General features: G+C 56.5%; 196 protein-coding genes, 1 other RNA gene and 1 other annotated feature (1 of these 198 cut by a window edge). Of the genes, 107 read left to right on the forward strand and 90 right to left on the reverse strand.

The features are described 5' to 3' along the window. Positions 1 to 98 precede the first annotated feature (98 nt). From I2C21_RS08330 to fabZ, 3 genes are all read right to left on the reverse strand, one after another. Positions 99 to 1241: an acyl-CoA dehydrogenase gene (locus I2C21_RS08330; protein WP_195278996.1), complete on the reverse strand. Its 1143-nt coding sequence runs from the start codon at positions 1239 to 1241 to the stop codon at positions 99 to 101. A 21-nt stretch (positions 1242 to 1262) separates the two neighbouring features. Then, the gene (locus I2C21_RS08335) at positions 1263 to 2747 is read right to left on the reverse strand and encodes a 4-hydroxyphenylacetate 3-hydroxylase family protein (RefSeq protein WP_207724981.1); all 1485 of its coding nucleotides are present in this window, start codon (positions 2745 to 2747) and stop codon (positions 1263 to 1265) included. Between the two features lie 152 nt (positions 2748 to 2899). Continuing rightward, positions 2900 to 3346: a 3-hydroxyacyl-ACP dehydratase FabZ gene (gene fabZ / locus I2C21_RS08340; RefSeq protein WP_235964341.1), complete on the reverse strand. Its 447-nt coding sequence runs from the start codon at positions 3344 to 3346 to the stop codon at positions 2900 to 2902. Between the two features lie 243 nt (positions 3347 to 3589). Between fabZ and I2C21_RS08345 the strand changes: the two genes are divergently transcribed. Next, positions 3590 to 4354, forward strand: coding sequence for an IclR family transcriptional regulator (locus tag I2C21_RS08345; RefSeq protein ID WP_101692073.1), 765 nt, complete (start codon positions 3590 to 3592; stop codon positions 4352 to 4354). 69 nt (positions 4355 to 4423) lie between these two features. Here the strand turns inward: I2C21_RS08345 and I2C21_RS08350 are convergent, their stop codons facing one another. The 4 genes from I2C21_RS08350 to I2C21_RS08365 form a co-directional block, all read right to left on the reverse strand. Then, on the reverse strand, positions 4424 to 5743 hold the full coding sequence (locus tag I2C21_RS08350; RefSeq protein WP_193538763.1) for an L-cysteine desulfidase family protein: 1320 nt from the start codon (positions 5741 to 5743) through the stop codon (positions 4424 to 4426). Between the two features lie 211 nt (positions 5744 to 5954). Then, entirely contained in the window at positions 5955 to 6383 is a 429-nt protein-coding gene (gene nifU / locus I2C21_RS08355) for a Fe-S cluster assembly scaffold protein NifU (RefSeq protein ID WP_101692075.1), read from the reverse strand. After that, positions 6373 to 7560: a cysteine desulfurase NifS gene (gene nifS / locus I2C21_RS08360; protein WP_193538761.1), complete on the reverse strand. Its 1188-nt coding sequence runs from the start codon at positions 7558 to 7560 to the stop codon at positions 6373 to 6375. Before nifS ends, nifU begins: the two co-directional genes overlap by 11 nt. Positions 7561 to 7692: 132 nt before the next feature. Then, positions 7693 to 8115, reverse strand: a complete 423-nt coding sequence (locus I2C21_RS08365; RefSeq protein WP_193538759.1) for an RrF2 family transcriptional regulator — start codon at positions 8113 to 8115, stop codon at positions 7693 to 7695. Between the two features lie 198 nt (positions 8116 to 8313). Between I2C21_RS08365 and I2C21_RS08370 the strand changes: the two genes are divergently transcribed. Beyond that, positions 8314 to 8916: a cytidylate kinase-like family protein gene (locus tag I2C21_RS08370; RefSeq protein ID WP_195278997.1), complete on the forward strand. Its 603-nt coding sequence runs from the start codon at positions 8314 to 8316 to the stop codon at positions 8914 to 8916. A gap of 65 nt (positions 8917 to 8981) precedes the next feature. Here I2C21_RS08370 and I2C21_RS08375 read toward each other — a convergent pair whose 3' ends face one another. The 25 genes from I2C21_RS08375 to I2C21_RS08495 form a co-directional block, all read right to left on the reverse strand. Continuing rightward, the gene (locus I2C21_RS08375) at positions 8982 to 9191 is read right to left on the reverse strand and encodes a hypothetical protein (RefSeq protein WP_101692079.1); all 210 of its coding nucleotides are present in this window, start codon (positions 9189 to 9191) and stop codon (positions 8982 to 8984) included. A gap of 87 nt (positions 9192 to 9278) precedes the next feature. After that, entirely contained in the window at positions 9279 to 10466 is a 1188-nt protein-coding gene (locus I2C21_RS08380) for a nucleoside recognition domain-containing protein (protein WP_195278998.1), read from the reverse strand. A gap of 55 nt (positions 10467 to 10521) precedes the next feature. Beyond that, complete coding sequence (locus I2C21_RS08385) at positions 10522 to 12534, reverse strand: sensor histidine kinase (protein ID WP_195278999.1); 2013 nt, start codon at positions 12532 to 12534, stop codon at positions 10522 to 10524. Positions 12535 to 12537: 3 nt separating this feature from the next. Further along, positions 12538 to 13209 carry a response regulator transcription factor gene (locus I2C21_RS08390; protein WP_193538753.1) on the reverse strand — a complete coding sequence of 224 codons (672 nt, stop codon included), beginning with the start codon at positions 13207 to 13209 and terminating at the stop codon, positions 12538 to 12540. Between the two features lie 195 nt (positions 13210 to 13404). Then, positions 13405 to 14136 (reverse strand): peptidoglycan DD-metalloendopeptidase family protein, encoded by a 732-nt coding sequence (locus I2C21_RS08395; protein ID WP_195279000.1) that lies wholly within the window; start codon positions 14134 to 14136, stop codon positions 13405 to 13407. Positions 14137 to 14178: 42 nt separating this feature from the next. After that, complete coding sequence (locus tag I2C21_RS08400; protein ID WP_195279001.1) at positions 14179 to 15405, reverse strand: YibE/F family protein; 1227 nt, start codon at positions 15403 to 15405, stop codon at positions 14179 to 14181. 96 nt (positions 15406 to 15501) lie between these two features. Next, complete coding sequence (locus I2C21_RS08405; protein WP_195279002.1) at positions 15502 to 21651, reverse strand: S-layer homology domain-containing protein; 6150 nt, start codon at positions 21649 to 21651, stop codon at positions 15502 to 15504. A 225-nt stretch (positions 21652 to 21876) separates the two neighbouring features. Continuing rightward, entirely contained in the window at positions 21877 to 22074 is a 198-nt protein-coding gene (locus I2C21_RS08410; RefSeq protein ID WP_235964340.1) for a polysaccharide deacetylase family protein, read from the reverse strand. Between the two features lie 190 nt (positions 22075 to 22264). Then, entirely contained in the window at positions 22265 to 23902 is a 1638-nt protein-coding gene (locus I2C21_RS08415) for an alpha-glucosidase (protein ID WP_186964170.1), read from the reverse strand. Beyond that, positions 23899 to 24402 (reverse strand): hypothetical protein, encoded by a 504-nt coding sequence (locus tag I2C21_RS08420; protein ID WP_195279003.1) that lies wholly within the window; start codon positions 24400 to 24402, stop codon positions 23899 to 23901. Before I2C21_RS08420 ends, I2C21_RS08415 begins: the two co-directional genes overlap by 4 nt. Continuing rightward, the gene (locus tag I2C21_RS08425) at positions 24396 to 26576 is read right to left on the reverse strand and encodes a glycoside hydrolase family 2 protein (RefSeq protein WP_195279004.1); all 2181 of its coding nucleotides are present in this window, start codon (positions 26574 to 26576) and stop codon (positions 24396 to 24398) included. The genes I2C21_RS08420 and I2C21_RS08425 overlap by 7 nt, the downstream gene beginning before the upstream one ends. A 10-nt stretch (positions 26577 to 26586) precedes the next feature. Beyond that, positions 26587 to 27405 (reverse strand): carbohydrate ABC transporter permease, encoded by an 819-nt coding sequence (locus I2C21_RS08430; protein ID WP_180956771.1) that lies wholly within the window; start codon positions 27403 to 27405, stop codon positions 26587 to 26589. Between the two features lie 12 nt (positions 27406 to 27417). Next, a complete protein-coding gene (locus I2C21_RS08435; RefSeq protein ID WP_180956772.1) occupies positions 27418 to 28314 on the reverse strand; it encodes a carbohydrate ABC transporter permease in 897 nt (298 codons plus the stop codon). 87 nt (positions 28315 to 28401) lie between these two features. After that, positions 28402 to 29715, reverse strand: coding sequence for an ABC transporter substrate-binding protein (locus tag I2C21_RS08440; protein WP_180956773.1), 1314 nt, complete (start codon positions 29713 to 29715; stop codon positions 28402 to 28404). Between the two features lie 56 nt (positions 29716 to 29771). After that, positions 29772 to 30779 (reverse strand): LacI family DNA-binding transcriptional regulator, encoded by a 1008-nt coding sequence (locus I2C21_RS08445; protein ID WP_101692092.1) that lies wholly within the window; start codon positions 30777 to 30779, stop codon positions 29772 to 29774. A gap of 771 nt (positions 30780 to 31550) precedes the next feature. Further along, positions 31551 to 33209, reverse strand: coding sequence for a response regulator transcription factor (locus I2C21_RS08450; RefSeq protein ID WP_186964173.1), 1659 nt, complete (start codon positions 33207 to 33209; stop codon positions 31551 to 31553). Continuing rightward, a complete protein-coding gene (locus I2C21_RS08455) occupies positions 33184 to 34992 on the reverse strand; it encodes a sensor histidine kinase (RefSeq protein ID WP_195279005.1) in 1809 nt (602 codons plus the stop codon). The genes I2C21_RS08450 and I2C21_RS08455 overlap by 26 nt, the downstream gene beginning before the upstream one ends. 3 nt (positions 34993 to 34995) lie before the next feature. Then, the gene (locus I2C21_RS08460) at positions 34996 to 35709 is read right to left on the reverse strand and encodes a cyclase family protein (protein WP_195279006.1); all 714 of its coding nucleotides are present in this window, start codon (positions 35707 to 35709) and stop codon (positions 34996 to 34998) included. A 21-nt stretch (positions 35710 to 35730) separates the two neighbouring features. After that, on the reverse strand, positions 35731 to 36690 hold the full coding sequence (locus tag I2C21_RS08465; protein WP_101692096.1) for an ABC transporter permease: 960 nt from the start codon (positions 36688 to 36690) through the stop codon (positions 35731 to 35733). A 1-nt stretch (position 36691) separates the two neighbouring features. Beyond that, on the reverse strand, positions 36692 to 37717 hold the full coding sequence (locus tag I2C21_RS08470) for an ABC transporter permease (RefSeq protein WP_186964177.1): 1026 nt from the start codon (positions 37715 to 37717) through the stop codon (positions 36692 to 36694). Next, a complete protein-coding gene (locus I2C21_RS08475; RefSeq protein ID WP_195279007.1) occupies positions 37707 to 39245 on the reverse strand; it encodes a sugar ABC transporter ATP-binding protein in 1539 nt (512 codons plus the stop codon). The genes I2C21_RS08470 and I2C21_RS08475 overlap by 11 nt, the downstream gene beginning before the upstream one ends. A 106-nt stretch (positions 39246 to 39351) precedes the next feature. Next, positions 39352 to 40428 carry a substrate-binding domain-containing protein gene (locus I2C21_RS08480; RefSeq protein ID WP_186964179.1) on the reverse strand — a complete coding sequence of 359 codons (1077 nt, stop codon included), beginning with the start codon at positions 40426 to 40428 and terminating at the stop codon, positions 39352 to 39354. 64 nt (positions 40429 to 40492) lie between these two features. Then, on the reverse strand, positions 40493 to 41164 hold the full coding sequence (locus I2C21_RS08485; protein WP_195279008.1) for a cyclase family protein: 672 nt from the start codon (positions 41162 to 41164) through the stop codon (positions 40493 to 40495). Positions 41165 to 41568: 404 nt separating this feature from the next. Continuing rightward, the gene (locus tag I2C21_RS08490; protein ID WP_195279009.1) at positions 41569 to 42489 is read right to left on the reverse strand and encodes a CobW family GTP-binding protein; all 921 of its coding nucleotides are present in this window, start codon (positions 42487 to 42489) and stop codon (positions 41569 to 41571) included. Next, positions 42490 to 43956, reverse strand: coding sequence for an ASKHA domain-containing protein (locus I2C21_RS08495; protein ID WP_195279010.1), 1467 nt, complete (start codon positions 43954 to 43956; stop codon positions 42490 to 42492). 278 nt (positions 43957 to 44234) lie between these two features. On the opposite strand from I2C21_RS08495, the gene I2C21_RS08500 reads away from it, so the two are divergent. From I2C21_RS08500 to I2C21_RS08545, 10 genes are all read left to right on the forward strand, one after another. Beyond that, positions 44235 to 44882, forward strand: coding sequence for a cobalamin B12-binding domain-containing protein (locus I2C21_RS08500; RefSeq protein WP_193538740.1), 648 nt, complete (start codon positions 44235 to 44237; stop codon positions 44880 to 44882). A gap of 7 nt (positions 44883 to 44889) precedes the next feature. Then, a complete protein-coding gene (locus I2C21_RS08505) occupies positions 44890 to 45918 on the forward strand; it encodes a uroporphyrinogen decarboxylase family protein (protein WP_195279011.1) in 1029 nt (342 codons plus the stop codon). Between the two features lie 4 nt (positions 45919 to 45922). Continuing rightward, positions 45923 to 46696 carry a uroporphyrinogen decarboxylase family protein gene (locus tag I2C21_RS08510; RefSeq protein ID WP_286167239.1) on the forward strand — a complete coding sequence of 258 codons (774 nt, stop codon included), beginning with the start codon at positions 45923 to 45925 and terminating at the stop codon, positions 46694 to 46696. Positions 46697 to 46846: 150 nt separating this feature from the next. Next, positions 46847 to 47692 carry a transporter substrate-binding domain-containing protein gene (locus I2C21_RS08515; RefSeq protein WP_195279013.1) on the forward strand — a complete coding sequence of 282 codons (846 nt, stop codon included), beginning with the start codon at positions 46847 to 46849 and terminating at the stop codon, positions 47690 to 47692. Between the two features lie 101 nt (positions 47693 to 47793). Beyond that, positions 47794 to 48465 carry an amino acid ABC transporter permease gene (locus I2C21_RS08520; RefSeq protein ID WP_207724982.1) on the forward strand — a complete coding sequence of 224 codons (672 nt, stop codon included), beginning with the start codon at positions 47794 to 47796 and terminating at the stop codon, positions 48463 to 48465. A 9-nt stretch (positions 48466 to 48474) separates the two neighbouring features. After that, the gene (locus I2C21_RS08525; protein ID WP_101692107.1) at positions 48475 to 49227 is read left to right on the forward strand and encodes an amino acid ABC transporter ATP-binding protein; all 753 of its coding nucleotides are present in this window, start codon (positions 48475 to 48477) and stop codon (positions 49225 to 49227) included. 15 nt (positions 49228 to 49242) lie between these two features. After that, on the forward strand, positions 49243 to 50325 hold the full coding sequence (locus I2C21_RS08530) for a uroporphyrinogen decarboxylase family protein (protein ID WP_195279014.1): 1083 nt from the start codon (positions 49243 to 49245) through the stop codon (positions 50323 to 50325). Between the two features lie 179 nt (positions 50326 to 50504). Next, on the forward strand, positions 50505 to 51824 hold the full coding sequence (locus I2C21_RS08535; RefSeq protein ID WP_193538773.1) for an MATE family efflux transporter: 1320 nt from the start codon (positions 50505 to 50507) through the stop codon (positions 51822 to 51824). Between the two features lie 168 nt (positions 51825 to 51992). Further along, positions 51993 to 52445: a MarR family winged helix-turn-helix transcriptional regulator gene (locus I2C21_RS08540; protein ID WP_207724983.1), complete on the forward strand. Its 453-nt coding sequence runs from the start codon at positions 51993 to 51995 to the stop codon at positions 52443 to 52445. Next, positions 52432 to 53502 carry an FUSC family protein gene (locus I2C21_RS08545; RefSeq protein WP_195279015.1) on the forward strand — a complete coding sequence of 357 codons (1071 nt, stop codon included), beginning with the start codon at positions 52432 to 52434 and terminating at the stop codon, positions 53500 to 53502. Before I2C21_RS08540 ends, I2C21_RS08545 begins: the two co-directional genes overlap by 14 nt. 138 nt (positions 53503 to 53640) lie before the next feature. Here I2C21_RS08545 and I2C21_RS08550 read toward each other — a convergent pair whose 3' ends face one another. Then, a complete protein-coding gene (locus I2C21_RS08550; protein ID WP_328821079.1) occupies positions 53641 to 54069 on the reverse strand; it encodes a helix-turn-helix domain-containing protein in 429 nt (142 codons plus the stop codon). A 165-nt stretch (positions 54070 to 54234) separates the two neighbouring features. Between I2C21_RS08550 and I2C21_RS08555 the strand changes: the two genes are divergently transcribed. The 17 genes from I2C21_RS08555 (at position 54235) to I2C21_RS08635 (ending at position 69366) form a co-directional block, all read left to right on the forward strand. Continuing rightward, the gene (locus I2C21_RS08555; protein ID WP_207724984.1) at positions 54235 to 54882 is read left to right on the forward strand and encodes a serine/threonine protein kinase; all 648 of its coding nucleotides are present in this window, start codon (positions 54235 to 54237) and stop codon (positions 54880 to 54882) included. A 2-nt stretch (positions 54883 to 54884) separates the two neighbouring features. Further along, on the forward strand, positions 54885 to 56147 hold the full coding sequence (locus I2C21_RS08560) for a zinc ribbon domain-containing protein (protein ID WP_195279016.1): 1263 nt from the start codon (positions 54885 to 54887) through the stop codon (positions 56145 to 56147). Positions 56148 to 56161: 14 nt separating this feature from the next. After that, positions 56162 to 57418 (forward strand): hypothetical protein, encoded by a 1257-nt coding sequence (locus tag I2C21_RS08565; RefSeq protein ID WP_195279017.1) that lies wholly within the window; start codon positions 56162 to 56164, stop codon positions 57416 to 57418. Between the two features lie 14 nt (positions 57419 to 57432). Continuing rightward, the gene (locus I2C21_RS08570) at positions 57433 to 58353 is read left to right on the forward strand and encodes a zinc ribbon domain-containing protein (protein ID WP_195279018.1); all 921 of its coding nucleotides are present in this window, start codon (positions 57433 to 57435) and stop codon (positions 58351 to 58353) included. Between the two features lie 3 nt (positions 58354 to 58356). Further along, positions 58357 to 59595 (forward strand): zinc ribbon domain-containing protein, encoded by a 1239-nt coding sequence (locus I2C21_RS08575; RefSeq protein ID WP_195279019.1) that lies wholly within the window; start codon positions 58357 to 58359, stop codon positions 59593 to 59595. 14 nt (positions 59596 to 59609) lie between these two features. Next, complete coding sequence (locus I2C21_RS08580) at positions 59610 to 60869, forward strand: zinc ribbon domain-containing protein (protein WP_195279020.1); 1260 nt, start codon at positions 59610 to 59612, stop codon at positions 60867 to 60869. A 185-nt stretch (positions 60870 to 61054) separates the two neighbouring features. Continuing rightward, positions 61055 to 61801 (forward strand): ATP-binding cassette domain-containing protein, encoded by a 747-nt coding sequence (locus I2C21_RS08585; protein WP_195279021.1) that lies wholly within the window; start codon positions 61055 to 61057, stop codon positions 61799 to 61801. After that, positions 61798 to 62754, forward strand: coding sequence for an ABC transporter permease (locus I2C21_RS08590; protein ID WP_195279022.1), 957 nt, complete (start codon positions 61798 to 61800; stop codon positions 62752 to 62754). Before I2C21_RS08585 ends, I2C21_RS08590 begins: the two co-directional genes overlap by 4 nt. A gap of 61 nt (positions 62755 to 62815) precedes the next feature. Further along, positions 62816 to 63934 (forward strand): sugar ABC transporter substrate-binding protein, encoded by a 1119-nt coding sequence (locus tag I2C21_RS08595; RefSeq protein ID WP_235964338.1) that lies wholly within the window; start codon positions 62816 to 62818, stop codon positions 63932 to 63934. Then, positions 63934 to 64719 (forward strand): pseudouridine-5'-phosphate glycosidase, encoded by a 786-nt coding sequence (locus tag I2C21_RS08600; RefSeq protein WP_195279023.1) that lies wholly within the window; start codon positions 63934 to 63936, stop codon positions 64717 to 64719. The genes I2C21_RS08595 and I2C21_RS08600 overlap by 1 nt, the downstream gene beginning before the upstream one ends. A gap of 238 nt (positions 64720 to 64957) precedes the next feature. Continuing rightward, the gene (locus I2C21_RS17560; RefSeq protein WP_286167240.1) at positions 64958 to 65602 is read left to right on the forward strand and encodes a Crp/Fnr family transcriptional regulator; all 645 of its coding nucleotides are present in this window, start codon (positions 64958 to 64960) and stop codon (positions 65600 to 65602) included. A 186-nt stretch (positions 65603 to 65788) separates the two neighbouring features. Continuing rightward, positions 65789 to 66361: a putative ABC transporter permease gene (locus I2C21_RS08610; RefSeq protein ID WP_195279024.1), complete on the forward strand. Its 573-nt coding sequence runs from the start codon at positions 65789 to 65791 to the stop codon at positions 66359 to 66361. A gap of 18 nt (positions 66362 to 66379) precedes the next feature. Next, positions 66380 to 66784: a hypothetical protein gene (locus I2C21_RS08615; protein ID WP_193538712.1), complete on the forward strand. Its 405-nt coding sequence runs from the start codon at positions 66380 to 66382 to the stop codon at positions 66782 to 66784. A gap of 19 nt (positions 66785 to 66803) precedes the next feature. After that, entirely contained in the window at positions 66804 to 67268 is a 465-nt protein-coding gene (locus I2C21_RS08620; protein ID WP_101692123.1) for a TspO/MBR family protein, read from the forward strand. A gap of 76 nt (positions 67269 to 67344) precedes the next feature. After that, on the forward strand, positions 67345 to 67920 hold the full coding sequence (locus I2C21_RS08625) for a DUF308 domain-containing protein (protein WP_101692124.1): 576 nt from the start codon (positions 67345 to 67347) through the stop codon (positions 67918 to 67920). A 17-nt stretch (positions 67921 to 67937) separates the two neighbouring features. Continuing rightward, the gene (locus tag I2C21_RS08630; RefSeq protein WP_195279025.1) at positions 67938 to 68336 is read left to right on the forward strand and encodes a desulfoferrodoxin family protein; all 399 of its coding nucleotides are present in this window, start codon (positions 67938 to 67940) and stop codon (positions 68334 to 68336) included. 76 nt (positions 68337 to 68412) lie between these two features. Further along, on the forward strand, positions 68413 to 69366 hold the full coding sequence (locus I2C21_RS08635; RefSeq protein WP_193538706.1) for an alpha/beta hydrolase: 954 nt from the start codon (positions 68413 to 68415) through the stop codon (positions 69364 to 69366). Positions 69367 to 69508: 142 nt separating this feature from the next. Here I2C21_RS08635 and nifJ read toward each other — a convergent pair whose 3' ends face one another. Further along, on the reverse strand, positions 69509 to 73021 hold the full coding sequence (gene nifJ, locus I2C21_RS08640) for a pyruvate:ferredoxin (flavodoxin) oxidoreductase (RefSeq protein WP_195279026.1): 3513 nt from the start codon (positions 73019 to 73021) through the stop codon (positions 69509 to 69511). 367 nt (positions 73022 to 73388) lie between these two features. Here nifJ and I2C21_RS08645 point away from each other — a divergent pair, with 367 nt between their 5' ends. The 11 genes from I2C21_RS08645 to pdxA all read left to right on the forward strand — a co-directional run bounded on the left by I2C21_RS08645 (position 73389) and on the right by pdxA (position 84796). Further along, positions 73389 to 73823 (forward strand): 3-hydroxyacyl-ACP dehydratase FabZ family protein, encoded by a 435-nt coding sequence (locus tag I2C21_RS08645; protein ID WP_286167241.1) that lies wholly within the window; start codon positions 73389 to 73391, stop codon positions 73821 to 73823. Between the two features lie 362 nt (positions 73824 to 74185). Further along, the gene (locus tag I2C21_RS08650) at positions 74186 to 74977 is read left to right on the forward strand and encodes an IclR family transcriptional regulator (RefSeq protein WP_101692128.1); all 792 of its coding nucleotides are present in this window, start codon (positions 74186 to 74188) and stop codon (positions 74975 to 74977) included. A 234-nt stretch (positions 74978 to 75211) separates the two neighbouring features. After that, positions 75212 to 76729: a sugar ABC transporter ATP-binding protein gene (locus I2C21_RS08655; RefSeq protein ID WP_286167242.1), complete on the forward strand. Its 1518-nt coding sequence runs from the start codon at positions 75212 to 75214 to the stop codon at positions 76727 to 76729. A 149-nt stretch (positions 76730 to 76878) separates the two neighbouring features. After that, on the forward strand, positions 76879 to 77721 hold the full coding sequence (locus I2C21_RS08660; protein WP_207654883.1) for an ABC transporter permease: 843 nt from the start codon (positions 76879 to 76881) through the stop codon (positions 77719 to 77721). Positions 77722 to 77821: 100 nt separating this feature from the next. Beyond that, on the forward strand, positions 77822 to 78844 hold the full coding sequence (locus I2C21_RS08665) for a substrate-binding domain-containing protein (RefSeq protein WP_195279027.1): 1023 nt from the start codon (positions 77822 to 77824) through the stop codon (positions 78842 to 78844). A gap of 43 nt (positions 78845 to 78887) precedes the next feature. Next, positions 78888 to 79553, forward strand: coding sequence for a cyclase family protein (locus tag I2C21_RS08670; RefSeq protein ID WP_101692131.1), 666 nt, complete (start codon positions 78888 to 78890; stop codon positions 79551 to 79553). Positions 79554 to 79726: 173 nt separating this feature from the next. Continuing rightward, a complete protein-coding gene (locus I2C21_RS08675; RefSeq protein ID WP_195279028.1) occupies positions 79727 to 80968 on the forward strand; it encodes a four-carbon acid sugar kinase family protein in 1242 nt (413 codons plus the stop codon). Continuing rightward, entirely contained in the window at positions 80969 to 82243 is a 1275-nt protein-coding gene (locus I2C21_RS08680) for a nickel pincer cofactor-dependent isomerase, group 22 (RefSeq protein ID WP_193538703.1), read from the forward strand. Between the two features lie 12 nt (positions 82244 to 82255). Then, entirely contained in the window at positions 82256 to 82543 is a 288-nt protein-coding gene (locus I2C21_RS08685) for a UxaA family hydrolase (protein ID WP_101692134.1), read from the forward strand. Next, complete coding sequence (locus I2C21_RS08690; protein WP_101692135.1) at positions 82540 to 83700, forward strand: UxaA family hydrolase; 1161 nt, start codon at positions 82540 to 82542, stop codon at positions 83698 to 83700. Before I2C21_RS08685 ends, I2C21_RS08690 begins: the two co-directional genes overlap by 4 nt. Before the next feature lie 55 nt (positions 83701 to 83755). Next, positions 83756 to 84796 carry a 4-hydroxythreonine-4-phosphate dehydrogenase PdxA gene (gene pdxA / locus I2C21_RS08695; protein WP_101692136.1) on the forward strand — a complete coding sequence of 347 codons (1041 nt, stop codon included), beginning with the start codon at positions 83756 to 83758 and terminating at the stop codon, positions 84794 to 84796. 100 nt (positions 84797 to 84896) lie between these two features. Here the strand turns inward: pdxA and I2C21_RS08700 are convergent, their stop codons facing one another. From I2C21_RS08700 to purF, 9 genes are all read right to left on the reverse strand, one after another. Continuing rightward, entirely contained in the window at positions 84897 to 85685 is a 789-nt protein-coding gene (locus I2C21_RS08700; protein ID WP_193538700.1) for a creatininase family protein, read from the reverse strand. A gap of 15 nt (positions 85686 to 85700) precedes the next feature. Further along, entirely contained in the window at positions 85701 to 86540 is an 840-nt protein-coding gene (locus tag I2C21_RS08705; protein ID WP_195279029.1) for an energy-coupling factor ABC transporter ATP-binding protein, read from the reverse strand. Next, the gene (locus I2C21_RS08710; protein WP_195279030.1) at positions 86537 to 87406 is read right to left on the reverse strand and encodes an ATP-binding cassette domain-containing protein; all 870 of its coding nucleotides are present in this window, start codon (positions 87404 to 87406) and stop codon (positions 86537 to 86539) included. Before I2C21_RS08710 ends, I2C21_RS08705 begins: the two co-directional genes overlap by 4 nt. 12 nt (positions 87407 to 87418) lie before the next feature. Continuing rightward, positions 87419 to 88213 (reverse strand): energy-coupling factor transporter transmembrane component T family protein, encoded by a 795-nt coding sequence (locus I2C21_RS08715; protein ID WP_180956781.1) that lies wholly within the window; start codon positions 88211 to 88213, stop codon positions 87419 to 87421. Next, on the reverse strand, positions 88210 to 89052 hold the full coding sequence (locus I2C21_RS08720; RefSeq protein WP_195279031.1) for an ECF transporter S component family protein: 843 nt from the start codon (positions 89050 to 89052) through the stop codon (positions 88210 to 88212). Before I2C21_RS08720 ends, I2C21_RS08715 begins: the two co-directional genes overlap by 4 nt. 30 nt (positions 89053 to 89082) lie before the next feature. Beyond that, entirely contained in the window at positions 89083 to 89838 is a 756-nt protein-coding gene (locus I2C21_RS08725) for a GntR family transcriptional regulator (protein WP_101692142.1), read from the reverse strand. Positions 89839 to 90210: 372 nt separating this feature from the next. After that, positions 90211 to 91842 carry a CTP synthase gene (gene pyrG, locus I2C21_RS08730; protein ID WP_195279033.1) on the reverse strand — a complete coding sequence of 544 codons (1632 nt, stop codon included), beginning with the start codon at positions 91840 to 91842 and terminating at the stop codon, positions 90211 to 90213. Between the two features lie 33 nt (positions 91843 to 91875). After that, complete coding sequence (gene asnB / locus I2C21_RS08735; RefSeq protein WP_195279034.1) at positions 91876 to 93456, reverse strand: asparagine synthase B; 1581 nt, start codon at positions 93454 to 93456, stop codon at positions 91876 to 91878. A gap of 42 nt (positions 93457 to 93498) precedes the next feature. After that, positions 93499 to 93740 (reverse strand) — a binding site (T-box leader). A 159-nt stretch (positions 93741 to 93899) separates the two neighbouring features. Next, positions 93900 to 95282 carry an amidophosphoribosyltransferase gene (gene purF, locus I2C21_RS08740; RefSeq protein WP_101692145.1) on the reverse strand — a complete coding sequence of 461 codons (1383 nt, stop codon included), beginning with the start codon at positions 95280 to 95282 and terminating at the stop codon, positions 93900 to 93902. Positions 95283 to 95608: 326 nt separating this feature from the next. On the opposite strand from purF, the gene glnA reads away from it, so the two are divergent. The 3 genes from glnA to gltB all read left to right on the forward strand — a co-directional run bounded on the left by glnA (position 95609) and on the right by gltB (position 102126). Beyond that, entirely contained in the window at positions 95609 to 96940 is a 1332-nt protein-coding gene (glnA, locus tag I2C21_RS08745; RefSeq protein ID WP_195279035.1) for a type I glutamate--ammonia ligase, read from the forward strand. 34 nt (positions 96941 to 96974) lie between these two features. Then, entirely contained in the window at positions 96975 to 97517 is a 543-nt protein-coding gene (locus tag I2C21_RS08750) for an ANTAR domain-containing response regulator (protein WP_186964208.1), read from the forward strand. Between the two features lie 85 nt (positions 97518 to 97602). Beyond that, positions 97603 to 102126 (forward strand): glutamate synthase large subunit, encoded by a 4524-nt coding sequence (gene gltB, locus I2C21_RS08755; protein WP_195279036.1) that lies wholly within the window; start codon positions 97603 to 97605, stop codon positions 102124 to 102126. A 93-nt stretch (positions 102127 to 102219) separates the two neighbouring features. Here the strand turns inward: gltB and I2C21_RS08760 are convergent, their stop codons facing one another. From I2C21_RS08760 to I2C21_RS08780, 5 genes are all read right to left on the reverse strand, one after another. Next, positions 102220 to 102972, reverse strand: a complete 753-nt coding sequence (locus I2C21_RS08760; RefSeq protein WP_195279037.1) for a flavodoxin family protein — start codon at positions 102970 to 102972, stop codon at positions 102220 to 102222. A 119-nt stretch (positions 102973 to 103091) separates the two neighbouring features. Beyond that, complete coding sequence (locus I2C21_RS08765) at positions 103092 to 103532, reverse strand: arsenate reductase ArsC (protein WP_101692648.1); 441 nt, start codon at positions 103530 to 103532, stop codon at positions 103092 to 103094. A gap of 20 nt (positions 103533 to 103552) precedes the next feature. Then, positions 103553 to 104011 (reverse strand): C-GCAxxG-C-C family (seleno)protein, encoded by a 459-nt coding sequence (locus I2C21_RS08770; RefSeq protein ID WP_101692149.1) that lies wholly within the window; start codon positions 104009 to 104011, stop codon positions 103553 to 103555. Between the two features lie 72 nt (positions 104012 to 104083). Next, complete coding sequence (locus tag I2C21_RS08775; protein WP_186964211.1) at positions 104084 to 105097, reverse strand: permease; 1014 nt, start codon at positions 105095 to 105097, stop codon at positions 104084 to 104086. Between the two features lie 84 nt (positions 105098 to 105181). After that, entirely contained in the window at positions 105182 to 105493 is a 312-nt protein-coding gene (locus I2C21_RS08780; protein ID WP_195279038.1) for an ArsR/SmtB family transcription factor, read from the reverse strand. Between the two features lie 163 nt (positions 105494 to 105656). Here I2C21_RS08780 and I2C21_RS08785 point away from each other — a divergent pair, with 163 nt between their 5' ends. From I2C21_RS08785 to I2C21_RS08805, 5 genes are all read left to right on the forward strand, one after another. Continuing rightward, positions 105657 to 106586 (forward strand): sugar-binding transcriptional regulator, encoded by a 930-nt coding sequence (locus tag I2C21_RS08785; RefSeq protein ID WP_195279039.1) that lies wholly within the window; start codon positions 105657 to 105659, stop codon positions 106584 to 106586. Between the two features lie 242 nt (positions 106587 to 106828). Continuing rightward, positions 106829 to 107437, forward strand: coding sequence for a DAK2 domain-containing protein (locus tag I2C21_RS08790; RefSeq protein WP_195279040.1), 609 nt, complete (start codon positions 106829 to 106831; stop codon positions 107435 to 107437). Positions 107438 to 107472: 35 nt separating this feature from the next. Next, the gene (locus tag I2C21_RS08795) at positions 107473 to 108471 is read left to right on the forward strand and encodes a dihydroxyacetone kinase subunit DhaK (protein ID WP_101692154.1); all 999 of its coding nucleotides are present in this window, start codon (positions 107473 to 107475) and stop codon (positions 108469 to 108471) included. A 3-nt stretch (positions 108472 to 108474) separates the two neighbouring features. Next, positions 108475 to 109362, forward strand: a complete 888-nt coding sequence (gene lsrF, locus I2C21_RS08800; RefSeq protein WP_195279041.1) for a 3-hydroxy-5-phosphonooxypentane-2,4-dione thiolase — start codon at positions 108475 to 108477, stop codon at positions 109360 to 109362. A gap of 26 nt (positions 109363 to 109388) precedes the next feature. Then, entirely contained in the window at positions 109389 to 109709 is a 321-nt protein-coding gene (locus tag I2C21_RS08805; RefSeq protein ID WP_101692156.1) for a hypothetical protein, read from the forward strand. A gap of 174 nt (positions 109710 to 109883) precedes the next feature. Here I2C21_RS08805 and I2C21_RS08810 read toward each other — a convergent pair whose 3' ends face one another. After that, a complete protein-coding gene (locus I2C21_RS08810) occupies positions 109884 to 120050 on the reverse strand; it encodes an S-layer homology domain-containing protein (protein ID WP_195279042.1) in 10167 nt (3388 codons plus the stop codon). A gap of 557 nt (positions 120051 to 120607) precedes the next feature. Here I2C21_RS08810 and I2C21_RS08815 point away from each other — a divergent pair. From I2C21_RS08815 to I2C21_RS08830, 4 genes are read left to right on the forward strand one after another with little or no spacing between them, the layout of a single operon-like run. Continuing rightward, positions 120608 to 122137 carry a sugar ABC transporter ATP-binding protein gene (locus I2C21_RS08815; protein ID WP_195279043.1) on the forward strand — a complete coding sequence of 510 codons (1530 nt, stop codon included), beginning with the start codon at positions 120608 to 120610 and terminating at the stop codon, positions 122135 to 122137. Then, positions 122134 to 123177, forward strand: coding sequence for an ABC transporter permease subunit (locus I2C21_RS08820; protein WP_195279044.1), 1044 nt, complete (start codon positions 122134 to 122136; stop codon positions 123175 to 123177). The genes I2C21_RS08815 and I2C21_RS08820 overlap by 4 nt, the downstream gene beginning before the upstream one ends. Then, entirely contained in the window at positions 123158 to 124213 is a 1056-nt protein-coding gene (locus I2C21_RS08825) for an ABC transporter permease subunit (protein WP_195279045.1), read from the forward strand. Before I2C21_RS08820 ends, I2C21_RS08825 begins: the two co-directional genes overlap by 20 nt. A gap of 34 nt (positions 124214 to 124247) precedes the next feature. Continuing rightward, positions 124248 to 125411, forward strand: coding sequence for a DUF3798 domain-containing protein (locus I2C21_RS08830; protein ID WP_101692160.1), 1164 nt, complete (start codon positions 124248 to 124250; stop codon positions 125409 to 125411). 91 nt (positions 125412 to 125502) lie between these two features. Here I2C21_RS08830 and I2C21_RS08835 read toward each other — a convergent pair whose 3' ends face one another. Both I2C21_RS08835 and I2C21_RS08840 read right to left on the reverse strand, forming a co-directional pair. Further along, positions 125503 to 127194 carry an S-layer homology domain-containing protein gene (locus I2C21_RS08835; protein ID WP_195279046.1) on the reverse strand — a complete coding sequence of 564 codons (1692 nt, stop codon included), beginning with the start codon at positions 127192 to 127194 and terminating at the stop codon, positions 125503 to 125505. A gap of 90 nt (positions 127195 to 127284) precedes the next feature. Continuing rightward, positions 127285 to 128076 (reverse strand): leucine-rich repeat domain-containing protein, encoded by a 792-nt coding sequence (locus I2C21_RS08840; protein ID WP_195279047.1) that lies wholly within the window; start codon positions 128074 to 128076, stop codon positions 127285 to 127287. Positions 128077 to 128768: 692 nt separating this feature from the next. Between I2C21_RS08840 and I2C21_RS08845 the strand changes: the two genes are divergently transcribed. Beyond that, on the forward strand, positions 128769 to 130934 hold the full coding sequence (locus I2C21_RS08845; RefSeq protein ID WP_195279048.1) for a M28 family peptidase: 2166 nt from the start codon (positions 128769 to 128771) through the stop codon (positions 130932 to 130934). Positions 130935 to 131068: 134 nt separating this feature from the next. Here the strand turns inward: I2C21_RS08845 and I2C21_RS08850 are convergent, their stop codons facing one another. The 4 genes from I2C21_RS08850 to I2C21_RS08865 form a co-directional block, all read right to left on the reverse strand. Then, positions 131069 to 131674, reverse strand: a complete 606-nt coding sequence (locus I2C21_RS08850) for an NADPH-dependent FMN reductase family protein (RefSeq protein ID WP_195279049.1) — start codon at positions 131672 to 131674, stop codon at positions 131069 to 131071. Further along, positions 131659 to 132174, reverse strand: a complete 516-nt coding sequence (locus I2C21_RS08855; protein WP_195279050.1) for a flavodoxin family protein — start codon at positions 132172 to 132174, stop codon at positions 131659 to 131661. Before I2C21_RS08855 ends, I2C21_RS08850 begins: the two co-directional genes overlap by 16 nt. 110 nt (positions 132175 to 132284) lie before the next feature. Then, on the reverse strand, positions 132285 to 134387 hold the full coding sequence (gene rbr, locus I2C21_RS08860) for a rubrerythrin (RefSeq protein ID WP_195279051.1): 2103 nt from the start codon (positions 134385 to 134387) through the stop codon (positions 132285 to 132287). Further along, positions 134354 to 134731 (reverse strand): Fur family transcriptional regulator, encoded by a 378-nt coding sequence (locus I2C21_RS08865; protein ID WP_195279052.1) that lies wholly within the window; start codon positions 134729 to 134731, stop codon positions 134354 to 134356. Before I2C21_RS08865 ends, rbr begins: the two co-directional genes overlap by 34 nt. A gap of 417 nt (positions 134732 to 135148) precedes the next feature. On the opposite strand from I2C21_RS08865, the gene I2C21_RS08870 reads away from it, so the two are divergent. Next, positions 135149 to 136609 carry a recombinase family protein gene (locus I2C21_RS08870; protein WP_195279053.1) on the forward strand — a complete coding sequence of 487 codons (1461 nt, stop codon included), beginning with the start codon at positions 135149 to 135151 and terminating at the stop codon, positions 136607 to 136609. A gap of 440 nt (positions 136610 to 137049) precedes the next feature. Here I2C21_RS08870 and I2C21_RS08875 read toward each other — a convergent pair whose 3' ends face one another. The 19 genes from I2C21_RS08875 to I2C21_RS08965 form a co-directional block, all read right to left on the reverse strand. Next, positions 137050 to 137715: an acyltransferase gene (locus I2C21_RS08875; RefSeq protein ID WP_101692169.1), complete on the reverse strand. Its 666-nt coding sequence runs from the start codon at positions 137713 to 137715 to the stop codon at positions 137050 to 137052. Between the two features lie 24 nt (positions 137716 to 137739). Next, a complete protein-coding gene (locus I2C21_RS08880; RefSeq protein ID WP_101692170.1) occupies positions 137740 to 138573 on the reverse strand; it encodes an XrtA system polysaccharide deacetylase in 834 nt (277 codons plus the stop codon). Positions 138574 to 138582: 9 nt separating this feature from the next. Continuing rightward, on the reverse strand, positions 138583 to 139656 hold the full coding sequence (locus tag I2C21_RS08885) for a GNAT family N-acetyltransferase (protein ID WP_195279054.1): 1074 nt from the start codon (positions 139654 to 139656) through the stop codon (positions 138583 to 138585). Between the two features lie 23 nt (positions 139657 to 139679). Continuing rightward, positions 139680 to 140027: an EamA family transporter gene (locus I2C21_RS08890; RefSeq protein WP_193539158.1), complete on the reverse strand. Its 348-nt coding sequence runs from the start codon at positions 140025 to 140027 to the stop codon at positions 139680 to 139682. Positions 140028 to 140032: 5 nt separating this feature from the next. Next, positions 140033 to 140389: a DUF2304 domain-containing protein gene (locus tag I2C21_RS08895; RefSeq protein ID WP_193539156.1), complete on the reverse strand. Its 357-nt coding sequence runs from the start codon at positions 140387 to 140389 to the stop codon at positions 140033 to 140035. Continuing rightward, on the reverse strand, positions 140379 to 141095 hold the full coding sequence (locus I2C21_RS08900) for a glycosyltransferase family 2 protein (protein WP_193539154.1): 717 nt from the start codon (positions 141093 to 141095) through the stop codon (positions 140379 to 140381). Before I2C21_RS08900 ends, I2C21_RS08895 begins: the two co-directional genes overlap by 11 nt. 19 nt (positions 141096 to 141114) lie before the next feature. Further along, a complete protein-coding gene (locus I2C21_RS08905; RefSeq protein ID WP_195279055.1) occupies positions 141115 to 143034 on the reverse strand; it encodes a glycosyltransferase family protein in 1920 nt (639 codons plus the stop codon). Then, entirely contained in the window at positions 142988 to 145894 is a 2907-nt protein-coding gene (locus I2C21_RS08910) for a DUF7657 domain-containing protein (protein ID WP_195279056.1), read from the reverse strand. The genes I2C21_RS08905 and I2C21_RS08910 overlap by 47 nt, the downstream gene beginning before the upstream one ends. Then, positions 145801 to 146913: a glycosyltransferase family protein gene (locus I2C21_RS08915; protein WP_193539149.1), complete on the reverse strand. Its 1113-nt coding sequence runs from the start codon at positions 146911 to 146913 to the stop codon at positions 145801 to 145803. Before I2C21_RS08915 ends, I2C21_RS08910 begins: the two co-directional genes overlap by 94 nt. A 16-nt stretch (positions 146914 to 146929) precedes the next feature. Then, complete coding sequence (locus I2C21_RS08920; protein WP_328821093.1) at positions 146930 to 147772, reverse strand: glycosyltransferase family A protein; 843 nt, start codon at positions 147770 to 147772, stop codon at positions 146930 to 146932. 12 nt (positions 147773 to 147784) lie between these two features. After that, positions 147785 to 150130: a methyltransferase gene (locus I2C21_RS08925; RefSeq protein ID WP_195279057.1), complete on the reverse strand. Its 2346-nt coding sequence runs from the start codon at positions 150128 to 150130 to the stop codon at positions 147785 to 147787. A gap of 11 nt (positions 150131 to 150141) precedes the next feature. Further along, complete coding sequence (locus I2C21_RS08930; RefSeq protein ID WP_195279058.1) at positions 150142 to 151422, reverse strand: ABC transporter ATP-binding protein; 1281 nt, start codon at positions 151420 to 151422, stop codon at positions 150142 to 150144. A 9-nt stretch (positions 151423 to 151431) separates the two neighbouring features. Further along, the gene (locus tag I2C21_RS08935) at positions 151432 to 152241 is read right to left on the reverse strand and encodes an ABC transporter permease (protein WP_180956786.1); all 810 of its coding nucleotides are present in this window, start codon (positions 152239 to 152241) and stop codon (positions 151432 to 151434) included. After that, positions 152238 to 153086, reverse strand: a complete 849-nt coding sequence (gene rfbD / locus I2C21_RS08940) for a dTDP-4-dehydrorhamnose reductase (RefSeq protein ID WP_101692184.1) — start codon at positions 153084 to 153086, stop codon at positions 152238 to 152240. Before rfbD ends, I2C21_RS08935 begins: the two co-directional genes overlap by 4 nt. 7 nt (positions 153087 to 153093) lie before the next feature. Further along, entirely contained in the window at positions 153094 to 154077 is a 984-nt protein-coding gene (locus I2C21_RS08945; protein WP_195279060.1) for a glycosyltransferase family 2 protein, read from the reverse strand. After that, positions 154052 to 155071: a dTDP-glucose 4,6-dehydratase gene (gene rfbB, locus I2C21_RS08950; protein ID WP_195279061.1), complete on the reverse strand. Its 1020-nt coding sequence runs from the start codon at positions 155069 to 155071 to the stop codon at positions 154052 to 154054. Before rfbB ends, I2C21_RS08945 begins: the two co-directional genes overlap by 26 nt. A gap of 12 nt (positions 155072 to 155083) precedes the next feature. Next, positions 155084 to 155629 (reverse strand): dTDP-4-dehydrorhamnose 3,5-epimerase, encoded by a 546-nt coding sequence (gene rfbC, locus I2C21_RS08955; RefSeq protein ID WP_195279062.1) that lies wholly within the window; start codon positions 155627 to 155629, stop codon positions 155084 to 155086. A 15-nt stretch (positions 155630 to 155644) separates the two neighbouring features. Further along, positions 155645 to 156523 carry a glucose-1-phosphate thymidylyltransferase RfbA gene (gene rfbA / locus I2C21_RS08960; protein ID WP_195279063.1) on the reverse strand — a complete coding sequence of 293 codons (879 nt, stop codon included), beginning with the start codon at positions 156521 to 156523 and terminating at the stop codon, positions 155645 to 155647. 167 nt (positions 156524 to 156690) lie between these two features. After that, positions 156691 to 157173 (reverse strand): polysaccharide deacetylase family protein, encoded by a 483-nt coding sequence (locus tag I2C21_RS08965; RefSeq protein WP_353654791.1) that lies wholly within the window; start codon positions 157171 to 157173, stop codon positions 156691 to 156693. 177 nt (positions 157174 to 157350) lie between these two features. Here I2C21_RS08965 and I2C21_RS08970 point away from each other — a divergent pair, with 177 nt between their 5' ends. The 4 genes from I2C21_RS08970 (at position 157351) to I2C21_RS08985 (ending at position 161856) form a co-directional block, all read left to right on the forward strand. Then, positions 157351 to 157965 (forward strand): PHP-associated domain-containing protein, encoded by a 615-nt coding sequence (locus tag I2C21_RS08970; protein WP_243207892.1) that lies wholly within the window; start codon positions 157351 to 157353, stop codon positions 157963 to 157965. A gap of 117 nt (positions 157966 to 158082) precedes the next feature. Next, positions 158083 to 159165: an ABC transporter substrate-binding protein gene (locus tag I2C21_RS08975; RefSeq protein ID WP_101692190.1), complete on the forward strand. Its 1083-nt coding sequence runs from the start codon at positions 158083 to 158085 to the stop codon at positions 159163 to 159165. Positions 159166 to 159224: 59 nt separating this feature from the next. Further along, positions 159225 to 160904 (forward strand): ABC transporter permease, encoded by a 1680-nt coding sequence (locus tag I2C21_RS08980; protein WP_195279064.1) that lies wholly within the window; start codon positions 159225 to 159227, stop codon positions 160902 to 160904. After that, positions 160888 to 161856, forward strand: coding sequence for an ABC transporter ATP-binding protein (locus I2C21_RS08985; RefSeq protein WP_195279065.1), 969 nt, complete (start codon positions 160888 to 160890; stop codon positions 161854 to 161856). The genes I2C21_RS08980 and I2C21_RS08985 overlap by 17 nt, the downstream gene beginning before the upstream one ends. Positions 161857 to 161933: 77 nt before the next feature. Here I2C21_RS08985 and I2C21_RS08990 read toward each other — a convergent pair whose 3' ends face one another. Then, on the reverse strand, positions 161934 to 163049 hold the full coding sequence (locus I2C21_RS08990) for an MBL fold metallo-hydrolase (protein WP_195279066.1): 1116 nt from the start codon (positions 163047 to 163049) through the stop codon (positions 161934 to 161936). Between the two features lie 265 nt (positions 163050 to 163314). Between I2C21_RS08990 and I2C21_RS08995 the strand changes: the two genes are divergently transcribed. Then, a complete protein-coding gene (locus I2C21_RS08995) occupies positions 163315 to 163782 on the forward strand; it encodes an HAD family hydrolase (RefSeq protein ID WP_195279067.1) in 468 nt (155 codons plus the stop codon). A 73-nt stretch (positions 163783 to 163855) separates the two neighbouring features. On the opposite strand, the gene I2C21_RS09000 is transcribed toward I2C21_RS08995, so the two are convergent. After that, entirely contained in the window at positions 163856 to 164758 is a 903-nt protein-coding gene (locus I2C21_RS09000) for an NTP transferase domain-containing protein (RefSeq protein WP_195279068.1), read from the reverse strand. Between the two features lie 140 nt (positions 164759 to 164898). Continuing rightward, positions 164899 to 166014 (reverse strand): ABC transporter substrate-binding protein, encoded by a 1116-nt coding sequence (locus I2C21_RS09005; RefSeq protein ID WP_286167243.1) that lies wholly within the window; start codon positions 166012 to 166014, stop codon positions 164899 to 164901. 207 nt (positions 166015 to 166221) lie between these two features. Here I2C21_RS09005 and I2C21_RS09010 point away from each other — a divergent pair, with 207 nt between their 5' ends. From I2C21_RS09010 to I2C21_RS09030, 5 genes are all read left to right on the forward strand, one after another. Beyond that, on the forward strand, positions 166222 to 167259 hold the full coding sequence (locus I2C21_RS09010; protein WP_186962975.1) for a FecCD family ABC transporter permease: 1038 nt from the start codon (positions 166222 to 166224) through the stop codon (positions 167257 to 167259). A gap of 1 nt (position 167260) precedes the next feature. Next, positions 167261 to 168058, forward strand: coding sequence for an ABC transporter ATP-binding protein (locus tag I2C21_RS09015; protein ID WP_195279070.1), 798 nt, complete (start codon positions 167261 to 167263; stop codon positions 168056 to 168058). Between the two features lie 17 nt (positions 168059 to 168075). Then, positions 168076 to 168999 carry a class I SAM-dependent methyltransferase gene (locus tag I2C21_RS09020; protein ID WP_195279071.1) on the forward strand — a complete coding sequence of 308 codons (924 nt, stop codon included), beginning with the start codon at positions 168076 to 168078 and terminating at the stop codon, positions 168997 to 168999. Between the two features lie 2 nt (positions 169000 to 169001). Next, positions 169002 to 170192, forward strand: a complete 1191-nt coding sequence (locus I2C21_RS09025; protein WP_195279072.1) for a molybdopterin molybdotransferase MoeA — start codon at positions 169002 to 169004, stop codon at positions 170190 to 170192. Positions 170193 to 170495: 303 nt separating this feature from the next. Further along, complete coding sequence (locus I2C21_RS09030; protein WP_195279073.1) at positions 170496 to 172043, forward strand: recombinase family protein; 1548 nt, start codon at positions 170496 to 170498, stop codon at positions 172041 to 172043. A 72-nt stretch (positions 172044 to 172115) separates the two neighbouring features. Here the strand turns inward: I2C21_RS09030 and trpB are convergent, their stop codons facing one another. Then, positions 172116 to 173318 (reverse strand): tryptophan synthase subunit beta, encoded by a 1203-nt coding sequence (gene trpB / locus I2C21_RS09035; RefSeq protein ID WP_101692650.1) that lies wholly within the window; start codon positions 173316 to 173318, stop codon positions 172116 to 172118. Positions 173319 to 173878: 560 nt separating this feature from the next. Here trpB and I2C21_RS09040 point away from each other — a divergent pair. After that, positions 173879 to 176032: a 5'-nucleotidase C-terminal domain-containing protein gene (locus I2C21_RS09040; RefSeq protein WP_195279074.1), complete on the forward strand. Its 2154-nt coding sequence runs from the start codon at positions 173879 to 173881 to the stop codon at positions 176030 to 176032. An 89-nt stretch (positions 176033 to 176121) separates the two neighbouring features. Here I2C21_RS09040 and I2C21_RS09045 read toward each other — a convergent pair whose 3' ends face one another. Next, positions 176122 to 176709, reverse strand: coding sequence for a TetR/AcrR family transcriptional regulator (locus tag I2C21_RS09045; protein ID WP_145996840.1), 588 nt, complete (start codon positions 176707 to 176709; stop codon positions 176122 to 176124). 236 nt (positions 176710 to 176945) lie between these two features. On the opposite strand from I2C21_RS09045, the gene I2C21_RS09050 reads away from it, so the two are divergent. The 8 genes from I2C21_RS09050 (at position 176946) to I2C21_RS09085 (ending at position 186649) form a co-directional block, all read left to right on the forward strand. Continuing rightward, complete coding sequence (locus I2C21_RS09050) at positions 176946 to 178346, forward strand: amidohydrolase family protein (protein WP_101692204.1); 1401 nt, start codon at positions 176946 to 176948, stop codon at positions 178344 to 178346. 45 nt (positions 178347 to 178391) lie between these two features. After that, positions 178392 to 179732 (forward strand): uracil-xanthine permease family protein, encoded by a 1341-nt coding sequence (locus I2C21_RS09055; RefSeq protein ID WP_195279075.1) that lies wholly within the window; start codon positions 178392 to 178394, stop codon positions 179730 to 179732. Between the two features lie 381 nt (positions 179733 to 180113). Continuing rightward, positions 180114 to 181658, forward strand: a complete 1545-nt coding sequence (locus tag I2C21_RS09060) for an ABC transporter substrate-binding protein (protein WP_195279076.1) — start codon at positions 180114 to 180116, stop codon at positions 181656 to 181658. A gap of 72 nt (positions 181659 to 181730) precedes the next feature. Next, the gene (gene nikB / locus I2C21_RS09065; protein WP_186962981.1) at positions 181731 to 182657 is read left to right on the forward strand and encodes a nickel ABC transporter permease; all 927 of its coding nucleotides are present in this window, start codon (positions 181731 to 181733) and stop codon (positions 182655 to 182657) included. Positions 182658 to 182671: 14 nt separating this feature from the next. Beyond that, the gene (locus I2C21_RS09070) at positions 182672 to 183577 is read left to right on the forward strand and encodes an ABC transporter permease subunit (RefSeq protein ID WP_193539115.1); all 906 of its coding nucleotides are present in this window, start codon (positions 182672 to 182674) and stop codon (positions 183575 to 183577) included. Between the two features lie 16 nt (positions 183578 to 183593). Continuing rightward, a complete protein-coding gene (locus I2C21_RS09075; RefSeq protein ID WP_195279077.1) occupies positions 183594 to 184601 on the forward strand; it encodes an ABC transporter ATP-binding protein in 1008 nt (335 codons plus the stop codon). After that, on the forward strand, positions 184594 to 185583 hold the full coding sequence (locus I2C21_RS09080) for an ABC transporter ATP-binding protein (RefSeq protein ID WP_195279078.1): 990 nt from the start codon (positions 184594 to 184596) through the stop codon (positions 185581 to 185583). The genes I2C21_RS09075 and I2C21_RS09080 overlap by 8 nt, the downstream gene beginning before the upstream one ends. A 25-nt stretch (positions 185584 to 185608) precedes the next feature. Beyond that, a complete protein-coding gene (locus tag I2C21_RS09085) occupies positions 185609 to 186649 on the forward strand; it encodes a M42 family metallopeptidase (protein ID WP_101692212.1) in 1041 nt (346 codons plus the stop codon). Positions 186650 to 186712: 63 nt separating this feature from the next. Here I2C21_RS09085 and I2C21_RS09090 read toward each other — a convergent pair whose 3' ends face one another. The 6 genes from I2C21_RS09090 to I2C21_RS09115 all read right to left on the reverse strand — a co-directional run bounded on the left by I2C21_RS09090 (position 186713) and on the right by I2C21_RS09115 (position 192225). Further along, positions 186713 to 188050, reverse strand: coding sequence for a winged helix-turn-helix transcriptional regulator (locus I2C21_RS09090; protein WP_195279079.1), 1338 nt, complete (start codon positions 188048 to 188050; stop codon positions 186713 to 186715). 18 nt (positions 188051 to 188068) lie between these two features. Further along, positions 188069 to 188680 carry a UbiX family flavin prenyltransferase gene (locus tag I2C21_RS09095; protein ID WP_186962984.1) on the reverse strand — a complete coding sequence of 204 codons (612 nt, stop codon included), beginning with the start codon at positions 188678 to 188680 and terminating at the stop codon, positions 188069 to 188071. A gap of 43 nt (positions 188681 to 188723) precedes the next feature. Continuing rightward, positions 188724 to 190052, reverse strand: a complete 1329-nt coding sequence (locus I2C21_RS09100) for a UbiD family decarboxylase (protein ID WP_186962985.1) — start codon at positions 190050 to 190052, stop codon at positions 188724 to 188726. A gap of 25 nt (positions 190053 to 190077) precedes the next feature. Then, entirely contained in the window at positions 190078 to 190707 is a 630-nt protein-coding gene (locus I2C21_RS09105) for a flavodoxin family protein (protein ID WP_195279080.1), read from the reverse strand. 34 nt (positions 190708 to 190741) lie between these two features. After that, positions 190742 to 191410 carry a YczE/YyaS/YitT family protein gene (locus tag I2C21_RS09110; protein WP_286167244.1) on the reverse strand — a complete coding sequence of 223 codons (669 nt, stop codon included), beginning with the start codon at positions 191408 to 191410 and terminating at the stop codon, positions 190742 to 190744. 602 nt (positions 191411 to 192012) lie between these two features. Continuing rightward, positions 192013 to 192225 (reverse strand): hypothetical protein, encoded by a 213-nt coding sequence (locus I2C21_RS09115; RefSeq protein WP_195279081.1) that lies wholly within the window; start codon positions 192223 to 192225, stop codon positions 192013 to 192015. A gap of 237 nt (positions 192226 to 192462) precedes the next feature. Here I2C21_RS09115 and I2C21_RS09120 point away from each other — a divergent pair, with 237 nt between their 5' ends. Genes I2C21_RS09120 through I2C21_RS09135 form a run of 4 tightly spaced genes read left to right on the forward strand, consistent with a single transcriptional unit; the run spans position 192463 to position 198559 of the window. Continuing rightward, positions 192463 to 194166 carry an efflux RND transporter periplasmic adaptor subunit gene (locus tag I2C21_RS09120; RefSeq protein WP_186962988.1) on the forward strand — a complete coding sequence of 568 codons (1704 nt, stop codon included), beginning with the start codon at positions 192463 to 192465 and terminating at the stop codon, positions 194164 to 194166. A gap of 13 nt (positions 194167 to 194179) precedes the next feature. Next, positions 194180 to 194875, forward strand: a complete 696-nt coding sequence (locus I2C21_RS09125) for an ABC transporter ATP-binding protein (protein ID WP_195279082.1) — start codon at positions 194180 to 194182, stop codon at positions 194873 to 194875. Next, positions 194872 to 196116, forward strand: a complete 1245-nt coding sequence (locus tag I2C21_RS09130) for an ABC transporter permease (protein ID WP_193539085.1) — start codon at positions 194872 to 194874, stop codon at positions 196114 to 196116. Before I2C21_RS09125 ends, I2C21_RS09130 begins: the two co-directional genes overlap by 4 nt. A gap of 25 nt (positions 196117 to 196141) precedes the next feature. After that, on the forward strand, positions 196142 to 198559 hold the full coding sequence (locus I2C21_RS09135; RefSeq protein WP_195279083.1) for an S-layer homology domain-containing protein: 2418 nt from the start codon (positions 196142 to 196144) through the stop codon (positions 198557 to 198559). 80 nt (positions 198560 to 198639) lie between these two features. On the opposite strand, the gene I2C21_RS09140 is transcribed toward I2C21_RS09135, so the two are convergent. Genes I2C21_RS09140 through I2C21_RS09160 form a run of 5 tightly spaced genes read right to left on the reverse strand, consistent with a single transcriptional unit; the run spans position 198640 to position 203966 of the window. Further along, positions 198640 to 199455, reverse strand: coding sequence for a hypothetical protein (locus I2C21_RS09140; RefSeq protein ID WP_195279084.1), 816 nt, complete (start codon positions 199453 to 199455; stop codon positions 198640 to 198642). A 12-nt stretch (positions 199456 to 199467) separates the two neighbouring features. Continuing rightward, entirely contained in the window at positions 199468 to 200841 is a 1374-nt protein-coding gene (locus I2C21_RS09145) for a hypothetical protein (protein ID WP_195279085.1), read from the reverse strand. Further along, complete coding sequence (locus tag I2C21_RS09150) at positions 200828 to 202639, reverse strand: ATP-binding protein (protein ID WP_101692234.1); 1812 nt, start codon at positions 202637 to 202639, stop codon at positions 200828 to 200830. The genes I2C21_RS09145 and I2C21_RS09150 overlap by 14 nt, the downstream gene beginning before the upstream one ends. A 22-nt stretch (positions 202640 to 202661) precedes the next feature. Next, positions 202662 to 203387 (reverse strand): response regulator, encoded by a 726-nt coding sequence (locus tag I2C21_RS09155; RefSeq protein WP_193539076.1) that lies wholly within the window; start codon positions 203385 to 203387, stop codon positions 202662 to 202664. 42 nt (positions 203388 to 203429) lie between these two features. Beyond that, a complete protein-coding gene (locus I2C21_RS09160) occupies positions 203430 to 203966 on the reverse strand; it encodes an NUDIX domain-containing protein (protein WP_101692236.1) in 537 nt (178 codons plus the stop codon). A gap of 251 nt (positions 203967 to 204217) precedes the next feature. Between I2C21_RS09160 and I2C21_RS09165 the strand changes: the two genes are divergently transcribed. The 30 genes from I2C21_RS09165 to I2C21_RS09310 all read left to right on the forward strand — a co-directional run. Then, positions 204218 to 204709 carry an adaptor protein MecA gene (locus I2C21_RS09165; RefSeq protein WP_193539074.1) on the forward strand — a complete coding sequence of 164 codons (492 nt, stop codon included), beginning with the start codon at positions 204218 to 204220 and terminating at the stop codon, positions 204707 to 204709. Positions 204710 to 204810: 101 nt separating this feature from the next. Next, complete coding sequence (gene smpB, locus I2C21_RS09170; RefSeq protein WP_101692238.1) at positions 204811 to 205281, forward strand: SsrA-binding protein SmpB; 471 nt, start codon at positions 204811 to 204813, stop codon at positions 205279 to 205281. 45 nt (positions 205282 to 205326) lie between these two features. After that, entirely contained in the window at positions 205327 to 205851 is a 525-nt protein-coding gene (locus I2C21_RS09175; protein WP_193539072.1) for a peptidylprolyl isomerase, read from the forward strand. A gap of 164 nt (positions 205852 to 206015) precedes the next feature. Then, positions 206016 to 206363, forward strand: a transfer-messenger RNA (tmRNA) gene (gene ssrA / locus I2C21_RS09180). Positions 206364 to 206707: 344 nt separating this feature from the next. Further along, the gene (locus tag I2C21_RS09185; protein ID WP_195279086.1) at positions 206708 to 207154 is read left to right on the forward strand and encodes a translation initiation factor 2; all 447 of its coding nucleotides are present in this window, start codon (positions 206708 to 206710) and stop codon (positions 207152 to 207154) included. Positions 207155 to 207246: 92 nt separating this feature from the next. After that, positions 207247 to 208176: a toprim domain-containing protein gene (locus I2C21_RS09190; protein WP_286167245.1), complete on the forward strand. Its 930-nt coding sequence runs from the start codon at positions 207247 to 207249 to the stop codon at positions 208174 to 208176. Positions 208177 to 208250: 74 nt separating this feature from the next. Continuing rightward, positions 208251 to 209159: a hypothetical protein gene (locus I2C21_RS09195; RefSeq protein WP_195279088.1), complete on the forward strand. Its 909-nt coding sequence runs from the start codon at positions 208251 to 208253 to the stop codon at positions 209157 to 209159. 35 nt (positions 209160 to 209194) lie between these two features. Further along, positions 209195 to 209929 carry a class D sortase gene (locus tag I2C21_RS09200; protein ID WP_195279089.1) on the forward strand — a complete coding sequence of 245 codons (735 nt, stop codon included), beginning with the start codon at positions 209195 to 209197 and terminating at the stop codon, positions 209927 to 209929. Between the two features lie 144 nt (positions 209930 to 210073). Next, positions 210074 to 215251, forward strand: a complete 5178-nt coding sequence (locus I2C21_RS09205; RefSeq protein ID WP_195279090.1) for a SpaA isopeptide-forming pilin-related protein — start codon at positions 210074 to 210076, stop codon at positions 215249 to 215251. A gap of 81 nt (positions 215252 to 215332) precedes the next feature. Next, positions 215333 to 215704 carry a single-stranded DNA-binding protein gene (locus tag I2C21_RS09210; RefSeq protein ID WP_195279091.1) on the forward strand — a complete coding sequence of 124 codons (372 nt, stop codon included), beginning with the start codon at positions 215333 to 215335 and terminating at the stop codon, positions 215702 to 215704. After that, the gene (locus I2C21_RS09215; protein WP_195279092.1) at positions 215704 to 216618 is read left to right on the forward strand and encodes a ParB N-terminal domain-containing protein; all 915 of its coding nucleotides are present in this window, start codon (positions 215704 to 215706) and stop codon (positions 216616 to 216618) included. The genes I2C21_RS09210 and I2C21_RS09215 overlap by 1 nt, the downstream gene beginning before the upstream one ends. After that, on the forward strand, positions 216615 to 217112 hold the full coding sequence (locus I2C21_RS09220; RefSeq protein WP_195279093.1) for a hypothetical protein: 498 nt from the start codon (positions 216615 to 216617) through the stop codon (positions 217110 to 217112). The genes I2C21_RS09215 and I2C21_RS09220 overlap by 4 nt, the downstream gene beginning before the upstream one ends. Continuing rightward, the gene (locus tag I2C21_RS09225; RefSeq protein WP_195279094.1) at positions 217109 to 217528 is read left to right on the forward strand and encodes a synapsin-1 (Synapsin I); all 420 of its coding nucleotides are present in this window, start codon (positions 217109 to 217111) and stop codon (positions 217526 to 217528) included. The genes I2C21_RS09220 and I2C21_RS09225 overlap by 4 nt, the downstream gene beginning before the upstream one ends. 1 nt (position 217529) lies before the next feature. Beyond that, a complete protein-coding gene (locus I2C21_RS09230) occupies positions 217530 to 217898 on the forward strand; it encodes a hypothetical protein (RefSeq protein WP_195279095.1) in 369 nt (122 codons plus the stop codon). Beyond that, entirely contained in the window at positions 217895 to 218827 is a 933-nt protein-coding gene (locus I2C21_RS09235; protein ID WP_195279096.1) for a ParM/StbA family protein, read from the forward strand. Before I2C21_RS09230 ends, I2C21_RS09235 begins: the two co-directional genes overlap by 4 nt. Next, the gene (locus tag I2C21_RS17565; RefSeq protein ID WP_286167246.1) at positions 218817 to 219116 is read left to right on the forward strand and encodes a hypothetical protein; all 300 of its coding nucleotides are present in this window, start codon (positions 218817 to 218819) and stop codon (positions 219114 to 219116) included. Before I2C21_RS09235 ends, I2C21_RS17565 begins: the two co-directional genes overlap by 11 nt. A gap of 94 nt (positions 219117 to 219210) precedes the next feature. Next, positions 219211 to 220182 carry an amidoligase family protein gene (locus I2C21_RS09245; protein WP_195279097.1) on the forward strand — a complete coding sequence of 324 codons (972 nt, stop codon included), beginning with the start codon at positions 219211 to 219213 and terminating at the stop codon, positions 220180 to 220182. After that, a complete protein-coding gene (locus I2C21_RS09250; RefSeq protein ID WP_195279098.1) occupies positions 220179 to 220430 on the forward strand; it encodes a hypothetical protein in 252 nt (83 codons plus the stop codon). Before I2C21_RS09245 ends, I2C21_RS09250 begins: the two co-directional genes overlap by 4 nt. Further along, positions 220423 to 220962 carry a gamma-glutamylcyclotransferase family protein gene (locus I2C21_RS09255; protein ID WP_286167247.1) on the forward strand — a complete coding sequence of 180 codons (540 nt, stop codon included), beginning with the start codon at positions 220423 to 220425 and terminating at the stop codon, positions 220960 to 220962. Before I2C21_RS09250 ends, I2C21_RS09255 begins: the two co-directional genes overlap by 8 nt. Before the next feature lie 15 nt (positions 220963 to 220977). Continuing rightward, positions 220978 to 221382 (forward strand): DUF3846 domain-containing protein, encoded by a 405-nt coding sequence (locus tag I2C21_RS09260; protein WP_195279099.1) that lies wholly within the window; start codon positions 220978 to 220980, stop codon positions 221380 to 221382. Next, positions 221372 to 222523: a methionine adenosyltransferase gene (gene metK, locus I2C21_RS09265; RefSeq protein WP_195279100.1), complete on the forward strand. Its 1152-nt coding sequence runs from the start codon at positions 221372 to 221374 to the stop codon at positions 222521 to 222523. The genes I2C21_RS09260 and metK overlap by 11 nt, the downstream gene beginning before the upstream one ends. Continuing rightward, positions 222520 to 223263, forward strand: a complete 744-nt coding sequence (locus I2C21_RS09270) for an adenine nucleotide alpha hydrolase family protein (RefSeq protein ID WP_195279101.1) — start codon at positions 222520 to 222522, stop codon at positions 223261 to 223263. The genes metK and I2C21_RS09270 overlap by 4 nt, the downstream gene beginning before the upstream one ends. Before the next feature lie 8 nt (positions 223264 to 223271). Next, positions 223272 to 223907, forward strand: a complete 636-nt coding sequence (locus tag I2C21_RS09275) for a hypothetical protein (RefSeq protein ID WP_195279102.1) — start codon at positions 223272 to 223274, stop codon at positions 223905 to 223907. After that, complete coding sequence (locus I2C21_RS09280) at positions 223904 to 224683, forward strand: DUF7768 domain-containing protein (RefSeq protein WP_195279103.1); 780 nt, start codon at positions 223904 to 223906, stop codon at positions 224681 to 224683. The genes I2C21_RS09275 and I2C21_RS09280 overlap by 4 nt, the downstream gene beginning before the upstream one ends. Then, entirely contained in the window at positions 224680 to 225273 is a 594-nt protein-coding gene (locus tag I2C21_RS09285) for a hypothetical protein (RefSeq protein WP_195279104.1), read from the forward strand. The genes I2C21_RS09280 and I2C21_RS09285 overlap by 4 nt, the downstream gene beginning before the upstream one ends. Continuing rightward, positions 225263 to 226006, forward strand: a complete 744-nt coding sequence (locus I2C21_RS09290; RefSeq protein WP_195279105.1) for a DNA-methyltransferase — start codon at positions 225263 to 225265, stop codon at positions 226004 to 226006. Before I2C21_RS09285 ends, I2C21_RS09290 begins: the two co-directional genes overlap by 11 nt. Before the next feature lie 617 nt (positions 226007 to 226623). Continuing rightward, a complete protein-coding gene (locus I2C21_RS09295; protein WP_195279106.1) occupies positions 226624 to 226947 on the forward strand; it encodes a plasmid mobilization protein in 324 nt (107 codons plus the stop codon). Continuing rightward, positions 226947 to 228353 (forward strand): relaxase/mobilization nuclease domain-containing protein, encoded by a 1407-nt coding sequence (locus tag I2C21_RS09300; protein ID WP_195279107.1) that lies wholly within the window; start codon positions 226947 to 226949, stop codon positions 228351 to 228353. Before I2C21_RS09295 ends, I2C21_RS09300 begins: the two co-directional genes overlap by 1 nt. Next, entirely contained in the window at positions 228334 to 228981 is a 648-nt protein-coding gene (locus tag I2C21_RS09305; RefSeq protein WP_195279108.1) for a DUF3801 domain-containing protein, read from the forward strand. Before I2C21_RS09300 ends, I2C21_RS09305 begins: the two co-directional genes overlap by 20 nt. A 164-nt stretch (positions 228982 to 229145) precedes the next feature. Further along, positions 229146 to 230686 carry the 5' portion of a VirD4-like conjugal transfer protein, CD1115 family gene (locus tag I2C21_RS09310; RefSeq protein ID WP_286167248.1) on the forward strand. It continues 97 nt past the right edge of the window, so only the first 1541 of its 1638 coding nucleotides appear in the window; it begins with the start codon at positions 229146 to 229148; the stop codon falls past the right edge of the window.

The raw sequence follows: 230686 nt of genomic DNA on the forward strand, positions 1-230686 counted from the left end.
TCCATGGTGCCGTCCGCCTTCACCGCAACCTTACCGGAGGTATCCGGCACCTGCTTCACACATACGATTGCTTTCATAATTGCTCTGTCCCTCCGTTCTTACTTCAGGCCCATGTGGCTGGCGATCACGATCCGCTGCACCTCGCTGGTGCCCTCGTAGATCTCCGTGATCTTCGCGTCCCGCATCATCCGCTCCATGGGATAGTCCTTCGTGTAGCCGTAGCCGCCGAACATCTGCAGCGCCTTCGTCGTGATCTTCATCGCGTTCTCGGAGGTGAACAGCTTCGCCATCGCAGCCTCGGTGGTGAAGGGCTTCCCAGCCGTCTTCAGCGTCGCAGCCTGGTAGGTCAGGAGACGCCCCGCCTCAATGGCCACCTTCATGTCCGCGAAGGTGAACTGCGTGTTCTGGAACAGCGAGATGGGCTTGCCGAACTGCACGCGGTTCTTCGTGTAGTTGATGGCCTCTTCCACCGCGCCCTCCGCGATGCCCAGGCCCTGGGCCGCGATGCCGATGCGGCCGCCGTCCAGCGTCTGCATGGCGATCTTGAAGCCCTGGCCCTCCTTGCCCAGGAGGTTCTCCTTGGGCACGATGCAGTCGGTGAACACCAGCTCAGCCGTGGGGGAGCCGTGCAGGCCCATCTTCTCCTCGTGCTTGCCCACAGAGTAACCGGGGAAGCTGCTCTCCACGATGAAGGCGGAGATGCCGCGGGTGCCCTTGCTGGGATCGGTCATGGCGAACACCACCGTCACGTCGGCCACATAGCCGTTGGTGATGAACACCTTGGAGCCGTTGAGCACATAGTGGTCGCCCTCCAGCACCGCAGTCGTGGTGCCCTTGGAGGCGTCCGAGCCAGCGTTGGGCTCGGTCAGCGCGAAGGCGCCCACCTTCCGGCCCTCGGTCAGCAGGCGCAGGTACTTCTGCTTCTGAGCCTCGGTGCCGTTGCGCAGGATGGGATCGCAGCACAGACCGTTGTGGGTGGCCACGATGTCGCCCGTGGAGGCGCACACCTTGCTCAGCTCCTCCACCGCGATGGCCGCGCTCAGGTCGTCCGCGCCAGCGCCGCCGTACTCCTTGGGCACGCACATGCCCATCACGCCGTAACGGAACAGCTTCTCAATGTTTTCACGGGGATACTCGCAGGTACGGTCGGTCTCTGCCGCGATGGGCTTCACTTCGTTCTCCGTGAACTCGCGCACCATCTTCTGGACCAGCGCCTGCTCCTTGCTGAGATTGAACTCCATAATTCGGTTCGCCTCCTACCTTCAGTTCTTGTTGTCGTTATGGATGCCCGCAATGTTCCGGGCCAGCTGCTTCTTGCCCTCCATGTTGCACTGCCGGGAGATCATGATCCGCTGGGCCTGGGGAGAGCCGGCTCCGTGCATGGACTCCGTACGGTAGCCAACCGCCGCGGCACCCAGGCAGATGTTCTCCAGGAACCGCATCACACGCTGACGGTCCTCCGTGGACACGCCGGGGCGGCCCTTGAAGAACTTGTTGCAGATCTCGCCGATGGTCTCGCCGTTCCGGCCCACCACCGTGCCGGACTTGAAGTCCGCCTCAGAGGGCATGGTCACCATCAGGCCGCCCGCCACGTCTTCGGCCAGGCGCACGATCTCATAGGGGAAACGGGTCACGTTCTGCTTGCACACGTTGGCCAGCAGCAGGTCGATCTGGTAGTTGCCCGCCTTGGTCTGGAAGCCCTGGCTGGAGCAGGCGATGCCGCAGCAGTACAGGGTCTCGTTCAGGTGGGTCATCTCGATCAGCTTGTCCTTCACAGCGGAGGCCTTCTCCACGCCGTTGTACTCGGCCGCCAGCGCCGTGGCGCCGATCACCACGTCGCCCACGCCCACCTTACAGCCGCCGTAGCTCTGACGGTGATACCCGGCGAACCGCTCCACCATCATGCCGGCAAACTCATACTCGCCGTTCAGGAAGATATACTCGTTGGGGATGAACACATGGTCCAGAACCACCAGGGCCTCCTGGCCGCCGAAGGCCTTGTTGCCCAGGTCGATGTCCGCGTTCTCCTCCATCTTCCGGGTGTCACAGGACTGACGCCCGTAGATCATGTACATGCCCTCCGCGTCGGTGGGGCACGCAAAGGAGACCGCCCAGTCCTTATCATCCGGACCCATGGAGATGGTCGGCATGAAGATGTGCCAGTGGGAGTTGATGGAGCCCGTCTGGTGGCACTTGGCACCGCACACCACGATGCCGTCCGCACGCCGCTCCACCACATGCACGTACATGTCCGGATCCTCCTGGGCGTGGGGCGCCTTGGAACGGTCGCCCTTCGGGTCGGTCATCGCGCCGTCCACCGTCAGGTCGTTGTCCTGCACCATGGTCAGGAACTTCTTGAAGTTCTCGTGGTAGTGAGTACCATGGGCCTCGTCCACCTCATACGTGGTGGAGAACACCGCGTTGAAGCTGTCCATGCCCACGCACCGCTGGAAGCAGCTGGCCGTCTTCTGGCCCAGAAGCCGCTGCATCTTCACCTTCTTGATCAGGTCGTCCGTGGACTGATGCAGGTGGGTGAACCGGTTGATCTTCCGCCCGGTCAGGCTGGAGGTGGCGGTCATCAGATCCTCATACTCCGGGTTCTGGGCCAGCGCATAGGTCATGGCCACGCAGTTGATCGAAGGACGGATCATCGGGTGATCCACCCAGTTCTCGATCTGCTCCCCGAACATGTACACCCGCGTCTTCAGCTTCCGCAGGCTCTCGATGTACTCCTGGGATGTCATCATGCAGATTTCCTCCTTTAAAATATACAGGTCAAAGAGAAGGTATAAAAAGCCAAAAATGGAATCTCATTCCGAATTTGGATCATGGGCGAAATGGAGCGCCTGCACGAGGGGTCTCGGGGACAGGCACTCCATTCCAAGGTTTGCGCAGCGCCTCAGCGCATCGCAATGGTGACTTCAGTCTCCGCCGCCAGCTCTCCAGCGGTGAATACCTGACACCGGCACGTGGCAATTGCCTTTTCCATGCGTTCGCTGAGCAGCTCCGCGTGGATCTCCAGGGTATCGCCGGGGAGGATCTTTTTACGGAACTTCACATTGTTTATGCCAAGAAACAGGGGGGTCTTGCCGGCATAGCAGGGTTTGGTCATCAGGATCAGGTCCGTGGCCTGAGCAGTGGCCTCCACAGTGTAAACACCGGGCAGCACTGGATCGCCTGGGAAATGACCCCGAAATAAATCGCGGGCAGGATCCACCCAGAAGGTAGCAACAATACGCTTGCCGGGCTCCAGCTCACTCACCTCATCAATGAGCAGCATGGGGTCGCGGTGAGGAATAATTTCCATGACCTGTACGTGATCGAGTTTCATCACGTTCTCAGCCATTCTCCACCCTCCTTTTCTGTCATCGGCGCAGCGCCTGGTCTGTTCTCCGCAGAAATCAGGCCGCTTTTCTGACCATTTTCCCTCCAATTCCTTATACCGGAAAAAGATTCCGAAAATCTGTCAGAAAAAGATTCACAAATCAGACGGATTGTGATATGCTAATCATAGACAATTTTCGGGGCTTTGTCAAGTTGAATCCTCGATTTTTATATGTAGAAAATATGGACGAAAGGTCGATGACATATGGCGAAAGAACAGGTTTCCAGTATTCTGCGTGCATTACAGATCCTGGAATGTTTTATGGACGGAGAGACGGAATGGACGCTGAAGGCTCTGGTGGATCATCTGGGGATCCCCACCACCACGGTATTCCGGCAGGTCTCCACGCTGGTTGAGCGGCAATATCTGGAGCAGGACCCGGTACGCAAGAGCTACCGCGTGGGGCCCCGCCTGATCCTGCTCTCCAGCGTGATCCTGGGTCAGTCGGATCTCCGCCGGGTGGCCCGCCCCGAGCTGGAGCAGCTCTCCAATGCGGTGAAGGAGACCATCAATCTCAGCGTGCTTTTGGACCGGGATATCTTCTATCTTGACAAGGTGGAGACCCACCGCTCCATTGTCTGTAATACAAAGATCGGTTCCCGGGTCCCGGCCTATGCTACCAGTGCCGGCAAGATCATTCTGGCCGACCAGAGCGAAGCCTATATCGACGATTACTGCGAGTGGCTCAAGCAGTGCGCCCCCCTCACCGAGCGCACCATCATCGATCCCGACCGCCTGCGGGAGGAGCTGGCGCGGGTCCGGATTGAAGGATATGCCATGGACAACGGCGAGATCGAAAGCGGCCTGATCTGCATCGGCGCTCCCATCTATGATCTGAGCCGCCGGGTGATCGCCTCGGTGTCGGTCTCCGGCCCGGACTACCGCATGTCGGCCGATCAGGAAGAGATGATCAAAGAAGTCAAGCGCACGGCCGCCAATATCTCCCGTGTGCTGGGCTATCGGGGATAATCCCACTTGCCAAGCTCTCTTTGGTGCAAAAAGAGGACCTGCTTCCGAGAAGCAGGTCCTCTTTCTTGTTCAGCAGTTTCCCGTCTCGACCGCTCCAGGCGCGGAGGAGAGGTTGTCCAGCATCAGCTCCACGATCTTCCGGTCGGTCTCCTTCATACCGTCCCGGGCCAATTCGCCCACGTTCCGGATGGTCTGGTCCACGCCCTTGCTGACGATCCCGTCTCCGCCCCAGAACTGGTGGCCCTGCCGGTACATCTGGTAGCCAAGGATACCGCTCTCCACCGCCACGGCGATCTTTCCGGCGCAGGAGGCTTTGGCTCCATCACAGATGACCCCCGAGGTGATGGCCAGGGCGTTGACCATCGTGTGGGCCACCGCGTCATAGCCGCCCCCCTCCAGGTAGGCAATTCCGGCGGCCGAAGCGCTCCCGGCGCTCACCGCTCCGCAGTAGGCCGAGAGCACACCGATGTAGGCCTTCTGGTGGATGGCCAGCAGATTGGAGACCGCCAGCGCCCGGTACATCCGCTCCTCGTCGTATCCCTTCTCCCGGGCCCAGACCACCACGGGCACCGAGGCGGTGATCCCCTGGTTCCCGCTGCCGGAATTGATGACCACCGGCAGCTCGCACCCACTCATACGGGCGTCCGATCCCGCGGCCGCCATGGACTTCACCTTGTTTTTGAGGCTTCCGCCGTCCTCCAGCAGGGTGCGCCCGATTCCAGCGCCGTACTCGTGCTCCATTCCCTCCTGGGCAATGGCCATGTTATAGGACACCTGGCGCTCCAGGACGCTCCGCACATCCTCCACGTCCAGGCAATCGGCAAATTCCACAATGCGCTCCACGCTGAGTAGGCCGCGGTCCGCCTTGTCTGCCGGCGTATCCTGCGTTTCCCCCTGCTCTGCCCGGGGCAGCTCCTCCCCGTTGCGCTGAAGAGAGACAATGTTGGTGTGTCGGTCGGTGATCCGGATGAGAGCCGTATCATCTCCTGCCCACGCGGTGAGCTCCATGTCCAGTACCGACGGGCTCTCCAGCCGCTCCACCTGGATGGGCACCTCCCGCAGGAAGGCCCGAATGGCCTCCCGCCCTGCCTCGTCCACCGTGGAGATGACCTCCAGTTCCCGCTCGGCCGCGCCCGCCGCCGCACCTGCCGCCACCGATGTCTCGATCCCCCGGAGGCCGCCGGTATTGGGCACGATGACGCTCTTCACATTCTTCATCAGATTGCCGCTCAGCGCCACTTTCATCCGCTCCGGCCGCTTTCCCAGCGCCTCCCGTACTTTGGCTGCTGCGTAGGCCAGGGCAATGGGCTCAGTGCACCCCATCGCGGGCTGGAGCTCCTCCTCCAAAATGCGGACAAAATTCTGGTAGAGCGAATCCTTGCGCTGCATACTCCATGTCCTCCTTCTGTAAAATCTCAACCGGGAAGTTCCCTATTCCAGTTCAGTATAGCACACACCCGGTCCCTCCGCCAATCCCGAATGCAGAAAAGCCATCAGGCCCGGCAGATACCGGGCCTGATGGCTTTTGAGTTAAAGAGAGAGAGAGTTGGGATATATCTGCACTCCGCCGCAGGAGGGCGGAGGCATATGTGGGGTTGTATCAGCCGTGGCAGCAAGGGCACTCGGGCGCCGGGGCCAGATCCTTCTCATCGTAGCAGATGCCGTTGCGGTCGTAGTAGTCCTTGACCGCGGCCTTGATGGCCTCCTCTGCCAGGACGGAACAGTGGATCTTCTGGGTGGGCAGTCCATCCAGAGCCTCCACCACCGCCTGGTTGGTGAGCTTCACCGCCTCTGTAATGGGCTTTCCCTTCACCAGCTCCGTGGCCATAGAGCTCGTGGCAATGGCGGAGCCGCAGCCGAAGGTGTTGAACTTCACATCGGTGATGATCCCGTCCTCCACCTTGATATACATCTTCATGATGTCGCCGCACTTGGCGTTACCGACTTCTCCGATCCCGTCGGCGTTTTCCATCTTGCCCAGGTTCCGGGGATTCTGGAAATGATCCATCACCTTTTCACTATATAACATGTGTTTTCACTCCTTTTTCCAGGTCCTCCCACACGGGAGAGATGTCGCGCAGATAGGAAACCACCTCGGGGACGACCTTGAGAATGTGGTCCATCTCCTCCATGGTGTTATACTCAGACAGGGACAGGCGCAGGGAGCCGTGGGCCACCTCATGGGGCAGTCCCAGGGCCAGCAGCACGTGGCTGGGATCCAGAGAGCCCGAAGTGCAGGCCGATCCGGAGGATGCGGCCACCCCCTTGGCATCCAGCAGGAGGAGCAGGCTCTCCCCCTCGATGCCCTCAAAGCAGAAGCTCACATTGCCGGGAAGACGGTGCTCCCGGTCTCCGTTGAGCCGGGCGTGGGGGATCTGCGAGAGCCCGTCAATGAGCTTGTCCCGCAGGGCGGTGATGTGGGCGGCATTGCGCTCCAGATTGACATTGGCCTCTTCCAGCGCGGCGGCCAGTCCCGCGATCCCGGCCAGGTTCTCGGTACCGGCCCGGCGGTTGCGCTCCTGTGCGCCGCCCTCAATAAAGGGCAGCAGCGGAAGTCCCTTCCGGCAGTAGAGGGCACCCACACCCTTGGGCCCGTGGAACTTGTGGGCGGAAAGGGATAGCATATCGATCTGGTCCCGCTCCACGTCGATGGCAAGGTGTCCCACCGCCTGGACCGCGTCAGTATGGAAGGGAATCCCCTTCTCCCGGCACAGCGCGCCGATCTCGGCAATGGGCTGGATGGTGCCCACCTCATTGTTGGCGTACATGATGGTGACCAGCGCAGTATCCTCCCGGATCGCGGCGGCTACATCCTCCACCTTGACCAGCCCCTGACTCCCCACACCCAGCAGAGTGACCTCAAAGCCCTCCCGCTCCAGCTTTTTGAGGGTGTGGAGGACGGCATGGTGCTCAAAGGCGGTGGAGATGATGTGGCGCTTGCCCTTCCGGGCGCCTACCAGCGCGGCGGAGCGGATGGCCTGGTTGTCGGCCTCGCTTCCACCGGAGGTGAAGTAGATCTCCTCCGGCTTTGCACCCAGGCAGGATGCTACTTTGGCCCGGGCGGCCTCCAGTGCTTCGGCGGCCCGCTGGCCCACACTGTGCAGGCTGGAGGGATTGCCGTAAAGCGTATCATAATAGGGCTCCATAGCCCGAATCGCCGTTTTGCTCATGGCAGTTGTGGCGGCATTGTCTGCATATACGTACACGAAAAGACCTCCTGTTCGGCTGTCATTTTTCTTTTTTCTTTAATTCCTATTGGTTTAATATGATTATAATAAAGACCGCTCTTTTTGTCAAGCGCAAAACGCGGACTTCTGTCAAAATTTACAGTACCTCTGTCATTCTCCCGTCTTGGGGAGCAGATCCTGCAAGGTCTTGCGGTCCAGAAAGTCATTGATCGTATCGTAGAACTCCGTCCAGAAGGCCCGGGCCGGACAGTCTCCATGGGCCTGGTGCCGCTGGCACAGATCGGGTCCCAGTTCTAGACAGACCGTGGGGGCCAGCTTTCCCTCGGTCGCCCGCAGGATGTCCCCAATGGTATATTCCCAGGGCTCCCGCACCAAACGGTATCCCCCGCTTTTCCCCCGGACGCTCTGAAGGAAGCCCGCCCGGCTCAGCAGAGAGATGATCTGCTCCAGATATTTGACGGTAATATCCTGGCGCTCCGCGATCTCATGGAGCGGGATCAGCCCCTCATCCCGATGGACGGCCAGATCGATCATGACCCGCAGGGCATAGCGCCCCTTGGTGGAAATTTTCAATGCTGCTCACCTCGTTTTATTTTGATTATACGATAGAAATAGTAGGAATTCAAGAGGGTACTCGGTTTCTCCCCTCCAAAACCGCCTTTCAAAGTACAGAAATCCGTTGACAGGGTTTCCGAATCGACCTAAAATATAAGAAAGGGGGAACGATTTCCCCGGTTCCAATCACCCACTGCCGGAAAGGAGGTCCCGAGTATGGAACATACCGTTATCTGTCTGAGCCGTCAGTTCGGGAGCGGCGGACGTGAAATCGGCCGCCGTCTTGCCCAGCGTCTGGGCATCGCATTTTATGACCGTGAGCTCATCGAGTTGGCCGCCGCCCGCGGCCAGATCCGGGTATCCCGGCTGGAGGACGCCGATGAGCGCAAGAGCAGTCCCTGGCTCTTCGAGAGTCTCTATGAGGGCAACGGCGCGGTCAACCGGGGCTCCTCCCCCAACGATACGCTCTTCTGGCTTCAGGGTGAGGTCATCCGGGAGAAGGCCCGCACGGAGGACTGCCTTCTGGTGGGCCGGTGTGCCGACTATGTGCTGACGCAGGCCGGCATTCCCCACAAGAGCGTCTATATCTGCGCCCCCTGGGAGGAGCGGGTCCGCCGGGTGAGCGCCCTGGAGCAGATTGACGAAAAATCCGCCGCGGCACTGGTCCGTAAAACCGACAAACAACGCAAGTCCTACTCGGAGTATTATACCGGAGGCACCTGGGGCGACCCGGAGAGCTATGACCTGTGCCTCAACAGCGCCCAGCTGACCACGGAAGAGATCGTGGAGCTGCTGGCCTATTTCTGCAAAGCCAAATAGACGATGCATGCCGCACCGCCGATGATACGAAAGAGGGCAGACCATATGGTCTGCCCTCTTGCTGTTTACAGACTGAAATCCTCGTCGTCCAGACGGCTCAGGTCCAGCACGGCCGGACGGGGCGGGACCCGCTTGAGCGGATCATACTGGAACGACCGGCAGTGTCCTCCCGCTTCCACCACGCCTTTCTTTTTACAGAGGATGGTATGTTCCTCCAATTGGGTCCCACGGGCGCAGTAGGCGCAGCGGGGCTCGATCTCTTTTTTGAATAGCATGGTGTGACCTCACTTCCGTCTCTTGTACACAGTGTTCTCGCACAGTCCATCCTGCGGCGAATGCCTTTCTATGGACTTATTAGGATATTATAGCACGCTTTCCCCGGTGTGAACAGGTTTTTTTCGCGTCTTTCCGGCACTCAGAAGGAACAGAAGCAAAAAAATTCCTCCCGCCGTCCCGATAGAGCACATCCAGAGGCTTCCCGGCTCCACGGAGAGGAGAAACGCTCCCCCTCCGGTCACCGCGCTCCAGGCGGGCTGCTCCACCGGCAGCAACGATACCGCCGCCGTGGTGAAGCCCGCCGCACACAGGGCGTGCAGCCCCTTTCCCAGCAGATAGGGGCGGGTGGAAAGGCCGCTCCCGCCCAACAGGGAGAGGACCTGACAGTGGACCGACAGCCCGGCCCACCCCAGGATCAGGGAGGCCATCACCATCCGCGGCCCCGCCGCTCCCCCGCCCGAGAGGGTCCACACACCGGAGGAGATCTCCAGTGCCCCGGTCAGGAGGCGCTGGGCCCACACCCCGTCCATCCCCAGGGGGCCCAGCAGCACACGGAGGAGCCGTCCCGCTCCGGTGAGTACCCCCGTCACAGTGAGCAGACGCAAAATCACATTAAAGCACACCACAAAGGCGCAGATATTCAGCATTGCCTGGAGGGATTGCTTGACCGATTCCGTAAAGGCGGCCGTGAGGTGTCTGGCCTGAAAGACCGGCCGCCGTCCCGCATGCCCTCCCCCTTGGTCCGCCCGGCCGCACACCAGCCGGAAGGCCACCCCCACGCACAGCGCGGAGAGGATGTGCAGCCCATAGAGGAGCAGTCCCACCCGGGCACTGGAAAAGATCCCCGCCCCCACGACCCCCAGCACAAAGGCCGGGCCGGAGTTGTTGCAGAAGGCCAGCAGCCGCTCGGCCTCCCGGCGGGTACAGAGCCCATTCTCATAGAGACCCAGCGCAGTCCTGGCTCCCACCGGGTATCCCCCGATCAGCCCCAGGGCCACAGCGGAGGCACAGGCGCCGTTCAGGCCGAAGAGCGGCCCCATGACCGGCTCCAGCGCCCGCCCAAGCTGACCGGCCAGTCCCAGCTCCACCACCAGAGAAGAGAGGATGAAAAAAGGAAACAGCGAGGGGATAATGACCTCCCCACACAGCGCCAGTCCGCTGCGTGCACCCTCCATGGCCTGGGCAGGACAGGCCATCAGCGCCGCCGCCGCACACAATAGGCCAACCGCCGTTCCCACGTCCCGGCCCCATCCCCGCTCCGGTCTATGCGCCATACGCATCACCTCCACGGGCCTATCCTATGTGTGTCTGTCCTCTCCTATGCCGCCCTCACAGGGTAAAGCGAAATTCCACTCCCCAGTCGGTATTCCGTACCGAGCAGCGGCCCCCGTGCAGTTCCACGATGCTCTTTGCGATGGCCAGGCCCAGCCCCGTACCCTCGCCGGAGCGGGCCTCATCCACCCGGTAGAAGGTGTCCCAGATCCGCTCCAGCGCCTCTTCCGGCAAAGGTGCGCTCTCATTTGCAATGGAGAAGGAGACCGTATCCCGCCCATTCTGAATGCACACCATGATACGCCCGCCCTCGGGGGTGTATTTGACGGCGTTTGAGGCAAAGTTCTCAATCACCTGGGCAATGCGCCCCTCATCCGCTGTGATTGTAAAGGGCGGCGGAAACTGGTACTCGATCTGAAGATTCCTGGCCTGCGCCGTCCGCTCCAATTTTTCAAAGACCGCCCGGGTCAGGTCGATGAGGGAGAACTCATCCCGGGAGAGCTTCACCTTGCCCGCCTCCAGCCGGGAGAGGTCCAGCATCTCCAGCACCAAAGCGTCGGTGCGCTCGGCCTCGGCCAGAATGACGTCGACGTATTTCTCCCGCTTCTCCTCCGCAATATGCTCCTTCAGCCCCTCCGCATAGCTGTGGATAACGGCAAGAGGGGTTTTCAGCTCATGAGCGATATTGGAGGTCATCTGGCGGCGGTTCTGCTCCGCTGACTTGACATATTCCAGCGCAGTGGCCAGGCGGTTGATCTCATTGGTACGGATATGCCGCCAGTCCAGCTCGGCGTCAAAGGCCTTTGACAGTCCTTCCGCCTCTCCCCACAGCGCCGGGGCATGGTCGGGATGATATACTTTCTTCCACTGATCTCCCATGGCCTGCACGATCTCAGCCACCGGCTGTACCAGACGCTTTTTGATCTGCCCCCGGACGATCAGCAGCAGTACCAACGCCAACGCGAAGGTAACGAGATATACATTGCGCAGCTCCCGGAAGGCCGTGCGCCACGGCGAACAATAGATGATGCTGACCGTATAGAAGCGAAGCTGCGGGGCCTCCTCTTCATAGGACCCCTCCCCATAAAAATAGGGCGAGTAGTGGGTCTGCCCATCGAAATCCGTGCAGTAATTTACACTGGGGATCAAGAGATCCAGCCCCTCATACCGGGTCAGATCCTGTAACCCGTCTGCCAGTTTGGGGCCCAGCTCCTCAGTAAGTGCGCTCACGTTTTCGTAAGTGCTGCCCCCATAGGAAAAAGCCGGTGCAGGCTGATTATAACAGACATCAAACCAGTCGGAATAGAGGGTGACCCTTTCGCCATCCAGCGCCGTGGCCTCCGGATCTTCATAGATCGTGATCCAGGTAAGGGCGTTGTCTTCTACCACACCGGGAGCTGTATACTCTCCGCTCCCCCTGGAGAAGAGCGCTTCCTGAAAGGCATCCCAATCAATGTATTCGATTTTACAGGGTGTGAGATCCACACCATCAAAGGTGCCGGTAAACCGCATCGCGCTGGCATCAAAGGTCAGCGAGCTGTCCGCAACTATTGCCCGGCCCGCTTCGGTCATCTTTTCCCGGTCAAAAAGCGCCCGTGCGTTATTTCCGGAGCGCTCCTCCCGATTTTGCCACTGCTCCTCGGTCAGATACTCAAAGTAAAAATAGTCTCTCCAGCTGCATTCGAGCAGCTTTCCCTCCGGGTCATAGATCGCCGCCGCGGAATAGACCTCGTCACGATCCAGCCGCGGAAGGAAACCACCGCCTTCTCTCGTCTTCAAATTTATGTTGTGAAAAGAATCTGCCGAACTTCCGCTGTCCACCGCTTCCCACATCCAGTTCCGGTCGTAGTTTTCATGGATTTCTGAAAGCTCCCGGCCCAGCCACCCTTGCAAACTCCGTGTCGAAAGGACTGACGCAAAATCATGATATTCCGTCAGATATCGCGCGGCGGCATACTCCGCCACGATGGACGTGACGCAGTACATGGATACCAGCCATATACCCAGCACAGCAATGGCTAGGAGCCGTGTGATTGCCGTCATGGAACGCACTCGGTTGCGTCTTCTCATCCCTCACCCCTCCAGTCGGTACCCCGCCTTGATGACCGTCTTGATGCAGGCGGCCTGCTCTCCCAGCTTTTCCCGCAGGCGCTTGATCTGGGTGTCAACCGCCCGGGATTCCCCCTCGTAGTCATATCCCCAGCATTTGACCAGAAGCTGTTCCCGGCTCAGGACCATGTTTTTGTGCTCCATGAGGCAGCGCAGCAGGGCAAATTCCTTGGGCGTCAGCACTACCTCCCGTCCGGCCGCAAAGACCTTTTGGGCGGCAAGCTCCATCGTGATGCCCCCCGCCTCCATCCGGTCCCCGGCGAGCACATTCCTCCGGTTGCGCCGGATGAGAGCCATGGTCTTGGCATAGAGGACCGACAGGGTAAAGGGCTTTGTCACATAGTCGTCGGCCCCCAGCTCATATCCCAGCAGCTTATCCTCCTCATCGGACAGCGCGGTGAGGAATAGGATGGGAACATCATTGCTCCGGCGTACCGCCCGGCACACCGAGAGTCCGTCCAGCCCCGGCATCATGATGTCCAGCAATACCGCGTCAAAGGCCTCCTCTTCCAGCCGCTCCAGGGCCTCCAATCCGTCGCCGGCCTCCACCGGGCGCTCTCCCTTGCTGAGGAAATAGTCGCACAGCACCTCCCGCAGCTTGGCCTCGTCCTCTACGATCAGGATCTTACAGTCCATACTCCACGCCCCCTTTTCTCCTGGAGTATAACAGAGGAATTTGTATTCTCTGTGTCACCGCTTTTATAAACCTTCCTTTGATTTTATCATACACGATGGCCCTCTCTGCCGCAATTCTCCCCCCATACAAAAATCCAGCCCCGGAGTCCTCGGACTCCGGGGCTGGATTGCGCTCTGATTCGTTCTCTCCCTTACTCAGGAGGCGGGCAGGTACTCGCCGGGGTCCAGCGGAGCATCCCCCTGCCACAGGGCAAAGTGGAGATGGGGGGCCAGCGCACTTTCGGCGATAGCACTCTCTCCCACACTGCCCAGGGGATCGCCCGCCTGTACGGTGGCTCCCTCGGTGACGGCGGTCTCTTCCGCCAGATTGGCGTATACGCTTCGCAGCCCATCCGCGTGCTCCACGGTGACGGTGGTCCCCATCAGGTCATCCAGATGGACCGATACCACCGTTCCTGCGGCGGCGGCACACACCGTGCTCCCCACCGGGGCGGCCAGATCCACCCCCTCGTGGGTGCGCCAGTCTCCCATCGTCTGATCATAGACCAGGGTCTCCACACTGTACGGGTGGATGGTCTCTCCCTCCACCGGCCAGACAAAGGCGGTGGATGTCTCCGTCTCTTTCTGTGCGGCAGAGGGCGCAGGCGTCCGGGTGGGTGCCGGTGTGGCACTGGGTCTGGCCGTGGACTGCGGAGAAGGCCGGGTGCTCACTGCCGGTTTTTGAGGCGAGAGCGAGTGCTCCGCCGGGGGCGGCGTGACGGTGACCTGGACCTTTCCGGCCACTTCCAGCTCCTGGCTGGGAGTATCCAGATTGGCAAGAAGATAATAGCCCGAGATTCCAATTGCGGCGACGCACAGGAACAGGACTATGTAGAAGCCCTTTCCCGCCATAAAATCGCCGATGCGGTCTTTCCATGGTTCTTTCATGTTTAGCACCTCCGAGCCTATTGTGGCCCGGGGCGCTGGCGTTTATACCCGTCTTTTCAAAAGATTCCCACTCTTTTTCTCCGCGTCTCCACTGCCCCGCATGAGCCGGGCACTAAAGAGGGCCACCAGCGGCACGGTGAGCAGGATTCCCACGGAACCTGCCACACTCTGGATGAGCTCCACCGCCATGCTGTCGCTGTTGAGGATCTGGATGAGTGGATAGCCGTAGACCTGGAACAGCAGCAGCGTGTTCAGCGACGCCCCGGCGAAGGCCAGGATCAGGGTGTTGGCCATGGTCCCCATGGCGTCCCGCCCGATGTTCATACCGGAGCGGAAAAGGCGCCCAGACGAGATCTTCGGGTCCACCTCCCGCAGCTCCCAGCAGGCCGAGGAGATGGACATGGCCACGTCCATGACCGCCCCCAGTGCGGCGATGAGGATCCCGCTGATCAGAAGGCCCCGGATCTCCAAATCGGCATCATAGGCCCGCAGCACCAGATCCTCCGCCTCGGCCATGTTGAACCCGCCGATGGGTGTGATCTTCCCCACCGCCCAGGCAAACAGCCCTGCGGCGGCCACGCCGCACACACATCCCAGGGCGGCGCACAGGGTCTTGCGGGAGCACCCCGTCAGCATCAGCAGCGAGGCCACCGCCGTGAGGGCACACACCGCCACCGCACAGGGGATGGAGGGCAGCCCCCGCAAAATGGCGGGGATGAGCAGAAACCAGATCCCTGCCAGTGTATAGGCAAGCCCCAGCAGGGCCATGAGCCCCTTTTTTCCGCCCAGCAGCAGGAGGAGCAGGGCGAACACCCCCACCATTCCCAGCAGCACGATCCCCCGGTCGTAGTTAGGGACCGACACGATATAGGGCTCTCCCGCGTCGTCATAGTCCAGCCGGACAATGACCCTTGTCCCCATGGAGCAGTCCACATTGGCATAGGCGCTGAGGTAGTTGGGGGTCTCCAGGATTCTGCCCCGATAGGGACCGCTGAGCAGCTCCACCTCCAGCAGCTGGGTACCCAGTCTCAGCCCTTCGCTCCAGGGCTCTGGCTTGGCGTCGTCCGCCAGGATATCGGTGACCCAAGCCACGGCAAACTGGCGCTTCTGCGCGGCGGTGAGTTCCCCGTCCGCCGGTCGGAGCAGAATGGCTCCGACCACCAGCAGCAGGAACAGCCCCGCTCCCATGGCCAGTCCGGCCAGACGCCGGGGCGAGCACAGGCCCTCTTTGAGGCGGGAAAGAGATGGAGATGGTTTGCAGCGGCCCATAGCAGTCATCCTCTCTGGTAAAAGTCAGCGGGCGCCGCCCGCACCCGGCAGGCGGCGCCCTGTGTTATGGCTGTTTCCGAAAAATGGGGAGATACATCAATCCTTGAGCGCCTGGAAGCGGACCAGAATGGAGCACAGCTCCGCCCGGCTGGTAGCGCCCAGCGGCGCCAGAAGTCCGCCGGTCCTGCCCTGGATCAAGCCCTCGCCCACGGCCCACTCCATGGCCTCGCGGGCATAGGCGCCCACCTGCGCCTCATCGGCAAAGGCGGAGAGATCGCCCCGCTGGCTGGTATCCCGCTTCATGTACTGCTGATAGCGGTACAGCATGACCGCCAGCTGCTCCCGGGTCACCGGATCCTCGGGTCCGAAGCGCTCGGCGCTGTATCCGTAGACTACGCCGTTGGCACTGGCCCAGCCCACCGCCTTGCGGTACCAGGCATCCCTCGGTACATCCAGGAAGGTGGGGAAGCGGTTGTCCTGGGAACCGGACAGGCGGTAGAGGACCGTGGCCACCATGGCCCGGCTCACCGTCTCCTCCGGCGCGAACCGGTCAGCGGAGACACCCAACATCAGACCGCTCTTGAGGACGGCGGAAACGTCGTCATAGTACCAGGCCTTCTCGTCCAGATCGGTGAATACGCCGGGGCCCAGCGGGGTCTCGGGATCCTTGATGCTGGTGGTGCTGTCATCATCATCGTCGTCATCACCGCCGCTGGGCGCTGTGCAGACGATGTCGGCCCGGTCCCGGATGCGGATGCGCGGGAAGGGACCGTCCGGCGCGTTGAAGGTGTTGTCGTAGGACGCCAGACCTGTGGCCGAGATATTGCACCCCACACTCAGGTTCTGTACATCCTTATCCGTGGTGATATAGCCGTCGATGAACACCCGGCCGATGGTGCCGGCACTGTCGCGGACCAGAATGGTCTGGATCAGCCCGTTGGCCTTCTCAAAGGAGACCACGGTGCCCTTCAGGGTCACCAGGCTGCCCAGGACGGAGCCGTCGTTGAGCTGTTTTGCCGTGATGGCCTTGGGGGCAGGTACAGTTTCCTCGCCGATCTTCTCAATGGTCTTGACCGCGATCTGACGCTCACCCTGGTAGGAGGAGGTGGTGCCGGTGATGCGCACCTTGTCGCCGATCTTGAAGTTGCCGGCCACCGGGAAGGCGTTGATGCCCGCCGTGCCGTCCTGGAGGTAGATGCAGTCAAAGAAGGCGGTATTCTTGTCATAGCCCGAGGCGTTGGAGGTCACCACACCCTCGATGGTGTACTTGACTCCCTCCAGCTCCTGCTTCTGCACCGTCTCAATGGGGGTGACCGTGATGGGATTGAGGTAGCCCACCAGATTCTCACAGATGGTGTAGTTGGAATAATTCTTCTCCGAGCCGGAGTCGCCCACCTGAGCCTGGACCTCGAAGTTGGACATGAACGCCGCACCCGAGACCACGATGAGGCCCTTTCCGGGCAGCTGCTCGGTGGCCAGCACCATCAGGCGGTCGTCGCCCTCGGCCACGGTGTACTGGGGCATGGAGTCGCCGCCCAGGCCGTCCTTGTCGCTGTCCTCCGAGTAGGTGGACGCGTGGCCGTAGACCACGGGGGAGACCGTCTCCGGCAGGACCGCGGTGGGCTCACCCTTCTCGTCCACCACATAGATGGACGCGCCGCCGTACTGGCTGAAGAGCTGGGAGTAGAGGTTGTTATTGGGATTCTCGGGGTCAAATTCCACACCCTTCATGAGGAAGTGGTCCCAGTTGTAGGTGGAGAAGTAGAGCCGCTGGGTCTGGCCGCCGTTGAGCTCCTGGTCGTTGGTGGCGTCATCCCCGATCCGCAGGGAGGATCCCAGCGTCGCCAGGACCTTGTTCTGCTGGGCCGCCATATGGTCCTCTGCGGGGAAGCTCTTGTAGCTCTCGTAGTAGTCCGACCAGCCCGCCAGCACCAGTGTGCCGCCGGCGCTGTTGAAGGTCTGGAGCGCCTGGATCTCCGCGTCGGTGTAGTTGTAGTAGGGTTCTCTCAGGGCGCTACCGTCCCGGCGGGAGGGCGCGGTGAGGATGATGGCCTTGTACTTGCCCTCGGCATTTTCACAGGCCACGATCAGGTCCGCGCTGGTGTTGAGCTGCACCGTGCGCACCGAGTAGCCGGCGGCCAGGTTGCCGAAGTTGCCCATGGAGTCCTTGTAGTTGCCCGCCACATACTCGTTGGCATGGGAGGCGTCAATGCCGATGTACACCAGCTGGGAGGCATCCTGGATGTCCAGGGTGATGTCCATGGTATAGGTGTACTCGGTCCCGCCCTGCTCCAGCAGGGCAGTCACACGGATGGTAGTCTCCCGGGCGGTCTCAGGGGTATACTTCCAGTCCACCTTCAGCGTGGAGGAGGCCTTCAGAGTATCCAGTCCGGTCTGTGTGCCCAGAACCTCGGTGCCGCTGGTGTAGGTGATGGACTTGACCGTAGCATCGGTCTGCTCGCTGTTGAAGAGGGTGGTGCTGAGGGTCAGCTCCTCCCCGGTCACGGGGGTAGAGGTGCCGCACTCCACCGAGGAGATGCCCAGCTTCAGGGTCTCGCCCACCCAAACGGGGGCGGTCACGGCGATGTCGCCGTCACCCTGGGTGACCCGGATAAAGTAGTAGCTGTAACTGGCCGGGATGGAGCAGCTCAGCTCTCCGGAGGCCAGCTGGGCGGGATCATCCCAAGTGTAGGCCACTGCGCCCGAGTTGACCACCACTTCCACCTTGGAGATGGAGTCGGAGGCGTCGGGATCGTAGAGCGTGACGTTGATGTCGGCCATCTCCGGGACGTCCTCGATGATGGTGCCCAGCATCTCGCCGTTAAGGGTATAGTTGATCTCCAGGTTCTTGTCCTCGGTGGCGTAGACCCGGTAGTTCCGGATCGCCTCATAGAGGCCCTCTTCCGAGAAGTCGTCGGTCAGGATCACGTCTCGGGCGTCGTTGGCGTTGCCCCACTTGCCCTTGTGGTTATCCTGGTTGTTGGTGGGGGCCACGTGCCAGCCCTTATCCAGCGCCATGATGTAGTACTCATAGCTGGGATAGTAGCCGCCCGCGCCGATGGCGCCCTCGCCGTTGCCCACTTCCACCAGGAATATCCGGCTGTCGATCAGAGCGTCATAGTAGGCGAAATCGGCAAAGGTACCGAAGGTAGAGCCAGGGTGGTTGAACTGGCTGATGGAGCCATTGCCCTCGGCCTGGCTGAGGAGGGCATAGTAGGCCTTCATGCCCGCGTCGGCCGTCTTATTGTTGAGAGTGGTGTTGTTGCGGGAGACGATACCGGGGGTATTGAAGGTGTTGATGTGGCCCGGGCCGCCCGACCAGGTCATCTCAAAGCCGGCGATGGCCACGATATCGGACTGGCTGGCGTTGAAGTCGGCCACGGTGTTCTTGTAGGAGGCCCAGGTCTCCTGGCTGTATGCTGTGGCCTGACTCATGTCATAGAGCGCCGCCTCGGGGTTGGCATCCCCGGACTTGTCAAAGTAGTTAGAGTGGTCCGTGAAGGACACAAAGTCCACATTGGCGCTCTCAGGCAGGTTCTTCACATACTCCAGGGCGGACTCCAGCGAGCCGGAGCCATCGGAGTAGGTGGTGTGGGAGTGGAGCTGGCCAAAGTAGAGCTGATAATTGGCCTTGCCGATGGTAAAGCTCCAGGTCCGGTTTGTGCTCTTCCCATCCGCACGGGTGAGGGTGACGGCAACCGTGGTCCGTCCGTCCGGCAGATCGTCGGCGGGAAGATAGGTGGCCTTGCCGTTCTCCACGGTCGGGGTGACGGCAGTGCCGTTGATGGTCATGACGATCTCGGCGTTCTCCCCGGCGTTTGCAAAGGTGAACCCGATCTCCGGCCGCTTCTCCTCGCCGGTCTGGGTATTGGCGGCGGGGAATACGCCGGAGATGACCGGCTCATCCTTCACTGCAATCGAGAGGGCGCCGGAGAAGGCCACATCCTTGTTGTCGGTGCCCCGGACAGAGACCTCGATGGTCCCCTCTTTCAGCACGTCAGCGGGAATGACCAGAGAATAGGTGCCGTTCTCATAGGCAAGATTGGCAATGGTCTCCCCGTACTGGGCGGAGATCTCCTTCACGCCGAACACGCTCTCTACGGTAAAGGAAACGGTGTAATCCTTCCCCACAAAGGCGTCGCCGCCGTCGGCAAAGCGGACCGCAGGCACATTGACTACGCCCTCTGTGACCTGCACGTCAGCGGACACTGGATAGAACTGGAAGGTATAAATATCCTTATCCGTGATGTTGTACATGCTGTAGGACTTATAGGTCCCGCCATAGTACTCCAGGAACTGGGCATATTTCCCGTTGAATTTGGCGGTGCGGCTCTCCAGGGTATAGCCGCCATTGTACTCCGCCAGTGTCCAGTCGGCATCCTCGGAAGGCTCCTTGGCATAGAAGGCATTGTTGCCTGTGCCGTTGGAGCAGAGGTAACCGTCATGCTCCGTTTTGAAGCGGTAATACGCGCCGTTCTGCTCCACAGTAAAGACCCGGGCGCCGTTTCCGATCTCGGTGATGGGGTCGGCGGCCACGGCCGAGGCGCTGGTGATGGAGGGGCTCTCCGCGTTGTCGTCCTGTCCGGCCAGCACGCCCTTGGCGCTCACATTGTAGAGTACTACCGTGTCGCCGTCCTGGGGCAGTCCCTCGCCCGGCTCAGGCCCGGGAATATCGGTTACCTTGTAGAAGGCCAGGGCAAAGAGAGACTCCTGACCTGCTCCAATTTTGTAATAGGAACTCCAGTTGTTCTTCTCCGCGTACCACTCCATATAGGCGCCGCGGACGGTGTTCTTGATGTAATAGAGGCCGTCACCCGCCTCCTCCAGCGTCCACTTGTCGTTCTTCTCCCCCAGGGGCATGCTGGAGAATTGATCTCCCATACCGATGTTCTTGCCGTCATAGGAGAAGGACCAGGTGCCGTCGCCGTTATCGGCCACCGTCCACACGTCGGCCTCGGTGAAACCCCGGAGAATGCCGTCGGCCATGTTCACATCGGTACCGTTGTTATAGTATCCAGTGTAGGTGCCAGAGAGAGCTTTCGAATACTTAGGGTTATAAATCACAACTTGATCGCCATCTGCAATCGGTCCGGCGGGGGTACCGCCCAGAACAATCTCATCGGCGGTTGTGTTGCGCAGCTGGAGGGTATCCTTAAATGCGCTCACCGCGGCGGTGATGGTGATCACATCGCCCACCTTCACGGGCCATTCACCCTCTACCCTTTCACCGATCACAGCCTTGTAGAGCTGAATGGAATCGGTGCCGTCGGTGACAGTGATATTGGGGTTGGAATACTGACCATTGTTGTCAAAAATCTCTGTGACCGTCACGTTCTGAAGGGTCACATAGGTGCAGATATCGGTGGCAGCCAGTTCTCCGATGGTCTTGACCACAGGAGCCAGTGTCAACCCAGAGGATTTTTCATAGGTGCAGCCGTCCAGCTGAGGCAGGCCGTTATATTCCTTCCTCTGTCCGGTGGCAATGACCGTGTCGCCCAGGGCGATGTCCTCGAAGTTATTGCTCATACGGGCGCAGATCGCGCCCGTCTCGTCCTGGAGATAGACGTTTTTCCCGTCCAGCAGGGTGACCACACCCTTGACGGTCAGATCCGCAGTGTCTAACCCGGCGGCCAGAGCCTCCGCGATGGAGATGGTCTCGGGCTCCTCCGGATCGGGGGGCGTCACTTCTCCGCCGCCCTCGCCCTCCAGCTTGTAGAGGGTAAAGTCACAGGGATAGCCATTGGGATTATCGGCGATGGTCGCATTTTTGTAGGCCCGGAACTTGCTTCCAGCACTCTTGTTGCTGGCCAGCGTCACAGTGTCCTCGCCCACCCCGGCAAAGCGGAAGGTACCATCCGCAAAGGTGAAGGCCCATGTGTAGTCTCCGGACGAAATGCCGTTTTCGTTCCTGCCTTTGGGTGCCACCGTCACACCATTGTTGTCGGTAAGCACCGCGCCGTCCTCCGTCACGGAGATATTCCATCTCAAATCCACGGCGGGATCAATGATCGTTTCCTCTGTATTGGTCTGCTCCACAGCGCTCAGCCATGAGCCATCCAGGGCCCCTACGGCATAGCCGCTGTCTAGGACCATAAGGTACGTTCCGGTGGTGAATGCTTCTTCTGTGTCGATCTTCTGGTATGTCTCTGCTTCCCCGGCGGCAAGGGCCGCGGTGGGCAGCAGGGTCAGGAGCATGGCCAGCGCGGCCAAACTTGACAGGACCCGACGGAATCGCTTTTTCCGCATTGTTTTTTCATCCTTCCTAACATACAGGGCCACACGGGGCGGCCGGTCCAAACCTTCTGCTCGACCGTTCTGCCTTCTCCTCCTTTCTTCCTGATATCTATGGCGTCACATGTTCATTTTACCAAATTATCCGGTAAACCACAACGACACTTTTGTAATTTTTGTTGTCTTTTTGTTTTGACTCTGTAACTTTTTTAAGATATTCTTCCGCATCCACTCTGTCTGCTACCCCTCAGAAGTGCAAGGCAGCTGCCGCCCGGTGTGATCGATGGTATACTCCCCGCTCAGAATCAGTTGAGAGATGGGCACGAAGGTATATCCCTTTTGCAGCAGCGTTTCCAGAATGGCCGGCAGAGCCTCCGGCGTATGGAGCGCGGCATTGTGAAAGAGAACGATCGAGCCCGGCTGGACTTTCTCTGTCACCCTCTTGGTAATCTCCGACGCGGGTATCTCCTTCCAGTCCAGACTGTCCCCATCCGTTACCCCTTCAAGCCTTTCTCCTGCAAGAATTTCTACCACTTATTTTTTGTTGTTTTCCAAAAGGAACACCCCTCATGGCCTGTCGTCCGACACATAGTCGGTCTGCATCAGGCCCATGAGGGGCGTACATATACTATTCTTCTCGTTCACACCATATCAACGACTCATAGGGCCTCAGCTCTAAGCTTCCATGCAACTCGCCCATGCGTCCATAGTTAGACAATCGAATCTTTCCTTGCAATTCCAACGCATTTACCTGACGTGTCTGCGTCGAAAAATTATGCACTGCTCCCCAAATACTGCCGTTCCATTGGCGCCGATAGGCAATGAGATCTGTCTCTTCTACCAAAAATGGAGCATAGTCTCCAAATATGAGCGCTTCGTTTTCTCTACGTAGCCGGATTACTTGTCGATAAAAAGATAGAATAGAGTCTGGCCGGTTCTTTTGCTCGCTCACATTAATCTTTGGATAGTTCGGATTGAGCCGAAGCCATGGTGTTCCGGATGTAAAGCCCGCATATTCTGTCCCATCCCACTGCATCGGAGAACGAGCGTTGTCTCTGCTGACTGCCTGGGATAACTTCAATGCCTCTGTCTTTGACATACCATCCAACAGACAATTTTCATAAAAATTGCGTGTATCAATGTCATCGTAGGCTTTAATATCAGGGAGCATAATATTGGTCATCCCTATTTCTTCTCCCTGGTAGATAAATGGCGTACCCGGGAGTGTATGGAGGAGAGCTGCCAGCAATTTTGCGGATTCCTCCCAATACTCCCCGTCATTCCCATACAATGAAACCTGTCGAGGCTTATCATGGTTGCTCAGGAAACGTGCCCACCACCCTTCCTCTTTTAATACCTTGTAAGACGCAGCCAGTTCTTCTTTCATCTGCTCCGGCGACCAATGTGTAAGCTCATGAAAAGGTGTGACAAAGGGAATCGCCATATCAAACTCTCCCCTTTGACGGGCAGTATAGTTCCAAAGATCATCAGGAGTATAGCAGGTAACCTCTCCTACCGTCATCAGATGTTTTGACTTACATGTCTCATGAATCATTTCTTGAATATAGCGGTGGGTCCCGGGTAGATTTGCACAGGCTGAGGTACCATAGCGGTCATCCTCGGGCTTCAGATTTTCCAGCCCCTTATCAAGATAGCTGATCGCATCTACCCGGAATCCATCCACGCCTTTTTGGGTCCACCAACGAATGGTATCATAGACCTCCGCTCGCACTTTGGGATTTGCCCAATTCAGATCCGGCTGCTCTTTAGCAAAGAGGTGCAGGTAATACTGTCCCCGCTCAGGAACATATTCCCACGCGCTGCCGCCAAATACCGCTCTCCACTGATTGGGAGGGCCATCGGGTCCCGGGTCTCTCCATATATAGTAGTCACTGTATGACCCTTCTCTGGATTGTTTTGATGCCTGAAACCAGCGGTGCTGGTCTGAAGTGTGGTTGAGGACCAAATCCATGATAATAGCAATACCGCGATGATGGGCCTCTTCCAAAAGATCGTCCCAATCCTTCATAGTGCCAAATTCCGGCATAATTTGACGGTAATCCGAGATATCATACCCATTATCCACATTGGGAGAAGCATATACCGGCGAAAGCCAGATCGCATTAATTCCCAAATCTTCAAGGTAGTCCAGCCGTGACAGAATCCCTTTTAGATCCCCTATACCATCTCCGTTAGAGTCCTGAAAACTGCGCGGATAAATCTGGTAAATTGTAAGGCGCTTATACCACTCCTGTTCATGTATCACGCCTGCACCCCTCCTAGTCTCAGCTCAATGGGCCCATGTTCCACAGTCCGCCAATACAGTTCCTCATCTCTTACCTGGTAGGCAAAGAGATAGAACGTATCCTCCACAAGCGGCATACAGCCTGCGTGCCAAATGTACTCATCCAGCACCACGGTATCTCCCGGACGAAGGATGACCGCCCGGACATCCTCCATCCGAGGGTGTTCCATCCGATCATTCCGATCCCGCGGCAGACACAGAGGCAATACCACCGGCTGGTCCCCGCAGATCACAAGCTCCTTTGATTCCCGGTGCTGTTCCATTTTAGGAATCGAGAGGACTGCGCGATAACGTGCCTGTTCAATACCAAAGCGCATTTCGCCCATGGGAAAAGTATATTCTGCCGGCCAGCATTGGGAGTAGCCGGTATCCAATCCGCATGGATGGTTGCCCGGTCGGGACAGGTAGCGGCCATAGGGTGTAAAATCAAATTTTGAAATCTCTTCTGGTGTAATCAGCACGTTCTTGCACGCTCCTTTACAGCCTCATCAAAATAGTAGGTCCGCATTCCAAGCTCGTTGTCAATGCTCTGACCTGCCATTCCCGGGAATTCATAAAACACATCCCGATAAGTCCGTTCTGCCAAAGACGTACCGTCTTCTCCAGCAAAATATAGACGCAGTTCCAGTCGCTCCTGTGGGTCAAATACCCATTGTACTTCCCCCACCACAGCGGAGGTATCTGCTCCCACCGCAGTTTTCATCGCGCCGCTACAAATGGCCATTCCATCTTTGCAAAGACTGTAAGAGACCGTTCCCTGGAAGGACCGAAGCAGATCGTTTACCAGCAAAATACGGAAGCCCTCCTCTGTTTTCCTAGCCAGCAACGACAGCGGTTGAAATGCCTCTAGCATGGCATAGTAGCCTCGCTTCGGCACTCCGTGAAAATCCAGAACGCCGTAAAAGCTCTGTGGGCAAAGGTCAATAAACATAAACTGAATGCATCCAGAGCACGGAGCATATTTCTGGGCGCGGTAGTGGTCAATATAATAGCTCAATAACCGATACTGGTATTCCTGGTAGCCGGCGAGCTCTCCCAGCACAGGATGCAGCGCCTCAAATATACGCCGATCCCGGAATAGTCCTGGAATATTTCCCGGTACATCCATACCAAATTCTGTGTTTAGCTTTTCTGTCTGTCCCTGAATTTGAGGATAGGCCGTACCCACAGCAAGAGATCCAGTGTAGGTATGGCTGTCCCCACTCTCCAGATCATCCTCCTCCCGAGAGGCCCGGATATAAGGCCGCTCTGGGTCTATATGCTTCAATTCATTCATCAACTTTACACAGAGTGTATCCAGCATGATCTGATCTTCCGGTGTCTGCTCCAGAAGCCCATGCGTAAAGATTTTCCATAGGTCAGGCTCGTTAAGTGCCACCCAACAGAGGATCGAAGGATGATCCTTTTTGGTACGCACCATTGCACCAAATATGGCTGCCGCCCGCTCCATCCATTTTTCATCGGTAGGGTGGTCCCAGTTAAAATCGGAATCCTGAATGACCAGAAGACCCAGCGAATCACAGATTTCATAGAAAGCTTCTTTTTCCACATGGACATGGACGCGGACACAGTTGCATCCCAGATCCCGGATCATCCTTAAATCGCGATAATAGCGGTCAAAGTCCAGCTCTGAGAGATACACATCTCCAAAATAGGATGTTCCCCTCAAGAAAATGGCCTGTCCGTTGATAAAAAACCGGGTCATTTCATGTGTCCGCTCCAGACGCACTTCCCGTACGCCGATCCTCTTTTCCAATCCATCCAGTCTTTCTGTACCATTCATCAGAGTAAGGCGCACCGTATAGAGGTAGGGTTCTCCTCTTTCCCAAGGCTGCCACAGTGTTGGCTGATCCAGCCGGAAACGAAGGCACACTGCGCCGCCGGATGCTGTGCTCTGTTCGGCCCTGGCTACCTCCATGCCCATCTGGTCCAAGATCCGCCCCTGGACCAAAGTGCTGTTCCCGCTACCCAGGACCTGGGCAGAAACGGCAACTTCCGCCCATCCCTCGTCCGGATGATACTGCACATCTGCGTTCCAGTCCTGCGCAAAGGCAAAGCGTTGGGAAATACACAGTTCCACATCGCCCATGATCCCTACCGGGTTTACATCTCGCTGGATAAATCCATCGGCGTGCTCATAGGTACCCTTTACCATCTCCCGCTTCACAGAAAAACAGCGCATTGATTCTGCGCGGGGCAGGATTTCATGGTCCCATGGTGCCCAGACTTTTACCCAGAGAAGATTATCTTTCTCTTGTAAAAGATGTGTCACATCAAATTCAAATGGTTCAAAATATCCCTCATGCTCCCCCACCAGAACACCATTGAGATAAACCTTACAATAATAGTCCACCGATTGGAAGCGCAGCAGAGCCACTATATCCTCCTGCTGGTCCGCATCAAAATGGCAGACATACCACCAAGGCGCCTGATTAAAATAGCGTAGTTCCCGCCCATAATAAGGTCTATCACTTAATACAACTTGGAGTGCGCCCAAACGGGGCAGCCTTTCCGGACTGGAAACCAAGTGGGCGCATTCATCGAAGCGAAATTCCTTTTCATAAATGTGAAGCGCCTCTCCCAAATTATGAATATCTTGTAGCACAGACCACTGGTTCAATCGTTGTCTCATCATATTGCTCCCTCTAACCTTTTAAAGCGCCTTCTGCCATTCCCGCAACAATATATTTCTGCGCCGCAATAAAGATAATGGTCAGGGGCACAATGGAAATCAAGATCCCTGCCGTCATTCGTTCATAGTGCTGGGCATACTCCTCTGTGAAGCGAAGGATGCCTGCCGTGACGGGCAACATCTCATCTTTCGTCACATAGATAATGGAAAGGACCAGATCGTTCCACACATTCAAATAGTTCATCACCAATGCGATAATGAGCACCGGCAATGACATAGGTAATATGATACGGAAAAAAATCTGCCATGTGGGGCAACCATCTACCATGGCAGCCTCTTCAATCTCTCGACTGATTCCCAAAAAATGTCCCCGGGTTAAAAAGAATGTAAAAGAAATATTCAAAGCCACATAAAGTAAAATCAGTCCCACGCGGCTATTGAGCAAATTCAGTGATTTGAGAACCATATAGTTGGGAAGCAATGTCACATGCGCTGGAAGCAGCATTCCCAGCATAAGCAAACCAACCAGCACATTTTTACCCCGAAACTCAAACCGAGACAACGCATAGGCCGCCATAGAAGACAGCAACACAATGATTGGTACAGAAATACTTACATAAATAAGGCTGTTTCCAAAATAGGACCGTATTTTTTTCCAGGCGATGGCAAAGTTATCCAAGGTCGGTTCTTGTGGAAGCGCAAACATCCCGTTCATGAAAAATTCATTGGGCGATTTGAGTGCACTGTTTACCAGATACAAAATAGGCATCAGCCAAATCAGAATCAGCGCAGTCAGGCTGACATAGGTCGCAATCTTTTTTGCACGTTTCATCCCCATGCCTCCTCAGTTCTTTTCCATACGGACAAGCTTGTTGATAACCAAAGAGCCGGCTACCAGAATGGCAGAGAGCACAATGCACATAGCGCTTCCTGAGCCGTAGTCATTATAGCGGAAAATCGTGTAGTACGACCATGTGGCCATCACATTGGTCATTCGGGCCGGACCGCCGGCTGTCATAACATAAATGAGGTCAAATACCTTAAACGAGTTGATTAGTGTGAAGGTCAAAACAATATTGATCGTGTTCTTCATTTGGGGCAGAATTACCTTCGTCAAACGCTGCCACCCGTTGGCACCGTCCAGAAGGGCAGCTTCCAGTGTCGTCTCCGGAACAGATTTGATTCCAGCCATGAAGAGGATCATACAGAGTCCGGAATACGCCCAGGAGCCTGCAATGATTAGGAAATAGATCGTATATTCCGGTGGATCCTGCCAATTAATCGATACCGTGTTATTGGTGGCCGCTTTCAGCATTCCGTTGATTAGGCCAAAATTGGGATCATACATCCAACGCCAGATCAAACCAATTGTACTGATAGAAAGAACAGAGGGGAAAAAAATACAACTGCGGAAAAAGCCAAATCCCCGCTTTTTACTATTAAGCAACACCGCCAGAGCCATCCCCAGACAGATAGGAATAATTTCTGACAGAACCGCCCATATAACATTGTTTTTTACTGCTGTACGAAATACCGGATCAGATTGAAAAAGATTTAAATAGTTATCCAACCCCACAAAGGTACGCTCATTTGTCAGTCCGTCCCACTGAAAGAGACTGATAAACAGAGAATACAGCGTGGGAAAAATCATAAACACCAAATAGATGGCCATTGGTACGATTAAAAAAAGGTAGGGCGTCCACTGCACCCGCCTTTTTTGAGGCGCAACTTTTGTATGCATATACTTTGATACCCCTTTCCCGCTGCTCCGTGCTTCTGTCGCGGGCCGACAGAAGGGCAATCCTTTCCGTCGGCCCGCTTTGGCTTATCAACTCTGATAGAATTCGATCTCCTGCGCAGTTTCATCTAACATTTTAGCGCCCTCTTCCGGAGTAATCTCCTCCAGGATCACCTTATCCAACACTTCATAAAGCATATCTGTCAGCTTGGGTGGCCAGCACATCTCATTGGTAGCCATATAAGAACCATCCGGGTTTGCCGCATCCTCTACCAGAGCAGTGCGCAGAGAGTCCAACTTCGAGAGATCAAATGCATCATCCCGGATACCAACAATAGAGCCTCGCTCTTCAAAATCGACCTGGTAGGGTTCCAATGAGGCACATATCTCTAAAAAGTCGTAGGCCAGATCCTTGTTCGGGGAATCCGCATTCACATAGATGCCGTAAGTAAAGCGATTCGAACGGGACTGTTCCAATCCACTGGGGAATCGGAAGTATCCCCAGTCATCCACATTCTGACCTTGACTTTCAAAGGTATCTGCCTCCCAGGTAGCACTATACTCCATGGCTGCGTCACCAGGATAGAGGAGCAGACGACATTCATTCTCCTCCGCAGAGAAGTGTCCCTCTTGGAAATACTGGGAAAGTTCCTTTAGATCCGCAAGCGACTGGACCACTTCCGGACAGTCCAGGCTAGCCCGTCCATAACAGAGATCGTCATGTAGCTCAATCCCACAGTTCTTCTCCAGCAGACCGTCAAACCAGCGGTTTGTTGCTGCCGGAACTTTACCCGGATTTGCTATGGGAACGATACCATTTTTCTGTAAAGTATCGCACACCTGAAGAAACTCCTCATAATTAGTAGGAACTTCCAGGCCATACTGTGCAAAAACATCCTTTCGGTAGAAAATTCCCATTACTGTACGGCGGATCGGAAGTGCGTAGAGGCTTCCGTCAAAAATATTTTCCTGATCTGCCAAAAGAGCAGGGTCAATATTTTCGCGCCAGCCATTTTCATCAAAGAGACTGGTGAGATCCTCTAACTTCCCACCCTCGATAAAAGGTTCTACCAGAGATCCGACACTGTATCCAAACATATCTGGTGCTGCATCCGAACTGAAAGCAATGTTCAGCGCATCAATCTCTTGTTCTGGGCGTCCTTTGGAACCCAAAACAAATTCCACATCCGGATGTTGCTCCTCAAAGAGTTCAATCGCCCTCCGGTAAAAGGCATTCGTCTCCAAATCGGTATAATACGAGGACTCCCAAAAAACTAGCTGCCGCCCTGTCTCTCCACCAGAGTCCGTAGGTTCATTGACGGATCCCCCTCCGCAACCAGCCAATACGGTTCCCATCAGTACCAGTGCAGTAAGTGTTTTAACTGTCTTTGCCCGTTTTTTCATTTGATTTTCCTCCATTTCTTTATTGTTTCTTCCATATACGGAAGAGGGATATAAAATTAGGAAGATTTTTGACTGGAACGTCGGTGAAGCAATTGATGATTTAGCTGAATACGGGTGGTCTGACCATGTTCTACCGTGTCGATCAGCATTTTCCCGGCCAAATTTCCCATTCTGATGTAATCCAAATTAATACAGGAAATACCCACTGCCTCATTGACTGGTCCATTTTCCAGCGAAAAAAGTGCCATATCCTCTGGAATTCGAATCTTCTCCTCTTGGCAGAAGCGGAGGAGATGACAACAGATAATATCATCACTAGCAATGATAGCATCCGGCATCGTATGGGTGTGCTGATAACGGCGCAATGCAGAGTAAATCGCCTGCTCTTCTTCCATCCCATCCAGAAGATATTTTTCCAGAACTGGCATGCCCCGTCTTTCAAGGCCGGTCCGATAACCTTCTATATAACTTCTGGTGGTGGAAAGCCCCGTATCGCTGGCAAAAAAGGCAATACGCGTCCTGTTTTGCTCCAATAAAGAGTCAACAATCTCAACCATGGCCGCTTGATAGTCGTATGTAACTTGGTTGATTCCAGTAAACCCTTCACAAGCACCAATCACAGAAAAGGGAACATGATTTTCCAATAAGTAATGGAGGCTTGGATCATCCGGAATTGTATAGAGCAAAATTACACCACAGACATGATAGGTGCGTACAAATTTTTGAATAGTATCCAACTCGACTCCGCTACCAGAAGAGGTAATAATATCATAGTCATATGTTTTCAAAACCTGAGTCAGTCCCGTAAATGCATCGCGAAATAGCTCATTGCGATAGAATGAACGACATTGAAAGGGCGTAATCAGTCCGACCAGTTTGCTCTTGCTCTTTACCAAGGTGCGGGCAACCTCACTTGGAAAATATCCACTTTCTTCAATTACTTTTAATACCGCTTCTTTTGTCTCAGGCTTTACTCTTGGTTCATTATTTAAAACACGGGATACTGTCGACTTTGATACCCCTGCCATACGTGCAATATCGATAATTGTTAGATTTTCATTCATCCTGCATCCCCGCTTTATCTATTATCTATTTGTGGGAACGTTTTCATTTATCTCTACATTTATGATACTTCTGTTTGTTTATATTGTCAATCCTATTCCAAAATAATTTTAACGACATGTGCACTTTATACAGTAACATTAATTTTTCTTAACTTTACCTCTTTTATACTAATCCAAAAAATATCCCTCTTTTTCTGTTAAAACTTTACTTTGTTCTCTTTTTATCATTTTTTTAGTCCATTATATAAAGTCAAATCAAAAAATAAGGCGGTGTATTTTATATTTATTTAATCTCTACCTCTTTTTCACTTTAATTTGCAAATTTATTTGAATTTTTTAGATATTCTATACCCATTTTCTTTTTAGCTAAAAAATAGATTACTATATTCTTATCGTAATCTTGGTCTCTCATTTGTTAGAGACTATAAGCGAGTGCTCTTTGAATATACTCCAAAATTCAAACTGTTTTCTGTAAAGTCTATCTACATACTGCTCCCAGTATTTACATACTAGTTGCCCAGTCAATAATCCAATTCCTGCCCATTCAACTCCGGGTATGGTAACAGACATGCTCGGCAGCGCCTCTGAAACGATACTATATAAAGAATGAATCGCCCAGTTAGATGAACATCATATTAAGGCAGGACGAGAAAGGGCCTGCTGCCCGTACTTTACAGACAACAAGCCCTTTGAATTGCTTAAATAATTTTTGAGGACACTTCAAGCGTCATTTAAAACAAATAATTATTCTCCTGATCTACAGCCGGTATTCTAAAAAGACCCGGCACCCAGATTTCCTTCATCAGAACCGAATCTAGGCTTCTCCAGACGGCTCGCCAAAAATTTAGAAGGTGTAACGCCATAATATTTCTTAAAGCAACGGCTGAAATAATATGGGTCGGTGTACCCAACCTGCTCAGAGACTGCCGTCAGACTGAGATCATGCTCCTGATGGAGCAGTTCAGCCGCCCTGCGCATCCGACAGATGGTGATATATTCAATAATGGAATTTCCTGTCTCCTTTTTGAACAAAGAACTCACGTAGGCCGGGGTGGCAAATACGGTAGCCGCAATCTCTTTTAAGGAAATATCTTCGGAGGCATAGTGTTCCTCAATATAAGCTTTGGCCAGATATACAATTTTTGAAATCTGGCAGGAGGTCTGAATCTTCTCTGTTAAACGGCAGTAATAATCCACCAAAACATGCTCGATTTCTGTACAGGTATCACTCTGATCAATCCGTTTGGAAATCAACGTACCGTCCGAAGACAGCAATTCCGTCGGGAACTGATAGCGCGAAACCAGGGAATGGAGCACGGTAATCAGTCCCAGCGCCGTCATCTTCACCACTTCCGCCCGGACCCGCTGCTGCCGCATCTTTTCAAAGAGATTTTGGATGAGGTGAAGTCCCCCCTCCCACTCTCCCGCATCCATACGAATCTGCAATTCTTCCAGATCAATACCGGAGAAGTAGGTTGCCTGACCATCTGATATAGTACATTCGGCCGCGAAAAAGAGCTTTTCCTGGTTTTCGTAAAATTTTTGACTCAGCGCCTCCATCGCTTCATGTACCGCGGAGGCCGCCTGCCCGTACCCCTCAAACACATTGCTCACACCGGCAGACAGAACCACCTGGAAGTGCTTTTCCATGGTCTGTGTCAGTTCGATCCATGCCTCCTTCAGATCGGCCCGTATCTGCTCTTCTTTTCCCATTACATTGTACAGAACGATCGCACAGTTATCGATCTCAGAAAGCCCCTCTACTCCGGTGATGTGTTCTTTTTTCCGTAAAAGCTCACAGAGGACATTCAGTACGGCATAGACATAGATCCCATCTCCAGACTCCTGATGGCATGGTTCCAGCTCCACTACCATCGCCATGAGTTCTTTGGGACACAAGGCGATCTCCAAACGCTCCAACTCGGCAGCGATCTGCACCTCTGACTTCCGAATGCGGCCGAATGCCAACTGATGCAGAAAATGATTTTTCATCAGCCGCTTTCCGTAATCTCCCTGCCGTTCATTTTGGATTGCCTGATCATGGAGATGACGGTCCTGCCGGATCTCTTCCTGCAGCCGCAGAAGGGCCCGCTCCAACTCAGGCGCTGAAATCGGCTTAAGAAGATAGTCTGATACGCGGCACTGCACCGCCTGTTTCGCATACTCAAACTCCCGGTACCCGGTCAACAGGATCACTTTTGTTCGATACTGCTCTTCCATGATCCTATGCGCAAGTTCCAGACCATTCAAAAAGGGAATATTGATATCTACCAGCGCAATATCAGGCTGGCAAGTCTTGATAAATGTGAGCGCCTCCTCCCCGTCACCGGCCTCTCCAATTACCTCCATTTCGATTTTTTCCCAAGAGACGGAGTTGCGAATCAGACTACGGATCAGATATTCGTCATCTACAATTAAAACTGAAGTCATCCTGAGCCTCCTCATAGGGCTTCCGGGGCAGACAGATCTCGACACAGGTTCCCACATCTCTCTCCGAATGGACACGCAGCCCATAATCCGAACCGAAATAGAGTTTTATGCGCTGATCTGCATTGAACATACCAAATCCCTTTCGATGAAAAATGAGATCTCCCTTTTCTCCGGACTGCGTCAACCGATCCGATTCCTGTGGAAATCCTTTTCCGTTGTCTTCCACCGCGAGAATAACCTGTTCTTCCTCCAACCGACCGGTGATCCGGATATGCCCCATCCTGCGTACATTTCGGATTCCATGGTAAATCGCATTTTCCACCAGAGGCTGGATCGTCAGTTTGACGATCTGGATCTGCTCCAATTCTGGAGGAATATCGATCTGATAGTCAAAGCGATCCCGATAGCGCTGCGACTGTACTCTAAGATAGCTGTCAATAATGTCTATTTCTTCCTGCAGGCGAATGATACTGCGCCCATCACTGAGCACACTGCGATAAAATTCGCCCAGTGCATGCGCCATCCCATAGGCTCCCTCCATATCACCGATCTGGGCCAGTGCACTCAGATTGTCCAGCGAATTATAGAGGAAGTGGGGTGTGATCTGTGTCTGGAGGGAGCGGAGCTCCAGCGTTCTCTTTTGCCGCTCCGCCTCTGCCACTTCCTGCATCAGTGCTTCAATCCGGTCGAGCATGTTGTCGATGCTGCCCGCCAGGATTCCGATTTCACTTCGGTCCGAATTCTGTATGCGGAGGGAGAGATTCCCCGACCGAATGCGCTCCACCTGCCTCGTCAGTTCCACAATAGGCCGCGAGACCGCGCGTCCCATGAAGAAGAAAAACACCAGTTCTGCGGCAACACAGAGCAAACCAAGGGACAGAATGGTCATCTGCAAGAGCCGGATATCCTGCAAAAGGCTGGAGTATGGGGCAATACTGACTGCATAGAGCCCATACTCCGGCAGCGGAAGACTCTGCACGCAGTAGGCCTCATTCTGGAACCAATAGCGCCCCTCCCCCTCACCTGTGTCCAGATAGGTCTCGAAGCTGTCCCTTCCCACCCGCAGAATCGAGGGGGTAGTCTCCTTGGGCAGCAGCAAATTTCCGCTCATCGTGAAGATATACAGCTCTGACGAGAGGTTAAAACCAACATAGTTATAAATATCAGCGAGAGCGGCACCATCCAGTACCGCTCTCGTCACCCCGATCGGCATTCCGGTCTCCCGAGAGACAACCGCCCGGTAAACTGATATTCCATCTGTCCGGCTATTCCGGGCATCGCTGTCATCCCGCCAAAGGTTATCCGCTGGACTGGCACAGACTTCTGCCTGGACCTCCGGTTTTAATCCGCCGTCCGGCTCCTCCGTGGTGCGCGTGGCCGCCAGGCACACGCCATCCAAGGTATAGAGCTCGACTCGTTCCAGACAGGCAAGACTCTGAATATCCGCGAGAAGGCCATCCACAGACCAGACCGTACCGCTGTCCTGCGTACCATTCTGGTCCTCCAGCATCTGCCGCAAGCTGATACTGGTATCAAGATGGCTGAGTCGCCCTGCAATCTCTGTATTCAGATGTTGAAAATACAGCTGGATGCGGGTCAGATTCTCCTCCGCATTCCTTGTAGCACGTTCAACGGTAGTACGGGCTGCCACAGAACTATAAAAGCTCAGAAAAATCAGGCAGAGCAGAACGGTAAGCGCCGTGCCAAACAGCTGGATTTTAGGACGAATCTTCAGATTTTGAAAAAAATGCTGTGCGCTTTTCCAACCAGTTTGAAGCAACATATCCTAGGTACGCTCCACCAAAACAATGGGACGAACAGGGGACGCAGAACCTTCCCGAATCAGCAGGGGCAACGCCACAAAATACCCCCGCTTTTCGTGGAGAAGTCCCAGATTGCGCAGGTTTTCCACCACAGGTATCCGGTGGGACAGCAGCGTGTTATGAGCCGGGTCCCCGTCTGCTCCATCCCGGTCGACCGACAGGGTATCTACCCCCACCATGCGCACTCCCTTCTCCACAAAATAGGCGGCGGCGGAGGCACCAACTCCCGGGTAGTCGTGGCAAAAACGGCTCTCCTCCGGACGGAGTGCCCAATACTTCATCCAACCAAAGTCGAGCAGCACCCCATCGCCCGGGCGAATAGGCGCATGGGCCTGCTCCCATGCCTCAATGTGAGACCGTTCCAATGTCTCATGTTCTTTCAAAAATGTCGCATCAATGGTAACACAAGGACCGCACAGAGCCGACAGAGGCACCCCGTCGATCATCTCATACCCCGGCTGATCAATATAGTGACCAAACGAGTCCACATGGGTTCCATTATGCTCATTCAGAATGAGCTGAAAATCATTGCAGCAGTCCCCTAAACGGAAGCCGTGCCAGCGCATCTTGTAAAACTTGGAATGACTGGGATGTACCGGCATGTTCTCTTCCAGATATTGTCCTACTTCCACAACTTCCAGATCCTGAAGTGCTTCCACAAGCCGTTCAATACTCATGACAAGATGCTCCTTCCTGCATCAGGCGCTTTGTTTCTTTCCTCTGCCATAGGCCAGGAGGATGATGAGGATGATCGCGCCGTTCACGATCTCCTTACCAGCCTCAGCAATGTTCAAAATGATCAAAATGCTCTGGATCAGGTAGATAATAACCACACCGCCCATGGTACCCAGATAGCTGCCGTGGCCGCCAAGAATCGAGGTGCCGCCAATCACCACCGCCGCGATGGAGATGAGCTGATAGCTGTCGCCCATGGTGTAGTTGGGATAGCCCAGATAGCCGATCAGAAGTACGCCGGCAATGGCCATCATGACTGATGCAATGATATAGACGCCCATCAGAACGCCTTGGGTGTGAATACCAGATAGATCCGTCACTCGTGTACTGCATCCGACCGCATATATTTTACGGCCAAAGGAGGTCTTCCGCAATAGGAAGATCGTTCCAATTCCCAGAATCACCCAGAGTATGACACAATAGCGAATTCCCAGAAAGCTCTCCTTGGCCAGCGCCGTGACCAGTTCGGTGGACTCACCCTTCAGGACGCCCTGGGTATAGAGGAAGGTACTGCTCATCAGAATGGAGTTGGTGGCCAGGGTCATTACCATGGGGGTAATGCGAAGGTAGGCTACGCCAAACCCTTTGAACACTCCCATGACCAGTCCTGCCGCCAGCGCTGCCGCGAAACCGATCACTCCGCTCCCCGTCTGTTTGGTGGTCTGTGCAAAGACACAGGCTGAGAAGGTTACGCTGTATGCCACAGACAGGTCTGCGCCTCCCGTTAGGATAATCAGGGTCTGTCCAATGCAGATGATACCCAGGAAGCAGCAGAGCACCAGTACCGACATCAGGTGGCTAGGCTGGAAATAGTTGGGTTCCAGGATGCCCGAAACCAAATAGAGGGCCACCAGCATCAGGACGATCCGGGCGCCATTGGAGGAAAAAATTCCTTTCAGGGAAATGGCATTCTGTTCCGACATGTTAATTCCTCCCCTCTTCTGCGATCACCTTGGCACGCTCCCTTTTCTGCTTGAAAAACAGGGAGAGGAATCCAACCGAGAGAGCCAGGATGAGAATAATGCCTTGTACCAGATTCTGATAGTAAGAGGATATTTTCCAGAAGATCAGCAGTCCCACAATGAGGGAGAGGATCATGGCTCCCGCGATGGAGCCGAAGTAAGAGCCCTTTCCGCCAGCCAGCGAGGCCCCGCCCAGCACAGCCGCGGCGATGGAGTTATTGGTAAAGTTGTTGGCTGCTGTGGGGTCACCCGAGCGAGTCTGTGCGGTGAGCAGAATCCCGCAAATGGCGGCGCACAGTCCGGCGATAGAATAGGCAATCAGTTTGGAACGATTAATCGGAATACCGTTGAGGTATGCGGCCTTTTCATTTCCGCCGATGGCGTAAAGGGCCTGTCCATAACGGCTCTTACGGTAGGGGATCCAGATGCATACAATCGCCAGGAACAGGATGATGGCAGACATGGGGATGACACCCAGTACTCTCCCGGTAAAAAAGCGAGCAAACTGGGAAGGTACATCACCTCCGGGACTGGGGCGGACATACCGTGCCATTCCGCTGAAGATGGAGCCGGTCGCCAGTGTGACAATGATGGGCTGCAGGCGGCCATAGACTACAAAACATCCGTTAAAGAACCCGGCCAGCACGCCGATCAGCAGAACGATCAGGATCGTAACCACACTGCCGCCTACCAAAGAGCCGTTCATGGCCTCGGTGACCGGCGCAAAAATGGTCGCGGCCACACAGTTTGTAAAGATGATGAGCGATCCGACCGACAAATCAATGCCGGAGGTCAGAATAATGACGGTCTGTCCCAGCGCCGCAATACAGAGCGTGATGACTTGGTTGAAAATAGATTGTGGACCATATACCGTAAAGAAGTCTGCCTGATTCGCAGCAAACAGCACCAGTACCACGAACAAAACACAGTAGGCCACGACGCCCTCTGCGTTCCGTCTCAAAAAGATTTTTGCCCGTTCATTCTTCATGGTCTGCGCCTCCCACGCCAATGGATTGAGCGATGATATTCCGTTCGGTCACCTGGTCGCCCTCCAGTTCTGCAGCGATCCGTCCCTCGTAAAATACCAACACACGGTTACACAGCATCAGAAGCTCGGCCATCTCGGTGGAGTAGAATACGACAGAATAGCCATTTTTGGTCAGCTCTGTCATCAACTGATAGATCTCATTTTTCGTTCCGATATCGATGCCACGGGTGGGATCTGACAGCAGAACAATCCGCGCCTGTGTGGAGAGTGCCTTGGCAATGACCACCTTCTGCTGATTGCCGCCGCTCAGGCTGGATACCGGCAACAGGGTGCTGAAGACCTTGATGCTCATCCGGTTCACTGCATCCGCAATGACATTCTCCTCTTTCTTTCGGGAGAGCACACCCCGGCGCCCGATCTCTTTCAGGCACATCATGGTGATGTTTTCCCCGATGGAACGGCTGAGGATCAATCCGTCGTTTTTCCGGTCCTCCGGGATCAGCACGATCCCGTGGGAGAGGGCCTCCCGCTGGTTGCGCAAGCGAACTGCCTTTCCATTGACTTCCACCGTTCCGGTGTCAAAATCTCCGTCTCCAAAGAGGCCGTGAAGCAGTTCCACCTGCCCGTGTCCGGAGAGTCCGGCGATGCCCAGGATCTCTCCCCGGCGAAGCTGGAAGTTCAGATCGTGCAGACAGGTCCCCTTCGAGACGTGCCGGAGTTTCAGTGCGATGTCATTGGGATCACCCAGCGGTTTTTCAAAGAGGCTCTCCGCCGTCTTTTTGCCCGAGATGTGTTCCACGATAGCTTCGTCCTTCAGTTCTCCCCAGGGGAATGTCATGATATAGTGGGCATCACGGAAGATGGTCGCTCGGTCCGCCACCTGGTGCAGTTCATCCATTCGGTGGGAGATGAAGAGGATACCCTTGTTCTCCTCTTTTGTGAGGCGGTGCATTGTGGCAAAGAGCCACTTGACCTCTTTCTCACCCAGGGCAGAGGTGGCCTCATCCAGGATGAGGACATCAGGCTCTTTGTAAAGGGCCTTGGCAATCTCCACCAGCTGCATCTGACAGAGATTCAGATCTCGCACCATCATTCTGGGGTTAAGATCCAGCCCAATCTGCTGTAAAAACACCTGGGCCTGCTGATAGATACGTTTAAAATTGATCTGGCCCAGGCGATTGAGCGGCTCCTGTCCCAAAAAGATATTTTCTGCCACGGACAGATCCAGGATTAAGGAGAGCTCTTGGAAAACTGCTGCGATCTTATGTCGGTGGGCATCCACGGCACTTTTCAGTTCGATCCGCTCACCCTCCATATAGATCTCGCCCTCATCCTTTTGCGTCACACCGCAGATGATCTTGACCATCGTGCTTTTACCCGCGCCATTCTCTCCGATGAGGACGTGAGTCTCTCCCCGATAACATTTGAGCTGCGCATCTTCCAGGGCATGGATGCCAGCGAAGCGCTTACAGATATGGGCCGTCTCGATCAGCGGAACACGCTCCGGCTGCATAGGTTCCTGTTTCACACCTACATCCCTCGCTTTGTCTGTAAAATAAAAATGGGGACTGTCTCAAACAAATCCGGTTTTGAAACAGCCCCCATGCCGCTATCCAGTTATGGTATCGCAGAATTTAGTCGGGCGCCACGTCCGAGATATCCAGGTTCCAGGTGTTGTCCGCATCGGTCCAGTCGCAGACAAAGCCACCCTCCTGGTCAGGCTGATACCACTTCTCCTCCGCCTCTTCCTTGGAAGAGCAGGTGGGCAGGTCCACGTAAGTGATGGGATCCACTTCCTCGCCGTTCAGGACTTTCAGAGCCACATCCACCGAGGCCGCAGCCAGGTAGGGCGGCTGGGCCGTACAGAAGGCATCCAGGTCCAGCTCCACCCAGTCCTTCATAAAGGAGTTGAACATCTCGCCCTCCGAGATGGGGATGGATTTGGGATCGATTCCATTCTCGCTCAGGGACTGCACGATGGCGTGTCCGCCGCCGCCTTCCGACAGGATACCGTCAATTCCCTGGGAGGAGTAGGCGCTCATCAGGTTAGACATGACAGAGGCGGTCGTGGAGTCATCCCACTTACCGAAGCCCTCGCCCAGCACCTTGATGTCGGGGTAATTGTCCAGGACGCTCTGCATGCCGGCGGTCCGGTCAATGGTAACCTGGTTGCCCTCGATACCCTTGATCCAGAGGATATTTCCAGAGCCGCCCATCCGGTCGGCCAGAGACTGGGCCAGCAGGCGTCCATACTCGAACTGATCGGTATTCACATTGTAGACCAGGTCGGAATCCACGCTGGTGTCAAAACAGACCACCACGATTCCGCGCTCCGCGGCCTCCTCCAGTACGGATTGGAGACCGGTGGCCGAGGCGGCGATACAGATAATAGCGTCGTATCCCTCAGACATCATGTTACGGATCTCATTGATCTGCGCCTGCACGTCATCACCGGCGCTGGACGAGTAGGCCTTAGCAATGACCCCCTGCTCCACCAGATCCTCCGTGTAGGCATCAAAGATATTGACTGCCGCCGTGCGCCAAGCATTGCCCACATAGGAGTTACTCAAGGCGATCTTATAGCCCTCACTCTCTTCCGTCCCGCCAGGGGTGCTGCCAGAGGGCTGTTCTCCGCTGTCCCCACCGGCACCGCAGGCGCAAAGGCTGAGGAGCATTGAGGCAGCAAGCAGACCAGACAACCACTTTTTCATCTTGTTTCCTCCTTCATCTGATTCCTTTTCCTTTTATCTCCGATGAGCCTCAGCTCGACCAGACCTACTCCACTTCTGCCAGGAGAGAGGCAGGCGCGCTGTCTATCCCTCGTACCCAGAGGGGCATGGCAAATACCCGTTTCACACACTTATTCCGGATCTGATTCAGATCGACATCTTCAATACCGCAGATGAAATGGCCGTTCTTCCCGCGGAACAGTGTCCGGTGAGCCTCGTTTCCGTCATTCTGTGCCCGATAGGACGCCAGAGAGACAAAATCCACCGCCACTGCCCGCAAGTGGGGAGCGTATTCCACCAGCCAAGCAGCAGCCTCCGCGCTTAGACCTGGACCTTCTGACTCATACTTGTTTGGGTCCTCGCTCCGCCATCTGGAAAAACCAGTATCCAGCAGCAGAAGGTCACACCCGGCAATCTCCTCCCGATGGGGAGCCAGATCCGCCGCCGTAATAAGCTCCCGCTCCCCTTTCGGCAGTTCCACTCTGAGGGGACATGTAAAGATAAAATACTCCAGAGGAAGTTCCGAAATGGACAATCCGTCCTTTACATAATGGTTGGGGGCATCATAGTGTGTACCGATGTGGTTGTGAAGATGGAGCAGAAAGGTGTTCGCTACATCCCCAGCGGAGAGCTGCATAAGTGGCTCCAGTTGAAGCTGTGGCGTACCCGGCCAGGCAGGAACATAGGCCTCAAGCGGATAGGATAAGCGTACGTACATCTTTCCACTCCCCCATATAACTTTTGACATATCGCTTATATGTTTTGCAGATATAAACATCTTTTTCGACATTTTCTATAAAATATACTATACAGTTTTATCAAAAATGAAAATGTAATTTTTTTCGATTTTTAATAAATTTTTTAGATGTTCGCTCCCATTAATCAAAAAATAACATTTTCAAAAAACGATATACTTCATAAAGTTTTTTGCAATAAATCCATACCTCGTTAAGCCGCGCCAAAAGGTCTTCTTCTACCTCTGCATTTTTCCGCCATGCTTCTCCCCTGCCTTGTACATGGAGAGAAAGAAGCCTGTTTTATCCTCCATCAGCATACACAGCCCTGCCTCAAAACAAAAAGGCGGAAGGTCTTCTCTTTCGAAAACCTTCCGTCCTCTGTTGTTTAAGATTCTATTTTCTCAAATTGCTCTGAGAGCGCCGAACGATTCATATTCCGGCCGATCACCGTCAAGATGCTCTCACAGGGCGCTCCCCAGGGATGCAGATACACATGCCCGGGGGTATAGTCCGCCTGTATCCACGCACCATCCTCCAGCGGCAAAAAGCCTTTTGCACGCAGGATTTGTCCCCTTGCAGGATCGCTCAGTTTCATCAGTTCTTCCTCCCACTGCGCGGCCGTGCGAGGCGGGTAGGGATGAAACACCTCCGATGTAAACAGCTCGGCTGTATGCACATGTCCGTGTCCCGACACAGGCACACAGGACGCTCCTTCCCCCGACACCTGCTCCAAAATTCTTGAGACATCAAGCGCATCCCATGGACAGGCCCAGATATGGACATCAGGATTTTCTTCCAGCAGAGAAGTGTACACGGCCCCGGCTGTCTGCGGGGACACCAGATCCAGTTTGCTGCAGATAATGGCATCCGCATGTCGAATCTGGTCCAGATAAAACATCCCCATATCTTCCACATAGGTCTGATGCATCTCCGCATCGACAATGGTAATCGCCCTGACCTGAGCTATCCCCAGTTCATCCGACACGCTGCGGCAGGTATTCAGCAGCACACTCAACTCTGCTAATCCAGAGGGTTCTATCACCAGCAGATCGGGATGGTATGAGTGCTCCAATGTACGGATGGCCTGGTCAAAAGCGCCGGACAGAGCGCAGCAAATACACCCCGAGGCCAATGTGCTCACCGGAAGATCTCGGCGCTGAAGCAGAATGTCATCCACACTGCAGGTCCCAAACTCATTTTCCAACAGAGCCGTTTTTTGACCTGAGGCGGTACAATTCAGCAAGCGGCGAATAAAGGTGGTCTTCCCTGCCCCTAAAAAACCAGATACCAGTATGATTTTTCCCATTTAATCTGCCCTCAAATCAAAACTCATGCAGGATAAGAAGCTGGACTCATACCCTGACTTGGTCGACAAGTCCACATAGGAGATCGCTCGCGCCATCCTCTGCGCACGCTGCCGCTCTGCCTGAGAGAGCAGGCACATGGTGGCCCCCGCCCGGGAAGAATTGCCTACATACGAAATTTTGGACGCAAATGCAGGGGGCAGCAGGCCTGCCCCCACCAGACTCTCCGGGGAGAGATGGCGCCCAAATTGCCCGGCGACCAGTACATGGTCAATCTCCTCCGGACGCAGTTTCAACTCATCCAACAGGCACTGACATCCGGAGAGAATGGCCCCCTGTGCAGCGCGCATGCCGCATCCGATGTTCATACCTTCCAGCGCCGGACCTGCCGCACAGGAACAGGACACCAATTTATGATCGCGGCACAGGATCATCTCGCCGTTTGTCCCGATATCCACAAAAAAGACCGTGTCTTCCCGCTCATCCAGCCGTTCGGCCAAAGCACCAGCCACAATGTCTCCCCCAATATAGGCGGAGACGGCCGGAAGGCAGTAGAGAACGGCCTCCGGATGGAGGTGTAGTCCAGCCTGTGCTGCCGGCACGGTGACGGCATCCCGAAAAACCGTACGGAATGGCGTCTGGCTGAGCGAAGCCGGGTGGACCCCCAACAGCAGGTGGATCATGGTCGCATTTCCCGCCACAGAGACTTCAAAAATATCTCTGACGCTCCCTCCCGCCTGATGGCTCAACCGTTCTGCACAGCTCTGCAGCGCCTCTGCAATGGTGCGCTGCAGGTCCGCTATTCCAGTGGAATGTTCCAAAGTGTACTGAATCCGCGAGAGCACATCCAGTCCAAATGCCTTCTGTGGATTGACAAAGCCATCTTCACACACTTCTTGCCCGGTACGCAGGTCCACCAGAGAGACCGACACCGTAGTGGTTCCCAGGTCTACCGCCATCCCCCAGAGCGGAGTCCTCCGGATCAGGTCCACGGGTCTCCCCAAATAGGAGACGACCTCCACTTCGGTATCCCCCGGCAGAGATGCAAGGCTACGCAGCAGGGTAAGGGCCGGCTGCTTCTCTGGCGGTAAGATTGTCTCTGCAAGCGAGTTCCCCCTCCACTCTCTGTCCTTTGGTACAGGCTGCGCGGTAACTGCCGGCTGCAGGGAAACCGCCGGCATGGCACTGCTTCCAAGCACTTGCGTATGTTCCGTCTTCAAAAGCTCCAGCGGGTCCAGATCCACTGGCTCCACCGGTACTGCCATACAGGCCAGACGGATCCCCTGTTCTATTTCTTCCATCGTAAGAAAGCTGCGCTCCGTCTCTGTGAGCGGCCCCGCATTTCCCCGCAAAATCCGAACTTTGCATTTCCCGCATACGCCTTTTCCATTGCAGGGGCTTTCCAATAGGATCCCCTGGACCCGGAGCTGGTCCAAAATACTGCTTTCTGTAGGATTGACTCGCAGCATGGTAACCTCCCGATGGGATAATTTTTCTGTATATTGCTACATCGCTCTGACGATCTGTAGCTATTTTAGGGATTCCGCCGGCGGTTGTCAATCGAGGGCCATCAGTCCGGCCAAAAAAGGAGGCCGCAGCCCATTTTTATCGAAATTTCTTATAAAACAAGCCGTTAATATTTATAAAACAAATCGGACAGTATCGTAACAGTTTGCTAGGATGAACTTAAAATGCAACCATCGCTTGCGGCACGCTGCCGCGGAACCAGAGAAAGGAAGACCGCCTTATGGATACCAGTAAAGAGGGACTTTTAAAGGAACTTTCCCGCTGTGTACTGGAAATGGAAGATGACACCGTCGCGGATGTGGCCCGCATGTACGCCTCCCAGGGCTATGACCCGGTAGACGGCATTCTTCTTGGATTGGTGGACGGAATGAACCGCGCCGCCACGCTCTATGATGAGGAAGAATATTTCATTCCGGAAATGCTCATTTGCTCCAGCGCGATGTACAACGGCCTGGAGGTATTGCGGCCCCTGCTTCCACAGGAGTCGGAAAAGCAACCGTGCAAAATCATCATTGGCGTCGTTCAGGGAGATACCCATGATATTGGTAAAAATCTAGTCAAAATCATGTTGGAATCGGCCGGATATACACTGGTGGATTTGGGGCGCGACGTGCCCGCCGACCGCTTTGTCTCCGCCGTAAAAGAGGAAAATGCCCAGGTGGTGGCGATGTCCACCCTGATGTCGACCTCCATGGACTATATGCGTCAGGTCATTGAAGCCCTTACGTCCGCCGGTCTGCGCAGTCAGGTCAAAGTCATTGTGGGAGGGGCTCCGATCTCCCCCGCATTTGCAGAGCGGATTGGAGCGGACGGATATTCCAGCAGTGCAACGGAAGCGGTCAAACTGGTCGCACGTCTGGTAGGGTGAGCATCGGATGGAAAAACAGTCTTACATCCAGCGCCTTCAAGACGCCGCTCATGGGGGGACGACAGATCGTCCCCCTTGTATTTGCCCGGGCGGCATGATGAACATGATCGTAGACGAAGCGATGGAAGCCGCAAACAGCTTCTGGCCAGAGGCACATTGCGATCCTCAAAAAATGGCCGCCCTGGCCAAGGTCATGCGGCAAAACGGCGGCTTTGAGAATTACGGCGTGCCGTTTTGCATGACGGTAGAAGCGGAGGCCATGGGGGCTGTCGTAGACCTGGGCGGCGCACATGTGGAGCCGCATGTCACATACAGCCCGCTCCACTCCTCCGGGGAAGCCGACCGTCTGACCTCCATGGATCTGACCCAGGGGCGTCCGCACTGTGTGCTGGAGGCAATCCGCATGTTGAAGCAGGAAAATGACGGCGTTCCCACAATCGGCAATGTGACCGGACCCGTCAGCGTGGCCGGAACTCTGGTCGATATGACGGCGCTGCTGAAGGAAATGAGGAAAAGTCCGGAGACCTGTGTCCATTTACTGGAAAGGATCACCCACGAGCTCATCCGTTACGCCAGAGCACAGATCGAGGCCGGAGCAGATGTCCTCTGCATTTCCGAGCCCAGTGGCACCGGTGAGATTTTGGGCGCCCGCCATTTTCAAACCTATGCGCTGCCTTATATCAATCAAATTCTGGACGCAGTGGAGGCCCCGGTAAAAATCGTCCATATTTGCGGAAGGCTCCACAGTATTTACGGGCTGTTGGATCAGATTCACTGTGACGTGTTCAGTTTTGATGCCATGGTCCAGCCGGAGGAAATCAGGCCTTATTTGGGCAGCAAAGCGGTCATGGGCAACATCAGCACGCACGCGCTGGGAACGATGCAGCCCGAATGGGTGGCTGCCCTGACCAAGACCGCACTCAAGAACGGGGTCGACATTGTTTCCCCCGCATGTGGTCTGCCGGTCACTGCCCCTTTCCAAAATATCCAGGCAATGGTACAGACTGTCCAGACATACAAAAGGACGGGTTCGTAAGAGAATGCAGGAATATTGTTGTCAGCGAGATCAATATCTGATCTCCGAAGAAATGCTCTCCTCTTTGGGCATCAAGGCAAGCAGCATCTATGAGAATGAAACAACCATTGCCCGCCTTGCACAGGCAATGGGGGAAACGACTGGTACCGGATACGCCATTCTCCCCTTTTGTCACACCGTAGAGGCAAAGGCACTGGGGGCGGACATTCTGCCAGCGGATGCTGCGGCCGGTCCCCGCCCCGGGCGCTATGTATATGAGACACTCTCCCAAATTCCCCTGCGCTCCTTTGTGCACACCCCGGAAATCCAGCATCTGCTGGCGGCCTGTCAGGAATTACACCGCGCCGGAAATAAGGTGGCCTTTCAAATCACAGGTCCCATCTCCATGTTAAGCTGTCTGATGGATCTCTCCTCTCTGTTCCGGACCTGGCGAAAGCAGCCGGATGCTGTCTCTGCTTTTCTGGAACAACTGGTTCCGCTGATGCTGGAATATGTAGAGGCCATCTGCTGCGCCGGAGCTGATGCCATCTCCTATGCCGACCCCGCTGGAACCGGAACGATTCTGGGACCGCGTTACACCGAGGCAATCCTGCAGTTATTCACATTGCCTTTTTTACAGGCCGCATCTGAGTACTGCGCAGACCGCACCGCTCTGATGGTCTGTCCGTTAACCATGGCAGATCTCACCAAAACTTCTGCCTTTCCTCCAGGACGTGCTGCCGCAAACCGGCTTTTGTGCCGCTGTGTGAAAGCGCCTTCCAAGCCGCTTCTTCACTAGAACCCCTCTGCTCCTTTTATAGCTATCGCCAATTTAGAATGCACCCAATTATAGATAGAAATGATTGGAAAATGCAAAAAAAAGAATGCTAAGATGTTTGGGGCAAAAATAAATTGTCTGAATTGGAAAGAAAGAAGGTTTCTCCTGAACATGAAGCGTATGTTGTCTCTTGGCATTGCGGCTATGATGGTAGCCGCTCTGGCTGGCTGCTCGAATTCCAGTGCCTCCCAGTCCACTCCTCCCGCCACTTCCGCTACCCCCGCTCCCTCCGCAGAAGCGACGAACAATGAGGAGAGCAAGGTCGTCCGCATTGGTGCCTATGGCGCCCACGTTCCCTTCAATTATATGGAGGGCGACGAGCTGGTCGGCTATGAGGTCGATATCTGGAAGGAGATTGCCGAGCGCAACAATCTGGAGCTGGAGTATACCATTTCCAGCGATGTAGCCGGTCTCTTTACGATGCTGGACACTGGAAAGATCGACACGATCCTCTGCCAGGTCAGCGCTACGGAAGAGCGTGCAGAGAAGTATGACTTCTCCGATCCCTATATGTACACCGGCGGATGGTTCATCAATGAAAACAGCGACGATGTCAACAGCATTGAGGACCTTTTCGGCAAGAGCGTGGGTGTCATCGCCGGCAGCGTCGATATCGATATGTACAACGAGGCAGATCCCGAGGGCAAAATCGAGCAGGTGATCTACTCCAACACGGCAGCCGCCTATGAGGATGTGCGTCTGGGCCGTCTGGATGCGGTCGGCATCTCCATCCCCCAGGGTTCTTACCTGATCAAGAACGGCGATGTCTCCGGACTGAAGGTCAGCGGTTATAACGGAATCACCGAAACCGATATCTTCCCCTTCCTCAAGGGTACCAATGAGGACCTGCGCCAGATGGCAAACGATACCATCAACGACATGCGCGAAGATGGCAGCCTGGCAGAGCTGTCTATCAAATGGTTTGGGGCGGACGTGACGGAGCAGCCCGAAGCGTAAGCGCGTTCAACGACTGAGCACACTACAAACGGGTGGGACAAAATCATTGTCCCACCCGCTTTTCTAGCTTATATCTGGATGGATTGAGGGGGTATCCCGTTTTGTTTGACCAATTGGACCTTGTATATATGGTAGAAGTGTTCCCTACCCTATTGGATGCTACGAAGGTCACGCTGTTTCTTTCCGTACTGGCACTGGTCCTCGCCTTTGCGCTCGCCCTTGTGCTGGCCTTCATCCGCTATTTCAAAATCGCCATTCTCTCCCCCCTGGTACAGCTATACGTCTCCTTTTTCCGCGGTACTCCCCTGATTACACAGCTCTTTCTGGTTTACTTTGGTATTTTTACCTTAAATCAATTTTTGACCAAACTCTCCCCCACCTACGCCGTCGTGGTTACCCTGGCGCTGAACAGCGGCGCCTATATGTCCGAGACGATCCGCGCTTCCTTTGCATCGGTAGATCAGGGCCAGATCGAGGCGGCCGAATCGCTGTGCATGAGCAAATTGCAATACATGCGCCGCATTGTATTCCCCCAAGCCATGCGGGTGGCATTGCCTTCCCTGTTTAATTCCCTGATCGATCTGATCAAGGGAACCTCCATCGCATTTACGATCGGTGTCACCGAAATGATGGCCTGCGGTATTTACGAGGGCAGCCGTCAGTTCAATTTCTTCGAGATTTATTTGGATGTGGCCATAATCTATTGGATTCTTTCTATCATCCTCAGTTTTCTCCAGCGCAAACTGGAAAAAGCTCTGAATGTCTATCAGTGAGGAAATAAAATGATTCAAATTGAACATCTCTATAAAAATTTTGGACCCACGCAGGTATTGAAGGACATCAACCTGCGCATCGAGCAGGGCGATGTGGTTGCCATACTGGGCCCTTCCGGCACCGGAAAATCCACCCTGCTGCGCTGTTTGAATTACCTAGTCACTCCCACCAGCGGCATTATAACCGTGGGTGATGTGCGGGTGGATGCCCAGAAATACCGGAAGCAGGATGTACTTGCCCTACGAAAACACCTGGCCATGGTATTCCAAAATTACAATCTGTTTCGAAATATGACTGCGTTGGAAAATGTAGCCGAAGCACTGATCACGGTCCACCGCCGCCCCAAGTCCGAGGCGATGGAAACCGCCCTCAAGCTGCTCCAGAAAGTGGGCATGGAGGAGCGGAAAGACTTCTATCCCTCAAAGCTATCCGGCGGACAGCAGCAGCGCGTGGCCATCGCCCGTGCATTGGCCGTAAATCCGGATGTCATTCTCTTTGATGAACCGACCTCAGCGCTGGACCCTGAGCTGGTTGGAGAAGTCCTGCGTGTCATGCAGGAGCTGGCCCGTGAGGGGTCCACCATGCTGGTCGTAACCCATGAGATCGGCTTTGCACGCAGTGTGGCCAGTCGTGTGCTCTTTATGGACGGCGGCGAGATTGCCGCCGATGGTCGGCCCGATGAGATTCTGGACCACCCAAAGCAAGAGCGCATTCGTCAGTTTCTCAACATCATGGAGCATCAGCCCATCTCCGACCAATGACCATAGGAGGGAACAATGGATAGAATGACGAGCAGCGAACGCATGGCATGTCTGTTTGCAGGAAAGCGCCCGGACCGGGTCCCGGTCATCCCCCATATGGAGGCCTTTGCCGGTGTCATGTGCGGAATGTCAACTTACGAGTGGTATAATTTCCCCGAGAATGCATACCGCAGCCAAATCTGGTGTCAGGAACTGTTCGGCTATGACGGCGGAAAATGCTATGACGTGTCCTCTGGAATCGCCGGCGATTTTCCAGGCGGCGAGGTCGTCATTCCGCAGGAGCCCCGGCTTTCTCTGCCCTATGCGTCCCGCTTGGCCGCTCCAACAGAGGCCGATGTGGAAAAGCTCACCCTGCCGCGCAGCATTGATGAGACATTTGATGCCAAACGCATCCTGGAGTTCAACCGGATCTGCTATCGCAACGGAGAGGGCGTCTCTGTATTTGCCGGTTCCCCCACCAGTGTGGTGCAGTACTTGGTCGGCGCAGAAAATATGGTCCGCTGGATGATCAAGAAACCCGAGCTGGTCCACCGCCTCATGCGTTTTGCCACGGATTATATCTATTTTTTGGCTCAGGCATACCTGGATGAGTTTGGACCAGAACCTCTGGGCGCCGGAATGGCCTGTCCATTGGAGTCCAATGCACTTCTCTCCCCGCGCCAGTTTGAAACCTTTTGTCTGCCCTATCTGGTGGAGATCTTTGAAACGTATCGGGAGTGGAAGATCCCCATTACGGGCCTGCATCTGTGCGGCCGTCATGATAAAAATCTCCCCATTATCAAGGCAAACATCCCCTTCCACGGAAGAACTCTGATTACGGTGGGCGCTGAGACCGATCTGGAGTATCTGGGAAAAGTCATGGGTCCTGATTTTATTTTGGGCGGAAACGTACGCAGCATTACCCTTCAAAATGGAACGCCGGAAGAAGTTTATGCGGAATGCGCGGCTATTTTAAAGAAAATGAAGTATTTCCCCGGCGGCTTTGTGCTTACGCCTGAGTGTACCATCAGTTACCTGACCCCGCCGGCCAACTTTTATGCCATGCTAAAAGCCGCAAGAGAGCTGGGTGCATATGATCCCAGTGAATCTCCCAATTAAGCCGTTCACATTCCGCTGAAAAGCCCGGTTCGCTCTATCCTCTTCTCCGCCGATTTTCCCCACGCCCTTGCGCAATGTGGAAAAGGGTCCTATAATGGGCCGTGTACCTGTCGGCTCTGCCGGACAGGAGATCGACGTACCGGGAGGGACATGACTTGCAGCAGGAACGCACTGCCTCCATGCTCAACGGCTCCATTCGCAAAAGCATCACCCTTTTTGCGCTGCCCATCTTCTTCGGCAATCTCTTTCAGCAGCTCTATAACACCGCCGACTCCCTGATTGTGGGCAACTTTCTGGGCAGCAACGCGCTGGCCGCGGTCAGCTCCTCCAGCAGCCTTATCTTCATGCTCATCGGCTTTCTGAGCGGCGTCTCCATCGGCGCAGGGGTGGTCATCGCCCGGTATTTCGGTGCCAAGGACTACGACCACATGCGTCTGGCCATCCATACCACCGTGGCCTTCGGTTTGGCCGCCGGTGTGGTTATGACCCTGGTGGGGATGCTCCTCTCGCCACAGATCCTCTTATGGATGGCTACGCCCCAGAATGTCATGGGGGACTCTGTGCTCTACCTGCGGCTTTACTTTGCCGGCTCCCTCGGTTTTGTCCTTTACAACGTTTCGGTTGGTATCCTCCAGGCGGTGGGAGACAGCCGCCATCCGCTCTATTATCTGATCATCTCCTCTCTTATCAACATTGTGCTGGACCTGGTATTCATCGGGCCCTTCCACATGGGGGTGGAGGGGGCGGCCATCGCCACGGTCATCTCTCAGCTGGTCAGTGCCGTTCTCTGCCTCATCCAGCTGGTGCGTACCCAGGACTGCTATCGCCTGTATCTGTCCAAAATCCGCTTTGACGGCGAAATGCTGCGGCAGATCATCCGGCTGGGGCTCCCCTCCGGCCTGCAAAACTCCATCATCGCCTTTGCCAACGTGGTGGTCCAATCCAACATCAATGTGTTTGGGGAGATCGCCATGGCCGGCTGCGGGGCCTATTCCAAAATCGAAGGGTTCGGATTTCTCCCCATCACCAGCTTCACCATGGCACTCACCACTTTCACCGGCCAGAACCTGGGAGCCGGACAGCTGGAGCGCGCCAAAAAGGGGGCGCGTTTTGGCATTTGGACCACGGTCATCCTGGCCGAGATCATCGGCGTGCTGGTCTTTGTCTTTGCGCCGCAGCTCATCGCCGCTTTTGACTCCAACCCGGAGGTCATCCGCTTCGGCATCGAGAAGGCCCGCACCTCTGCGCTCTTCTTCTTCCTGCTGGCCTACTCCCACTCCATTTCCGCCCTGCTGCGCGGCTCCGGAAAGGCCATGATCCCCATGGCCGTCATGCTGGTCTTCTGGTGCGTGGTCCGGGTGACGTTCCTCACCATCACCGTTCCGCTGACCCAGAGCATCCAAATGGTCTATTGGGTCTACCCCCTCACCTGGCTGCTCAGCTCCATTGCCTTTTGGATCTATTACCACCGGGCCGACTGGCTCCACAGCCATTTTTGAGCTGCGGTCCGTTCAACCCAAAGTAAAACCCGGCTGTGCCTCTCTGCACAGCCGGGTTTTTTGTGTAAAAAATTTTGCTGTTCTGCAAGAATACGGCACGGTCCTCTTGACAGGTCAAAATACGGGCTATATACTTAACAACGTTAACTATATAGAAGAGGGATATCTATGCAGATCGAATGGACCGATATGGCGCACTATCAGCAGCAGCTGCAAAAGGTCGTGCGGGCACTGCTGCCGGCACGGCAGTCCACCCTGACGGCCAGTGAATGTGAGCTGTTGGCAAGACTCTATTTGAATCCCGGGCAAAATACCCCTTTCCTGCTCAGCGAGGGGAGCGGCATGAAGAAGGAAGCGGTGAGCCGCTGCCTGAAGTCGCTCTTTGAAAAGGGCTGCGTCCGCAAGGAGCGCCAGGCGGAGGATGAGCGAAGCTATCGTCTTTTTATCACCGAATCCGGCCTGTCTGAACTGAAAAAGGGATATGAGAGCATTTTACAGCCCTTTTACGACCTGTGGCGCAGCACAGGAGACGTATTTGAGCAATTTCTATCTCATACCGATCAACTGGCCGCACAGATCGAGAAAGGACCGAACAAGCACCTTGACCATGAAATTTTATGATGCCTTACAGATGGACCCGTCCATTCTAAAGCGAAAGATCGCCGCCTGTGAAACGCTGCAGGAAAAGAATTATTATTGGTTGGCAATCACGGTGCGCTCCGTGCTCATCGTGGCCTTTGCCATTGTATTTATCAGCCTCCTGTCCGGCATCTTCGGCGCGGATAACACCGCCATGGCCGTAGCGTTATTCTGTATCATGCTGGGCCTGCGCTTTGTCAATTTTAAATACTGTGTCGGTGATTCCCTCTTCACACTGGCAATCGCCCTTGCCATCCTGGTGCTGGCCCCCAGTGCAGCGGCCGTGATCCCTCCGGTAGGCCTGATCCCGCTCCATTTTGCGGCCTTCTTTGGACTGCTGTATATCACCACCCAACGGCCGGAGCTGGGAAATGGCGGTCTGTACAGTTTCGCCTACGTCTATCTGACCGGCAATCCGGTCAGCGGCGAGGCCCTTGTCCGCCGCGGCATGCTTGCCTTGGTGGGCTACCTCATCTGCGGCGCGATCCTCTTTGCCAAACACCGGGAGCTGCACAAAAAGATCCGCTTTCACCATGTGGTGCGGAAGTTCAGCCTCTCGAATCCCGTCCATCTCTGGCAGCTGCGCATGGCCCTGGGGGTCAGCCTGGCATTATCGGCGGGACAGATCTGGGGAATGGAGCGCTTCATGTGGATCGGCTTTGCCTGTGCATCCCTACTCTCCCAGTATCCCTACTCTCATGATACTACTCTCCGCTTCCGGCAGCGTATCGTGGGCGCCGTTGCAGGCTCCTGTCTGTTTTTTATACTCTATCAGCTCACCCCTGAGGTGCTGCATTCCCTGCTCGGTCCGCTGGGGGGACTGTGCCTGGGCTTCTGCACCGATTACCGCTACAAAACGGCGATGAATTGCTTCGGCGCACTGATGTTGGGTGCCGGTATTTACGGTGTCCAGCAGGCCGTCCTGCTCCGCATCGTCAATACCTTCCTGGGCGTGGCGTTTGGACTGCTCTTTGCCCTTCTCTTTCACAAAGTGGTCGCCGCAAAGTTTCTCCCCGCGCCGGAAGAGCAACCCTCCTGACCTGGAACGCCCTTTCTGCGATTGGGCGCCCGGTGCACCCATACAGCCAAAACATCAAAATGCCAGGGTCCCGCCCTTACAGCGGGTCCCTGGCATTTTCTCTCTTCCCGAAAATAATTGTCTGCGGCCCATTCCTATTTAGAACAGGGTCCTCTCATTCTCGGCGAACAGCTTGTCGTTGATGGCACTCAACGGCGTATGGTGAATGATCCCGTGGCTGATGATGGCATCCCGCTTATTTTTGGGATAGACCTGGGCATAGGCCGCCTGCTTGAGCAGGCGCTGGGTCTCATCCAGCGTTGCATCCAGGCCGATGCACAGACAGAGCAGCCGATCCCGGGACGGTTTCCTCCGCCCGGAAAAGATCTGATGGAGGTACACCTCACTCATCCCGGCCTTGCGGGCCAGTCCCGCCTTGGAAAGGCCGCTCTTTTCATACAGCTGTCCCAGGAGTTCCGAGACGCTCCAGTCACAGAAAAACTCCTGATTTTCTTTGATATAAGAATCAATATCCGGCTGGGTCATCAATTCCTGCCGGAGGTCGTCAGTGGTCTTTTCTTTCACCACAGATCCCCCCCCTCTTTACTTCCATGGTCAGATTGTATATACTAAATCTACAACATTTTGTGATTGATAACAATATGCACACTGCATAGTGTCTCTGATTTTGGGGTGATTTCCATTTATACTTGGTTGCAACATCGTCTCGAAGAAGAATACGACCCTGTGCGCATGCTCAAGCAGAGCGACCGGGGCAGCGTTCAGCTCATCCGTCACAAAGCCTCCGGCCAGCGCTTCATCCTCCGGCAGTTCACCGGCAATCCGGAGGTCTATTACAAATTACTGGACTACACCTGTCCCAATCTGCCCACGGTGTTTGAGGTGGCGAGCCTGGGGAGCGAAAACCTGGTGGTGGAGGAATTTATCGCGGGCGATACCCTGGGCTTTCTGCTGGAGGGCGGACTTTTTTCCCCGGAGGAGACCAAAAAAGTGGTCATTCAGGTGTGCCATGCCCTGTGGGTCCTCCACTCCATCGGCGCAGTCCACCGGGATGTGAAGCCGGAGAATATCATCCTCCGGGGAGATCAGGCGGTGCTCATCGACTTTGATGCCGCCCGCCTGCACAAGCCGGAGAATGAGATGGATACCCAGATCCTGGGCACCACCGGCTTTGCCGCCCCGGAACAGTACGGCCTGTCCCAGTCGGATATCCGCACCGACATCTACTCCCTGGGCGTGCTCATCAACGTCATGCTCACCGGGGAACACCCCTCCAAAAAGCTGGCGGGGGGCAAAATGGGCCGCATCGTGGACCGCTGTACCCACGTCAACCCCCAGCACCGCTATAAAAACGTGCTGCGGCTGATGGAGGCTCTCTGAGGATGCCCGGGCCGGCAAAGCCCTGCCCCCACTGCGGCGCCTCCCTTCCGGATGGCGCCTCTTTCTGCCCCTACTGCGCAAAGGATCTCCATCCCCGGCAGGCGGTGTTCGTACCCATCCGCCGATGGCTGCGGCCACTGAGACGGGCCGGGCTTCTGCTGGCGGCGGCCGCTCTGATCGCGGCCTTGATTTTGCTGTATGACGCCGTCACACCCGACGTGTACGACGCCTATGGGGAGCTTATCTATGAGATGGACGGCAGCGACTACCACCTGGCGGTCAGCTTCCGCAACGACGGTACTCCGGAGCCGGAATACACCGTACAGGTGGAGTCGGACGAAAGCTATCAACGCTCCTCCAAGCTGATCATTACCCACGTGGACACCGGGATCGACGCGGGGCGGATGTTTAACCAGCAGATCGACTCCTGCCAGGTCCGGATGCTCCAGCCGGACAACGCCTCTCCGGTCATCTGCCATGCGCCGCTCTTTTCCGACGATAACGCCGGCAGCCTGCTGGTCTCCACGCTGGATTTTACCGGAACGAGCCAGGGACCGGTGGAGGTAGAGTGGCGCATTGACATGAAAAACGGGGACACCATCCTTCTCCGACAAACGCTGGCCTTTGAGCCGGTGGACACTATCCACTACTACCCGGAGGACTACGACATGGACACCATCGAGGACCTCCAGGCCCTGGTGGACCAGATCCAGGAGGAGGTCCCCCTGCCCACGGTGGTGCGACTCCACCTGCCTCCGGTCCATTATGAGGGAGGGCTCACCATTGACAAGCGGTCCATCCAGCTCTCCGGCTCGGTGGATGAGAAGAATATGCGCACCGCCTTTTTGGGGCCGGTGGTCATCCGGCCGGAGCAGGACCCCCTGACCATCATCGAAAACATTGACTTTCGTGGCAGTGGCTCTGACACCGGCCTCACCATTGAGGCCGACTGCCGGGTGCGCAACTGCCTCTTCACCGGTTGGGACACTGGAATGCTGGTGGGCGGGGAAGACTGGGCCGACCCGGTGGGGTGCTCCTTTGAGGACAATGACGTGGGACTGTGCTTCCACAGCGCGGGCTCCTATGTGAACTGTACCGATTTTGAGGGCAACACCTTTCTCCGCAACCAGATGGCGGTAAATCTGCTGCAAGTACCTGGTACGCAGACCATCTACTTCTCCGGCTGCCGGTTCTCCGGTAACAACGCCAACATCAATAACCCCACCGGCCATGTCATTGATACCACTTACGCCACCTTTGAGTAAACGGGAGAATCCCTATGAAGCACGACTGTCCCCACTGCGGTGCGTCCCTGTGGTCAGGTGCCTCCTTCTGCCCCTACTGTGCCCGGAGCATCCGCCCCCGTCAGGAGGTGGATGTACCTGTTCGCCGGTGGATGGGCCCTTTGAAGCGTGCCCTTCGGCTGTTGATCTTGGCCGCTCTGGCAGCGGCCGCGGTTTTACTATATGACGCCGCCACTCCAGACGTATACAATGCCTCTGGGGAGCTGATTTACCATCTGAACGGTCAAGACTATCGCCTGCTGCTCACCTTCCGCAACCTCCCCACCCCGGAGGCAGAACGCACCATGCCGGTAGAGGCGGACGGTTTCTATGAGCGCGCCTCCAAGCTCTTTATCTTCCACCAGGACAGCGGAACGGATGCAGGGCAGATGTTTTATCAACACACCCAGTCCGTTCAGGTCCGGGTATTTCAGCCGCCGGACAATCCCTCCCCTGTGATCTGCCAGCCCCCCATCCGTGGTGAGGAACTGTCCGAGGGTCTGCTGGTCTCCTCGCTGGAGTTCACCGGTCAGAGCCGGGGGCCGGTGGAGATGGAGTGGACCATCACCATGAAAAACGGGGATACCATCTTTCTGTGGCAGACCCTGAACCTCCAGCCGGTGGACTCCCTCCACTGTTACCCGGAGGACTATGATATGGACACCATCGAGGACCTCCAGGCCCTGGTGGACCGCCTCCAGGAGGAGGTCTCCCTGCCCACCGTGATCCACCTCCACCTGCCCCCGGTCCAGTATCAGGGCAGACTCACCATTGACCGGCGGGCCATCCAGCTCTCCGGCTCCACAGACGAGCAGGGCCGGCGCACCTCTTTCCTGGGGCCGGTGGTCCTCTCGCCGGAGCAGAATTCCCTGACCTCGGTCCAAAACATCGACTTCCAGGGGAACGGCTCGGGCACCGGCCTTACCATCGAGGCCGACTACCGGGTGAAGGACTGCCGCTTCACGGGCTGGGACGTGGGCATGCTGATCGGCGGAGAGAACTGGGCCGATCCCATCGACTGCTGGTTCGAAGACAACGGGGTTGGCCTGCGCTTTGACAGCGCCGGGACCTATTTTAACTACACCGATTTTACCGGCAACACCTTTGTAAACAATGGAATAGGCATGGATCTGGTCCGGGTACCAAGCAATCATACCATCCGCCTGGCCCAGTCCCGTTTCTCCGGCAACGAGGAGGATATCCTCAATGCCACCGACAACATTCTCAGCACGGTACATGTCATCTTTGAATGAAAGAGAGGTTCTTTATGGAACATAACTGCCCACACTGCGGCGCGCCCCTGCCGGCAGATGCCTCCTTCTGTCCCCACTGCGCCCAGAGCATCCGCACCCGGAAAGCGGCCGCCGTTCCCCCCCACCTGTGGCGTAAGGGCCTGAAATGGGTTCTGCTGCTGGTAATTCTGGCGGCGGCAGCGGCGGCAGGCTGGGTACTGCTGCACGATTCCCCCACCGGCCTCCCCGCCGGGGAGACCACGGCCGTGGTTTTTCAGGAGGACGAAGACGGCATGGTGACGGTCACCCCCGAATATCTGGAGGAGTTCTTCCCCACCCTGACCTGCATTGACTTCGGCACCACCATCAAGACCAGCGACAACATCGACGACTACCTGGTGGACAGCTTCCAGATGGCCCTGCTGGTATCCTCCCGGGGAGCCCAGAGCGCCGTGGGGGAGCGGGGGATGTACAGCGCGGGGAACGACTCCAACAACCGGGTGGCTCTGCTGATCTTTGACAGCAACACCCACCTGATGGGCTACTTCATTGGCTCCCCCACCAGCCTGGGGGACGGCAAGTGGCAGATGGACGTGGTAAACTGCGACTATGACTTCACGGAACTCTACGAAGAGGAGCTGGCCGCCTTTGAGGGCAACTGGGAAGATGATTTCTCCACTTACATCTCTCCGGAGGAGATTCCCTCCTCCGGGGCGGTGTGGTTCTTAAAGGGCTTCGACACCAGCCAGGGCCCAGTGCTGCGGAAGGACGATGCCCAGATCTACTCCCTGTGGCACACCCTCCACAGCCCGGAGCTGGAGCGCCAGTGCCAGGAGATGGAGCGGCTGGAGGAGTTTCTCCCCAAGGAGGGCCGTTGGCGGTGCTACCTGCTGCTGGACCAGGACTACAACCTGCTGGGCTACACCATGCTGGATCATCAGGGGAACGGGGGATAAGTCATGGAGTACAAATGCCCCCACTGCGGCGCAGACCTGCCGGAAAACGCCGTTTTCTGCCCCCATTGTGCGAAGGACATCCATGCCCGGAAAGCGGCGAAAAAGCCGGTCCCCCTGCTGAAAAAGCTGCTGCTGGCCCTGCTGGCTCTGGCGGTGCTGGCCGCCGTCGGGTTTGGGCTGTGGGCAGTCTTCGCCCCCAGGACCTACGACGGCTATGGGGAGGTCCGCTACGGGGACTATCAGCTCCTGCTCACCCAGAGCGTAGACCGCTACACCCCCGTACCGGAGCTGACCATTCCCGGGGAGCCGGAGGGCCAATACCGGGTGCCCTCCCGGCTGTTTGTCAACGACACCCATAACGGCGTGGACGCCTCGGAGGCCTTCCTGGCGGAGGTGGTGGAGGTAACGGCGGCCTTTACCGGCCAGGAGGACAGCCCCTCCCCCTTCGTATGCTCCCAGCCCGCCTACAACGAGGGCGCGCCCGAGTGTCCCCTCATCTCCCTCATCGACTGCACCGGGCAGAGCTCCCCGGCGGAGCTGGTGTGGACCTTCCACATGAAAAATGGAGACACCATTTCTCTCCGGCAGATCTATGAAGTAGTTCCCATCCCGGTGTATGACTACTACCCGGAGGACTACCCCATGGACACGGCAGAGGAGCTCCAGGCTCTCATCGACGCCATCCCGGACCAGGTGACGGACCCTGTGGCGGTCATCAACCTCCACCTGCCCCCGGTGACCTATGCGGACGGAATCACGATCCAGAGCCGGAGCATGAACCTGTACGGTTCTGCCGACGAAGCCGGGAGGCGTACCACCTTCACAGGCCCCGTTCAGGTGGTGGCACCTAACAGCGAGATCGCCTATCTCCAAGACATTGACTTTGTGGGGCGCGGCAGCGGCACCGGTCTCTCCGGCTCCTCTCCCTTCCGGGCCACAAACTGTACCTTCACCGGCTGGGACACCGGTGTACTGGCCTACAGCACCAGCTGGGCCAATGTCATCGGCTGCACCTTCCAGAATAACGGCATCGGCTTCCAATTCGACAGCACGGGAGAGTACGCCAACCACTCCATGTACAACGACAACCTCTTTGAGGGCAATGATGTGGCGGTGCAGCTGGATAACGTCCCCACCGACGTGGTCCTCAACTTCCAGGGTTCCGTCTTCCGGACCAACGCCCAGAGCATCCTCAACTCCTGCGACCAGCCCCTGGACCTGTCCCAGGTCACCTTTGAGTAAAGGAGAATCTCATCATGGAACACAAATGTCCCCACTGCGGCGCGGACCTGCCGGAAAACGCCGCCTTCTGTCCCCACTGCGCCAAGGACGTCCACGCCCGGAAAAAGGTGAGAAAGCCTATCCCTCTGCTCAAAAAGCTTCTGCTGGGCCTGCTGGCCCTGGCAGTAATCGCCGCCATCGGTGTGGCTGTCTGGTACTGTAATCGCCCCTATGTGCCCCAGCGGTATGACGAGCTGGGTGTGGTGTACTACGAGAGCGGAGATAAGACCTATCAGCTGCTGGTGGCCTGGCCCAACGACCGCTGTGCCCCCGCCCCCGACATCTACCAGCAGGGCTCCCCTGACGAGGAGTATCGCTGGCCCTCCCGGTGGTATGTCAACGACGCCGCTACCGGCGCCGATGCCTGGGCGGAGTTTGAGCCTCTGGTGGAGAAAGTCACCGTGGAGGTGGTTCAGGACGAGAAGGCCGCCGATCCTCTCACCGCCGGAGAGCCCAGTCACGACGAAGAGTACTCCCCCGACGCCGCCATGATCTGCTCCCTGGATTTTACCGGCGATTCCGGAGAGCCCCAGATCGTCTGGACCATTCAGATGCAGAACGGGGACGAGATCCGCATCCGCCAGAACATCCATGTTACCCCCATCATCACCCACGAGTACCACTGGCAGGACTACCCTATGAACACCGTGGAGGAGCTGCAAGCCCTGCTGGACCAGACCGTCCGGGAGGTTGCCCCCTCCGATCTGATCCACATCTACCTGCCCCCCGTGACCTATGAAGGGGATCTGAAGCTGGCCCGGGCCTATGAGTTCTACGGCTGTACCGACGAGGGGGCGGGGCGCACTGTTCTCAAGGGCTCGGTAACTATCGGCAGCGGCAATTACCAGTTCATCTCTTATTTCTATGACATGGACTTTGTTGGAGACGGCACCGACATCGGCATCATTGCTCCCGTCAAGACCTGGGCCATCGGCTGCTCCTTTACCGGCTACAAGACCGGTTTCCAGTCCCAGGGGAGCGCCTGGGTGAATGTGACCGAGTGTACCTTTACCGACAATGAGGTGGGCTTCCACTTCAATTCCACCGGCCAGTCCGCCTCCGACAGCCGCTATCACGATAATCACTTTGTGAACAATGGCACCGCCGTGCTGCTGGAAAACGTGCCCACCGATCTGACCCTCAGCTTCGATGGCTCAGAATTTTCCGGCAACGGCACGGATATCGGCAATCCCTCCGGCCACAGCATTGATACCTCCAAGGCGCTGTTCCAGTAATCTTCCCCGATCCGCCAAGCGGCGCGTCATAAAGACGCGCCGCTTTTCTGTTCCTCGCTTCTATCGATTTTCTCTATATCACTTTATCTATTTATTTTATTTGTCAATTTGAACTTCCTTCGGCACACTGCTATGATAGAAAACGGTAACATTGCTTTTCGTCAATCAGTGTAGCGGATGTGAATATGAAACAGAGTATCCTTTCCATTAACCAGGTTTTTAAGTCTTTTGGGCAGATCCAGGTCCTTCACGGCGTCTCCCTGGAGGTACAGCAAGGGGCTATCACCGCTATCGTGGGGGATAACGGCTCCGGTAAGTCCACCCTGATCAAAATCCTCTCCGGCAACCTCCGGCCCGACCGGGGGGAGATCCAAATCGGTGGACGCAGTTATCGTGGTCTCACCATCCCCCAGGCCATGGACCTTGGAATCCGGACCGTGTATCAGGACCTGGCACTGGATAATTTTAAAAACAGCGTGGAGAACATTTTTCTGGGCAGTGAGCGCATGCGCGGTCCCTTTCTGGACCGGCGCGCCATGGCAGAGGAGGCCAGGCAGCTTCTGGAGGACATCCATGTAAAGATCCCCGACCTGACCCAGCCCGTGAGCTATCTCTCCGGCGGACAGCGTCAGGGGGTGGCCATTGCCCGTGCCCTGCGCCGCCCGGGCTCGGTCCTGTTGTTGGACGAGCCCACTGCCGCCATGGGCATTCAGGAGAGCCACAGCACGCTCCAAATGCTCTCCCGCCTCCGGGAGCGCGGTATGACCCAGCTCATCATCAGCCACAATCTTCACCAGGTCTTTGCCCTGGCCGATTTCATCTATGTACTGCGCTCCGGACATATCATCGCGGGAGCTGCCACGGCGGATACCACCATCGACGCCCTTCAGGACCTGATCCTGCGCCGGGAAAGCGAGGTGGAGGAAGTATGATCGCTCTGAAACGCTGGTGCTCCAAGCAGTCCACCTCCCTGCTGCTCCTGGTGGTATGCCTGGCCATGATGGTCTTTCTGTCCATACAGACCCAGTCCTTCTTTTCCCTGAAAAACGTGGTCAATATCCTGGAGGCCAACTCCTACCGGCTGCTCCTGGCCTGCGGGATGATGTGCATCATCTCCTCCGGCGCCATTGACCTCTCGGTGGGATCCATCCTCTCGTTCAGCGCCATCTGCACCGCTATGGCACTGAAGGGCGGACTGTCGGTTGGACTCTCCATCCCCCTCGCCCTGGCTCTGGGCGGAATCATGGGGGCTATCAATGGCCTGCTCATCCACTTTACCCGCATCAACGCCTTTATCATTACCCTGGCCACCGCCTTTCTGTACCGGGGCCTCTCCCTCATTGCCACCCAGGGTATTCCCATCACCAAATTGCCCCAGGGTTTCCGCTCCTTTGGCTGCGGCGATCTCTTTGGTATGGAGTCGGGCGTCACCATGGCTCTTCTGGTCATTGTCTTGCTCATCCCTCTCTTTTACCACATGCGCTGGGGCACCTATGTGACCTCCCTGGGCGGCAACCCGGAGGCGCTCAAGCGCAGCGGCGTGCCCATTGGACGCTACCGGGTCTCGGTCTTTGTGCTAATGGGTGCTCTGTCCGCGCTGGCCGGCATCATTGTCACCGCCCGGCTCAACTCGGCCGAGGCCAACGCCGGCCTCAATATGGAGATGGATGCCATCTGTGCCGTCATCATGGGAGGAACCGCACTGCACGGCGGCCGGGGCAATCTGCCCGGTACCGTGATTGCAGTGTTTCTCATGGGACTCATCCGCAATGGCCTGACCATTCTGAGCGTCTCCTCCTACTACCAGCAGTTCATTACCGGCGCCATGCTGTTGTGCGCGGTGGTCATTGCGGAGTTCCGGGAGCGCAAAAGCCGTATCGGCTGATCCAACTGGTATAAAGGAAAGAGCTTCCTTTATCATAATCTGTCTTACAGGAGGATATAAGATGATGAAAAAATGGTATTCCCTTCTGCTGGCGGCTGCAATGCTCTTCAGCCTGGCCGCCTGCGGCTCTTCCGCCAATGTGGAAGGCACCCCCGCCCCTCAGGAGAGCACTCCCGTGGTCAGCGCCACCCCCGCCCCGGAGGGTGAAGGTGCGGACAGCGGCCTCTCCCCCACCGTGCAGCAGCTCTATCAGGAGTTTGACGCCGCCATGGAGGCCCAGATCGGCACCATGCCCGAGCAGTTTGGCGACATCAAGGTGGGCGCTGTGGTGATCTCTCTCACCAACCCCTTCTGGGTCAATATGAAGAACTACTACGAGGCCGCCGGTGAGGAGATGGGCATCGACATCGATGTGCAGACCGGTACCACCGAGGGCGACACCGCCTCCCAGCTGGACGTGCTGATGACCATGGCCGACATGGACTATGACGTCATCATTGTCTCCCCCATCGACGGCACCAACCTGATCCCCGGCATCGTCAAGTGCAACGAGAACGGCGTCAAGGTCATCAACCTGGGTCCCGGCGTGGATGTGGATGCCCTGGAAGAGGCCGGCGGTCATCTGGATGCCACCATCACCGTGGCCTTTACCGAGCAGGGTGAGACCGTGGCCAACGACATGATCTCCCGTCTGCCCGATGGCGGACAGGTCGCCATCCTGGCCGGTCTGGCCGGTGCCGGCCAGAGCGAGGGCCGCACCTCCGGCGCCAAGTCTGTCTTTGAGGCCACCGACAACATCGATCTGGTGGCGGTGCAGAACTGCGACTGGGACGCCACGCTGGCCTATGACGCCACCAAGGCCCTGATCACCGAGTACCCCGACCTCAAGGGTATCTTCTGCTGCAACGACACCATGGCGCTGGCCGCCGTGGAGGCACTCACCGCGGAGGGTAAGGAGGGCGTCCTGGTCTACGGTGTGGACTTCACCGACGACGCCCGTGCCGCCATCAGCGCAGGCACCATGACCGGTTCCATGTCCTACTCCAGTGAGCGGTACACCAAGGCCGCGCTTCAGATGGCGGTGATGCTCAACGAGGGCGAGACCTTTGAGAACAACATCTACCTGCCCCTGACCCTGGTCACTGTGGACAACGTCAACGACCTGGAAGGTTGGAAGTAATGCATTCGTTTCTGATTGAATCGGCACTGCTCACCCATGGCTTGGTGTCCATCTCCAATGAGGAGATGCTGCGCCGCTGGCCCCAGGAACTGGACAACATTGCCTGGGTGGATGCCGGGCAGGTGGTGATTGGCTCCATGGCGGAGTTTCTCCCCTTCCGGGACCGCGCTTCGGAGCTGTGCCGTATCAGCTATGACCGGCTGCCCACCGCACTGGAGGAGGGGCTTTCCGGCGCGCTGACTGCCTCGGGAACCATGGCCGTCTGCCAGCAGATGGGACTTCCACTGGCCGTGACCTGCGGCATGGGCGGCATCGGTGAGATCCACAGCGAGGCCCTCTGCCCCGACCTTCCGGCTCTCCGGGATATTCCGGTGGCACTGCTCTCCACCTCCCCCAAGGACATGCTGGATATCCCGGCCACCATTCAGTGGCTGACCGACTCCGGCGTGCGGGTTCTGGGAATCGGAGGGGACCGCTGCACCGGCTATCTCTTCCAGAGCGCCGACGTGCCGCTCTCCGGCACCTGGAGCGGGGAAATGCTCTCTCAGGAGCACGGCCGGCTGCTCCTGCTCCACCCCATTCCCGCTCACAAGCGAGTCGGGGACCTCTCCCTGCTGGCGGAGGGCATTGCCGCCGGAAAGCAGGCCGAGGCCGAGGGGCGGGAGTATCATCCCGCTGCCAACGCCGCCTTTGATCGTCTGACCGACGGATACTCTTCCCAGATCCAATTTGAGTCCATCTGCGCCAACGCGCTTCTGGCCGCCCGGTTGACCGGTGAGAGGTAAAATAATCATTGTTTATAAGGATGTGTCACAGAGACTCCGTGACACATCCTTATTTTTATAAATAGCTGTAAAATACCCGTTGCCTTTCCCCCTCTTTTTCCTTTATGATTAGAGATAAGAGCTGGGCAAAACACGGCCCGACCGTCTCAATGTGTCATTGGGGGCGATGTGTTTTATGATCGAGCAATCCTCTGTTTTATCTTATCTGGATGCGAGCCTTCTGTTTCGCAGTTTCACTTTGGAAGAGCGTCTGGAACTTTTGGACACCCTGAATGCGCGGCAATCCCACCTTCCCAAGGGGACCACCGCCCTGCAGGATGGGGAAGAATGCTCCGAGGTCGGCGTGATCCTTACAGGACGTCTGCACCTGTTCCACACAGATATCCACGGCAATAAAAATCTGATGGACACCTTTGGCAGAGGGGAGTCCATCGGCCTCATCAATGCCGTGGGGCACTACCGCCTGCACATCTCCGCCATCGCCATGGAGGATACCGATCTTCTCCGCTTCCCCGTGGACATGCTTCTGCGAGACCATACTTTGACCTCTCCGGTGCAGATCCGTTTTCTGCAAAACCTCACCCTGGCGCTGGCCCAGGCCGCCCAGCGGCTGACCCGAAAGCTGGAGGACAGCATCCGCCGCTCCATCCGGGAGCGGCTGCTGGACTATCTCTCCGCCCAGGCCCATCAGGCTGGAAGCCGTGTCTTTCCCATCCCGCTCAACCGGCAGGATCTGGCGGACTATCTCTTTGTGGACCGTAGCGCCATGTCCAACGAGCTGTGCAAAATGCGGGATGAGGGCCTGCTCCGCTTTGACCGCAACGCCTTTGAACTGCTGGACGCCCTCTCCCTCACCCCGGAAGAATCCGACCCAAATGTCTGAATATCGTTTTCTCCCCCGGTAACCGCATGGTTATCCGGGGGAATTTTTTGCGTATTTTTCTCTTTTTCCCCCGTTTTTTCTCCTCCGTTGTCTACACAACCGTTTTTCTGCCTCATTTATGACATGATAGATATAACCCCCAGTGGCAAAGGTCCCATGATTTTGAAAGGATTGGATGTGCCGCCTATGAAACCAGCTTCTGTCCTATTCCTCTTCTTCCTCTACTCCTTTGCCGGCTGGATCTGGGAGTCCTGCTATGTCTCCCTGCATACACGCCGCTGGACCAACCGCGGTTTCCTCCGCGGCCCATTCCTTCCCATCTACGGCTTTGGGGCCCTTCTGATCACAGCTCTCTTCACCCCCTTTGCCACTCACCCTCTGCTTCTCTTCCTGGCCGGCATGGCCAGCGCCACCGTACTGGAATATGGGACCGGCGTTTCCCTGGAGCGTATGTTTCATCAGAGATATTGGGATTACAGTCGGTTTCCTTTTCAGCTCCACGGCTACATCTCCCTGTATTCCTCCCTCTGGTGGGGCTTCTCCTCCCTGGTTCTGGTCCGCTTTCTTCACCCCCTGGCCACTTCCTGGGTACGGACCCTCCCCGCAGGAACCGTGATTCTTTTCACCAGCCTGCTCCTCGTACTGGAAAGCATCGACTTGCTTCACTCCCTGCATCGGACCCTTCCCGCTCACCCTTCCGCCGCTGACACACCGGCCGATCCATTTCTCTCCACCTGCTTCAGACCTCTCCCATTTTAAAGAAAGGCGGTTCTGTCTATGAATCCTTCCTCCCGTCCTCCCTATGACATCCACGATGCGGATTACGAGCAGATCCTCGATGATCTGCCCGCCGCTCCCATCAACCGGAAAAGCGGACTTCTCTCCGGCCCCGCCGGTCTCTTTCCCCTGATTGAATCGCTCTCCTATGCCGCAGGCTTCCTCACCGCCTCTGCCGGCGTCATCCAGATCTCCGCCTTTTATGCCCTGTACAAAGCAAAGCTCTCCGGGGCAGGCTGGGTCCTGGCCGGTGGTATCCTGAATCTGCTTCTGAGCGTGGTCATTCTCCTCAACCCGATCGTGAGCTGGTTTTCCCTGACCGCACTGTGGGGCGTCTATCTGTTGGTCTCCGCCATTGCACTCTCGGCTGAATCCTGGTCCGGCCGTCGTGCCGTCCGCTTCTAAGCGTATCTGTGAGGTGTCTATGAAAAAACTCGCACTGCTTCTCTTTCCTCTCCTGGCGCTGGCCGCAGGGGCGTTCTCCTGGACCCTGTCCGGCAACGGCCTGGAGACCGTCTATCCGCTTCTGGCCCTCTCGCCTCTGACACCACCCGGCGCGGTATTTCCGGTAGTGTGGACCATCCTCTATCTGCTTATGGGATTGGGCCTGGCCCTCGTCGTCCGAAAAGGCGGTCCCGGTACCTCACTCGCCGTGGTGATCTGGGTGTTACAGTTGGCCGTCAATGTGATCTGGAGCCCGCTCTTCTTTGGCCGCGGAGATTATCTCGCCGCCCTGCTCTGTCTCGGGGTCCTGTGGCTATTGATCCTGCTGATGCTCTTTGCCTTCCACTCGGTCAGCCGGGCGGCGGCATGGCTGCAGATCCCCTATTTCCTGTGGGTCAGCTTTGCCGGGTATCTGAATTACACCGTCTGGGCCCTCAACCGCTGACCAGCTTTCCCCATCCTCTCCACTCAAACTGCAAGAGCTGCGGCAATCCGGCGCAGCAGAAAGGCAAGGTATTGCTATGATGTTTCAATTCTTCTGGACCCGAAGCGCCTCCATCTGGATCTCCATCCTCTATATGGCCCTGGGTCTGCCCCTGCTCCTCTTCCCTGGAATCAGCGGCACGATCTTTGTATGGGCCCTCTCCGCCGGAGCCGCCGTCTACGCCGCCAGTCATCTCTTCCGCTATCTTCAGAGCCGTAAGGCAGGGGAAGGCTCCGGAGGCGACCTCTTCCTCACCGTGCTCCCGCTGGCCTTTTCCCTCTTTGCCCTGTTCTGGCCCCAGGCCATCCTCTCCTTCCTCCCTCTGGTGCTGGGTGCTCTTCTGCTGATTGATGGAGTGGGCAAGGCCCCCCTGTTCTTTTCCGCCCTCCATCTGCGGACCTCTACCCTCATTCCGCTGGCCCTCTCCTCCCTGATTCCCCTCATCCTGGGTATCCTGCTCATCGTCAATCCGTTCCATGCCGCCCGTATGACCATCATGGTTTTCGGTGCCGCTCTGATTGCAGACGGCGTGAGTGATCTGGCCACGGCACTGGCTTCCCGCAAACTTCCCACCGCTCCTCCCCCCGACTCTGTCCCTACCGACCCCACTTGATCAAAAGGAGATCTCTTATGAATCTGTATTTCTGTTCTCACTGCGGCAACGTAGTTACCAAACTCACCGATTCCGGCGTGCCGCTGATCTGCTGCGGCCAGCCCATGACCCTGCTGGAGCCCGGCTCCACGGACGGCGCCGTGGAAAAGCACATCCCCGTGGTACAGCAGGGCAACCGCTGGATCATCCTCAATATCGGCAGCAGCCCCCACCCCATGACCGAAGCACACTCCATCCTCTGGGTCCTGTTGGAGACCGAGCATGGCTTCTACCTGCGCCATCTCTCCCCCGGCAGTGATCCACAGGCCGATTTCCTGCTTCCCTGCGGTGAGTCTCCCATCGCCGCCTACGCCTACTGCAATCTCCACGGGCTGTGGAAAACCACCGCCTTTTCCCGCTCAGATACCCTCTGTTGAACCACGATCCCCGCTCCTCTGTCCACAGGAACAGCCCTCCATCCACTCCTCCACCATTAGAAAGGCGGAAGCTCCCATGTATAAAAACTCTCTCATCTCCAGCACACACAGTGAAAATACAGAAAAGGTCAACGCAAAAATGACCGAAGCCGTGATGGCCGCACTCAAGGCCATCCACAGCGCCGCCTCGCCCGACTCCATGGAGCCGGAGGACCTGAAGCGTCAACGCCTGGGACAGGAGGTCCTGGGTCGGCTGGTCTCCCCACCCATCGGCTTCAGCTGGGAGCCCTTTACCCTGGATGGCATGCCCATGGCCTGGGTCCGTCCGGAGCGGGGACACGACCGGCGCCGGGCCATCCTCTACTGTCACGGAGGCGGCTACACCAGCGGAAACCTGGGATATGCCCGGGTGCTGGCCGCCAAGATGGCGGGGGCGACCGGATGTGCGGTTCTGGTCTTCCAGTACCGGCTGGCACCCGAGCACCCCTATCCCGCTGCGCTGGAAGATGCCCGTGCCGCCTGGGATTATCTGATGCGGCAGGGGTGGGGCGCCCGTGACATTCTGCTGGCCGGTGACTCCGCCGGCGGAAACCTGGCGCTGGAACTGGCGATGACCCTGCGGGACGAAGATCGCTTTCTCCCCGGCCGCCTGATCCTCTATTCGCCCTGGACCGACATGACCGCCTCCGGCGACTCCTATGAGAGCTGCAGGGATCTGGACCCCATGCTCTGCGCCGATTATATCCATGCCGTGCGCAGTGCCTATGCCCCCAACACAGACTGGAGCCGCCCTGAGTTCTCCCCCCTGTTTGGGGATCTGCGGGGACTGCCCCCCACGCTCATCCAGGTAGGGGAGCGGGAGATCCTGCTCTCCGACTCCCTTCGGCTCCAGGAGGGGCTGGCCCAGGCCGGCGTCCCCTGCGTGCTGGAGTGCTGGAAGGATCTGTGGCATGTATTTCAGATGTTCCCTCTGAAAAGCGCCAGCGAGGCAATGGAGCATGTGGAACATTTCCTCCATCAGATGGGCTGATTTTCCCCCAAGCGCATCAAAATACATCCGTATAATGTCCCCTGGAAAACTACTATGTGGGGATAAGAAAAGGCTTACCGTCCGCAAATTGCGGACGGTAAGCCTTTTTTGTGTGTCAATCAGGATCGCATCCCAAGTCTCATTAATCGCGGTTTGCCATGCGGAGATAGGACTCCAGACGTTCGGCGGCGTCCTTTTCCGCCTTGGCCAGGAGCTCGTCTGCCTGCTCCGGGAACTTCTTGTATAGCGAGGCATAACGTACTTCACTGAGCATAAAGTCCCGAATCGAAGCGGTGGGCACCTTGGAATCCATGGTAAACGGATTTTCTCCAGCCGCTTTCTTACGGGGGTCAAAGCGATAGAGGTGCCAGTATCCGCACTCCACCGCCCGCTTGGCCTGGTTCTGCGCCTCGCTCATACCGGCTTTGATGCCGTGGTTGATACAGGGGCTGTAAGCAATGACCACAGAGGGACCGGGATAGGACTCTGCCTCGCGGATGGCCTTCAGAGTCTGGGCCTTGTCGGCACCCATAGCCACCTGCGCCACGTAAATGTAGCCGTAGCTCATCAGCATCATGCCGAGGTCTTTCTTCTTCGTGCGCTTTCCGCTGGCCGCAAATTTAACGATTGCAGCCGTAGGCGTGGATTTCGAGGCCTGACCGCCCGTATTGGAGTAGACCTCCGTATCCATGACAATGACGTTGACATTCTCGCCGGAGGCCAGAACGTGATCCAGTCCGCCGTAATCAATATCATAGGCCCAGCCGTCGCCGCCCACGATCCACTGAGAGGGACGAACGAGGAAGTCCCGCTTTTCGTACAACTCTTCCAGCGCCGCATTTCCGCTGCGGTCAGCCGCTTCCAGCGCGTCGGACAACCGGTCGGCACGCTGACGTGTACCGGTGGGATCTTCACAGTTGGCAGACCAATCGGCCATGGCATCCTTCAGTTCGCCGTCGGGCAGATTGGCCAGCACTTCCTCCGCCAGGTCATGCAGACGGTTGCGCACCACCGATGCACCCAGCATCATGCCAAAGCCGTATTCGGCGGTATCCTCGAACAGGGAATCGCCCCATGCGGGCCCCTGGTTTTTGTGATTGACCGCCAGGGGGACTTCCGGAGATCCGCTCCACGCGTGGGAACATCCGGCAGAGTTGGCCCACAGCATATGGTCGCCATACAGCTGTGTGATGAGCTTCAGATAGGGCGTCTCCCCACATCCGGCGCAGGCGCCGTTGAACTCCAGATAGGGCTTGAGGAACTGGCTGCCCTTAACGGTGAACTTCTTGCTCTCTTCCATTTCCTTCAGCTGGACATGCTCCGTGGTATAGGCCCAATCCCGGGTATTTTTCTCCCGTCTGGGCTCATAGGGCGTCATTTTCAGGCAATCGACCGGGCACGTTTTGACGCAAATACCGCAGCCGGTACAATCCATACCGGAAATGGCCAGATGATATTTTGTATCGGCAAAGCCGGTGGCGTCCTTCATTTCATACCCATCGGGGGCGGCAGCGGCTTCTTCCGCCGAGAGCAGCGTGGGACGAATCACGGCGTGGGGACAAACGAAGGAACACTGGTTGCACTGGATACACTTCTCCATCTCCCACTCGGGGACGTCGATCGCGATACCACGCTTCTCCCACTTGGAGATATTGGTATAGTAGGTGCCGTCCTCGCGTCCCAGGAAGGTGCTGACGGGAAGCTGGTCGCCCTCCTGGCGGCCCATGACGCGGATCACATTCTTGACATAGTCGGGGGCATCCTCCTCGGCGGCATCGTCAACCGCATTGGCCCAGGAGTCCGGAATTGCGACCTGGCGGATCTTGCTCAGGCCCAGATCAACCGCGGCCTTGTTCTTGTCCACAACGTCCTGGCCCTTGTTGCCATAAGTCACTTCGATGGAGTGCTTCAATTCCCGGACCGCGGAATCCAGATCCATGATACCGGAAATTTTGAAAAAGGCCGCCTGGGTGATCATGTTGATGCGGTTACCCAGACCGAGATCATGGGCAATATCCACCGCATCGATGGTGTACAGTCGGGCCTTGCGGGCCCAGAGGGTACGGCGCATACTGGCAGGGAGCTTCGTATTCAGCTCTTCGTCGGACCAATTGCAGTTCAGCAGAAAACTGCCGCCCTCTTTCAGATCCCGTGCCATGTCATATTTTTGCACATAGGCCTGGTTGTGGCAGGCGATGAAATCCGCGCTCTTGACCTGGTAGGAGCCCTCAATGAGCTTGGGGCCCATACGGAGGTGGGAGACGGTCAGGCCGCCGGATTTTTTAGAGTCATAGGCAAAATAGGCCTGCACGTAATAGTCCGTGTTGTTGCCCACGATTTTGACGGCGGCCTTGTTCGCGCCGACGGTGCCGTCGGAGCCGAGTCCCCAGAATTTCAGGCTGAAGTTTTCCTTGGGCGTGGAATCGAATTCCACAGGATAAGCCGGCAGGGACAGATTGGTGACGTCATCCACGATACCCACCGTAAAGTGGTCCTTGGGCGTCTCACTTTCCAGGTTTGCATAGACCGCCATCACATCTGCGGGCGTAAAGTCCTTGGAGGACAGACCGAACCGGCCGCCGATGACCATGGGCGGCTGTGCCATTGTGCTGACTGCGTTCTTCACATCCATGTAAAGCGGTTCGCCGATCGCGCCGGGCTCTTTCGTTCGGTCCAGCACAGCGATACGCCGCACCCCGGCAGGAAGCGCCTTGAGCAGGAATTCGATGGAGAAGGGACGGAACAGATGCACCTCCACCAGGCCGAGACGCTTGCCGCGGGCATTCCAGTACTCCAGCGTTTCGCGGATCACACCGCAGGCCGAGCCCATGGCGACGATCACATTTTCCGCCTCGGGGTCGCCGAAGTAATCAAAGGGATGGTAGTTCGTCCCGCAGCGCTGATTGATCATGTTCATGTACTTTTCCACCGTGGCGGGGACCTGATCGAAGAAGCGGTTGGTGGACTCACGATACTGGAAGAAAATATCCGGATTCGTTACGACGCCCCGTGACACAGGATGGTTGGGATTGAGGGCGTTCCGGCGGAAGGCCTTCACCGCGTCCCAGTCCAGCATCTCGGCCAGATCCTCATTGTCCAGGACTTCGATTTTCTGGTATTCGTGGGAGGTGCGGAACCCGTCGAAGAAATGCAGGACCGGCACGCGGGAGCTGATTGCGGACAAATGGGCGGTCAGCGCCATGTGATAGGCCTGCTGCACACTGGAGGAGGCCAGCATCGTTACGCCGGTCTGGCGGCAGCTCATGACATCCTGCTGATCACCGAAGATGGAGATAATGTTGGTGGCCAAAGAGCGGGCGCTGACATGGAACACGCCGGGCAGCAATTCGCCCACGACCTTGTACATATTGGGCAGCATCAGCATCAGGCCCTGGCTGGCAGTATAGGTCGTGGCCAATGCGCCGCCCTGGAGGGCGCCGTGGAGGGCGCCGGACGCGCCGCCTTCGGACTGCATTTCACGCACGTCCACCGTCCGCCCAAACAGATTCTTTTTTCCCGCCGCGCTCCACTCATCAATGATCTCAGCCATGGTGGAGGAAGGTGTGATCGGGTAGATGGTAGCGATTTCCGTGAAGGGATACGATGCGTACGCTGTTGCTGTGTTGCCATCCACTGTAATTTTTGACAAACCCATAAACTTTTCCCCTGTCCTTTCCCATTTTTTGTGAAAACCGCTTGAAATTCCACAGGTCATATGCTAAAATATGCTATAATAACAAACGATGATTTATATTATAGCACTCTCTTGGCAATCATTATAGCATACAAAACAAAAAATGCAACGCATTTTTCCGTATGGCACATTTTGGGGATTCGCCAGACATTATCCTGTATAGACCAGAAAAATCCCTTAAAATGGCGCTGTTCAAAGGCATATTTGTTGCAAACTGTAATGATTGTTCATTTGGGAAGCGCAGGTGATCGCACAACGAAAGATTCATTTTTTCTGAACTGCTGAACGGACACAAGATAAGACGGCTATACGAAAAGAGGATAGGATTATGTTGAAGTACGACCGCGAGCAAGTGATGCGTATTATCCCGCAGCGTGATCCAATTTTGCTGATTGATTCGGTAGAGGAGCTGGACCCGGGCAATTCGATCACAGCGACATTTTTCGTACGTCCCGATATGGCGATTTTTCAGGGACATTTTCCAGGAAACCCGATTTTGCCTGGCGTTTACACGGTAGAATCCGCCGCTCAGGCCACAAGTCTTTTGTTTTTGTCCCTGGATCGATACAGCGGAAAGCTGCCGCTTTTCTGCGGCATTGACAATGTCCGTTTCCTGCGGAAAATCAAGCCGGGCGATACGATTACCCTGAAGGGAAGCTTGCTCTCCGAGAATACGGAAAAGGCCATTGTAAAAAGCCACGTGGAGGTCTTCAACGGCGACGAAAAGGCTGCACTGGTGGATGTAACGCTGGCAATCCGTTGAATCTGCTTCACTTTTCTGGTGGAAGCGATCTGTGTATAAAGCGGAAGTCAGCCGACACACCGGTGTACAGCGAAATACCAGGGTGATGTCTTCCCGTCCACGTGGGAAGAACGCTCCGGGCATTGGGGAGCAGTTCCCTACCGCCATTGGGAATCGGCAAGCAAAGTCATTTTATGTTTGACAAAAGGTACAATAAGGTGCTATATTTTCAAACAAAGAATTGTCTATATTTTGCGTTTTTCACATCCCCTGTTTGGAGCTGGCCAGATGGCCTGTAAAAAGGTCTCTTTTCCTCGCTGCTCTGGCGTCCAACACGCGGATGAAGCAGATCAAATCAATTAGATTAGAAAGTGAATGAAAGTATGGAGAAACATAGCCGCAAGGCTCCGCAGATTCAGTCGGTCGTTCGGGCCGGTGAGATCCTGGAGGCGTTTACCGGATTCAAAGAGCTCGGACTCGCCGAAATTGCAAGACTGCTGGATCTGAATAAAAGTACGACGTTTGGACTGGTGAATACCCTGGCAGCTCTGGGATATCTGGAACAGGTTCAGCCCAGCAAGAAGTATCGCCTCGGTCTCCGTTTACTCGAACTAGGCAACCTCGTTCAGCGGCGGCTGGATGTACGTGAAGAAGCCCGGCGAAATATGGTGGCCTTTTCGGAAAAATACAACGCCCTCATGCATCTGGCAATCCACTCCAATGGATATGCCGTTTACATCGACAAGGTGGAAGTGGACGCACCCATCACCATGTATTCCCAGATCGGCCGGCGCGCCCCCATGTATTGCACCGCAGTTGGCAAGGCCATGCTGGCTTTTCTTCCGGAGGAATACGTGGAGGAAGTGATCGCCAGAGGGCTGGAACCCCACACCGCTAACACCATTGTTGACCGGGAAGCGCTCTGGAATGAACTCCGTCAGATCCGCAGCACCCAGATCGCCATGGACCGGCAGGAGCTGGAAGAAGGCCTGACCTGTGTCGCCACCCCTATTTTCGACCGGACGGGCAAGGTGTGTGCGGCGATGAGCATTTCCTTCCCCTACGGAAAAATCCGAGGCGTCAATCTGGAGGCCCTGGAAAAGGATCTTCGGAACAACGGCCGGGAGATTTCCATACGGATCGGTTTCAAGAGTACCGGAGAGACCGAATTGTAACCAATATGTGATTTTGCTGTATGGTGCAGAGATGCACCACCGTATTTGAATGTCCTCATTACAGAACGGCATTCGGCAATGTAGAACGAATTACTTGATCTGACCGCATGCCAGTGTTGAAAAAAGCGGCGTATGGGAGGGGGCATCCCCTCACCACACGTGATGATAAGATTTTTTGATTGCTGGAGGTACTGGATGGAAAGTAGAGGGACCCTTCTACTGAAAGCGGAGGGGATGAGTAAGTTTTACGGTCCGGTCCACGCACTGGAGGATGTAAACTTCGATTTGTACCGCGGAGAAGTTCACGCTCTGATGGGTGAAAACGGCGCCGGAAAATCAACGCTTTCAAAACTGATCGCCGGAATCGAAACACCAACGGCCGGCAAGCTGGAGTTTGACGGTAAGCCTGTGGTCATCCCAACGCCGCAGGTGGCACTGAAGCTGGGGATCGCCATGGTTACGCAGGAATTCAACTCGATCCCACATATGACGGTGGCCGAGAACATTTTCCTGGGCCACAGCGAAATGTACAAAAAGGGCATTTATTTTGACAAACACCGCGCAGAGAAGGAGACCAGAGAGCTTCTTAAGCTCTTTGACATGGACGAGAGCATAAATCCCGCAGCCAAACTCTCTACCCTCTCCGTCGCAGAACAGCAGATCGTAGAGATTGTCAAGGCTGTATCCTACAACGCGCAGATGATCATTCTGGATGAGCCCACGGCCTCGCTGTCCAACATGGAGGCGCAGCGTCTGTTCCAGGTGATCCGGGACTTGAAAAAGAAGCAGGTCGGATTCATTCTGGTCACCCACCGCTTCAACGAAATTTTTGAGATTTCCGATCGAATCACGGTCCTGCGGGATGGCAAGCTGGTGCTTCCCGGCGCGCCCATGGAGGAGATGACGGAACAGTCCCTGGTGCGGGCGATGGTCGGCCGTGAAATGGTGAACTTTTACGGTGAAAAGGTGGAAAACACCGTCCAGCACGATGAGATATTGCGGGTGGAGCACCTCTGCGGTAGGGGCGGCTTCCTCAAGGACATCTCTTTCGTGGCCCGCAAGGGTGAGATCACCGGATTCGCCGGTCTGGTCGGTGCCGGACGTACAGAGCTGATGCGCGCGGTGTTTGGTGCGGACAGCTACGATTCGGGCGCGGTATATCTGGACGGCGTCTCGCTGAAAAAGGGCAGTCCCAGAACATCCATCAAGTACGGGTTGTCCATGGCCACAGAGGACCGGAAATCCGAAGGTTTGCTGCTGGATTTGAGCTTGATCATGAACACCTGCTACGCCAAAACGGTGCAGAAAAAGGGCTGGATACTGCCCCACAAAAGCGAAAAGGCTGACACGCTGAAAATGGCCGAGATGTTCCGTACGAAGATCGGCAACATTCATGACAAGGGTAGTTCCCTGTCCGGTGGCAATCAGCAGAAGATCGTTCTTTCTAAGTGGCTCTTGACCAACCCGAAGGTCCTGATCGTGGATGAGCCAACCCGTGGTATCGATATCGCCGCAAAGGCCGATATTTATACGATCCTGAAGAACCTGGCGGCCTCCGGTATGTGCGTGATCGTAGTTTCTTCCGAATTGCCGGAGATCCTGGGCATCTGTGACCGGGTCATGGTGATGAAGGACGGCGAGATCGTCAAGCACATGGAGATCAGCGAGGCTTCGGAGGAGCGGATCATGGCCTATGCCTCTCTCGGACGCGCGGCCGAAAAAATAGACAGCGAGGAGACGATGAAAGCATGAAAGATACAGCGCTAAAAAGCGGAGCCCGGCATTCTGGACTGCAAATGGTCTTAACCAACTATCGGAGCGAGATCGGCGTTTTTGTCGCGTTGATTCTATATTGCGCTGTAATCTCTGTTCTGTCCCCGCATTTCCTGACCGGGAGAAATATGTTGAACCTGTTCAGTCAGCTCTCGGTTGTAGGCCTGCTGGCCATCGGTGAGCTCTTCGTCTTGCTGACCGGCGGCATCGACCTCTCCGTGGGCAACACGATGGGCCTGAGCTGTATGGCAGGCGGTATGGTCATGGCCAGCACCCAAAATATAGCCGCCGGTATCATCGTAGCACTCGCCATCGGCCTGCTCTGCGGTGTCGTAAACGGCTATCTGGTCGGCTATGTGGGCCTTCCCGCCTTCATCGTCACACTGGGTATGATGGGTATTACGCGAAACGCAGATTATTTGATGTGCGGCGGCATTGGAATCAACAATTTGCCGGAAGGCATAAAAATGCTCACCAAGGCGAAGGTGTTGGGCATCAATGTATACTACATTATCATCATCCTTCTCTTCATCCTCATGGGATGGATCCTGAGCAATACGAAGCTGGGCCGCAATACCTATGCGATCGGCAGCAATAAAAATGCCGCCCGGCTCAGTGGTGTGAATACAAAGCTGGCAACGCTGCTTCCCTATGCCATTTCCGGCCTGTTCGCCGGTATTGGCGCCGTGATTTTGATGAGCCGGTTTGCGGCTGTGGACCCCAACTACGGCTCTGGCAACGAGATGAACGCCATCGCGGCCTGCGTGGTGGGCGGCACCTCCCTGGCTGGAGGAAAGGGCAGCATGCTCGGTACATTCATCGGCGTGGTCCTGATGGCATGTATTTCCAACGGTCTGGATCTTCTGGGCGTTTCCCCCTATTGGCAGGGCGTGACGATCGGCTGCGTAATCATTGGCGTGCTGCTGATCGAGACCTATTCTGAAAAGGTAAGAGGCAAGAGCAAGAAGTAAGCACCTTATCTAAACGCGCGTATTTCTTTCGTTCCGGCATATCATTGCATTCGTATTTATCAGCGGAGCTGATAAAAATAAAAAAAGGGGAGAATCAACTATGAAAAGAATTCAGAAGATGCTTAGTCTCGCGCTGGCCCTGGCAATGATGATGTCCCTTGTAAGTTGTGGCAACAACGCCACGCCCGCTGGCAGTGCGGCACCTTCCGGTGACGCAGATGCTCCTGCCAAAACCGCTGATGCTCTGGAAGTCGCATATCTGCTGCCCTCCGCAGCCGTGCCCTTCTGGGTCTATCTGCAGAACGGTATTCAGGAAAAGTGTGATGAATACGGCTACAACCTGACCGTCTATGATTCCAACAACGAGGCCTCTACCCAGCTGAAAAACGCGCAGAACGCCATTACCACCGGTAAGGATCTGATCATTATCAGCCCCTGTGACAGCTCCTCCTGCCCCGCTGTTCTGGACGCCGCGGAGGAGGCTGGTATCCCCGTAATCGTGGCCGACGTGGGCACCGACTCCGGCACCTATGCCAGCTACATCTCCACCCCCAACTACGAAGGTTCCTATGAGGTCGGTCAGTACCTGGCCAACTACATGAAGGAAAACAATGTGGACGGCACCATCGGTGAGATCACCATCCCTCTGGCCCGCAAAAATGGTCAGCTGCGCCAGGAAGGCTTTACCAAGGCCGTCACCGAGGCCGGTTTCCAGATGGGTACCAGCCTGTCCGTCAGCAACTCCACCTATGATGAGGCCGAGGGCTTCTGCCAGAACATCATCTCCGGCGATCCCAACTGCGTTGCCATCTGGTCCCACCAGGAAACTTCCACCGTTGGTATCATCACCGCTCTGGAGGGCATGAACGAGAAGGACATCCTGGTGGCCTGCTTCGACGGCTCCCCCATCATTGTTGACTACATCCGCGAGGGCAAGGTCCTCTGCTGCGGCGCTCAGCAGCCCGTTGAGATGGGCCGTCAGGCGCTGGAAGCCGGCAAGACCTATATCGAGACCGGCAGCTGCGAGCCTGAGATCGGCGTGCCCACCCTGCTGATCACCGCTGAAAACGTGGAAGAGCTGATGCCCGAGATCGAGGCGAATGTCTACACCCCCGGCGTGTAAGTCCTGATTCTGGCAGCAAAAAATTAGGAAAGGATATGTTCGTATGATTCCAAAGGTAAAGAAGATCATTGACCTGACGCAGCCGATTTTCCATGCCTGCCCCGGTTGGCCGACCTATAAGCTGACCAACGTGAATATGGAAGGCTTCTGGGCAAGAGACGGATTCAACGCTGAGCGGGTAGACATGAATACCCATACCGGCACCCATCTCGACGCGCCCTATCACTTCTTCCCGGATGGGACTACTGTCGAGAAGATGCCTCTGGAATCGTTCCAAGGTCGTGGCGTAGTCGTCGATCTGCGGAATATCGGCCGTATGCCGATCCTTGCCTCTGACCTGGAGCCCTATGCCGATAAGATCCAAAAAGATGATGTCGTGCTGCTCTATACCGGCTGGGCACAGAAGCGGAGCATGAGCAAAGAATACCTGTTCGAGTGGCCCTATATCACCAAAGAGGCGGCTGAATGGCTGGCCCAGAAGGAGATCCGCTGTGTCTGCATCGATGGTCTGTCTGCCGGTGGTTGGCCCGAGGGCACCGGTGCTCCTCCGCACATCGTTCTGCTGGGCGCGGGCATCGTGATCATTGAAGAGGTCTACATGGACGAGCGCCTCTTTGAAGAGGACGAGTGGTACATTACCGGCTATCCCCTGAAGCTGCAAGGCATGGGTGGTTCTCCCTGCCGCGTGGTCGCTACTGTGTTTGAATAACTGCAAAATAGAGGCCCACATCCCCGTTCCCCAGGGATAGCCGCCGAATCTCTCGCCTCCCTGCCTGCCGGAAATCTGACCGGGCAGGCAGGGAGGCGAAACAACAGGTACAGATATAGAGCGGGAGCCAGGAGATCCTCGGTGCTCCCAGCCGTGAGATGATGTGAGAGCTTATGATACAATTACTGATTTGCGCTGACGATCTGACCGGTGCCATGGACACCGGCGTACAATTTGCAAAAAAGGGGATCCGTACCGAGGTACTGGTGGGAAGACAGGTGGACTTCGACCGCATTGACCCGGCGGTTCAGGTCCTGGTGGTCGATACCGAGACGCGCCACACCTCTCCCGCCGAAGCAGAGGAGGCCATTTATCGCCTGGTCGTCCGCGGCCTTGAAGCGGGCATCCGCTATTATTACAAAAAAACCGATTCTGCGCTACGGGGAAACATCGGCGCGGAGTTAGGCGGCATGCTGCGCGCAGGCGGAAAACCACTTTTCTTCTTCCCCGCCTTCCCCAAAAACGGAAGGACGACAAGCAAGGGAATTCAGATGGTGAACGGTGTCCCAGTTGCGGAATCCGTTTTTGGAAAGGACCCGTTTGAACCGGTCCGCCATTCCCGGGTAGCGGACATCATCGGGGAACAGAGCCAGGCAAGGGTACGTGACTGCTTGCCCGGGGAGGTTTTGGACCCGACATGCGAAGATGATATCCTGGTGTGCTCCGCGGAGACGGACCAAGAGCTGGAGACCTGGAGCAGACAATTTCCCGAGAACGACTCTCTGTTTCTGGCTGGATGTGCCGGATTTGCGGAGTATTTACCCAACAGCATCTCTTTTGTCCGGGAGCAGCCGGAAAAGACGGTTGCCTCGGAAAAGCTGGTGGTGGTTTCCGGCAGCTTGAATGAGATCACACTTCTCCAGCTGCAAGAGAGCAAAGCACAGGCCGATCTCTGGATCGAACTGTCGGACCGGCAGAAGTTCGATCCATCCTATACGCAAAGCGAAGAGTGGCAGGCACAGCTGCGCCGGATCCGTGAACCGGATTGCCACCTGGCCGTACTGGGCGTGGGAAGGATCGACCTGGAGCATGAAGGCGAATTTGAACGGCAGACGCCGCAGTCCCAGCGTCGGGATGTGGTCAGCAGCAATTTGGGCAGCATAGCCCGAGACATCTTGCGGAACATCAAAGATGTGACTCTGGCCGTCTTCGGCGGCGACACGTTGTATAAGCTGCTGAGTCTTGCGGATACCCGGATACGACCCTGCTGGGAGATCGAACCGGGTGTCGTGGCGGCGCAGCTGCAAATGGAGGGAGAAACCCGTTACCTCATCACAAAATCGGGCGGTTTCGGATCATCGGATATGATTGGCAAAATCCAAGCAGCAGTCAATCCATGTAAGGAGGAATTTTAGATGGGCGTTATTGCGGAATTGTTGAAATCTACCCCTCTCCCCAAAATGGTGAAGATCAAGGAAAAGTTTGACGATACCTGTATCCCGGTAGATCAGATCCACGATACGGTTTTCGAGCAGCTGGGTCAGAAAAAGCTGGAGGGCATGATCAAACCTGACATGCGGATCGCAATCACCGTCGGCAGCCGCGGCATCTCCAACATACCGCTGATCGTCAGAAGCATTGCCGACTTCGTGAAATCCCAGGGCGGACAGCCCTTCGTGGTCCCGGCCATGGGCAGCCACGGCGGAGCCACGGCAGAGGGACAGCGTGCGGTAATCGAAGGCTATGGCGTTACGGAAGAGGCCATCGGCTGCCCCATCCTCTCTTCCATGGAGACTGTGGAAATCGGCCGCACAGAGGAAGGCCAGCCCGTCCGGATGGACAAGAATGCCTATGAAGCGGATGGCATCATCGTCTGCGGCCGGATCAAGCCCCACACGGGCTTCCGTGGTCCCTATGAGAGCGGTCTGATGAAGATGATGGCCATTGGCCTGGGCAAGCAGGCCGGTGCTGAAATCATCCACCAGGACGGATTTGGCCACTTCAAAAAGAATATCCCCATGTTCGGCACTGTGATCCTGCGTAATTCCAAGGTGATCTGCGGTCTGGCACTGGTGGAGAACGCCTATGACCACACCCGGGAGATCGTGGGGCTTACCCCGGACGAGATCATTACGGAGGAGCCCGTAATTTTGCAGAGAGCCAAGAGCTACATGCCGAGAATCCTCTTTGATTCCTGCGATGTGCTGATCGTGGATGAGATCGGTAAGAACATCAGCGGCGACGGCATGGACCCCAATATTTCCGGACGGTTCCCCACGCCCTATGCCACCGGCGGAATCGATGCCCAGCGGGTCGTGGTCCTGGACCTGACCAAGGAGAGTCACGGAAATGCTTGCGGCATTGGCCTGGCAGATGTGACCTGTATGCGCCTGTTTGAGAAGTTCGACAAAGAGGCGACCTATCCCAACGCCATCACCAATACCGTCACCGGCGAGCTGAAGATCCCCATGATCATGTACAACGACAAGCAGGCCATTCAGCTTGGCATCAAGTCCTGCAACGAAATTGACCGGGCACATCCCCGTGTTATCCGCATCAAGAATACCATGCAGATCGAAACCATCGAAATTTCTGAGGGTATGCTGGAAGAGGCCGCACAGAACCCTGACATCGAGATCCTCACCCAGCCGGAGGAGATGCACTTTAACGAACAGGACAATCTTTGGTAAAGGAGCAAAGCAGTGAAGTCGAATGCGTTGATCATTACGCCCAACGACGATGTCGTCGTGGCCATCACAGCGTTGAAAGCAGGGGACGAAGTCACCTACATGTGTCAGGACAAGCAGGAGAGTTTCTCCGCGGTAACGGATGTTCCTCGCTACCATAAGATCGCTGTTCACGACATCCCCCGCGGTAGTGTAGTGAAAAAATATAACCAGATCATCGGGGCCGCGACAAAAGACATTCGGAAAGGCGAGCACGTCCATGTACACAACCTGGACAGCTTGAATAAGGTGCAGGGAAAATGAAATTTTATGGTTATCGGCGGCCGGATGGCAGAGTCGGCGTGCGCAACAAGATCCTGATTCTGCCTGCCAGCATGTGTTCTTCCGATGTTTGCCGGATCGTGGCCTCCCGGGTAGAGGGTGCCGTATCCTTCAACAACCAGGTAGGCTGTGCCCAAGTGCCCAGCGATGCCAAGCTGGCCATGTCCATGATGAGCGGCATGGCGGCTAACCCCAACATCTATGGAACGATCCTGATTGGCCTGGGCTGTGAGACCTGTCAGGTGGCGGACATCGCAGCGATCATCCACCAGCGTACGAACAAACCCCTGCGCATGATGACCATCCAGGGCGAGGGCGGCACGCTTCGCACGGTGGAAAAGGCGGTCCGCTGGGCAAAGGAGATGGTCAAGGAATCCTCCATGCTTCAAAAGGAAGAATTTCCCATCAGCGAACTGGTGTTGGCCACAGAGTGCGGCGGTTCCGACCCCACCAGCGGCCTGGTCGCCAATCCGGTGATTGGCAACATGAGCGACAAGCTCGTAGGCATGGGCGGCACGTCCATTCTCTCCGAGACGACGGAGTTTGTGGGCGCGGAGCATATCCTGGCCGCCCGCGCAAAGGATGAGCGGGTCCATCAGCGGATACTGGATATCGTGGCTCGGTACGAGCGGCACTTTGTCGTCAATGGCGAAAATGTCCGGGACGGAAATCCCACCCCCGGCAATAAGGATGGCGGCCTGACCACGCTGGAGGAAAAGTCTCTGGGCTGCATTCACAAAGGCGGCGAGAGCATCATCCAGGAGGTATTCGATTACGGAGAGCAGGTCACTTGCAAGGGCCTGGTCATCATGGATACGCCGGGCAATGACAGCTCTTCTCTGGCCGGCATGGCTGCCGGCGGCGCCCAGGTAGCGGTGTTCAGCACCGGCCGTGGCACCGCCCTCGGCAATGCCATCATGCCCACGATCAAGATCACCGCGAACCGTGAGACATATCAGAACATGTCTGATGACATCGATTTTGATGCAAGCGGCGCCATTTTTGACGGGGTGTCCATTGACCAGCTGGGAGATGATTTGCTAAAATTGGTGGTAGACACCGCCAGCGGCAGATTTACGAACGCGGAGATCTTGGGCTATAACGAGACCTCCACGATGCGTGCGTGCAATTTCGTGTAAAATCACCACATTCCGCGTAATGATCGGAAAGACGGAGTAAAGAGAGGTTTTAATCGTGGAATATAGACCCATTCTTGGAATTACCATGGGCGATCCGGCCGGCAACGGTCCCGAGATCACAATGAAGGCGCTGAGCAAAAAAGAAATCTATGAGACCTGCCGCCCTCTGGTGATCGGTGACGCAAAAATGCTGGAGCAGGCCGCCCGCATCATCAATCGGCCCGATTTGCGCATCAATCGTGTTGATGATCCCGCCCAAGGCCTGTATACCTTCGGAACAGTGGATGTATACCACATGGACTTGGTGGACATGGACAAGTTCGCCTTTGGCAAGGTATCTGCCATGTGCGGTGAGGCAGCCTTTCAATGCGTGAAGAAGGTCATTGAACTGGCTATGGACCGCAAAATCGACGGCACGGTGACCAATGCTCTGAACAAAGAGGCCATCAATCTGGCTGGCCACCATTATTCCGGCCACACGGAAATTTACGCGGAATTCACCCATACTCCCAAGTACACCATGATGCTGGCCCATCATGATTTGCGCGTGGTGCACGTATCCACACATGTCTCTCTGCGCCAGGCCTGCGACTTGGTCAAGAAGCAGCGGGTACTCGATGTGATCCGCATTGCCCACGAGGGCTGCCGTGCCCTGGGGATCGAGCGTCCCAGAATCGGTGTTGCCGGACTGAATCCCCACGCCGGTGAGAACGGAATGTTTGGAACTGAGGAGATCGAGGAGATCATCCCCGCTATCCAGGAGGCCCAGGCGGAAGGGCTCTGTGTGGATGGCCCGGTCCCGCCGGACAGCCTCTACTCCAAGGCGCGGGGTGGCTGGTACGACATCGTCGTGGCCATGTACCACGATCAGGGGCACATTCCTCTGAAGGTGGTCGGCTTTGTCTACAACCGGGCCGAGCAGCATTGGGACGCCGTGGAGGGCGTAAATGTGACCCTGGGCCTGCCGATTATCCGCGCATCGGTGGACCACGGAACCGCATTCGGCCATGCGGGACAAGGCGTAGCCAACGAGCTGAGCCTGGTCAATGCCATCGAATACGCCAGAATGATGGCAGTGAACGGCAAAAAAGCGTGATCCGCTGAAAACCATAGCAGCAAACAGAAGAGATCCTTCCAGACAACTGCTAGATAAAGAGAGGCCCCCCCGGTCTAGCCGGGGGGCCTCTTTTTCCTTTTTATGCCCGAGGGGTGACCGATGCGTCCCAGGCAGCAATTTCATGGAGGGCTGTACAGGCCTTCTCCACAATGTATGCCATCATCTTTTCTCCCTGCTCTTTTGTGGCAAAAGTCGGGTTCCCGCAATTGCCGGCCGCCGAGAGATCATTGGCCAGCCAGCCCATTCCCACAGGCCCCTCCAGCGTAAAGACCTGGTTGCCCAGGAATTTCTCCGGCCGCGTGGGAACGGCCCGCTCCATCCGCACCGCCTCCGGCCGCGACACCAGCACCAGCGCGCTCTCCAGCTCTCCTGCATGGGAGTCGCAGCCCGGATCGGTCCGCACTTCCACCGGCTTGTCCGGCTGTGCCAGCAAAATGGAGATATCGATGATAAATACACCCGCGCCCGTCTCCGAGCGTACGGTATAGGCCACGTTGTTCAGCGTGGCGGAGTTCCCGCCATGCCCGTTCAGGAAGACCAGCTTCCGGAAGCCATGCCGGACCAGGCAGTCACAGATCTCTTTCAGCATCCGGTAGTATGTATCCGGCTGGAAGGTTACCGTACCGGGATATGCCATATGCTCCACACTGAGTCCCACCGGAATCATGGGGAAGAGCAACAGCTTGAATTCCGGCTCCAACTGGGCAAGGATCCGCTCCGCCGCACACTGTGCATCCAGCGTATCGGTCCCCAGCGGCAGATGGTGGCCATGCTGCTCGGTCGCCCCCACTGGAATCAGTATGATCGTCTTCTCCCGGTCCATCGCCTCAATATCCGGCCAGCACATGTCCTGGTAATCGCGTCCCATTATTTCCCCACTCCCTCACATTTGATTTGCCTGTACTCTGGCCGCAATACATCCGGAGAGCTCCTGTGTCGACAGGATCGTATGGTCTACCGGAAGGACGGCGGACATGGCCCGCGCCAGACGCGTTACCTGAGGCGGCAGCACGAAGGACTCTTTCAGCTTCTCCTCCTGGGCAAATACCTCCGCGGTGGGTCCGTCCAGAATCCGCCGTCCCTTGCACATGACGATGACCCGGTCGGCGTACTCCGCCACAAGGGACATGGCATGTGTCACAACGATCACCGTATGTCCGCGGCGCTGAAACTCCTTGGCAATGTCCATGATCTGGGCGCATCCCCGCCGGTCCTGGCCGGTGGTGGGCTCATCCAGAATGATGATCTCCGGCTGCATGGCGATCACCGAGGCGATGACCACCTTTGCCCGGTCACCGGCCGAGAGCGCCATGGGGAATTCCCGACGTAGTCTGGTCAAGCCGGTCTGCTCCATGGCATGTTCTACCCGGGCATCGATCTCCGCCTTGTCCAGCTTCAAATTTTGAGGGCCAAACCGGATCTCCTCCTCCACCGAGTCGGCGAAGAGCTGCCGGTCCGGGTTCTGGAGCACAAATCCCACCTTGGTGGACAGGCGGGCCACGCTGATCTCCCGGGTGTTGACGCCATCCACGATAATATTTCCCTGGGTCGGCTTATGCAGCCCCACCAGATTTTTCAGGAGGGTGGATTTTCCCGCGCCGTTCTGCCCAATGATCGCCACAAAGTCATTCTTCTCGATGGTAAAGCTGACATCGTGCAGCGCCTCAAACCCATTGGGGTAGGTATAGGTCAGGTGGTCCACTTGAATGACAGGTTCCCTCATATCCTCGCCTCCGTTTCTTGCAGCAGGGCGGAAAAGACCTCTACGCCCTCTTCCAGCCGGACCGGAAAGGCGTCCAGCGGGATCCCGCTCTGTTCCAGCTCCACCGCTACCATGGAGACCTGCGGAACGGCCAGCCATGCCTTGTCCACGATCTCCTTGTTCCGGAAAATACGCTGGGGCGTGTCCATGGCCAGCACCTCTCCCTCATGCAGCACCAGAACACGGTCTGCAAACTGGGCGATCTCTTCGCTCTTATGGGTGACCATGATGATAGTCATATTGTATTTTTCCTTCAGTTCCCGGACCACCTGGAACACCTCGATGGTACCGATGGGGTCCAGCTGAGAGGTCGGCTCGTCCAGAATCAAAATCTCTGGCTGCATGGTCAGCGCAGAGGCGATCGCCACGCGCTGCTTCTGTCCTCCCGACAGGCGGGTGGGGTCTTTTTCCTCATATCCCGCCATCCGCACCACCTGGAGCGCCCAATCCGCGTTGCGCTGGATCTCATCGGTGGGGATCTCCAGATTTTCCGCACCAAAGGCCACCTCATCCAGCACCTCTGTGGTAAAAAACTGCGATTCAGGGTCATCCAGCACAATGCCGATATGCTGGCAGAGCTCGGGGAGGGTATGCTCCTTGCTGTTCAGGCCGCAGATGGTCACATCGCCGAAGTATACTCCCTCCTGGCTGTGGGGGATGATGCCGGAGAGCATCTTGCACAGAGTGGTCTTTCCCGCACCGTTCTCGCCCATGATGACCAGAAACTCGCCCTTCCGGACCTGAAAGTTGATGTGCTTCAGGCTATACGCCGGCGCATTGGGATAGCGGAACGAGGCGTCAAACACATCCAGAATGATCTCATCCATGATACTCCCCCCTTACAGCATGACATTCAGTGTGAACATACCGGCGCAGAAGGCCAGGATAAAACAGAGGAAGGCCCAATCCGCCCCGTGCATCGCGATATCGTGCAGATAGGTCCGCTTGGGACGGCTCCCAAAGGAACGGACATCCATCGCGGTTCCGATCAGTGTGGATTTCTTCATACTGCCCATCACCAGCGGCACCACCAGGGCAGGATACGACTTCAGTTTCTGGAGGGTTCCGCCATCTTCAAAGGCGGTAAATGCCCGGAGCTTCTGTGCATCCGTAATGGTGGCGATCTGTTCCTGGAGCACCGGCACCTGATTGAGGGCCGTGGTGATCATAAACGCATACCGGTAGGGCAGCCCCAGCTTGACAAATCCAAGTGCCAGATCCCGCACTCGGGTGGTCATGATGATCAGCGGCATCAGGCACATAATGACCATCAGGCGGAATCCCAGGAGCAGGCCAAAGAGCACGCCTTCCACCGCAATGCTCCCCATTCCTCCAATCAGCGGGACAAAGTCCGGAATAATGGGGCTGATCAGAATGGTTTCTCCGCCCTGGAAAAGCGTCTGGATCAATACCACAAAGAGCACCAGGCCCACCAAGAGCTTCAGGTATCCGCCCAACTCACGGATCGATATGCCGGACACCTTCCAGCAGATCATAATCAGAAGAAAGACCAGCCCCAGAACGGGGAAATTGCGGGTGACAAACACCAGAATCGTCAGGATCAGGAGCATAATGATTTTGACACGCGGATCCAACTTATGGAGAAAGGACTCTCCAGCATGGTATTTGATCATGACCGAACCTCCTCCTGACAAAAGACCTTCTCCGCACATTCCTTCTGCATCGCGTCCCGTTTTCTCCGGTTCTCCTCATATTCCAACCGCATCTGCCGGTCCAGCTCGGTCTCCTCCTCCAGATTGTCATAGGCGGGCCCCACAAAGACCCCGATCTTGGGAAGGCCCATCAGGAGGGGGATCCCAATGATCACCGCCGCAAAGGAAAAGACAAGCCGCTCTGCCGGCACGCTGAAGGCCAGCACTTTCAGGAGATCCGCCGGGAGATCCATCAGCATCATCACGAAGATGCAGTTGATTCCCTGGGCCACAATATAGCACGGATAGAGGATCAAAAAGAGGCCGATCGCCTTCCAGAGAAAGCGCTTCTTTTCAAAGAGGTATACGCCAAGGGTCCCTCCCACCAGCGCCATGACCAGACCGACACACCAGACCGTCACGCTGTAGATCCACGCCTCCCGTGCGGCCGGGTAGAGCAGCCAGCTGCCGATGCTCAGTACGATCAGCCCAAAGGCCGGCTTCCAGTTTCCACGGCTCAGATAGCCGGCGGCAAAGGCGTTGGATGCGCCCGTCAGGCAGGTAAAGATGCCCACGTTGGCGGTATGGGGCGCGATCAGCGTACCGATGAAATCTCCGATCAACGCGGCCAGTCCGCCCGGGATTGGTCCGAACATCACTCCCGCCAGGGGGGCCAGTGTATAGCTGATGCTGAAGTTTCCGCCGCCGCCCAAAATGGGGAACGAGGGCAGCATGCTTGCCGCCGCCATCAGGGCGGCCCACACGGTGATCGTGGCAAAATGGGTCTTGCGTTTGCAGGTCAGGTTTTGGCGCATGGTCATTCTTCCTCCTTCAACGCATGAGAGCGGTCGTCAGATTCGGTGCCGTACCAATTTGACCGGCAGAATGTCAGAGCGCAAATAGGCGTTGGCCCGGACAATGGCCTCTCCCTCCACGGTATATCCGGTATCCCGCATCAGAAGCAGGGGTGTCCCCTGGGATACCTCCAGCTGCTGCGCAAGGGATGTGTCCGCCGGCACAATGTTCAATTCTGCCAGTGTAATATGGACCTGCTTGACACAGAAGGTCTCCAGAAACTCAAAGATCGACAGGTCCTGATAACCGTTCCACTTGCTGTAATCCAATCGGAAAATACTCTCTTTGATGTACACGCGGCTATAAATCAGCGGTATCCCACCTCCATAGAAACAGCGTTCCAGACGCAGAAGACGCTCCCCCGGCTCCGTCCGGAAGGTCTCATCCAAAACGGGTTCCTCCGGCGTCAAAATCCATGCGTCTGATAGATACTTACATTCCGGCTCCCGGCCTGTGGCACGGATCAGCTCCAGATAATCCAGCTGCTCATCCACCCGCGGCTGTGCCATAAAAATGTGGGTATTGATCCGGGTCCCCACACCGCGCTTGCGCGTTACGTATCCCCGGGACTCCAGTTCTCCCATGACATCCCGGATGACCATACGGCTCACGCCGAGCTGTTTTCCCAGATCTTCTTCCGACGGAAGACGCTCTACCCCCTGCCGGCTACAGGAAACCAGCATCCGAAGCAGTGCTACCTTTGTTTGCGCGTAGAGATCCATTGTCTCCCGCGCCGAAAATTTCGTCTCCATTCTGATCCATTCCTTTCTGATTCCACGGCATAGCATGAAACGCGCCAATTTGCTTCACAGCTCTATCATAGCATATCACTTTATGCCGCTGCGCGCCTCCTTTCCTGGAATCAGCTTGATATAATATTATATTTCAAAATAAGTATTACTCTTTTATATTAGTATGATATACATATCCACCAAGAATGTCAAGTGCTCTTTTTCCTTTTTTGTCGATTCTGTTTCAGGATGGCACATCCGCTTTCCTGCACCTCACACAAATATCCCCAAAGAAACAGAGCGTCTGCCCTCTGTGATATCGTACAGAGAGCAGACGCTCCTTCTAATAAAGCCATGATTGCGCTGTGGGCACTCCGTCCGCCCCGCCACAGGTCATCTCGTCTCGGCCTCTTTTGCCCCACGCTTGGCCGCATACTCAACCGCTGCGGCTACAAAGTCCCGGAACAGCGGGTGGGCTTTGTTGGGACGGGACTTGAATTCCGGGTGGAATTGGACGCCCACAAACCAGGGATGCCCGGGCAATTCCACCATCTCCACCAGACTGCCGTCCGGGGAGAGTCCGGAGAGGCAGAGCCCCTTTTCCACAAGCAGTGTCCGGAAATCGTTGTTGAACTCATAGCGATGGCGGTGCCGCTCCCAGATCTCCTCTGTGCCGTAGGCGTGAAAGGCCCTGGTGTCCCGGCTGGTGATATGGCAGGGATAGGCCCCCAGACGCATGGTTCCTCCTTTGCTGACCACTCCCCGCTGCTCGGGCATCAGATCGATGACCGGGTGGGCAGTGGAAGCCAGCTCCGTGGAATGGGCGTCCGCCAGACCGGCTGCGTGGCGTGCAAACTCGATCACTGCCATCTGCATGCCCAGACAGATCCCAAAGTATGGGACACGGTTCTCTCTGGCCCAGCGGATGGCCGAAAGCATCCCGTCCACCCCGCGGGAACCAAAGCCGCCCGGGACAATGACTCCGGCGCATCCGCCCAGCATTTGCGCGGCATTGTCATCGTTCAGCTGCTCCGAGTCCACCCAGCGGATGGCCACCTGAACACTGTTCTCGATCCCACCGTGGGCCAGGGCCTCCGCGACGGAGAGATAGGCGTCGTGCAGCGCCACATACTTTCCCACCAGCGCGATCTCCACCCGTCCGTGCGGGTGTTTCGCCCATTCCACCATGGTGCACCACTGGTTCAGATCCGCATCCGCTCCGCCCAGCTTCAATCTTTGGCAGACCACTCTGGCCAACCCCTCCCGTTCCAGCATGAGCGGGACTTCATACAGAATGGGCGCCGTCTGATTGGCAATCACCTGTTCCGGCGGGATATTGCAGAAGAGGGAAATTTTATCCCGAATGTCCTGGGGGATCTCCGCGTCGGAGCGGCAGAGGATCACATCCGGCTGGATCCCCAGGCCCAGCAGCTCCTTGACCGAGTGCTGGGTGGGCTTACTCTTGAGCTCCCCGGTCCCCGGAATGGAGACAATGAGAGAGACGTGGATATAGAGCACATTCTGCCGTCCCACCTCCACCGCCACCTGGCGGATGGCCTCCAGGAAGGGCTGGGACTCGATGTCGCCCACCGTGCCGCCGATCTCCGTGATGACCACATCGATGCCCGGACGCCGTCCCACCCGGTAGACTCGCTCCTTGATCTCGTTGGTGATGTGGGGGATGACCTGGACGGTACCGCCCAGAAAAGCCCCCTCCCGCTCCCGGTTGAGCACCGACCAGTATATCTTGCCCGAGGTGACCGAGGAGTCCACCGTCAAATCCTCGTCGGTGAAGCGCTCATAGTGTCCCAGATCCAGATCGGTCTCGGCGCCGTCCTCCGTGACGAACACCTCGCCGTGCTGATAGGGACTCATGGTACCCGGGTCCACATTGAGATAGGGATCAAATTTCTGAAGGGCCACCTTGAGTCCCCGGGCCTTCAGCAGGCGTCCCAGGGAGGCCGCCGCGATCCCTTTTCCCAGGCCGGATACCACGCCTCCGGTCACAAAAATATACTTTGTCATGTGCTGTTCCCTCTTTTTTCATGGATTTTATACTCAAAAACCGCTGGCGCCGTAGTTTCCCAGCACCCGGGCGGATGGGTCATCCACATCGCAGCCCTCCCATTCCCGGTTGGGCATCCAGAAATCGCGGATCATTTCGGCCTGACCCGGGTAGTACTTCTCGAAGAGATCCCGGTAGAGCAGGCTCTCCTTGGTAAAGGGAGGCCGGAAAGGATACCTGGCACACCCGCTCAAAAAGGCCCCGTCCGTGTACTGCCCGGCGGCGTACTCTTTCAGATCATCCACCATGGAGTGGCCCACCGCGTCGGAAAAGGCCGCCTTCTCCCGCCAGAGGATCTGTTCGGGCAGCAGGCCGTCCTCCGCAAAAGCCCGGCGCAGCAGATACTTTCCCTTGCCATAGGTGTTCATCTTGAGGGTCGGGTCCACCGACATGACGTACCGGGCAAAATCCAGGTCACCAAAGGGCACCCGTGCCTCCATGGAGTGGACACTGATACAGCGGTCGGCCCGGAGCACATCGTACAGATAGAGCTCCTCGATCCGCTTGCGGGACTCCTGCTGGAAGGCCTCCGGTGTGGGGGCAAAGTCGGTGTACTTATACCCAAAGAGCTCATCGGAGATCTCTCCGGTAAGGAGCACCCGGACATTGGTCCGCTCCCGGATGGCCCGGCAGCACAGGTACATGCCGATGCTGGCCCGGATGGTGGTGATGTCCCAGGTCCCCAGTGCGGCTACCACCTCAGGGAGTGCCCGGAGCACATCTTCCCGGGTCATGATGATCTCGGTGTGCTCTGCGCCGATAAAGTCGGCTACGGTCCGGGCATACTTGAGGTCGATGGCGTCCGTGTCCATGCCGATGGCAAAGGTGCGGATGGGCCTGCCCAGGAGCTTGGCGGCAATGGCGCACACCAGGCTGGAATCCAGGCCGCCGGAGAGGAGAAATCCCAGGGGCGCGTCCGCATCCAGCCGCTTTTCCACCGCCGCGATCAGCTTGTCATGGATCTTGCGGCAGACCGTCTCCAGATCGTCGGTGCAGTCACACGGCGTCTGCGCAATGTCCGCATACCGGATAAACTGTCCACGGTAATAGTAATGCCCCGGCGGGAAGGGAAAAATCTCTCCGCACAGCCCCACCAGGTTTTTGGCCTCACTGGCAAAGACGATGCCTCCGTCCCGGTCATAGCCGTAGAACAGCGGCCGGATGCCGATGGGGTCCCGGGCGGCAATGTAGGTGTCCTCCCGTCCATCGTAGAGGATGAGGGCAAATTCCGCGTCCAGCTTGGAGAACATCTCCACCCCATACTCCCGGTAGAGGGGGAGCAGGATCTCACAGTCGCTCTCACTGCGGAAGGAATACTTCCCCTTCAGGGCCTCCCGCCATTTTCTCCAGCCGTAGAGTTCCCCGTTGCACACCACCATATCCGCGCCCAGGGAGAAGGGCTGCATCCCCCGCTCGTCCAGTCCCATGATGGAAAGGCGCCGAAAGCCCAGCCAGCCCGACGGCGTCTCTGTCACACGGGCCATGTCCGGCCCCCGGGAACGGGTCCGGTCCAGATAGTACCGCACCTCTTCCGCCGTCCTGGTCTTTTGGGTAAAACCGATGATCGAACACATAAAAAAGCACCTCCGGATCTCTTTGCGCAGCCTTCTCCTTTTTCTTAGGACGAATGCTGCGCTCCGCGGTGCCACCTAACTTTGCCGCCTTCTGACGGCCCCTTTTCCAGCTCTGGACAAGCCGGTGCGATATAACGGTCGCGCCCGGTCCCCCTACTGGCCGTACCGGCGTTCAGGTTTCTGCTCCGGAGTGTTCTTCACGCAGCCTCTGGTGCGGGTTTTCCACTCTCACCCGCTCACTGTGACCGACCCTCTGCGCTACTTTTCTCCCTCATTGCCTCTGGTTTCTGATAAAAATAGACAAGGGCGCCGTGGCCCATGCCACAGCGCCCTTGCTGTTGTTAGGCATTATAGCCGGATGACGACGCTCTGTCAAGGGGGAGTCCCATTTTCAGCAAAGTGTCCCATTTTTTACACGGAACACCCCAACAGATTTTGTGCCTTTAAAAACGAATGGGATAGGTGCCGGTAAAGCACCCCTCACAGAAGCCGCAGGTGGCGTCCGGAACCATCTGATGCAGATCCTCCCGGCGGAGGAAGGCCAGGCTGTCTGCCCCGATGAGGGTCTGGATCTCCTCCATGGAATAGCGGCAGGCGATCAGCTCGTCTCGGTCCGGAATATCCGTTCCGAAATGGCAGGGCGCCAGGAAGGGCGGGGAGGAAACCCGCATATGCACCTGTGCCGCTCCGGCCTCCCGCAGCAGGGAGACGATCTGGCGGGAGGTCGTTCCACGGACGATGGAGTCGTCGATCATGACCACCCGTTTGCCCTCCACGCAGCTTCTCAGAGCGCCCAGCTTGATGCGCACGGCCTGCTCCCGGCTCTGCTGTCCGGGCGTGATGAAGGTGCGCCCCACATAGCGGTTTTTTACCAGCCCGATCCCATAGGGAATGCCGGACTCCTCCGCATAGCCCATGGCGGCATCCAGCCCGGAGTCCGGAACGCCGATGACCACATCCGCCTCCGCCGGACTGGACCGGGCCAGCAGGCGCCCCGCCTGCCGTCTGGCCATGTGGACCGATTGGCCGCAGAGGATGGAGTCCGGCCGGGCAAAGTAGATGTACTCAAAGATGCACATATGGCTGGAGGCATTCACGCAGTTTTCCCGGATGGAGGTGATCTCTCCGTTCTCCACCACCACGATCTCCCCGGGTTCCACCTCCCGCACCAGTTCCGCCCCCACCGCGCTCAACGCACAGCTCTCCGAGGCAAACAGGATGGCCTCCCCACGCCGTCCCATGCACAGAGGCCGGAATCCCCAGGGGTCCCGGACGGCGATCAGCTTTTGAGGGGACATGACCAGCAGAGAGTAGGCTCCACGCAGGCCCTTTACCGCCTGGCAGACCGCATCCTCCACACAGCTACAGCGCAGACGCTCCTGGGCAATGGCATAGGCGATCAGCTCAGAGTCGGTGGTGGTCTGAAAGATGGCCCCCCGGTACTCAAAGGCAGTGCGCAGTTCCTGGGTGTTCACCAGGTTTCCGTTGTGCGCCACCGCCAGCGTCCCCTTCACATACTTCAGCGTGAGGGGCTGTGCATTTTCCCGCCGGTTGCCGCCGGTGGTGGCATAGCGCACATGGCCCACTGCCATGGTCCCGTTGAGCTGATCCAGACGCCCGGCATCGAACACCTCGCCCACAAGTCCCACATCCTTGTGGAAGGAGAGCTCCCGGTCATTGATCGCGGCGATCCCGCAGGCCTCCTGCCCCCGGTGCTGAAGCGCGTAGAGGCCATAATAAACGGTGCGGGCGCAGTCTCCGGCCGGGTCCCAGATGCCAAAGATCCCGCATTCTTCATGGATGGACAATTCTGATTCCTCCTCCATCGTTCCATCTTCCAAAAGAGACAAGGGCGCTGCGGAATTTAACCGCAGCGCCCTTGCTGTCCGATATGATTATATATACTTTCCCCTTTTCCTGTCAAGACCACAGCTGCACGCTCCAACCCGAAATATGAATGTTATAAACTTATTAGTTTTATTTTGCAGGTATTTCTCCCAAAAAATCATTTTTAAAAAATATTGAAAAAACTATTGACATCTTCAAAAAACAGGACTATACTTTCGCCCATAGTTCAGAGCAAAGGCGTTCTGACCGAAAGGTCGGTTCGCCTTTGTTTTTGTTTTATGAAAGTCCGAAAGGGGAGTCTTGCATGTCGTACAGCAAAGAAGATATCATCCGCATGGTAAAGGATGAAGATGTGGAGTTTATCCGCCTCCAGTTCACCGACATTTTTGGTCAACTGAAAAATGTCGCCATCACCGCATCTCAGATTGAAAAAGCGGTCAACAATCAGATCATGTTCGACGGCTCCTCCATCGAAGGTTTTGTCCGCATCGATGAGTCGGACCAGTACCTCTACCCCGATCTGGACTCCTTTGTCATTTTCCCCTGGCGCCCCAGCCACGGCAAGGTGGCCCGTCTCATCTGCGACGTCTACAACCCGGACGGCACCCCCTTTGCAGGGGATCCCCGCGGTGTGCTCAAGCGGGTCCTGAAGCGGGCCTCCGACATGGGATACGACGCCTTCAACGTAGGCCCCGAGGCCGAGTTTTTCCTCTTCCAGACCGACGACGAGGGCAAGCCCACCACCAAGACCAACGATGAGGCGGGTTACTTCGATCTGGGCCCTCTGGACCACGGCGAGGGCACCCGCCGGGAGATCTGCATGGCGCTGGAGCAGATGGGTTTTGAGATCGAGGCCAGCCACCACGAGGTGGCTCAGGGACAGCACGAGATCGACTTCAAATACGCCGATGCCCTGCGGGCGGCCGACAACATCATGACCTTCAAGCTGGCGGTCAAGACCCTGGCCCAGCGCAACGGGCTCCACGCCACCTTCATGCCCAAGCCCATCTTCGGGATCAACGGCTCCGGCATGCACACCAACATGTCCCTCTTCCGCAACGGGAAGAACGTCTTCTACGACCCCGACGGGGAGAAGGGCCTCTCCAAGGAGGCGTACAGCTTCATCGCCGGTCTGCTCCACCATGTCAAGGGCATGGCGGCCGTGACCAACCCCCTGGTCAACTCCTACAAGCGGCTGGTGCCCGGCTACGAGGCCCCCTGCTACCTGGCCTGGTCGGCCTCCAACCGTTCCGCCCTCATTCGTATTCCCGCCGCCCGCGGCCAGTCCACCCGGGTGGAGCTGCGCTCTCCTGACCCCGCCTGCAACCCCTATCTGGAGCTGGCGGTCTGCCTGGCCGCCGGACTGGACGGCATCGAGCAGGGCATGACGCCCCCCGCCGAGGTGACTGAGAACATCTTCGTCATGGACCAGGCTACCCGGGAGGCCCACGGCATCGAGAGCCTGCCCGGCTCGCTGGAGGAGGCCATCCGCGCCATGCAGGCCGACCCCCTGATTCTGGACACCCTGGGCGAGCACGTGTCGGAAAACTACATCGCCGGAAAAGTCAAGGAGTGGGATGAATACCGCACCCGCGTCAGCTCCTGGGAGTGCGACAAATACATGATCAACTACTGACCGGCACGCCCGGCCCCTGGAGGGAGAGGAATCTATGGAGCAGATCATTCTGGCTTTTGAGCAGGAAAAGACCGCCCGGCGGATCAAAGAGCTTCTGGAGAGCTCCGGCACCGCCGCCTGTCTCCTCTGTACCTCTGCCGACCAGGTGCGCCGGATGGTGTGCAAGCGCCGCATCACCACGGTGGTGTGCGGATACAAGCTGCGGGACCAGTCCGCCCAGCTGCTGGCCGAGGATCTGCCCCCGTTCTGCTCCGTTCTGGTCCTGGCCCCACAGAATCTGTTGGAACTGCTGGAAAATGTGGAGCTCTTTCGTCTCCCCACCCCCGTCACCCGGCGGGACCTCCTCACCACGGTGGAGATGCTTCTGCGGATGGGGCACCGTCTGGAACGGATCCTCGCCCCCCGGCGTCCCACCGAGGAACAGCAGCTGGTGGACCGGGCCAAGCACCTGCTCATGGACCGCAACGGCATGACCGAGGAGCAGGCCCATCGGTTCCTGCAAAAAAACAGTATGGACCACGGCGTGCGGATGAGCCAGACCGCCCAGCTGGTCCTGGACAGTGAAGATCTGGAATAAGACAGAGACAAGGCGGTCTCGTGGCGGCAGTCCGGGAACGCGGCTGCCGCCTTTTTCTATCCCTTACGTGAAAGGAGCGCTATATATGGAGAGAACCGGCTGCCCGCCCCGAGGCCTGTACACCCCCTCCTTCGAGCATGACGCCTGCGGGATCGGCGCGGTGGTGGAGATCAACGGCCAACCCAGCCGCAGAACGGTGGACGACGCCCTGAAGATCGTGGAAAAGCTGGAACACCGGGCCGGAAAGGATGCCACGGGAGAGACCGGCGACGGAGTGGGCATCCTGCTTCAGATCTCCCACCGGTTTTTTGCCGCTGCCGCCCGGGATGCCGGCATCTCTCTCCCCGGCCCGCGCGAGTATGGTGTGGGAATGTTTTTCTTTCCCCAGGACGAGGCGGTCCGCCGCCGCGCCAAAGAGATGTTTGAGGTCCTTACCCGGCGGGAGGGGCTCCCCTTCCTGGGCTGGCGGAAGGTACCGGTCTGCCCGGATATTTTGGGCCGCAAGGCACGGGACAAGATGCCCCGCATCGAACAGGCCTTTGTGGCCAAGCCCGAGTCTCTCCCCACAGGGCTCCCCTTTGACCGGAAGCTCTATCTCCTCCGGCGGGTCTTTGAGCACTCCAACCGGGAGACCTACGTGGTCTCCCTCTCCAGCCGCACCATCGTCTACAAGGGGATGTTCCTGGTGGACCAGCTCCGCCGGTTCTATCCCGATCTCCAGAGCGCCGACTATGAGTCGGCCATCGCCCTGGTCCACTCCCGCTTCTCCACCAACACGAATCCCTCCTGGGAGCGGGCCCACCCCAACCGCCTCATGGCCCACAACGGCGAGATCAACACGATTCGGGGCAACGCCGACCGGATGATGGCCCGGGAGGAGACCATGTCCACCCCCCTGCTGGCCGGAGACATGGACAAGGTCCTGCCGGTGGTCGATCCCTCCGGCTCCGACTCCGCCATGCTGGATAACACGCTGGAATTTCTGATGATGGCGGGCATGGATCTGCCGCTGGCCGTCATGGCCTGTATCCCGGAGCCCTGGCGGGAGGACCGGAACATCTCCCGGGCCAGACGGGATCTGTACCACTACTATTCCACCCTGATGGAGCCCTGGGACGGCCCGGCCGCCATTCTCTTCTCGGATGGCGACCTGGTGGGCGCGGTGCTGGACCGGAACGGTCTGCGTCCCGCCCGCTACTACATCACTGCCGACCACCGGCTCATCCTCTCCTCTGAGGTGGGGGTGCTGGATCTGCCCAGCGGGGAGATCGTCCGCAAGGGCAGGCTCCAGCCCGGGCGGATGCTGCTGGTGGACACCGTGCAGAGACGCATCCGCTCCGACCAGGAGGTAAAGGAGGCCTATGCCGCCCGTCAGCCCTACGGCGAGTGGCTGGACCGGAATCTGCTCCGCCTGCGGGATCTCCCCATCCCCAACCGCCGGGTGGAGCGGCACAGCCGGGAGGAACTGCTCCGCCTGCGCACGGCCTTTGGCTATACCGAGCAGGAGATCACCGACACCATCCTTCCCATGGCGAAGACCGGCGCGGAGCCCACCGCCGCCATGGGCGCCGATGTGCCGCTGGCCGTGCTGGACCCCAAGGATCAGCCGCTCTTCCACTATTTCAAGCAGCTCTTTGCCCAGGTGACCAATCCCCCCATTGACGCCATTCGGGAGGAAGTGGTCACCGACACCACCATCTATGTGGGCGACGACGGCAATCTCCTCCAGGAGTGCGCCGAGAACTGCCGGGTGCTCCAGATCCACAATCCCATCCTCACCTCCACCGACATGATGAAGATCAAGGCCATGGACCAGCCCGGCTTCCGGGTGGAGACCGTGTCCATGCTCCACTATAAGAACACTCCGCTGGACCAGGCCCTGGACCAGCTGGCCCTCTCGGTGGACCGGGCCTGGCGTGCGGGAGCCAATGTGGTCATCCTGTCCGACCGGGGCGTGGATGAAAACCATGTGGCCATCCCCTCCCTGCTGGCCGTGTCCTCCATCGAGCAGCATCTCATCCGCAGCCGCAAGCGCACGGCCGTGTCCATCCTGCTAGAGACCGGCGAGCCCCGGGATGTCCACCACTTTGCCACCCTTCTGGGCTATGGTGCCCGGGCCGTGAATCCCTATCTGGTGGAGGAGACCATCGTGGACCTCATCGAGTCCGGGCAGCTGGACAAGGATTTCCACACTGCCGTGGCCGACTACAACGCCGCCGTGCTCCACGGGATCGTAAAGATCGCCGCCAAAATGGGGATCTCCACCCTCCAGTCCTACCAGTCCGCCCAGATCTTCGAGGCGGTGGGCATCCGACAGGAGGTCATCGACCGCCACTTCACCAACACGGTCTCCCGGGTGGGCGGGATCGGCCTGGAGGAGATCGGCGCCATGGCTGAGCGCAATCACTCCCGGGCCTTCCAGACTCCGCCCGGTACGCCGCCCTCCCCCCAGGTCACCCGGGAGGACCGCCAGGACCACCTCTTCAACCCCCAGACCATCCGTCTCTTGCGGGAGGCCACCCACCAGGGCAGCTATGAGACCTTCCGGCAGTACACCGCCCTGGTAGATGACGAGACCAGGCCCCGCACCCTGCGCGGTCTGCTGGAATTCCGCTATGCCGCCCAGCCCATCCCGCTGGATGAGGTGGAGAGCGTGGACGCCATCGTCCGGCGCTTCCGGACCGGGGCCATGAGCTACGGTTCCATCTCCCCGGAGGCCCACGAGTGTTTGGCCCTGGCCATGAACCAGCTGGGCGGGCGGTCCAACTCGGGCGAGGGCGGTGAGGAGCCCGACCGCCTCCGTGACCCCGCCCGCAACTCAGCCATCAAACAGGTGGCCTCCGGCCGCTTTGGGGTCACCAGCGAATATCTGGTCAGCGCGGAGGAGCTCCAGATCAAGCTGGCCCAGGGGGCCAAGCCCGGGGAGGGCGGCCATCTTCCGGCCGGAAAGGTCTATCCCTGGATCGCCCGGTGCCGCCACGCCACCCCCGGTGTCCCCCTCATCTCGCCGCCGCCCCATCACGATATCTACTCCATCGAGGATCTGGCCCAGCTCATCTATGATCTGAAATGCGCCAATCGCAGGGCCTCCATCTCGGTCAAACTGGTCAGCGAGGCCGGTGTGGGGACGGTGGCCGCCGGCGCGGCCAAGGCAGGGGCTCAGGCCATCCTCATCTCCGGCTATGACGGCGGAACCGGAGCCGCGCCCCGCACCTCCATCTACAATGCCGGTCTGCCCTGGGAGCTGGGTCTTGCCGAGGCCCACCAGACCCTCATCCAGAACGATCTGCGTACCCGGGTCATGCTGGAGGTGGACGGCAAGCTCATGTCCGGCCGGGACGTGGCCATCGCCTGTATGCTGGGCGCCGAGACCTTCGGCTTTGCCACCGCCCCGCTGGTGGCTCTGGGCTGCGTGATGAAGCGGGTGTGCAACCTGGACACCTGCCCTGTGGGCGTGGCCACCCAGAATCCGGAGCTGCGCAAACGCTTCCGGGGCAAGGCGGAGTATGTGGTAAATTTCATGCGCTTCATCGCCCAGGAGCTGCGGGAATACATGGCGCAGCTGGGCGTACGCACCGTGGAGGAGCTGGTGGGGCGCACCGACCTGCTGGCTGTCCGCTCCCCTGCCGCCAATCCCCGCTCTGCCACGGTGGATCTGTCCCGCCTCCTCCAGAACCCCTGCACCGCGCAGGATGAGCAGCACTTTCAGCCAAGCGATGTCTACGACTTTCACCTGGAGAACACCGTGGACCGGAAGGTTCTGGAGCCCGCTCTGGGGAAGGATCTGGCCGCCGGACACCCCCGCACACTCTCTATCTCCGTCTCCTCCACCGACCGGGCCGTGGGTACTCAGCTGGGCTCGGAGATCACCCGTCTCCACGGGAACAATCTGCCTGAGGACACCTTCCGCATCCACTGTACCGGCGGGGGTGGCCAGTCTTTCGGCGCGTTTCTGCCCCGGGGCCTGACCCTGGAGCTGGAAGGCGACGCCAACGACTATCTGGGCAAGGGGCTCTCCGGCGGCAAGCTGGTGGTCTACCCACCCCGGGACAGTCGGTTTGATCCGGCCGAAAATATTCTGGTGGGCAATGTGGCCCTCTACGGCGCCACCAGCGGTACCGCCTTCCTCAACGGTGTGGCTGGGGAGCGCTTTTGCGTGCGCAACTCCGGTGCAACCGCTGTGGTCGAGGGGACCGGAGACCACGGCTGTGAGTACATGACCGGCGGCCGGGTGGTGATCCTGGGTCCTACCGGCAAAAACTTTGCCGCCGGCATGAGCGGCGGCATCGCCTATGTGCTGGATGAGCACCGGGACCTGTACCTTCGCATCAACAAGGAACTGGTATCCATGGACCCGGTGAGCGACCCACAGGATGCCGCAGAGCTGCGTGCTCTCATCCAGGCACACGCCGCGGCCACCGGCTCCCCCAGAGCCAAAGCCATTCTGACCGAGTTTGAAGGGTACCTGCCCCGGTTCAAGAAAATCCTCCCTCGGGATTATGACCGCATGCTCCATGCCATTGCAGCCTATGAGGCCCAGGGTATGGGCCGGGAAGAGGCTGAAATGGCAGCCTTCTATGCCTCCCAGACATCCCGCACGCCAACCTGATTCCCTCTCTTCCATTCTCTCCTATCGAAGTGAAAGCCAGCGTCCAAAGGACGCTGGCTTCCACTCTGATACTCCCCTTACTCTTCTACTCTTTTAAGGATGCGTAGGGTCCTCTTTCCCTCCGCCCTTCATTTTGGACCGGATCAGTCCGCCGATCCCCCGGCTGATGAGAGCATAGGGACGGTAGATTCTGCAGGGGAAATAATAGGGCCGGTCCACCCATCCCTTCTCCTCCCAGTAGGCCCGATCCAGCTTTCCCAGGAAGAGGGCCATGGATTTCTGCACCTCAAAGTCGATCATCTGGCCCAGCGAGGGGGAGTAGCGCTCCGGCTGCTCCATCAGGCATACGAATCGCTCCACCTCCCGCTCGGAGATCTTCCGGTCCTGATTGAAGATAGTCCGCCCCACCTTTCCCGCCGGCATGGCTCCCCACTGTACCGCAATGCTCTCCAGATAGGACAGGGTCTTTTTCAGTCCCGACCCCTTGGTGCTGGCTACCGCCAACATTGGCTTGCCCGTGAGGACCGGGCGGTGATACCACCGGCAGGTCCGGTCCAGAAAGGTCTTCAATTTTCCCGACACCTGCTGGAGATAGACCGGCGAGGCGAGGATCACGCCATCTGCCTCCGCGAGGCGTTCCATCAGCTCCTCCGCGCCATCCTTCCACACGCATTCCCCATTCAGAATGCAGCGGTCACAGCCCGCGCAGAATTGAATGTCATACCGGTAGAGCTCGATCACCTCCAGAGCGATCCCGTGCTTCGCCAAGATCTCCCCGATTTCCCCCAGCAGACGGAAGGTATTCTGTCTCCTCTGGGCGCCAAGCAACGCCACTGCCTTTTTCATTCCTACTCCTCTCCAACCCGGTTTTCCTATGGCAGCCATCATCTGCCCCAACCTAAGGATATTCCGCAGTTTCTTCCACAAACCGCAAAAGGCTGCCGCCAAGGGGCGGCAGCCTTTGCTCACATCCGCAGCGTCTCCTTCAGGGCCAGGACACGCGCCTCGATCTTGGCAATGGTCTCTGCGAAAACCTCATCCCCCTTGCCGGTGGGGTCATCCAGTCCCCAGTTCTCGGCATACTGGAAGGGGAGATTGGGGCAGCTCACATTGCAGCCCATGAAGATCACCACATCCGGCTGAGGGATGTCAAAAATCAGCTTGTTGTACTGCGTCTCCTCCATATCGATGCCGTGGAGGGCCTTCATCATGCGCACTGCGTCCGGATTGATATGGTCCTTCAATTCGGTACCGGCGGAGTAGCTCTCAAACACGTCGCTGGCCAATTTCTTGCCCAGGGCCTCCGCCATCTGGCTGCGGCAGGAGTTATGGACGCAGACAAAGGCCACCTTGGGCTTGCCCTGGCATACGATCTGGGGCCGGGTGCGCTCCGCGCCGCACTCCATGCCCGGATTCCAGCTTTCACTCATTGCTTCGCGCCCCGTTCTTCCTCCAGAATGATCTTTGCCGTCTCATAGGCCATCTCGCCCGTGAAGGCGATGCACTGCTCCATGTGCTCCTTGGAGCCCTTCTCCATCCCCTTGGTCAGCACTTTACAGCAGCTGACCTTGTGCCGCTGGCAGAAGATCTGATAGAGCTTTGCGCTCAGAGCCATGGCCCGGTCCACACTGGGGTCCTTTCCCTCCGTTCTGCCGTAGACCAGACCGATGGTCAGGATACCGCCCGTCAGCGCACCGCAGGTACAGCCCATACCGCCCATGCCCACGGGAAAACCGGAGGCCATTTTCACCGCCTCCGCTGGTGCATCGATCTCCAGCTCCTCCACCACGGTCTTTACTACCGCCTCGGAGCAGTAGAATTCCCCCTTGCGGTAGTACTCCTCCGCCCGCGCCCGGATCTGATCCAGATCTGCCTCCAACCTCATAACTCAAACCTCCTGTATTTCTGGCTGATTTCTGTGCCTATTAAACCACACCAGTGTACGATTTGCAATGGATCAGACCAACAGGAACTGGATCGCATTAAAGAAATACCCTACCACCACGATTCCAATAATGCAGATGGCAATAAAGGTGCCCAGCAGTCTGGGTTTGACCGCCTTTTTCAGCATGATCATGGAGGGCAGGCTCAGGGTGGTGACTGCCATCATGAAGGAAAGGATGGTCCCCAACCCGGCGCCCTTGAAGAGCAGACTCTCTGCCACGGGGATGGTTCCGAAGATGTCGGCATACATGGGGACGCCCACCAGGGTGGCCAAAATCACGGCAAAGGGATTGTCCCCGCCCAGGACCCGCTCCACCCACGCCTGGGGCACCACATTATGGATCAGCGCGCCGATCCCAACTCCGATCAGAATGTAGGGGGCCACCTTCCGAATCGTGCCTAAAAGCTGCTCTTTCGCATAGAGCACCCGGTCGCGGCGGGTAAGTTTTCGGCCTTCCACTTCAATGTGGGGAGCGTTTTTGATGAAGTCCTCCACGTAGCGGTCCATCTTCAGCTTTTCGATTACGGTTCCGCCGATGACGGCAATGACCAGTCCCAGGAGCACATAAACCACAGCCACTCTGGCCCCAAAGATGCTCATCAGCAGCACCAGGGACCCCAGGTCCACCATGGGGGAGGAGATCAGGAAGGAGAAGGTCACCCCCACCGGAAGGCCCGCGCTGGTAAAGCCCATAAAAATGGGGATGGACGAACAGGAGCAGAAGGGAGTCACGGTCCCCAGCAGGGCTGCCACCGAATTGGCGCCGATCCCGTGGAATCGTCCCAAGATGCGCTTGGTGCGCTCCGGGGGAAAATAGCTCTGGATATAGGAGATCCCAAAAATCAGCACCGAGAGCAGCACAAAAATTTTAATGGTGTCGTAGATAAAAAATTGCAGGGCGCCCCCCAACATGGAATCGGTGGAAAGTCCGGCGGCGGTAAGCCCGTGTCCTACCAGCGCTTTGAGCCATTGCATGCCCAGGATCTGGTCCTGGAAAAACAGCCAGGCCGTGCGAAGTACTTCCATTTCTTTGTCTCCTCTCCTCGGAAAACAGTTCTAAAATTTTCGATTTTACTTTCAAAAGAAAAGCCATCGCGTATGGGATGGCTCTTATCCTTGGCAGGTACAGTTCGTTTCTGCACTGGTATTTACTTCCGTGAGACATTGCAGCAGCTCTTTTGCATACCGGCTGCCCGCTTCACTGATTCCGTAGTGGGTCCACTTGCCCTCCACACGGCCCACCACGATACCCGAATCACACAGGATCTTCATGTGATAGGACAGCGTGGACTGGCTGATGTTCAGGTCTTCCAGCAGGACGCAGGAGCATTTTTCCCCACTGCGGAGCAATTCCAGGATCTGCAGGCGGTTCACATCGCAGAAGGCTTTGAATACCTTTGCGTCCGCCCCGTGGTCACGCATGGTATCCCTCCTTTCCAATCGATTCTATTCGAATTGATTCTCAGTATACCTTTCAAATCGAAAAAAGTCAATCTATTTCTTCGCCTCGTCCTCATTGCATTCGGAGGTATTCTGTACTATGATAGAGTTACAAATGTAACACGCTCCATCACAGGGGGTATTTATGGACCGCAATCAGGAAAAATTGCAAAAACTGGCCTATGTCGCCCAGCGCTACTATCTGGATGACTGGAAGCAGAGCGACATCGCCGCGGAACTGGGTGTGTCCCGCCCCCTGGTCAGCCGGATGCTCCACGAGGCCCGCGCCCTCGGCGTGGTCAAGATCATCGTCTGTCCCCCCGCCTCCGACGCAAACTCGCTGCTGGAACAGCTGCGGCTGTCCTCCTCCATCCGGGACGGCGTTCTGGTGGAGGACGGCAAAGACGACGACGCCACCAACCAGCTGCTCTCTCAGGGTGCGGTACAGCTTCTGTGGCAGCTCCGCTCCCGGCATCTGGGGATCGGCTGGGGCCATCTGATCGGACAGCTGGTCACCTGGCTGGAGGCACATCCCCAGCTGGGCAGTACCGTCACCGATATCTGCCCCCTGGTGGGCAATGCCAGCATCCCCGCCCGCAATTACCAGTCCAACGAGAATGTCCGCCTCATCGCCCAGCAGCTGGGGGCCACCCCCCACTTTATCTATCTCCCCGCCCTGCCGGACAGCCTGGAGGAAAAGCATCTGCTCTGCTCCACTGAGATCTATCGGCAGATCCAGTTCCAGTGGAACAAGATGGACACCGCCCTGGTGAACATCGGAAACTATCCCTCCAGCCCGGACTTTGCCTCCCTGGTCCGCTATGGCAGCTTGCTCCAGGAGGAGCACACCTGCGGGCGGTTACTGGTCTACTATTTCAATGCCGACGGGAAGGTCATCCAGTCGGAGCAGGATTTTGCCATCCAGATCCCGCTGGATACGCTCAAGCGCTGTCCCAACATCGTGGGCGTCTGCTCCGCTAATACCAGCGCCAAGGCACTGCGCGGCGCGCTGAAGTCGGGGCTTCTGACCCACCTGGTGGCCCGGGCCGATCTCGTCCGCGAGGCATTGAACTAATTTCATTTCAAATGTAACTCTTTCCTTCGGAATTTCTTCCGTTGGAAAGAGTTCTTTTTATTTGTTGCACAATTTTTAGTAATATGTTTTATAATTTATATAGAATCTGCACATCATCAATTGACTTTTGTTACACATAGAGATAAGATGATTGCACATAAGTAACACCCAATGTGTCGCTCTCCTATCTGTACACACCGGAACGGTCTATCTTTGTCTGATCGGAAAGAAGGAATCGCACCATGAAAAAGACAGAACTCGCCGCACGGTTTCAGCATGCCTGCGCCTGTGTCACTGCCGCAGAGCAGATTTTGACGGAAATCGACTCCAAATTCGGCGACGCGGACCACGGTCTCACCATGAACAAAATTGCAGGCGCCATCGCACAGGCCATAGAGGAGTCCGAGGGCGGGATCCAGTCCATGCTGGATGATGCCGCTATGGCGGTCATGGTCCTCAACGGCGGCAGCGCAGTCCCCCTCTGGAACACCTGGCTGGACGGCATGCAGGAGGCCGCCCCCGCTGGTGACGAGATCGACGTTCCCGGCCTCCAGGCCATGTTTGCCCATGGATTTGAGGCTCTGGACGACATCTCCGGGGCCAAGGTTGGCGATAAGACCATGATGGACGCTCTGATCCCGGCCAGTCAGGCCATTGCCGCCTACACGGGACAGGACGAAAGCAAGCTCTTTACCCTGGCGGCCCAGGCGGCCCACGACGGTGCCGAGGCCACCAAACAGTTTACTGCAAAATTCGGCCGGGCCAAGAGCTACGGGGAGCAGACCATCGGCACCCCCGACGCCGGCGCCACTTCAATGGCCCTCTTTTTCCAGGGCCTGGCCCAGAGCTGAATCAATCTGCTATTTTAACCGGGAGGTAATGTCACATGAAAATGAAGAAGTTTATCAATGCCCCTGAGACCATCACGGACGAGGAACTGATCGGACTGGGCATGGCCTATCCCGATATCCTGGACGTGGACGGCCATCTGGTCATCAGCAAAGACCTGGCAAATGCTGACCGCGTGACCATCGTCACCTACGGCGGCTCCGGCCATGAGCCCGCCCAGGCCGGTTTCGTGGGCAAGGGCATGCTGGACGTGCAGGCCGTGGGCGATATCTTCGCCGCCCCCAACGCCAAGCTGGTCTTTGACGCCATGAAGCTGGCCGACAAGGGCCACGGCGTACTGCTCCTCACCCTGAACTACGCGGGCGACCAGCTGGCCGGCAAGCAGGCCATCAAGCTGGCCCAGAAGGCGGGCCTCAACTTCCGCCAGGTGGTCACCGGGGAAGAGGTCCAGTACGACCCCAACGGCGAGGACAACAAGCGCGGCCTGGCCGGCGCGGTGGCTCTCTACCACATTGCAGCCGCCGCTGCCCGGGAGGGCAAGAGCCTGGACGAGGTGGCCGAGATCGCCCAGCGCTATGCGGATAACATGGCCTCCATCACGGTCAAATCCACCGACGCCACCCATCCCCAGAACGGCATGTCCTTCGGCGACCTGGGTGAGACCGACATGATGGAGATCGGCGCAGGCCAGCACGGCGAGGGCGGCGGTGTCCGGGTTCCCATGATGTCCTCCAAGGACACGGTGGCCACAGTGGCCGAGGCCCTGAGCAAGAAGCTGGACCTAAAGGCGGGCGACAAGACCTTTGTGATGATCAACGGCTGCGGCGCCACCACCATGATGGAGATGCTGGTGCTCTTTAAAGACACGGTGGAGTTCCTGAAGGCCAAGGGCGTAGAGGTAGTCGCCAGCATGGTGGGCGAGATCCTCACGGTCCAGGAGGCCGGCGGCTTCCAGATGAACATCGCCAAGTGGGACGAGGAGTTCATCCGTCTGTGGAATACCCCCTGTCACACCCCCGCATACAGCAAGGAGTAAGTTATGGCAGATAACATTGGAAACAAGGCCGCCCACGATTACCACCTGGACACCCCCGTGGCCCTGGATGGCTTCTTCGTCAAGGGCGCGGCCCACAGCGACTGGGGCATGCAGAACCGTCTGGCCCGACTCTTCAACCCGAAGTCCGGCAATACCGTCATGCTGGCCTTTGACCACGGCTATATCATGGGCCCCACCGCCGGTCTGGAGCGGATCGACCTGGTCATTCCGCCCCTCATCCCCTATGTGGACGTACTCATGGGCACCAAGGGAGTCATCCGCTCCTGCATCTCCCCTGCCGCCCGGGTGGCCAAGTGCGTGCGGGTCACCTACGACACCACCGTCCTCTTTGATGAGATGTCCAACGGAGGCGGCATCGCCTGCGACATCGAAAATGCCATCCGCATGAACGCCGACTGTATGGCCGTGCAGACCTTCCTGGGTGCCCCCGGCGAGTCCCGCTCTCTGGAGCTCCTCGCCCGCACCGCCGACGCCGGAACCAAATACGGCATCCCCACCCTGGGTGTGGTGGCCGTTGGCAAGCAGATGGAGCGCACCGAGAAGTTCTTCCAGCTGGCCACCCGCGTGCTGGCCGAAAACGGCGCCAATATCGTCAAGAGCTACTACTGTGAGGGCTTTGAGCGGGTGGCCGCCGCCTGCCCGGTGCCCATCGTCATTGCCGGCGGCAAGAAGCTGCCCGAACTGGAGGCTCTGGAGATGGCCTACCGCGCCATCCAGGAAGGAGCCCACGGCGTGGATATGGGCCGGAACATCTTCCAGTCTGACTGTCCCACCGGTATGGCCCAGGCCATCGGCGCGGTGGTCCACCAGGGCAGCACCCCCAAGGAGGCCTTCCAGGTCTATGAGGCCGTGAAAAACGGGGAAATTTGATTTCAAATCGTATAGGAGGCATTATTATGTCCGCTGAGTATATGCATATTGGTATCCCCGTCACCAACCGCAAGCCCAACATGACCTACAATGCAGAGGCCAAATTCTGGGTAAGCTGCGTGGATGACTATGACTACAAGATCGAATATCTGAAGTTTGAGGAGGGCACCCCCTTCCCCGAGGACATCCACCGCAACCCCCATGTGGCCTATAAGGTGGACAATCTGGAGAAGTACATCGCCGATGCCGACCGCGTCATCTGCGGCCCCATGCCCGCCGGGGAAAAGGACCGCCTGGCCTTCGTGTGGAAGGACGGTGCGATCATCGAGCTCTATGAGGCAAATTGAGACTTCTCATCGGGCAGTCCTCGTCACTCCGCTCTGCGGTGCAGGTCATTGACGCGTCCCTCAAATTTTCTGGTTCTCAACACACAAAATGATTGTTAGAGAAAATACGAGCGCCTCCGGCTATATTAGCCGGAGGCGCTCGCTACTTTTTCGATTGGATTTTGTATCAGAGCATTACTGCATGACATTCTGGGCAAACCGCATAAGAATGGCGGCGATCTGCCCGCGGCTGGCATTGCCCTGGGGCGACAGTGTCCCGTCTCCCATACCGCTGATCAGACCGTTTCCTACAGCCCATTCCACACCTTCTCTGGACCAGACAGCTACCGCACTCTGGTCCGGGAAGTCCGTCAAGTCGTTGTCTGCGGCCGTATCATAGCCCTTATATTGCGCATAGCGGTAAAGCATGACAGCCAACTGTTCCCGTGTGAGGTTGTCATCTGCACCGAACTGCTCGTCGCTGTATCCGCTGACGATCCCGTGGAGCCGTGCCCAATAGACGGCATCGGCAAACCAGGCGTCTCCCGGTACATCCGTAAAGGGATAGCCAAGGTTTTCCCCTTCCAGGCTGGGCTTCCCCTCCAGATTATAGAGGATCTGGGCCAGCTGGGCCCGGGTGAGGTCGTCGTCAGGTCCAAAGCGATCGGCTCCATAGCCACTCATTAAGCCGTTTTCGCTGACATACCGCACCGCGTCATAGTACCATGCATCAGCAGACACATCAGAAAACGGATTCGTCCACCCGCTCGCCTCCACAAAGGTCACTTTGAGCTCCACGGCTTCATCGGGCATGGTAAAGGTGTAGATTCCGTCTCCCCTGTCCTGAACGGCAACGGCATTGCCGTTTGCCCGGACTACGGTCACAGTACCAACCTGGTAGCCCTCGTCTGCCTTGGCGGTGATGGTCACGGTCTGGCCGCTTCTGGCCTTGTCCGGTGTGACGGACACCGTGCCGTGCTCCGTATTTTCCGGCACAGTGACAGTATAGAGGTTGCCGGAGCTGCCGCCGGCAGGATAGTTGTTCTGCACTGCCAGCGTGTAGGTCTGCTTCTCACTTCCGGAAGTGACCTCGATCGTCAGGATATTCTTACCGCTGCTCAGAGCGAGTGTCACGCCCTCCAGTCCCAAAGGCTGGCCATTCACTGTGACGGTTGCGCCGGGGTCTGCCGTCATGGCGGTGACCACAGTCGAAGCCACCTGAGATACGATCACAGAGGCGGCATAGCTGCCGTCCGCCTGCTGTGTGAAGTCCTGCAGCGTGGCAACGCCGCTCAGCTTCAAATCCTTCAGCGTTGCGTCCGCCTGATCCAGCACCAGATCGCCATAGGACACCTCTGCGCGAACACCGGTCTTGTCCGAGGAGAAGGTCAGCGTCTTACGCTCCTCCGGCGCCAGCGTGATCAGGTCCTGTGCCGTGGTATAGCTCTGCTGGACATCCACCACATTCCCCTGCTCATCGTACAGCCGCACGACCACATTTCCGCTCTCACTGTTCACGATCGAGTTGTTGTTCAGGGTAACGGTAACCACCGTCCCGCCGTCCGGAGTCTGGGTCAGCTGCTGACTGGTGGTCACGTGTTCGCCGCCCGCCTGCTTCAGCAGACTCTCCACCTGAACCGCAGCGATGTTATTGCTGCTCACAGCCTCCAGCATTTCACCGTCGCCATTCTCGTCGGTGGTCTCCACCCAGGCTTTGGCATACAGGGTGATACCTCCATCGCGCACTTCACCTGCCTCGTCCGCATAGAGCGCCTTTCCTTCCTCATTGGTCTGCTTGATATACTCTGCCAGATCGAACCGATACTGCACTGTGTAGTAGCCCTCGTCAATTTTGGCAAGATCACTGCCATCAATGATTTTCAGGGCATCCTCCCCGTCCGATCGGGTCACGATTTCCTGGAAATACTGGGCCGGGATGGGCTGAGTACATGCGGAGTCACTATAAAGATTGAATTTGACCTTCCGCCCGGAACCGGCCAGCTCCGCATCGCTGTTGTTATAAAGCGTGAATTGCAGCACACGCTGGCCATCCTTTGCCTCCAGCAGTGTTTCATTCCCGGCAATCCCCAGGTCGGGAATATTGAGAGTAAGCACGCCCTCTGTCTCAGAGGTAACGCCGCTCTGGAAGGTACCGGTAACCGTGTACGTGGGGTTAGGAATCCCATCGGCAGGAACGGTGTAGAACACGGTCAGCGCCCTGGTCTCACCAGGGGCAATGGACACAAAGCTGCTCTCCTGTGCCCCAGCCTCGAAGGTGGTGGTGCTCGTCCCAATGGTCACCTGGACCTTATCCATGGGCTGGGTCCCCAGATTGGTGACGCTGAGTTGAACAGGGATGGACATCCCCTTTTTGATGTTCAGATAGTCAGGAATGACGGAATCCAGCCGCATCGTGTCGGTGTAGGAGCCGGAGCCCAGATAGACGCTGGTCCTCTCCGCAGGCAGGAACACCGTGTATTCCGATCCGGTACCGGGATTCATCGTGATGGTCTCCGGGTTCTCATAGTCGTAGAACGTACCCTGGAGCACCGAAATCAGCTTCCCACTCTTATCCACATAGGCGTCAAAATGATCAATGGCTGTGGACTCGTCCATCTGAGCCACCCGCTGGGCAGCGGTAACCGAGAGATTGCCCATGTCGTCTGTGCGGAAGCGCAGGCCGCTGAGGTAGTCACGGTTGGCAGTGGTCGTCTGTTCGGTCTGTGTCGCAGAGTCCTCATTGCTCTCCACAACAGATTCCTTCCAGAGGATCGAGAGCTCATCCAGCGTATCCGCATTGCGCGAGAAGCGGAAGTTGGCATTGATGCGGACGCCGGTATTGGCCGTGAGATGGGACAGAGAGTCCACAAAGCCGATGACCCGGTTTCCGTCGGCATCCACAGCCGCCAGTCGGATATCGTTCTCCTGATTCTCATTGACACCGCTGGTGCTGCTCCAACCAATGACAAAGGACTCCTGTTCATCACTGTTTTTCAGCTTCACCGCGGCAATCTGGGGATTCTCGTCCATGGCCTCGTCATCGGTCAGCTGGACATAGCGCACCACCTGGTACTCCGCCGGAGTCCCATCGGCCAGCAGCTCAGCCTCGCCCTGGGCAGGCTTGTCGATTACGGCGTAGACCACCTCCTGCTGGAAGTCTCCAGTACGGACATTGTGCTCACCGGTCTGAAGCGTGAATACGACCGCAGCCTCACCGGAGTCCAGCATAGCGGCCTCGATGCCCTTGACCGAGCCGGAGGTACCGTTATAGATGGGCTGGGGCTGTGTCCACGTCTCTCCCTGATCTTCCGATACCGCGTACATAATGTAGTCCTTGGTGTCAAACGTGGTAATGGCGTCAGTCTGAGAAGAGGCTACCTGCCGCCACGCGACCAGAATGCGCTCACCGTTCGTGGCTACCACAGGCGCAAGATCGGCCATGCCATCAGAGGTCACAGCGCCGCTCTCATCCCTGTTTCCGGTGAGATAGCTGACATTCCAGCCGCTTCCGTTCCGGACCGCTACCATGATTTCCGAGCTGTTCATCATGCCCGCCTGCACGTCTCCGGTGACAGAACTTCCCGGCTCGGTGGTCGCAGGGCGCTCGGTGATCCGGCTCCAGACAGCCACCGCATACTCCCCGGAACCGGCCGCCTTCAGCCCGCTGTCGCCGTAGCCTTCGTCGCTCAGGGCCTTTGCCGCCCGGGCGTCATAGCCCTCACCGCTCTGGGACGCAGCCTTGACGCGTACCACAGTGGCGTCACTCCCATTGCCCATGTCATCCAAATAGAACATCCATGCGCCGTCATCTGAGAGGACAGGCGCGGCCTGGGGATAGGCGTTCCCAATGACCTCGGTGCGGATGGTACTCTCGGCCTCGCTACCGCCGGTAAAGAAATCGCCGATGGCGTTGAGGAAACCGCTGCTTTCCTCCGGACCGGAGCGGTCATAGGTGCGCGGATACTGGCTGAGATAGTCGCGCTCCAGAAGCTTGGGCTCCAAATCAGCCTCGTAGATACCCATGCCGTTTCCGGCAGACATCAGAAGACGGCCGCTTGTCCCGTCAGGCCAAATGATCTCGGAGCCCGACGTACCGTTTCCGACCTGCTCCCAGTAGTCGTTGATCATATCCCAGTCATCACCGGTACCGCTGTACACGTTGATGGGCTGGGACCAGAGAATACTCTCGTAGGAAATGAACAGAAGCTCCACCTGGAATTTCATACCCACGCTCCCCCTCACATCCACAGACCAGCCAAAATGCTCGCCATTCCGGAAGGAGTTGAGCCACTGGAGTTGGGCATTCATGGAAATCTGGCCGAACATACCTAGTTTCAGGGCGATGACCGCATAGTCAAAGCCAAAACCGCCGAATGCCTGCATGTAGGAATAGATGTAGAACTGGGTCAGATAGTCGGTGTCCTTGGCCACGTTATCCACCGCGGCGTTGAAATCCACAATAGCCGAGGCGCCCAATTCCAACTGGGCCAGCAGGGGGACAGGTCCCGCCTGGGTGTTCCAGGTCCACTCGTAGCCCATACCGCCGCCGGCCTGGAGTCCACCATTCATGACCACCATTTTCCAACGGTTGGCGGTAAAGTCAAAATAGACCTCCGTCTCAAAACCGCCGTTCAGGGCGTAATATGTCTTCCGGTCGCCGGTCTTGCTGGTACCGCCGCCCTGCTTGATATTGGCCTCGAGTATCTTGGCCGCCATCTTCACCTGGTTGGCCATGGTTTTGCCGTATGCCAAGCCCTGCCGGTACAGCCCCTTGATCTGCTCCAGGCCCGGTGTGGGATCCAAGTCATAGTCCCGCGCGGTTGTATCGGCGTCGATGCCAGTCACATTGTCACCCTGGATATTGTTCAGTCCAACATAGACGATGCCGCGGAACACGGTTGGATCCTCTGTGGGCACCAGCTTGAGCTGAAGGAAAGGCAGATCCAGCCCCACTTGGGTGGCAAGGGTGATCCCCGCACCGATAAAATCGTTGACCAGGGACTGGAACATGCTGCCATCTGCGGCACTGGATATGTTGGCCAGGCTTTTCAACTCTTCCGGCAATGCCGCAGAGCCGGTGGCCTTCTCCAGTTTCAGCGCATTGAAAAACGACCAGGACATGGTTTCACTCTTGGGCTCCTTGCCGTCTGCGCCCACATAATGAAGCTGAATGCCGCGCCCCCGCAGATCCTCGATCTTCAGGTACTCCACCTGTTTCTGGTCCATGGGGGTAAGAACGGTGGTCACGGGCATGGAGGCAAAGGGATACCGGTCATTGACAATCTCCTGCTCGGTGAGTTTGTTGTCACGGCTGTCCGTGTAATAGGCGGAACGCTTGGTATCAGGATCGGTATCCGTGCCTTTCTCGCCCCACCAGAGCACGACGGTGGAGAGCAGCGGGTCGGGATAGTCCGCGCTGGGACCGACCTTTCCGGCACGGCCCCGGAGGTCCGCACTCAGTCCGCTCTCCTTGCCGGAGAAATACAGCGTCTGTTGGGCCGCAAAGGGCTGGTTCTCCTGTCCGGCGGGTACTTTCTCCAGATTAAGGATGCGCTCCCCCATACGGATGGCGTCACTCTCATTGGTGGTGCCGCTGGCCGAGAAGAAGATGGGATAATAGGTCTCTCCGGTCCGGATCTCCACCGCGAACTCAATGTTGTCCGCCGCCGTGATGGGATCTTCCCCGTTGTTAGTATTGAACTGGGTCACATCGAAATAGAAGGTGGCCTTGCCGTCCTGGAATGTGACCTTCTGGTCCTGATCACCGGGGAGCGCGGCAGCCTGTTCTTTCTTCAACGAGTAACGGGCATCCGGACAATACTCGCCGTTGCGGTAGACGCCCACGCGGACCGTGGCCTCCCCACTGTAATCCGCTCCATCCGGCGTTTTCAGATACAGGGGCAGGGTGGCAACCTTGCGCAGGGTCAGGGAATTGAGCGGATAGAGCTCCAGGCTCACCGCGTCCTTCTCCTGTGTAACCAGTCTGTTCTGGTAGACTGTTCCAAGATACACTTCGTCGTCAACCATTCCCTGCACATACACGTCAGATGCAATGCCGCTGGCCTCATAGATGGCAAAACGGCCCTGATCATCGCTTGTGGCGGTCTTTTCCTCTCCCGCGCCGTTGGTATAGGTCATGGTGAGGCCGGACACAGCGGGATAGAACTGGAACAGGTAAAGCTTGTCCTTCAGAGTCTCCACCGTAATCTCTACGCTGGAGCCAAGTGCATCCCCAGCCAGGTCGTGGATGGCCTGCACCACCGTCTTGCCGTCATTCTTGCCGGACAGCAGAAACTGGGTAGCCGGGGCATAGGAGGAGTAGGGCAGCCCCTCGATGTTCTCATAATAGGCGCCCTGGGGATAGTTTACAGTGGCCGCTTCACTGTTTTCCACCACCCAGCGAATGCGGTCGCTGGCCTCGCCCCAGGCGTGGTCTCCGTAGTTAATGGAGATGGCGGTCTGGAGGTTGATATCCCGGTTCAGGGCCAGAATCTCATCCTGGGACAGCGAGGCGATCCAATCCTCGTTGGACATCGTGATGGTGTTTCCTTTTACATCCACAGTGCTGACGCCATTGCGGCTCACCGGCTGTACCAGGATGTCCAGAGCACTCTTGTCGTAAATATAGAGAGTGAAGCTGTCCCGGCTCCAGTCTTGTCCGGCGGTCGTATTTTTGGCCTGGAGCGATACGTCATAGATGGTACGGAATCCGTCATTGGGCCGGACTCCGCCCAAATCCAGGACGAAGGAACCGCCCGCAACATCGCCGTAAGCCTTGTAATCCGTTGTGTTGACGATGGTCTTGCCAGTAGCATTGTCGGTAACGGTGAGTTTGAATGCACCACCGCCTCCCTCGGCGTCAAAATTGGCGAGGGTGTAGGGGATCGTCAGGCTGCCCTCATTGGTAACGAACAGCCGCTGGGGCCGGGCAAGGGCCACAGATACCGGCTGCGCTGTCACCGTCACGCGGGTCTGGGCCTTGAAGGTGCGCTCTTCCGCGCTCACACCGGGCACGCCCTTAGCCGCCTGCACGGAGAGGACGATGGTATAACCATCCTTTGTGTCATCCAGGCCCGGGATGAGAAAGGACTGATTGGGCGTCATCGTTCCGTCTTCTCCCATCGTCCACATGGGAGCGGTGGTCCCGTTGCCCATTTCAAGGGTACCATCGGGAGTGCTGGGATCATAGGTGACGGTGTAAGTCTTCACCGCCTGGCCCTGCGTCTTGTCCCCGGGGTAGACCGCAATGGTGAAGGTGGTCTTTTTTTCCTCCTCTGTCATGCCGAACTCGCGATTTTTCTGGGCCAGGTTGGAGGCCCAGCGCAGAGTCAACGGGTCACCGGAACGCAGGGTGATCTGGCTCTCCGGAATACGGAGATAGGGTTCTGCGCCCTCCTGAACGGTGAGGGTAATCCCCTCGGAGCGGTAGTCCTCCCCCTGATATTCTTCCAGATTGCCATTGACGGCCTCCAGGTAGAAGGTGACCGTACCGGCCTTCAGGGGGTGGATGACACCCTGGGCGTCGATACTGGCGATGGTCTCATCGTCGGATACCCAGCGTGTCTGGGTCCAGGTGTACCCACTGCCAGACACTTTTCCGGTGAGCATCAACGCTTCATCGGCGGGCGGGTCGTTCACATAGATGGTGTCCTGCCACCCCTCCGGTGTTTCGATGGCCAGATTCTCCCCGGTGAGCGGAACCGGGGGCTTCACCGAGAAAGCCGTATAATATCCGAACAACAGATCTCCAGCGGAGACTGTATTGCCGTTTTCCTTGTCCACGGAGATCTGATAGAACTCCATGACAAAGCTCTTGGCATCTCCGTCAAAACCGGCCAGCTCGGATGCGTCGATCTCCACCGTAGCGGTCATGGAGGCAGGCGATGTGCCATTGTCCAGAACCAGAGGGATGAGGGTATCCCCGCCGTCGATGGAGGCCGCCACCTTGCCGCTGGCAAAGCCGCTGTCCAGAGTATAGCTGTCCAGAAGCAGATTGCGCAGATCCTTGTTGGTCTTCTGCTCCTGGGTCAGCTGGTCATCAGGAGTCGTGTCCTCGTAATTTTTGAGGGGCAAGTCGATGGTAACGTTCACTGTGGCGGTGGTTTTTTCTGGCTGGTCGCCCTGGGCCGGCTCATAGGTCAGATCCGTGACCTCCGCTTCGTGGCCCGGCTGCCGCTTCAATGCCTCCAGAATGGTGATTGTATCCAGGATCTGGTCAGAGGTCCGGGAGGTCGTGTCCGCCGCCATGGCGTTCCCCGCCGCGTCTTTGGCGCCGGAGATTTTGGCAACAGAAATCCTCTGCTGCCCCACAGTTTCCACCGGATAGAGGAAGGTCAGGGTCTTGCTGACCGTGTTCTGTTCCTGAGCGGACAGCTCCTTTCCGTCTGCCGTCAGCTGGACGCCGGAGGACTGCACCGGCTCGGAGAAGGTGACGGTGATGGGAGCCTGTGCCCCCATGGAGAAGGTCTCCTCAGGGAAGGCCACCCCAGTCACCTTGGGTGCCTGTGTATCCTTAATGGTAACCGTAGTGGTAGCATCGAAGGTGCCGTCTGTTGCTTCCAGTCCGTAGTAATACGGGAAACTCGAATACACCCAAGAAGATTTTACATGGTCACAGATGCCCGTAGATTGCAATGTAATACTGTCCGCAGTTTTTAATGCGGCAGGGATCGCGGTATTTTGAGAACCGGTGTTTTTGACCGGGGTGCTCGCTGTGGAACCACTGACCAAAGGCAGCTGGGAAGAAGCGTTTCCTCCCAAAATCAGATTGTAAAAATCGGCTGCATCTTTATTTTTTAATGTACTTCCCCGCTGGGTGTAGCCCAATTCGGTACCGACCAACTGTTTATCACCCAAATAGGCCCCGCTCTTCAAGTACTGATAGTAAAGATGGTATTCACTCCATCCCGGATTTTCTTCTGTCTGTGTGAACACAGTGCTCTTATTGCCGGACACTGACACAGACCAGTCCATATGGCTGGCCTGGTTGCGCAAAAAGTACTTTTGCGCGTCCGTGAAGTTTACCGTTCGGCTGGTGTTTTTAGCGCTTTCTGAGATGAGGGTCTGGAAGTTTATCTCATTGGTTACCTTTACCGCCTGCGTGTGGCTGAGGGCGCCGCCGGCAAAGGCGGCATTTTTTACATTGGATGCGTAGAGATAGAAGGTCTTTTCTCCCTTCCAGGTATCATCCGTCCACTGGGAGGACAGCTTGCCCACTGGGATCGTCACGGTGCCCGTCCCGTTCCCGGTGATTTCCACCGGGTAGGTTTTGGACGTTACCAATCCTGCCGCAGAGGCAGGGAGTACGGACACCTCAAAGGAGATATCCTGGTCCTCCTCTGCTCCAGTGACCGTATAGGTAGCGGTCACGCTGCCGCCGGCTACCGCTGAAACAGAAGTTTTGTCCAGACTCACCGAGATCGCTGCATTCTGGTCGATACCCGACGGGAACACCAGGCCGTCCGCCCCCTGGGTGTTGTAGAGGGTAATCCCCTCATTCTGGAGCTGTAAATAGAGGTCATAAAGGCTCTCCAGTTGCTCCTCTGTCCAATCCACGCCTCCCTCGGGGAAGTAGGTGGAGCGGATACGCTCCACTTCCTTCTGGATGTCCATCATGGTCTTGAAGTCCGCCATGGTGATGGGAGTGCCATCCACAGTGATGACCATAGCGGGGTCGTAGTTACCGCGCTCCAGCATAGCCAGCAGCTCGGTCAGATCGGTCTTTCGCTCCCCGTCGGGCAGGATGATGTCCCACTCGGAGCGCGCGCCGGTGTCGGTCAGCAGGCCATACTGGTCCAGGAAGTCGATTACTGCCAGTACGTCCGCACTGTCCACGGCAGTTCCCAACACCGTCACTGCCGGTGTCTCGTCCTCCGACAGGGCGGCCGCCAATCCTGCGGGTGCCACCGACTGACCGTCTACCTGGAGCTGCCACTCTGCCGCGGGCACATCGCCCACCAGCAGTCCCAGCTTTTCCATGGTTTCCAACACAGCCTTCAACTCAGTGCTTTCACAGGCACGGCCATTCACAGTCACATTGTTCTCAGACATGGTCCGCGCCTCAGCGATGGTCAAGGAACGTCCCTTCTCCTGGATGGTCATAGTTCCACTCCAGTCTGTGAGGACATTTCCCTCCTCGTCGATGAGTCCATAGGTACGCAGCAGCTCCATGGCCTCCTTGGCGGTCTTTTCATCGCCCCAGAATTCGGTCAGACTCTCCAAGATCTCCTGGTTCTGATCCGGGGTGTTGTCCCACAGAGCGGCATAGGCCGCTGTGGGCAGGAGTCCGGTCAGCATCACGACAGTCAAAATGCCGGATACTAACCGGTCCCGGAAGCGTGTATGCTTCCAATTTCCTTTCATTTTGCTTCCTCCCTCTATGATTTTCGTAGTGCCATCCTTAGAAAACAGGATCTTCTCTTATATTGCTGCTGCCATACATCGTCTCAGACCAGATGCAGCAAAAGCATCATAAATCCAACTTCAAAATCGAAAGATCCACAAAAGAAACAGATAGGGATCGATCCATCTCTATCTGCATCTGCTTTTACTCTATTCGATATCCACTTTATTTCATTCTACCTTGTAATATTTTATCAAAACACCCGGAATAATCAAGAAAAAAAGTTACTAATTACAGAGCAGTCGTTTGGGCAACTGGCAGCCCTGCGGGCTTTTTTTCTGCTCTCCTTATAGAGAAACCCTATATATTTCGTGTCATTATTACATCTAAAGATAAACCTTGACAAACGCCCCCCCTTCCAGTATCCTACCATAGGCATTGGCCTTTTCCCCAATGAAACCACACGCTCAGTTTTCTAAGCACGGTGCATGCTTCCACATCCCATCGCGTTTGGGGAACTGTTTTTTTATGTCTACTTGGAAGCACCATTCTGCTGAACCCATGTCCGGAGGGCATTATGCTGGAACTCAAACATCTGTCAAAGGCATTTGACGGACACACGGTACTCAACGACATCAACCTGACCATCCTCCCCGGAAAGGTCCACGGTCTCATCGGCGCCAACGGCTCGGGAAAGAGCACCCTCATGAACATCCTCAACGGCAACGAGACCATCGCCCGCTCGGGGGGCTACACCGGCCGGATCCTCCTGGACGGCCGGGATATTACCATCCAGAATCACAGTCAGTCCGTAGCCTGCGGCATCGCCATGGTACACCAGGAGCTGGCTCTGTTCTCCGGCATGACCGTGACGGAGAATATCAAGATCAACCGGGAGAAAACCCGGTTTTCCACCCCGCTCCTGCCCGAGCTCTCCCTGCTGGACCCGAAGAACAATGTCCGCGACGCCCAGCACGCACTGGAGGCCATCGGCGCCCATATGGACCCGGACCAGGTGATCGACGCCCTCTCCCTGAACCAGAAGCAGTTTGTGGAGCTGGCCCGGGAGCTGGACCAGCAGAACATCCGTCTGCTGATCCTGGACGAGCCCACCAGCTCCCTCAACATCACCGAAACCAAGGCCCTTCTCTCCTGTATCCGGGAGATTGCGGACCGGGGTATCGCCGTCATCTTCATCTCCCACCGTCTAGAGGAGATCATGCAGGTCTGCGATACCGTCTCCGTGCTCCGGGACGGCGCGCTGATCTCCACCTATGAGAAGGCCGATTTTTCCATCGGAGCCTTTGCCGATGACATGGTCGGGCGGAAAATCGTCAAGACCCAGCGCGCGGCAAAGAAGCAGAAAGGCGACGTCCTGATGCAGCTCTCCCAGATCAACGGCACCGAGCTGGATATCCGGGAGGGGGAGGTGCTGGGGATCACCGGTCTGGCCGGTCAGGGGCAGGAACTGCTGGCGGAAGGCCTCTTCGGGCTCAAACCGGCTAGCTTCCAGGCCCGTTTCAAGGGGGAGGAGCTCTCCCTGGGGGATAACAGCACCCTGACCGCCCGGGGGATCTACTACCTCTCGGACGACCGGGCAAAGACCAGCCTCTTCCGGGAGAGCCCGGTCTGGAAAAACATGATCTTCGGCACGGAGCTGCGGCACCGGGAGTTCCTGCGCTGGAAGACCTGCCCAGCCCTCTCCCTGCTGGACCGGAAGGCCATCCAGGCCCATGCCCAGGCCATGATCGAGCAGCTCAACATCGTCTGCCGCTCGCCTGACGCCCCGGTCCGGGAGCTCAGCGGCGGCAACCAGCAAAAGGTCTGCATCGCCCGGGCCCTCACCTTTGCGCCCAAGCTGCTCTTTGTCAACGAGCCCACCCGCGGCATTGACATCTATTCCAAAGAGCTGATTCTGGACTGGCTCTTGAAGATGAACGAGCGGGACCACACCACCGTCGTCATTACCTCCGGCGAGCTGGAGGAGCTGGTCCGGGTCTGCGACCGGGTGGTGGTCATGTATCAGGGTCAGGTATTTCAGACCTTCGAGGGTGAGATGGACCTGGAAGAACTGACGCTGTCGCTGTACGGGAGGGGAAACGCATGAAGCTTCACGCCATCAATCCTCCGCGGTTCATCATGTCCCTCTACATGCTGGTGCTCCTGATCCTGGCCGTGCTGGTGGACATCAGCTTTGTCAGCCTTATCAACGACGCCCTCATCAAATGGGCCATGAACGGCATTCTGGTCCTTTCCCTGATCCCCATGATGAACGTGGGCGCCGGACGAAACTTCGGTATGTCCATCGGACTCTCCGCCGGTCTGCTGGGTATGGTATTCGCCCTCAATTACAAGATGACCGGCTGGCTGGGCTTCTCTGTATCCCTTCTGGTGGGGGCTGCCATCGCCGTTCTCTTCGGCTTTGGATACAGCAAAATTCTGAACCGCCTCAAGCTGAACGAGGAGATCGTGGGCACCTTTGCCGGGTACTCCTTCATCCCCATCATGAACATCTTCTATACCTTCGTCCCGGTGACCAACCGCCAGATGCTCTATCCCATCGGCGGACAGGGCCTGCGCCCCCGGGTCAATCTGGACATCTATTTCGGCGGCATTCTGGACCGGCTGTGGCAGATCAAGGTGGGGGGGATCGTCATTCCGGTGGGCCTGCTCCTCTTTTTCTTTGTCATCGCGGCCCTGCTCTGGCTCTTCTCCAAGACCCGCACCGGCATCATCTTCTCCGCCATTGCGGAAAATGAGCGCTTTTCCAGCCTTGCCGGCCTGCGGGTGAACCGGTACCGGACCATCGGCATCATCCTCTCCATGGTCCTGGCCGCCGTGGGCGTGGTGGTCTACTCTCAGAGCTACGGCTTCCTGCACCTCTACGACGGGCCCTTTATGATGAGCTTCCCCGCCATTTCCGCCATTGTCATCGGCGGCGCCAGCCAGAAAAAGGCCGCGGTGGCCAACGCGCTGATCGGAACCTTCCTGTATCAGACCACCTATCTCCTGTCCATTCCCGTGGCCAACGCCCTTCTGCTGCCGGAAATGGCCGAGATCCTCCGTACCATCGTCACCAGCGGCATTATTCTTTATGCGTTTATCTTCCAGAGAAAGGATGCGGGAAATGAAGTTCTTAAAAAATAACCTGGTCCCCATTGCCGTATTCCTGCTCTGCCTGCTGTCCTTTCACTACGCCGGGGTGAGCCTTTCCTATCTCTCCTCGGAGGTCTATACCCGCTTCATCCGCAACACTCTCTTTGTCCTGGCCCTGATCCTGCCGGTGACCTGCGGCATGGGCATCAACTTCGCCATTGTGGTGGGGGCCATCTGTGCCCAGACCGCCATCGTCCTGGCTATGGATCTGAATCTCTCCGGCCTCCCCATCCTGCTCTTTGTGGTGGGAGTCAGCATTGCGCTGTCGGTGCTCTTCGGCACCCTGGTGGCCATGCTGCTCAACCGGGCCCGGGGGACCGAGATGATCGTCTCCATCATGATCGGACAGCTCAGCTCCGTCCTCTACCAGTTTGTCTTTATGGTGGGTTATGGGACTATTTTCCACCCCGCCAATGAGGCGATCCTGCTGGATACCGGCGTGGGCGTACGCAACATGCTGGATGTGGCCCCCCTCAAGCAGGTATTCACCAGCGTCCTGCCCTTTACGCTGGACGGAAAGGTCTACTCCCTGCTCCCTCTCCTTATCATCGGCACCTTTACCCTGATCCTGATCTATCTGCAAAAGTCCAAGCTGGGGGTCCTGGCCAAGGCGGTGGGCAGCGATCTGCACAATGCCAATCTGCTGGGCATCAACAGCAACCGCATCCGCACCATCTGCATCGTGATCTCCACCATCTTTGCCGCCATGAGCCAGATCATCACTGTGGGCGACTTTGGCACCGCTCTGGTCTACACCGGGCATCTGGGGATCGAGACCTATGCGGCCGCGGCCATTTTAGTGGGCGGTGCCACCATCCGGGAAGCCAAACTGCGCAATTGCTTCCTGGGCGTGGTGCTCTTCCACACTCTCTTTATCACCTCCCCCATGGCGGGCCAGAATCTCTTCAACAACCCCTCCGTAGGCGAATACTTCCGGTCCTTCCTGGCCTACGGCGTGATCGTGATCGCCATTATCATGAATCTCAAGAAGGAAAAGGACCTGAAACTTCAGAATTTTAAAGCGTAGGCTTTAAAAAATAGAATCAGGAGGAATACACACCATGAAGAAACTCGTTTCCCTGCTGCTGTCCGTGCTGATGGTCGTATCCATGGCCGCCGGATGCAGCACCACCGGGAGCAATCCCCAGGGCACCCCGGCTGCCAATCCTTCCGCCAGCGCCGCCGCCGAGGACTCCTACAAGATCGGCATCGTGACCCCCACCCTGACCGTCTCTGAGGACGAGTTCCGCGGCGCCCAGGAGATGGTGGAGAAGTACCCCGACATCGTGGTGCACAAGACCCTGCCCGAGGATTTTGCCACCAACGTGGAGGGCTGCATCTCCGTAGTCACCAGCCTGGCCGATGACCCCGAGATGAAGTACATCCTCTTCAACAACGGCATGGAGGGCATTGTCCCCGCCTTCCAGACCATCAAGGAGAAGCGCCCCGACATCACCACCATCGTCACCAGCAACGACGATCCCCAGCTTCTCAACGACTATGTGGATCTGGCCATCAACACCGACTGGGTCCGCCGCGGCGTGACCATCCCCACCAAGGCCTATGAGATGGGCGCCCGGACCTTTATCCACTACTCCTTCCCCACTCACATGGCCTCTGAGTCCAAGGTCCAGAGACGGGACATGATGAAGGCCACCTGTGAGGAGCTGGGCATGGAGTTTGTGGAGGTCATGACCCCCGATCCTCAGACCGGCAACGGCAAGGCCGCCATGCTCCAGTTCCTCCGGGAGGACCTGCCCCGCCAGATCGAGAAGTACGGCCCCAACACCAACATCTTCGGCACCAACTGCCCCATGTACGACGTGATCCTGGACGAGGCCTTCAAGCAGGGCTTCATCGTGGCCGAGCAGTGCTGCCCCACCCCCACCCAGGCCTACCCCACCGTTCTCAACCTGGAGATCACCGAGGACGATCTGGGCGACTATGACAAGATCAACAGCATGATCACCGAGAAGGCCGCCGAGGCCGGTATGACCGGTAAGCTGTCCGGATGGGCCATGCCCTCCTCCGTCTACGTACCCCAGTTCCAGGTGGAGCTGGCCGTCTACATGCACGACAATGGCCTGACCATCGACGATGTCCTGAGCAAGGAGTTCCTGGACAACTTCTCCAAGGAGCATATGCCCGTGGCCGCCGACTTTGCCATGGCCGGCGAGGGGCTGGACCACTACTGGATGCTGATCCTGGAGGACATCTACTATTAATCTCGGATCCCCCCACACAGAGCAATCCCCCTGCCGGAATATTTCCGGCAGGGGGATTTTTCATGTTCCAGCCCGCTTGGTTCGATCGATCCTAGGAAAGGATCGCAATCCAGAACTCAAGGCCATCTCTTTTCTCATACCCGTGTCCGTTGGCCGCTTCACAGATGTCAAAATAGGCCCAGTGGGACTTTGAAACATCCCGGAACTCCCGCAGCCCATGGTCTTCGGCAAGGAAGGCCCGATCTGCGCTGCGTCCCAACATCCGGTTCAGGATGGCGGCTGCCTGGGCGCGGGTCATGGGTTGTTCCGGTCCAAAGGTGCCGTCCGGATACCCGAAAATCCAGCCGTACCAGACGGCGCTCTGAACCGCCTCATAAAACCAGTCATCCTCCTGGACATCCGCAAAGGTCATGCCTCCCGCTTCCACAGGATGTGCAAACCGCCCGGCCATTGCGACAAATTCTGCGCGGGTGATAGGCGCTTCCGGCCAGAATTTTTCACCGCCTACCCCTGCAACCACTCCCATGGATGCCAGCGTGTTGACTGCCCTGGCATACCACGCATCCTCCGGCACATCGGAGAACCCCGCATCCGTGGCATTCCCCGGAGTAAGAAGCAGCGAATAAAAGAGCTGTGCGGCCTGAGCGCGGGTCAGTGTATCGTCCGCTCCAAAGCGCTCACCAGGATAGCCGAAGAAAAAGGCGTTATGGTCTCTGGTGTTCAGGGTCTGTGCGACCCCGGTGATCTCCGGATCCACAACGACGGACTTTTGAACAAATACTGCCGATATCGTATGGTTTTGGGTGATATTTTCAAAAGAATAGGTCTCGGTATACTCCACGGCACTTCCATCGACCAGGAGCTGCTCCAACCGGTATCCGGCCTGTGGCTGTATTGTAAAGCTCTGATTGCCGCCGCGCACCAGGCGGACCCTGCCGCTGGGCGTGATTTCTCCACCGCCGGTGGATTCCGCCAGGATCGACACGTACTGAGGGCCCGCACCCCCACCAGCGCCCATATCTGCAAAGGTCCGCAGGACGGTTCCGGTATAGTTCCCCATAAAGCGAATCGTGACCTGACGCTCTCCGTCCCCGGATGTCAGCTCAACTGTATAGTCTACGTCTGTTCGAAGCTGGTATTTGCCGTGCCAGATCTCCAGCTTTTCCACATCTTCCACACTGGAAAGCGCGGGGATGGGGAGCTGCGTGCCGTCATAGGGCAGAACCCGGATGTGGACCGGAATGTGTGCCACTGTCAGATAATCGATCGCATCTTCCGGGGTATAGGATGCAAAGTGGATCCGATCTCCAGCCTCTCCCACCGGAAGGGTGGGGTCCTCCCACAAAAAGCCGGTTTCCAATCTCACATCGCCCAGGGAATCCCCATAGACCGCCGTTTTTTCCCCGGGTTCCAGGTAATTGGGGACCGCCTGTCGGATCTCAAAGGGCACGACCGCTGTGAGCCCCTGGTATTGCTCGGTCCCCTCTACGTCCGCACGGATGTACCATGCTCCCGCGTGGACCGGCGCCTCCGCCTGATAGGGTCCCTCCCTTCCTTCGGAATAGGAAAATGTGGTCTCGCCAAAGGCCGCTTTTGCCTGTGGTTTGGAAGGGATCGCCCCATATTCCCAATTTTCAATGGACAGCGGAACCGCCCAGCCATTTTCTCCCGTCACAGAAATGGCGGCATCCAGGACCGCATCCCCCTCCCGATAGCGATAGGTCAGAGTCTCATTGGGTGCGTCCAGCTGGATCCGTGTTCCATCCAGAACGCCACCCTTCAACTCGGTGATTTTTTCGGGCTGGATCCACGGCGCAAACGGTTCCAGTGAAATCCCATTTTCCCCCGGCTCCAGCGCGATCCGGGCTGGGCTCTACTCTGTAAAATCCAAAAAGAGTGCCTCTCGATCCGGAAGGCGAAGGGCAAGCAGCTGGTTTTTCCCCGCATAAACGGTCTCCAGCTTTGTGTTATGGGACAGGTCCAAGGAGAGCAGCTGGTTATCCGTACAGTTCAGATAGGTCAAATCGGTCTGCTGGGAGAGGTCCAACGTCTGAATGAACGTATGATTCCAAAGCACTGTCTCCAGTTTTCGGTTCTGGGACAAGTCCGCAGTGGTCAGCGTCCCGCCCAGAACATGGAGGATCTGCAATTCCGGATTTCCGCTCAGATCCAATTCTGTCAGCGGGCTGCCGCCCCATGCAAAATAGGTCAGTTTGGGTACATCGTGCAGATCCAGTTCGGAAAGATTGGAGTGAAAGCAGTAGAGATGTTCCAGTTCCGGAACCCCTTCCAAACGCAGCTCAGAGAGCCTGGGATTCTCATTGCAGGTCAGCGAGTTCATGGCGGGAAAATCGGTCAATTCCAGGATAGTAAGATCGTTTTCGCTGCAATTCAGACTCTCCAGATTTCGAAAATACTCCAGGCCTTGCAAATCCTGAATTCCCAATTTTCTCAGGTCCATTTTTGTCACTGCGTCCAATTCCATCTGGGAGAGACTGCCGTCACGATCGGTATCCCGGTCGCTTACCCAGCTCAAAAAAGCGGGGTCCGGAAAGGTCTCGCTGTTCAGCGGGATCTCCGCTTCCTCTGCCGCTCCCGCCATCATCATTCCGCTCATGATCCCCAGCAGTGAAATCAGCACCGCTCCTGTTTTGCATTGTTTCATGGGCCCTCCCGCTCCGTGCAGATCTGTACTACTCTATCGTTATACAATTCATGATACAGCATTTCAGCCCAAAGAGCGGTTGTCTGCCCAACGGGATATCAGATCGGACGCCCCTTTTTCATTACTATTCGAAATTTTATATAAAATATTACATTTTATCATCACTTAAACCCCCATTTTATTCCGTTTAAAAGGCAAAAAGCCTCAAGTAATCTTTTTTTCGAAACGTAAATTTTTTTCTTGACAAAGTGTCATCGCTCTTTTACAATAGCACTCAGCAATTAGATACCTGTGCGAGATGCACGTTTGACCATCCGTCTGCCAGGCGGATCGAGGCTACACGGACGGCCGGGTCAAATGCCGAAAACCCGTCGAAGAGCCGGGGACCGTACCGCGGGTACGGATTGGCAACTTTTGTTGCCTTATTGATGGAGCCGCTTTCGCTCCGATTTTATAAGTTGGTTTACTTTATAACCTGCGCCTGGCGCACATCAACTTGTGAAATGGTCAATAAGAGTGATTTAAAAGTCTTGCATCCGCAGGAACAATCTCTCTCGACGGGGACTCCATCGGTATCGTTATGGAGAAAATTTCGCAGACACGGTGTGCCAGTATGGGTGGCGCATCGTGTTTTTTTATCATCCGCCCCTGGCGGTGGTATAAAAATCTGCTGAGGTATCGAGGAGAGAGACATGAAACACACGAACCATTTCCTGACCCTGCTGCTGGCAGGCGCACTGACCCTTTCGGTCACCGCCTGCACCGCTGCTGCCCCGAAGGAATCCGCGGCCGCTGCTCCGGCCGACCCCGAGGCTGCTTATGAGAGCTTCTTGAATGCGGTATCCCCGGACTATGCCTATGATATCGCCTATGAGCTGACCACCAACCCGGATTTCTTCAATTCGGAGCTGGGCGGACGGACCGCGGGCAGCGATGCCGAGCATGCCGCTGCGGACTATCTGGTGCAGACCATGGAGGAGATCGGCCTCTCCGACGTGGAAAAGGTGGCGGCCGACTGCGACCGCTGGCAGTTCAACGGCGCCTCTTTTACGGTGGACGGCGTGTCCTATCCGGTCTACTCCTATGCCACCGCCAGCACCCCCGCGGAGGGTATCACCGCCGAGGTGGTCTATGTGGGAAAGGGTACCATGTGGGACTATGAGGGCCTGGATGTGACCGGAAAGATCGTGCTCATCGACATCGATCAGCGCAACGACTGGTGGATCACCTACCCCATGCTGGAGGCCCAGCACCAGGGCGCCGCCGCCATTCTGGCGGCCAATGTGGGCGGCTTCTCTCAGATCGCGGATGACGCCCTGAACTGTCAGGATATCTGCGGTCCCACCGCCATCCCCACCCTGTCCATCGGCCTGTCCGACTCCCAGGAGATCCAGGAAAAGCTGGCCGCCGGTCCGGTTACCGCCACGCTGGTCGTGGACAACGAGGTCAATGTGGGTGAGGGCACCACGTACAATATCATGGGCCGCATTCCCGGCAAGTCCTCTGACCATCAGATCCTGGTGGGCGGACACTATGACGTGCACTTCAAGGGCTTCCAGGACGACAACTGCGCCGTCGGCCTGGTCCTCGCCATGGCCAAGGCTATGATCGACTCCGGCTATCAGCCCGAAAATGATCTGGTCTTCTGCCTGCACGGCGCGGAAGAGTGGGGTTCCTCCTACACCCAGTACGACTGGACCGTGGGCGCCTGGGAGATGATCAACCGGGTCCACCCGGACTGGGTGGGCAAGACCCTGGCCTTCCTGAACTTTGAGCTCCCGGCCTATGAGTTCGACACCTATACCAGCTCCTACTCCGCCCCCGAGATGTACGCCATGCTGGACTACTTTGTCAACGAATATCCCTACTCCCCCGAGCCCGAGGGATGCTTTGAGGACGGCGTGCTGACCGAGGGGTATCAGACCTACACCTACTCGGATGACTTCTCCTACTATGCAGCCGGCGTCCCCTCCACGGTCAACGGCTTCCTGCTGCAGAAGGACATGGAGACCGTCTTCCCCTTCTACGAGGAGATTTACCATTCCCAGTACGATACCCCTGAAACCTACAACGAAGCGGTCATGAACTTCAATATCCGCTATTACGGCGCCCTCGCCATGTACATCGACCAGACTCCCGCGCTCTATCTGGACTTCACCGCCCAGTATGACCGAATCCTCGCCTCGCTGGATGAGGAGCTTCTGACTCGGGTGGGGGTCGACATGGACGCCTACCACACCGCTCTGGAGTCCCTGAAGGAGACCGCCCAGGCCATGAGCGAGGATATCTGCTCCGTCAACGAGGCCTATGCCGAGGCCCGGAACGCCCAGGATACCGCCAAGATGGAGGAGCTCTGGAACCGCGGTCGGGAGCTGACCGCCCAGAATCTGACCGCTTTTGCCTATGCCCAGAAGCATCTGCTGGGTCTCATGTATGAGCGTCCCATCGTCCCCCACGAGGCTCCCCAGGAGAACATCACCCTGTGTGAGAACATCATCTCCTGTCTGGAGGAGGGCCAGGTGGCCACTGCGGTGGACGAGTATGCCTGGACCGTGAACAACGTGCTGGAGTGGTATGCCATGTACTTCTCCCCCGAGGTCATCGCCATCCAGGATGACATGCTCTGGGGTGAATCCAACGCCGACAACCTCTACTGGGGCACCGGCAAGAGCTTTGCCAAGGCCGATGTGGACCAGGCCACCCGCAGCCTCTATGTCCGCTACGAGGAGGAGGGCGGCGACTTCTCCCAGGAGATCGCCGTCTATCAGAAGGCCGTGGAGGCCCAGAGCGAGATCCTTCTCCAGCTCGCCCAGCAGGAGATCGACTCCATCAACGAGTTGACCCAGCTGCTCGCCTAATGGCAGATTTCCTCTGCCCGTGGATCATCCCGAATGGATTTCCACCACACTGAGACAAACCGGGCTTGCCGTCTGCACATCGCAGGCGGCAAGCCCGGTTTCTTTGTTCTGATATTGCGGCACGAAGTCTCTGCTCAGCCTTCGATCTTCATGGTCTCCATCTGTTCTCTCGTCACGCCATTCTTCCTGCCATACGCTTCCCAATAGCGGCTGGACGCTTTCAAAAAGAGCTTTTTCGGCAGGGGCATCGTGACGCCCATGACCCGCTCTCGGTCCTTGGCCACGGCGCTCGCCAGTGTTCGGATCCTGGCGCGTGCAAAGCCACGGAAGGGGGTGTCCAGAATGGCCTCTCCTCCCCCGATTTTCAGCACAGCGCCCATGGGATAGCCGTTTTTACGGGCAAACAGACGGATCATCTCCACCGCGATGTTATTCTGCTCCAGCTCCAGGAAGCCGCAGTTGATCAGCACCGACAGCGTGGGCCGGTTCTCAGGTGGGTGCTCCTCCAGGTACTTCAAAAATTCCAGCAGTACCACCGGCAATCCATCCACATAGAGTGGAAAAACCAGCAGAACGCGGGAAGTCTCTTCCATCGCTTCCAGCACCTTGGCCTGTTCCGTTTTGATGAGGTCAAAGTACACCGTCTCCAAAGGACAGGCCTCCGAAAACAGCTGGGCGTAGCGCTTGGAATTGGATCGAGGCGCTCTCGGGCTGCCGTTGAGGATCAGGATAGAATCCATTTCTGCACCTCCTCCCGTACAGCCTGCTCCACCGCTTCCTCCGGAACGAACCGGACCTGATGGCGTGCAAAGTTCATGTTGAAGGCATTCCGGTCCACGAGACGACGGAACAGCGCCTGTTCCTCCTCGGAATCGGCGCCATAGCCCAGGATAACAGCATCCTTTGTCGCCACGGCGCGCTGCACATGGTGGGTCTCCCCATGGTGCAGGCGGAGAAAGGCCTGCTGCACCGGGATGGAGCGCTCCAGCATGGTCTTCATCGTGGTATCATAGCCGCCATACCTCACCCGGCTCACATACAGAAGCCGGGTGCTGGCGGCAATGGCCGGATAGACCTTCACGGCGTCATCCCGGATGACACAGCGGCCCGGTGTTTTGGTCCAGCAGCCAAAACAGCCGATGCAGTGCTTGATGTTCAGACTGGACAGGTCGATATACTCCAGATCCGGCACGGAAAGTCCCGACAGATCCAGAGGTCGGTCGCTTAAGATGAGGTTCATAAAAACTCCTGATATTGGGTATGTTTCGCTCAGGTAAACGGAGCAGCGTGGTCTTCTGCCTCACGATAGCTTTCCCCGATATGGAGATCCAAGCCGCGCTTCCGGGACGATCAATAGTTATCCTCGTGGATCTCGAAGAAGCTCTTTCCGTACTGGCAGGTGGGGCACACCTCCGGCGCGGCCGTGCCCACCACAATGTGGCCGCAGTTGCGGCACTCCCACACCTTGACTTCGCTCTTCTCGAAGACCTGTGCGGTCTCTACATTGTGCAGCAGCGCACGGTAGCGCTCCTCGTGGCGCTTCTCAATGGCGGCCACCAGGCGGAACTTGGCGGCCAGCTCCGGGAAGCCCTCCTCCTCAGCGGTCTTGGCAAAGCCGTCATACATGTCGGTCCACTCGTAATTTTCGCCCTCGGCGGCATGGCGCAGATTCTCGGCAGTGTCCCCCAGGCCGTGAAGCTCCTCAAACCACAGCTTGGCATGGGCCTTCTCATTTTCGGCGGTCTTGAGGAACAGCTCCGCGATCTGCTCATAGCCCTCCCGCAGGGCCACTGAGGCAAAGTAGGTGTATTTGTTCCGGGCCTGGGACTCTCCGGCGAAGGCGGCCTCCAGGTTCTTCTCGGTCTGGGTCCCGGCGTACTTGCCTGCGCTCTTGACAGGGGCCGCTTCCATCAGCTCAAAGGCAGAGGCGGGCTGCTTGCAGATGGGACAGAACTCCGGGGCGCTGTCGCCCTCGTGAATATATCCGCAGACTTTGCATTTCCACTTCTTCATGGTCTTTTCTTCTCCTTTCTGATTGGGACGATCCGCCTGGATGAGTCCGCTTTGGTCCTGATACGTGGTGTGGAGCATCTTCTCGGCCATCTCGCTCAGAGGCTTGCCATAAAAGGCCTCGTAGACCGCCTGAATCTCCGGGTTCTCATGGCTGCTGCGCAGCGCCATAGAGCTGTCCCGCCGGTAGAGGGCTGCAATCCGGCTCTTGCGGGTCTCGTCCCCGTCGCGCAGCAGGTCCTTGGGCTGTCCGCCACCGCCGATGCAGCCGCCCGGACAGGCCATCACCTCCACGAAGTGGTACTCCTTCCCGCTCTCTTGGATATGCTTCCAAAATGTTCTGGCATTGGCGGTGCCAAAGACCACTGCCACCTGCAGTGTCTGGTCTCCGATCTCCACCTGGGCCTCCCGCACCCCTTCATAGCCTCTCACGCTCTCCAGCTCCAGCAGGGCGGCCGGAGCCTCCTGTCCGGTGAGGTACGCATAGGCAGTACGCAGCGCGGCCTCCATCACGCCGCCGGTATTGCCGAAGATGACTCCGGCTCCCGAGGCCGTGCCCATCAGGGAGTCATAGGCCGAGTCCTCCAGGGTATTCCAGTCCACCCCCGCTTCCTTGGCCCACCGGGCCAGCTCCCGGGTGGTGATCACCTGGTCGGTATCCCGCATCCCCTCTACGCCGTGGTAGTCGGCGGCGGCATGCATCTCCTCCCGCCGGATCTCAAATTTTTTGGCGGTACACGGAGTCAGGGCCACATGGACGATTTTACGGGGGTCCAGCCCCATTTTCTGCGCAAAATAGGTCTTGACCGTGGGCCCCTGCATCCCGATCGGGCTCTTGGCGGTGGAGAGGTGGGGCAGCAGCTCCGGGGCATAGATCTCCGCAAAGTGGACCCAGCCCGGGCAGCAGCTGGTGAACTGGGGCAGCGGCCGGTCCTTCTCCGTTATGCGGCGGATGAGCTCACTGGCCTCTTCCACAATGGTGAGATCGGCGGCAAAGTTGGTATCCAGCACATAGTCCGCGCCCAGTGCCCGGAGGAGGGCCACCATCTTTCCCTCCACAAAGGCTCCCGGTTCCATCCCGAAGGCCTCGCCCAGACTCGCCCGCACGGAGGGAGAGGTGCTGACCACCACCACCCGGTCGGGGTCTGCGATGGCCTGCCGCACCTGGGGACACTCGTCCCGCTCGGTGATGCTGTCCACCGGGCAGACATTGGCACACTGGCCGCAGTAAATACAGATCGCCTTTCCTCCGGTTTGCTCCAGGGTATAGGTGCCGTGCACGCCCATTCGTTCGGTGCAGGCCTCCTTACACATACCACAGCGGATACACTTCTCTTCCCAGCGCACGATGCTGGGGTTGTCCTCCTCAATCGGGACACGGACAGACAGGGGCAAATGCTTCAGTTTCCTCACGTTCCTTTCTCTTGGGCTTCGTTTCTGCATTCCTCACATAGGTACATCAGCTTCAGATCATAGGACAGGATCGAACGACCGGCCGCCTGTTCCAGCTGCGCCGTCAGGTCCCCCAGATCCACATCCGCCAGGCGGCCGCATCGCTTGCACACCAAATGATCATGCCGCTCGATCCGATCATAGCGATCCGCCATTCCCTCCACCGATATTTTGCGGATCGCTCCCGCGCTCCACAGCCGGTTGAGGTTATTATAGACGGTCGCCAGGACGACGGTCGGGTAGGTTTTCCGCAATTCGTCAAAGACCTGCTCGGCCGTCATATGGCTTCGGGATGCCGTTACCAACTCCAGAATCTTTGCCTCGTACTTTCTCATTTCACCACAACTCTTTTTTAGAATTATTCTAATTCTATTATAGCTATTTTTTGATCTATGTCAAGGACATCTCTCTTCCCCACAAAGGACAAGGCCCCGGAGGATTCTCCGGGGCCTTGTCTTGTTTCCTGTCATGAAAACACAGCCTGTCCTGCTGGTCGCATAGAGCCGCTTCCACTTGCATAGGGTAATCTGTCCGACCGGCCAGTTTGTCCGAAAGGAGGGTCTCCCATTGGAAATCATACATCAGCATCCCATACAGGGCAACGATAAGGCCCGCAGTGCCCTTTTGGAAACGCTATGCCAGCGCTGTATCACAGAACTTCGGGAACAGCACCGTATTCTTCCCTGCTCCACCGAGGTCCGCGGAAGATAGCATCCTAAAAAATATGTGAGTGAGGACAGGAGGTGTCCGCCTTGGATGCGATCTATGCCCGGCAGTCCGTGGACAAGGCGGACAGCCTCTCCATTCAGGGACAGATCGATCTGTGCCGCCGGGAAGTATCTCTGGAATACCAGGTCTACGAGGACAAGGGGTATTCCGGTAAAAACACCGACCGCCCCGCCTTTCAGCGGCTCATGGCCGATGTGGAACAGGGGCTCATCCGGAAGATCGTGGTCTACCGTCTGGACCGCTTCTCCCGGTCCATTGCCGACTTTGGTCGGCTGTGGGAGATTCTGAAACGGCACAAAGTCGAGTTCATATCCATCAATGAGACCTTTGATACCTCCACGCCCATGGGCCGGGCCATGCTGAACATCATCATGGTCTTTGCGCAGCTGGAGCGGGAGACCACCGCCGAACGGGTGCGGGACAACTACTTCCAGCGGGCCAAGCTGGGCTCCTGGCCCGGGGGGCCGGCCCCCTATGGGTTCTCCATCCAGAAACTTCCCGCCGCGGATGGGCGGCAGGTCCCCGCTCTCTGTCCCAACGAGCACGCGTCCGTGGTAGAGCGGATCTTTTCCGCCTATGCCCAGCCGGAAGCCACTCTGGGCAGTGTGGCCCGCGCTCTGAACACGGATGAGATCCCCGGCCCAAAACGCCCCACCTGGGACAATGTGACTCTCTCCCGCATCTTACATAGCCCGGTATACGTCATGGCAGACGAGGATGTCTACCTCTTCTATCAGGGAAAGGGGCTCCGCTGCTCCAATCCGCTGGACGAGTTTGACGGCCTCCACGGGGGCATGATCATCGGAAAGCGGGACCGGAGCGCCGGGAAGTATCAGGACCTCCGGGACCAGCATTTTTCGCTGGCCCTCCACCACGGGATCATTCCCTCCACCCTGTGGCTCCAGTGCCAGTATAAGCTGGAGGCAAACCGCCAGCTGGGCGGCTCCGGCCGTGGAAAGCACACCTGGCTCTCCGGGCTTCTGAAATGCGCCCACTGTGGATACAGTGTCAAGGTAAACCGGGATGGCAGCAAGTTCTATCTGCTGTGCAGCGGGCGCTCCAACCTGGGTTTGTGTGACCATTCCATCCGGGTGGACCTGCGGACGCTGGAGGCGTCGGTAGCCGCCGAACTGGAACAGCTGCTGCTGGAGTGTCCCGATATGGAGGAACCACAGGGAGAAGATGCGGAAAGTGCCCGGCTTCTGGCGGAGATCGACCAGAAGATCGACCATCTCATGTCCGCTCTGGCCGAGGGCTCTGCCCTGACCATGACCTACATCAACCGGACCATTCAGAAGCTGGAGGTTCAGCGGCAGGAGATTCTGGCAAAGCAAGCCCAAATACATAGCAAAAAGCAGGTACCGAAGTGGAAGCGCCTTCAATTTGCCCCCCTGAGCTTTGAGCAGAAAAAGATCGTCGCCGCCCAGTTTATCCGGGAGATCAAACTGGACGGCGAGCGGGCAGAGGTGGTTTGGAGGATCTAATGGGAGAGAATCACGTAGTGTACGGCTCCTCTCATATTTTATAAAGTATAAAGGGAACCGCTGCAGAAGTTTTCATTCTGCAGCGGTTCCCTTTTCTCTGTGCTCACACTCTTAAAATACTACGACATTTACTTCCACTTTTTCAGTGCAATGATAACCAGCAAACAATCTGCAAACTCCTCACAAAATATGAATGAGTCCGAATGTTACCATCGTCATGATAGATGCTGCAATACAGACACCCAGGAAAATAGCGGGAATGGCCTTTAACCGCATGTCCAACACCGCCGCTGCCAGGGCCACGGGATAGTCCAGCCATAGGGCAGACCACCCCGCAGCTCAACAGTAGGCGCCACGGAAATCAGAAATGTGGCAATCAGTCTACCGAATGTTGTGGATGTAAGCCAGGTGATCATATAGGTCTTTCCGCCTTGTCTGGTTTAGTTTTTTTCTCGTTTCACTATATTGTTTGCGCTTTTAAAAATACTCTCTGCGGGAATCACTCCCCGGACAGACGACAAGGGATAGACACTCGTTCCGCGACCAATCACTGTTCCCGGATTCAATACGCTGTTGCATCCAACCTCCACAAAGTCCCCCAGCATGGCACCAAACTTTTTCAGGCCTGTAGGAATCTCTGTATGGCCATCTTTTACAACCACCAGCGTCTTGTCACTCTTGACATTGGAGGTAATAGAGCCGGCCCCCATATGCGCTCGGTATCCCAATATGGAATCTCCTACGTAATTGTAGTGCGGGACTTGTACGTTATCAAACAGAATGACATTTTTCAGTTCCACAGAGTTCCCTACGACGCAGTTCGCTCCTACTAGTGCGTTTCCTCGAATAAATGCACAATGCCGTATCTCTGCATCCTCACAAATAATACAGGGCCCTGTGATACTGGCTGTGGGTGCAACACGTGCGGATTTTGCAATCCAGACAAATTCATCTGGATGGTCAAATACTTCCGTGGGCAGCTGTGGCCCCAGTTTTTTCAAGAAATCGCCGATCTGCGGAAGCACCTGCCATGGATACTCTGTGGCTTCAAACAATGCTCCAGCCAGTGTGTGGGAAAGATCAAACAAATCTGGATTCTGATACATACAATTCCCCTTCTTTTATCGCCGTTATCTTTTTTGATTCACATATTCAGCCATAGACTGACAATCAAAATCTCGCAGCATATGTTCCATCTTCCGGCGGCATGCTCCAATACCATAATAATGGATCAGCGCATCCCGTTTGCTGAGTTTGAGTCTGGGCTGTTGAGGATCAATTTCCCGCGGATGCAAATAAAATACCACCGGATGCCCCTCACGGTTGACTTGCTTTGCAAACATATGAATAAACGGATAGGGCAGTGCCCGAAAATAGAATCCCCCCGAAAACGGGATATTCATCCCGGGCACCCGTACCGTAGAAGGCGGAATCTCCAGCAAGTTTGTTGCCTCCGGATGATACTGAACGGCCGGAAACGGAAATCTGGGTGCACCGCTGATTCCATACAGAAAATTTTTGAAGGGGAAAATGCTGCTGTCATACACAAACCCCTCCTCTTGCAAGATTGCAAGGGCCCAAAGAGACTCCTCCGTAATGGACCAAGATGGTGCCCGGTACCCTAACACCGCTTTCCCAGTAATATCCTCCAAGAGTTTTTTGCTCCGCTGGATATCTTCCCGAAAGGCCTCGGGTGACTGCTTATAGACCAACTGATGCCCATATCCATGACTTGCGACCTCATGTCCGGCCTGTGCAATCTTCCTTACCAAATTCGGGTGCTGTTCTGCCACAAATCCGAGGACAAAAAACGTTGCTGTGGCATTGTTCCGTTCCAGCGCCTCCAAATATACTTCTGTGTTCTCTTCCACTGTAGATTTCACTGCCGCATCATTTTGGAAAAGACCATCTTCATAATTTGCGTGGAACCAGTCCTCAGTGTCAATTGTAAAAATATTTTTCATACGCATCTCTTATATTACATCATAGTCGCCCATCGTAAAGAACCAATTCTTCACATCGCAGACGCCTTTTTCTTCCAGCGACTGATCAAACAACCGCAAAATCAGCGGAAATGGCTGCGGTTCAAATCTCTTCGGACAACGGAAAAAGCCGAGCTTTTTCAAAACCGCAGATTCCTGGGTATGTCCAAACATCAGACAGCCAGCCAGACTTGCCCCTTGGTTTTGCATCTCATGCAGAAGCTTCCGCAAAAGCCGCTCGGCAGCTTCCGCATAGCCATCGGCAAACAGGAAATCCGCCAACATGGCACACTGCATCCCGGCTACCTCCATGATCCGTCCCACCGCAAAGCAGACAGGCCGGCCATGCTCCACGGCCAGATAGGGGAAATAGGTCCTACGGGGCATATCCAGATAGCGGAACCGGACAAATGCGCCGTCCCGGATGTTCATTACCGGGTATTTCCCCTTCACCGCATTCCAGAATTCATCTACCAATTCCAGCCGCTCTTTCGTAACCGGTAAAATTTCAAGTGCTCCCTCTTTCACGCTTTCTTTGATTCGGAAAAAAGGATCGGTAGGCTTTCCAAAAACGGAGAGAACTTTACTGTGCAAAAACTCTTCCACCATCTGGGATGGGCGCAATGGACGCAGCAGGAGGGGGATTGGACCGAGTTCTTTAAAATTCAGTTTCTTGATAAAGCCGGGATAGGAATTCGGATTTGGCATCCCATAGCAAAAAGCATGCCCAAGTTCCTCTTCTCTACGGTATGTTTCTTCCGCAAGGCCAGTAAAAATACCTTGTCCCCGATACTTCTTTCCGGTGAGAGTATTGAGTGAGTTGGAACTTTGCCGCAGTTGCCCATGGATCAAAAAGCGCATGGGCCAGACCACATACTGTCCCGCCAGCGCACCATCCTGCGCATCCACCGCCAAATCGATCAGGGCATCACCCGCCGGGTTTTTAAAATACTGATATCGCAAGAAATCCTCATTGGCAATGTCATTGTCTAGTCCATACTGCTCCTGTGCCATGGATAATATCGCCGGAAAATCATCTGTCGAAAATGCTTTATGCTTCCACATACTTTCTTCCCTCAATCCATAATTCATCCATGCGTAGCAATCATCACACCGCAGACAATCACCAATACTCCAACCCACCGGGTAATTGATATACTCTCTTTGAATACAAGCATGGACGCAAGTAATACCAGCGGGAATGCCAGCGCCTGGATCGGATAGGCAAAACTGATTGGCACCTTGCTTAAAATATAGAGCCAAAGCCCAGTTGTAGCTGCATACAAGCACAGCGCACAAAATACCACCGGAGAAAAGAACAGCCGAATAATGTCCACAATCCCAGTAATCGATTTCCCACTGGAACCATACTTAAACAGCATCTGTCCTGTGGCCATCAAAGCGGTGTTTAGCAAACACAAAAGTGTCATCTTCATGATGGTTATTTCTCCTTTTCTAACTCCCGTACCCGTTGTTCCAACAATGCCACAACTTGCGCCAACTGCTTATTTTTCTCATTCAGCTTAGAGACAATGGCAGTGAGTGACATCAAGATCATAATTACACAGAAGAAAATCAACGAGAACAGTGCATTTGTCGGCTCATAAATGCCGATCAATGCAGCAAACCAATCCAAAAGATGCGGAAATACAGCCAACACCAGCATCAAAATGCCAGAAAATATCCAGAGGAGTGTATATTTTAAATGTAAACTCCTCTTTTTCAGCAGCAGGAGCAACAGTACAAAGTATACCGCCACTGCGAAAAGCATCACAATTTGAAGTGTCCTACTGATCATTTTTTGCCTCCCTTCCGTACATAAGACGGAACAAGATCAAAGCCAGGGAGACCTTGATCATATAATACACCGAACGAACCGGGTTAATCGAACTGACTCCCCCCTGACGCTCCCGCATTTGGACAGGCACTTCCACAATTTTCGCCCCAGCAAGTCCCGCCGCTAAAATTGCCTCTGGTTCGGGATAGTCTTGTGCATAATCGGCAGCAAATCGCTCAATCATGCTCCGGTTTACCGCCCGCATACCACTGGTCACATCCCGAACCTTTACACCACAGAGAAGATGAATCAGTCCACTGAGAAAATTAATCCCCAGCCGGCGCAGACCGGTTGACTGAAATCCCTCCTTTTCAAGGAAACGCGAGCCAATGACCACATCGGCTTCCCCGCGCTCAATCGGTGCAATTAGATCCTGCAAATACTGCGCATCGTGCTGGCCGTCACCATCAAATTGGATAGCAATATCATAGCCATACTCCAACGCATAGCGGTAGCCCGTCTGTACACCACCACCGATCCCGAGATTGATGGGGAGGTCCAGATAGTTGGCTTCTGCTTGTCTGAGCACGCTCTTTGTCTTGTCGGTAGAACAGTCATTGATCACCAGATACTGGATGCTCTCCGGCCCGCTCTTCTGAATATCTCTTATGGTTTTCAGAATATTTTGCTCCTCATTGTAGGCGGGAACGATTACTAAAACTTTCATATGACCTCAAGCTTATCATCTATTGTACCATCTCTGGCACTTGATATTTTGTAATACGGATGCTGTTGATGGAAAATTCTGTCCCGCGGAATCCACATGGAACGATCATCAGGCTGGAAACGTTATCATCGATATATACAGTCTGTTTTCCATTGAGTGACGTGCGCGGAAATCTGCCATAGACATCATCTTCCGATATTTCAGGTGTATGGCTTCCAGTCCAATACACCGTACAATAATCATATAGATATCCTCCCGGCATATCCAATTCCACTTTGGTAATTACAGAATTTTCACTCAAAGAAGCCTGCGATTCTGGAACTTGGACATGCAAAATCGGAATTCCGTCCCATATTCCCTGATACGTGGTATCACCAATTTGTTCCACATTGTCTACGCGCCACAACGATCGATCCGAAATAAGCTCCTGGCTTTCTAACACAGGAAAGGACTCCACCTGTGAGGACGAGACGTCATACGTGCGGGCAAGTCGGTAATTTGACATCTCTGTCCCCACGCTCCACGAAAAAATATAAACACTGTACAGAAGAATAATGGAAAACACGATACTAAATGCCCAATAAGCATATCGAAAGATCAGATCTATATAGGCAATACTCTTTTGCTCATATACTTGAATATCTGTATCGCTTTTCTTTTTTCTGATTTTAAAAACAACTTTCTGTACTATCACCCCAAATAGTATCAAAACACAGGGAATGGACGGATACACATAACGTGCAAGTCCATGATAAGGCAGGCACATCAATGTGAATAAGAGAGGTACACAACCTATCAAAAGTACTTCTTTTTTGCTTTTTCGAATAAATACGGGAATCAATGCGATGGTTGGCACAATCAGAAGAGGATGGATCAACCGGAACATGCTCAGTATTTTGTATGGATGCACCAGGTTCTCATCCCAGAAATCATACCACATAAAGTTAAAAAATCCAAATACCCGCCATTTCCAGTAAAGTGTTTCACTCAGCGCTTTATTCTGGAAAATCAGCGAATCAATATCCACCCCATTTGTACTGCTCATGTCCAGGAAATAGGGCTGTGCCCCCCAGATTTGTGGTCCAACCCCAGCCTCTGTAAGCAACCAAAATTGATGAAAATCCAACCAATTTCGTATCCAAAGAGGCACTAAAAAGGCCAGTGCAACGATTATCACTATGCCACAGCATCGGATTCTTTTTTTTAGTGGTAAGGCTGTTGCATATATCAACAGGAAAAATATTTCTACTGCCAAAAAAGGAAGTGCCTGCGCACGTACCATAACCGCTGCCATCAATACAGCCGTTATGCCCGCAACATAAAAATATGGATGCCGAATACTTTCCATACGTCGCATAAATCGGACCATTCCATAAATTGCCGCAGTTAAAAGCGCTGTAAATAAATTTTCTGTTAATAAAATATCCAGATTATATAGAAATGCCGGATAAATTGCTGCAACGGCCGTCACAAAAACAGAAACAAAAAATGATATACCAATCTCTTTCAGCAACAAATAGATAAGACAAAGTACCGCAAAGCTTAGAAATACCTGTACCATATATGCAAAAGGCAACGCATCATTTATGATATAAACCATCGCCAAAAAAATGGGATATCCAGGCATAACATTACTTGCAGGAGAAATCGCAACCTCTCCACGATACATAGCGCCGTCTTGATCATTGGCAAGTACGCCGTATTTTATAAGATTTCTAGCAGCATAATCATAAGCGGCACTATCTGAACTATCTGCGATTGGTCTATTAAAGTCTGTTACATAAACTCTCAAAATTAATCCCATTAATAAAATTAGGATCAAAAATATAGTTTTTTTATTAAAATACACAGAACGATTGTCCTGTATTTCAAAATTCACAGTATCACACTCTCTATCCCACGATGGCATAAATTTGCCATGGGTCAATTGAATCTTCATAGACCAACTCAATGGCCCCAGTGCTTACTAACTCCTCCGGTACTCTAACAGATGTGAAAATATATTTTATTCCAAGCTTATTTGCCGTCTCCAAATTAATATAAATTATTCTGTTTGTACCATCGACCTTTTCACTCTTTTCATAATCGTATATTTCGACTCGATTTTCTCCAACTGTCAAGCGCATATCAATATGGGCATACTGATTCCAGTAGTGCTCGTATTCATGATTCGGATCAATTGTCTCCATCATGGTCCAATCCGGATAATAGTAGGTCCCGCTGACACGAGCTACGCCCTGTGCGCTTACCAGATTCGAAATCGTCGGACTTCCACTGACCATCCACCGCCCGGGGTTCTCTGCATTGAGCTGCCGAATGGCCTGCATGGTTGTCTTCTCAAACATAGAGTCCGTACCACAGGTAATCGGATCGATCCAAACTGTAGAAAAGACATTCAGTGCAACAAGCAGGGACATAAAGTAAGTGCAGGAGCGTCTCCCCCCTCGCAAAAGCAGATATGCCATATAGCAAAGGAGGGTTACAATAAAGACAAAAAATACGGTACCAAACCGAACCGCACAAAAATAGCTAAATACGTTCTCACAGTTGGACCCTACGGATAACAGGAAGAGCCACAGCGCTCCACAGATTACCAATGCCTTTCGTGCACAAATCCCCTGTATCTCCTCTTCCAGCATGGGGACCAGTGATATCAGAGTAAGTGTATAGCCGATCCCACACGCAATCATCATTCGGCTGGGATAACTCATGGACAGCAGTGTGATTTGATTGATGATCGGCATTTCTGGGAGCCAAGCTATCAGTGCCAACAAGGTTGATATGCCACACAATAGGGCCGGCAAGAGCACTTTTTTCTGACGGCGTACGATCAGCCAGATAATCAGAGGGACCGTAACAATGCCAAATGAATAGAATTGACTGATTTCACAAGAGTTGGAAAAGTCTGGATGCCGAATAAAGGCAGTAAATGGGTTGATCAGTTGGTAGAGCGGATACTCTGCGGGGAGAGAAATCCACGCTCTTGTTGCTCCTGGATAAACCGTATCCAGCATAGTTTGAATTGCCGGTCCAGACATCAGCCAGAAGCGCACCAGTAGCCCCGCAAACGGAAGGGCGACCAACACATAGGTGCACAGGCGTCGGGGCGCAAAGGGATGCTTGTCCCAGTTTCTCCATATAATCCAGATTACAACCCCCAACAGCACATAAGCCACCGGGACTTGGCAGGCCGGATAAATTGTCAGTATATAACAAGTTAAGAAGTAAAATACACCAACAATCGACAGTCCTCGGAGCACTCTTCTCTCTGCTTGGAAGTATGCATAATAGCACGCCACTGCAAAAAAGCCAAACGTATATAATTCCGTGGTGGACTGAGACAGCCACCACCGAATCGCAGGTGCGAATGTGAAAATCATCGCCCCGTAAAATCCATATCGGTTCCGTCCCGTTAGGATACGGCAAAGCTCAAATGCAGACATAAAGAGTGTAATAATCTTCCACCACCAGTAAAATGCAAACGCATTCGCTGCCGGCAAGAACAAAAATCCCAGCAAAGATGGCCGGAATAGGATGATCGGATCTTTTACTGGTGAAAATGCGGATACAATCATATCCGCCCCGTCCATCATCAGCTTATCGTTGTAATAAGGAAGATCGTCACCACCATTTACCTGCGCAAAATAATAGGGCTTCTCCGTTGCCCACTCATCTCCACGAATTCCCTGCGGAATTCCCAGCAGAGTGCTGCACTGGTACTCTTCCGTATTTCCCAGCAGCATTCCGTCGTAAAAGCCCAAGGAAGAACCGGTGTATTCCCCGCAGGTCATAAGGACAAGAAGCAGCGTTGCCAGGAGATACCGGTAACGTACGGTTCTCTCCCCTCCCAGCAGCAGGCATAGCATTCCAACAAAAACCAAAATAAAGAAAAAGCCTGCACGCAGCAATGAAAAACTGTTTCCTGCGCTGAAGTACCGGGTCATCGTGTCCATTCCCAAAAAAACAGCCGCACGATATAGGATTTTTAACAGCACTCCATCTATCACAAGGGCAATACATGCTGCGGAAACTGCACACACACCTACTCCCAACACTGCACGTTTGCAATCATTCGGGATGTGCACATATACCCACAAATCATGCCCCAATTGATATAGTTTCCTAAAAATTTTAGCAAAGCCTCTGGCCAAAATATCAATCCATGTCAGCGCACACGCAAGCGCTACCACCGCAGCAAGGGCAGTCACTGTTTTCAGAGAGATTCTTGCAGTTACTGCCTGTGTCAAATCGGTATCCGCGGCAATGAATCCATCTGTTCCTGTGACTGTGTATACAACTGCGCCGTCTTTTTCTTCGCTATTTATAATATCATTTTGGACTTCAAACCAGTTAAAAATATCGGAGGAATCAAAACAATATTCCTCAAATAAGGTCGGCTGGACCGTAATGTAAAACAAAGTCATCGTTCCGGGAGATGTTCCAAAATCCAAACGGATCCGATTCATCCCTTCCTTTGGAACCGGGATAAAAACCGTCTGTCTCCCTGCACTTAAAGGAACGGCTTCGGACATATGGGTATCATCAAAGCGATACTCGCCCACCATTCCATTGTCATAAAACAAATTGATACTTGTTGCAATATCCGATTGCATATCAATCGCAACATGAGGCTCCCAGCTCTGTATATAGAACATGAAGCCTACTGCAACCAAAATGATGAATATAATTGCACGTTTCCAAATTTTCATCGTTTTATCCACTGTACAAACGCCTTTGCCAGCCCGCAAATTCCTTTGCTTGCGAGTATGACCCGCGCCTTTTGCAGTCTCCTCTTCCATTTAGACGGTTTCTTTATTTTCCCATTGCTTTCAACACCAAGTAACTCCTGGTAAATCTTATTCGACTTCGCAAACGGGTCGTCATACAAAAACATCACATCGTAGTTTTCCCGGTACGCCTCACGCACCTCACGCTTTACTTCTTCTCCTGAATAGTAATTCGCGTAGCTCCATGGCGTTTTCGAGATATGATCTGCGTCGTTTTGATTGTGCTCGGCCGCATACTTTGCATAGAGTTCACGAAATAGTTGTCCTTCCTCAGGAAGCCATTTATCCATGCAATTTTCCGCACTGGCGCCAAATCCGGAGAAATGGATGAAGCGCAGCGGATCTCCCTCAATATAGTATCCGCCGTCATCCCGCGTAATATTGCAATTCATAAGCGACCAGGGCGCAAAGTCATATCCATGATGTTTGAAAATCTTAGCATCAAAAAAGCTTGGAACAAGATCAAACCATTTTTGGTCGGTAAAAATTCCTCTTTGGATGTCATCATAGCAAAAGAGGTACAGTCTTTCCGCCCACCAATCAACGCACTTTCTTCCTTCGTCGCTGCGTTTAATGCCCAAAAATCCGAGGTTATATACGCCATGTGCGGTACTGGAAAGCTCCATATCAATGTTACCCGGTTTGAGCAGGTGCGGACAAAGAACAATCGGATATTGATCCAACATCTCTCTCAGCTCAACAAAATCACTATACACATAAGTGTCCGGATCCAGATACACAAATTTATCTTCTTCCGTAAAGCGATCCATCAAGTACCGAAAAAACTGCCCCTTTACCGCTGTAGAAGCTTCCACGATGCTATGCTTAAAAATGAAACGGTCAAAATTTCCTTCCCAAGCATCTTTCGCTAAAACAATGTGATCAAAGCACTCATTTGGTATCGCATTTGAAATTTCTCTTTCTACCAGGCACAGCACCATAGTTGCATCCGGAATGTTTCTTTTTACCGACTGTGCCAAAGTTCTTGCTTTGTGCACGTAATTAGCACACACAGAAGTAAATATAATCATGCGTATAAACTCCGTTTTATTTTAAAATGAATTTTTTGATCCAATATTTTAAGAATGGATTTTTTCTCAGTCGTTCCAGTATCCCCAGGCTCTCCTGATATGCACGGTTCAGAAAAAGCTGCTCGATCAGCGCATCACGCAAAATAATCGCATACTCATCTTTATATTTTTCATACAACCGTGGATGCTGCAAATAAATGTTTCGGTAAGTCTCTTGCACAACTGCTGCACTTTCTTGGAACTTCGTAGTTCGAGATCTGGGCTTAATCCGGTAGTGGAAGAATGTTTCCGGTAACTGCTCTACCTCTCTCCCGAGCTCCAGCAGCGAAAGCCAGAAGTCGTAGTCCTCCATTCCATGCTCCATATTTGTCCGAAATCCCCCGACACTTTCCCAATCCTCTTTTCGAAATAGGGCTGTGACAAATATAACATTGTCGAGCAGCATGGAGCGCAAGGAATATTCCGGAAGCTCCCATGGTCCGCTCTTTTCGCCGAACAAATCCGCGTGGCAATAGACGATCCCAATATTTTCTTTTTCTTCCATCACCTGAACCGCCCGTTCAATATAACACGGCTCAATCAGGTCATCTGCATCTACGGGCAAAATATATTTTCCCGTAGCAATCTCGATCCCGGCATTTCTTGCACCTGCCGGACGCAACCTCTCCGTATGGAGCAGCTTCACATTCCCCTGTTTTTCCAGTTCTTCAAGTATGCTCACGGTCTTGGGATCATCAGATCCATCATCAATGACAATCAATTCAATGTTAGTGTAAGATTGACCAAATACAGACGCAACCGCATCTGTTATATATTCCCCGTCATTATAGCAGGGCATGATTACGCTAACTTTTTCCACTTAATTCAACCCTTAACCTTCTATTTTTCTCTTCATAAGAATCTTTGCCGCAGATTTCCACCGATGGTCACATAGTTCTCCCTTTAAATATTCCAATGCAGAATTTATCTGTTGTAATTGTTGCTCAGTCTCTTTCAGCTGTTGTTCCTTTTCTGCAATCTGTGCCTGCGCTAATCGCAATTTTTGGGCACTATCTTCTGCTTGCGCCCGCTCCTCCTGCAATTGCTGGTCTATTTCCGCTGCGTGCGCTTCCACCGTTTCAGTCCGCATAAGAAGCTGCTGATTTTCAGCACGGACCGCCTCACACTGTCTCTCTGCATTTAGACGTTTTTCCCGTTCCGCGTTTCTCTCGCACTCTATTTGAAAGTAGCCAGTCGTCCAATCCAAAATCTCGCACTTAAATTGGATTTGGATACATGTTCTGTTTGACGTACTGCCCTCTACCAGGAATTGGGGATCGTAGGTGGAAAATACAGCCTTATTTTCATCCCAGGATCGTGCATTGATCGGTCTTACCGATAGCTCCTCCAGTCGAACATCAGATATACTGCATGCATTTCCTTCCAGTGGATCCCATCTGATTTGTTTTGCCTGTGCAATCCTGTCTGACTGAAACTCGACACACCATGTGCCGTCCTTATTTTGAGCCGCACTTTTCAATACTTCGGCATGGCCGGCCTCATCAAATAGAAAAAGCTGGCTCCAAAGAAACTGCTTGGCCTCTTCCTCTTTAATGCTTTCATCCAGGTCGATATGATATACGGCTCTTTGCTGAGATGCAAAATCTTGCATACCAACATACTCTGAAATAAAGTGGTGTTCCCACTTCTCAAAAACTTCCAGCTCCGGCTCGCCTACTTCTAAGAAATCTCTTACCGCCGCTTCTGTAACGATTGGCCGAAACAGCGCATGGTCTCTTAGCTGCTGCAATACTCTCCAAAGAGCATACTCCCCCGGAACCGCACAGGAGAAGACCCATTCATTGTCAATGACAGTCCATTGATCCGGTCCACAAAAAAAGTTGTCCGTGTTCAAATCAATATTTACTTTTTCTGTCCAATGCAGCTGTCTTTGGGGCTCAACAGGGCCAAACGCTTCCAAGAATTTTGGATCTACAGGTTGTTTTGAAAGGTCACCCCTGTACAAATACGTTTTTAAAATTTGGAGTGTATCCCAGAAGGCATCGACTTGCCCCTGCTCGGCTTGTTCACTCAGGAGACTCGTCAAACTCTGCTCATGCAGCAGCGAATACCTTAAGATACCATCTTCATATTTTGATTGGACGGTACAAATCGGTCCCTGATCCTGGATTGGCGTTTCCATCCGTTGAAGATGTTCATTCGCATCTGGATAAAGTGCTCGTTTCTCTACAATTTCCTTCTGCTGATAGATCTGTGTACAGATTGCAAATTTCTTTTTTCGATTGCTGCTAATTTTAACATAGTCCGGTCCGTTCATTTCTTGGCATGCCTTGTTTCCCAGCTCCACCAAGAATGAATTGTTAAAAACTCCAGCAATTTTGTTTTCCATCAAAGCTTTTCTGACAATTTCCTTATCAAACAGCTCAATTCGAGGCATATCATAGGGTACATCCGTGGTTTTCGGCTCTATTTCATCCACCGTAGAATCAGAAAAAATTTCGGTTGGGAACTTATAGTCCGGATACGGATAATACCACCGCAACACATCCAACCCCACGCATTCGAAAAGATTGGAAAGTTCTTTGCGCGAAAAAGTACGTATTTTATTTTGCCCAGGATATCCGTTTATCCCCGCAAAAACTCGGCCCAAATGATCTTCGGGTGCGCCGTTGATATATTTAAGGCCAAATTGATTTTCTATGGCAAGTAAAATCTTCCCCTCAGGCTTCAAAAGAGACTTCATATAGCTCAAAAATTGTGTATATGGGTTTTCCACATCTTTTCCCATGATCCCACCGGCATACTCCAATACACCATTGATGATCACATAGTCAAAGCGCTTTTCAAACTCCACACGCAGTACATTTCCGACAATGACTTCCAGGTTGTCCGCATCCACGTAGCGTTGAAAAAGGATCTTGGCTCTTCGCATGGTTAATTCGCATGAGGTCACATGTTTACCCCGCCGGATCAACAGTCCGGTCAGCGCGCCACAGCCGGCTCCAATCTCCAGAATGGTACTGTTAGACTCAAACGGGTACCAGTTCAATATGTTCTCTCGCTGTGGAGAAAAGTGATAAAATACAGCCCAGCGGGGATCCATACCAAGCGTCTCATCACACTTGCAAACACGTGTATAGATCTCATCTTCAATATCGCCATCAGAATAGAGGGCGTCTTCCTGGCTCTGATAATATTTCGTATTGAAAACCGCCATAGCTTTTCTCCTTACTGCTGCGCAATCCTTACCTTTGAATCAATGTCAAAAAAACCATTGGTTATTTTTGCTCCGAGTGTTTGTATGCAAAGGACATCATACAAACGGTGCAATACACGCAGTTCGCCCTGCCCGTCAAATTTTGTACACCCAAGAGATAGAAAAAGAGGATAATTCTGAAATGGAAACTTCTGTCGAAAGGAAACGGTCACCGTCTGGCCCGGCTTTACGGTCCCGGTATCGACATTTTCCTGCATGGTATTTGTTCCGGCAACCTCCAGCCCAGACATATCTTTGAAGGTAATCGCATAAATCGGATTTTGAATCTCAGCGTGGAAGAGCACCTTCATTTTAATTGTATACACGCTGTTTCTGTTATAAATGGTGGCCAAGTTTCCACTTTCATCAAAAATCCCGAAATCCGTAATTTCTGCTTGCCGGTCACCATACTCCAATATTTTCTCATTCAAAGCGTATTGTGTCTTCCAGCAGATAGATTCCCGCTCTTCTTCCGGCATTGCCTCCTCAGAATGGGGTTGGTTTTGCTGCTTTTCAACCGCCAGAATCTGCTTGTATTCGTCAATAACCTCTTTGGGTGCGCCATCACAGACCATACGGCCCTTATCCAGTAAAATCGCTCTGTCGCAATATTTAATGATGCTTGACTGATCGTGGCTGACGAATAAAATCGTCTTTCCCTGTTTTTTGAAATCCTCAATCTTTTTATAGCACTTTAATTGGAAAAAGACATCTCCTACAGCTAGGGCCTCATCGATAATCAAAATTTCCGGATCCACACTGATTGCCACGGCAAATGCAAGCCGGACAAACATACCCGAAGAGTAAATTTTGACCGGCTGATTTATAAAATCTCCGATATCGGCAAACTCAATAATTTCCGGGAGTTTGCGCTGCATTTCCTCCCGGCTGTACCCCATAATCGATCCGTTTAAATATATATTTTCATATCCAGTATACTCTGGATTAAATCCCGCACCCAGCTCCAGCAACGCGGAAACTCTTCCTTGAACATGGACAGATCCTTCCGTAGGGGTCAAAACACCGGTTAATATCTTCAGCAGTGTGGATTTTCCAGAGCCGTTCTTTCCAACTATACCAACACATTCCCCTTTGTGCATGGAGAAGGTAATTCCTTGCAGCGCATAAAAATCTTTATGGTAAGAACGCCCTCCCGGTCTCATTGCCTCAAGAAGTCTGTCAACTTTCCGTGAATACAGTGCATACTTTTTCGTTATATTTTCGCATTGGATCATACATGTCATTTCTTCCATGCCAAACTCCTATATTACATCCGCAAAATGAGGTCTCATCTTGCGGAACATCAGGGCTCCCGCCAAGAAAATTATCCCTGTCACAATCCAGAAGTAAAGACTTGTCCCTATTCTCTGATAAAATGGCACGCCATAGATAAAGGAGTCCCGATATCCTCTGGTAATATAAAACATTGGATTCAATTTTAAAATCATCATCAGGGCGCGAGGAATGTTATCTTCACTGTAGAAAATGGGGGTAAGCCAAAAACCAACCTGCAGTACAACCTGCACGATTTGTGTCATATCCCGAAAGAACAGGGTAATGCTCGATGTCAAAAAACCCAGTCCCAGCGTGAGTACGCACATCGCAAACATATAGTACAAGCTCTGGAGCCAGATGAGCCGCACCGGATTTCCATACAAAATGTTCATCAAAAATAAAAACACCAGGAAAAACAGGTGCAAAAACAATCCAGACAGGACTTTCACAACCGGCAATACGCTTGTTCGGAAATTCATCTTCTTCACCAGATAGGAGTATTCCGCCAAGCAGGCGCTTGAATATATGACAGTTTCGGAAAAATAGATCCAACTTATATATGCCGGTGTAAACCACAAGATAAAGGGAACATTGTCCACAGGCGGATTCTTGAATCCAACCTCAAATACAAACCAGTATACCAATATGGAAACAAGCGGTTGCACAAATGCCCAAAACGCACCAAACACAGAGTTCGAAAATCTGGCCTTAAAATCATTTACAGCAATATCCCAGATCATCCTGCGTCGTTCAAATACATCTGAACAAAATTCCCGAAAATATTGCAATAGAATCATAGTGCGTCTATTTCCCCCAGATATTCGTATAATGCAGTTCGCCAATCTGGAAGCGGCGTCCATCCCAGTGCATCGCTCGCACTCTTGCTGAGTCGTGAATTATGCGGCCGAACTGCTTTTGTTGGATACGCGTCACTTGCAATCGGAATAACAGATACACTCCGGTTGGCGATATGGAAAATCTCCCGGGCAAATTCCGCCCACGAACAAATTCCAGAATTGGTCAAATGATAGATCCCATAGTTTTTACTGTTGATTATATCACATATCGCTTGTGCTGCATGCCTGGTATAGGTTGGCGATCCAACCTGGTCATCGACGACACGGATGGTCTGATGTTGCTCCGCCAGTCTCAGCATTGTCTTTACAAAATTGTTCCCATGCTCTCCGAAAACCCACGAAATGCGCACAATGAAATATTGCTCCAGAAGTTCCTGTACCGCCAGTTCGCCCTCCAGCTTTGACTTTCCATAAACATTCAGCGGGCCTTTGGGATCGTCGACCTCATAGAACTGTTCTCCCGTTCCAGGAAACACATAGTCGGTGGAAATATAGAGCATTTTTGCATGTAGTTTCTGACACGCTTGTGCGATATTGCGCGTACCATTCCCATTGACCGCAAAAGCCTTTTCCGCTTCCTCTTCCGCCTGATCCACTTTTGTATAGGCCGCACAATGGATCACCATGTCCGGTTTATACGCCATAACAAAATCCAAGACCGCTTGTGGGTCTGTAATGTCCATTTCTTTCGAGGACACCCCGCAATTTTCAACCCCACGAGCGGTCAGTTCCCTGCACACATCATAGCCAAGCTGGCCACTGGCACCAGTTACCAATACTTTCATTTTTCCCTCACACTAAATTTCGCTTTCCAAGCTCTACAAATTTGCAAAACAGCCATTCCGGCATATGGCACGCAACGATTTCAAACAGAGAGGGCAGCTGACTGAATTTACGGTATCTCCAAACCAGCATCGCTCCACCGCGATGATTCCAGTTTCTCTGCCGCGCCTCCAGCCAGCACAGCCGCGCCTCAATTTCCTTTTTCATCTTGGCACAACAAGGAAAATTCTCCTTTAGCCAAGCCATGCGGCAATATGCGGCATCAATCCGAACTCTTCCGTAACTGGCTTTATCGTAAACGCCAGCCAGCAATCCGGTTTGGTTCCCACCGTGAATCCGGTAGCGGATCAGCGGCTTTTCGACGGAAATAATCGCACCTTGCTCTGCGCACCAGAGTGCTAAATAATGGTCATGTACCATATAGGGACAAAAAGGCACTGCACGTTTCCCCAATTTTGCCTGGAGCAACATGGTACATCCCGTTACAAAATTATGCGTCAGCAGCCCTGCCGCCAATTCCTTACCCGAATGAAATACATGATGCTTTCGAACCTTGGTAATGCTGTCGGCTATCTGCGCTCCTTTTCCATCAATGATATACATATCTGAGCAGGACAGCAGCGCTCCGCTTTCGCTCATCGCTCTTTCTAATATCTCCAGCTTTTCCGGCAACCACACATCGTCCTGATCGCAATAGGCAAAGTAGTCTCCCTCTGCCTCCTGCGTTAACCGCTCAAATGTCCGGTTGGAACCCAAGTTCTTCTCATTGCGCTGAACCACGTATGGAAACGCCGAAATACACTCCTGCAAACAGGACTGTATTTCTTCATACGGCACCGTCGGAGAGCAGTCGTCCCGAACGTACAGCATCAGATTCGGATAGGTCTGTGCATTCAGGGAACCTAACTGCTCCCGCAGCCAGTCCATTCGCGGCTCATAAACGGCCATCAAAATGGCAATACGCGGTTTATCGGTTTGCGTACATCCGCTCATAGTAGTTCTGATACTCTCCATTGATGATGTTTTCCCACCAAGACCGGTTGTCCAGATACCACCGAATGGTCTTTTGGATTCCGTCGGCAAACTTGGTGGCCGGCAGCCACCCCAGCTCCCGATGGATCTTCGCCGGGTCAATGGCATAGCGCATATCGTGACCCTTGCGGTCGGTCACATAGGTAATCAGAGACTCAGGCTTGTCCAGTGCTTTCAGAATGATTTTTACAATATCGATATTGCGCATCTCATTGTGGCCGCCAATGTTGTAGACCTGCCCCACCCGGCCTTTTTCCAAAATGAGGTCAATGGCCGCACAGTGGTCCTCCACATACAGCCAATCCCGCACGTTCAGCCCCTCTCCGTATACCGGCAGAGGCTTGTCCGCCAGGGTATTTGCAATCATCAGCGGGATAAGCTTCTCCGGGAACTGATAGGGGCCATAGTTATTGGAGCAGCGGGAGATGGTAATAGGCATGCCATACGTGCGATGATATGCATTGCACAGGAGGTCTGCCGATGCCTTGGACGCAGAGTAGGGAGAAGAGGTATGCAGCGGTGTCTCCTCCGTAAAAAACAGGTCCGGCCGATCCAGCGGCAGATCGCCGTATACCTCGTCGGTAGAGACCTGATGATAGCGGGCCACACCGTACTTCCGGCTGACATCCAGCAGCACCTGCGTGCCCATAACGTTGGTCTCCAGGAACACCGCCGGGTTTTCAATGGACCGGTCCACATGACTCTCGGCCGCAAAATTCACCACCACATCCGGCTTTTCCTCCGCAAAAATCCGATCCATTTCACTGCGGTCGGCAATATCTGCCCGAATAAAGTGAAATTTGGGATCATCCATCACAGAGGCCAATGTCTCCAGGTTTCCGGCATAGGTGAGTTTATCAATGCATACCAGGTCATAGTCCGGGTGAGCCTTGCGCATATAAAAAATAAAATTGCTGCCAATAAAGCCGGCGCCGCCGGTAATGAGAATTTTCATAACGGCTCCTCCTTAAAATCCGGTCTCGGCGTCTTTCAGCCAGGGAGCATTCTGGTCCTTCTGAGACAGGATCGGATTTTCTACCCCCCAGTCAATGGCAAGCTCCGGGTCATTCCAGCGGATACCGCCGTCGGCTTCCGGCGCATAATTATTGTCCGCTTTGTAGAGAAACTCCACATGATCCGTCAAGGTCACAAAACCATGGCCAAATCCACGGGGAATCAGCAGCTGGCGCTTGTTCTCCTCCGACAGCTCCACCGCCACCCACTGCTTATAGGTGGGACTGGCCGGACGCAAGTCCACCGCCACATCTAACACGGCGCCCCGGGCGCAGCGCACCAGCTTGGCCTGGGCCTTGTCCCCTTTTTGGAAATGGATCCCTCGCAGCGTCCCCTTTACCGTGGAGGAGGAGTGATTATCCTGCACAAAGTCGTAAAAAAGGCCTTCCTTTTCAAACTCACGCTTGGACCAGCTCTCCATAAAAAAACCACGATGGTCTCCAAACACCTTCGGCTCCACAATCAGGACGCCATCCAGCTTTGTCTTGATAAATTCCATTCCGATATACGCTCCTTAATAGAGGATTTTATTATCGGCCACCGCACGCAGGTGTGCCCCATATGGAGACTTCCCATAGTTTTCAGCAGAAGCAAGTAACGTCTCCCGGTCGATCCAGCCATTTCGGTAAGCAATCTCCTCCAGCGCTGCAATCTTGGTATCCGTCCTCGTCTCAATGACCCGGACAAATTCCGTGGCCTCTGCCAAGGAATCCACCGTCCCCGTATCCAGCCAGGCATAACCCCGGCCCAACGTAATGACATTCAAGGTCTCTTCTTCCAGATAGATTCGATTCAGGTCGGTAATCTCCAACTCCCCGCGTGCGGAGGGCTGAAGCTCCTTGGCTCGCTGGCAAACTTTCTGGTCGTAGAAGTAAAGTCCGGTTACCGCATAGTTTGATTTGGGATTTTTAGGCTTTTCTTCCAGTGACACCGCCCTGCCGGAAGCATCAAATTCCACCACGCCGAATCGCTGGGGATCCTCCACATAGTAGCCAAATACGGTAGCTCCAGTTTCCTGACTTGCGGCACGTTTAAGATGGGCCGTCAGGCCAGCGCCATAGAACACATTGTCCCCTAAGATCATGGCACATCGGTCCCCGTCGATGAACTCCTCACCTAAAATAAATGCCTGCGCCAATCCGTCCGGCGAGGGCTGAACTTTATAGGAAAGATGGATGCCGAACTTACTGCCGTCTCCCAGCAGACGCTCAAAGTTGGGGAGATCATGTGGGGTAGAAATAATGAGGATGTCCCGAATCCCCGCCAGCATCAGGGTAGACAGTGGATAATAGACCATGGGTTTATCATAAATGGGGAGCAGCTGCTTGGAAGTTACCATCGTAAGCGGATACAAACGCGTTCCGCTGCCACCGGCCAATACAATACCTTTCATTCTGACGTTGCCTCCATTAACAATATGATAGGAGATCCATACATCCTTATATGAGATGAAAGCCTTCTTTCTTCTCTAAGAACAATTTTGCCCCACTAGATACGCAAATAGCATTATCTATGCTTAATCTTTCGCACACTTTTATAACTATTGATTATACCATAGGCCTATCTCAGGCGCAATAAAAATCCCCTTGCCGTTCCATCGTTGCTCTTTTCCAGTAAAAGGTCTTCCTCCGTTCTCCCCCAACTCCTTGAACCTGTTTGGGACACATCCACATCCCACTGGATGGGCTCCATACCGATGGAGCGGATGGTCGAAATCACGGTATTGTTATACTCTCCGTAGGGTGGCCGGATCAGGGTGGGCCGGACTCCCGTCACCGCTTCGATCTTATCATTGCAGGCCTCCACATCCGCCACGATCTCCTCCCGGGAGAGCTGATTCATATGTGCGTGTGAATTGGAGTGATTCATCACCTCATGTCCGGCGTCATGGAGCGCCTTGACCGATTCCGGATAGCGGTCCACCCAGTCCCCCACGACAAAGAACGTCGCCTTGACCTGATACTGCTCCAGAATATCGATCAGCTGCTGGGTGTCCTCGTTCCCCCAGGGTGATGGAAACTTGCGGCGGTCTATCTTTCTCACTTGTTGATTTTCAGAAGTTTCCTATTACATTTTTCGATATATCATTTTATCTTCATTGACGAATCCAATTGGTATTTCTCCCGCCGAGATGGTACAATCTATTGGGCTTATTCCGCCCTACTGTCTCTGACTTCTATATTCTTCCCCAAAGGCAGGCGATACGACATGTTCCTTGATATGCACATCCATGAATCCACCTGTTCCAGTGACAGCCGCATGACGTTGGCTGAAATTGTGGAAACCGCAAAGATCAAAGGGCTGGACGGCGTCTGCATTACCGACCACGACAGTATGGGGCTCCGGGAACAGGCTGAGGCATACAGCCGTGAAATTGGATTTCCCATTTTTGTCGGTGTGGAGTACTACTCTCTCTGGGGCGATATCACCGCATTTGGAATTGATACGTTTCCCGATACCCGCATCCCCGCCCAGGACTTTATCGACCAGGTCAATGCGGCAGGGGGCTTCTGTGTGGCCTGCCACCCCTTCCGCAGCAACAATCGGGGATTAAAGGAGCATCTGCGGGATGTCCACGGTCTCCACGGCGTGGAAGTGCTCAACGGCAGTACCGACCTTGCCGCCAATCGCCTGGCCCTTGCTCGGTGTCGGGAGCTGGGTCTGGCCGCCATCGGCGCCAGCGACGCCCACTGGACCAGCCAGGTGGGCGTCTATGCCACCTATGTCCCCGGCCATCCCAGGACCATCTCCGAACTGGTGCAGGCACTGCATCAGGGCGGTGTGCACCCGGCGATCTGGGAGAACGATGGTTATCGAATCGCGGACACCTTTTGACCCTGTCCGCCGTGTATGTCCCCTGCCTGCCATGACGCAGACAGGGGACTTCCTCTGGACAAAGTCAAGAACCGCGTTTGGATAAAATGTAAGGAAAAGAGTAAGGAGAAGAAACACATGAACCAAAAGATTGCTGCCTCCGCAGCCGCAGCCGCCCTCCTGGCAGGTCTCCTGTCCGGATGTACCCCTGCATCGGAGCCCTCCAGCCAGCCGGCCCAGTCCGCCTCCCCTGCCCCCACCGAGACTGCCGCTGAGAAGCCCTATGAGGGTACCACCCTCAACGTCATGCTGGCCTACGGCGGCGCCGAGGCCTCCTTTGACGCCTTCACCGAGAAGACCGGTATTAAGGTAGAGTATGTAGAGATCTCCACCGGTAAGGCTCTGGCCCAGCTCCAGGCCGAAAACGGCAACACCACTGCCGACATCTGGTTCGGCGGCGGCGTGGACAGCTATATTGCCGCCACCGATCTGGGCTATCTGGAGCAGTATGTCTCTCCGGAGGCGGAAAACATCAACCCCGCTTACAGCGACAAGGACGGCTACTGGACCGGTCTGGCTCTTGTCCCCGCCGGCTTCCTGGTCAACAACGACGTCCTCGCCGAGCGCAACCTGGAGGCACCCAAGACCTGGGAGGACCTGGCCAAACCCGAGTACAAGGGTGAGATCATCATGGCCTCTCCCGCCATCTCCGGCACCCAGTATGCCATCCTCAACGGCACCATCCAGGCATATGGTGAGGAGAAGGGCTGGGAAGTCTGGCGCGGCATCAATGAGAATGTGGACTTTTACGCCCAGGGCGGCGGCGAGCCCGGTCCCAAGTGCGCTGCCGGTGAGTTCGGCATCGCTGTCCTGGCCATGACCGGCGGTACCTTCGCCATGGAGGATGAGTTCCCGGTCACCGCTCTCTATCCCGAGGACATGATCCCCTGGACCCCCGCTCCCATCGCCATCTTCAAGAGCTCGGAAAACAAGGAGGCCGCCAAGGTCTTTGTAGACTACATGCTCTCCAAGGAGGGACAGGAGGCCCTGCGTGAGGCTGACGCCCGTATCATGGCCCGCTCGGATGTGGAGATCCCCGCTGAGATCGGCAATGTGGACACCAGCAAGCTCATCGAGCAGGATGTGCGCCTCTTCGGCAGCCAGCGGGAAGACCTGCTGGCCAAGTGGGATGCGCTGGCCGGTGACAAGGAGTCCAACTAATCAAACCCGGGTCGGACAGGCTGCAGCAACAGCCTGTCCGCCTTTTTGTGAGGGATACTATGAAACATCCTGACACCCTATCTTCCCCTCTGCGCTACCGGGCGGCCGCCTGTCTGGACCGTATGCTCCTGCTCCTGGTGCTGGCCGGCGTAGCCCTCTTTATCCTCTATCCCATCGTCTCCGTGGTGGCCACCAGCCTGTTCCGGGACGGACAATTTACGCTGGAATACTATCAGGCCCTTTTTACCGAAAAAAACGCGGGTCTGATCCGGAACAGCCTTTTTGTGGCCACCCTCTCTTCGCTCGGCAGCGTGACCCTCTCCTTCCTCATCGCGCTGAATGTATACACACTGCAGGGACGCAGCGGCTCCCTCATCCGGAGCGGCCTTCTGCTGACCATGATCTCCCCGCCTTTTGTCTCGGCGCTGGCCTATATCATGCTCTTTGGCCGGAGAGGGATCATCACTCATCAGCTCCTGGGGCTCAGCATCAACCCATACGGCTGGCACGGCGTGGTCATCCTCCAGATCATCGGGAGCATCTCCTTTGCCACACTGATGCTCCTCACCGCCTTCGACCACCTGGACGCCCGGCTGATCCTCGCCTCCCGGGATCTGGGCGCCTCGCCCGGGGAGACCCTGCGGCATGTGATTCTTCCCTTGATACGTCCCGCACTGCTCTCCGTTTTGCTGATGCTCTTTACCATGAATCTGGCGGATTTCGGCACGCCCATCGTTATTGGCGGAAGCTTTCGTGTCCTGGCCACAGAGGCCTACCTCCAGGTGATCTCCTCCTCTAATCTGGGACGGGCTTCGGCTATCAGCGTCATGATGGTCCCCGCAGCAGCGGCGGCTTTCTACTGCTACAGCCGCGCCATGAAGCAGGAAGAGCGCGTCCGCATGGACGGACGGGACTCCGCTGTTCCCACGCCCTACACCCCCTCCCGTCCCATTGCCCTCCTGGCTCGGGGCGCCACGGTGCTCTTTTTCGCTGTCATGGCGCTGAAATACGGCATGATCCTGCTCTCCTCCCTCTCCAACACCGCCAGCGGCACACTCACATTTACGCTGAAATACTGGGGAGATCTGCCCCGCTCTCAGTGGAGCTCCTTTGGCCACAGCCTGGTCTATTCCGCTGTGGCGGCCGCCGGAGCTGCCTTTCTGGGTATCCTGCTCTCCTATTTCACCACCCGCCGAAAACTGCCGGGGATGCGCGCGGTGGAGTTTATGGCCTCCCTCCCCTACATCATTCCGGGGACCTTCTTCGGCCTGGGCTATGTAGCCGCCTTCAGCCATGAGCCCATCTATATCCGGGGGACGGCGGGGATTCTGATCCTGAACATGCTCTTCCGGCAGGTCTCGCTGACCAATAAGAGTGCCAACGCCCACTTTGCCACCCTGAATCCCAATCTGGAACATGCCGCCCGGGATCTGGGCGCCAACCGTCTCCAGATCCTCTTCGGCGTACTCTTCCCCATTCTCCGCTCCTCCTTTGTCACTGGCTTTGTCTCCATTTTTACCTCCTGCATGACATCGGTGGGAGCCGTGATCTTCCTGATCTCACCGGGCAAGAATCTGGCCAGTGCCGAGCTCTTCCAGTCCATTGAGAATGGCCGCTATGGGGTCGCATCGGTCCAGGCTGTCCTGCTCATTCTGGTCACAGTCGGCATCAACCTGGCCTTTACCGCCGGCAGCAAACGCACCAAACAGAGGAGGAAACCATATGTTTTTACAGCTTAAGGGGCTGAAAAAGCTCTACGACGGCTCCAAGGGCCTCTCCCATCTGGATCTGGAGATCGAAGCGGGCTCTTTTGTCACCCTTTTGGGGCCCTCCGGCTGCGGAAAGACCACCACCCTGCACCTTCTGGGCGGCTTTCTCACGCCGGACGCCGGGCAGATTCTCTTGGAGGGGCAGGATCTGGTCCCCCTCCCGCCTGAGCGCCGTCCGGTGTCCACCGTCTTTCAGAGCTATGCCCTCTTCCCCCATTTGAATGTGCTGGAGAACGTCTCCTACGGCCTGCGCTTCTTCCGGCGCCTGAAAAAGCGGGAGGCCGCCGCGGCCGCCCTGGAGCAGCTGCACGCGGTGGGCCTGGAGGGATATGAGCACACGCCGGTCAGCGCTCTGTCCGGCGGACAGCAACAGCGGGTGGCTCTGGCCCGGGCCATGGCCACCGGCCCCAAAATCCTGCTGCTGGACGAGCCTCTCTCCAATCTGGACGCCGCCCTGCGGGTCCAGCTGCGTGAGGAGCTCAAGGAACTCCAGCGGCGGCTGAACATTACCATGATCTTTGTGACCCACGACCAAGAGGAGGCCCTCAGCCTCTCCGACCAGATCGTGGTGATGGACCAAGGCAAGGCCGTCCAGACCGGCACGCCCCGGGAGATCTACTTCCAGCCCCAGAACCGCTACGTAGCCTCTTTTGTGGGCAAGGCCAACTACATTCCCTATCAGGGACAGCAGGTCCTGGTCCGTCCGGAGGAGATCCGGCTGACTGCCGACCCGGCGGGCAGCTTTCTGATTGGCCAGGCCAGTTTCATGGGCGCGCACACTCTGTATATCCTGCACCGGGGCGAAGAGACGCTCTATGTGGATCTCTCCGGCCAGGCAGGAAGCCGCTTTGCTATTGGCGCTCGTGTACGGGCCGAGTGGACTCCATCTGCTTCAGAGAAGAGCGGCCCGATCTCCCTTTGACCCACTCCATCCAAATCTGCTGCATTGCAAAAAGAGACCGCCCGATGGGCGGTCTCTCTTCTCTTTGAATATGCTAATTATTCCACCGTATAGACGCTTCCCGTCGTATTGAGGAAGGTCTGCTCCGGCATCTGCTCCTGGAACATGGCGGTCGCCTTGGGGCCGGTGCAGTGAGACAGGCCGATCTGCTGTACGCCCAGCTCCTTGAAGCGGTCGATGGTCTCCTGGATGGTCGCCTCGTCCGCGTCCAGCAGGTGGAAGCCGCCGATCACCGCGTACACCTTTTCGCCCGAGCGCTCCTGGATGGTATTGACGATGTTCAGGATTCCGCTGTGCGAGCAGCCGGAGAGGATCACAAGACCCTTGCTGGTCTCCACCGCGACTGCGACCTCTTCGTCAAAATCGTCCACCTCGTAGGTGCCGTCCTCCCCCTTCTCCAGCATGTTGGGAGCCAGCTGGAAGGACGGGTCCTTGTCGAACGAGCCGTAGACCGTTACGCCGTCGGCGATCTTGACACTGCTGGTATCCAGGTACTCAATGGCAACGCCCCGGTCCAGCAGGTCCTGCTCGTCAAAGTTGATGCCCACAGGGAAGTAACCCTTGGTGCCATCCGTAAAGTCAAACTTCTGTCCCACCGAATCGTAATAGTATTTGCCGTCGGCCTTATCGAAGAAGCCCTTCTTCACAAAGAGAGTCTTCCCCTCGGCGCCGTAGGTATCAAAATAGGGAATCACACCGCCGCAGTGGTCATAGTGGGTGTGGCTGAGAACCATCTTATTGCAGTCGGCCAGGTCGATCTTCATGGCCTGGGCATTTTTCAGGAACTGGCCCGCCTTGGCGGTATCAAAGATGATCTTATCGTTGCCGGTCTCTATGATGGCGGAAAATCCGAACTCCTTCTCCAGCGCCTCATTGCTGCCGTTGTTGTTCTCCGCCAGGGTGGTGATCTTTACCTCATCCTCCCGGGTGATGCGGATCGCGGAGCTCTCCTGGTCAAATTCCACCTGAAATCCCAACCCTTCTGCCAGCGCACGCAGGCCAATGGTGGTGACGCCGTTGACGGTATTGCCCGCCAGCTCCGTCTCCTCCCCATTGATGAAAATGGGATACATGGACCGGGCTCCTGCCGTTGCCCCCAGTCCCAGCGCCAGCGTACACGCCAGTACCGCAGCTGCCTGTCTCTTGTGCTTCATAAAATTTTCTTCTTTCCCAGGCCGACACACCCGGCCTTTCTCCGCCTTCCAGTATAGCTTTGGTGAATGAGGAGTTCAAATTGTTTTCCTCTCTATTCTCACCGCCAAATATAGATGGTTGCAAAGTCTCCTTCATCCGCCATTTTCCCTCATATTTCGCTTGCCGCCGGGCGCCCGCTCTGCTATCCTGAGAGCAGAGCGAAACGCTCTGTTTCCTCCCCCTTCTTCCTCATGCACCATAGATCATCCAAAGGAGAAGACCGATATGCTCACCATTGCGATCCCCGGTCGGGAACCCCTCCAACTCACCCATTTGCTTCTGGACTACAATGGGACCATCGCCCTGGATGGTCAGCTGATTCCCGCGGTAAAACCCAGACTGGAGGCTCTCAGCCGCAGTCTGGATATCTCAGTCATCACCGCCGATACCCATGGGACCGCCCAGCGGGAGTGCGCCGGGCTTCCGGTCGCCGTCAAGGTCTTTCCCACCGACCATGTAGCTGAGATCAAGGCCTCCGAGGCCCGCTCTCTGTCCGGGGGCGTGGTCTGCATCGGCAACGGCTATAACGATATCCGGATGGCCGATCAGGCCGCACTCTCCATCTGTGTCATGGGGCAGGAGGGCTGCTGCGCCGCTCTCCTCGGCCATGCGGACATTGTGGTGACCTCCATTACAGACGCGCTGGACCTTCTGCTCAAACCCCAGCGCATCCGGGCCACTCTGCGCACCTAGCCGCCCTTTCCACACCGCAAAAAAACGACGCTTTCCCGCGGCCTGACCGGCCGGGAAAGCGTCGTTTTCATCTTTAAAAATATTTGGAAAAGAGCTGGGTGAGATACTCCTCCGCCTCCTGACAAAAGGCGCCGTAGGTTTCCATCAGCGCTTTGCCGGCCTCTGTCACGGTGGACGCTCCCCCCGATTTTCCACCCCGGGTGCGCTCCAGCACCGGGCAGTCCATATGCCGCTCCAGGTTGGAGATGATCTTCCGTCCCTTGCTGTACGAGATCCCCATGAGACGGCAGGCATCCATCAGCGAGCCCGTCTCCTCGGTCAGGTGCAGGAGCTGATGGGCGCCCGGGCCATAGAAGGGGCGGTCCCCCAACAGCTGAAAGCGAAAGCCGGGGCGCAGTCCCTGCTTCTCATAGCCGGAGATCAGATGCTCATACTTTCGTCCATCCCGGACATTGGCCAGGATGCCCTCATCGTCCACCTCCAACCGCGTCCGTTCCACGCCCGCCGCGCGGATGGCGCCGGCCAGTCCGTCCGGCCCGTCATACCCCAGTACCCCCGGGATCTGCCCTGCACTCAGACGGATGGGATGGCCGCCCCGGCCGCCGCAGACCGGCACGCAGATCTCTCCCTCTGCTTCCAGCAGTCTCTTCACCGTCTCCACCGAAAAAAGCGGCACATCGGTGTGGGATATGAGCACCGCAGAGCACTTGTCCTGCAAGTAGGAAAGGCCGGTTTTGATGCTCTCCAGCATCTCTCCGGTGTGGGAGCTGTGGAGAAAGACCACGTTCATATGGGGGATCAGCTTTTCGGCCCGGTCCTCCTCGCCGTCGCAGACCACGGCAATGCGCTCCACCCCGGCCATCTGAAAGGTCAGCACGCTCCGCTTGAGGGCGCTCAGGGTCCCTACCTCTTTTTCCGGTTCAAACCGCCGTGCGCCGCCGGTCTGACCCGCGGCAATGATCAAAGCAGCTGTCATGTGCGCTCCCACCTTCTCCATGCTCTGGACTCATCTTCTCAGAATGTACCAAAATTATACCACAGATACTGCAAAAGACAACCAAAGGCAGAGATGCCCGGAGAGCGCGTTCTCCGGGCATCGGTTCTGGATACTGTTTTTTATATCGTACCGGCGTAGAGCTGTGCCAGCTGCTCCTCGCTCAGGTCCACATGGTAGAAGAGCTGGAAGAACTCCTTGACCTCCTCGTCCACGTCATAGGGCACCCGGTCGGGATAGAGCAGCCCGGCCAGCCAGCGGATTCCCACCAGACGGTTGGGTCCCGGCGGACGGTCCACCCAGCTGAACGGCGCGTTGGGCGTGCCGTAAACCTTCCCCTCCTGTACGGCTTTGAGGGTGGCAAAATCCGGATTGCTCAAAATGGACTGGGCCGCCGCGCCGCCGCTCATGTTGGACTTGGGCTCACCATTGACCACGATCACGTCGGGGTCCCAGGCCAGCAGCTGCTCCAGAGAGATCTGGACTCTGGAGCCGTCTCCCAGCTCCAGATCGGCCACATTGACCGCTTTCACCGCGTCCAAGATGGCGCCGTGGGAGGAACCGGCCGGAGCGGTCTCCAGAGAGTTTTCCCCATTTCCATAGTAGACGCGGACCTTCTCCTCCTCGGAGACATCGATGGCGGCTACATCCGCAAAGACGGCCTCGGCATACTCCGCCAGGGCCTCCGCCTGCTCCTCCACGCCAAAGAGCTCTCCCATGAAGCGGTAGACCTCCGCTGCGTCCTCCAGCTCGGAGCTCACCATCACCACCGGAATACCCAGCTGCTGGGAGAGCTGATCGGCCTCGTCCTTCGTCCCCTCATTGATGGCGGAGACATGAAAGGCAATGGTGGGACCGGCCGCAATCACGGCCTCGTAGTTGACCGAGTCTCCCATGCCGAAATTGGGCAGGTCGTGATACTCGGGAAGGATGATGCTCTTCTCAATGTCATTGAGCTCATAGTTCCAGCCCAGCAGTTTGTCGGGGACCAATGTGTACAGATAGATGGCCGAGACCGGGCCGGTGGAAAAGGCCGACTGGATCTCTTCCGGTACCGTCATGGTGCGCCCCGCCATATCGGTGATCTCCCGCTGTCCGGTCTGCTCGGTCTGCTGCGCGGAAGGATCTGCCACCGGGGAAGCCGTGGGAACGGAGCCGCTCTGTGTACATCCGGCCAGCAGCGCCAGTGCCAGCAGCAGCGCCGCCAATCCCGATGTACGCCGTAAGTTACGTTTCAACGATGTGACCTCCTCTTTCTTGCTTTGGTTTCTATCCCAAATCCGACCCGGGCCCAAGTCGGAATTGACACAGCGCGGGAAATGTGTCATACTACTTCTCGTCGATAGTTTTTTAAAAACATATCGACTTGATGTTTTAGACACTATCACAATCCTGTCCGGATGTCAAGCACCATTCCGTTGCAGAAAAGCGAAGGAGGCCTGGATATGCAGTTGGAATATCAGCAGGAGGAGGCGGTGATCCGCAGGCGCTACCGCCTCGTACTGGCCGGGATGTTTCTGGCCCTGGCGGCGGCCGGGCTCTTCTCCTTTGCCATCGGCTACTATCCCTTGACCCCTCAGGAAGTGTTTCAGGCCTTCCTCTCCCGCTTTGGGGCCGCCGGGGAGATCAAGCCCCAGGCCGTGACCATCTTCTGGAGCATCCGCCTCCCCCGCATCCTCTCGGCCCTCTTCATCGGGGCCTCCCTCTCGGTGGCGGGGGCCACCTATCAGGGGATGTTCCGCAATCCCCTGGTCTCGCCGGATATTCTGGGGGTCTCCTCCGGGGCCAGCCTTGGGGCCGCCTTTGCTATTCTGTGCGGCTCCCCCAACTGGCTTATTCAGCTCTCGGCGTTCACCGGCGGCATTGCCGCGGTGGCATTCTCCTATCTCATCAGCCGGAAATCGGCCCATTCCCAGATCCTCAGCCTGGTGCTCACCGGCTCCATGGTCATGGCCCTGTGCAATGCCGGCGTCACCATGATCAAGTATGTTTCCGATCCCAACGACGTGCTTCAGCAGATCACGTTTTGGCTCATGGGAAGTCTGACCAAGACCAGCATGAACTCCTTCTCCTGGAGCGCGGTCCCCATGGCGGTGGGTCTCGCCATCGTCCTGCTGCTGCGCTGGCGGATCAATCTGCTGACCCTGGAGGAAGAGGAGGCCATCACGCTGGGCATCAACGTGCGCCGGCTCCGCCTGATCCTGATTCTGGCCTCCACTCTCCTCAGCGCCGCCGCCGTGTGTCTGGGCGGCATGATCGGCTGGGTTGGCCTTATGATCCCCCACATGGCCCGGGCATTGGTGGGGGTGGATTACAGCCGTCTCATTCCCGCAAGCGCCATGCTGGGCGCCCTCTATCTGCTGCTGATGGATGATCTGGCCCGCTCGATCCTCTCCATGGAGCTGCCGCTGGGCGTGGTAACCAGCATTATGGGCGCACCGTTCTTTGTCTATCTCATCATCAAGCGGAAGGAGCGCGATTGATATGCTGCTGGAAGTGGACCAGGTCCGCGGCGGATATGGCGGAAAAGACGTGGTCAAAGGGGTGAGCTGCTCCGCCGACGCGGGGGAGGTGCTCTGCCTGCTGGGGCCCAATGGGTGCGGCAAGACCACCCTCTTCCGCCTGCTTCTGGGCCTTCTGCCCATCACCGGAGGGAGTATCCGGCTGGATGGACAGGATGTGCGCTCCTTTTCCCCCCGGGTGCTGGCAAGCCGCATCGCCTACATTCCCCAGTACCACACCCCCGTTTTCTCCTATACTGTGCTGGATGTGGTCCTGATGGGGCGCTCAGCCCATTTTTCCACCTTCTGTGCCCCCAAGGAGGCCGACCGCGCGGCCGCCTTTGCGGCTCTGGAAAAGCTCAACGCCGCCCACCTTGCCAACCGGAAATACACCGCGCTCAGCGGAGGACAGCGACAGCTCGTCCTGCTGGCCCGTGCCATCTGCCAGTCAGCCAAGATCTTTGTTCTGGATGAGCCAGCCGCCAATCTGGACTACGCCAACCACCAGCTCCTCATGGAGGTGGTAGCCGATCTGGCCCAGAAGGGATACTGCATCGTCATGTCCACCCACAGCCCGGAATGCCCCGCCTCCATCGGCAGCAAGGTGCTGCTGATGCAGAATGGGGAGCGCTCCGCCTTCGGAAGCCCGGAACAGGTCATCACACCGGAGCATCTCCAGGCGGTCTATCACATTGAGATCGACGTCGCCACGGTCCATGACCGCTACGGCGCCCGGAGAACGATTTGCCTGCCGGTCCAACGGCCGGCCGCATCCTTTTGATTTGAGGAGGTACTGTTATGACACCGCTTCTCTCCACACCCTATCCCGATCTGCGGGGGGATCTGGACTATTTTCTCTCCATGCAGGAATCCCAGCCCGTGGACCGGCCCGACCACTCCGCCCAGAAGTGGGATCAGCGGGCAGACGCCTGGGAGCAGGAGGGTCCCAAGGCCCAGAAGGGGGACGCCCGCGTCCGGAGCACCATGGCCTATCTGGAAGAGCGCGGCCTGCTCCGCCCGGAATATGAGATTGCCGATATCGGCTGCGGTCCGGCCCGCTTTGCCGCCGCCTTCGCCTCCCGGGTCCGCTGGGTGACCGGCTTTGATCTCTCTCCCCGGATGGTCCACTATGGCAGCGAATACGCCCGGAAGCAGGGCGTGGAAAACCTGACCCTCCGGGTGGCCGACTTTCAAGCGTTGGATGTCCAAGAGGAGGGGCTAGAGAAGGCCTTTGACCTGGTGTTCAGCTCCCTCACCCCCGCGATCCACGGGAAGCTGGGCCTCCAGAAGGTGGTGTCCATGAGCCGGGCCTACTGCTGCAACATCACCCACATCTACCGCCGCAATTCTCTGTGCCGCCGGCTCCGGGAGGAGGTCTTTCACCTGCCTCCGGAGGCCCCTACCTGGGGGATCCGCTGGTTTTACTCCCTCTTCAACGCCTTGCTGCTGATGGGCTATCTGCCTAAGACCAGCTATGATTCCCGCCTTCAGGAGCGGCGTCTCCCGCCCAGCGAGCGCTATGCCTCCCTTCTGATGGAGCACACACTGCCCCGGGAGGCCCGCACGCCGGAGCATCAGGCCCGCATTCTGGATTGGATGGAGCGCAATACCGACGCCGACGGCCTGCTCACCGAGTCCATCGAGGCCTGCTACGGCCGCATCCTGTGGGATGTGCGCGTCTCTTCCGCGCCGGAAAAAATACATACTGAGAAGGAGGTATGACCATGTCCCCACTGCCCACCCGCGCCCACGTTCTGGAGACCTTGTTCCAGCGCTGGGCCCCCATCGCCGGGAGCGAGACCATCCCCACGATCCAGGCACTGGGCCGGGTCCCTGTTCAGGACCTGTACGCCCAGGTATCCATCCCGGTGGTCCGGGCGGCCGCCATGGACGGCGTGGCCGTCACTTCCTCCCGCTTCTGCGCGGGGATCCCGGACATGTCCCACTGGAAGCTCGGGGAAGACTTCTACCGCGCCGACACCGGCGACGACTTTGACGACCGCTTTGACGCGGTCATCCCCATTGAGCAGGTGGAGTTCCCGCCCGAAGGAGGGCTCCGGCTCCATGACATCTCCTCGGTCCAACCCGGAGATCGGGTCCGGCCCTGCGGCAGCACCATACGGGAAGGGCAGCTTCTGGTCCCAAAGCACCGGCAGCTGCGCCCCTTTGACCTGGCCAGCCTGGCCATGGGCGGCATAGACCAGGTGGAAGTCTTTGCAAAGCCAAAGGTCGCCTTTCTCCCCACCGGCAGCGAACTGATCCCCCTGGGGGCCACCGTGAAGCGCGGGTGCAACATTGACAGCAACAGCATCCTGGCCCACAACCTCCTCCGGGAGATGGGGGCCGAACCACTGTGTTATCCCATCGTACCAGACCGTCCGGAGAATGTGGCGGCCGCTCTGGACCGGGCGCTGGAGGAGGCCGACGTGGTACTCCTCAACGGCGGCTCTTCCAAAGGGGAAGAGGATTTCAACGCCCGCCTGCTGGAGGAGCGTGGCTCGGCGCTGTTCCACTGGGTGGCCGCCGCGCCTGGAAAACCCATGTGCGTGGCTCTCATTGGAAATAAACCGGTGATCAATCTGCCCGGGCCTCCCTTGGCGGTACTCTACGGCATGGACTGGTGTATCCGCGCCATCGTACACCGGCTGCTCCACACACCGCTTCCCCGGCGGCAGACGGTCCCGGCCACTCTCACCGAGCCCATCCAGGCCCCCAGCGATATGGAGATCCTCTGTATGATGGAGCTCTGGCACACCCCCACCGGCTACCAGACCAAGCAGAAGCCCTGGCGGGGCGGCAGCGTGGCCGACGCCCTGGGGGCGGGCGCCATCTTTATCACCGAGTTGGGCCGGGGCTCTTACCAGCCCGGCGAAACGCTGGAGGTCACGCTGCTGCGCGGCCTGGAAGATTTCTAAGCGAACCGTTCGCATTTTAAGAAGCATACCAATGATTTGCGACATATGGAGGCGGCCCCGGGTCAAAACCCGGGGCCGTCTTTTGCCCATACTATTCCGCCCTTTTCCCGCATAGGTTATCAGAGAGATTTACGGAAAAGGAGGAAGCCACATGTCCACCCAGACAGCCCCGCCACGCCTCCCGGAGTCTTGGCACATCTCCCGCCGATTTGCGGGGGACCGCTCCCCGGAGGCCGTGGTCCAGGCCCTGCTCCGGGCCCATATGAAATAGCCCCATATCCACCTGCGAAAGGAGGGACGGCCGTGCGCACATGGAATACGGCCGGGTATCTGCGCCTCTCCCGGGAGGATGGCGACAAGAGCGAGAGTGACAGCATCGCCCATCAGCGCCGTCTCCTGGAGCAATACATCGCGGAGCATCCCGAGCTCCGCCTGATCGATTTCTACCAGGATGACGGCTACACCGGCACTAATTTTGACCGTCCCTCTTTCCGCCGCATGGAGGAGGACATGGCCGCCGGAATCATCGACTGTATTCTGGTCAAGGACCTCTCCCGGTTCGGGCGGGACTACATCGAGGTGGGGCGCTATCTGGAAAAGGAATTCCCCGCCCGTGGGGTGCGCTTCATCGCCGTCAACGACGGGGTGGACAGCGAACAGGGGCGCTATGACATGCTCCTGCCCATCAAAAACCTCTTCAACACCCAGTATGCCAAGGACATCTCGGACAAGGTCCGCTCCACCATCCGCTCCAAGCAGCGACGGGGGGAGTTTATCGGGGCCTTCCCCAGCTATGGCTACCGGAAAGACCCCAGGAACCACAACCATCTGGAGATCGATCCCCCCGCCGCCTGTGTGGTCCAGCGGATCTTTGATCTGTGTGAGGCGGGGCTCGGACAGCTCAAGATCGCCAAGGTCCTCAACGCCGAGCACATCCCCAGCCCCAGCGAGTATAAGCGCCTCTCCGGCGAGCGCTACCACAACGGGCGCAGGATGGATCAGACCACCTACTGGACCTACGCCACCGTCCACCGTATCCTGCAAAACCAGATGTACCTGGGCAACATGGAGCAGGGCCGCAGCGAGCGTCCCGGCATGCACGGAAAGGCCCGCCAGCGGCAGCGGGCGGAGTGGATCGTGGTCCCCGGCACCCATGACCCCATCATCTCCCGGGAGCAGTGGGAGCGGGTCCAAAGTCTGCTTCAAAAGCGCACCCGGCAGCTGAGCTTTGAGCAAAATCAAAGCCCCTTTGCCGGTTTTCTCCGCTGCGGCGCCTGTGGACGGGCCATGGTAAAGACCCGGCGCCCCGGCGGGCTCTCCTACAGTTGCGGCTCCTATAAGCGCTATGGCCCCACCGTCTGCACCAGGCACAGCATCTCTCACGCCGCGCTGGAGCAGATCGTTCTGGCGGATCTCAACCGCCTGCTCTCCTCTGCGGGGGACCTCAACATCCTCGCCCAGCAGTCGGCCGCCGGTCTGCCCCACTCCTCCGGCGGTCCTCCAGAGGGAGAGCGGCTGGAATCCGCTCTCCAGCGTCTGCGCCGGCTGAAAAAATCCGCCTATGAGGATTACCGGGACGGCCTGCTCAGCCGGGCAGACTATCTGGCCTATCAGGAGGATTACGAAGCACAGATCCAGGCCCTGACCCGCCAGCTCGCCCAGCTCGCCCGGGAGCAGAAGGACGATCCCCTCCGCCGGCCCTGGGTGGACGCCCTGCTCCGGCAGGGGAAACTCACCGAGCTGGACCGGGTCACCGTGGCCGAGACCATCCGGGAGATCCGGGTCTTTCCAGATCATCACCTTGAGATTACATACACCTTTGCCGACGATGCAGGGCTGTTATCCGGGTAAGCTTTCATCCTGTCCTTCCGACAAAAATGGGGGCGCGCCAATCGGTATTGGCGCGCCCCTGTTTCCATTCTTTTATCGGATTCCGTACTTTTCAATGATATAGTCCATGTCCTTGTCTCCGCGGCCGGACAGGTTGATGAGGACCGAGCCCTTCCCCATAGTCTTAGCCAGCTTCATGCCATAGGCCACCGCGTGGGCGCTCTCAATGGCGGGGATGATGCCCTCCAGCCGGGAGAGGGTGAAGAAGGCGTCGATGGTCTCCTCATCGTTGACCACGTCGTACTTGACCCGTCCCAGATCGTGGAGGAAGGCGTGCTCTGGTCCGGAGGAGGGATAGTCCAGTCCGCTGGCCACCGAGTAGACCGGCGCCGGCTCCCCGTTGGCGTCCTTGAGCATGAGGCTGTTGAACCCGTGCATGATACCCTCGCTGCCGTAGGAGAGGCTGGCCGCGTGATCGCCCAGGGCAGAGCCCCGGCCCAGCGGCTCTACCCCGTAGATGTCCACCGGGTCGTTGAGGAAGCCGGCAAACATGCCCATGGCGTTGGAGCCGCCGCCCACGCAGGCCACCACCGCGTCGGGCAGCTCGCCCGTCATCTCCAGGAACTGCTCTCTGGCTTCAATGCCCACCACAGCCTGGAAATCCCGCACCATCATGGGGAAGGGGTGGGGACCCACCACGGAGCCGATGCAGTAGATGGCGTCCCGGTACTCCCGGCAGTAGGCGTCAAAGGCGGCGTCCACCGCTTCCTTCAGGGTCTGGAGCCCGTGGGTGACCTCGATCACATTGGCGCCCAGGATCTTCATGCGCGCCACATTGGGAGCCTGCTTCTGGATGTCTACCGCGCCCATATAGATGTCGCACTCCAGCCCGAAGTAGGCCGCAGCCGTGGCCAGGGCCACTCCGTGCTGTCCGGCGCCGGTCTCGGCGATGACCTTTTTCTTGCCCATATACTTGGCCAGCAACGCCTCGCCCATGCAGTGGTTGAGCTTGTGGGCTCCCGTGTGGTTCAGGTCCTCCCGCTTGACATACAGCTGCACATTGCCCAGCGTGCCCGAGAGCCGCTCCAGATAGGAGACCGGCGTGGGTCTGCCCTGAAACTCCCGGCGGATGCGCCGCAGCTCACTGACAAACTTGCTGGACTTGCAGATGGTGAAATAGGCCTGGGTGATCTCATCCATGGCCGCCTGGAGCTCGGCAGGAATATAGGAGCCGCCATATTTCCCATAAAACCCTTTTTCATCCGGGTACTGCTTGAAATAAGTATCAAATTCCACCTGATTGAATTTCATGTTCTTCTCCTCCTGACGCATTTCATATCGTTCCGGCATGTTGTCCCGGATGTTTTCCGAAAAAACAAAAACGTCCCTGACAGAACCAACTCTTCTGCCAAGGACGAATCATAGCACTATCATCCGCGGTGCCACCTTGTATTCACGGGTCATCCCCGCACACTCCATAGGATACCAACATATCCCCGGCAACTAACGTATGCCACACGTTGCGGATACTCCGGAATCCTCCCGTTTCCCCACACCCTCTGCGGTCCATTTGACAGCCTGTGTCCTGCCTGCTTTCCAGCGCCGCAGGCTCTCTGTGAGGGCATGACTGCCGTTATCTCCGCTTCATTGGTTTAGTTTATTAAATTTTCTGCATTATATCATCCCACACGTTCTTTGTCAAGTATTCCTGGCCGCCTTCCCGTCCGTTGTCCCAATTTTTCGTCCTCTTTTCTTTCCTTACATATTCATTACTCCCACCTCTCTTGCACAGCGTTTGATTCCTTGCTATACTTAATTTGTTCTTATACGAAAATTTTGAGATGAGGAGCATGATTATGAAAAAGATGCGCATTCTCCCCCTGTCTCTGGCCCTGAGCCTTGCGGTCTCTATCCCCGCCTCTGCGGCCTCTCTGAGCGATGTCTCCGGTCCCTACGCCCAGAGCATCGACAACCTTGTCCAGCGCGGTGTGCTCCAGGGTGACGGCACCGGTTCCTACCGCCCGGAGGAGGCCCTGACCCGTTCGGCTGCCGCCTCTATGCTCTACAATGCCTTCTGCCTGGTCCCGGTCTTTTCCATGGAAGCCCCCGCGCCCGAGGCCGGCGAGGACGGCACCATCCCGGAGCCTACCACCAAAGCTTTCTACTCCACTTCCACCACGGTAGCCACACTGGATGCCGCTCTTATGCCCGCCGCTCCCGATGCCGTGGGTACCTGGGCTGAGACTGTGGCCAATACGGTGCTGGAGGCCCGCCTGATGGAGCAGATCGACGGCTCCTTCCAGGGGGACAAGACCATGACCCGGACCGAGTTTGCCCTGGCCGTGATGAAGGCGGTCTACGGTGCGGACAAGGAGATGGACTTCCTGGCCCAGGGCCAGGCGGACGGACTGCTCCCGGAAGGCCTCACTCTGGATGATACCGTCATGACCCGCGGCGAGGCGGCTCTGCTGCTGGATACCGCCATCCAGGACCTGACCATCCTCACCACCATGTCCACCTCGGATATCCACGGCAATATGGTCCCCTACACGCCTTCCGGCTCCCGGATCCAGGTGGGCGGTTCGGCCCGGGCTGCCTGGCTCTTTGACGAGGCAAAGCGCCGCAACCCCAACACCCTGATCATTGACGGAGGCGACTCCCCCTACAACACCGATCTGGCCAATATTTCGCTGGGCAAGTCCAGTGTGGACGTTATGAACACCCAGGGCTACGACGCCACGGTGCTGGGAAACCACGACTTCGACTACTCCTTTGAGAATCTGCTCTCTCTGGCGGACCGTGCGGAATACGCCATGCTCTCCGCCAATACCTTCTGGAAGGACGGCACCTATCCCGAGCAGTTTGATCCCTATATCATCAAGGAAGTGGGCGGCCTAAAGGTGGCCATCGTGGGTCTCACCGACGACGGCAGCAAGGCCACCACCCACTACTCCAACACCCAGGACATCGACTTCCATGACCAGTGGGAAGTGGGCCAGGAGACCGTCACCAAGGCCAGCGCCGAGTCGGATGTGGTCATCCTTCTCTCCCATCTCCACAGCCACAACAACACCGTCCCCACCAAGATCGATGGAATTGATCTGGAGATCGGCGGCGGAAACGACATCTTCGGCCGTCCTCTGAACATTGAGGACACCGTGGTGGTGAATCCCGGCGGCGTGGGCACCTGCGTCAACCAGACCAACCTGAACATCAAGGACGGCGAGGTTCTGGGCTATACCTTCAATCAGATCATCCTCTCCTCCGACGTTCCTGAGGACCCCGAGGTCAAGGCCATCCTGGAGGACTATCAGGCCGACCTGGATGCCCAGATGGACGTGGTCATCGGACAGTGCGCCTCTGACATTGCCTGGTCCAGCCCCCTGGTGCGCACCCAGGAGAGCCCCCTGGGCAACCTGTCCGCCGACGCCCTGCGCGATTACTGTGACGCCGACATCGCCATTCAGAATGGCGGCGGTATCCGTGCCGGCCTCACCGCAGGCGATGTGACCGTGGGCGACGTGTTTGCCATGCTCCCCTTTGACAACAAGGTCACGCTGGTGGAGGTCACCGGTCAGACCGTGTGGGACGCCCTGGAGAACGGCGTGGACGGATATCCCACCACCAACGGCAAGTTCCCCCAGGTCTCGGGCATCAAGTACACCTTTGACGGTTCCAAGCCCGCGGGCGAGCGCATCGTCTCTGTGACGCTGGAGGACGGAACTCCGCTGGATCTCAATGCCTGGTATACCCTGGCCTGCAATGACTTCATGTGCGGCGGCGGAGATGGCTACACTATGCTCAACGTCCTCAATCCCGAAAACGGCGAGGGACACAACGGGGAAATGGCAACCCAGGATCTGCCCGGCTGTAAGCTGATCAACCGTACCAACGACTATTACCGCAATGTGGTCAGCGAGTACATCAAGGCGCAGGGCTCCATTGCTCCGGCTCTGGATGGCCGCATCACCATCCTCAATCCCCAGGAGGGCAGCGGCGCTCTGAACTGATCCTTTCCCGCCCTTCCCATCATCCAACCTCTTGAAATAGACGGGCCCCCGCAGTGCTTGCTCACTGCGGGGGGCCCGTTTTTCAATTTCTATTTGATGAGGGACGGACCATAGTCCGCTTCGATTTTTCCGATCACCATATCCAAGCACTGCGAAAAATATCGATCCAGGGATACGCCATCTCCATTCAGATACTGCATGGAGGCTCCCATCATCAGGGATATCAGCGTGTAGGAGAGATCCTTGGCATACTCCGCTTCCATCTGCGGATAAAATTCCAGCATGCTCTCCACCAGATGCCCTCTCCAGTGGTCAAAGGAGCGGCGGAAATCCTGCTTGACCGTCTCATCCGACTGGCCCAAAAGCCAAAAATCAAACTGGACCTTGTCATAGCGGGGCTGCTCCAGAATGAGCGCCTTCTTCTGCTCAAAAAAGACCGCCAGCCGCTCCCGCAGGGAATGGGTCTCCTGCAGCATAAGCCCGCTGCGTTCCTGGTCAAACCGGTCCTGTATCTCCGCCAGCAGGGCCAGAAGCAGATCATGCTTTGTCTTGAAATGGTAATGCAGATTGGACGCGGCCATGCCCGCCTCCTCCGCAATCAGATGCATCCGGGTCCCGCTGATGGAATATTTGGCCATCACCCGGAGGGCCGCATCCAAAATACGCTGTTCCTGCAAAGTACGAGGCACATCGTTCACCCTTTTCTCGGTAAAATCTATCTCTTAAAAATTATAGAAAGAAACGGGGCACTTTGCAAGGCTCCCGTCTCCCCCGGCTCCCATTCGGCTTTTTGTATAATTTTTTATCCTATTTTTTCTCTAAAATAGTCAATTGACCAAAGCGCACAAGGGGCGTATGATGATAGCAAGAAATTCGACTGACTAATCAGTCAGTATTTTGAGGAGGCAATGCCATGCCGCGCACCCTGATCAAACATGCCGACTGGATCCTTACCATGGATCCCAAGGGTACCCGCTACCGAAATGCGGATCTGCTGCTGGAGGATAACCAGATTTTAGAGATCGGTCCCAACCTGGACGCCGGCCCCGGGCCCGTCCAGGTGATTGACGCCACAGGGAAAATCATCACTCCTGGCTTTGTCAATACCCACCACCACACCTTCCAGTCCCTGGTGCGCAATATCCACATTGCAAATGGTCTGAAGCTGGAGCCGTGGCTCATGGTGGTCTATGATATTTTCCGTGAGATCAATCCCGAGCTGGTCCGCGCCGGGGCCCTCGTGGGCCTGGGAGACCTTCTGAAAACAGGCTGTACCACCTCTTCGGACCATATGTATGTCCATCCCCAGGGCACTCAGCGGCTGACCGATGTGGAGATCGAAGCGGCCGCAGAGCTGGGCATCCGGTTCCATCCCACCCGGGGCGGCATCACCATTGGCCGCTCCCAGGGCTGCGGCCATGTACCCGACGATCTGGTGGAGTCCGCCGATGACATCGTCGCGGATGCGGAGCGGCTCATCGATACCTACCATGACACCAGCCGCTTCTCCATGTGTCAGATCGGCCTCTCCCTGTGCTGGCCCCCCTTTGAAACCGATGAGATCGTGCAGCGGCTGCGGGACCTGGCCCTGAAGCGGAACGTGCAGTGTCACACCCACCTGGGCGAGAGCCAGGGTGAGCTGGCCATCTCCATGGAGCGGCACGGCTGCCGCCCGGTGGAATATATGCGCCGGATGGGCTGGTTCGGCAAGCAGTTCTACTTTGCCCACTGCGTCCAGCTCACCGACGAGGAGGTCCGCCTCTTTGCCGACACCGGAACGGGTATCGCCCACTGCCCCAACTCCAATATGTTCCTCAGCTCCGGCGTGTGCCGTGTCCCCGATTTTCTGGAGGCAGGCGCGGCCATCGGCCTGGGCGTCGACGGAGCCGCCAGCAACAACGCCTCCAACATGATGGGCGAGATCCGCAACTGCTATCTGGTCAACCAGCTGAAATGGGGCAGCCGGGCTCCCTCGGCCGAGCAGGTGCTCCGGATGGCCACCGCCGGCGGCGCACAGGTGTTGGGCCGGGACGACATCGGCTACCTGGCCCCCGGCATGGCGGCCGATCTGGTCCTCTTTGACTGGAGTCAATTCTCCTATGCCGGCGGACAGAATGACCCGGCGGCCTGTATCGTGCTCAGCGGCGATCCGCGCATGGTGGATACCGTTCTGGTCAACGGCAAGGTGGTGGTGGAGCACGGTACTCTCACGACCATTCCGGAACGGGAGACCGCACACTGGATCCGCAAGGCCACCCGCAGCATGCTGGAGCGCGCCTCCGTGCGTCAGCCCGCTCTGAGAGACGATTTATAAGGTTTATCAAATCCATAGGGAGAAAGCAAAAGGAGGAAATTCTGTATGAACCACAAGGCGCCGCGTACTTATGAACTGAACGAAAAGCCCCCTGTTCCCGAGTTGATTCCTCTGTGTCTTCAGCACGTCCTTCTCTTCCTGGCCAGCACCCTGGCCATTCCTCTCATCATCGGTTCCAGCCTGGGCTTCTCCAGCGCGGAGATCACCCTCATGCTCCAGTGCAGCATCTTTATTGCCGGCGTGGGCACCATCCTCCAGTCTCTGGGCGTGGGTCCGGTGGGTAACCGCCTGCCCATCATTCTGGGCGCCACCTTTACCTTCGTGACACCTGCCATCGCCATCTCCCAGGTCTATGGCTTCCCCGCCTTCATCGGCGCCAGCCTGGTATGCGGTGTGGCCGTGGCCCTCTTCGGTGCGGTCAGCGTCAAATTTATCCGCAAGGTCTTCCCCCCTGTGGCCATGGGCTGTGTCATCATGGTGATCGGTCTCACCCTGGTCAGCGTCGCTGTGGGGTACTGTGCCGGCGGCAGCGACAGCCCCACCTACGGAAGCCTGCAAAACTACGGTGTGGCCCTCTTCACGCTGGTCATCGTCATTGTACTCAATGCCTGGGGAAAGGGCTTTGTAAAAGGCGCCTCTGTCCTGATCGCCCTGATTGCCGGGTTCCTGCTCTCCGCTGCGCTGGGCATGGTGGACTTCTCCTCTCTGAATGAGTCCTCCTGGTTCTCCCTGCCCCAGCCCCTCCACTTCGGCATCTCCTTCAAGCTGCCCGCCATCATCATCATGGCCCTGCTGACTCTGGTCAATCTGGTGGAGTTCCTGGGCGACACCTCCACCGTGGCCTTTATTGCGGCCAACCGCGTGGCCACCAAAGAAGACCTCTCCCGCGGTGTGGTCTGTGATGGCGTCGCCAGCATTCTGGGCGCCCTCTTCAACTCCACCCCCACCATCTCTTACAGCGGCAACATCGGCCTCATCGGCGTGACCGGCGTCAAGAGCCGCTATGTAGTGGCCGCGGCCGGCGGATTTATGGTGGTGCTGGGCTTCATTCCCAAGCTCGCCGCCTTCCTCTCCCTCATCCCCACCCCGGTCATCGGCGGAGCCACCCTGGTGGTCTTCGGCAGCATCGCCGCAAACGGCCTGAAGATGCTGGGACAGCAGCAGCTCTCAGAGCGGGATATGCTCCTCATCGCTGTGTCTCTGGCCATTGGTCTCGGCTTCAGCGCCACACCGACTGCTCTGGCCGACTATCCCTTCTATGTCTCCGCCCTCATCAACGGCATCCCCGGAACGGCTTTCTCCGCCATTCTGCTCAACCTGATCCTTCCCAAGGACAAGGCTGTCCCTGCCGTATCTGAGGAGAATACACAGGTGGAGAGCAAGTAAGAAGCCATATCTCCAACCATCGACAATCTTTTTACAAAAACAACGAGGTCGGATCCGCTTGGACATCCGCTCCCCGTTGTTTTTGTTTTTTCACGCTCACTTTGCATGTTATCCGAATTTTTTATGCAAAAATTTCTACTTATATTAAGGTGTGGTTACCCCTTCTCCATGGCTGGCAAAATATTGCGCATGTTCTCTTTGATTCTTCCTGCAAAAAATATTGTCTTTTGGGTGTAATATGATATAATTAGTTTTACCATATTCTTTTTCACAGTAGTGTGTGCTGTGGCAAGGCCTGTCCGTTTTAAAATGCAGTCCGGCTCCCACAGAGTTTCACGGTATGTTGTGAAGGGAAATTGTCGCGAAAAGAAGGGAGATATTATGAAAAGACCAACTCTGAAGAAAACCGTTAGCCTCGCATTGGCCTGCGTCCTCAGCCTGTCCCTGCTGGCCGGCTGCGGCTCCTCCGGTTCCGGAGACAACTCCGACAAGACTGTGATGACCATCGGCATCAGCGCTGACCTGTCTTCTCTGGACCCCCATCTGCAGAACGATACCTCCTCCGGCTACGCTACCCGTCATATTTACAGCACCCTGGTCCTGCTGGACGAGACCACGAACGAGTTCGTGGGCGACCTGGCCGAGAGCTGGGAGGCCGTTGACGATGTGACCTATAACTTCAAGCTGAAGGAGGGCGTCACCTTCCATAACGGCGATACCCTCACCTCCGAGGATGTCAAGTTCTCTCTGGAGCGCCAGAAGGAGTCCGCCAAGGTTGGACATCTGGTCTCCATGATCGAGTCTGTGGAAGTGGTGGACGATCTCAACTTCGTCATCCACCTCAACTCTCCCAGCAACGCGCTGATCTCCTCCCTGGCCCACATGGGCTCCGCCATTCTGGACAAGACCTACACCGAGGAGCTGGAGGCCAGCGGCAAGACTCTGGCCGACGCCCCCATGGGTACCGGTCAGTATACCTTCAAGGAGTGGGTCCCCGGCGCCTCCTTTGAGCTGACCAAGTATGATAACTACTTTGATCCCGAGCGTGCCGCGCAGAACGACGGCCTGATCTTCAAGATCATCCCCGAGGAGACCTCCCGTACCATCGCTCTGGAGAACGGCGAGATCGACGTGATGCTCAATGTGCCCGCCAATGACGCCGACCGCATCCGCGAGAGCGAGAGCCTGGCTCTGGATGAGTTCGGTTCTACCCGCAGCGAGTTCCTGCTCTTCAACGTCACGAAGGCTCCCTTCGACAATGTGAAGGTCCGTCAGGCCATGAACTACGCCATCAACAAGGACGACGTTCTCACCGCCATGGTCAACGGCGCCGGCAAGACCACCAACGAGTACTTCAACTCTGCCGCCATCGGCTATGAGGAAGTGGACGGCATCTACACCTACGATCCCGCCAAGGCCAAGGAGCTGCTGGCGGAGGCCGGCTACGGCGACGGCTTCACCTTCACCTGCTACCTGGCCGGCGATGCCCGCAACCGCGCCGCCACCGTCATCCAGGCCAACCTCCAGGAGATCGGCGTGACCATGAACATCGAGATGATGGAGTCCGCCACCTTCTATGAGCGCACCGGCAAGGGTGAGCATCAGGCTGCCATCAGCGGCTGGATTGCCAACGCCGAGCCCGACAACACCTACCGTCCTCTGTTCACCTCTTACAGCGTGGGTGACGGCGGCAACCGCTCCTTCTACAGCAACCCCGAGGTGGACGCCCTGGTGGATGACGCCGCGGTCAACCCCGATCCCGCTGCGGTCAGCGCCGACCACAAGCAGATCCTGGAGATCTTGGTCAATGACGCCATCTGGGTGCCCCTCAACGAGTGGACCGGCATGGTGGCCCGTCAGGCCAACCTGCAGGGCATCGGTCTCTCCGCCATCGGCATGGAGCGCTTCGAGGGCCTGCACTACTAATCTTTCTTCCAACTGCACGCTGCATGGGCAAAGGCTTCGGCCTTTGCCCATGCTTAAAGGAGTCAGACAACTATGTATAAATATGTGTTGAAACGACTGCTGATGCTGATTCCCGTCATCATTGGTGTGTCGTTTCTGGTATTTTTTATTATGTCCCTGTCTCCCGGTGATCCCGCCCGTACCATCCTCGGCGAGACAGCCCCGATTGAGGCCGTGGAGGCCCTTCGGGAGGAGCTGGGCCTGAACGACCCCGTTCTCAAGCGCTATGTGGACTATATGGGCGGACTGCTCCACGGAGATATGGGGACCTCCTACAAGTCCAACCGGCCCGTCTTTGATGAGATCATGGGCCGCTTCCCCGCCACGCTGAAGCTCTCCCTCTGGGGTATGCTCTTCGCTGTAGCGCTCTCCATTCCCATCGGCATCATATCCGCCACCAAACAATATTCGTTGGTAGACGGAGTGAGTATGGTGGGCGCCTTGCTGGGTGTGGCCACACCTAACTTCTGGCTGGGCCTCATCCTGATCATCGTCTTTTCTCTGAATTTGAAATGGTTCCCATCGGGTGGTATGGACGGGTGGAAAACCTATATCATGCCCGTGATCACCCTGGGTACCGGATGTATGGCCAGCATTACCCGTACCACCCGGTCCTCCATGCTGGAGGTCATCCGTCAGGATTACATCCGCACTGCCCGGGCCAAGGGCGTCAAGCAGCGTGTGGTCATTACCCGTCATGCCCTGCGCAATGCCCTGATCCCCGTCATCACGGTCATCGGCCTTCAGTTCGGTTACCTGCTGGGCGGCGCTGTGCTGACCGAGACCGTCTTCTCCTGGCCCGGCGTGGGTACCTATCTGGTCAACAGCATCAAGGCCAAGGATACCCCCTCGGTGATGGGCTGCGTGATCGTGTTCTCCATCGCCTTCAGTATTGTCAACCTGTTGGTGGATCTGCTCTATGCCTTCGTGGATCCCCGCATCAAGTCCAAGTATAAGTAAGGGAGGTGCAGACAATGAAACATACTCATGTAAGCCAGGCGGACTCCGCCTCCCTTCAGCCCGCTAAGAAAAAGCGCAGCATGGCGGCCGAAGTATGGATGCGTCTGTGCCGAAACAAGATGGCCATGATCGGTCTGGCCATCCTTCTGGTCCTGGTCTTTTGTGCGATTTTTGCCAATCAGCTGGCCGATTATGAGACCCTGGTCATCAAGCAGGATATGTCCATCCGCCTTCAGGGGCCCAGTGCAGAGCACTGGCTGGGCACCGATGAGTACGGCCGCGACATCCTGGCCCGCCTCATCCACGGCTCCCGGATCTCTCTGGTGGTCGGCCTGGTCTCGGTGAGCATCTCCCTGGTGGTGGGCGGACTGTGCGGCGCACTGGCCGGCTACTACGGCGGCATCATTGATAACGTCATCATGCGCGTGATGGATGTTCTTCTGGCTGTCCCCAGCATCCTGCTGTCCATCACCATCGTGGCCGCTTTTGGTACCAATCTGTTTAACGTTATGGTGGCCATCGGTATGTCCAGTGTGCCAGGCTATGCCCGTATCGTCCGCGCGGCCGTGCTGAGCATCAAGGATCAGGAGTTCGTGGAATCCAGCCGCTCCATTGGTACCGGCACCCTCCGCATCATTCTCCAGGAGATCATCCCCAACTGCCTGGCTCCCATCATCGTACAGGCCACGCTGGGTGTCGCCAGCGCCATCCTGTCCACGGCGTCTCTGAGCTTTATCGGTCTCGGCGTGCAGCAGCCGGTGCCCGAGTGGGGCGCCATGCTCTCCGGCGGCCGTACCTTCATGCGCGACGCCATCCATCTGACGGTGTTCCCCGGTCTGGCCATCGTGATCACGGTCCTGGCCCTGAATTTGTTGGGCGACGGTCTGCGGGATGCCCTCGATCCCAGACTGAAGCAGTAAGGGAGGACAATGAGACATGCAAGAAAAAGAGTATAGCGTCCAGATCCGGGATCTGTCGGTCCAGTTTTCCACCACCGACGGCGTGGTCCACGCCATCAACGGCATCGATCTGGACATTGAAAAGGGCAAGACTCTGGGCCTGGTAGGCGAGACCGGCGCCGGTAAGACCACCACCGCCCTGGGCATTCTCCGCCTGATTCCCGATCCCCCCGGAGAGATTACCGGAGGCACCATCCTTCTGGATGGAAAAAATATCTTTGAGTACTCCCTTCAGGAGATGGAGGATATCCGCGGTGACTATGTGTCTATGATCTTCCAGGACCCCATGACCTCCCTGAACCCGGTCATGTCCGTGGGAGAGCAGATCGCCGAGGTCATCCTGCTCCACCAGAAGGTCAATAAAAAGGAAGCCATGGTCCGCGCCCAGGAGATGCTGGAGCTGGTCGGTATCCCCGGCGAGCGCGCCTCGGAATATCCTCACCAGTTCTCCGGCGGCATGAAGCAGCGTGTGGTCATCGCCATGGCCCTGGCCTGCAATCCCAACCTGCTCATCGCCGACGAGCCCACAACCGCTCTGGATGTGACCATCCAGGCGCAGGTGCTGGACCTGATGCAGAAGCTGCGTGAGAAATACGGCACCTCCATGCTGATGATTACCCACGACCTTGGCATTGTGGCCGAGGTCTGCGACGAGGTGAGCATCATGTACGCCGGCTACATCGTGGAGCACGGCACGCTAGAGGATATCTTCGATCACACGGCCCATCCCTATACCAAGGGTCTCTTCGATTCTCTGCCCAATATCAAGCGGCGCAACGAGGAGCTCAAGCCCATTCCCGGCCTGATGCCCGATCCCACCGATCTTCCCAGCGGCTGCCCCTTCCATCCCCGCTGCAGCCACTGCCAGGAAATCTGCAAGACCCGTATGCCCCAGATCACCCAGCTCTCGGACACCCATACCGTCCGCTGTCTGGCCTATGAGCCCGATGCGGGAGTCACATTAGGAGGTGCGGACCATGTCTGATGTCATTTTAGAGGTACGCAACCTCAAAAAATATTTCCCCACCAAGAAGGGACAGCTCCATGCGGTGGACGACATTTCCTTCACCCTGGAGCGAGGCAAGACCCTGGGTGTCGTGGGTGAGTCCGGCTGCGGCAAGTCCACCACCGGGCGCGCTATCCTCCGTCTGCAGGACCCCACCAGCGGTCAGGTCCTCTTCCAGGGGAAGGATATCACCAAGTTCTCCACCCATGAGATGCGTAATCTCCGCACGGAGATGCAGATGATCTTCCAGGACCCCTTTGCCTCTCTGAACCCCCGCAAGTCGGTCAGCGAGATCATCGCCGCCCCCCTGCGTCTGCACAAGCTGTGCAAAAACAAGCAGGAGCTGGAGCGCCGGGTCATCAGCCTGATGGAGACCGTGGGTCTGAGCCAGCGTCTGATGAACACCTATCCCCATGAGCTGGACGGCGGCCGCCGTCAGCGCATCGGCATTGCCCGTGCCCTGGCCATGGACCCCTCCTTCATCGTCTGTGATGAGCCGGTATCCGCTCTGGACGTTTCCATCCAGGCTCAGATCCTGAACCTGCTGAAAAAACTCCAGCATGAGCGCGGACTGACCTACATGTTCATCACCCACGATCTGTCGGTGGTCAACTATTTCTCCGACAACATCATGGTCATGTATCTGGGCAAGATGGTGGAGTACGCCCCCAGTGAGGAGCTCTTTGCCGCCCCCACCCATCCCTACACCAAGGCCCTGCTTTCGGCCATCCCGGTGCCTGACATCCACCATAAGAAGGAGCGCATCCTCCTCCAGGGCGAGATCAGCTCTCCCATCGACCCCAAGCCCGGCTGCCGCTTCGCGCCCCGCTGTGCCTATGCCCGTCCCGAGTGCTTCGAGGTAGAGCCCAAGGTCTATCAGGTCAGCCCCCGGCACAAGGTAGCCTGCCATCTGTGCGCCGACCAGGGGCTGCCTCTGGCGGAATCTTCTCAGGGAAACTAAATGGAATTCCAGGAGGAACTGTAACATGGAACTTCAGATCGACACGCAATACATTCTGGACACCTTCCGCACGCTGGTCAACACGCCCAGCCCCGTGGGCTATTACCGGGAGATCAATCCCGTCGTGGCCCAGATGGCCAAAGAGCTGGGCTATGAGGTGACCTACGACAACCGCAATACGGTCTACATCACGGTAGATGGCCAGGACAACAGCAAAACCGTTATGATCGGAGGCCACCTGGATACGCTGGGCTTCATTGTCCGCCGGATCGATGACGACGGTATGATCCGCATCCGCAATCTGGGCGGCGTCAGCCACACCAGCATGGAGAGCGAGACCGTCACCGTTCACACCCGCGACGGACGCAAATATACCGGCATCTACACCTGTCAGTCCCACTCGGTCCACGTCTTTGACGACGCCCGTACCCTGGAGCGCAATGAGCAGAATATGATGATCCTGCTGGATCAGCCCATCAAATCGCGCCAGGATGTGCTGGATCTGGGCATCCGTCACGGCGACATGGTCTCCTTTGAGCCCCACTGCACGGTGACCGATAACGGCTACCTCAAGTCCCGCTTCATCGACGATAAGGGCGCTGTAGCCTGTATCTTCGCCATGCTCAAGTATCTGACCGAGCACAATCTGAAACCCAAGTACCGCACCCTGCTGGCCTTCCCCCACTACGAGGAGATCGGCCACGGCGGCTCCTATGTTCCCCCCGAGGTGGAGGAATTTGTGGCCATCGACATCGGTCTGATCGGTCCGGACTATGAGGGCAATGAGTTCAATGTGGCCATCTGCTGCAAGGACGCCTTCTCCCCCTATGACTACGACCTGACCAGCCGCCTCATCGAGACCGCCGAGCGCATCGGCTGTGACTACGCGGTGGATATCTTCTACCACTACGGCACGGACGCCAGCATTGCGCTCAAGTCGGGCAACAATGTCCGGGTTGCGGCTTTCGGCATGCCGGTCTATTGCAGCCATGCCGTGGAGCGCACCCATGTGAAGAGCCTGGAGAATACCACCAAGCTTCTGGTGGGATATGCTCTCGGACTGTAAAAGCAATCATAAAAGGGAGTGTCCCCTCCGTAGACTACGGAGGGGACACTCCCTTTTTTCGTCTCAATGAATTCGGTCTGTATTCTCTGCCGCTGCGCGGCCGTAGACCTGTTCCGGACGTCCACGGCCGGCCGCCCGGTGCATATCCACCACCTGTAAAATCCCGGTCTGGGTCATGGCCTTGAGAAAATAGTTGGCGCTGCGCCGGGTGATTGCCAGCCGCTCCGCCAGCTCCTGGGAGGTCAGGCGGCCGTTCGGCATGGCGCCCAGCACTTCCAGCACCCGGTTGATGGTGGCCTGTGATATCCCCGCGTGGCTGGACATATAAGAGAACACGGACGGCGATGGCGGAGCGGCTTCCCCTCCGCCCAGAGGTCCGATGAGGACATCCTGCTCATTGACCAGATAGCTCCCCCCCGATACCTCGGATTCCCGGGTGGCCGTAATGGCATTGAGACGGGCCTGATAGATTCCCTGCCCAATCCCATAGCCCACAAAGATCCGGAAGTCCAGCCGCGCATTCAAAAAGGCGCTGAGCTCACACACAGTATATTCCCGGGTGCACTGGGCCACCGTCTTTCGGTCGGTGAGGATATCCACCCCAAAGTGGCTGCGGCGGAAGAGCATGTCCTCCGCCTTGCTTCCAAAATAGTCCATCAGGCTCTGCTGGAGCTGAAGCAGCCGCTGCTCATAGAGGCTTTCCACCGTATAGGCCGGATTGGGCATCCACAGATTCACATGGATCTCGGCCGCCTGGTAGTCCTGGAGCTGGCGCATCTCGATCTCCCGCTGGGCCTGGGCGCAAGCGGAGCGGATACTGTCGATGCTGGGAAACGGATAAAAAATCTGTACTCCCCGCTGCCGCAGCATCGGGAGCAGGCCGCTGTACCGAGTGATGATCCGTTCAAACTGCCCGGTCTCCCATACCTCCAGCAGCTTTTGGAACTGCCGGTATTCCCCCCGCAGGAATTCCTCCGGGGTCTGCTCCCGTCCGGCATCCATGCTCACCGAGAGTGGGATTCCGTGGTCCTCTGTGAGAAAGCTCGGAATGCTCAGGTGAAGCTCATCCAGAAAATCGGCGTAGATCCTCTGAAAGTCCAGATCGGGCTGCTCCTGCTTGAGCCGCCAGAAGAGCCGGTGGACCTCTGCGTCGTTGATCCCCATGGGGACCACCACCCGCCGGTCCCGGGGAAACATGTGCCGGAAAGCACTGCCGAATCGGTTGCCGCTGGTGATCACGCCATCCACTTCCCGCGGGATCTGCCGGAAAAACCCGTCGATCTCCTCAAAGGGATGGTAGGCATAGATGGAGAAGGTTGCGTCCATCTCCAGCTGGGGCAGGACCCGCTCCAGATGCGGCTTCACATATTCCGTGGTGATAAATGCGATCTTATGGCGCATCCTCTTCCCCTCTTCCGGTCAATCGATCCCCTCCCAGCGGCGGATGCTGTCGTCGGACCGCCCCAGCTGGTCCAGGAGCCGCCCAGCGAAGAAGTCGGCCAACTCCTCCAGGGAGGAAGGAGCATGGTAGAAGGACGGGCAGGCCGGCATGATGACCGCGCCGCACTGGGAGAGAGTGAGCATATTTTGCAGGTGGATGGTGCTGAAAGGGGTCTCACGGACCGCCAGGACCAGCTTTCCCCGCTCCTTGAGCACCACGTCGGCAGCCCGCTCCAGCAGATTGTGGGAGGAGCCGTGGGCAATGGCGGAGAGGGTGCCCATGGAACAGGGCACCACCACCATTCCGTCGGTCCGGAAGGAGCCGCTGGCGATCCGGGCGCCGATGGCGTGGATATCGTAGTACCGCAGCTCCTCTCCGCACTGGAAGCGGCTACGCAGCGCGGCCTGGATCTCCTCGGGCGCGGCCCCCTCCGGCCACTGCCAGGGCAGCTCCTCCCGCACGACGATCTGTCCGGCCCGGGTCAGGCAGAGATGGACCTCACACCCGGCCTTCAGCAGCCGCCGGATCACCGCCTCGGCATAGAGCGAGCCGCTGGCCCCTGTGATCCCTACGATATATCTTCCGCCCATACGGACTCTCCCTTCTCCCGCGGCTCCGGTCCGGAGCGGCCGCTTATACGTACTGACTCAAATCGACCTTGGGATAGCGCACCCGCTCCAGGCAGCGGCTCTCCTCGTTCAGCGTGGCGTCAATGCCCATCTTGGTCTGCACGCCCCGCTCGTCGGAGCAGGGGTCCAGCTCATGTCCCTGGGCATTGGGCACATAGAAGATGTCCCGCTCGGGCACCACCCGGTTGGACACCGCCCACATCACGTCGGCCGGGTTATAGATATCCACATCCTCATCCACCACGATGACATTTTTGATGTTCACATAGGTCATCATGGCCGCCAGAGCCACATTCTTGGGCTCGCCGGGGTTCTTCTTCCGCAGGCGGACCAGGGCCAAAAATCCAGATCCATAGGGCGGAATGTGGACATCCAGCACGCCGCTGCTCACATAGCTGGTGAATTTCTTCAGCAGGGGCTCCCGGGGAAGCACATTGCCCAGATTGATGTGCTCAAAGGAGGCGCCGTTGATGGTCTGATAGATGGGATCGGCGCAGTGGGTGATGGCGGTCACATGGATGACCGGGCTGTTCCAGGGGGCACTGTAATGTCCGGTGAACTCACCCAGGGGGCCCTCCAGCTCTCTGGTGTTGGGGAGGATCTCACCCTCGATGACGAACTGGGACTCGGCGGGTACATAGATGTCGTTGGTGATGCATTTGACCACCTGCATGGGCCGGCCCCGGATGGCTCCGGCGATCTCCATCTCGTCCCCGTCGTAGCGCAGTCCGGCGCCCACATAGACCACTGGGTCGGCGCCGATGGAGATGGCGATGGGAAGGGGCTTGCCCTCCGCCTCAGCCTCATTGTAGAACTCCTTGAGATGCCGCCACTCGTTGATCATGATGCTGATCTTATCCTTGCCCTTCACATGCATCCGCTGGAAGGAGAGGTTCTGACGGGTCCCGTGGAGCTCCTTGGATACGATGACGCCGCCGGTGATGATGGGGCCGCCATCCTTGGGTGCATGGACCGGAACCGGCAGCTTGGTGACGTCCACCTGGTCCCCCGTCTGGATGTAGGCCTGGCAGGGCGCACTCTCCACGATCTGAGGCTTGATGGGACGGTCCAGGCATTTGGCCAGGAAATCCGTGATCTCCTCTTTTTCACAGCCCAGGGCCACCGCGATGCTGTCCATGGACCCCAGGAGGTTGCCGCACACACCGAATTGCTTGTCCTTCACATGGGGAAAATAGCCCGCCCGTCCGCTGGGTTCCAGCGTGGCGATGAGGGAACCGATCTCGTGGTTCCAGTCCACTTCCTTCTCGGTGGTAAAGAGCAGGTCCCGCTCCTTCAGGGCCTGGAGAAATGTTTTGAGATCATGCACTTCCACAGTCTCGTCACTCCTGTTCTTTTTATTATTGGTCGGCCGCACAAGCCAAGGCTTTCTTTCCGTATTCTCGAATCAGAGCCATATCCGCCAGCTTATCGGCCAATTTCAAAACACCGTTCATACCGGTCTGGTCCATTTCCACGCCGTCAGGACCTTTGTCCTGGGACCAGACAAATCCGCCCGCGTATCCATAAACCTCATTGCACACAATATTGATCCCGCGGGCCATCATCATGGCAAGCAGATTATTTACCGCCATCTCCTCGCCGCCATTGCGTGTTCCGCCTACCGCCAGGGCCGAGCCGAGCTTATCCCGCATCAGCTCCGGATACACGTGGAACAGGGGCCGCATGCGGCTGAAGAATGCTGCAATCTGGGGGGTGGAGCTGTAACAATATACGGGAGAACCAATCAAATAGGCGTCTGCTGCCATAAACTTTTCGAGCAGCTCCTGGCAATCATCCTGAATACAGCACCAAGTTTTATTTTTCTTACAGTATCCGCATCCGTTACAGGGCGCAATTTTTTTCCCGCGCACGGTAATGAATTCTGTTTCTATGCCCTCTCGTCCCTCCAGATGCTCCAGCGCCTTTTTCAGGACATATTCTGTGGCTTGATTACGCGGACTTCCGCAGACTGCCAAAATCTTAGCCATGATAAAAAATTTCCTTTCTGTATTGTATCACAAATCATGCTGCAGTGGACATCTGCTTTTTCTCAGGCAGAGCTGCAAGCGCATTGGTAAGAGGCCGGACCAGTTTCGAAATTTGGCCAATGCAAATTGCCGCAATGACCGTGCCCTCCCGCACGCCTACCACTTTATGCAAAAACAAAAGGGAAACAAGAACCGCCAGGATAACCAAGCTCACATCCACGGCAGACTTGGCATTTCCCCACTTCAATCCCGTCCGATTTGCCAAAATGCCAATAAACGCATCTCCCGGCATCAGCAGGACATTTGCGGATACCATAAGAGAAATACTCAACGCAAATACAATGCATCCAATCGCCAAAATAAGCAGCTGCATGGGGTAACTGCTTGGGACCAGGTTTGCCACCAGCATCATATTGAGATCCACTGCCACGCTGAGGAAGAAGGTCGGAATCAGCTGTATCAGCTTTACCGGATGAAACGACTTGGGCTCTAACACAAATTCACCGACAAAAAAGGCGAAATTAAGGAAGAATGTATATGTTCCCAGTGAAATAGGAGCGTATACATAGGTCATGACATTGGTCAGACTGCTCATGGGAGACGTGCCTGTTTGAGATTTGATAATGATGGCAATGCCAGTCCCCATAAGAAAAATTCCGGCAGCCAACATGAGAAAGTGTAACGGGTGCTTTTTTTTGTTCATTTTACAGCCCTCTTTTTTACTCATTTGATTCACATTTTATCTGGAGCGAACATATTACACAGATGAAACCACATACCCAATTCTTTTGCAGATGGTGCTTTTTTGCTCTAGAACCATAGAATGCGGTCCTAAAACTTTGCGTACACACCCCCGTGCCAAGCAACGGTTTTGTGATGTCCCTTTTTAAAGCATCATGGCAAAATCATTCTGAATAATGTCTTTAAACCGTTTCAAAGAATACGGCGTTATTCCTCCTTATTCTATAGCTGGTATGAAATCCTCGAGGCTGATGCAAGTATATGGCTTCTATATTCATTAAGTCAATATTGCCTTTTATAATTGCTTTATCTTTGTATAAGCATACAATTTAGTCGGGTTAAAAAGTTCCTTTCCCCTTCCCTGCACGTATTTAAGGAACATTTAAAGAAGTATCTTTGTATGCTTTTTCCAGTTCTCTTATTTGTAAAACTATGCTCGGACAAAGGAGCTATCCTCCAATCTTATCCCAATAATTTACATTTTCTTTCCTCATGTCAGATCTATTCTGCGCATAGAGGAAGCTCCTTCTATGGACTATTGCTCTGACCATTAAGATCCCTGCCTTACAGGCGCCGCTCTCTTCCATCACCCCAGGCTGCGTCAAAGGAAATGGAGAGCATCTTCTGGTCCCGCTCCACACAGTAAATGGGCAGCTCCCGCTCTGAGGCCGCCACGCCTACGACCGCCGGATGGTTGACCGTTACGAACATGGCCGCCGCCACCGCCAAACAACCTGCTGCCGCCAGGATCTTTCGCTTTAAAATAATACATTTCATGATAAAACCCTCCCTCATAACCATTGTCGTCCTATCCATATGCAGTAAAACACGCTCCCATGTGCTCGCCTTCTTTTGTCCCCCTCCTCAGGAACTTTTTGACTTCCCTGTGCGTCAAAAGGAAAGCCGGAAATTTTAAGGTTTTATTAAGAACTTGTCATCCTTTTGAAAATACCTTTTTATAAATGGTGTGATACAATAGGGTGAACTATTATCCAGGCATAGGAGGAAATGAATATGACGGAACAACAGACCCCCGTTCTCACACCTGAGACGTCCCCTACATCCGCCCCGTCTCCCACTGCCCCGCCCAAGAAAAAACGGAAAAAGAAACACCTTAAGGGAATCATTACCCTTGTTATTCTGCTGGCCATTCTGGCCGGCGGAGGTTATCTGCTCTGGCGCTTTGTCCTTCAGCCCCCTCCAGTGGAGCAGGGCGAGATCTATGCGGTCCCCGCCTCCATCGGTACCATCCAGAGTGTGGTACAGGGCAGCGGCAATGCCAAAGCCAAGGAATCGGCCGCCATCACACTGACCGAGGGCGGTACCGTACGGGAGGTTTTCGTCAATCCCGGCGATGTCGTCACAGCTGGACAGCCGCTGTACACCATTTACAGTGAAGCCGCCGAGAAGGCCGTCTCGGACGCCCAGGAAAAGGTGTCTAACCTGAACCGGGAGCTCTCCAAATTGCAGGAGCAGGTCTCCGATCTGGTGGTCAAGGCTCCCTTCGCCGGAAAACTGATGAATGTGCAGACCTTTACCCCGGATCAGGATGTCTCCAGCGGAGCAGAGGTCACCACACTGGTCAACGATAAGAAGCTCAAGCTCTCCCTCTATTTCAGCTATGCCTATGAAAACAGCATCGCGGTGGGGCAGAGCGTGTCGGTCAATATCCCCGCTGTCATGAAGGACTTTTCCGGTAAAGTGGAAAAGATCAACAAGGTCAGCTACATCTCCCCCGAGGGCGCCGTCCACTTTGAAGTGGTCGTGGTCTTCGATAACCCCGGCACCCTGACCGCCGGAATGGATGCCTCGGTGGCCATCGCCCTGGCCGACGGCACTTCCGCCTACCCCTACGCCTCCGGTAAGACCGAGTACTATGAGACCCGTACTATCACCACCAAGGCCAGCGGCCCCGTGGTCTCTTCCAACCTCCTCAACTACGCCAATGTGACGGCCGGACAGACACTGCTCACCCTGGGCTCCGACACCCTGAACGACCAGATCACCGCCAAGCAGGATGAGATCGCCACCGCACAGAAGGCATTGGAGGACGCCCAGAAGGCTCTTGCCAACTTCAACGCCGTGGCCCCCATCGACGGCACCGTGACCGCCTGTACCCTGACCGTCGGCTCTGAGGTCAAGAGCGGCGATACCGTCATCATCATCTCCAACTCCACCACGATGCTGGTCACCATCACTGTGGACGACCGGAACATCTCCTTTATCAAGCCGGGCAACACCGTGGATCTGGACTGGAACGGCTCTACTTACATCGGTACCGTCACCTCTATTGATATGAGCAAGGCGGAGAGCAGCAACGGCATGACCAACTACCCCGTGACCCTCACGGTGGACAATATGGACGGCAGCCTGGTGGATGGCGCCTGGGTCAACTACTCCTTCGTGACCAGCCAGTCCGACGACTGTGTGCTGATCCCCGGCAGCGCCGTCAAGAGCGTGCTGGACAAGGACGGCAACCCGCAGACCGTCGTGTTCATCAAGGCCGACAGCAAGCCGGAAAACACCCTGGAACTGGATCTGCCCGAGGTGGAGCCTGGCCAGAAACGCACCCTTCCCACCGAGGAGGACGGCTACTATCCCGTCGCGGTGGAGACCGGTATCTCGGATACACAGAACGTAGAGATCAAATCGGGCGTGGAGGAAGGCATGGAGGTCTTTGTCAACTATACCGTGACCGAATCCAGCTCCAGCTGGTAAATGGGGTGTCTTTATGCTCATTGACATCAAGAACCTCTATAAGATCTACAACGAGGGCAAAGAGAGCGAGGTGCGGGCTCTGGACGGTGTCTCCCTGTCCATCGACCGGGGAGAGTTCGTCGCCATCGTCGGACAGTCCGGTTCCGGCAAATCCACGCTGATGAATGTACTGGGCTGTCTGGACATCCCCACATACGGGGACTACTATCTGGACGGCACCGATATCACCTCTCTGAGCGACCGTCAGCTGGCCCGCATCCGCAACCGGGAGATCGGCTTCATTTTTCAGGGCTACAACCTCATTCAGGAGCTGGATGCCCTGGAAAATGTGACCCTTCCCCTGATCTACCGGGGCGTGCCTGCCTGGGACCGGGAGGACCTGGCCATGGAGGCCCTGGAGAAGGTGGGCATGGCCGAACGTGCCCATCACCGCCCCAGTGAGATGTCCGGCGGACAGCAGCAGCGTGTGGCCATTGCCCGCGCCATTGCTACTCGCCCCCCCATCATCATGGCCGACGAGCCCACCGGCGCTCTGGACTCCAAGACCGGCAAACATGTGCTGGAGATCCTCCGGGACCTCTACCGGGAGGGGACCACCATCCTGCTCATCACCCACGATGACCACATCGCCGCCACTGCCCGCCGGGTGGTGCGCCTTTCCGACGGCGTCATTATCTCCGACTCCCCTCAGGAGGTGGATTGGACATGAACCTGCTGCAAGCTTTCAAGATGGCCTTCAAGTCCATCGCCTGCAAAAAGACCCGTTCCTTCCTCACCATGCTGGGCATCATCATCGGTGTCGCCTCGGTGGTCATCATGGTCTCCGTCGTTCAGGGACAAAACCAGAAAAACCTGGAATACTTTGAGAAGATGGGCAACAACAAGATCAATGTGGACGCCTACTATTTCTACGGCGGCGACAACGGAAACACCGTCTTTCAGGACCTGTATGACTACTGCCTGGGCATGCAGGACCTGGTGGTCGGCGTGACGCCCACCATCAATCTTTACAATGAGATGATCATCAAATACGGTGCCAAGACCCTGTCCACCCAGAACTATGAAAACTGGGAGGATATGATCCAGGTGGTCCTCGGCTCGGACCAATACGGTGCCTGCAACAACTATACGCTGGCCAGCGGCCGGGAGCTGTCCTATCTGGACATTCAGAACACCAACAACGTCTGTGTCCTGGGCGGCCGCCTCAAGGAGACCCTCTTCAACTTTGTGGACCCGGTGGGCAAGACCATCACTATCAACGGTCAGCCCTTCCTGGTGGTGGGCTGGTATGAGCGCAAGGACCTGGAAAACTGGCCGGAGCTGGACAATATGCTCCTTCTGCCCTATACCTTCAACCGTACCCTCAACCAAAACAGCGCCATCAACTCCTTCGTGGTCAAGGCCAGAAGCGCCTCGGCCACGGTGGAGGCCATGACCCGCCTGGATGCCTTCCTCAGCTCCATGTTCCCCAAGGATGCCACCGGCATGCCTACGCGGGGAGACTACAACATCCGCAGCGACAATGCCTCGGCCGATTCCATCCAGCAGCAGAGCAACATGCAGGCCATGGTTCTGGGCGGAATTGCCGCCATCTCCCTGTTGGTGGGCGGTATCGGTATTATGAACATCATGTTGGTCACCGTGACCGAACGCACCCGGGAGATCGGCATCCGCAAGGCCATCGGCGCCGAACGGCGGAGCATCATTACCCAGTTTCTGATCGAGGCCGCTGTCATCTGCGGAATCGGCGGCCTGCTGGGCATTGGTCTGGGCTATATCGGCACACTGATCGCAGGCCGCTTCCTGCTGGACGGGACGCTGCTGCTGCCCAGTACCCCCATTGCTCTGGGCGCCTTCCTGTTTTCTGTGGTGCTGGGCGTCCTCTTTGGTATGTATCCCGCCATCAAGGCCAGCGGCCTCCAGCCGGTGGAAGCACTGCGTGCGGATTGATTCCAAGTGCAAAGGAGAGAAGTGCATGAACTGTAAACGTATTCTGGCCGGGGCCCTTGCCGCGGCAACTCTTGCAGGACTGCTGGTCCTGCCCGTGGGCGCGGCCGACGGCTCCGCGTTCCACGACATCAGCGATGCTGACACTGCCGAAGCGGCGGAGATCCTCCGCCTGCTCGGCGTAGTGGACGGCACCGGCGGCGGTTCCTTCCGCCCCTCGGCCACCCTCAGCCGGGCGGAATTCTGCAAAATGGCGGTGGATGTGATGGGCAAGGGCGATCTGGAGCCCGCCCAGCGCAACCGTACCATTTTCCTGGACGTCGGTCCCAAGCACTGGGCCCGGGGCTATGTGAATCTCGCCTCCTCCCTGACCACCAGCGGCGAGCTGGCGGATACCTCCAGCACCTCCTCGGACAAGGGCGAGAGCGCCCCTGCCGCTGACCGCCTGATTCTTGGCGTGGGCAACGGCACCTTTGAGCCTGACCGCGCCATTACTTATGGAGAGGCCGTGGCCATTCTCACCCGCGTGCTGGGCTACACCACCTCGGATATCGCCACCGGTTCCACCTGGTATGACGGATATCTCTCGGTGGCCGGAGAAAACGGGCTCACCCAGGGCCTGGGCCTGAAGGGCAATTCCACGCTGACCCGCGGCGAGGCGGCGGAGCTCTTCCGCAACCTCCTCTTTACCGATGTGAAGGGCTCGGAGGAGTGCTATCTGGTCCAAAAGCTGGGCGGCACCCTCACGGAGGACACCGTTCTCCTCTCGCTGGATAAAAACCAGAGCAGCGGCTCCACCACCGTTACCGTGGCCAATGGCCTGGACACCCGCTCTCCCAAGACCCAGCGCACCGAGCTCTCTTCCTCGCTGCTGGGCGTCCGGGGTGAGATGGCCCAGGACAAAAACGGCAATTTCCTCACTCTGCGTCCCAATGAGGACGACTCTGTCCGGCGCGTCACGGTCTCCGGCACGGTGGACGCCAACTATATCACGGCCGGCGGAGAAAAGATCACCATCCTCCCGGAAACTCCGGTCTGGAAAAACGGCGAAGCCACGACCTTTGAAAAGGTATGGTCCTATCTCTACAACGGCACCCCCATGACCCTCTGCTATGGCCCCTCGGGCAAGCTGGACTATGTCTACCTCTCCTCTGCCTCCCAGTCCAGTGACAGCGTCATGGTGGCACGGACCAAGCCGAACGGCACCACCAATCCCTTCTCCTCCCTGGCGGGCGGACGCACTGACTATCAGCTCTATAAGAACGGCGTCCCTGCCACGGTCGCTGACCTGCGCCAGTACGACGTGGCCACCTATGACAGCGGCGCCAATATCATCCGGGTCACCGACCTGCGTCTCACCGGCCTGTATGAAAACGCCTATCCCAACCCCACCGCACCCTCCAAGCTGACCATGCTGGGACAGGAGTTTACCGTTCTTCCCGGGGCTGTGGCCGATCTGGCTGCCTTCCGTCCCGGCGATCAGGTGACGCTCCTCTTTACCTCTGACGGCCGGGTGGCCGGTGCCCTGGATCCCTCCCTGGCCCGCTCCACCACGGTGGGCGTCGTGGAGAAATGCTCCGCCAGCAGTGCGGAGGTCAAGCCCCTCCTGGACCTCTTCAACGCCAAGGGTGAAAAGGTGGTCTTCACCGGCGATCCCGGTCTCAACGAGGCCTCTGCCGACAAGATGGTGGGCCAGCTGGTCACGATCTCCTCCGGAAAGCAAGGGAAACTCTCCCTCACCCGTCTGGGCGGCGGCAGCGTCAGCGGTACCCTGAATGTGGCCTCCCGTACCCTGGGCGACACACCTCTTTCAGAGAACGTCCGCATGTTTGAGCGGGTGGGCAACAGTGAGCCTCATGAGATCACCTTTGAGCAGCTCACCCGGACCAGCGTCCCCTCCTCCAAGATCCTCTACGCCGGCAAGGATTACGCCGGAAAGTACAACATCCTGGTCTTTGACGATGTGACCGGCGACCAGTATGACTACGGCTTTGCCAAATATACGCCCGGCCGTCACAATCCCGACAACCCCTGGGATTTCAGCAACGCGTCCATCACCGTGAAAAACGGCGCTCAGCCTCAGGGCGGCACCGAACTGATCACCGGTTCCGCTGATCTCCGCACGGACGATGCGGTGGGTATCGCCGCCTCGCTGGAGACCCAGGGTGGACAGCAGAAGCTGGCCGCATCGATCTCCCTCCAGTCCGCCTCCGGCATCCGCCGGGCGGCCTACGATCCGGACAGCCATATGCTGAAGGTGGGCGACTCCCTCTATCCTGTCTCTCAGAAGGTCTGGTGCTACAACAAGACCACCGGCCACTGGTTTGAGGCCGATACCGGGTACGAGCGCTTTGAGCTGGCCCGGGCCTACTCCGATGACCTGACCGTCTACTACGACAAATCCCCCGAGCAGGGCGGCAAGATCCGCCTGGTCGTGGTGGAGTAATTCCGTTCTTCTCCCAGTTATGAAAAAATACCCGGCGGCGGCTCATAGAATCCGCCGCCGGGTATTTTTATCGGTGTTGTTTACAGCATTTTCCCGTCGCTTCCGTTCAGCATATAGGAGCCGCTGTCGGTCTCCACATACCAGACCGGTGTCAGGGTATATGGCCGGCTGTTGGAGAGGTGATACCCCGCCGTAATGGAGTAGATCTGGCTGAACATCCGCCCGCTCTCATTGCGCTGTCCCAGAAAGCGCATCAGCATGGTGGGGACGTTGAGCATATCAGACTCTTTTAAAACGCTCACTTCCCCAAAAATCCGCTGGCCTTCCATGGTGTGCAGCCCGCCATTCTGATAGTGGAGCTCCGCCACGGCATTAAAGACCGGCACACCGTCCAGATTCTGCCGGAAGGTGAGGATCTCCTCCTCTCCGCTGCTGCGGCGGTCGGTCAGTTCTCCGCTGAATTCCAGACAGGAGAGCTTTGCCAGCCCGTGGACCAGGGGTTCCTGTCCATCGAGCATCATCTCTCCCGGGTTAAACTCCGCGGAGAAGCGGCCATTACTGAAGGTCTCCAGCCGTCCGGCTGCCCCGGTATAGACCAGGCGGACACTTCCCCCCTCATCCTCCCAGCTGCAGTGCCCCAAGAGGGCCTGCGCCTGCTTGGGAGGGGTCTGAAGATTCTCCTGTTCCACCAACAGAGTGGGAAGCTCTTTCTCTTCCGGCAGAATGCTGCGGGAGACAGTAATTCCATTTTTTTCCAGTGCCTGCAGCACCTGCGTCAGGGATGCGCTGGCGTCCTGTCTCTGCTCCAACTCCTGCTGCAGTGCCATGACCAGTAAAATTCCATTGAGCAGAAGCAAAATGAGGAGAATAATATTTTTTATTTTAGACCATTCCAACGGCGCACCTCCTCATCCGGCCATCCAGGACGCCTGGGCGCTGTTTCCGTCATCCAGATAGCACAGGCTCAAATCTGCGCCGGCCTCCAGATCCAGAGCCGATAGGGCCGCGATCGCCTGTGTCTCCGGCAGCACCAGGGTCTCTTCTCCGGTCGCCGTATAGCAGCGCAGGTGCATCTCATAGGATGTGATCCGGTCCTCACGCACCGTAAACGAGGCGGCCTCTCCGTCCTCGAGGCTTACATCTGCTCCCCCCAGCGTATAACCAAAGCGGATCTCCCATCCGCCTTCCGGCTGCTCCAGTGTCTCTTTCAGATAGATCTGTGCCTCATTGGCTGTCGTACCGCACCAGGCCTCCAATGCTTTGTAGAAGAGATTGCGCCCTGCCTCTACTGCCTCAGACAGGGAGACGCTGCCCTGCCCCACTGGATACCGTGCTGTGGAGAGGGCCTCCCCATCTTCGTAAAAGACATCTCCGTTTTCACTCAGCCGCAGCCCGTCTCCGTCCCGGAGGACCCATGCGCCCCCGATGGAATAATCGCTGCCCCGGAACCCTAACGTGCGCTCCAGTTCTGCGCGGACCGTCTCGTCGCTCAGCTCCAAGGTCTGCGTCACCTGATAGCGCTGTGCTGCCGGTGCGTCGGGCAGGAGCAGGACTTCCGGGGCCAGTGTGCGGTAAGATTCCTCCTCCCGCTCAAAGGCAAACCGGGCGCCATTATCCCCATACTCCAGCAGCGTATTGTTCAGATATCCCTCACATACCACCGACGTATTACAGGCATAATACAGGCCCTGCTGATCATCCATATAGTAGAGGGTCGCCGTTTCCGCGCCCTCTTCCGCGGTCAGGACCAAGCGCCGGGCAGAGCCGGGCAGGATTTCCACGTCTCCGCCCTCCGATGCCCAGCGTACCATCAATTCCATGGGTACGCTGCCCAGAAAATCAAAATAAAGTCCCGGTGTCTTCAGCGCCTGCTGCCAGTCCAGGGCAGAGACCGTCTGAGCGTCCCGTGCGCTGGCCAGGCCCTCACTGAGAAATCCGCTGAGCGCCCCAAAGACCTGTTCCACCTGCACGGTATCATACTGGATCCCATAGCGGCTGACACTTTCTCCCCCCTGTCCGCACACCGCGATGCGCACAGGATGGGGGAGAGATGCCGGACGGCCTGGATCGAGGGAGGGGGATACCTCTGATTCCTGCCCTGCAAAGAAGCTGCTCAGAGAGGAAAACCACACCTTATCTCCCGCTACGGTATAGATCTGGCTGCGCCCCACCAGGGACACCGCAGAGCAGATCAGCAGCAGGATGAGCACATCTTTCCCCAGTTCCACTGCCCTGCGCCGTTTGCTGAGGCGGGGCTTGCGGACCGTATTACGCAGTTTCATAGCCGGGGCCCTCCATCTTCAGCTCCATACGCACGGTCAGGCCGGGGCCCGGACGGTCTACCAGACGGAGCACACCCTCGTGCCGGTCAATGATCTCTTTTGCAATGGACAGACCCAAGCCTGTGCCGCCCGACTCCCGGGAGCGGGCCTTATCTACCCGGTAAAAGCGCTCAAAGATCCTGGGCCGGTCCTCTACGGGGATGCCGATGCCGTTATCCGACACCTCCATCCACACCCAGTTCCCATCCCGTCCGGCCCGAATGAGGATCTTTCCATTGTCCGGGGTGTATTTGATGGAGTTGGAGATCACATTCATCATGACCTGAACGATCCGCTCCCGGTCGCCGATCACCTGCGGAAGCTCTTCCTCCAGCAGCAGACGCATATCATGGCCGTGGCGCTGGGCCTCCATGCGGTTGGCCTGGTATACATCCTCTACCGCCTGCCCAAATGAGAAGGGAGCCATTTTCAGCTCACTGTGTCCCGAATCAAAGCGGGAGAGGGTCAGCAGATCCTGTACAATATGGGTCATCCGGTCGCTCTCGGCCAGAATCACACTCAGGAAATTTTTCTCCATCTCCGGCGGGATCTCCCCTGCGCTGTCCACCAGAGTCTCCGCATAGCTGCGGATATTGGTCAGGGGCGTGCGCAGCTCATGGGACACATTGGCTACAAACTCCCGCCGCATCTCCTCGGTCTTGCGCTGCTGGGTGACATCGTGGATGACCACCAGCACGCCGCCCTGGCGCTCCCGGTAAAAGGGGGCCAGGAGGAGCTCCAGACTGCGGCCGTTGACCTCCCGGGTACCGTTGAGGCAGCCGTTGGCCTCCACCGCAAGCACATCGTGAAGGGGGGCAATATCCCCAAAGAGGAACTCATAGTTATAGCTCGGCTCTTCTCCCTGTTCCTCATTGCTCACAGGAATGGGCCGCCCCAGCATTTCCTCCGCAGCGGGATTGGCATGGATCACCGCGCCCGAGGCGGAAAAGGCCACCACGCCATCGGTCATATAGAGGAAGAGGGTATCCAGCTTATTGCGCTCATTCTCCACCTCGGTCAGCGTCTCCTGGAGCTGCTGCGCCATGGCGTTGAAGGTTCCGGTCAGAATACCGATCTCATCCCGGGAGGCCACCTCCAGCTTGTAGGAGAAGTCCCCCTCGGCCACCCGCTCGGCCCCCTCGGTCAGGCGTTCAATGGGAATGACCATGGTCTTGGACATCAGGAAGGAGAGAAGCACCGAGATCATCAGTCCGAAAAAGAGCGATTTAACGATCAGATCAATGAGGGCCCCATTCAGGTCTGAGATGCTGGCACGGTTATCATAGATATAGATGATATAGTCGCTCTCTCCCCGTTCAATGGGAAAGGCCACATCCATATAGCGGGAGGATACGTCGCTCTCATACCCGCCGTCCTTGCCGTTGAGGGCGAGGCTCAGGTTCAGAGAGCTGAAATCCAGAATGGGATCACTCTGGGTATCCGAGGTCTCCAGACACCGCCCGGTCTGTCCGTCCAGAACATAATAGTTCCGGTTGCGTCCATCTACGCCGAGGGAGCCGTTATAGGATTCCAGGATCATGGCGATCTGCTTGGCCCCGTTTTCCTCTCCCTCTACCGGAGTGCGCAGGGCCGCCATCAGGTCGGCGTCCTGTCCGAACACCTCTTCCATTCTGGTGTAGAAGTCGTGGATATAGTAGCTCACCACGGAATTGATGAGGAAGGCGCCCACCACCGTCATCAGTGACACGATGAGCAGCGTCATGATGAGCACCAGTTTCATATGCAGGCTGCGAAACATGCGCGCGCCTCCTCTCCTTTCCTTACTGCTCTTCCCCGTGGAACAGGTACCCCAATCCCCGCCGGGTCAGGATGAACTGGGGCGAAGCGGGGTCGTCCTCCACCTTCTCGCGCAGGCGCCGGACGGCCACGTCCACCGCCCGCACATCGCCCACATATCCCTCGTAGTTCCAGACATGTTCCATCAGCGCCTCCCGGGAAAATACCTTCCCCGGCTGAGACGCCAGAAACTTCAGCAGCTCATACTCCCGCTGCGTGAGATCCAGCGGAGCATTATCCTTATAGCCCACCATCTCGTCTGTGTCGATGCGGATGCGGCCCTGCACGATTTGATTGGCCCCGCTATCTGTGCGGGGCTCCTTGGCCGCCTCGTGCAGCAGCACCTCGGTACGGCGGATATTGGCCTTCACCCGGGCCAACAGCTCCCGCATGGAAAAGGGCTTGGTGATATAGTCGTCGGCCCCCAGCTCCAGCCCCAGCACCTTGTCGGTCTCCTCTTCCCGTGCGGTGAGCATGAGCACCGGCGTGCTCCGGTTCTTTTCCCGGAAGGCTTTGCAGACATCAAACCCGCTGCGCTTGGGCAGCATCAGGTCCAGCAGAATGAGGTCCGGATTCTGCTCCAGCGCCAGCTGGAGTCCAGCCTCTCCGTCATAGGCCTCCAACGTCTCATAGCCCTCCCGCACCAGATTGAAGCTGAGGATATCCACGATATTCTTTTCATCCTCTACAATCAGAACCCGCTTTTTCATGGGTCTCCTCCTTCTTGTCTCGCGCTCTGTATGCTCCAGGAATCAAAGGCCCAGCAGCACCTTGACCTTCAGCGCGGCGGCTACCGTCTTTCCGTCCGCGATCTCGCCGGACATGACCCGCTCCACCAGCGTCTGGAAGGGAATCCGCTCCCGCTCCAGGAACTCATCCTCATCGGGGTGGCACGCCCCCTGGTGGAGCCCCCGGGCCAGATACATGTGCAGCACTTCGCTGGAAAAGCCCGGAGAGGTATAGATACAGCCCAGATAGGTCAGCTCATCGGGCACCGCGCCCACCTCTTCGCTCAGCTCGCGCAGAGCGGCCAGGCGGTGATCCTCCCCGTACTCCAGCTTACCGGCGGGCAGCTCAGCAATGACCTTTTGGAAGGGATAGCGGAACTGGCGCACCAGTGTGACGGTGCCATCCTCATAGAGGGGCAGGATCACCACGCCGCCGGGATGCTCTACCACCTCCCGGGAGGCCTTCCGCCCGTTGGGGAGCTCAGCCTCATCCAGGCGCAGGGTAACAATACGACCTTTGAATTTGATCTCAGAGGACAGCGTCTTTTCCAACAACTCCACGCGTAACACTCCTTGTCTCCGGGCATTCGCCCGTCTGCGTTCTTCCGGCTTGGTTCCGTATTGTATTAGTGTACCACAAATGGCGGCCGCCCGCCAGTCCGGACCCCTGTCGGCGGCCAATTTTTCCCACTGCCGTCCGGGGGAAACATTACCGCTGTAAAAGCCCCCGCCGCCCCGGTATAATGGAAGCAATCCATCCCCTATTCCCTCTTCCGGACCCAGGGGAACACTATGGAAAGAGGAGGCATTTCATGACCATTCACCCCATCGGTACATCCAGCATTGCCCTCTATCTCTCCCCCTCCGATCTGGAGGAACGGGGAGTTACTGGCGACACCTTTTCCGACGAGGCCGCCCTGACCCTTACCCGTGCCCTGTGCCGGGAGGCCGGCATCTGTCTGGAGGGCACCCTGGAAGTGGACGCCTACCCCGGGGGCGACGGGCTTCTGGTCTTTGCCTATGTCCGTCCGCCTCGTCAGATCTGGTTCATCTTTGATTCCCTTCCAACGCTGTGTGCCGCCGCCCGGAGCCTGCCCGCCCTCCCCCCGTCGGCCGCGCTCTTCTGGTGGAAGGACGCCTGGTGGCTCTCTCTGCCCGGCACGGAGCGCTGCGCCATCCATATCCTCAGCGAGTACGGCACCTCTCTGCCCTCCACCCCCTTCCGGGAGGGACAACTGGCCGAATACGGCCGCCCCGTCTTTGACCGGCAGGCCCTGGAGCAGCTGCTCCTCTATGATCCCTGAGCCAATACGGGAAGATTCCCACGCCTTTCGTCGAACTGCTTGACAGACATGCTATAATATTGGTACGATAGACACCAGAGATCCGGAGCGGAGGTGAGACCGTGGAGCGCAAGGGCACAAAACTGATCGCGAAAAACAGCAAGGCCTTTCATGACTACTTTATTGAGGACCGCTATGAGGCCGGCATTGCCCTTTCCGGCACCGAGGTCAAATCCATCCGTCAGGGCAATGTGAATTTGAAGGACTCCTTCTGTCTCATCAAAGACGGGCAGATGCAGGTCATCGGCATGCACATCAGCCCCTACGAGAAGGGGAACATCTTCAACAAAGATCCCCTCCGGCCCCGCTCCCTGCTGATGCACAAGCGGGAGATCCTCCGCCTGTTCATGAAGGTGAAGCAGGACGGGTACTCTCTGATTCCCCTCTCCCTCTATTTCAAGGATTCCCGCGTCAAGCTGGAGGTCGGTCTTGCCAAGGGCAAGAAGCTCTATGACAAGCGGGACGCCGCGGCCGCCAAGGACGCCAAGCGGGAGATGGACCGCACCATGAAGACCCGACGCAATTACGGCTGATCCGGCCGCTTTTACGCGTGATGTATACGAAAGGACGTGTTTCCTATGGCTCAGAATCCCATCGTGACCTTTGAGATGGAAAACGGCGGCAAGATGGTTGCCGAGCTCTATCCCGAGATCGCTCCCAACTCCGTCAACAACTTCATCAGCCTGGTGAAGAGCGGCTTTTATAATGGCCTGATCTTCCACCGTGTTATCCCCGGATTCATGATCCAGGGCGGCTGCCCCCAAGGCACCGGCATGGGCGGCCCCGGCTACTCCATCAAGGGTGAGTTCTCCGGCAACGGCTTCAAGCAGAACACTCTGAAGCATGACCGCGGCGTGCTCTCCATGGCCCGCGCCATGCACCCCAACTCCGCTGGCAGCCAGTTCTTCATCATGGTAGAGAAGGCGCCCCACCTGGATGGCCAGTATGCCGCTTTCGGCAAGGTCATCGAGGGTATGGACGTGGCCGACGCCATCGTGGGCGTCAAGACCGACGCTATGGACCGCCCCTTTGAGGAGCAGCGGATGAAGAGCGTGACCGTGGAGACCTTCGGTGTGGACTACCCCGCGCCGGAAAAGTGCTGAGTTTCAAGTTTTTCCTGTGATCGTTGTTCCCACCAGGGAACTGCAACCTCCCATCCCGCCGAAACCCAATAACATGGGTTCGGCGGGAAGAGGAGGCGCAAGGGAGCGAAGCAAGGGATGTCTGTGCCTGGGTATCCCGAGTGGAGCAGACTTTGCGACGACATGGGGGCGTACTGGTTTCGACGGGGACGTAGAGGCCGGAATAGCGGGCAGATGCGCCTAACATCTCTAAAATGGGCAACTTATAAATTAAAGAACAACGATAACGTCGTTCTCGCCGCTGCTTAATTAGCGGCCGTCCCACCCGGAAGGACCACGAGCCGGGATGGGGCGTCGTTTAGTGGTGCACGTGTGTGCGCAAAGCTTTGAGCGCACCATGAATCATGAAGCTACCAATCCCTGAAGTGTGACGGCTCACGTCAGGGTGCGGGAATGGAAAGAACCGTCTGCGCCCGGAGAAGTTCCTGCTGAAGCGTTTTCGGACGGGGGTTCGACTCCCCCCGCCTCCACCAACTAAGGTTGCTGAAAAAGATGCAACCCCTGAAACCCTTGCTGCGGCAAGGGTTTCAGCCGTTTCAGAGGGAAAAATCGAGCACCAGCCGAGATGGAGATGCAAAAGGCCATTTTCGTGATGTGGGGTGATTCGAACCTCTGAGCAAAGAGAAAACAGCGAGAGAAGCCCCCGCTGGTAGTTCAAATCGAACTGCTAGCGGGGGCTTCTCGCTTTTTATTACGTAGCTGTTTCAGTTGGTGGTATTGCTTGCTTTGTCCTTGGTTCCTTGGTGGTCTTGGTAATAGCTTTCTACCATGGTTTTGGATATACTTGCGTTGCAAAACGAGGAAAGGAGCGCAGACCATGGCAGACAAGAAAAATCTATGCGCCCAAATCGACATCGCCCTGCACAACCGGGTAGCAGAAGAAAAAGACCGCCTGGAGATGACCACCAGCCAGTACATCGCATCACTGCTCACTGAATACTACAAGATGAAAGATGAGAATGGAGGAATCAACATGACAGGCAGCAGAACGATGGCATTCCAGATCCCCGAGGAACTCTTCCAGCGCATCAAAACCCACCTGGCCAGAGAAACGGCTCGGACCGGCGTAAAGCTCACCCAGCGGGACTTCGTCCTGGGCCTGATCGAGCAGGCGCTGGCGGAAGCCGAAGCCAGCCTGGCCCCACAGGAGGCCCCTGAGAGCACCGAGGAAGCCCCGGAGGACAGTGGAGCCGCCGGTACCACCCCAGACGCCAGCGAGGCCAGTGCGGAGGCGGAGAGAGACACAGCGGACATCGAACAATAACACAAGGAGTCAAAGTAAGGGGCCGGAGAACACATCTCAAGCGGATGTGTCCTCCGGCCCCTTTTTTGTTTTTTCGAGAAGGAGGTGACATGATGCAAACAGCAGAAAGGACGCGCTTTACAGAGGCTGAAATGGCCACTGTCCGAGACACGGACCTTCCGGATCTGTTGATCTCCCTGGGCTACCAGGTGAAGCAGATCGGCAGGTACTACACCACGCAGGAGATGGATAGCATCCGGATCAAGGACAGACGTACCTGGTTCCGCTACTCAGAGGGCATCGGCGGAGATGCCATCACATTCCTCCAGCGGTTCTATAACAAAAGTTTCCCGGAGGCCGTGGAGTACCTGCTGACCTGGCATGGCCGCGCCCGTGACTCTCCCCCGGCGAGCACTCCGCGGCAGACCAAGGAAAAGGAGGAAAAGTTCCCCTTTACTCTCCCACCTGCCAACGTGGATCACCGCAGGGTGTTTGCCTATCTCCGCAAGCGTGGGATCGCACCCCAAGTGATCCGGGGCTTTGTGGAGGCTGGATTGCTGTACGAGGACGCCCAACATCACAACTGTGTCTTTGTTGGCCGGGACCAATCAGGAGCGCCGGTATTTGCCAATCAACGAGGAACCTATGATTGGAACGGCAGCAGCTTTAAGGGGGATGTCCCAGGCAGCAATAAGGACATCGCATTTCGACTTTACTGCAGCAAGAAGCATGATGCAGTTCTTGTCTTTGAGGCCCCAATCGACCTGATGAGCTTCTGCACCCTGCACCGGAAAGTAACCTCCAACGCGGTGGCACTGTGTGGGCTGTACGAAGGAGGACTGCGGACCTATCTGCGAGACAACCCACACATACGCCGGATTATTCTGTGCCTGGATAACGATGAACATGGTCGGCAGGCAACCCAAAAGCTCCGAGAAATGTTCTCCGCAGAGGACTATGAGGTGTCTCAACAACTTCCGCCACAGGGAAAGGATTGGAATGAGTATCTGCTGCAACGAAATGTGCTCCGGGAAAGGGGGTGACAATTTCCAAAAGAAGAAATAACAATATCATTTCCGGCAAATCAAAAGAAAAATTGTTGTAGGAGGAATCCAGTATGAAACGCATTTTGACTACGATGTGCGCCCTGACCCTGCTCCTGGCGGCATCTGTCCCTACTCTGGCCGCTGAACCGGAGCAGAGTGCCAGTTACTACCCCACATCGGTGGAGGAGTATATGGAGGGCGACAGCCCCAGGATCAAGAAAGTGTACCAGCTGTCCCTGGCAGATGACCCATCCCAGATTCCCACCGAGGATTTTGAGCGGGATGGCCGCCTCTATTATCTGCTGGATATGACGCGGAAGGACGAGGTTGGGGTGGACATCCAGACCATCACCCAGACCAAAACTCTGGCCAGTGAAACCAACAATATGGAGAAGATCCTCCAGAGTCTGGAACCGCAGATGGAGGTAACCACAGAGGACGGTTATACCGGCACTCTGACACTGGATCATACCACTGTCAAGGTAGCGGCAGACGGTTATGCTACCCGGACAAAGGATCTCTCCGCCACCCGCACCTATCCCAATCTCTCGGAGGCGGATCTATCTTTGATTCCAAAGAGCATTGAGGACAATGGAAAAAGCCTGACTCTGGCAGACGTCCAGTGGGCCGAGACCAGTGAAGCCGGGGCAGATGGGGCCGTCACCCGATATACTGCCACCGCCAAATATACCGGCACTACCAGCAGCACCTATGCTACCGGCTACACTGTTACGGCAGACTATACCGGCCAAGTTTCCAAAACCAACTGCTCTGTGTTGACCTATACCGCCATTTTCGGCAGCATGGAGGTCCCCGAGGCGCAGACAGACCCGGCCCCCACTAATACCCCTTCCAGCGAAAACTCAAATGGGGCCACGGCAGAGATTGACATCAAACAGCCCCTCCTGATCGGCGGCGCGGTTCTCCTACTGACTGCAGGTGGGGTTTTCCTGTTCAAGCGGTACAAAGGAAGGAGCTGATTCAACTGAAGCTGAGAGCACTTCTGCTGGCCACCATGTTATGCGCCCTATGTGTGGGCCAGGCCAGCGCCCTGGAATATACCATGGAGGCCCCGGACGATTACCTGTTCGGCAGACCCACCAGCGATGACACCATCTACGAATGGGAAGATCCCAATGTAGACCGGAGTAAGAACACCGCCCTGATCCCGCCTGGATTTGGCACACCTACCAGTTACCTCCCGGGTAGCGGCGACCCTCTGACGCCCAATCTCATCCCCGGCGCTCTGGATGGCGGCGGGCTGGTGTCCCAGACAGGGAGCGTCAACTATCCTGTGATCGACACAGGAAATGGGGGCAGTTCTGGCCAGGACGTTGGCTATACTGCCGTCACCAGCGATCTCTACTACTCGGGCGGACATCTGGGGACGCTTAAGATCCCGGCCATTGGTCTATCTACCAAGGTCTACGAAGGGACAGACAGCAGCACTCTGGCAAAAGGGGCCGGTCATTTCCCTGGCACTAGTGTCTGGGACGGCAACTGCTGTATTGCGGGTCACAACCGCGGTGTCCGGGATGATTTTGGAGACCTGCATACCTTGGAGCCAGGGGACTCGATCACCTGGACCACCAAGCTGGGCACACGGACCTATCAGGTAGTCAGCGTGGAAAAGGTACTGGAGACAGACACCAGCGACACAGCCTCTACCACCGACAACCGCATTACCCTATTTACCTGTGTCCGTGATCAGCAGGAATACCGCTGGTGCGTCCGGGCCGTAGAACTTTAAGCGCAGAGCGTTTTCTCTCAACACAAGGAAACGCACTGCGCTTTTTTCTTTGCTTATTCTGAATCTTAACTAAATCATGTTTAGAAAGAGGTGGTGAGCAACGTATGTTCAACACCTCTTTCCGCCCATTTTGAAGGAGGCGCTATGAAAAAACTGCTATCCCTGTTTTTGGCCTGTATCCTGCTGCTTGGCATCCTACCCACATCGGTCTTTGCCGCAGACAGTGTGGAAGAAGCCCTAGGCGAGGTCAACATCTACAATGGAGACTATGAACTGGGCTATCTCTCTATCAACGGAGCAGTCAAAAAGCAGACATACACCTACTTTTTGTACGAATCCAATGATGGAACAACAAAGGAGTCCCCAGCCTACTGCGTCAACCCCACCACCCCCGGCGTCCCGCAGAGCGTAGGCCCTGGTGAGAGCATCAAGTACCTGGCCGAGGAAAAGGCCAGCGACCCCAAAGTGGTGGGTATCATCTCCAACGGCTACCCTCACCGCAGCCTGGGGGAGCTAAACCTGGACAACAAATATCAGGCATATTACGCCACCAAAATTGCCCTTTGGTGCTACCTGCTTCCCAACTGGAATATCGCCAATCTGAAGGTAGCCCCCGGCCTGACCGGCTCTGAACTGGACATTGGCAATCGCATCCTAGCCGCTGCCAAGGACATTTATAAGCGGGGTACGACCTACAACTATATGCTCTCTCCCCGGATGACCGTCACAGCGGACAAGTCTACGGCCTACCCCGTGACCATCGACGGCCAGGCATACTTGCAACAGGTATTTACTGTCTGGAGCGAGACCTGGGTGTACGACTATGATGTGACCGTATCGTTCTCTGATCCCGGCAGTGTTCCGGATGGCACAAAGATCGTGGATGCCAACAACAACGAGATCACCGCCGTTACCACCCAGCCCACCTCGGATGGCTACGCGGGCACATTCAAGGTGCTCTATCCCGCCAGCAGTGTGGAGGGACAGTCCGGTAATGTGCAGCTCTCCCTTTCCGCACCGGTAGCCCAGTATGCTGCCATGTACGCTGTGTGCCAGGAGAAGGACAAGTACGGCGAACTGCAAAACTACATCTGCGACCTGGACAATAATGTGCGGCTGGATGTGGCCGCCATCAGCAGTTATGCGAACGGCGGGGAACCCGGCCCGGACGAGACGGCCCTAAAGATTGTAAAGCTGGAGGAAGGGACCGAGCTCCCTCTGGAAGGGGCTGTATTCTCCATCTATGACCCGGAGGGACGCAAGGTAGGCTCCTTCTCCACCGGCCCGGACGGAACCGTGGTAATCCCCCTGACCCTTGAGGGCCACTATACCGTAACCGAGGAGATTCCGCCCCGGTATCACTTACTCCCGGAGGAGCGCACCCAGCACGCGGATGTGGAGTATGACAAGACCGCCACTCTGACGTTCTGGAATGCCCCCTATGGTTCCCTGCGGGTGGAGAAGCGGAGTGACACCGGTGACGCTCTCTCCGGCGTCACCATCCAGATTAAGCACATCGAGACTGGCGAGACCCGGACAGGCCAGACCAATAATGGCGTAATCGTCTTCGATGAGTTGGCCCCCGGCGGCTGGGAGGTCCGGGAACTGGCTGGCATTGAGGGTTGGATCGCGGACACGGACACGGTACAGACCGTGGCGGTCGTGACCGGGGAGGAATCCACCGTCACAATTATCAACCAAGAATTGCCCGGCCTGCGGATTACCAAATATGAGCGAGGCAGCATGGAGCTCATGCCCAATGTCTCCTTCGAGATTTTCCGGGACGCCGAAAGCCTGGGCATCTTTCAGACGGACGAGTTTGGCCAGATCCTCCTCACCAACTGTCAGCCCGGCACCTACCGGGTGGAGGAACGGAATACGGGCGGAGACAGCCATGTGCTGGATACCACTCCCCAGGAGGTGGAGTTGGAGGCCGGAGATGGCATCAAAGACCTGGTGTTCTTCAATGACCGCCTGCCCGGCATCCATCTTATCAAGGTAGACAGTTCCGACCTCTCCCAGCCTATCGCCAACGCCCGATTCCGTTTTGAGGCAGTGGATGGCAGCTTCGGGCCGGAGGAGTACACCACTTCCGAGGACGGGACCATCGACCTCTCCAAGCTCCCCGTGGGCACTTATGTAGTAACGGAACTGGAGTGCCCCGGCTATGTGGTAGACGATGCCCAGCGGATCATCCACCTGGACGGCGGTGACCAGGCCCAATTTGTGTTCACCAATTCCAAGCTGCCCTCTCTGCATCTATACAAAGAGAGTGCGGATGGGACACCCCTGGGCGGCGTCACCTACCGGCTGTCCAAGATCGAGGACGGCTCTCGATATTTGGATCGCATCACCTCCAGCACAGGAGAGATCACCTGGGATGGTCTGGAACCTGGAGTGTATTCCCTGCAAGAGGTTACCACAGTATCGGACCATATCCTGGACCCCACAGAGTATCATGTGCAGCTGTTCCCCGGTAAAGATGCCACGATTTGTCTGCAAAATGACAAGCGGCCCAACCTGACCATCTGGAAGCACGACGCCGATACCGGCGCGCCGGTCCCCGGCACCGTGTTCTTGGTGAAGGGCGCGGACGGACATTCTGTGGCCGAAGTAACCACTGGGCCGGATGGTTCTGCCACTGTCTCCAACCTCATGCCCGAGGTGTACGAGGTGATTGAAAAGTCCGTCCCGTCTCCCTACCTTCCGGATGCAGACCCCCAGTTAGTCACCCTCTATCCCAATCGGGACCGGGATGTGTATTTTGAAAACCACAAGCGGCCCACCGTCACCATCCAGAAAGAAAGCTCCGTCACCCATGACCCCATCCAGTACGCCGAGTTTCACATCACATGGTCCAGCAATAAGACGGAAACTGGGGAGCAGCGGGACCTGGGGACCTTCCAGACAGACGAGGCGGGTCAGATCATCCTGGAGGGCATCGAGGACGGCTGGCTGACCATCAAAGAGACCAAGCCAGCCCCCGGCTACCAGCTCCCGGATGACCCTGTTACAGAGGTCTACATCAAGGGCGGCGAAAACAAGACTGTAACCATTCCTAACACGCCCCTGTCTGCATTGGTGGTTTACAAGCAGGATAGCGTGACTGGAGCTGGGATCTCCGGCTGCCGCTTCCAGCTGAAATACCTGGGTGGCGAGGTCAGCGGCAGCGGCGGCACTGTGATCGGTACGTACACGACTTCGGCCAACGGCTCCTTCACCGTCACCGGGCTCAAAAAGGGCTACTACATCTGCGAGGAGCTGGAGAGCGACAGCGGCCACGTGATTGACGCCGCGCCCCAGTCCTTCTATATCAGCGGCGAGGATCAAGACATCATAACCCTCTACTTTTCCAACGCCCCCAAGGGGGCCATTTTGGTGAAGAAGGTGTCCAGCGCAGACAACAGCCCCTTGAGTGATGTAGAGTTCCTAGTGACAAAATCGGACGGCTCCGTGGTGGGTGATGCCAACGGCAAGTTCGTGACAGACAGCACCGGCACTTTCCTGGTGAAAGGAGTAGAACCCGGGACCACGCTGATCATCAAGGAAACCCGTGCCAAGCCAGGCTATCTGCTGGACGATACGCCCCAAACTGTCCAGATCAAGGAAGGGCAAACCGTCACGGTAGAGTTCCGCAACCAGCCTATGGGAAACCTCATCATCCATAAGCTGTCCAGCAAGGACAAGACCCCGCTGGAGGGGGTGCAGTTCAAGATCACTTATGCGGATGGCACCTATCTCCCAGACGAGGGCGGTAAGCTGTCCTCCAATGGCCTGTACTGGACCAATGCGGAGGGCCAGATCATCCTCTCCGGCATCACCGGCACAGTGGTAGCGACTGAAGTGGAAAGCATCCCTGGGTACACCATCGACCCCAACACCCAGAGCCAGACGGTGGTGGTCAACCCGGACGATACACAGGAACTCTGGTTCTACAATTCGCCGGTAGGCGGTGTGGAGTTTACCAAAGTCAATGAGGCAGATAAAACGGAAACCATCTCCGGCGTCACCTTTGAAATCCGCCGCGTCAGCGACGACGCTCTGGTGGACACCGTGACCACCGGGAAGGATGGAAAAGTGTTCTTGCCCTTGGAGGCTGACAACTACTATGCCGTGGAAACCGATTGCCCGAATACCTTCAAATTGGACCCCACACCCATCTATTTTACCGTCAAGGACGGAGAGACCACCCGCAAGACGGTGACCAACAAGGCATTCTCCGGCATCCTGCTGCACAAGATCGACGCAGACACCCGAAAGGGCATTTACGGCGTGACCTTCCTCCTCTACGACGGCAATATGAATTCTGTGGATCAGTTCACCACCGACCAGAACGGATACGCCTACATTGACACCCTGGATCTGTCTGGCAAGGTGTATCTGCGGGAGCTGGAGAACGAGGGCTACATCGTAGACGAACAGCTGAAAACCGTCTATATAAAGCCTGGCGAGACCACGGAAATCACCTGGGAAAACCGGGCCATCACAGGCCAGATCCAGATTGTCAAGAAGTCTGCCGACTACAACCCCACCAACGGCCTGCCTGCCGGAACGCTGCTGGAGGGGGCCGTATTTGAGATTTATGATAAGGCGGGTAATCTAGTGGACACCATCCGCTCCGACAGCCGAGGGCTGGCCGTGTCCAAACCTTTGCCTCTCTCCCGCTATACCATCCGGGAGGTCAAGGCTCCGGCCAATTACGGCGTAAATGAAACGGAACTCACCGCCTATCTGGAACATGAGGGACAGATCGTCAAATTTGAGGTGACCAACAAGAGCCTGACCACCGGCGTGTCCATTACCAAAACCGGCCCCAAGGAGATCATGGCGGGCCAGCCGGTGCGCTACACATTCTCTGGGATTGCCAACACATCCAATGTCCGGCTGGATAGTTTTTATTGGCGCGATACCCTTCCCGCAGAGGTGCGGTTGGATACGGTGGTCACCGGAACCTATAACTTCCCCGGCACCTATAAGATCACCTACCGTGTGAACGGTGGCGAGTATCGGACCCTGGCAGACAACCTGTCCACCAGCAAGAACTACACCCTGGCTGCCTCGGCCACCGCACTGGGCCTTGCCAGCAATGAACGGGTCACAGAGGTCATGTTCGTCTTTGGACAGGCCCCTGCTGGCTTTGCCCAGGTAGAAAAGCCGTACCTCCACTGCACCGCCGTGGCCAACCTGGCCTCCACCTCGTTTGTCAATGTGGCCGACGTGGGCGGCGTCTACAACGGCCAGTGGGTGCAGGCTGTCAGCCGCTGGGTGACCACGGTGTACGGCAAACCTGCCATTCCCACCCTGCCCCGGACGGGGTATTAAGCCCTTGGGGGACTCACAGAAGCTGTGAGTCCCCCTCTTTCTTACAACCAATTATTCTAACAGAAAAAGGAGAAATGAACGATGTTGAAGATCACTGCCACTGGAAATCTGACCAATGATGTGGAGCTGAAGATGAACGAAACCACGGGCAAGCCCTATGCCATACTGCGCATCGCCTCGGACCGCCGCTATCGGGATCAGGAGGGCAACCGGCTCACCGACTTCATCTCCATCAAGGTGCGCGGCCCCCTGGCCGAGTTCTGTGCTGCCTATGCCTGGAAGGGCTGCAAGCTGGCCGCCTCCGGCGACTTCGAGACCATCACTTTTTCTGACGATCCCACCCGCCAGCCCGGCTTCCTGATCAAGGCTACGGAGGTGGAGCTCCTCTCCCCCCGTCGGGCAGAGGATGCGACCGCTGCCGAGCAGAACCAGGGCGAGTGTGAGGCCGCCTGATGAAGAACACCGGGATCATTTACAGCAGCACAGAGCACACCCCTGTTGTGCTGCCTGAGATGGCCGAGCTGCTCCCGCCTTTGAGCGAGGAGCAGCTCGGCGCACTGGAGACAGATCTCCTGAAAAATGGGTGCTATACCTCCATCATCGTCAATGAGGATCTGGTCGTTATTGACGGACATAACCGAAAATCCTTATGCGACAAGCACGGCCTGCCCTATCAGATGCTGGTGTTCGCCTTTGACGATCTGCTGGAGGCCAAGCAGTGGGCGCTGGACACCCAGAAAGGCCGCCGTAACCTGGACAAGTGGGAACTGGGCAAGATCGCCCTGAAGCTTAAGCCGGAGATCGAAGCCAGGGCCAAGGCCAATATGTCTGCCGGAGGGCAGGCATACCGCCCATCTGAGGAAGGTTCGGCAACATTGCCAAACCTTCCTCCTGTTGATACCCGCAAAGAACTGGCAGACTCCGTTGGTCTGGGTGAGCGGACCATGGGCAAAGTGATGCAGATCGACGAGCACGCCCCCGCAGCGGTCAAGGAAGCGCTGGACAAGAAGGAACTGTCCATCAATCAGGGTTACCAAATCACCAAGCAGGTGGAGGATCTGCCGGAGGAGCAGCGGGAGCAGGCCGCCCAGGAGGCGCTGGACATCCTGAGAGCAAAAAAGGAAATCCAGGAAAGGGACGCGGAGATCGACCGTGAGGGGAAGATCGCCGGAGCCTTCTGCAAGGCGTATGAAAAGGCGGTCCTGCTGGACCCCACAGAGGAAAATGTCCGGATCTGGGCTAAATGCACCCGCATGACCAGGGACGAGATGGAAGATACGGTGAAAGAATCCCGTGAATTGGCGGAGGTGTTTCGGACCATTGCCGACCTCATGGAGCGCCTCCTGCCGGAGAGGGGGACGCTATGACGGAAATGAGTGTCCGCCAGTGGCAGGAGCGATTTCGTGCCGGGGATTTTTCCTCGAAAGATCGTGCCGTTCAGTGTGAGGCCGGGTGGTATGACTGGTTCTGTCAGGATGACGCGCTGGCCGGACGGCTCCAGAAGTTGAGCAAGGTGGTCATGGGGATCACCGACCCCTATATCCTGGACAACTACTATGTCTGGTTCAAGAACAACTGCCCGCTGTCCGGCCCGCTCTATGATGACGTGCGGTTTGAACCTCTGCATGGTGACCGCAACGGGAGATATTTTGTGGTCATACGGGACAGTCCCCATGAGACCCATAAGTGGACCATCTACACGGAGCGCCATGGATTTGAACAGCCGGAATTTACCTGTGCAAACGTGCGGGATATGCTTCGCCATATCAACACCATGGCCCCAGAAACCTGGCACGGTGATCCGCAGCCTGCAAAAGCACCGCGTTCCCCTCAAAAGAAGCGAAAGGAGGCAGAACGATGAACCGTGAAAATGAGGGTGCCAAGCCGACTGCTCCGCCCAGACTGCCGCCAGAGGCGGAGCAGGAGATCCTGGAGGCGTTGTTCGAGGGAATGGAGATCCACTCCAGCGAGATCGCCGCGATCCTGAAAAAGCATGGGGTGTGCGGGGATGTGGAGGCCCTCCAGGGCAGCTACCGCAAGCGCCTGGGTCAGCGTCTCATGGCCAGTCTCCGGGATGATACTGGGCGGCGCGAGGTGCTGGCCAACGGAAAAGGCAGCTATGTAGTGCTGGAGGGCTGCGGCGACAGGCGGCAGCTCAAGCAGATCCACCGCCGTATCCAAAACCAGATGAAAGGACTGGATCTCTCGGCGCGGAAAGTGTCCGGCAGGCTGACTGTTCTGGAACGGCTGGCCCAAAAGTGGAGAAGGGCTGGTTGAAATGGACGCAAAGACATTCTATGAGCAACTCGCCCCAGAACTGGACCCAGGGGGCTTCAAGCTGTACTTCACAGCCCAAAGGCTGACAGGCTTTGATCTATATAAGCAGTTCCCTTATGAGGACTCCCGCGGGATGTTTGAAATGATGAACGGTCACCAGCTCATGCGCTATCTGCTGGCGGATCAGTTCCATGCGGTTCGGTGGGAGATCGTACCTGGAACCTGCTACGAACGGGCCGTCCTTCTCCCTATCGACCGCACCACACCGGCATATCGGGCATTTGAGCAAAAGCTGTACACAGCGATACTGCAAAACTACCATCTAAATCCTCAGAAACAACATGATCGGAAGGAGCACGATACCAGATGAATGATGTAATTGTGATCGGCGTGGATCATGGCTATGCAGCCATGAAAACTGTACACTTTTCGTTCCCCACCGGATTGGTGGAATATGAACATGAGCCGTACACTCAGAAAGATGTGCTGGAATACGGCGGCAGATACTATGTAGTGGGCAGCGGTCGCCAGCCCCTCCAGAGAGATAAGACTCAAACAGAGGACTACTATCTGCTTACCCTGGCAGCTATCGCCAAGGAGCTGGAGCACCGGGGTGCGGAACACACCGCCAGCATCCACCTGGCGGCGGGCCTGCCCCTGACCAGCTTTGGCAGGGACAAGAAGTCCTTCCGTTCGTATCTGTACCGGGATGGGAGTGCCATTCCTTTTCGCTATGAGGGGCAGGACTATACCATCACCATCCAAGAGGTGTCCCTGTTCCCCCAGGGCTATGCTGCCGTCCTGACCCAGACGGAGCTGCTGGACGAGCCGTCCGTCATCGTGGCTGACATAGGCGGCTGGACGGTGGATCTGATGCGTCTGGACAACCGCATCCCCAACGCTGCCTCCTGCCGGAGTCTGGAACTGGGCATGATCCGCTGTATCGATGAAATCAGCGAACAGGTGCGCCGGTTGTTTGGGCTGTCCATGACTACCACTCAGATCGAGAGCGCCCTGCGGGGTAGCTCCGGCGGGATGGATGAGCGAATCAGGGCGATTATCCACGCCCAGGCAGGCAAGTACGCCCGAAACCTGCTCTCGGCAGTCACAGAGAGCGGCCTGGACATCCGAGCCATGCCCACCATCTTTCTGGGTGGCGGAGCAGCGCTCTTAAAACGCCACCTTTCGGCCACAGACGGCCTGTGCCGCCCGCTTATCCTGGATGACGTATCCTTGAATGCCAAAGGATATGAGCGCCTTGTGGGGCAGATGTCGCGGGGGGTCGGCCATGGCGGATAAGCGGCGGCTCAACCTTTCTTTTTCTCTGGCATCGCCCCAGCAGCGGGAAGCCTGGCGCATCCTGAGTTCCATCCCAGCGGGGCAGCGGACAGACACCGTGTGCAGGATGGTCTGTAAGGCCCATGAACAGGACGCCCTGCTGTCCGCCATCCGGGGGCTGATTCGGGAAGAGTTGCGCAATTTGGATCTGACAACAGAAAAAAGCCAGCAGGCACAGGCCGGGGACATGGATGAGAATGTCCTCGGCTTTCTTCTTGCCCTGCAGCAAGAAGAAGATGAGATCACCTAATACGCCATTTTGATATGTTCGCCGGGATCAGCGGATTTCGAACGGATACAGTGTTTACAAGGTTTTGAAACATCTTTTAGAAGGGAGCAGTGACATGAATGAAGTAGGACTGAAAGATCAGTGCTTCGGCGTGGAAGTGGAACTGACCGGAATTACTCGTGAACAGGCGGCCCAAGCCTTAGCGGATTATTTTGGCACAGTGCCTCGCCGGGACGATGACTACTACGATAGCTGGTATGTGAAGGATGAGATGGGCAAAGAATGGCGGCTTATGAGCGATAGTAGTATCCGTGGAGAACAAAAAGTGGGTGCCAGATACACCTCCACCTCAGATCCGAGGTATCGTGTGGAAATGGTCACGCCCAAACTGACCTATGCGGAATTGCCCAAATTTCAGGAATGCGTCCGCCGCGTCCGCACTGCAGGGGGAAAAGTCAATTCCTCCTGCGGTATCCATGTCCATGTGGATGCTGCAAACCACAATCGGCAGTCGCTAAAAAATCTCATCGGGATCATGTATTCCAAAGAGGATATTTTGTTCAAGGCATTGCAGGTCAATGAGTCTCGGGCCTCCAGGTGGTGTCAGAAGGTACGGGAACCCATGCTGCAAAAGGCACGCAAGCTTTCATCCGAAGAAACCAAAAACCTGACACAGCTGGAAGCCATCTGGTACGAGGGGGACAACGGCAGTACAGAGCACTACAACTGGACACGGTACTATGCGCTCAATCTCCATTCTGTGTTTTACCGAGGGACCGTGGAATTTCGCTGTTTTAACTCCACTCTCCATGCGGGCCGGGCTGCCGCTTATGTGAATCTGTGCCTTGCCATATCGGCCCAAGCCATCGCCCAGCGCAGCACCGTCATGCGCAAGACGCAAAGTGACAACGAACTGTTCACCTTCCGGGTGTGGTTGGTACGCCTTGGGTTGAATGGACCGGAGTTCAAGCACACGAGGGATCATCTTCTGGCCAACTTGGACGGGGATCGAGCCTGGCGCTATGACAAGGACAGTTACGATGTCAATAAGAAAAAGAAAAACCGAAGCAGTGAGGTGGCACGATGAAAATACGCATTGAAGATACCGTGTACGAGGGTACCGGGACAGAAATCATGGATCAGCTTCGGAAAGCTGCCTTTGACCCCACGGAGTTTCCGGACACAGAAAGCTATATTTGGCAGCTTCGCAGCAACTTCATCCGCATGACGGATCAGGACTGCATTCTGCCGGATCGCGGTGTAGAAGCACAGGCGCAGACCATGATTATGGCGCTGGCGAAAATCGGCGCACTGGAGGTGTTGGACCATGGTTGAAGATAAATTGTATTTTGCCTACGGCAGCAATATCAACCTGGATCAGATGGCCTACCGCTGTCCTGCGGCCCAGGTGGTGGGGCCGGTCGTGCTGGAGGGATATGAACTGCTGTTTCGCGGCAACGCAAGCGGAAATGGCGTTGCCACCATCAAGCCCAAGGAAGGGCAGCAGGTACATGGCCTACTTTGGCGGATCACACCGGGCTGTGAGCGGTCTCTCGATCTCTATGAGGGATATCCCCACCTATACGAAAAAGAGTCTGTTGCTGTGCGGGATCATGCGGGGCGGCAGCTGACTGTCATGGCCTACGTGATGACGGATGGGGATCGGTGGCGCTCTCCCGCCCTGCCCTCGGAATATTATTACCAGGGCATTCGGGATGGCTATCGCCAGAACGGACTGCCACTGTCCAAATTAAAACAGGCGTGGCAGCATTGTGCCAAAGAACTGGATCAAGAGAGCAGTAGACTCAACCGTATCTGCGGCGGGCAGGCCAAATCGCCCAAGAAGCAACGTGGGAAAGAGCGATAGGGGGAATGAGCGCACATGAAAGTATTAGTTGTAGAACCGCAAAAGCCCTGCCGTGTGCAGGAGATCGATGGTCTGGCAGCTATGCAGCAAATCGTAGGCGGCGACATTGAAGCTGTGTACCCATTCCAGGATTCGGCAGCCCTGGTGTGCAATGCCGAGGGGAAGCTCCTTGGCCTGCCGATGAACCGCCCGCTGCTGGATGAAGATCGCCTGCCCTATGACATCATCTGCGGCACCTTCTTCATCGCTGGGCTTGGTCAGGAGGACTTTGTTTCCCTGACAGATGAGCAGATCCAGCGATACAAGTCCCTGTACGACAACGTGCAGGTCCTTCCTGTGCGAACGGCAACCAGAGAACAGGGACGGATCGTTGGCGATCAACACATAAAAAAGAAAGGGAAATCTGACCATGAGAGATAAATACATTTTGACCGCGGAGTCTGTTACCGAGGGTCACCCTGACAAGCTCTGCGACACCATCGCGGATTCTGTTCTGGATGCCTGCCTGAAGGGTGACTCCTCCGCCCATGTGGCCTGCGAAGTACTGGCCACAGCTGGCAAAGTGCTGGTGGCCGGAGAAATCTCGGCAAAGGTCATGCCGGATATCCCCTCCATTGTCTGCCGGACCATCCGGGAAGCTGGGTACACTGGGCTGGACTATGAGATCGAGGTCGTCACCCACGATCAGAGCGACGATATTGCTCACGCTGTGCGGGAAGGAGTCCAGACCGGGGCTGGCGACCAGGGGATCATGTATGGCTTTGCCTGTGATGAGACAGAATCCTACCTTCCTCTGCCGGTCATCCTGGCCCACCGGCTCACCCGACTGCTGACCAACGCCAGAAAAACCGGGATGATCCAGGGCTTACGTCCGGATGGCAAGGCACAGGTGTCTGTGGAGTACAACTTCGATATCCCCGTGCGTCTTGCATCGGTGGTTCTGTCCTGCCAGCATGACCCGGAGAAAGATCTGGACCAGCTGCGGGAGGAACTCATGGACCATGTGATCCAGCCCGCACTGCAGGGGCTGCCGCCTAATGGGGAAACGGAGATCCTGATCAATCCATCGGGGCGGTTTGTCTACGGCGGATTTGAGGCGGATACCGGCCTCACGGGCCGCAAGCTGATGGTGGATACCTATGGCGGACTGGCACATCACGGCGGCGGCGCGCTGTCTGGTAAAGACGCCACTAAGGTAGACCGCAGCGGAGCCTACATGGCCCGCTATATTGCAAAAAACATTGTATCTGCCGGTCTGGCGAGTCGCTGTACCGTCGCCCTGGCCTATGCCATTGGCAAGGCTGAACCCGTGGCGGTCAACGTGGACACCGATGGGACCGGCGAATACCGGGATGGTGTGCTGGAACAGGCCGTCCGGGCGGTCTTTGACCTGACCCCCGTCGGGATACGTCACACCCTCGGACTGGACAAGCCCATCTTCGCTCAGTTCTGTAACTATGGCCACTTTACCCATCCGGACGCTCCCTGGGAGCAGACGGACAAAGCGGAGGTACTGTGCAACGCCTGTCGCATCAAGGAAGCAGGTGTGTCGGACCGTTGAAACATATCGCCTCCTGTTCCTTTGGTAAGGACAGTCTTGCCACCATATTACTGGCTCTGGAACATGGGGAGCCTCTGGATGAGGTAGTATATTGTGAGGTCATGTTCGACAAGGAGATCTCCGGCGAGGTGCCGGAACACCGAGATTTTATCTACACCACCGCCATTCCGGCTTTAGAACGCAGGGGTGTGAAGGTAACCGTCCTGCGCAGTGAGAAAACGTATGTGGATCTCTTCACAGGCAAAATCACACGCGGTCCCAAGAAGGGCCTTCTGCGTTCTTTCCCCATCTGCGGACGGTGTGCTGTTCAGAGAGATTGCAAGCTGAAACCGATCCTGCGATACCAAAAATCGCTGCCGCCCGACACAGTTCAGTATATTGGGATCGCCAAGGACGAGCAGGAACGGCTGCTTCGATTGGCCGGGAACCGGGTCTCCTTACTGGACAAGTACAACTGCACAGAGGGAGATGCAAAGCAGCTCTGCCAGCGGGCAGGGCTGCTTTCGCCTGTCTACACATTTACAACCCGCGGGGGCTGTTGGTTCTGCCCTAACGCCAAAAGAAAAGAACTGCGCCATCTCTATAACTACCACCCAAACCTGTGGGAACGGATGTTGGAGCTGCAGGCCTTGCCCAACAAGGTGAGCGAGAAATTCAATCGCAGTGAGACCTTCTCCGACATTGACGCGGAGTTCCGTCTGGAAGATGCGCAGGAGAGTCTGTTCCAAAATGCTGCATAAAAAAGGAGATGAGAACAACGAGCAATCAGAAATATGAAATCACGGAGATCTCGCACGAAAAGTACCCCTTCCTTCATCGTATCCGGGCGCTCGGAGATGTGAGTGCGGAGGTCAGCGCCGGTGATTTAGGTGGCTTCGTGGAGAGCGAGAGCAACCTTTCCTTTGAGCCGGACGATACCGCATGGATTTTTGACGATGCCATTGCCTGTAATGACGCCTATGTTGACAAGGGGGCTGTTCTGCGTGGAGAGGCGGTCGTCTGCGACAACGCTTATATCTCTATGGGCGCTGTCCTTTCCGGCCATGCGCGGGTAGAGGACAATGCCTATATACGCGGCGCTGTGCTCAGCGCCTCTGCCAGGGCCTCCGGGTTTTCCATGATCCTCAATGACAAGGATACCATGGGCGTTCCCATTCTGTCCGGCCACTGCGCGGTCTATGGCAAAGTATCCGGAGATGTGCGTCTGACAGGCAGCGCATTGGTGATCAGCGGTGAGGAGATCCGCAACGATACGCTGGACACCCTGGTGATCAGCGGGAAAAACCGTTCTGTGATCCGGGATTCGTCCCGAGACGAACTGGCTCCTCAACAACCGTCCCCTCCCACGCCCCAAAAACAGAAAGGCTGTGAGATGAGCAGATGAGCAACTTTTTTGAGCAGGAACTCCGCAAACTATTTGCGGACGGGGCTGTGATCCATGATCCGGTCTTTGTAGGCCGTGCCTGCCTGGGTGGCTTGGACAGAAACCGTCAGGTGAGGGCTGAATTTGTTACACTGGGCCATGCGGATCACTATGCAGCTCTCCGCCTGACGCTGCTGGACAGCAATCAGGGTGTGGTGGACAAGCTGACTCTTCGGTTCAAGGATGTATGGGGAAAACAGAAGATCCCCAACAACCCCTACCTGCGGGATGGCGTTGATCCGCATATTTGGGTAGATGGTGACCGGATCGATTGGTATGCCTACCATCCCTCCCAGGAGGACTACCGGCAGCTCCGGCAAATGGCCAGCGATTATGTGGAGACCTTCCGTATTCAAGTCCCGGCAAAAGACCACGGACCCAAATTGGTGTACATCTGCGCGCCCCTCCGAGGCGAGGTAGAGAAAAACATTGCGTTCGCCAGGCAGAAAGCTCAGGAAGTCTTTCAGGCGGGCGACATCCCAGTCTGCCCCCATCTCATGTTCCCGCCCATCGCAGATCCGGGCGATCCGGTGCAGGATCAGGCCGCACGGGAGATGGGCCTTCGGCTGGTAGAAAAGTGTCAGCAGGTCAATGTCTATGGACCGGTCACGGAAGGGATGTGGGCGGAGATCCATCGCGCCAATAAACTGGATATCCCAGTGGTAACCGATTTGAAAACGAAGGGACGCACTTCGCCCAGAAGAAAGAAAAGCGCCAAGCGCGAGGAGGTCAAATGATCCGAGAAAAGGCCACGGAGGACTTGCGGCACATGACCGATGAGGAGGGGCTGATCCTCCAGGGCTGCGGCGGCGACCTTCAGGAATGGGTGGACGGCATCAACGAGCTGCTTACTCAGGAAGGAATCCTGCTGAACGGCTCCAAGTTCGAAAACGCGGCCACATTCCAGCACGACGGTCTCACAAACCTGCTGCTCTCTTTTGATGGGGTTCAGCTGAATGTGGGAAAGCTTGCGATGTGGCGGATTCAGACACACAGCCAGTTTGGAGGCACTTGGCTGTCCGACTATGTACCCAACCGGCTGGGTGGTTTTCTGGATCAGCCGAACCAGCAGGAGCGAGCGAAACCGTACTGTTCGCTGATTGAACAAGACGGTAACATCTTCAACCTGATGGGGGCAGCGTCCAGGACGCTCCGGGAGCATGGCATGGACTCCCAGGCCAAAGAGATGTGTGACCGCATCACCGGAGGGAATTGCCACAGTTACCATGAGGCGCTGTGTATCATCAGCGAATATGTGGAGACGGAACTGTCCGCGCTCCAAGATCAATCCAAAGGAAAGAAGGAGAAACATGCCTATGAGCGATAACATCACTGCGATCCGTCCCAGTTGGGAGATTATCCACGGCGACGCGCTGAAGGTCCTGCGCGAGTTTGCCCCTAATACCTTCGATGCGGTCATCACCGATCCCCCCTATGCCTCTGGGGGTCGAACCCAGGCGGAGAAAAACAAGTCCACCGACAAGAAATATTCCAGCATGGGGGAAAGCGCACCCCCTCCCTTTGATGGCGACTCCAAGGATCAGCGATCCTGGACCCGCTGGGCCGCTGAATGGCTCTATGACGCCCGCAAGGTCTGTAAACCCGGTGCCCCTGTGTGCATGTTTATCGACTGGCGGCAGCTCCCCGCAGCCACTGATGCGCTCCAGTGGGCGGGGTGGATCTGGCGCGGTACCGCTGTCTGGGACAAAGGCAACAGCCGTCCCCAGAAGGGCCGTTTCCGCCAGCAGGCTGAGTACATTGTCTGGGGTTCCAACGGGGATATGCCTATCAGCAGACCTGTCCCCTGTCTGCCCGGCGTATTCAAGTATGGCAATCCCCAGAACCGCATCCACCTGACGGAAAAGCCCTTGCAGCTCATGCGGGATGTGGTGAAGATCACCGAGCCGGGCGGACATATTCTGGACCCCTTTGCCGGTTCCGGCAGCACGGTGCTGGCTGCCGTGCTGGAGGGTTACTCCGCCACTGGCATCGAGGTTACGGATGCCTATGCCGCCCTGTCCAAGGAACGGATTGAGCGGGAACTGGCCCAGGGTGTGTGACGGTGTACTGTCTGCCGATTGTCCTTGATGAGTTTTCTGGTAGTATATTGTAGTTTGGGCAGGGTGTCGCATTAGACACCCTGCCCGGATTTTTTAACCTTCAGGGTGCTAACATAGACACCCTTGTGTGGAGATAATCATGTCAGAGGAATATTGAGCATTCCAGCCTGCAAGGTAGGCGTCACCGCTCTGGTCCAGAGCGGTGATTTTTCTTTTCCATGGAGCTGGCAGGCTCTGCCCGCCATGATCATAATCCACTTACCGCTTGAAAATAGGCCCCGCTTCGGCGGGGCCTAGCCAACGCCGCCTGGGGCGGCGTTGGGCAAGCATAGCGCAAATGTACATTTTGCGCGCTTGCAGGGGAAAACCCTGACCCCAATGCCGCCTGCGGGCAGAAATGACGAAATCGACATGGCGGGAAATAAAAAGGCAGTCATTGCTGACGGCCAAAACAAGTACCATATTCTGCAATACTTGGAAAGTTCGCATGGGGGACTCGAACCCCCGACAATCCCCTTAGTTAGAGGGGCGCTCTATCCAACTGAGCTAATGCGGTATAGAATACATGCTTATTCTATCAAATTTATCTTGGATGTCAAGTAACAAAGGAGTAAAGCATGAGAAAGACGTGCGATAACCAGAAACATCATCTGCACATCGAGTTGACGGCGGAGCAGTATCAGCAGCTCTGCCGTCAGGCCAAACTCTGTGGACTGTGCAAACGGGCTTATATCGTCCGGCTCATCGATGGTACTCCGATCCGGGCCAGACCTTCCCAGGAAATCAAGGATCTCCGCACAGAGATCCATCACATCGGCAACAACATCAACCAGATCGCCCGCAGCGTCAATGCCGGTATCGCCACGGCAGAGGATGCCAGGCGTGGACTGTTCCTGCTGGATAAAGTCTATGAGTTAATGTACCAGGTGGCCAATCCATAATGGCCATCACCAAGATTCTGGCTCGGAAAGGTCGGTTGGATATTGGGATCGACTATATCCTGAACGGCGATAAGACGGAGCAGAAGATCCTTACCGCCCATCAGGGCTGTGAACCAGGCCGGGAGTGCCGTCAGATGCTGGAGACCAAACGGCGCACAGGAAAAGAAGATCGTATCCAGTATTATCATATCGTCCAGTCTTTCAAGCCTGGTGAAATCTCTCCCGAGCTGGCTCTGGAAATTGCCAAGACTTTCGCTGCGGAGCATCTGAACGGTTACGAGGCGGTAATTGCCACCCATGTGGATCGGGGGCATATCCACTCGCACATTGTGTTCAACTCCGTGAACGCGGACACCGGCGAGAAATACCATAGTAATTCCAGAAGTTACTACTACCAAATCCGGGCCATCTCAGACCGGCTGTGCCGGGAGCACGGCCTCTCCGTGATCCTCTCTGGCGAGACCTCCAAATCCATGAGCTATGTGGAGTGGCTGCGTCAATCCAAGGGTCAACCCACCTTCCGCTCCATGCTGGAGGCGGATCTCCGTGAGTCCATTGAGGACGCCAATGACCTGGGACACTTCTTTCTGCTCATGGAGCACAAGGGCTACGAGATCCGCCACGGAAACCGTCTGGGATTCCGTCTGCGGGGCCAGGAGCGGTTCCAGTATCCAGGCAGAAAAAATGCCGCCTTCACAGAGGACGGTATCCGTGCCGCCATTCTGGGCAATTTGGAGGAAATCGAGACAGGTCAACGGGCTGCTTTTGCTGACAGACCCATGTTTCATCCCTACCGCAGACACCCCAAATACACGGGCTTTTTGGCCCTGTACGTTCATTATCTCTATCTGCTGGGAAAAATCGAACAGCGACAGTATCCCCCCAGGATGACGCCGCACCTGCGGCAGGAAGTCATGAAATTTGAGCAGTACCGGACACAGTTTGCTTTCCTGCGAGAGAACGACATTTCCACCACTGACGAAATGACCGCCTATCAAAGCCGCACAGAGGAAACGCTGGCCAATCTGATGAAGCAGCGCACCATCCTCAATGTTCGCAAAAAGAAGCGGCAGGCGCTGTACGACGCCCTGGCGGATGTGGAGGCCCTGGCTCCGGCCAAGGCGCTCTATGAGAACGGGCTATCCGGCATGGAAGATGAGTTTGCCCGCTATATGGAGGCTGTGCACCTATTGGAACAGTGCGGCATCCCTCCAAAGCATCTGACACAAGAAAAAACGGAGGTGTATAACCAACTTGCCGATCTGAACCGGCAGATCCGCGCAGAACGCAAAAAGCTGGTCCTGTGCCGGGAGATCCAGACGGCAAGCCAGCAAATGGAAAAAGATATCCGTAAAATCGAAACAAGAGGAAAAGAGGTGGAACACGATGAACATCGGAGGCGGTGAGGCTGCTGACCAGATGGTTCGCATGATGTTGACCGGCACAGAAGTGACGGTTCGGCTGGGCGCGTCTGCCCTCAAAAATCTACTGGCCATTACGCTGGCTTTGACAAAGCATCACAAGACCCTGTCCGGGAAGGTCAACATGGGAAAAATGCTCCGGGAGACACGGGATATCCGAATATTCCCCATGTCGCCGGAACAGTATCAGGCATTCAAGCAGAGGGCAGCCAATCAGAAGATCCTGTTTTCTGTCATCCGGGATTCGGATGGGCGGGGCAAGGTGGTAGATGTGGCCATGCCAGTCACAGAGCTGGAGCGCGCCAATCTCATTTTTGAGCGCATCCGATACCTTCCGCAGGATCGCCAGAGTACACCAGCCAAGGAGCAATCCCCCATGCGGGATTCAGTGATCCGGGAGGAAAAAACGCCAAAAAAAGAGTCTCGGTCGGAGTTCGACTTGGCCGGTATCAGCGGCAGCTCCAGTATCTCCAAGAGCGAAATCAGTACGGAGACGACCCATGAGCGCCCCTCTGTTCTGGCACAGCTGAAGGGGTACCGGGAGCAGCTGGACCGGCAGCACAAAGCAGCTCCGGCCAAAAATAAGCAAAAGCTTCGTACCAAACAGCGATAAAATGGCAGGGCGCGTGATATGCCAACGCACCCTGCTTTTGTTATGGATGGGGGTGAACTGTACTGAAACAAAGTTCCAGGGCTGGGGACATTGTCCTGGCCCTGTTTTTCTATGTTCCGGTGGTTTGGGGCGCATTGCTCATTGCCCAATCCTTGGGGCATGGATTGCCGGAGCTTCTTACCAACCTGACAGCGGCGCTCCAGCACCCGCTGGATATCCATTGGACAGACAAAAGCCTGCTGTCCATCCTGATCTGCACCGGCCTCTATATCATGGGCCTATGCGTCTACACCTCGGAGCAACGGCGCACTCGGGACGGTGAGGAGCACGGCTCCGCCGCCTGGGGCTCTCCCCGGCAGGTCAACGCCATGTTCCACCAAAAAGAGAACAAGCTCCTGACCCGCCATGTCCGCCTGGGCTTGGACACCCACAAGCACCGCCGCTCCCTCAACGTCTTGGTTATCGGCGGCAGCGGCGCGGCTAAGACCCGCAGCTATGTCAAACCAAACATTCTGGAGGCCAACACCAATTATGTCATTACCGACCCGAAAATGGAGGTACTCACAGCCACCGGAGGGTGGCTGAAAAGCAAAGGGTATGACATCCGGGTGCTAAACCTGGTCAATCTGGAACAATCGGACGGATACAACCCCTTCCGCTATCTGAGAGATGAAAAAGATGTCCTCAAGCTGGTCAATAATCTCATCCAGGCTACCACACCAAAGGGCAGCCATGAATCTGATCCGTTTTGGACCAAAGCCGAGACGGCGCTCCTCCAAGCCATCATCCTCATGCTGTTCCAGGAGGCCCCGGAGTATGAGCAGAACTTCTCCATGGTCATGCGGGTACTGGAATACGCGGAGGTTCGAGAGGAGGATGACGAGTATCTCTCCCCCCTGGATCTACTGTTCCAGGCCATGGAACGGGAGAACCCGGAGAGCGTGGCTCTGCGGCAGTACAAAGTATTCAAGCAGAGCGCGGGCAAGACAGCCAAGAGTATTTTGGTCTCCGCCGCGGTTCGTCTGGCCCCCTTCAACCTGCCCCAGATCCGGGCCATCACGGACCACGACGATATGGACCTCTATACCCTGGGAGAAAAGAAATGCGCTCTCTACGCCGTGATTCCGGACAATGACAACACCTTCAATTTTTTGGTGTCTCTGCTCTATTCCCAGGCGTTTCAGACGCTTTATTACAGCGCGGATCAGATCCATCATGGGGCGCTGCCCCGGCACGTCCACTTTGTATTGGATGAGTTCGCGGCCATGCCGCTGCCAGGGTACACCCGTGAATTGGCCACCATGCGTTCCCGCAACATTTCCTCCAGCACCATCATCCAGAATATGGCCCAAATTAAGGAGCTATACAAGGACTCCTGGGAGACCATCCCCGGCAACTCGGACACCATCCTCTATCTGGGCGGCAACGAGCAGAGCACCCATAAGTATATCTCTGAAGCCCTGGGCAAGGCCACCATTGATACAAAGACCCATGGGCAGACCAAGGGCAAATCGGGCTCCTACTCCACCAATTTCCAGATGAGCGGACGGGAGCTGCTTACCCCCGATGAGGTTCGTGCGTTGGATAATCGCTATTGCATCTTGTTTATCCGGGGAGCAAAACCCGTCATGGACCTAAAGTATGAACTGACCGAGCACCCCGCTATCCGCTACACCGTGGACGGAGGCGGAGCGCCGTATATTCA

Origin of the sequence: Clostridium sp. J1101437_171009_A5 (assembly GCF_015547905.1) — a bacterium.
GTDB lineage: Bacteria > Bacillota > Clostridia > Oscillospirales > Oscillospiraceae > Pseudoflavonifractor_A > Pseudoflavonifractor_A gallinarum.

What these genes read in the sequence shown, in the direction of transcription:
- I2C21_RS08330 (WP_195278996.1), bottom strand. Translation starts at nt 1,241, where the DNA reads ATGGAGTTCAATCTCAGCAAGGAGCAGGCGCTGGTCCAGAAGATGGTG.
- I2C21_RS08335 (WP_207724981.1), bottom strand. Translation starts at nt 2,747, where the DNA reads ATGATGACATCCCAGGAGTACATCGAGAGCCTGCGGAAGCTGAAGACG.
- fabZ (WP_235964341.1), bottom strand. Translation starts at nt 3,346, where the DNA reads ATGGCTGAGAACGTGATGAAACTCGATCACGTACAGGTCATGGAAATT.
- I2C21_RS08345 (WP_101692073.1), top strand. Translation starts at nt 3,590, where the DNA reads ATGGCGAAAGAACAGGTTTCCAGTATTCTGCGTGCATTACAGATCCTG.
- I2C21_RS08350 (WP_193538763.1), bottom strand. Translation starts at nt 5,743, where the DNA reads ATGCAGCGCAAGGATTCGCTCTACCAGAATTTTGTCCGCATTTTGGAG.
- nifU (WP_101692075.1), bottom strand. Translation starts at nt 6,383, where the DNA reads ATGTTATATAGTGAAAAGGTGATGGATCATTTCCAGAATCCCCGGAAC.
- I2C21_RS08370 (WP_195278997.1), top strand. Translation starts at nt 8,314, where the DNA reads ATGGAACATACCGTTATCTGTCTGAGCCGTCAGTTCGGGAGCGGCGGA.
- I2C21_RS08375 (WP_101692079.1), bottom strand. Translation starts at nt 9,191, where the DNA reads ATGCTATTCAAAAAAGAGATCGAGCCCCGCTGCGCCTACTGCGCCCGT.
- I2C21_RS08380 (WP_195278998.1), bottom strand. Translation starts at nt 10,466, where the DNA reads ATGGCGCATAGACCGGAGCGGGGATGGGGCCGGGACGTGGGAACGGCG.
- I2C21_RS08385 (WP_195278999.1), bottom strand. Translation starts at nt 12,534, where the DNA reads ATGAGAAGACGCAACCGAGTGCGTTCCATGACGGCAATCACACGGCTC.
- I2C21_RS08390 (WP_193538753.1), bottom strand. Translation starts at nt 13,209, where the DNA reads ATGGACTGTAAGATCCTGATCGTAGAGGACGAGGCCAAGCTGCGGGAG.
- I2C21_RS08395 (WP_195279000.1), bottom strand. Translation starts at nt 14,136, where the DNA reads ATGAAAGAACCATGGAAAGACCGCATCGGCGATTTTATGGCGGGAAAG.
- I2C21_RS08400 (WP_195279001.1), bottom strand. Translation starts at nt 15,405, where the DNA reads ATGGGCCGCTGCAAACCATCTCCATCTCTTTCCCGCCTCAAAGAGGGC.
- I2C21_RS08405 (WP_195279002.1), bottom strand. Translation starts at nt 21,651, where the DNA reads ATGCGGAAAAAGCGATTCCGTCGGGTCCTGTCAAGTTTGGCCGCGCTG.
- I2C21_RS08425 (WP_195279004.1), bottom strand. Translation starts at nt 26,576, where the DNA reads ATGATGAGACAACGATTGAACCAGTGGTCTGTGCTACAAGATATTCAT.
- I2C21_RS08430 (WP_180956771.1), bottom strand. Translation starts at nt 27,405, where the DNA reads ATGAAACGTGCAAAAAAGATTGCGACCTATGTCAGCCTGACTGCGCTG.
- I2C21_RS08435 (WP_180956772.1), bottom strand. Translation starts at nt 28,314, where the DNA reads ATGCATACAAAAGTTGCGCCTCAAAAAAGGCGGGTGCAGTGGACGCCC.
- I2C21_RS08440 (WP_180956773.1), bottom strand. Translation starts at nt 29,715, where the DNA reads ATGAAAAAACGGGCAAAGACAGTTAAAACACTTACTGCACTGGTACTG.
- I2C21_RS08445 (WP_101692092.1), bottom strand. Translation starts at nt 30,779, where the DNA reads ATGAATGAAAATCTAACAATTATCGATATTGCACGTATGGCAGGGGTA.
- I2C21_RS08450 (WP_186964173.1), bottom strand. Translation starts at nt 33,209, where the DNA reads ATGACTTCAGTTTTAATTGTAGATGACGAATATCTGATCCGTAGTCTG.
- I2C21_RS08455 (WP_195279005.1), bottom strand. Translation starts at nt 34,992, where the DNA reads ATGTTGCTTCAAACTGGTTGGAAAAGCGCACAGCATTTTTTTCAAAAT.
- I2C21_RS08460 (WP_195279006.1), bottom strand. Translation starts at nt 35,709, where the DNA reads ATGAGTATTGAACGGCTTGTGGAAGCACTTCAGGATCTGGAAGTTGTG.
- I2C21_RS08465 (WP_101692096.1), bottom strand. Translation starts at nt 36,690, where the DNA reads ATGTCGGAACAGAATGCCATTTCCCTGAAAGGAATTTTTTCCTCCAAT.
- I2C21_RS08470 (WP_186964177.1), bottom strand. Translation starts at nt 37,717, where the DNA reads ATGAAGAATGAACGGGCAAAAATCTTTTTGAGACGGAACGCAGAGGGC.
- I2C21_RS08480 (WP_186964179.1), bottom strand. Translation starts at nt 40,428, where the DNA reads ATGAAAAAGTGGTTGTCTGGTCTGCTTGCTGCCTCAATGCTCCTCAGC.
- I2C21_RS08485 (WP_195279008.1), bottom strand. Translation starts at nt 41,164, where the DNA reads ATGTACGTACGCTTATCCTATCCGCTTGAGGCCTATGTTCCTGCCTGG.
- I2C21_RS08490 (WP_195279009.1), bottom strand. Translation starts at nt 42,489, where the DNA reads ATGGGAAAAATCATACTGGTATCTGGTTTTTTAGGGGCAGGGAAGACC.
- I2C21_RS08495 (WP_195279010.1), bottom strand. Translation starts at nt 43,956, where the DNA reads ATGCTGCGAGTCAATCCTACAGAAAGCAGTATTTTGGACCAGCTCCGG.
- I2C21_RS08500 (WP_193538740.1), top strand. Translation starts at nt 44,235, where the DNA reads ATGGATACCAGTAAAGAGGGACTTTTAAAGGAACTTTCCCGCTGTGTA.
- I2C21_RS08505 (WP_195279011.1), top strand. Translation starts at nt 44,890, where the DNA reads ATGGAAAAACAGTCTTACATCCAGCGCCTTCAAGACGCCGCTCATGGG.
- I2C21_RS08510 (WP_286167239.1), top strand. Translation starts at nt 45,923, where the DNA reads ATGCAGGAATATTGTTGTCAGCGAGATCAATATCTGATCTCCGAAGAA.
- I2C21_RS08515 (WP_195279013.1), top strand. Translation starts at nt 46,847, where the DNA reads ATGAAGCGTATGTTGTCTCTTGGCATTGCGGCTATGATGGTAGCCGCT.
- I2C21_RS08525 (WP_101692107.1), top strand. Translation starts at nt 48,475, where the DNA reads ATGATTCAAATTGAACATCTCTATAAAAATTTTGGACCCACGCAGGTA.
- I2C21_RS08530 (WP_195279014.1), top strand. Translation starts at nt 49,243, where the DNA reads ATGGATAGAATGACGAGCAGCGAACGCATGGCATGTCTGTTTGCAGGA.
- I2C21_RS08535 (WP_193538773.1), top strand. Translation starts at nt 50,505, where the DNA reads ATGCTCAACGGCTCCATTCGCAAAAGCATCACCCTTTTTGCGCTGCCC.
- I2C21_RS08540 (WP_207724983.1), top strand. Translation starts at nt 51,993, where the DNA reads ATGCAGATCGAATGGACCGATATGGCGCACTATCAGCAGCAGCTGCAA.
- I2C21_RS08545 (WP_195279015.1), top strand. Translation starts at nt 52,432, where the DNA reads ATGAAATTTTATGATGCCTTACAGATGGACCCGTCCATTCTAAAGCGA.
- I2C21_RS08555 (WP_207724984.1), top strand. Translation starts at nt 54,235, where the DNA reads ATGCTCAAGCAGAGCGACCGGGGCAGCGTTCAGCTCATCCGTCACAAA.
- I2C21_RS08560 (WP_195279016.1), top strand. Translation starts at nt 54,885, where the DNA reads ATGCCCGGGCCGGCAAAGCCCTGCCCCCACTGCGGCGCCTCCCTTCCG.
- I2C21_RS08565 (WP_195279017.1), top strand. Translation starts at nt 56,162, where the DNA reads ATGAAGCACGACTGTCCCCACTGCGGTGCGTCCCTGTGGTCAGGTGCC.
- I2C21_RS08570 (WP_195279018.1), top strand. Translation starts at nt 57,433, where the DNA reads ATGGAACATAACTGCCCACACTGCGGCGCGCCCCTGCCGGCAGATGCC.
- I2C21_RS08575 (WP_195279019.1), top strand. Translation starts at nt 58,357, where the DNA reads ATGGAGTACAAATGCCCCCACTGCGGCGCAGACCTGCCGGAAAACGCC.
- I2C21_RS08580 (WP_195279020.1), top strand. Translation starts at nt 59,610, where the DNA reads ATGGAACACAAATGTCCCCACTGCGGCGCGGACCTGCCGGAAAACGCC.
- I2C21_RS08585 (WP_195279021.1), top strand. Translation starts at nt 61,055, where the DNA reads ATGAAACAGAGTATCCTTTCCATTAACCAGGTTTTTAAGTCTTTTGGG.
- I2C21_RS08590 (WP_195279022.1), top strand. Translation starts at nt 61,798, where the DNA reads ATGATCGCTCTGAAACGCTGGTGCTCCAAGCAGTCCACCTCCCTGCTG.
- I2C21_RS08595 (WP_235964338.1), top strand. Translation starts at nt 62,816, where the DNA reads ATGATGAAAAAATGGTATTCCCTTCTGCTGGCGGCTGCAATGCTCTTC.
- I2C21_RS08600 (WP_195279023.1), top strand. Translation starts at nt 63,934, where the DNA reads ATGCATTCGTTTCTGATTGAATCGGCACTGCTCACCCATGGCTTGGTG.
- I2C21_RS08610 (WP_195279024.1), top strand. Translation starts at nt 65,789, where the DNA reads ATGAAACCAGCTTCTGTCCTATTCCTCTTCTTCCTCTACTCCTTTGCC.
- I2C21_RS08615 (WP_193538712.1), top strand. Translation starts at nt 66,380, where the DNA reads ATGAATCCTTCCTCCCGTCCTCCCTATGACATCCACGATGCGGATTAC.
- I2C21_RS08620 (WP_101692123.1), top strand. Translation starts at nt 66,804, where the DNA reads ATGAAAAAACTCGCACTGCTTCTCTTTCCTCTCCTGGCGCTGGCCGCA.
- I2C21_RS08625 (WP_101692124.1), top strand. Translation starts at nt 67,345, where the DNA reads ATGATGTTTCAATTCTTCTGGACCCGAAGCGCCTCCATCTGGATCTCC.
- I2C21_RS08630 (WP_195279025.1), top strand. Translation starts at nt 67,938, where the DNA reads ATGAATCTGTATTTCTGTTCTCACTGCGGCAACGTAGTTACCAAACTC.
- I2C21_RS08635 (WP_193538706.1), top strand. Translation starts at nt 68,413, where the DNA reads ATGTATAAAAACTCTCTCATCTCCAGCACACACAGTGAAAATACAGAA.
- nifJ (WP_195279026.1), bottom strand. Translation starts at nt 73,021, where the DNA reads ATGGGTTTGTCAAAAATTACAGTGGATGGCAACACAGCAACAGCGTAC.
- I2C21_RS08645 (WP_286167241.1), top strand. Translation starts at nt 73,389, where the DNA reads ATGTTGAAGTACGACCGCGAGCAAGTGATGCGTATTATCCCGCAGCGT.
- I2C21_RS08650 (WP_101692128.1), top strand. Translation starts at nt 74,186, where the DNA reads ATGGAGAAACATAGCCGCAAGGCTCCGCAGATTCAGTCGGTCGTTCGG.
- I2C21_RS08655 (WP_286167242.1), top strand. Translation starts at nt 75,212, where the DNA reads ATGAGTAAGTTTTACGGTCCGGTCCACGCACTGGAGGATGTAAACTTC.
- I2C21_RS08660 (WP_207654883.1), top strand. Translation starts at nt 76,879, where the DNA reads ATGTTGAACCTGTTCAGTCAGCTCTCGGTTGTAGGCCTGCTGGCCATC.
- I2C21_RS08665 (WP_195279027.1), top strand. Translation starts at nt 77,822, where the DNA reads ATGAAAAGAATTCAGAAGATGCTTAGTCTCGCGCTGGCCCTGGCAATG.
- I2C21_RS08670 (WP_101692131.1), top strand. Translation starts at nt 78,888, where the DNA reads ATGATTCCAAAGGTAAAGAAGATCATTGACCTGACGCAGCCGATTTTC.
- I2C21_RS08675 (WP_195279028.1), top strand. Translation starts at nt 79,727, where the DNA reads ATGATACAATTACTGATTTGCGCTGACGATCTGACCGGTGCCATGGAC.
- I2C21_RS08680 (WP_193538703.1), top strand. Translation starts at nt 80,969, where the DNA reads ATGGGCGTTATTGCGGAATTGTTGAAATCTACCCCTCTCCCCAAAATG.
- I2C21_RS08690 (WP_101692135.1), top strand. Translation starts at nt 82,540, where the DNA reads ATGAAATTTTATGGTTATCGGCGGCCGGATGGCAGAGTCGGCGTGCGC.
- I2C21_RS08700 (WP_193538700.1), bottom strand. Translation starts at nt 85,685, where the DNA reads ATGGGACGCGATTACCAGGACATGTGCTGGCCGGATATTGAGGCGATG.
- I2C21_RS08705 (WP_195279029.1), bottom strand. Translation starts at nt 86,540, where the DNA reads ATGAGGGAACCTGTCATTCAAGTGGACCACCTGACCTATACCTACCCC.
- I2C21_RS08710 (WP_195279030.1), bottom strand. Translation starts at nt 87,406, where the DNA reads ATGGATGAGATCATTCTGGATGTGTTTGACGCCTCGTTCCGCTATCCC.
- I2C21_RS08715 (WP_180956781.1), bottom strand. Translation starts at nt 88,213, where the DNA reads ATGATCAAATACCATGCTGGAGAGTCCTTTCTCCATAAGTTGGATCCG.
- I2C21_RS08720 (WP_195279031.1), bottom strand. Translation starts at nt 89,052, where the DNA reads ATGACCATGCGCCAAAACCTGACCTGCAAACGCAAGACCCATTTTGCC.
- I2C21_RS08725 (WP_101692142.1), bottom strand. Translation starts at nt 89,838, where the DNA reads ATGGAGACGAAATTTTCGGCGCGGGAGACAATGGATCTCTACGCGCAA.
- pyrG (WP_195279033.1), bottom strand. Translation starts at nt 91,842, where the DNA reads ATGACAAAGTATATTTTTGTGACCGGAGGCGTGGTATCCGGCCTGGGA.
- asnB (WP_195279034.1), bottom strand. Translation starts at nt 93,456, where the DNA reads ATGTGTTCGATCATCGGTTTTACCCAAAAGACCAGGACGGCGGAAGAG.
- purF (WP_101692145.1), bottom strand. Translation starts at nt 95,282, where the DNA reads ATGGAGGAGGAATCAGAATTGTCCATCCATGAAGAATGCGGGATCTTT.
- glnA (WP_195279035.1), top strand. Translation starts at nt 95,609, where the DNA reads ATGTCGTACAGCAAAGAAGATATCATCCGCATGGTAAAGGATGAAGAT.
- I2C21_RS08750 (WP_186964208.1), top strand. Translation starts at nt 96,975, where the DNA reads ATGGAGCAGATCATTCTGGCTTTTGAGCAGGAAAAGACCGCCCGGCGG.
- gltB (WP_195279036.1), top strand. Translation starts at nt 97,603, where the DNA reads ATGGAGAGAACCGGCTGCCCGCCCCGAGGCCTGTACACCCCCTCCTTC.
- I2C21_RS08760 (WP_195279037.1), bottom strand. Translation starts at nt 102,972, where the DNA reads ATGAAAAAGGCAGTGGCGTTGCTTGGCGCCCAGAGGAGACAGAATACC.
- I2C21_RS08765 (WP_101692648.1), bottom strand. Translation starts at nt 103,532, where the DNA reads ATGGAGTGCGGCGCGGAGCGCACCCGGCCCCAGATCGTATGCCAGGGC.
- I2C21_RS08770 (WP_101692149.1), bottom strand. Translation starts at nt 104,011, where the DNA reads ATGAGGTTGGAGGCAGATCTGGATCAGATCCGGGCGCGGGCGGAGGAG.
- I2C21_RS08775 (WP_186964211.1), bottom strand. Translation starts at nt 105,097, where the DNA reads ATGGAAGTACTTCGCACGGCCTGGCTGTTTTTCCAGGACCAGATCCTG.
- I2C21_RS08780 (WP_195279038.1), bottom strand. Translation starts at nt 105,493, where the DNA reads ATGCGTGACCACGGGGCGGACGCAAAGGTATTCAAAGCCTTCTGCGAT.
- I2C21_RS08785 (WP_195279039.1), top strand. Translation starts at nt 105,657, where the DNA reads ATGGACCGCAATCAGGAAAAATTGCAAAAACTGGCCTATGTCGCCCAG.
- I2C21_RS08790 (WP_195279040.1), top strand. Translation starts at nt 106,829, where the DNA reads ATGAAAAAGACAGAACTCGCCGCACGGTTTCAGCATGCCTGCGCCTGT.
- I2C21_RS08795 (WP_101692154.1), top strand. Translation starts at nt 107,473, where the DNA reads ATGAAAATGAAGAAGTTTATCAATGCCCCTGAGACCATCACGGACGAG.
- lsrF (WP_195279041.1), top strand. Translation starts at nt 108,475, where the DNA reads ATGGCAGATAACATTGGAAACAAGGCCGCCCACGATTACCACCTGGAC.
- I2C21_RS08805 (WP_101692156.1), top strand. Translation starts at nt 109,389, where the DNA reads ATGTCCGCTGAGTATATGCATATTGGTATCCCCGTCACCAACCGCAAG.
- I2C21_RS08810 (WP_195279042.1), bottom strand. Translation starts at nt 120,050, where the DNA reads ATGAAAGGAAATTGGAAGCATACACGCTTCCGGGACCGGTTAGTATCC.
- I2C21_RS08815 (WP_195279043.1), top strand. Translation starts at nt 120,608, where the DNA reads ATGCTGGAACTCAAACATCTGTCAAAGGCATTTGACGGACACACGGTA.
- I2C21_RS08820 (WP_195279044.1), top strand. Translation starts at nt 122,134, where the DNA reads ATGAAGCTTCACGCCATCAATCCTCCGCGGTTCATCATGTCCCTCTAC.
- I2C21_RS08825 (WP_195279045.1), top strand. Translation starts at nt 123,158, where the DNA reads ATGAAGTTCTTAAAAAATAACCTGGTCCCCATTGCCGTATTCCTGCTC.
- I2C21_RS08830 (WP_101692160.1), top strand. Translation starts at nt 124,248, where the DNA reads ATGAAGAAACTCGTTTCCCTGCTGCTGTCCGTGCTGATGGTCGTATCC.
- I2C21_RS08840 (WP_195279047.1), bottom strand. Translation starts at nt 128,076, where the DNA reads ATGAAACAATGCAAAACAGGAGCGGTGCTGATTTCACTGCTGGGGATC.
- I2C21_RS08845 (WP_195279048.1), top strand. Translation starts at nt 128,769, where the DNA reads ATGAAACACACGAACCATTTCCTGACCCTGCTGCTGGCAGGCGCACTG.
- I2C21_RS08850 (WP_195279049.1), bottom strand. Translation starts at nt 131,674, where the DNA reads ATGGATTCTATCCTGATCCTCAACGGCAGCCCGAGAGCGCCTCGATCC.
- I2C21_RS08855 (WP_195279050.1), bottom strand. Translation starts at nt 132,174, where the DNA reads ATGAACCTCATCTTAAGCGACCGACCTCTGGATCTGTCGGGACTTTCC.
- rbr (WP_195279051.1), bottom strand. Translation starts at nt 134,387, where the DNA reads ATGCAGAAACGAAGCCCAAGAGAAAGGAACGTGAGGAAACTGAAGCAT.
- I2C21_RS08865 (WP_195279052.1), bottom strand. Translation starts at nt 134,731, where the DNA reads ATGAGAAAGTACGAGGCAAAGATTCTGGAGTTGGTAACGGCATCCCGA.
- I2C21_RS08875 (WP_101692169.1), bottom strand. Translation starts at nt 137,715, where the DNA reads ATGTATCAGAATCCAGATTTGTTTGATCTTTCCCACACACTGGCTGGA.
- I2C21_RS08880 (WP_101692170.1), bottom strand. Translation starts at nt 138,573, where the DNA reads ATGAAAAATATTTTTACAATTGACACTGAGGACTGGTTCCACGCAAAT.
- I2C21_RS08885 (WP_195279054.1), bottom strand. Translation starts at nt 139,656, where the DNA reads ATGTGGAAGCATAAAGCATTTTCGACAGATGATTTTCCGGCGATATTA.
- I2C21_RS08890 (WP_193539158.1), bottom strand. Translation starts at nt 140,027, where the DNA reads ATGAAGATGACACTTTTGTGTTTGCTAAACACCGCTTTGATGGCCACA.
- I2C21_RS08895 (WP_193539156.1), bottom strand. Translation starts at nt 140,389, where the DNA reads ATGATCAGTAGGACACTTCAAATTGTGATGCTTTTCGCAGTGGCGGTA.
- I2C21_RS08900 (WP_193539154.1), bottom strand. Translation starts at nt 141,095, where the DNA reads ATGAAAGTTTTAGTAATCGTTCCCGCCTACAATGAGGAGCAAAATATT.
- I2C21_RS08905 (WP_195279055.1), bottom strand. Translation starts at nt 143,034, where the DNA reads ATGAAGATTCAATTGACCCATGGCAAATTTATGCCATCGTGGGATAGA.
- I2C21_RS08910 (WP_195279056.1), bottom strand. Translation starts at nt 145,894, where the DNA reads ATGGAAGAGGAGACTGCAAAAGGCGCGGGTCATACTCGCAAGCAAAGG.
- I2C21_RS08915 (WP_193539149.1), bottom strand. Translation starts at nt 146,913, where the DNA reads ATGATTATATTTACTTCTGTGTGTGCTAATTACGTGCACAAAGCAAGA.
- I2C21_RS08925 (WP_195279057.1), bottom strand. Translation starts at nt 150,130, where the DNA reads ATGGCGGTTTTCAATACGAAATATTATCAGAGCCAGGAAGACGCCCTC.
- I2C21_RS08930 (WP_195279058.1), bottom strand. Translation starts at nt 151,422, where the DNA reads ATGGAAGAAATGACATGTATGATCCAATGCGAAAATATAACGAAAAAG.
- I2C21_RS08935 (WP_180956786.1), bottom strand. Translation starts at nt 152,241, where the DNA reads ATGATTCTATTGCAATATTTTCGGGAATTTTGTTCAGATGTATTTGAA.
- rfbD (WP_101692184.1), bottom strand. Translation starts at nt 153,086, where the DNA reads ATGAAAGTATTGGTAACTGGTGCCAGTGGCCAGCTTGGCTATGATGTG.
- I2C21_RS08945 (WP_195279060.1), bottom strand. Translation starts at nt 154,077, where the DNA reads ATGAGCGGATGTACGCAAACCGATAAACCGCGTATTGCCATTTTGATG.
- rfbB (WP_195279061.1), bottom strand. Translation starts at nt 155,071, where the DNA reads ATGAAAATTCTCATTACCGGCGGCGCCGGCTTTATTGGCAGCAATTTT.
- rfbC (WP_195279062.1), bottom strand. Translation starts at nt 155,629, where the DNA reads ATGGAATTTATCAAGACAAAGCTGGATGGCGTCCTGATTGTGGAGCCG.
- rfbA (WP_195279063.1), bottom strand. Translation starts at nt 156,523, where the DNA reads ATGAAAGGTATTGTATTGGCCGGTGGCAGCGGAACGCGTTTGTATCCG.
- I2C21_RS08970 (WP_243207892.1), top strand. Translation starts at nt 157,351, where the DNA reads ATGCACATCCATGAATCCACCTGTTCCAGTGACAGCCGCATGACGTTG.
- I2C21_RS08975 (WP_101692190.1), top strand. Translation starts at nt 158,083, where the DNA reads ATGAACCAAAAGATTGCTGCCTCCGCAGCCGCAGCCGCCCTCCTGGCA.
- I2C21_RS08980 (WP_195279064.1), top strand. Translation starts at nt 159,225, where the DNA reads ATGAAACATCCTGACACCCTATCTTCCCCTCTGCGCTACCGGGCGGCC.
- I2C21_RS08985 (WP_195279065.1), top strand. Translation starts at nt 160,888, where the DNA reads ATGTTTTTACAGCTTAAGGGGCTGAAAAAGCTCTACGACGGCTCCAAG.
- I2C21_RS08990 (WP_195279066.1), bottom strand. Translation starts at nt 163,049, where the DNA reads ATGAAGCACAAGAGACAGGCAGCTGCGGTACTGGCGTGTACGCTGGCG.
- I2C21_RS08995 (WP_195279067.1), top strand. Translation starts at nt 163,315, where the DNA reads ATGCTCACCATTGCGATCCCCGGTCGGGAACCCCTCCAACTCACCCAT.
- I2C21_RS09000 (WP_195279068.1), bottom strand. Translation starts at nt 164,758, where the DNA reads ATGACAGCTGCTTTGATCATTGCCGCGGGTCAGACCGGCGGCGCACGG.
- I2C21_RS09010 (WP_186962975.1), top strand. Translation starts at nt 166,222, where the DNA reads ATGCAGTTGGAATATCAGCAGGAGGAGGCGGTGATCCGCAGGCGCTAC.
- I2C21_RS09015 (WP_195279070.1), top strand. Translation starts at nt 167,261, where the DNA reads ATGCTGCTGGAAGTGGACCAGGTCCGCGGCGGATATGGCGGAAAAGAC.
- I2C21_RS09020 (WP_195279071.1), top strand. Translation starts at nt 168,076, where the DNA reads ATGACACCGCTTCTCTCCACACCCTATCCCGATCTGCGGGGGGATCTG.
- I2C21_RS09025 (WP_195279072.1), top strand. Translation starts at nt 169,002, where the DNA reads ATGTCCCCACTGCCCACCCGCGCCCACGTTCTGGAGACCTTGTTCCAG.
- I2C21_RS09040 (WP_195279074.1), top strand. Translation starts at nt 173,879, where the DNA reads ATGAAAAAGATGCGCATTCTCCCCCTGTCTCTGGCCCTGAGCCTTGCG.
- I2C21_RS09050 (WP_101692204.1), top strand. Translation starts at nt 176,946, where the DNA reads ATGCCGCGCACCCTGATCAAACATGCCGACTGGATCCTTACCATGGAT.
- I2C21_RS09055 (WP_195279075.1), top strand. Translation starts at nt 178,392, where the DNA reads ATGAACCACAAGGCGCCGCGTACTTATGAACTGAACGAAAAGCCCCCT.
- I2C21_RS09060 (WP_195279076.1), top strand. Translation starts at nt 180,114, where the DNA reads ATGAAAAGACCAACTCTGAAGAAAACCGTTAGCCTCGCATTGGCCTGC.
- nikB (WP_186962981.1), top strand. Translation starts at nt 181,731, where the DNA reads ATGTATAAATATGTGTTGAAACGACTGCTGATGCTGATTCCCGTCATC.
- I2C21_RS09070 (WP_193539115.1), top strand. Translation starts at nt 182,672, where the DNA reads ATGAAACATACTCATGTAAGCCAGGCGGACTCCGCCTCCCTTCAGCCC.
- I2C21_RS09075 (WP_195279077.1), top strand. Translation starts at nt 183,594, where the DNA reads ATGCAAGAAAAAGAGTATAGCGTCCAGATCCGGGATCTGTCGGTCCAG.
- I2C21_RS09080 (WP_195279078.1), top strand. Translation starts at nt 184,594, where the DNA reads ATGTCTGATGTCATTTTAGAGGTACGCAACCTCAAAAAATATTTCCCC.
- I2C21_RS09085 (WP_101692212.1), top strand. Translation starts at nt 185,609, where the DNA reads ATGGAACTTCAGATCGACACGCAATACATTCTGGACACCTTCCGCACG.
- I2C21_RS09090 (WP_195279079.1), bottom strand. Translation starts at nt 188,050, where the DNA reads ATGCGCCATAAGATCGCATTTATCACCACGGAATATGTGAAGCCGCAT.
- I2C21_RS09095 (WP_186962984.1), bottom strand. Translation starts at nt 188,680, where the DNA reads ATGGGCGGAAGATATATCGTAGGGATCACAGGGGCCAGCGGCTCGCTC.
- I2C21_RS09105 (WP_195279080.1), bottom strand. Translation starts at nt 190,707, where the DNA reads ATGGCTAAGATTTTGGCAGTCTGCGGAAGTCCGCGTAATCAAGCCACA.
- I2C21_RS09110 (WP_286167244.1), bottom strand. Translation starts at nt 191,410, where the DNA reads ATGAACAAAAAAAAGCACCCGTTACACTTTCTCATGTTGGCTGCCGGA.
- I2C21_RS09115 (WP_195279081.1), bottom strand. Translation starts at nt 192,225, where the DNA reads ATGAAATGTATTATTTTAAAGCGAAAGATCCTGGCGGCAGCAGGTTGT.
- I2C21_RS09120 (WP_186962988.1), top strand. Translation starts at nt 192,463, where the DNA reads ATGACGGAACAACAGACCCCCGTTCTCACACCTGAGACGTCCCCTACA.
- I2C21_RS09125 (WP_195279082.1), top strand. Translation starts at nt 194,180, where the DNA reads ATGCTCATTGACATCAAGAACCTCTATAAGATCTACAACGAGGGCAAA.
- I2C21_RS09130 (WP_193539085.1), top strand. Translation starts at nt 194,872, where the DNA reads ATGAACCTGCTGCAAGCTTTCAAGATGGCCTTCAAGTCCATCGCCTGC.
- I2C21_RS09135 (WP_195279083.1), top strand. Translation starts at nt 196,142, where the DNA reads ATGAACTGTAAACGTATTCTGGCCGGGGCCCTTGCCGCGGCAACTCTT.
- I2C21_RS09145 (WP_195279085.1), bottom strand. Translation starts at nt 200,841, where the DNA reads ATGAAACTGCGTAATACGGTCCGCAAGCCCCGCCTCAGCAAACGGCGC.
- I2C21_RS09150 (WP_101692234.1), bottom strand. Translation starts at nt 202,639, where the DNA reads ATGTTTCGCAGCCTGCATATGAAACTGGTGCTCATCATGACGCTGCTC.
- I2C21_RS09155 (WP_193539076.1), bottom strand. Translation starts at nt 203,387, where the DNA reads ATGAAAAAGCGGGTTCTGATTGTAGAGGATGAAAAGAATATCGTGGAT.
- I2C21_RS09165 (WP_193539074.1), top strand. Translation starts at nt 204,218, where the DNA reads ATGACCATTCACCCCATCGGTACATCCAGCATTGCCCTCTATCTCTCC.
- I2C21_RS09175 (WP_193539072.1), top strand. Translation starts at nt 205,327, where the DNA reads ATGGCTCAGAATCCCATCGTGACCTTTGAGATGGAAAACGGCGGCAAG.
- I2C21_RS09185 (WP_195279086.1), top strand. Translation starts at nt 206,708, where the DNA reads ATGGCAGACAAGAAAAATCTATGCGCCCAAATCGACATCGCCCTGCAC.
- I2C21_RS09190 (WP_286167245.1), top strand. Translation starts at nt 207,247, where the DNA reads ATGCAAACAGCAGAAAGGACGCGCTTTACAGAGGCTGAAATGGCCACT.
- I2C21_RS09195 (WP_195279088.1), top strand. Translation starts at nt 208,251, where the DNA reads ATGAAACGCATTTTGACTACGATGTGCGCCCTGACCCTGCTCCTGGCG.
- I2C21_RS09200 (WP_195279089.1), top strand. Translation starts at nt 209,195, where the DNA reads ATGTTATGCGCCCTATGTGTGGGCCAGGCCAGCGCCCTGGAATATACC.
- I2C21_RS09205 (WP_195279090.1), top strand. Translation starts at nt 210,074, where the DNA reads ATGAAAAAACTGCTATCCCTGTTTTTGGCCTGTATCCTGCTGCTTGGC.
- I2C21_RS09210 (WP_195279091.1), top strand. Translation starts at nt 215,333, where the DNA reads ATGTTGAAGATCACTGCCACTGGAAATCTGACCAATGATGTGGAGCTG.
- I2C21_RS09215 (WP_195279092.1), top strand. Translation starts at nt 215,704, where the DNA reads ATGAAGAACACCGGGATCATTTACAGCAGCACAGAGCACACCCCTGTT.
- I2C21_RS09220 (WP_195279093.1), top strand. Translation starts at nt 216,615, where the DNA reads ATGACGGAAATGAGTGTCCGCCAGTGGCAGGAGCGATTTCGTGCCGGG.
- I2C21_RS09225 (WP_195279094.1), top strand. Translation starts at nt 217,109, where the DNA reads ATGAACCGTGAAAATGAGGGTGCCAAGCCGACTGCTCCGCCCAGACTG.
- I2C21_RS09230 (WP_195279095.1), top strand. Translation starts at nt 217,530, where the DNA reads ATGGACGCAAAGACATTCTATGAGCAACTCGCCCCAGAACTGGACCCA.
- I2C21_RS09235 (WP_195279096.1), top strand. Translation starts at nt 217,895, where the DNA reads ATGAATGATGTAATTGTGATCGGCGTGGATCATGGCTATGCAGCCATG.
- I2C21_RS17565 (WP_286167246.1), top strand. Translation starts at nt 218,817, where the DNA reads ATGGCGGATAAGCGGCGGCTCAACCTTTCTTTTTCTCTGGCATCGCCC.
- I2C21_RS09245 (WP_195279097.1), top strand. Translation starts at nt 219,211, where the DNA reads ATGAATGAAGTAGGACTGAAAGATCAGTGCTTCGGCGTGGAAGTGGAA.
- I2C21_RS09250 (WP_195279098.1), top strand. Translation starts at nt 220,179, where the DNA reads ATGAAAATACGCATTGAAGATACCGTGTACGAGGGTACCGGGACAGAA.
- I2C21_RS09255 (WP_286167247.1), top strand. Translation starts at nt 220,423, where the DNA reads ATGGTTGAAGATAAATTGTATTTTGCCTACGGCAGCAATATCAACCTG.
- I2C21_RS09260 (WP_195279099.1), top strand. Translation starts at nt 220,978, where the DNA reads ATGAAAGTATTAGTTGTAGAACCGCAAAAGCCCTGCCGTGTGCAGGAG.
- metK (WP_195279100.1), top strand. Translation starts at nt 221,372, where the DNA reads ATGAGAGATAAATACATTTTGACCGCGGAGTCTGTTACCGAGGGTCAC.
- I2C21_RS09275 (WP_195279102.1), top strand. Translation starts at nt 223,272, where the DNA reads ATGAGAACAACGAGCAATCAGAAATATGAAATCACGGAGATCTCGCAC.
- I2C21_RS09280 (WP_195279103.1), top strand. Translation starts at nt 223,904, where the DNA reads ATGAGCAACTTTTTTGAGCAGGAACTCCGCAAACTATTTGCGGACGGG.
- I2C21_RS09285 (WP_195279104.1), top strand. Translation starts at nt 224,680, where the DNA reads ATGATCCGAGAAAAGGCCACGGAGGACTTGCGGCACATGACCGATGAG.
- I2C21_RS09290 (WP_195279105.1), top strand. Translation starts at nt 225,263, where the DNA reads ATGAGCGATAACATCACTGCGATCCGTCCCAGTTGGGAGATTATCCAC.
- I2C21_RS09295 (WP_195279106.1), top strand. Translation starts at nt 226,624, where the DNA reads ATGAGAAAGACGTGCGATAACCAGAAACATCATCTGCACATCGAGTTG.
- I2C21_RS09300 (WP_195279107.1), top strand. Translation starts at nt 226,947, where the DNA reads ATGGCCATCACCAAGATTCTGGCTCGGAAAGGTCGGTTGGATATTGGG.
- I2C21_RS09305 (WP_195279108.1), top strand. Translation starts at nt 228,334, where the DNA reads ATGAACATCGGAGGCGGTGAGGCTGCTGACCAGATGGTTCGCATGATG.